Here is a 228,170-nt window from a genome sequence, read left to right on the forward strand (position 1 = left end):
GAGCGAAAAGACAAAAGCCCCGCGATGCGGGGCTTTTCAACTTTCACGTCCGGCGTCTTTCACGCCAGGAACGGAACGCTTACGCGTTGTAGCCGTTCGTTTCGAGCGAGCGGATGCGCTGCTCGAGCTGGACGATGTCCGTGGATTGCGCAAGATAGGCTTCGCGACGGCGCTGCTCAGCGATTTCAAACCAGATGCTCAGTTTTTCGATCAGAAATGCAAACATGATGTTCTCCAAGGTCTTCGAAAGATCCCTGGCGGTTCGGGTCAGGGATTACCCGCGTTAGGGAATACCCGGATTATAGGGGAGAACATCGACGATGTGGTAGTGAAATGCTTGAATAGTGTGCATTCGGTTTCGGAATGGTGCGGGCAGGGTAATTGCTTTAAACCAATGATTTTTCGGATGATTGTTCGTCCATCCGACGTCGCTGCCACTTTTCAAGCACCATATCGGTGCATTCACTGCGCCAGCTTATCCAGAATCGGGCAATCCGGGCGGGCATCTCCGTGACAATGCTTCGCGAGATGCGACAGCGTGTCGCGCATCTCCGTCAGTTCGGCGATTCGCCTGTCCAGTTCCGCGACGTGCTCCAGCGCGATCGACTTCACCTCGGCGCTCGCGCGCGATCGGTCCTGCCAGAGCGCAAGCAGCTTGCGAATATCCTCGACGAGAAATCCGAGGCGGCGCGCCTGCCGCACGAAACGCAGTGCATGAACCTCCTGATCGCGGTACACGCGATATCCCGACGACGTCCGTCCCACCGGATTGAGCAATCCGACGCTCTCGTAATAGCGGATCATTTTCGCCGTCACGCCCGACGCGCGGGCCGCTTCTCCGATGTTCATCTTTCGCTCCTGAAAAAGTCATCCCGACTCTACACCTTCCCATAATGGCAAGGTATACGATGTCATCCACCGAAGCTTTTTCAAGAGGAAACCGCAATGACCGAATTCGAAGTCCAGGGCATGAGCTGCCAGCACTGTGTCGCGGCCGTGACACGCTCGATTCAGGAAATCGATCCGCAGGCGCAGGTGCGCGTCGATCTGGAGCGCGGCAGGGTTGCCGTCGAATCGGGGCAGTCGGACGATGCGCTGAAGGAAGCCATCGACGAAGCCGGTTATACAGTCGTCGGCGTCGCTTCGGCATGACGGCAGGCGCGCGCTTCACCGTCGCGCTCATCGGCGCATCGGGGCTGCTGGGCCGCGCCGTCGCCGATGAACTGGCAAGCGCACCCAGCGCAAGGCAATGGCGCATCGTGCGCACGGCCCGCAGCCGCGTCGACGCGCAGAGCATCGGACTCGATCTGCTCGATCATGACGCGGTGCGCGCGTTTCTTCGCGATCTTGCGCCCGACGCGATCGTCGTCGCGGCGGCCGAGCGGCGGCCGGACATCTGCGAAAACGATCCGGCGCGCGCCCGGGCGTTGAACGTCGATGCGTTGAGCGTGATCGCGGCCGAAGCGCGCTCGCTCGGCGCGTGGGTGCTATCGATTTCGACGGACTACGTATTCGACGGCACCGCCCCGCCCTATTTCCCCGATGACGCGCCCGCACCGCTCAACGCCTACGGTCAAAGCAAGCTGGATGGCGAACGCGCGTTGCTCGCGGGCGACCCGGCGTCCTGCGTATTGCGCCTGCCGCTCCTTTACGGGCCTTTCAGCGACTGGAACGAATCGGCGGTGACGAGCCTCACGCCCGCGATCGTGAAATCAGCCGATCCGTCGAGCCCGCCGGCCCCCATGGACGCCTGGGCCACGCGTTATCCGACTTTCACGCCGGATGTAGCCGTCGTGATTCGCGGCATGCTCGAACATCATGCGCGAGGCGCAACGATTTCCGGCGTCACGCAATGGTCCGGCGACGAACCGATGACGAAGTTCGATATCGCCCAACGCATCGCGCGCGTGCTGAACGTGGACGCGAAGCTCGTCGCAGAGCGCACGCCGACGGACGCGACGCCGCGCCCGCGCGACTGTCATCTCGATTCGGGACGGCTGGAAGCGCTCGGCATCGGCCGGCGCACGCCATTCGACACCGCGATCGCCGGGTTGCTTGCGAGGTATCCGGACGTTCCGTGTCAGTGAAAATCGCGGCTCGGCGTGGCGAGACGGCCGAGCAGCGCGCTATGGTCTTCTAGCCGCTGCGCCACCAGATGCCGCACGTCGCCTTCCATTTGCCAGACGCCGTGCACGCCGAGCAGCGACGCCCCCAGCAGCACCTTGCGCTGCTTCTCGACGAGCCCCGGCCAGACGATCACGTTGATTGCGCCGGTTTCGTCTTCGATCGAGACGAAGATCGTGCCGTTCGCCGTGCCCGGCCGCTGGCGCACCGTCACGATGCCGCACGCCCGCACGAAGCGCCCGTTCCTGATGCCTTCCAACTCAGCCGCGCTCTTGAAGCGCAGGCGCGAAAGCTTCGCGCGCAAGAGCGCGAGCGGATGACGATTGAGCGTGAGCCCGAGACTCGCGTAGTCATCGACGATTTCGCGGCCTTCCGATGCTTCGGGCAGCACGAGCGGCGCCTCGCTCATCGGCGCGTCGCGTAGCAATTCGGGCGCGCGCTGCTGCGCGGTGACCGCCCACCACGCCTGACGCCGATGTCCTACGATGCTCGCGAGCGCATTGCCCGCCGCGAGCGCTTCGAGCTCGCGGCGCGACAAGGCGGCGCGGCGCGTGAGATCGTCGACATCGGCGAACGGCGCTTGGGCGCGCGCGGCCATGATCCGCTCGGCCGCCGCCTGCGGGAAGCCCTTGATCAGTTGCAGGCCGATCCGCACGCCCGGCCCTTTCGCCCCGTATTGCCGCGCCGGCAACTTGATGCGCGCGGCAAGCTTGCGCGCGCCACGCCGCATGGTCTTGCGAAAGATCTGATTCGATACGGCCGCCCCGTAGAACTGCTGACGCCGACGCTCCTTGCCGGCATCGAACACGATGCGCTCGCCGTTGCCGGACCGCGCTTCCAGCACCGATTCCCAGTCGCTCAGCGACACATCGGGCGCGAACACCGGCACGCCGTGACGCCGCGCGTCCTGCACGAGCTGCGAAGGCGAGTAAAAGCCGAGCGGCTGGCTGTTCAGCAGGCCGGCCAGAAACGCCGCGGGCTCGTAACGCTTGATCCACGCGCTGAAGTAGACGAGCAGCGCGAAGCTCGCCGAGTGACTCTCCGGAAAACCGTATTCGCCGAAGCCCTCGATCTGCTTGCACACGCGCGCAGCGAAATCGTGCTCGTAGCCGCGCGCGAGCATCTTCTTCATGAGATCGGCCTGATACCGCTCCAGATGGCTGCCGCGACGCCAGGCGGCCATCGCGCGGCGCAACTGATCGGCCTGCTCCGCCGTGTAGCCGGCCGCGACCATTGCGAGCTTCATCACCTGTTCCTGGAAAATCGGCACGCCGAGCGTGCGGCCGAGCACCGGCCGCAATTCCTCTTTCGGATATTCCTCGTCTTCCAGCCCCTGCTTGCGACGCAGATACGGATGCACCATGCCGCCCTGAATCGGGCCGGGACGCACGATCGCCACTTCGATCACGAGGTCGTAGTACTTCTGCGGCCGCAAGCGCGGCAGCATGCTCTGCTGCGCGCGCGATTCGATCTGAAACACGCCGATAGTGTCCGCGCGGCAGCACATCTCGTAGACGGCCTGATCCTCGCGACGAATATGCGAAATGCTGAAACCCGGCACGCCGCGCCGCAGTGCGACGAATTCGAGCGCGCGGCGGATCGCCGAGAGCATGCCGAGCGCGAGCACGTCGACTTTCAGCAGCTTCAGCTGATCGATGTCGTCCTTGTCCCACTGAATCACGCAGCGGTCTTTCATCGCGGCGTTTTCGATCGGCACGAGCCGCGACAACCGTTCCCGCGCGATCACGAAACCGCCGACGTGCTGCGACAGATGCCGCGGAAAACCGCGCAGCTCGCGCGTCAGGCGGATGAGATGCTTCGTGACGTGCGAATCGTCGCTGAAGCCGGCTTCCCTGAGATAGCCCGCCACCGCCGACGGCCCATCCCACCACTGCTGCGACTTGCCGATGCGCTCGATCAGCGACGCATCCAGCCCGAGTGCCTTGCCGACGTCCTTCAGCGCGCTGCGCGTGTGATACGTGATGACCGATGCCGCCAGCGACGCGCGATGCCGTCCGTACTTCCGGTAGATGTACTGGATGACTTCCTCGCGCCGCTGATGCTCGAAATCGACGTCGATGTCGGGCGGCTCGTTGCGCGCTTGCGAAATGAAGCGCTCGATCAGCAAGCCCATTCGCACCGGATCGAGCTCGGTGATGAAAAGGCAATAACAGATGATCGAATTCGCCGCCGAGCCGCGGCCCTGACACAGAATCTTCTGGCTGCGCGCAAACGAGACGATGTCATAGACCGTCAGGAAGTACTTCTCGTATCCCAGCTTCGCGACGAGCGCCAGCTCCTTTTCGATGAGACCGATGGTCTCCGCATCCATACCGTTCGGCCAGCGCTTGAGTGCACCCGCGATCACCTGCTTGCGCAAGTAGCTTGCGGGCGTCTCGCCGGGCGGCACCAGTTCTTCGGGATATTCGTACTTGAGTTCGTCGAGCGTGAAAGTGCAGCGGGCGGCCACTTTCAGCGTTTCCCTGATCGCCTCTTTCGGATACAGCGCACCGATGCGCAACCGCGTGCGCAGATGCCGCTCAGCGTTCGCTTCCAGCGCGTAGCCGCATTCGCCGAGCGGCCGGTTCAGGCGGATCGCGGTCAGCGTGTCCTGCAACGGCTTGCGCGAGCGCGCGTGCATCAGCGCACCGCTTGCCGCGACGAGCGGCAATCCGCTCGCTTCGGCGATCACGCGGCACGAAGCGAGACGTTCATCGTCGCTGCCGTCCTGCCATAGCTCCAGCGCGAGCCACGCGCGGCCGGCGGCGAAACCGGCCAGCCAGTGCGCGCGATCGAGCGTGTCGGCGAGCGTCGCCGAGCGCTGCGGCACGAGAATCAACAAGCAATCGGGCAAGTGCCTCAAATGCGCGATATCACCACGCAGATCGCTTGCATCGGATGAGCTGGCGGGATCGGTGAAGTCTTCCGGACCTATCTTGTAACTGCCCTTCGCCGAACGCGAACGCGCAAGCGAAATCAGCTCCGACAAGTTGCCGTAGCCCGCGCGATCCGTCGCGAGCGCGATGAGCGTGCAGAACGGATCGCCGTCGGCATTAGTGAGATGCAGTTCGCTGCCGATGATCAGCTTCAGCGCTTGCCGCCTCGGCGGCGGCTCGCCGGCCTCCCGCGCCGCTGCGGCCGCGGCTTCGGCCTTCGCCTCGATGTCCTTGATCGCGGCATGCGCGCGCACGACGCCCGCGAGCGAGCATTCATCCGTGATCGCGAGCGCGGTATAGCCGTGCTCGAGCGCGGCCTCAGCCAATTCCTGCGGATGCGACGCGCCGCGCAAGAACGAAAAATTGCTCAGGCAATGCAACTCGGCGTAACCGGGTAACAGCGCCGACGCCGACATCGAGCCGAGAAATGCGGCTTTTTCGTCGCCTTCGCCCAAACCGATGATGTCACTCAAATCATCCATGGCGCATCATCCGAAAAAACCGTGCAGGAACCAGTAACCGGTGAGACGTTCGCGATAGAGCCAGAACATGCGGCCGCGATCGTCGGCGGCGACGTAGTAATCGCGCTGCACGCCGTTGCCGTCCCACCATCCCGCCTCGATGCGCTCGGTCCGGCTGATAAGTTTCAGCGGACGCCGATAGAACGGCCGCTCGTTGCGCAGCATCAGCTTTTGCGGCGTTTCGAGTATCCACGCCGGACGCGGCTGCGAAGGGACGGCCAGATCGGGAAGTTCGAGCGGCCCGTCGGATTCGGTTTGCGCTTCTTCGACTTCTGTTTCGATGGGCGCGTCGGCTTGTGCTGCTTGCATCTTCGGCGCCTTCTTGCCGCGCTTCGGCTTCGTTTCGCGCTCGGGCTTATAGGCTTCGACCGTCATCGCCGCCTCGGGCCGATGATCGTCCCGCGCGACCAGTTGCACGACATTCTCGGCGCCGAGCCGCGCACTCAGGCGTTCGAGCAGTTGCGCCATCGAGTCGCTGTCGGAGCCCGGCATTGGAAATAGCGTGTCGGCTGGCGGCGCATGCTCGCTGACCTTGTCGGCCAAAAGCTTCATCTCGATCACAGGCGCCGCGAGCGTCGTCTGATTCAACTTCTCGCGCAGCAGCCAGAGAATGTGATCGGCATCGCGCGTCGGCACGGCCCACGCCACCTTGAACGTCGACGTTTTCGGCGCGTGACGGGCAGCCAGCTCGTGCTCGAGCAAGAGCGAAAATTCGCTGACCGCCGCATGATGCGCGCTCAGCCAGCCGGCGAGTTGCAGCACGAGCCGGCGGGCGGCGAACAACAACGCGTCTGCGCTTTCCACGCGCGCCTGCAATTCGAGCCGCGCTTCGAACGACGCCGGCGCGCTGAATGCCTCGCGCGGATCGGGCGCCTGTCCGTACGCCTGCGCGAGCCATTGCAGGACACCTTGCCCGAACCGTCGCGCGACGCCCTTGCGCGGCAGGCGGCGCAAATCGGCGAGCGTCGCGCAGCCGATCTGCTCGAACGCGTTGCCGTGCGAATGCGCCGACGGAACGAGCGATACGGGCAGTTCATCGAGCACGTGTACGAGCGTCGTTTCTTTCACGATGCGCACGCGACGTGCAACACGGCGCGTGCGCGCATGAGCGAGCAGCCACGCGCCCCACGCAGTCGGCGCGCAGCCCATGCGTGAGGTGAAGCCGCATCCCTTTACCGTCGATGTCACCTTGGACAGCAACGCGCGCAATCCGCCGAAGAGCCGCATGCTCGCACCGACTTCGAGCAGCACCGTATTCGCATGAGCAAGCACGACTTTGGGCGTGAACGCGAGCAGCGCCAGCGCAACGGCTTCGAGTGCGCTCTGCTCCTCGCGAATATCGACGGCGAGCAACGTCAGCTGCGGCGCCAGCGCGAACGCATGCGAGCGCGTGCTGCCGGGACGCACGCCGAGCCGAAACGCGACGAGATCGGGCATCAGGATGCGCGCGTGATCGGCGAGCGCGAAGCATGGCTGGTCGATGCCGTCGGCGCGGGCTTCATTGGCCGTCGACGTCGCTCCATGCAAGGTCGAAGTCACCGATGCTGAGGGCATCGATGGCGGCCTGACTGCTTCGAGCGATAAAAGCGGCAATGTCACCGCTATCCACAACATGTTTGACCTCTCGTGCTTTCCTTGCCTGATGCGCACGACGAATATGCTCGGGCAAAGCAGGCATTTGCAGCGGTAAGCTCAACTGCAACGGCTTTTCCAGTAGCGGGCCGCGCCGCTTGATGATGTCGATTTCAAGCATGACGGCCTGCATCCACTCGCGGCGGTTCATCGTCTGCGCGTCGGCGGGAAGTATCGGTTTACAAACCATGCGCAACGGCGCAGCGGATGACTGCTTCGCCGCCTTGAGCGGGCGAAACAGGAATGCCAGCGACTGCGCTTCCTGAGCCGCCACCTGGAGCCTTCGCAGCGCTTCGGGACGCACTTGAGGCAGCCAGATCAGCACAGCGCCGATGCCTTCCTGTTTCAGCGCCTGTTCCGCGGTCCAAAGCACCTGATCTTCGGGGGCCTTGACCCAGACCAGTTTGTTCACCGCGATGTTCATCTTCCGAAGCGCAGCTAGATTGGGCTTCCACGGTGGCGCGATGAAGACGACGGACCGGCCCTTGCTCGCGGTCAGTTCCCGAAGCGTGCGCGCGAGCAGTCGGATTTCCCCCACGCCGCTTTCTTCGATCAGCAATTCGGTGACTGTGCCGGGCATCCAGCCTGCGCCGGGCAAGGCCAGATCGAGCGCCCGAAAGCCACTCGAGATGATGTTCGAGTCAGGATCGTGGATCGGACTGCCCTGCCAGACCTGACGCTGCAGATGCGATGTCAGCCCGATATCGAACAATGAAAGTGCGGCACCCATGAGTTTCCCCGTCCAGCGCGAATGCAAGGGCCTGCTCATGGTTCGAGCACTCGTTGGCCTCTGGTTTTACTGTATATTTATACAGTATTTCGATGCTAGCGGGTAAACAAGTGGGCAGCGGAAAGCACGCTGCGCGGAGCGTAGAGAAATGGAGGAAGGTCGAGGAAGAGTTTGTCGGCGCTCGTGCGAAAACGTCGCCCCAAACGCAAAAACCCCACCTTTATGGGGTGGGGTTTTTGTTGCAGCATGAGGAGCCTGACGATTACCTACTTTCACACGGGTGATCCGCACTATCATCGGCGTGGAGTCGTTTCACGGTCCTGTTCGGGATGGGAAGGGGTGGTACCGACTCGCTATGGTCATCAGGCATGACTTGTTGCTGTGTCGCGGGTTCGCGCTACAGCCAATCTGGGAAGAAGTAGAAGTGTTTGGGCAGTGACTGCGGGCACAGGCGTCACTCAACCAGCGTTCCCCCTACGGGGACTTGTCCCAGTCAGCGCTGAAGCGCTAACTTGAGACTGACGCAAACACACTGGTTATAGGATCAAGCCTTACGGGCAATTAGTATCAGTTAGCTCAATGCATTACTGCACTTACACACCTGACCTATCAACGTCCTGGTCTGGAACGACCCTTCAAGGGGCTCGAAGCCCCGGGGATATCTCATCTTAAGGCGAGTTTCCCGCTTAGATGCTTTCAGCGGTTATCTCTTCCGAACATAGCTACCCGGCGATGCGACTGGCGTCACAACCGGTACACCAGAGGTTCGTCCACTCCGGTCCTCTCGTACTAGGAGCAGCCCCCTTCAAATATCCAACGCCCACGGCAGATAGGGACCAAACTGTCTCACGACGTTTTAAACCCAGCTCACGTACCTCTTTAAATGGCGAACAGCCATACCCTTGGGACCGGCTACAGCCCCAGGATGAGATGAGCCGACATCGAGGTGCCAAACACCGCCGTCGATATGAACTCTTGGGCGGTATCAGCCTGTTATCCCCAGAGTACCTTTTATCCGTTGAGCGATGGCCCTTCCATACAGAACCACCGGATCACTATGACCTGCTTTCGCACCTGCTCGACTTGTCGGTCTCGCAGTTAAGCACGCTTATGCCATTGCACTATCAGCACGATTTCCGACCGTACCTAGCGTACCTTCGTACTCCTCCGTTACACTTTGGGAGGAGACCGCCCCAGTCAAACTGCCTACCATGCACTGTCCCCGACCCGGATCACGGGCCAAGGTTAGAACCTCAAACAAACCAGGGTGGTATTTCAAGGACGGCTCCACCAAGACTAGCGTCCTGGCTTCATAGCCTCCCACCTATCCTACACAGATCGGTTCAAAGTCCAATGCAAAGCTACAGTAAAGGTTCATGGGGTCTTTCCGTCTAGCCGCGGGGAGATTGCATCATCACAAACACTTCAACTTCGCTGAGTCTCGGGAGGAGACAGTGTGGCCATCGTTACGCCATTCGTGCAGGTCGGAACTTACCCGACAAGGAATTTCGCTACCTTAGGACCGTTATAGTTACGGCCGCCGTTTACCGGGACTTCAATCAAGAGCTTGCACCCCATCATTTAATCTTCCGGCACCGGGCAGGCGTCACACCCTATACGTCCACTTTCGTGTTTGCAGAGTGCTGTGTTTTTATTAAACAGTCGCAGCCACCAGTTTATTGCAACCCTTTCACCCTCCTGGCGCAGGCCAGTCAAGCTACAAGGGCGTACCTTATCCCGAAGTTACGGTACCAATTTGCCGAGTTCCTTCTCCCGAGTTCTCTCAAGCGCCTTAGAATACTCATCTCGCCCACCTGTGTCGGTTTGCGGTACGGTCATTATTAGACTGAAGCTTAGAGGCTTTTCTTGGAACCACTTCCAATTGCTTCGCTTCCGAAGAAGCTCGCGCCACACCCTTGAATTACGTGCCCGGATTTGCCTAAGCACCTTCTCCAATGCAGCGACCGGGACGTCCAACACCCGGACAACCTTCCGCGATCCGTCCCCCCATCGCATCTAACAATGGTGCAGGAATATTGACCTGCTTCCCATCAGCTACGCATTTCTGCCTCGCCTTAGGGGCCGACTCACCCTACGCCGATGAACGTTGCGTAGGAAACCTTGGGCTTACGGCGAGGGGGCTTTTCACCCCCTTTATCGCTACTCATGTCAGCATTCGCACTTCCGATACCTCCAGCATGCCTTTCGACACACCTTCGCAGGCTTACGGAACGCTCTCCTACCACACACGTATCTTTCAACGTGTATCCGCAGCTTCGGTGACTGGCTTGAGCCCCGTTACATCTTCCGCGCAGGACGACTCGATCAGTGAGCTATTACGCTTTCTTTAAAGGGTGGCTGCTTCTAAGCCAACCTCCTGACTGTTTTAGCCTTCCCACTTCGTTTCCCACTTAGCCAATCTTTGGGACCTTAGCTGGCGGTCTGGGTTGTTTCCCTCTTGACACCGGACGTTAGCACCCGATGTCTGTCTCCCGTGATTGCACTCTTCGGTATTCGGAGTTTGCTATGGCGTAGTAATCCGCAATGGACCCCACAACCATGACAGTGCTCTACCCCCGAAGGTGATACACGAGGCACTACCTAAATAGTTTTCGGAGAGAACCAGCTATTTCCAAGTTTGTTTAGCCTTTCACCCCTATCCACAGCTCATCCCCTAACTTTTCAACGTTAGTGGGTTCGGTCCTCCAGTACGTGTTACCGCACCTTCAACCTGGCCATGGATAGATCACTTGGTTTCGGGTCTACGCCCAGCAACTGATCGCCCTATTCGGACTCGCTTTCGCTACGCCTGCCTTAATCAGTTAAGCTCGCTACTGAACGTAAGTCGCTGACCCATTATACAAAAGGTACGCCGTCACCCCTTACGAGGCTCCGACTGTTTGTATGCATGCGGTTTCAGGATCTATTTCACTCCCCTCCCGGGGTTCTTTTCGCCTTTCCCTCACGGTACTGGTTCACTATCGGTCGATCACGAGTATTTAGCCTTGGAGGATGGTCCCCCCATCTTCAGACAGGATTTCACGTGTCCCGCCCTACTTGTCGTACCCCTAGTTCTTTCATACTGTTTTCGCTTACAGGGCTATCACCTGCTATGGCCGCACTTTCCAGAGCGTTCAGCTAACAATACAAATAAAGAGTACAGGCTGCTCCCATTTCGCTCGCCACTACTTTGGGAATCTCGGTTGATTTCTGTTCCTGCGGTTACTTAGATGTTTCAGTTCACCGCGTTCGCTTCACATAGCCTATGTATTCAGCTATGGATACTCCATTAGGAGTGGGTTTCCCCATTCGGACATTTGTGGATCAAAGCTCGTTTGCCAGCTCCCCACAACTTTTCGCAGGCTACCGCGTCCTTCATCGCCTGTGATCGCCAAGGCATCCACCACATGCACTTGTTCGCTTGACCCTATAACGAGTGTGTCTGCTTGCGCGTCTTCACCACGTCATAGGCTGAGTATTCGCGTTGTGCCGTATTCCAAGTCATCATTAAGATCACTTTTCATACTTGATACAATCACTACCCTGAATCGTTAATCACGCCCATCTCTAAGCGCTTTCGCGATTCTCTTTACTACTTCTTCCAGATTGTTAAAGAACGTTTAGCCGATAGGTGCACTTCTATACCTACAGCATCAACTGGCTTCAATCGCCAATGCACAGGATTCAATGATTTGAACACTGTGCATTGAGGATTGGTGGAGGATGACGGGATCGAACCGACGACCCCCTGCTTGCAAAGCAGGTGCTCTCCCAGCTGAGCTAATCCCCCGTGTATGCCTGACTTCGACTCCGTCTCTCATCAGCACGCCCCGGGTGGTGGGTCTGGTTGGATTCGAACCAACGACCCCCGCCTTATCAAGACGGTGCTCTAACCGACTGAGCTACAGACCCTTAGCCTGTCTTAACCACAGCCGATAAGCGTGAGCACTTGATAGTTTCGTGCGAAGCTCGAGAAAGGAGGTGATCCAGCCGCACCTTCCGATACGGCTACCTTGTTACGACTTCACCCCAGTCATGAATCCCACCGTGGTAAGCGCCCTCCTTGCGGTTAGGCTACCTACTTCTGGTGAAACCCACTCCCATGGTGTGACGGGCGGTGTGTACAAGACCCGGGAACGTATTCACCGCGGCATGCTGATCCGCGATTACTAGCGATTCCAGCTTCACGCAGTCGAGTTGCAGACTGCGATCCGGACTACGATCGGTTTTCTGGGATTGGCTCCACCTCGCGGCTTGGCAACCCTCTGTTCCGACCATTGTATGACGTGTGAAGCCCTACCCATAAGGGCCATGAGGACTTGACGTCATCCCCACCTTCCTCCGGTTTGTCACCGGCAGTCTCCTTAGAGTGCTCTTGCGTAGCAACTAAGGACAAGGGTTGCGCTCGTTGCGGGACTTAACCCAACATCTCACGACACGAGCTGACGACAGCCATGCAGCACCTGTGCGCCGGTTCTCTTTCGAGCACGTCCACCTCTCAGCAGACTTCCGACCATGTCAAGGGTAGGTAAGGTTTTTCGCGTTGCATCGAATTAATCCACATCATCCACCGCTTGTGCGGGTCCCCGTCAATTCCTTTGAGTTTTAATCTTGCGACCGTACTCCCCAGGCGGTCAACTTCACGCGTTAGCTACGTTACTAAGGAAATGAATCCCCAACAACTAGTTGACATCGTTTAGGGCGTGGACTACCAGGGTATCTAATCCTGTTTGCTCCCCACGCTTTCGTGCATGAGCGTCAGTATTGGCCCAGGGGGCTGCCTTCGCCATCGGTATTCCTCCACATCTCTACGCATTTCACTGCTACACGTGGAATTCTACCCCCCTCTGCCATACTCAAAGCCTGCCAGTCACCAATGCAGTTCCCAGGTTAAGCCCGGGGATTTCACATCGGTCTTAACAGACCGCCTGCGCACGCTTTACGCCCAGTAATTCCGATTAACGCTCGCACCCTACGTATTACCGCGGCTGCTGGCACGTAGTTAGCCGGTGCTTATTCTTCCGGTACCGTCATCCTCCACCGATATTAGCGGCGAAGTTTTCTTTCCGGACAAAAGTGCTTTACAACCCGAAGGCCTTCTTCACACACGCGGCATTGCTGGATCAGGGTTGCCCCCATTGTCCAAAATTCCCCACTGCTGCCTCCCGTAGGAGTCTGGGCCGTGTCTCAGTCCCAGTGTGGCTGGTCGTCCTCTCAGACCAGCTACAGATCGTCGCCTTGGTAGGCCTTTACCCCACCAACTAGCTAATCTGCCATCGGCCGCCCCTATAGCGCGAGGTCCGAAGATCCCCCGCTTTCTCCCTTAGGTCGTATGCGGTATTAATCCGGCTTTCGCCGGGCTATCCCCCACTACAGGACACGTTCCGATGTATTACTCACCCGTTCGCCACTCGCCACCAGGGTTGCCCCCGTGCTGCCGTTCGACTTGCATGTGTAAGGCATGCCGCCAGCGTTCAATCTGAGCCAGGATCAAACTCTTCAGTTCAAACCTGTTACTGTTTTCGGGTTCCATGAACCCGGTCGCTCACTCAACGTACTGACGATGATTAATCTGTCTGAAGACAGAAAAACCTTCCTCTGATACTTCGTGTGAGACTCTTGATTACTTTTGCTATTGCCGGGATTCCGAAGAACCCCAACCGCACTCGCCATCAAGCGCCCACACTTATCGGCTGTTAGTTTTTAAAGAGCACATCGCAAGGGCTTGACTACCTGCCGTCTTGCGTCGCTGCGTTATCAGCAGCAGAGAAACGAGATTATGAAGAACATTTCTACATCTGTCAACAAGAATTTGAAGCTTTCGTTTCTTGTCGACCGCGCCAGGAGCCTTCTACAACCTTCTCCAAGCACATGCCGAAACTATCTTTCCCGCTTCCTTCGCGTTCATCGAATCGCGAAGGAACGGAATTTTAGTGAGTGAACCGCGCCTTCGCAAGGGGGAATACAAAAAATACTCAGCCTCCCGAGCGACGATGATGTCCAACGGCTACTCGTGCTGCAACGCCACACGATGAAACCCGCCTCCAAGCGACTACAATTAAAGGTTCTCCGCACCAATTCACTCTGTATAGATATGCGCTCGCGAATCGCAAAACGTATTCCCCCGGACGCCGACAAACTCGTCAGCCTCTCCCTCGCGCTCTTCGCGTCGGGCAGCCGCGTCGAGGATCGCTTCTGGGAAGCCCGCCTCGACACGCTCATTGCCAAGCTCGTACGCAACGGCAATCAGACGACGCTCGACGCCGCGCTTGACCATCTGCAGCAGAATCATCCGGACGCCTATGGCGCGCTGGCCGACATGGCCGAGACGCACAGCGAGTCGTTCAGAATCGACATCGACGGCGCACCTCACGAAGCGTTGCTGATCGCCGCGCCGGTGCTCGCGTGGACGCGCTACGCGATCCCGTCCGGCACGCTCAAAAGCGACGCGGTCGATGCATTGCGCACGCAGATGCAAGCGCATGTCCTCGCGGCAGGCGCGCGCGTGGCTGTCGCGCCCTACCTCTACAGCATCGACCAGTTGCCACGACATCACGTCGACACGGCGCGCCTCGCGCAACAGTTACTGCAGACCGTGCAGAACGGCAGCGCTGCGCGCCTGAACCTGGCCGACCTTCCGGAGACCTCGCCGATTCTCGCCGACCCGCGCTTTCTGTTGGCTCTGGTCGTCGTGCCGGCCGGCGCGGCATTGTTCCGCTGGCAGGAGGACGAGAACGGCAGCCGCGTCGAACGTGGCCAGTGTCTCGAACAGTGGGCGGCACAAGGCGGGCCGAGCTTTGCAGCCATATTGCCCGGCTGCGAGTTCGAGTGCCTGCTGCCCGACGCCTATTACTCGGCCTGTCGCGATGCCGACGAGCAAGTCCGCCCGCACACCGTGCGCACCGCCGTTCGATACCTCTTTGACACCCTGGGCACCGCGCCTCAGGACTTGCGCGCGGTCATCGCGGGGTTCGGCGACCGGCGCATCGACGAGTACCGCATCGGCTTCACGCGACGCGGCAGCAACGACGTCATCTATGGCGTCGTGTGGCCGCTTTACGGGCGAGAGAACGGAGAGCTGGGGATGGACGAGGATGCCGTCGATCTCGAAGGCGCGAATGGTCCCGTCGAGGAAATCGTCGAGCTGCTGAAGAAGGCCGGCGTGTCGGACGTGCGCAGACATGCGGGACGCTTCGAGCCGGAGTTCTGCGACGACTGCGGCGTACCGCTCTATGCCGATCCGCTCGGCGAGATCGTCCATGCCGAAATGCCCGAAGACGCTGAACCGGCGCAACCACATTTTCATTAACGCGGCCAATTAGCACCCTAATCAGCCCTGCGAACCCCGCCCTAGCGCGGGGTTTTGTGCATTTATGCCTATGCCATTCGGCTAGGGGGCCAAATGACCTCAAATTTGTCAATATTACCGGGACGCCGGCACTTTACCGGCGCTGAGTTCCCGGAGCCACGGCGACGGGTGTATTGACCAGAGGTAAAGCATGAAAATAAACATCATTGGTTCCGACGCCGAACGCCGGGCGGGCCTTAAAACATTGCTGCGCCGCGTCGCGCGTCAGGCGCAATTCACCGAGGCGAAAGACTGGAGACAAGCTCGTTCCGCCTTGAAACGTTCCCAACACGACATGATCGTGATCGACTGGTCGCCGAATCTGCGCATCGGCGACCTGCAGAACATGCTCGACGACACACCCCGCATTCCGGTTGCAGTCATGGTCGACCGCTGCGGCGCCGCCCTCGTCTACGCGCTGGTGAGCGCAGGGGCAATGGGCGTGATCCCGCGCCTGCTCGATCCAATCCTGATTCTTCGCGCACTGGAGATGGTGCTCGTCGGCGGCCACTATATTCCGCCGGACGTCGTCGACCCGGAACTGACACTCGAGCTCACCGCCCGCCGCGCGCAAGTCGGCGTCAAGCTTCCGCACAGGATTCGTCATCATCCGACGCTCTCGCCCCGGCAACGGCAGATCATGCGCTGCGTGCACATGGGAAGCACCAACAAGATGATTGCGAAGACGCTCGGGATCAGCGAAGGCACGGTGAAAATCCACCTTGCAAGTATCTTCCAGCAACTCGGCGCCACGAATCGCGCCGCCGCGGTCGCGATTTACAACGGGGTGCAAAACGCGCATCTCGAGATTCTGCGCAGCGGAAGCGAGCCGGCGGCGCGCGTCGTATCGGGCCAGCCAGGCGTGATTCCGCTGCGCAGGCCACGGACGCGCTATCCTTCGCTCCTCGACAACGACTCGGCCTCGCTGCCGATGGCCGCCGAGCCTGAATCACCGTTCTAGCAACGAACGAGGCAAAAGGGTCCGTCCTTTGCGCACACGTTTTACGCGCAACGAGTAATATGCAAGGCATGGGGTTCTTCTACACACCGCTACCGCTTTGGCTTACCGTCGGCAGCTGGATCGTCGCCGCGGGACTGCTCGCGCTCGTAATGCTGCAGCGCCCCTTCGCTCGCCTGCAAGACGCCACGCTGCAGAACGTGTGGCTTGGCGTCATCGTCGCGGTCTCGGTGCTGTGGGCGTGCAATGCATGGTTCGACGACGGACCCGTGATCCATCTGCTAGGCGCGACGCTGATGGTCACGCTGTTCGACTGGCGGCTCGCGCTCATCGGCACAGCTGCGACGACAGGCCTCGCCGCAGTCGTGCTCGATGCTTCCTGGCTCTCGGTCGCGACCACCTATATTCTTTTCGGCGCATTGCCCGTCGCCGTTTCGACCCTGCTGCAACGCCTGAGCAACGCCTGGCTGCCGCGCAATCTTTTCACTTTCATTGCGGGGCACGGCTTCATCACTTCCGCGGCCGCGGTTGCGGCCGCATGCGGTGCGACCGTGCTGCTTGAGATGGCGCTCGCCGGCGGCCCCATCGTCGTGCCCGCCGCGTTCACGCGTGGTTCGCTGTTGCTCGGCGGCGGCGAGGCGCTATTCACAGGCCTGCTCACCATCCTCATCACGGTGTACAAGCCTGCGTGGATCACCACGTACGACGTGCGCCGATATCGTCTCGATCGCGGTCCGCGCGTCTAGGTTACGCGCGAGCACCAGTCGCTTACCGTCCGGTTCGACGCATATAAGATTTCTGGCAGTCGTCACGCGCGCAAAGTGCGATAAGATTGAACTCCTTCCCCACACGGCGCATCTTACTTGCCCGTGTCTTCTTAGCGCCAGACTTGATGGAAAGTAACTACGCACCGCGCCGGCTCCTGCGGCTCGTCGGCCGGTTGGCGGTATGCGCATCGTTGGCATGCGCGGTTTCCGCTTTTGCCGATTCGCTCGACGAGCGCAACGAACTGATTCACCACTTCGTCACCGACTTCAACGCCAATCCGCTCGTCGCGGATTGCGCCGCGCATGGCAACTTCATCGCCAGCACATCCACCGCCTTCGATCACGTCGAGTTTCCGCCCACTTCGTTCGATGCTTCCCACTCCGCGATCGAGCCGTGGAATGATTCGTTCGATGAGAAAAAACAACGAATCAAGGTGGACAACGTCGTGACCGTCGAAGGCCAAGGCATTCCGAAGAACGGCGAGCGCGATTCCACCGCGCTCAAGTTCCGCTGCGGTTATGTCGGCAGCCAGATGCTCGCGTTCGGCTGGAACGATCCCGTGCCGCCCTTGCGTGCGCGCGCCGAACCGCGTTCCACGCACACGACGGGCAAGCACGGCGCGAAATCCAAGGCAGCAGCGAGCAAAACGAAAAGCACAAGCAAGAGCACGGCAAAGAGCGCGCCGAAGTCTTCAGGCAAGTCGGCGAAGAAATCGACCAAGACGCACTGATCCGCTTCTTACCGCATCGAAGACACAGCAAAAAAAGGGCGTGGCCACACAAAGTGGCCACGCCCTTTTTACGTCTGCGGCGAATCGCCGGCCGTCAATCGCCAAACGATTGGAGATGCCACAGAATCGCCTGCAGCATCGATGCGCCGAGCGCCGCGCTGCGCGCGCCGTTCCAGCCGACGCTCTCGTCGGGCAGATTGGCGTTGTCTTTGAACGGCATCTCCAGCGTGAGCGACAGACACTTGTACTCGTTGCCGATGTACTTCGATGCGAGCTTGAGCGCATCCGTCTGATACTTGCCCGACTCGTAGCCGTATACGTCCTGAAAATCCGGGCTCGCCTGCTTGAAGAAGTCGACGAACGCCTTCTGCTCCTTCGCCTGCTGCTCGGTGAAGCCCGGCAGCATTTCCGAGCCCGCGACGAACACGTACGGAATGGCTTCATCGCCGTGGATATCGAAGAAGAGATCGCAGCCGGTATCCTCGATCGCCTCGCGTACGAGCAGCACTTCAGGACTGCGCTCGGCGCTCGGCTCCATCCACTCGCGATTCAGGTTCGCGCCCGCCGCGTTGGTGCGCAGGTTGCCGAGCACGCTGCCGTCGGGATTCATGTTCGGCACGATATGGAACACGGCACGTTCGAAGAGCGCGCGCGCGACCGGATCGCCCGCCCAGTCTCCGAAGCCCGCGAGGCGCTTCACGAGCCCTTCGACGAACCATTCGGCCATCGTCTCGCCCGGATGCTGGCGTGCGATGATCCACACTTTCTTCTTCGGTTCGGCCTCGCCGAAGTCCGGCAGGCCAAGCGAAAGCACCGACATCGGCCGGCCCTGCACCGTGCTGCCGAGTTCGGTCAGCGTCGCGAGCGGCATCTGCTGGACGGCGCCGAGAAACTCCGAGTGGCGTTCCTCGCTGTAAGGCTCGAAGTACGCGTAATAGATGCGGTCGAAGTCCGGCGTGTGATCGATCTTCATGACCTTGCCGTCGAATTCCGTCGACACGCGGAACCAGTTCACGCGGTCATAGCTCGCGACGGCTTCATAGTCGCGCCAGCCTTCCGGGAATGCGCACTGCGCCGCGTTCTCGAAGGTCATCACGAGACGCTCGCCGCGCGCGCCCGACACGCGAAAGTAGAACCATTGCGCGAAATCGGCGTGCGAATCGGGTCGAATGCGTAGGCGAATGTCCGTGGGTTCGTCGGCGTTGAGGACTTCGATCGCGCCCGCGTCGAAGTTGCTTGAAATGGAGAGGCTCATCTGCGTTTCCTTGCGTGCTTGCCGCGCGGACTCATTCCGCTACGCGGCGACGAAATACATATGTCGAATCGTTCGATGCCTTCGCGTCGAACCTGTAGCCTTCGCTGTCGAAGCCCTTGAGCGCTTCCGGCTCGTCGATGCGGTTCTCGACCGCATAACGCGCCATCAGGCCGCGCGCGCGCTTCGCGTGAAAGCTGATGATCTTGTATCGCCCGCCCTTCCAGTCCTCGAACACGGGCGAGATGACGGGCGCGGCCAGGAATTTCGGCTTGATCGACTTGAAATATTCCTCCGACGCGCAATTCACCAGCACGCGCGCGCCGCGCTGCTTCTTCAGGTGCTCGTTGAGCGCCGCCGTGATGCGCTCGCCCCAGAATGCGTACAGATCCTTGCCGCGCGCGTTGGCGAACTTCGTGCCCATCTCCAGCCGATAAGGCTGCAGCAGATCCAGCGGCCGCAGCAGGCCGTACAGCCCCGACAGCACGCGCACATGGTTCTGCGCAAAATCGAGATCGCTCGCCGACAGTGTCTTCGCGGCGAAGCCTTCATACACGTCGCCGTTGAACGCGAGCACCGCCTGCTTGGCGTTGTGCGCGTCGAAGGTCGGGGACCAGTCCGCATAGCGCTGGAAATTGAGCGCCGCAAGCTGATCCGAAATGCCCATCATGCCGCCGATCTGCTGCGGCGAGAGTTCGCGCAGGCCGTCGATCAATTCGGCGGCGTCATCGACGAACTGCGGCAGCGTGTGCTTCTTGATATGGGCGGGCGTCTCGTAGTCGAGCGATTTGGCGGGCGAGAGAACGATTATCATGGAGGCTCGCCGGCACGCCGCCGGCGATCATTGGCATAAACCCCTGATTGTATCGAATGGACCATTCCGCCGCGCCGCCGCCGTTGCCGTTGTCGTCCCCGATGCGCGTGGTGCTCGATTCCAATGTCTGGATCGACATCCTCGTGTTCGACGACCCCGCCACGCGCCCGATTCACGCGGCCCTCGAAGCCCGCACGCTCGAAGCGCTGATCGACGAGCGCTGTCTCAGAGAGCTCACGCGCGTGCTCGACTATCCGCAGTTCGTGCGCATGGAAGTCGACAAGAGCGCCGCGCTCGCGACCGTCGCGCGCCTGTCGACGCACGTCGCAGCGACCATCGACGAAAACGAACGGCCGCTGCCCAAGTGCCGCGACCGCGACGATCAAAAGTTTCTGGAACTCGCGCATGCGTCGGGCGCCGACTGGCTCGTCTCGAAGGACCGCGCCGTGTTGAAGCTCGCGCGGCGCGTCGCGCGCGACTTCGCGTTTCGCATCGCGGAGCCGAAACCCTTCGTTCTCGAATTCGAGGCACAGGCGGCCATCGGCTGATGCTGTCTTAAAATAGCCGCGAGCCACCATCCACTGCCCACATGACCATGAACGCCACGCACGAATTGCCGCCGACACCGCCCGAGCTTTCCTTCCCGTCGCGTCTGCCCAATGTGGGCACGACCATCTTCACCGTGATGAGCGCGCTCGCGACGCAAAAAGGCGCGGTGAATCTCGGTCAGGGTTTCCCCGATTTCGATTGCGACGCGCGCATCGTCGATGCCGTCGCGACCGCGATGCGCGACGGCCACAATCAATATCCGCCGATGGCCGGCGTCGCGCCCTTGCGCCAGGCGATCGCGCGCAAGATCGACTCTCTTTACGGCCGCGCCTACGACGCCGACCGCGAGATCACCGTGACCGCCGGCGCGACGCAGGCGCTCTTGACTGCAATCCTGTGCTGCGTGCATCCGGGCGATGAAGTCATCGTCATCGAGCCGATGTACGACAGCTACGTGCCGTCGATCGAGCTCGCGGGCGGCAAGCCGGTGTTCGTGTCGCTCGAGGCGCCCGACTATGCCCTGCCCTTCGACAAGATCGCCGCCGCGATCACGCCGAAGACGCGCCTCCTGATGATCAACACGCCGCACAATCCGACCGGCCGCGTGTGGCACGCGGAGGACATGAAGAAGCTCGAGGAGATCGTGCGCGGCACCAATGTGCTGATCGTCTCCGATGAAGTCTATGAGCACATGGTCTATGACGGCGCGCCGCACGAGAGCGTCTCGCGCTATCCGGAACTGGCGAAGCGCAGCTTCGTCGTGTCGAGCTTCGGCAAGACGTTTCATGTGACCGGCTGGAAAGTGGGCTACGTGGCCGCGCCCGCCGCGCTCACCGCCGAATTCCGCAAGGTGCATCAGTTCAACGTGTTCACGGTGAACACGCCGATGCAGATCGGCCTCGCGCATTATCTCGAGGACCCGAAGCCGTATCTGGAACTGCCCGCGTTCTATCAGAAGAAGCGCGATTTCTTCCGCGAAGGTCTCGCGAAGACACGCTTCTCGCTGTTGCCGTCCGAAGGCACGTACTTTCAGTGCGTCGACTATTCGAAGATCAGTGACATGCCCGAAGCCGAGTTCTCGAAATGGCTCACGAGCGAAATCGGCGTCGCGGCGATTCCGGTGTCGGCGTTCTATCACGAGAGTCACGAATCGGGCGTCGTGCGCTTTTGCTTCGCGAAGAAGGAAGAAACGCTCGCGCTCGCGCTCGAACGTCTCGCCAAACTCTGAGCGTCCGCGCGCGACATTGCGCGCGCGCTCGATCGGCTGGCCTCGCCCGACGCTGCGCGAGCCCCGCGTGTTCCATTCCTGAAGGAGCAGAACCGCATCATGAGTCAGCACGAATACAGGATCGAGACGCTCGGTATCGTCGGCAGCGGTGCGATGGGGCGCGGCATCGCGCAGATCGCGGCGCTCGGCGGGCTGAACGTGCGCCTCTACGACACGAACCCGAAAGCGCTCGCCGCCGCGCGCGAGTATCTGTCGGAAACCCTCGCGAAGCTCACCGCGAAGGGCAAGCTCAAGGAAGCCGACGCGCACGCGGCGCTCGCGCGCATCCGCGATGCTGGCGACACGGGCGAGCTGTCCGATTGCGATGCCATCGTCGAGGCGATCGTCGAGAATCTCGACATCAAGCGCGAGTTGTTCCGCGAGCTCGAAGCGGTGGTCGGCGAGCATTGCATTCTCGCGTCGAACACGTCGTCGCTGTCGATCACCGCGATCGCCGCCGGATGCGCGCATCCCGGGCGCGTCGCGGGCTTTCACTTCTTCAATCCGGTGCCGTTGATGCGCGTCGTCGAAGTGATCGACGGTTTGCGCGGCGACCCGCGCGCCGGCGACGCGCTGATGGAGCTCGCGCGCCGCATGGGCCACACGCCGGTGCGCGCGAAGGACATGCCGGGCTTCATCGTCAATCATGCCGGGCGCGGCATGAACACCGAAGGCCTGCGCGTCGCGAGCGAAGGCGTTGCGAGCTTCGCGGATATCGACCGCATCATGCGCGAGCAGGCGGGATTCCGCCTCGGGCCGTTCGAGCTGCTCGATCTCACCGCGCTCGACGTCTCGCATCCGGTGATGGAATCCATCTATCACCAGTTCTATGAAGAGCCGCGCTTCAGGCCGTCGCCGATCACGGGCACGCGGCTCGCGGGCGGGCTAATCGGGCGCAAGGCAGGCGTTGGCTTTTATCGTTATGTCGATGGCAAGCAGGACGTGGCGCCCGAGCCGGCCGCGCCCACGCACTTGCCGACGCGCGTCTGGATCAGCCGCGCATCGCACGAAGGCCGCGAGGAAGTGCTGAAGCTGATCGCCAAGTGCGATTGCTCGGTGCATATCGATTCGGGCCACGCGCCCGAGCCGGATTCGCTGATCATCGTGACGCCGCTCGGCTTCGATGCGACCACCACCGCCGTCAACGAGCATCTCGACGCGACGCGCGTTGTCGCCGTCGACACGCTCTTTCCGCTCGACACCGTCGCGCGCCGCACGATCATGACGACGCCCGCGACCACGCCCGCGATGCGCGACGCGGCGCACGCACTCTTCGCCTTCGACGGCGTGCCCGTCAGCGTGATCCGCGATTCGACCGGCTTCGTCGCGCAGCGCGTCGTCGCGACGATCGTGAACATCGGCTGCGATATCGCGCAGCAAGGCATCGCGACGCCCGAGGACATCGATCTCGCCGTGACGCTCGGCCTGGGCTACCCGCGCGGCCCGCTCGCGCTCGGCGATGCACTCGGCGCGCGCACCATCCTCACGATCCTGCGCAACATCTACGCCGTGCTCGGCGATCCGCGCTACCGGCCCGCGCCGTGGCTCACGCGGCGCGCGCAACTCGGACTTCCGCTTACCCATATCGAGGAGCTCAGATGAGCGCCGAACTACTGACAGACCGTCCCGCGGGCAGCGACACCACGCTCGTGCTGAAGCTCTCCAACCCCGGCGCGCGCAACGCGCTGCATCCGGACATGTACGCCGCCGGCATCGAAGCATTGAACACGGCGGAACGCGACAACTCCGTGCGCGCGATCGTGCTGACGGGCGCCGACAACTTCTTCTGCGCGGGCGGCAACCTGAACCGCCTGCTCGAAAATCGCGCGAAGGATCCGTCGGTGCAAGGGCAAAGCATCGACTTGCTGGCCGAATGGATCAGCGCGCTGCGTGCATCGACCAAACCGGTGATCGCGGCCGTCGAAGGCGCGGCGGCGGGCGCGGGTTTTTCGCTCGCGCTCGCGTGCGATCTGATCGTCGCCGCCGATGACGCGAAGTTCGTCATGTCGTATGCACGTGTCGGCCTCACGCCGGATGGCGGCGCATCGTGGTTTCTGGCGCGCGCGCTGCCGCGCACGCTCGCGAGCGAAGTGCTGCTCGAAGCGAAGCCGATAGGCGCGGCGCGTCTGCATGAAGTGGGCGTCGTGAACCGGCTGACGAAGAAAGGCATCGCGCTCGATGCGGCCATCGCATGGGCCGACGATCTCGGCAGCGTGTCGCCGAAAGCGATGGCGCGGATCAAGTCGCTCATCAACGCGGCCGATGTGCAGCCGCTCGCCGCGCATCTCGACATGGAACGCGACAGCTTCGTCGACGCGCTCCATCACGGCGATGCGCTCGAAGGCATCACCGCATTCCTCGAAAAGCGTCAGCCGAACTATCGCTAAGCCCATGGCTCACTACGAACTGCCGAAGCGCCGGCGCATCTTTCTGATGCGGCATGGCGACGTCACCTATTTCGACGACAGCGGCCGCGCGATCGATCCCGAAAGCGTGCCGCTCAACGAGCGCGGACGCGAGGAAGCGCGCGCGGCGGGCCTCGAGTTCGCCGCGCAGAAGGTACGTTTCGATCGCGTGATCGTGAGCGGGCTGCCGCGCACGGTCGAAACCGCGCAACGCGTGCTCGCGGAAACGGGCCAGTCGATCGAGCCGGAAATCTGGCCCGAGTGGCAGGAGATTCGCGGTGGCAAGCTCAAGGACCTCTCGACGTCCGATATCGAGCGCGCGTTCCTCTCCGTGTTCGATGGCGTCGTGCCCGAAGACATGCAGTTTCTCGGCGGCGAAACGATCGGCGAGTTGCTCGATCGCGCGCTGCCCGCCGTCACGCGCCTGCGCGAAGATCGCTCGTGGGACACGGTGCTGCTCGTGCTGCACGGCGGCGTCAATCGCGCACTGCTTTCTCATGCGATCACGGCGGGCGGGCGCGCGTTCTTCGGGCATCTGTCGCAGGCGACGGGCTGCATCAACGCGCTCGATGTCGGCGAGAAACCCGGCGACTGGGTCGTGCACGCGATCAATCATTCGCCGCCCTCGCCGCTGCACGCCGACGTGCGCAACACGACGATGGAGCTGCTCTACGCGCAATTCATACGCTACAAGGCCGGCGACATGAGTTGATGTACCAGCCCGGAGGAGACGATGCAAAACAACGAGACTCAAAAGCAGTCCGATTTCTCCGCGTTCGAAGGAACGCGTCCCGTGCAGGAACGACAGCGCTTCGATACCGACGCGCTCGCGTCGTGGCTCGCCTCGCACGTCGATGGCTTTGGCGGACCGTTGACTGTCGAGCAGTTCGCGGGCGGTCAGTCGAACCCCACGTTCAAGCTCGTCACGCCCGCGCGCAGCTATGTGATGCGCGCGAAGCCGGGACCGGCGGCGAAGCTGTTGCCGTCTGCGCATGCGATCGAGCGCGAGTATCGCGTGATGGACGCGCTTGCCTCGACCGACGTGCCCGTCGCCCGCATGCTCGCGCTGTGCGAGGACGAAAACGTGATCGGCCGCGCGTTCTATGTGATGGAGTTCGTGCAGGGCCGCGTGCTGTGGGATCAATCGCTGCCCGGCATGACGCCCGCCGAGCGCGCCGCGATCTATGACGAAACGAATCGCGTGATCGCGGCGCTGCATACAGTCGATGTCGAAGCCGCCGGTCTCTCGAGCTACGGCAAGCCGGGCAATTACTTCGAGCGTCAGATCGGGCGATGGAGCAAGCAGTATGTCGCGTCGGAGACCGAGAAGATCGATGCGATGAACCGGCTCATCGACTGGCTGCCGCAACACATTCCGCAATCGAGGAACGCGCGCGTCAGCGTCGTGCATGGCGACTATCGGCTCGACAATCTCATCTTTCATCCGACCGAGCCGCGCGTGCTCGCCGTGCTCGACTGGGAACTCTCGACGCTCGGCGATCCCCTCGCCGACTTCGCGTATCACTGCATGGCGTGGCATGTCGATCCATCGCAGTTTCGCGGCATCGCCGGACTCGACTGGGCTGCGCTCGGCATCCCTGATGAGGCCGCGTATGTGAAGCGCTATTGCGAGCGCACGGGCTTCGCGATCGAAGGCGACTGGAACTTCTATCTCGCCTACAACATGTTCCGCATCGCCGCGATTCTGCAAGGCATCATGAAACGCGTCGTCGATGGCACGGCCGCGAGCGCGCAAGCCATCGATGCGGGCAGGCGCGCGCGGCCGATGGCCGAACTCGCGTGGCAGTACGCACAAAAGGTGGAGACAAGAGCGTGAACTTCGATTACACACCCAAGGTGCAAGCGCTGCGCGAAAAGCTGCTCGCTTTCTTCGACGCGCACATCTACCCGAACGAACGCGCTTACGCCGAAGAAATTGCGACGAATCGCGCGGCCGGCAATGCGTGGGTTCCGACACGCCTGATCGAAGGCCTGAAAGAGCAGGCGCGCGCCGAAGGATTGTGGAATCTCTTTCTGCCCGCATCGGCGCGCGGCGCGGGCCTGACGAATCTCGAATACGCGCCGCTCTGCGAAATCATGGGCCGCGTGCCGTGGGCGCCGGAAGTCTTCAATTGCAGCGCGCCCGATACGGGCAACATGGAAACCATCGAGCGCTACGGCACCGATGCGCAGAAGGCGCAATGGCTCGAACCGCTGTTGCGCGGCGAAATCCGCTCGGCATTTCTGATGACGGAGCCGGAAGTCGCGTCGTCGGATGCGACCAATATCCGATGCAGCATCGCGCGCGACGGCGATAGTTACGTGATCGACGGTCACAAGTGGTGGTCGTCCGGCGCGGGCGACCCGCGCTGCAAGGTGTATATCGTGATGGGCAAGACCGATCCCGACGCGCCGAAACACGCGCAACAGTCGATGATTCTCGTGCCCGCCGACGCGAGCGGCATCACGGTGCATCGGCCATTGAACGTCTTCGGTTACGACGACGCGCCGCATGGCCACATGGACATCACGCTCGACAACGTGCGCGTGCCGGCGGCCAACATGTTGCTCGGCGAGGGACGCGGCTTCGAAATCGCGCAGGGCCGGCTCGGGCCGGGGCGCATTCATCATTGCATGCGCCTGATCGGCCTCGCGGAACGCGCGCTCGAACTGATGACGAAGCGCACGCTCGCGCGCGTCGCATTCGGCCAGCCGATCGCGCAGCATGGCGTGACGCAGGAGCGCATCGCCGAGGCGCGCATCATGATCGAGCAGGCGCGGCTACTGACGCTCAAGGCCGCGTACATGATGGACACCGTCGGCAACAAGGGCGCGCGCGGCGAGATCGCGATGATCAAGGTCGTTGCGCCGAACGTCGCGTGTCAGGTCATCGACTGGGCGATTCAGGCGCACGGCGCGGGCGGCGTCAGCGACGACTTTCCGCTCGCATATGCGTATGCATCGGCGCGCACGCTGCGTCTCGCGGACGGCCCCGACGAAGTGCATCGCAATGCCATCGCGAAGCTCGAAGTCGGCAAGTACACGTGAACCGGCGAGCGCGCTTCAGAACGCGTGCCGCGTGATGAACTCCGCGACGCACGCGGGCTTGCCGCCGCCTTCGCATTCGACCGTCACGAGCCACGTCACCTGCGCGCTGCCCGTTTCGACTTCGATCACCTTGTCGATCGCGAAGGCCGCGCGCAGACGCGCGCCCACGCGCACCGGCGACATGAAGCGCACGCGGTTCATGCCGTAGTTCACGCTGATGCGCGCGGCGAGCGGCACGCATTGCACGAGCCACATCGGCACGAGGGACAGCGTCAGAAACCCATGCGCGACGGTGCCGCCAAACGGCGAATCGCGCGCGGCGCGCTCGGCATCGACGTGTATCCATTGATGATCGTCGGTGGCGTCGGCGAAGCGGTTCACGCGCGTCTGATCGATCGTCGTCCATTCGCTCATATAGCGCGCGACGCCGGCCGCCGCGAACACATCGGCGACGCTCTTCAACGACGCCACGCTCATGCCTGACCGCCCGGATCGCGCAGGCCGAAGAGCGCGGCCGAATCCACCGTGAGCACGAGTTCGCCGTTCTGGTTGTGCGCTTCCCAGCGCGTCTGCACGATGCCGCGATCCGGCTTGCTCTTCGACACGCGCTTGTCGAGCACGCGCACGGTGAGCCGCACCGTGTCGCCGACGCGCACCGGCTTGATCCAGCGGATGTTGTCGAGGCCGGGCGAGCCCATCGAGGTCGAATCGCCCACCATGTCGCGCACGAGGATGCCCATCATCGCGGAGCACGTGTTCCAGCCGCTCGCGACGAGCCCGCCGAAATGCGACGCCTCGCCCGCCGCCTCCGACAGATGAAACGGCTGCGGATCGTAGCGCTCGGCGAACCCGACGATCTCTTCTCTCGTGAACGTATGCGCGCTCAACTGCACCGCGCTGCCGATTTCGAAATCCTCATAGGCGTATTTCATGCATGTTTCCTCGGTGAGCATCAAACTTCGGTGACGGAGAAAGCAGGAAGCGCGGCAAAGCGCGCGAGATGATGATCGACATCGCCGAGCGTCGTCTCGATGATCGACAAGCGCTTGAACCAGTGCGCCGCGGGCAGCTCGTTGGTCATGCCCATGCCGCCGTGCAACTGCACCGCTTGCTGACCGACGAAGCGCGCAGCCTGTCCGACGCGCGCCTTCGCGGCCGAGATGGCTTGCGCGCGCGTCGCGGCGTCGCCGCTCGTGTAACGCGCGGCGGCCAGATAGGTGATCGAGCGCGCCTGCTCGGCGTGGATCAGCATATCGACCATGCGATGCTGCAACACTTGAAAACGCGCGATCGGCATGCCGAACTGCTGGCGCTCCTTCGCGTAGGCCACGGTCGCGAGATTGAGCGCATCGAGCGCGCCGAGCGCTTCCGCGCACAGCAGGAAGGTCGCGTAATCCGCGATGCGTTCGAGCGTTGCGGCGCCCTTGCCACGGCTTCCGAGACGCGTTGCGGGTGTCTTGTCGAACGTGAGCGTCGCGGCGCGTTGACCGTCGATCGTGCGGTATTCCGTGATGCCGACATTCGCCGCCTCTTTGCCGACGATGAACAACGCCACTTCGCCATCGATCCGTGCCGGCACGATCCAGTAGTCGGCTTGCGCGCCGTGCTGAACCATCGACTTCGTGCCGTCGAGCGTGAAATGATCGCCGTTGCTGCGCGCGGTCGTGCGCAGGTCGAAGAGATCGTAGCGCGCGTGCGGTTCATTGAACGCGACGGAAAGACGGATCTCGCCACGCCCTGCGCGTTCGAGCAAATCGCCGGCATCCGGGCCGAGCCGCAACGCTTCGATGCCCACCGCCGTCGCCCAATACGGCTCGACGACGAGCGCCCGCCCAAGCTCCTGCATCACGACAAGCATGTCGACCGGACCGCCATCGAATCCGCCCTGTGCTTCGGGAACCGGCAGCGCCAACAGACCAAGCTCGGCGAACGCGCGCCAATGCTTTGCATCGGCGCCCGCCGCCGACGCGACGATTTTCTGCCGCGCATCGAACGCGTATTCCTTGTCGAGATAACGGCGCAGCGCGTCGCGAAACTGCTGCTGTTCATCGCTGAAGGTGAAGTCCATGCGGCGCTCCTCAAAGTCCCAGAATCATCTGCGCGATGATGTTCTTTTGAATCTCGTTCGAGCCGCCGTAGATCGATGTCTTGCGGAAGTTGAAGTAGTAGGCGGCGAGCGGCGCGGCATCGTCGTCGCCGGTGATGCTGTGCGCACGCTCCCCTTCGAGAAACGCGGGATCGAAGGCGGCGGCTTGCGGACCGATCGCTTCGACCATCAACTCGGTGAGCGCCTGCTGCACTTCGGTGCCCTTGATCTTCAGCATCGATGCTTCCGGTCCCGGGCCCTTGCCGCCGGCTTCGCTCGCGACGACGCGCTGTACGGTTACTTCGAGCGCCATCAGTTCGACTTCGAGCGCGGCCACTTTCGCGGCGAAGCGCGGATCGTGCAGCAGCGGCTTCCCGCCTTCGGTGCGATCGGCTGCGATGCGCTTCAGAAAGAGCAACTCGCGCTTCGATTGTCCGACGCGCGCGATGCCCGTGCGCTCATGACCGAGCAAATACTTCGCATACGTCCAGCCGCGATTTTCCTCGCCGACGAGATTCGCCACCGGCACTTGCACGTCCTCGAAGAAGACCTCGTTGACTTCGTGATCCTCGTCGAGCGTGATGATCGGCCGCACGGTGATGCCGGGCGTCTTCATGTCGATCAGAAGGAACGAGATGCCCTCCTGCTTCTTGGCTTCGGGATCGGTGCGCACGAGGCAGAACATCATGTCGGCGTGCTGGCCGAGCGTGGTCCAGGTCTTTTGTCCGTTCACGATATAGCGATCGCCGCGCCGCTCGGCGCGCGTGCGCAGCGACGCGAGATCGGAGCCCGAGCCGGGTTCCGAGTAGCCCTGGCACCACCAGTCGGTGCCGTCGAGAATGCGCGGCAGATAGTGCGATTTCTGCCCGGCGTTGCCGTACTTCATCAGCACGGGCGCGACCATCGACACGCCGAACGGCAGCACCATCGGCGCGCCGGCGCGGGCGCATTCTTCATCCCAGATATGGCGCTGCGCGACGTCCCAGCCCGGGCCGCCGTATTCCTTCGGCCACGCGACCGCCGACCAGCCGCGCGCGGCGAGCAGCCTGTGCCAGCTCGCGTAATCGTCGCGAGTCAGACGTTTGTGATGGAGAACTTTGTCGCGCAGCGCGCGAGGAAGACTGGCTTCGAGCCAGGCGCGGATCTCGGCGCGAAAGGCGCCATCGGCGGGGGAATAATCGAGGTTCATTCGCGGTGTCTCCCAATCATGGCTCAGTCCGGAGCCAGTGGAGACGCCGCGCGCGAACGTTACTGCAGCGGCTCTTTCAGTGCATCCGGAACAGGCAACGGCATCACGTCGATCCCTTCTTCGAGCAAGGCGTGCGTCTCTTCGGGCGTCGTGACGCCGCGAATGCTGCGCGCCGGCGCCTCGTTGTAATGAATGCGCCGCGCCTCCTCTGCAAACCGCTCGCCCACGTTTTCGGTCTTCGCTATCAGCTCGCGCATGAACTGCAGCGCGCGCGCCTGCAGCGCCGCCGCCTCGGGCGCTGCTTGAGGCTGCGGAGCCTGCGGCGCCGCCTCGCCTCGCGCGGACGACAGATTCAGGCGCGGCGCGGACGGCATGCGGCTCACTTCCGTCGACGAACAAACCGGACATGCGACCAGCTTGCGCGACAACTGCGACTCGAACTCCTCGGTCGAGGCGAACCAGCCTTCGAACCGGTGTTCATGCGAGCACTTTAAATCGAGGACCTTCATGCTGATGGGGCTTCGTTGAAGTTTATCTCAAAACGGCATTTTATGAACGATCGTTCGTAAAACCATATGAATGCCATTACCGCGAGAGGAGCAATCATTCATTCTAGCCGTTCGGTTTATCCCACGCTCTTCGTCGCTCAAAAACGACGAAAGCGGCCAACGAGGCCGCTTCCGCTTGAATCCGTTCGACGCCGCTGCCTACGCCGACGCGCCCAGCGTCCATTCACCCGAGCGGATCTTCTCCAGCCAGAACACGCCGATGATCGTCTTGACGTCGCTGATGCTGCCGTCCTTCACCCAGTTCAACAGTTGCGCTTCCTCGGCGATGAAGGTTTCGAGGAACTCGCCTTCATCCAGTTTGGCATCGCCCGCGGTGAGGCCACGCGCGAGGTAGAGATCGATGAACTCCGTCGAGTACGAGATCACCGGATGGATGCGCGTAAGGAACGTCCATTCGCGCGCCGTGTATCCCGTCTCTTCCTCGAGTTCCCGCTTCGCGCAAGTGAGTTCGTCCTCGTTGGGATCGAGCTTGCCCGCGGGAAATTCCAGCAGCACGCGCCCCACCGGATAGCGGAACTGACGCTCGAGCAGCACGCGGCCATCGTCGAAAACAGGCAGGATCATCACCGCGCCGGGATGCTCGACGAACTCGCGCGTCGCGTGTTTGCCATCGGGCAATTCGACGGTGTCGCGCTTCAGCGTGAGGAATTTGCCCTCGTGCAGCGTGACGCTTTCGACCTTCTTTTCAATGAGGCCGTCGTCGTTACGGGGAATCGAGGAATGATCTGCCATCTTGAGCCCTGTGCTTTTGAAGCAAACAAGCCGCTAACGGCGCGAAGCCGTCAGCGGCGTTTGACGAGATACTGGTACGTGAAGCCCGGAAAGGCCAACACGACGAAGAGACTGAAGGTAATGGCATAGAACTGCCATTCCTGAGCGAATCGGTTGCCGGCGCGCGCTTCGAGCATGAAGCCGAGCGCGCCGACCACGAAGTAAAGAACGATGAGCTCGCCGATGCGAATCCACGCGCTCTTCTTCGCCGCCTTGCGTCCCGTCGGCGCCGGAAGCGGCAACGGGACGATGGCGAAGAGGCGCTGATTCAGGAACGGCAGGTTGGCGAGAACGAGCGCCAACAGCACGATGAACCAGCCAGCCGCCGACATTACAGTTGCAGCGTATGCGCGATCGCCGTCAGGCACGCCGTCATCAGCGGACCCGGCACCAGGCCGAGCACGAGGATGGCAAGACCGTTGAACGCGAGCAGCGAGCGGTTGAGGCCGCCAGCGACGATCGGCGACGAATCTTCCGGCGCATCGAAGTACATCAGCTTCACGACGCGCAGGTAGTAGAACGCGCCTACGAGCGAAGTCAGCACGGCAAGAACGGCGAGCCAGGTGAGACCGGCGTTCATCGTCGCTTCGAGCACGGCGAGCTTTGCGTAGAAACCGACCGTCGGCGGGATACCGGCGAGCGAGAACATCATGATCATCATGACGAATGCGAACACCGGACTGCGTTGGTTCAGGCCCTTGAAGTCCTCGAGCATTTCGGCTTCGAAATCGCGGCGCGCGAGCAGCATGACCACACCGAAGGTGCCGAGCGTCGTCACGAGATAGATGATGCTGTAGAACATCGCCGAGCTGTATGCGCCCGCCGCGCCCGTCACCTTGCCGTCGACCACGCCAGCCAGGAGACCCAGCAGCACGAAGCCCATGTTGGAGATGGCCGAGTACGCCAGCATCCGCTTGATGTTCTTCTGCACGATACCCGTGATGTTGCCGACGATGAGCGACAGCGCCGCGAGAATCACGAGCATCTCTTGCCAGTCGACCGCCAGCGGCAGCAGGCCCATCACGAGGAAGCGCAAGCCCCACGCGAACGCCGCGACCTTCGGGCCACCGCCGGTGAGCAGCGTCATGGCGGTCGGCGCGCCTTGATAGACGTCAGGCACCCACATATGGAACGGCACCGCGCCCATCTTGAACGCCACGCCCGCGACGATGAAGATCACGCCGAACAGCAGCACCGCGTCGTTGATGCGGCCCGAAGCCACCGCCTTCAGCACTTCGTTCAGCTCGAGCGAGCCGGTCGCGCCGTAGAGCATCGAGATGCCGTACAGCAGGAAGCCGGATGCGAGCGCGCCGAGCACGTAGTACTTCATCGCGGATTCGTTCGATTGCGGCGCGTCCTTGCGCAGCGCGATGACCGCGTACAGCGACAGCGACATCAGTTCGAGGCCGAGATACAGCGTGAGGAAGTTGTTGCCCGAGATCATCACGCACTGGCCGAGCAGCGAGAACAGACCGAGCAGGAAGAAGTCACCGCGGAACAGGTCGCGGTCTTCCAGATACTTCTTCGAGTAGATGATCGACACCGCGTAGCCAAGGCACACCACCGCCTTCATCGCGCTCGCGAACGGATCGACGATGTACATGCGCGTGAAGAAGTAATGCGGCGTCGGATCGAGCGCGGTGAAAGCGAACCACACGCCGACGACGAGCGTCGAGACGAGCGCGATCAGATACGTCGTGCCGCGGCTCTTCGGGCCGAACATGGTGTCGTTCAGCCACGCGATGACGACCGCGGCCATCAGGATCGCGTCGGGCCACAGGAGACTCATAGGAGCGTTTTGCATGATCTTTTAGTTCCTCCGCACGACGTTACTGAGCCAGCGGCAGCTTGGACTGCGCGACGTGGGAGAGCAGGTTTGCCACCGAAGCGTGCATCACGTCCGTAAAGGGCTTCGGGTGCAGGCCCATGTACAGCGTGAACAGCGCGAGGATGGCGAGCATCAGGAATTCGCGCCTGTTGATGTCGGCAAGCTTCGCGACGTGGTCGTTCTCGACCGCGCCGAAGTACACGCGCTTGTACATCCACAGCGTGTACGCCGCGCCGAGAATCAGCGTGAACGTGGCGAGGAACGCGATCCAGAAGTTGTACTTCACCGCGGCCAGGATAACCATGAATTCGCCGACGAAACCCGAGGTGCCCGGCAGACCGCAGTTGGCCATCGCGAAGAGCATCGCGAATGCAGCGAACTTGGGCATCGTGTTCACGACACCGCCGTAATCCGCGATCTGGCGCGAGTGCACGCGGTCATAGAGCACGCCGATCGAAAGGAACATTGCGCCCGAGATGAAACCGTGCGAGATCATCTGGATGAGGCCGCCTTCGACAGCCAGCTGGCTCGATTCGCCGAACATGAAGAAGCCGAGCGTGACGAAGCCCATGTGCGCGATCGACGAATACGCGACGAGCTTTTTCATGTCGGCCTGCACCATCGCCACCAGCCCGATGTAGATCACCGCGATCAGCGACAGCGTGATGACGACCGGAGCCAGGAAGTGGCTCGCATCCGGCGCGATCGGCAGCGAGAAGCGCAGGAAACCGTATGCGCCCAGCTTCAGCATGATTGCCGCCAGCACGACCGAGCCGCCCGTCGGCGCTTCGACGTGCGCGTCAGGCAACCACGTGTGCACCGGGAACATCGGCACCTTCACGGCGAACGCCAGGAAGAACGCGATGAAGAGCAGCACCTGCGGCGTCATGTCGAGCTTCGCGGCTTGCCACGTGGCGAGATCGAACGTGTGCGTCTGCGTGTACAGATACAGCAGCGCGACCAGCATCAGCAGCGAGCCGGCCAGCGTGTACAGGAAGAACTTGAACGCCGCGTACACGCGATTCGGGCCGCCCCACACGCCGATGATGATGTACATCGGAATGAGCGTGGCCTCGAAGAACACGTAGAACAACAGGCCGTCCGCCGTCGAGAACACGCCGATCATGATGCCCGAGAGGATCAGGAACGCGGCCATGTACTGCGACACGCGTTCGGTGATCACTTCCCAGCCGGCAATCACGACGACCACCGTGATGAGCGCGGTCAGCACGACGAACCACATCGAGATGCCGTCCACGCCCAGGTGATACGTGATGTTGAAACGCTCGATCCAGTTCGACTGCTCGACGAACTGCAGCGCGGCGCTCGACGTATCGAAGCCCGTGATGAGCGGAATCGTGACGATCAGCCCGAGCACCGAGCCGACCAGCGCCATCCAGCGCGCGGGCGCCGGATTGCGATCGTTACCAACTGCGAGTACCAGCAGGCCGAAAATGATCGGCAGCCAGATCGCGACACTGAGAATCGGAAAAGAGTGCATAGGATCCCTCGCCTTATTTGCCGCCGAGCGTCACAAACAGGGTCAAGAGCCCCAACATGCCGATAATCATGGCGAACGCGTAGTGATAGATGTAACCGGATTGAAGGAAGCGGATCACACCGGCGAACCAGCCCATGAACCGCGCACTGCCGTTGACGATGCCGTCGATGACGACCACATCGCCCTCTTTCCACAGGCCGCGGCCGATGGCGATCGCGCCCTTCGCGAACACGACCTCGTTGATCTTGTCGCAGTAATACTTGTTGTCGAGCAACACGTAGATCGGACGGAAGGTCTTCGCGACGACCGCCGGCAGATCCGGACGTTTCATGTAGAAGAACCATGCGACGATCACGCCGAGCGCCGCGAGCCACACCGGACCCGGCGTGATGATGCCGTGCAGCGCCATCGCGACCCAGCCGTGGAACTCTTCGGCCATTTCCTTCAGGCCTTCGTGGTTTTCGCCGATGAAGATCACCTTGTCGAACGCCACGCCGTGCGAGAAGAAGTCGCCGTAGATCATGGGGCCGATCATGATCGCGCCGATGATGATCGACGGAATCGCGAGCAGCACGAGCGGCAGCGTCACCACCCAGGGCGTTTCGTGCGGAACATGCGGGCCATGACCGTGACCGTGGTCATCGTGATGACCGTGCGCGTCATGACCGTGGCCATTCGCTTCGGCCTGGCCCATCGGCGAGTCGGGATGCTTCGGACCGCGGAAGCGCTCTTCGCCGTGGAACACCATGAAATACATGCGGAACGAGTACAGCGACGTGACGAACACGCTCGCCACCACCGCGAAGTACGCGAAGCCCGAACCCGCCAGGTGCGAATACTTCACGGCTTCGATGATCGAGTCCTTCGAGTAGAAGCCCGAGAAGAACGGCGTGCCGATCAGCGCGAGCGAACCGATCAGCGACGTGATCCAGGTGATCGGCATGTACTTGCGCAGGCCGCCCATGTTGCGCATGTCCTGATCGTGGTGCATGCCGATGATGACCGAGCCCGCGCCAAGGAACAGCAGCGCCTTGAAGAAGGCGTGCGTGCCGAGGTGGAACACGGCAACCGGATATGCCGACACGCCCAGCGCGACCGTCATGTAGCCGAGCTGCGAGAGCGTCGAGTATGCGACCACGCGCTTGATGTCGTTCTGCACGACGCCGAGGAAGCCCATGAACAACGCCGTGATCGCGCCGATGACGGTCACGAACGAGAGCGCCGCATCCGAATGCTCGAAAAGCGGCGACATGCGCGTCACCATGAAAATGCCGGCCGTCACCATGGTCGCCGCGTGAATCAGCGCGGAGATCGGCGTCGGGCCTTCCATCGAGTCGGGCAGCCAGACGTGCAGCGGGAACTGCGCCGACTTACCCATCGCGCCGATGAACAGGCAGATACACGCAACCGTCAGCAGGCCCCATTGCGTGCCGGGGAAAGTCATCGTCGCGAGCTTGTCGCCTTGAGCGAAGACATCGCCGTAGTTCAGCGAGCCGGCGAATGCGAGCAGCAGACCGATGCCCAGCAGGAAGCCGAAGTCACCGACGCGGTTCACGAGGAACGCCTTCAGGTTCGCGTAGATCGCGCTTTCACGCGTGAAGTAGAAGCCGATCAGCAGGTACGACACGAGACCCACCGCTTCCCAGCCGAAGAACAGCTGCAGGAAGTTGTTGCTCATGACGAGCATCAGCATCGAGAACGTGAAGAGCGAGATGTACGAGAAGAAGCGCTCGTAGCCGACTTCCTCGTCCGCCATGTAGCCGATCGTGTAGATGTGCACCATCAGCGAGACGAAGGTCACGATGACCATCATCATCGCCGTGAGCGAGTCGACCAGGAAGCCGACTTCCATCTTCAGCGAGCCGACGTTCATCCATTCGTAGATCGTCGCGTTGAAGCTCGCGCCGTGCATCACGTCGTTGAAGACGAGCGCCGACAGGATGAACGAGATGAAGACGCCGAGGATCGTGATGCGATGCGAGCCCTTGCGCCCTACCGCCTTCCCGAATAGCCCCGCGATCAGCGAGCCCGCAAGCGGGGCCAGCGGAACCGCGAGCAGGAGGTTTTCATTGAGTGTCGTGGACATAACAGCCTAGCCTGAAATTAACCTTTGAGCTGATCGAGGTCCTCGACGTTGATCGTGTCGAGGCTACGGAACAGGGTCACGAGAATCGCGAGACCGATCGCGGCTTCAGCCGCGGCCACGGTCAGCACGAAGAACACGAAGATCTGGCCGTGCACGTCGCCCAGATAGTGCGAGAACGCGACGAAATTGGTGTTCACCGCGAGCAGCATCAATTCGATGGCCATCAGGATGATGATGACGTTGCGGCGGTTCAGGAAGATGCCGACGATGCTGATCGCAAACAGGATCGCGCCGAGCACGAGGTAATGGGCAAGACTCAACATATTCGATTTCTCCTTCGCGCTCAGCCCTTGTTGTCGACCGTGCCCGCGCCGATATTGCCGGTCACGGCGGGTTCCGTGGAGGCATCCGGCGCCTCCGTCTCGGGCTTCATCTTCACGATACGCACGCGGTCCTGAGCGCGCACCTTGACCTGCTGGCTGACGGTTTGCGTCTTCTTGTCCTTCTTGTCGCGGATCGTGAGCGAGATCGCCGCGATGATCGCGACCAGCAGCACGAGGCCCGCGATTTCGAACGCGAAGATGTAATCCGTGTAGATGACCTTGCCGATCAGCTGCGTGTTCGGCATCAGCGCCGCGCCGGAGACGCCTGCGCCCGCGGATGCGTCGCGCAGCGGCGTGGTCGTCGCGCCGTAGCCGTGCCACAGGATCAGCGCCGTCTCGATCACGATGATCGCGCCCACGATGCTCGCGAGCGGCACGAAGCGCTTGAAATCCTTGCGCAGGACATCAATGTTGATGTCGAGCATCATGACCACGAAGAGGAACAGCACCATGACGGCGCCCACATACACGAGAACCAGCAGAATCGCGAGGAATTCGGCTTGCAGCAGCATCCAGATCGCGGCCGCGTTGAAGAACGAGAGCACGAGGAAGAGCGCGGATGACACCGGGTTGCGCGAGGTGATCACCTTCAGCGCCGACACGGTCAGCAGCAGCGCGAAGATATAGAACAGTACGGTTGTGAATTCCATGATTACCGGTTCATCGTTAGGCCATCATCAGGCATGGTGTGTCGGCGCTCGGAGTCTTCCGCCGTCGAACGGACAGAACACGACCTCGGCGCACGCCGCAGTGTGCCAAACAGCAACAACAAAATCGCTCTGGCTCGATGCCGAAACATTGGCTCCGGCATCGAACTGATATCAACGATAAGGCGCGTCCGCCGCCTTCGACGCGGCGATTTCCTTCTCGTAACGATCGCCCACCGCAAGCAGCATGTCCTTCGTGAAGTACAGGTCGCCGCGCTTTTCGCCGTGATATTCGAGGATGTGCGTCTCGACGATCGAATCGACCGGGCAGCTCTCTTCGCAGAAACCGCAGAAGATGCACTTGGTCAGGTCGATGTCGTAGCGCGTGGTGCGGCGGGTGTTGTCCGCGCGCGTTTCCGATTCGATCGTGATCGCCATCGCCGGGCACACTGCTTCGCACAGCTTGCAGGCGATGCAGCGCTCTTCGCCGTTCTCGTAACGGCGAAGAGCGTGCAGGCCGCGGAAACGCGGCGAGATCGGGGTCTTTTCTTCCGGGAACTGCACCGTGATCTTGCGCTGGAACGTGTAACGGCCCGTCAGCGCGAGACCCTTCAGGAGCTCGGTGAGGAAGAAGGTTTTGAAGAAGTTCTGAATAGCGTTCATGATGTTTTCGTCCGCTCGAGTCCTGTTACTTCCAGATGTTGAGCGGCGACATGATCCAGAAGCCGACCACGACCACCCAAATCACCGACACCGGCAGGAACACCTTCCAGCCGAGACGCATGATCTGGTCGTAGCGGTAACGCGGGAAAGTCGCGCGCGCCCAGATGAAGACCGACAGCAGCAGGAAAATCTTGAAAACGAACCAGAATACGCCCGGGATGAACGACAGGAAGCCGAACGGCGCATCCCAGCCGCCGAGGAACAGCGTCGTCGCGATCGCGGAGATCACGATCATGTTGATGTACTCGGCCAGGAAGAACAGCGCGAACGCCATGCCGGAGTAATCGATCATGTGACCCGCGACGATTTCCGATTCGCCTTCCACCACGTCGAACGGGTGACGGTTCGTTTCAGCGATGCCCGAGATGAAGTACACGACGAACATCGGCAGGAGCGGCAGCCAGTTCCACGACAGGAAGTTGATGCCCCAGCCCGCGAACATGCCGCGCTGCTGCGAGTGCACGATGTCGGACATGTTCAGCGTGCCCGCGACCATCAGCACCACGACGAGCGCGAAGCCCATCGAGATTTCGTAGGACACCATCTGGGCTGCTGCGCGCATCGCGCCGAGGAACGCGTACTTCGAGTTCGACGCCCAGCCCGCGAGAATCACGCCGTACACGCCGATCGACGAGATCGCCATCGCGTACAGCAGGCCCGCATTGATGTTGCCAAGCACCGCCTGCGCCTGGAACGGGATGACCGCCCACACCGCGAACGCGGGCACCACGGTCATGATCGGCGCGATCATGTAGATCCAGCGGCTCGCCTGCGTCGGCTGAATGACTTCCTTCAGCAGAAGCTTCAGGACGTCCGCGATCGGCTGCAACAGGCCAGCCGGACCGACACGGTTCGGGCCGAGACGCACGTGCATCCAGCCGATGAGCTTGCGTTCCCAGAGAATCAGGTACGCCACGCACAGTAGGATGGCCACCGAAACCACGAGGATGCGGACCAGCGCCCACACCGTCGGCCATGCGACGCCAAGAAGCTGCGTGCCGCCTGCGTTGATCGTATCGAACAAGCCCATTTTTACGCCTTCTCCACTACCAGTTCACCGAACAGGCCGCCGAGCGCGGCGCCAGCCGTCGTGCCCGCCGACACGCGGACCACCGATTCCGCGAGATTCGCGTCGCGGACCGCGGGCAGCGTCACCGACAGGTTGCCTTGCTTGATACGCACTGCTTCGCCGTCCTTCAGGCCGAGCTTGTCGAACAGCGCGGTCGGCAGGCCCGCCACGTTCGCATCGCGTGCGGCGGCCGTCAGATGCAGCGACGGCGCGCGGCGCACGAGCGCATCGGCGTGATAGATCGGCACATCGGCGAGACGCTGCAGGCCGCTGCCGTTCAGCGCCACCTTCGATGCGGCGCGCGCGGCCGTCACGGTCGTCTTGTTCGACAGACGCGTGGTCAGATCGCCCGTGCCGAGCGCCGCGATGCGTACTTCTTCAGCCGTGTCGTACTCGAAGCCCGGCAAGCCGAGGATCGTGCCCAGCACGCGCAGCACCTTCCAGCCCGGACGCGTGTCGCCCAGCGCGCGCACGACGCCGTTGAACGACTGAGCCGTGCCTTCCGCGTTGACGAACGTGCCCGACGTTTCCGTGAACGGCGCCACCGGCAGCAGCACGTCCGCGTAATCCATGCCGTGCTTGAACGGCGACATCACGACGACCATTTCCGCAGCCTTCAGCGCGGCGATGGCTTGCGCCGGATTCGCCGTGTCGTATTCCGGCTCGGCGTTGAACAACACATAGCCCTTGCGCGGCTCTTCGAACACTTCGCGCGCGTTGAGACCACCCTCGCCCGGCAATGCATCGACGAGATACGCGCCGACCGAGTTCGCGCCTTCCGTGAGGAAGCCGAGCGTCGCGCCGGTATTGTCGGCGATCCACTGCGCGGCTGCCTGAATTTGCGCAAAGTCCGGATGCTGCACCGCGACGTTGCCGAGCAGCACGACGCGCTTCTCGCCCGCCGACAGCGATGCCGCGACGTCCTTCGCCGCCGCCGACACTTCGCGGCCCGCGAACGCGTCCGGCAGCGCGACGCCGCGCGCTTCGGCCACCGCCGCGGCGATGCCCGCGAGCACGTCGAGCCATGCGGACGGAGCCGCGACCAGGCGATGCGCGGTCGGGATCAGCGAGTCGTCGTTGCTGGCGTTGAGGAACGTGACCTTCGCGCCGTTCTTCGCCGCCTGACGCAGACGCGAAGCGAACAGCGGATGATCGCGACGCAGGAACGAGCCGATCACGAATGCGGTGTCGATGGTCGACAGATCCGCGATCTTCGTGCCGAGCCACGGCGCGCCGACGCCCACCGGCGCCGAGAAATCGTTCTGACGCAGACGGAAATCGACGTTCGGCGTACCGACGCCTTCCGCGAGTTGCTTCAGCAGATGCAGTTCTTCCACCGTGCTGTGCGGCGTGGCCAGTGCGGCGATGGCGTTCGCGCCATGATCCGCCTTGATGCCCTTCAGGCCCTTCGCGACATATTCGAGCGCGGTCTGCCAGTCGGTTTCGATCCAGTTGCCGCCCTGCTTGAGCATCGGCACGGTGAGACGCTCGTCGCTGTTCAGGCCTTCGTACGAGAAGCGGTCCTTGTCCGAGATCCAGCATTCGTTGATGGCTTCGTTCTCCATCGGCAGAACGCGCATCACGCGATTGTTCTTCACCTGCACCACGAGGTTCGCGCCGACGGAATCGTGCGGGCTCACCGACTTGCGGCGCGACAGCTCCCACGTACGCGCGCTGTAGCGGAACGGCTTGCTCGTCAACGCGCCGACCGGGCACAGGTCGATCATGTTGCCCGACAGCTCCGAATCCACGGTCTTGCCGACGAACGACGTGATTTCCGAATGCTCGCCGCGGCCCAGCATGCCGAGCTCCATCACGCCGGCCACTTCCTGGCCGAAGCGCACGCAGCGCGTGCAGTGGATGCAGCGCGACATCTCTTCCATCGAGATGAGCGGACCCACGTTCTTGTGGAACACCACGCGCTTTTCTTCGCTATAGCGCGACTGCGACTTGCCGTAACCGACAGCCAAGTCCTGCAGCTGGCACTCGCCGCCCTGATCGCAGATCGGGCAATCGAGCGGGTGGTTGATCAGCAGGAATTCCATCACCGACTGCTGGGCCTTCACGGCCTTGTCGGAGGTGGTGCGCACGACCATGCCCGCCGACACGGGCGTGGCACAGGCGGGGACGGCCTTCGGCATCTTTTCGACTTCGACGAGGCACATCCGGCAGTTCGCGGCGATCGACAGCTTCTTGTGATAGCAGAAGTGAGGAATGTACGTATCGACCTTATGCGCAGCCTGGATCACCATGCTGCCTTCAGGCACCTCGACCGTCTTGCCGTCAATTTCTAGTTCAACCATGATGGATAAAGATCCTCAAACCCTTGTCTCGCGCATCTGACTGCGCGCCTGATTACGCGGTAAGCGCTTCGGACGGCGCGTGATGCGCATGCCCGCCGACGAGACAGTGCTTGTGCTCGACGTGATATTCGAATTCGTCCCAGAAGTGCTTGAGCATGCCGCGCACGGGCATCGCCGCCGCATCGCCGAGCGCGCAGATCGTGCGGCCCATGATGTTCTCGGCGACCGAGTTCAGCAGATCCAGATCTTCCTTGCGGCCGAGACCGTGCTCGATGCGATGCACCACGCGATACAGCCAGCCGGTGCCCTCGCGGCATGGCGTGCACTGGCCGCATGACTCTTCATAGTAGAAGTACGACAGGCGCAAGAGCGAGCGCACCATGCAGCGCGTTTCGTTCATCACGATGACCGCGCCCGAGCCCAGCATCGAGCCGGCCTTCGCGATCGAATCGTAGTCCATGTCGGTTGCGAGCATCATGTCGCCCGGCACGACCGGCGCGGACGAACCGCCCGGAATCACGGCCTTCACCGACTTGCCGCGCACGCCGCCCGCCAGTTCCATCAGCGTCGAGAACGGCGTGCCCAGCGGAATTTCATAGTTGCCCGGACGGTTCACATCGCCCGACACGGAGAAGATCTTCGTGCCGCCGTTGTTCGGCTTGCCGAGCTCGAGGTAATTCTGCGGGCCGATTTCCAGCAGGAACGGCACTGCCGCGAACGTCTCGGTGTTGTTGATGGTGGTCGGCTTGCCGTACACGCCGAAGCTCGCCGGGAACGGCGGCTTGAAGCGCGGCTGGCCCTTCTTGCCTTCCAGCGATTCGAGCAGCGCGGTCTCTTCGCCGCAGATGTACGCGCCGTAACCATGGTGCGCGTACAGCTCGAACGAAAAACCGGAGCCGAGGATGTTCGCGCCGAGATAGCCGGCACGGCGCGCTTCTTCGAGCGCCGCTTCGAACACCCGATAGACTTCGAAAATCTCGCCGTGGATGTAGTTGTAGCCGACGGTGATGCCCATCGCATACGCGCCGATGGCCATGCCCTCGATCAGCGCGTGCGGGTTCCAGCGCAGGATGTCGCGATCCTTGAACGTGCCCGGCTCGCCTTCGTCCGAGTTGCACACGAGATACTTCTGCCCCGGGAACTGACGCGGCATGAAGCTCCACTTCAGGCCGGTCGGGAAGCCCGCGCCGCCACGGCCGCGCAGACCCGACGCCTTGACGTCCGCGATCACCTGCTCGGGCGGAATCTTTTCTTCGAGAATGCGGCGCAGTTGCTTGTAGCCGCCGCGCGCGACGTAATCTTCGAGATGCCAGTTCTCGCCATTGAGACCGGCGAGGATCAGCGGCTTGATGTGACGATCGTGGAGTGACGTCATTTCGAAAGTTCCTCGATCAACTGGTCGATCTTCTCGCGACTCATGAAGCTGCACATGCGATGGTTGTTCACGAGCATCACGGGTGCGTCGCCGCACGCGCCGAAGCACTCGCCTTCCTTCAGCGTGAACTTGCCGTCCGGCGTGGTTTCGCCGAAGTCGATCCCGAGCTTCTGCTTGAGATACTCGGCGGCGCTATCCGAACCGCCGTCCGGACCGAGCTGGCAAGGCAGATTCGTGCAGAGCGTGATCTTGTGCTTACCGACCGGTTTCAGCTCGTACATCGTGTAGAACGTGGCGACTTCCTGCACCGCGACGGGCGGCATGCTCAGGTAATCGGCCACGAACTGCATGATTTCGGGCGAGAGCCAACCATGCTCTTCCTGAGCGACAGCGAGCGCCGCCATCACCGCCGATTGCTTTTGCTCGGCGGGATACTTCGCGACCGCGCGATCGATTTCTTTCAGGCCTTCAGCTGAGATCATTTTCAGACACGACTCTTTCAATTCCTACCGAACGAAAACCTGCCGCGCCCTTCGTATTGCGGCAGACCTGGCGTTCCTGCGGGTTCCTGTTATTGCTTTCGCGTTTTCGCGCACGGCGGCTCGTTCAGCACGCCATGCAAGCGGGCGATGAGATCAGCGATCGATCTCGCCGAACACGATGTCTTGCGTACCGATGATCGTCACAGCGTCGGCGATCATGTGGCCTCGCGCCATTTCGTCGAGCGCTGCGAGGTGCGCATAGCCCGGCGCGCGAATCTTCAGGCGATACGGCTTGTTCGCGCCGTCCGAAATCAGATAGATGCCGAACTCGCCCTTCGGATGCTCGACCGCCGCGTACGTTTCGCCTTCCGGCACGTGGAAGCCTTCGGTGAAGAGCTTGAAATGGTGAATCAGCTCTTCCATGTTGCTCTTCATGCCGACGCGCGACGGCGGCGCAACCTTGTGATTATCGACCATCACAGGGCCAGGATTCTTGCGCAGCCACGCAATGCACTGTTTGGCGATATGCGTCGACTGGCGCATTTCTTCCACGCGCACGAGATAACGGTCGTAGCAATCGCCATTCACGCCGACGGGGATATCGAAGTCGAGCTGATCGTACACTTCGTACGGCTGCTTCTTGCGCAAATCCCATTCGATGCCCGAGCCGCGCAGCATCGCGCCGCTCAAGCCCATTTGCAACGCGCGCTCCGGACTCACCACGCCGATGCCCACGAGACGCTGCTTCCAGATGCGGTTATCGGTGAGCAGCGTTTCGTACTCGTCGACACAGCCCGGGAAGCGATTGAAGAAGTCCTCGATGAAGTCGAGCAGCGAACCTTGACGGTTCTCGTTCATCCTGTCGAGCGCCTTCGCGTTGCGGATCTTCGATGCCTTGTATTGCGGCATCGCATCCGGCAGATCGCGGTACACGCCGCCCGGACGGTAATACGCCGCGTGCATGCGCGCGCCCGACACCGCCTCGTAGACGTCCATCAGGTCTTCGCGCTCGCGGAACGCGTAGAGAAACACCGCCATCGCGCCGACGTCGAGTGCGTGCGAACCGATCCACATCAGGTGGTTCAGCACACGCGTGATTTCGTCGAACAGCACGCGGATGTACTTCGCGCGGATGGGGACATCGATGCCCAGCAGCTTTTCGATGGCGAGCACATAGCCGTGCTCGTTGACCATCATCGACACGTAGTCGAGACGGTCCATGTACGGCACGGACTGCAGGAAAGTCTTGGTCTCGGCCAGCTTCTCGGTTGCGCGATGCAACAGACCGATGTGCGGGTCGGCGCGCTGGATCACTTCGCCGTCGAGTTCGAGCACGAGGCGCAGCACGCCGTGCGCTGCCGGGTGCTGCGGGCCGAAGTTCAGCGTGTAGTTTTTGATCTCTGCCATGACGCTCTCTTAATGTTTCAGACCGCCATAGCGATCTTCGCGAATCACGCGCGGCGTGATTTCGCGCGGCTCGATCGTCACAGGCTGATACACGACGCGCTTCTCTTCCGGGTCGTAGCGCATTTCCACGTAACCGGAGATCGGGAAGTCCTTGCGGAACGGATGGCCGATGAAGCCGTAGTCCGTGAGAATGCGGCGCAGGTCCGGGTGGCCTTCGAACACGATGCCGTAGAGGTCGAACGCTTCGCGCTCGTACCAGTTCGCCGACGACCAGATATCGACCACGGAAGGCACGATGGGCACTTCGTCGTCCGGAGCGAATACGCGCACGCGCACGCGCCAGTTGTTCGTGATCGAGAGAAGATGGCTGACGGCCGCGAAGCGCGGGCCGTCGTAGACGCCGTCGCCGTAGGTCGAGTAATCGACGCCGGAGAGGTCCATGAGCTGCTCGAAGCGCAGCGACGGATCATCGCGCAGCTGCTTGCAGACTTGCAGATAGTTCGCCGCCTTGACGACGATCGTCACTTGCCCAAGCGACTCCGTAACGCTCTGGAGACGGTCGCCAAACGCCGTCTCGAGGTTCGCTTTGAGGGTCTCGAGTTTGCTTGCCATAGTTGGGGAGACTCAGGCCCTTACTGACGGGCGATGGTGTTGGTGCGGCGAATCTTCGCCTGCAACTGGATCACGCCGTAGACCAGGGCTTCGGCGGTCGGAGGACAACCGGGGACGTACACATCGACCGGCACGATCCGGTCGCAACCACGCACGACGGAATACGAATAGTGGTAATAGCCGCCGCCATTCGCGCACGAGCCCATCGAGATGACCCAGCGCGGCTCGGCCATCTGGTCGTACACCTTACGAAGCGCGGGCGCCATCTTGTTGCACAGCGTGCCGGCGACGATCATCACGTCGGACTGGCGCGGGCTCGGACGGAACACCACGCCGAAACGGTCCAGGTCGTAACGGGCAGCGCCCGCGTGCATCATCTCGACCGCGCAGCAGGCGAGACCGAACGTCATCGGCCACAGGGAGCCGGTGCGCGTCCAGTTGATCAGCTTGTCAGCCGTGGTGGTGACAAAGCCTTCCTTCAAGACCCCTTCGATACTCATTTGTTTTCCACTCCAGATGAGCAGCCAGCCATAGCCGCCCATGAATCCGGTGATCTAACTGTCATTCCCAGTCGAGTCCGCCCTTTCTCCAGATGTAGGCGAAGCCGAGCAAAAATTCGAGCAGAAAAATCATCATCGCAATGAAGCCGGGCCAGCCGATATCGCGCAGGGACACACCCCACGGGAACAGGAACGCCGTTTCAAGGTCAAAAATGATAAAAAGAATCGCGACGAGATAGTAACGCACATCGAACTTCATACGCGCGTCTTCGAAGGCTTCGAAGCCACACTCGTACGGTGCGTTCTTTTCGGTGTCGGGCTTGTTGGGACCGAGGATCTTGCCGATACTGACCAGCGCTATACCTAAACCAAGGCCCACCACGAGAAACAAGAAGACGGGGTAATAGGGTGCGAGGTTCAAGGCTATCCTCAGATCGGTAGATGTGGTCTGTTAGTGATTGGGGCCTTCAGCCGGGACGGACCACCCGGCGGGAGAATTCACTTGGGACCGCTCACGATATCAGCGTACTGTGACAACCGCTTTGACGATGTCGACGCTGCTGTGAAAACGTAAGCGTACTCCAGAAGTGACAATGCCAGCCGAAGCGATGCATGCGGCTGGCATTGGATAACTTTGGTGCCGACGGCGAGACTCGAACTCGCACAGCTTTCGCCACTACCCCCTCAAGATAGCGTGTCTACCAATTTCACCACGTCGGCACTGTACTGCAATCCGGGAAAACTACTTCTTAATTGCCGCGAATCGCTTCAAGACTTGAATTATAACTGGGCCCTACGAATTGTTCAACGCACAAAATGCAAATTTCGCGAAAAATCTGTTCTGCCGTTATTTGGGCACGTCAGCGCCCGGCGCGGACGACGCGACCGGTGCCGATGCAGGCGCCGAAGCCGCGGATGCAGCAGCAGCAGCCGATGTCGGCACGGGAGCCGCACCGCCCAGCACGCCCGCCGAAGTCTGCGGCTTGTAGCTGCCGAGGTAAGTCAGCGCCAGCGTCGTAACGAAAAAGATCGCGGCGAGTACCGCGGTGGTGCGCGACAGGAAGTTGGCCGACCCCGTTGCTCCGAAGAGACTGCCCGATGCACCGCTGCCGAACGCCGCGCCCATGTCCGCGCCCTTGCCGTGCTGAAGCAGCACGAGGCCGATGACGCCCAACGCAGACAACAACTGGACGACGATAATCAATGTCTTCAAATACAGCATTTAAACTCACCCGATTCCTGATATTTCCGTGACACCTTCGTGTCGCACTATGCTCTTTCGCCTGCCCTGCCCGCTTGCCGTTGGATGCTCAGTGCAACACGGTTTGCGCAGCCCGGCAGATCGCCAGAAAATCCTTCGACTTCAACGAGGCGCCGCCGATCAGCCCGCCGTCGATGTCCTTTTGCCCGAACAGCTCTTCCGCATTTTCGGGCTTCACGCTGCCGCCGTACAGGAGCGGCACGTTCGCCACCGATGCGCCCTTCTCGATCAGCTTGTGACGCAGGAATGCGTGAACATCCTGCGCCTGTCCCGGCCGCGCGGTCTTGCCCGTGCCGATCGCCCAAACAGGTTCGTACGCGACCACGATTCCCGCCGCCTGCGCTTCCGTCAGCGAGAGCAGGACGGCGTCGATCTGCGTGCCGATGATCTGCTCGGTCGCGCCGGCCTCGCGTTCCTCGAGCGTCTCACCGACGCAGACGATCGGCGTGATCCCCGCTTCGATCGCGCGCTGCGCTTTCGCCGCGACGAGTTCCGGGCTTTCGCGATGATACGCGCGCCGCTCCGAATGCCCGACGATCGCGTAGGTCACGCCGAAGTCCGCCGCCATCTCGGCCGCGACCTCGCCGGTGTAGGCACCGCCCGTATGCGCCGAAATATCCTGGATGCCCCACCGCACCACGGAGCCGCTCAAGAGCGCCTGCGATTGCGCGAGATAGGGACACGGCACGCACACGCCGACACGCACGCCCTTCTGCAAAGCCGATGCGCCCGCGGCGACTTCGGTCAGCAAGGTCGCGTTGTCACCGATGCGACCGTGCATCTTCCAGTTGCCCACCACCAGTTTCGCTCGTTCTCTGGACATAAGTCTCGTCAGTCGGCGGCGGCTTCCGAGAGCCGCCATGTTATAGGAATGAACCCGCTACGAACTGCAAACTGCTTGCAAAACAGGCGATTTTACTGTGTTACGACGAAGCCGGTCAAACCGCCGAAAGCGGGCCGTAACACGCAGCGCCCAAAACACGCGGCGCCGCGGCCGCATGAAACGTCACGCGTTCTCGCGCCAGTCGAGAACGATCTTGCCCACGTGCGTGCTGCTTTCCATGAGCGCATGCGCGGCAGCGGCTTCGGCGGCGGGAAAAACCTGATGGATCACCGGCTTGATGCGCCCCGCCTCGACCTCCGGCCACACGCGTTCCTTCAGCCTGGCGGCGAGCTTCGCCTTGAACGCGACCGGACGCGGACGCAGCGTCGATCCGGTGATGACGAGCCGCCGGCGCAACACGTCGTTCAGATTGATCTCCGCCTTCGCGCCGCCGAGCAGCGCGATCACGCAGATGCGCCCGCCATCGGCCAACGCCTTGAGCTCGCGCTGCACGTAATCGCCGGCGACCATGTCGAGAATCACGTCGACGCCGCGATCGTTCGTCAGCGACTTCACTACTTCGACGAAATCTTCCGTCTTGTAGTTGATCGCGCGCTCCGCGCCGAGCGCCTCGCACGCGCGGCATTTTTCATCGGTGCCGGCGGTGGCGAACACGCGAAAGCCGAGCGCCTTCGCGATCTGGATGGCCGTCACGCCGATGCCGCTCGATCCGCCCTGCACGAGCAGCGTCTCTTCCTCGCCGTTCTCGCCCGCGCCCAGTTGAGCGCGCTCGAAGACATTGCTCCATACCGTGAAGAACGTCTCCGGCAACGATGCGGCTTCGATATCCGACAAACCCTTCGGCACCGGCAGGCATTGCTCGAGCGGCGCAACCGCGTACTCGGCATATCCGCCGCCCGCGAGCAGCGCGCACACGCGATCACCTTTTTTCAGACCGAACGGGTTGTGCTTGGGATCGAAATCGCCATCGACGATTTCACCGGCCACCTCCAGCCCCGGCAGGTCCGACGCCCCCGGCGGCGGCGCATACGCGCCCTTGCGCTGAAACACATCCGGCCGGTTCACGCCCGAAGCCGCCACCTTGATGAGCACTTCGCACTTGCCCGGCGCGGGCGTCGGGCGTTCGCCCAGTTTCAGTACGTCCGGTGCGCCAAACTCCGTGATCTCGATCGCCTTCATATGCTCTCCGTGACTTCGCGTGGGCTTACGTTTCGCCGCAATCCGGCATGGCATCCGAACCGGATGGCACTGCGCGCGCATGAAGCAATCCGCGCTCCACACTGCCATCGAGTCCGATGACGCGTCGGACAATGCATAGCGTCCGAAGCGTCATACATGAAAACGGCCGGCTCGCAAAAGCGGCCGGCCGTCTACACATTACCGCATTACTGCTGCGGGTGCGTAGGCTCTGCCTGCTGCGCGGCTTCGTTCAGAAGCGCCTTGGCCGACAGACGCACGCGGCCCTTCTCGTCCGTCTGGATGACCTTGACCTTCACGATCTGGCCTTCCTTCAGGTAATCGTTGATGTCCTTCACGCGCTCGTTGACGATCTCCGAGATGTGCAGAAGACCATCCTTGCCCGGCAGAATGTTCACGATCGCGCCGAAATCCAGCAGCTTGAGCACCGGGCCTTCGTAGACCTGGCCAACTTCCACTTCGGCCGTGATGTTCTCGATGCGCTTCTTCGCCTCGGCCATGCCTTCGCTCGACGTGCTCGCGATCGTCACGACGCCGTCGTCCGAAATGTCGATGGTCGTGCCGGTCTCTTCCGTCAGCGCGCGGATCACCGAACCGCCCTTGCCGATCACGTCGCGGATTTTCTCCGGATTGATCTTGATGGTGATCATGCGCGGCGCGTAGTCCGACAGCTCCGTGTTCGTGTGCGGAACAGCGGCGGTCATCTTGCCGAGGATGTGCATGCGGCCTTCCTTCGCCTGTGCGAGCGCGACCTGCATGATTTCCTTCGTGATGCCCTGGATCTTGATGTCCATCTGCAGCGCGGTCACGCCTTGCGCCGTGCCGGCCACCTTGAAGTCCATGTCGCCGAGGTGATCTTCGTCGCCGAGGATGTCGGTCAGAACCGCGAACTTGTTGCCTTCGAGGATGAGGCCCATCGCGATGCCCGCGACGTGCGCCTTCATCGGCACGCCGGCGTCCATCAGCGCGAGACAGCCGCCGCAGACCGAAGCCATCGACGACGAACCGTTCGATTCCGTGATTTCCGACACGACGCGGATCGAGTAGCCGAACTCGTCGGCGCTCGGCAGGCAAGCGACCAGCGCGCGCTTGGCCAGACGGCCGTGGCCGATTTCGCGACGCTTCGGCGAACCGACGCGGCCGGTTTCGCCCGTCGCGAACGGCGGCATGTTGTAGTGAAGCATGAAGCGCTCGCGGTATTCGCCCTCGAGTGCGTCGATGTTCTGCTCATCGCCCTTCGTGCCGAGCGTTGCGACGACCAGCGCCTGCGTCTCTCCGCGCGTGAAGAGCGCCGAGCCGTGCGTGCGCGGCAAAACGCCCGTGCGGATTTCGATCGGGCGCACCGTGCGCGTGTCGCGGCCGTCGATGCGCGGCTCGCCGTTCAGGATCTGCGTGCGGACGATCTTCGCTTCGATGTCGAACAGGACGTTGCCGACCGTGGCTGCATCGGCCGCCGCGGTGCCTGCCGCAACCGCTTCTTCCGCGAGCTTCGCCGACGTCGCTGCGTACACTTCCTTCAGCTTGGTCGAACGCGCCTGCTTGTTGCGCAGCTGGTAAGCCGCTTCGAGTTCCGGCTTGGCGATTTCCGCGACGCGCGCAATGAGGGTCTCGTTCTTCGGCGCCGGCTGCCAGTCCCATTCGGGCTTGCCGCCGTCGCGCACGAGTTCGTGGATCGCGTCGATAGCCGTTTGCATCTGCTCGTGGCCGAACACGACCGCGCCGAGCATCACTTCTTCCGAAAGCTGCTGCGCTTCCGACTCAACCATCAGCACCGCGCGCTCCGTGCCCGCGACGACGAGATCGAGCGCCGATTCCTTCATCTGCGGGCGCGTCGGGTTCAGCACGTACTCGTTGTTGAGGTAGGCGACGCGCGCGGCGCCGACCGGGCCGTTGAACGGCAGGCCGGACACGGCGAGCGCGGCCGACGCGCCGATCAGCGCGGGAATGTCAGCCGGAATGTCCGGGTTCAGCGACAGGACGTGAATCACGACCTGCACTTCGTTGTAGAAGCCTTCCGGGAAAAGCGGACGCAGCGGACGGTCGATCAGGCGCGAGATCAGCGTCTCGCCTTCCGACGGACGGCCTTCGCGGCGGAAAAAGCCGCCCGGGATCTTGCCGGCGGCATAGGTTTTTTCGAGGTAATCGACGGTCAGCGGGAAAAAGTCCTGGCCCGGCTTGGCGGTCTTCGCGCCGACGACGGTGGCGAGAACGACGGTGTCTTCGACATCGACGATGACCGCGCCGCTCGCCTGACGAGCGATTTCACCCGTCTCGAGGCGGACGTTGTGCTGCCCCCACTTGAATTCTTTGACGATCTTATTGAACATTTCGACTCCTTCTACGTGTGCGCCGCGCCGGTCGATTGGCGCGGGCGGGAAGGTCCGGAGCCACGCTTGAGAGGTGTGTTATGCCATTCCAGCGCGATGCGCTTCGATGAGCGGCATCGCGCTGGAATGACACAAAGCTCCGCTGCGAGGCTGGACCGAGTGTCGGACCGGATGCATTCATCCGGGGTAAAGCCTATGAACTGCTGAAACTGCCAGATACGAGGCGCCGAGCGCTTGCAAAGCGATCCGGCACCACTTCGCGACCGAAACGTACAAAAACAAAGTGCCTGTATCAGCGAACTGACACAGGCACTTCATTAGAACGTTGGCCGCAAAGCCACGCTTCGCGCCAATTACTTGCGCAGACCCAGCTTCTCGATCAGCGAGCGATAACGGTCTGCGTCCTTGCCCTTCAGGTAGTCGAGCAGCTTACGGCGACGGCTCACCATGCGCAGCAGACCGCGGCGGCTATGGTGGTCCTTCGAGTGCGACTTGAAGTGGACGGTCAGTTCGTTGATGCGGCTCGTCAGCAGTGCGACTTGCACTTCGGGAGAGCCGGTGTCGTTTGCGCCGCGTGCGTATTCAGCGACGATATCGGACTTCTTGATTTCTGCTACGGACATTTGCTTTTCCTTTGATACAGACAGGCGGTCACGGAAGAATGGCCGTGCCGTGGATTTACAAAAAATGAATCGTTCGAGGCCATGCGCCAAAAACGAAGCGCAGAGTATAGCACAGCGCGATGTCTCGCCGAAGGACTTCTGCGCGAGCCAAATCAAGGATTTAGCGGGCCGGGCGCGTCATCTTGCAGGTCGTCGGCTGCGCGGTCCTGTCGGCGGGGACGTTCAGCAGCGTGCGAAAACCAAAGCCCGAGCCTTCGTTGTCGAATTTCACGCCCTTCGTTCCCGCCTTGTCCATTTCCATCACATATAGGGGCTGGATCACCTGATGATCCTCCGCGCGCATGGTCATCGCGTGGAAGCCCTCGCCGTCGAACTTCATGCCCTCCAGCGCGCGCGCCACCGCGAGCGGGTCGGCGCTGGCCGCGCGCGTCATCGCCGCGGCGAGCATTTCGATCATCAGCGGCATGCGCAGCACGAGATAGTCGTCGGACGCGGCGGGATAGCGGGCGCGGAAAGCCTGGTAATAGGTGTCCGACGCGGCGCCGCCCGCATTCGGATGCCAGTCCGCCACGGCGATCACGCGCTTCACGCCCGCGTCGCCGAGTGCCGCCGGCGCGCCCAGGCTGTTGCCGTAGAACGTGTAGAACTTCGTGTCGAGCCCCTGCTCGCGCGCCGCCTTCACGAGCAGCGTGAGATCGTTGCCCCAGTTGCCTGTGATCACGGCACCCGCCCCGCTCGCGCGAATCTTCGCGATGTACGGCGCGAAATCCTTCACGCGCCCGATCGGATGAAACTCGTCGCCGGCAATCGCGATATCCGGGCGCCGCTCCTTCAGCGCGCGCTGCGCTTCGCGGCTCACGTCGTGACCGAAACTGTAGTCCTGATTCAGCAGATAGACCTTCTTCACCGCGCGATCGTCCTTGAGCGCATCGGCGAGCGCGTCCATGCGCATGCCCGCGTGGGCGTCGAAGCGGAAGTGCCAGAAACTGCACGCGTCGTTGGTGAGCGCGGGATCGTCGGCGGAATAGTTGAGGAACAGCACGCGCCGCTCCGGCTCGCGCGCGTTCTGCTTGTCGATGGCCGCGACGAGCGCCGCCGCCACCGCCGAGCTGTTGCCCTGCATGACGAAGCTGATTTTCTCGTCGATCGCCGCGCGCAGTTGCACGAGGCTCGCTTCACTGCTGCCTTTTCCGTCGAGCACGACGAGCTGCAGCGGATGCATGCCGTCGGCGAGCTTCACGCCGCCCTTCGCGTTCACGCGTTCGACGCCGAAGCGCAGGTTGCGCTCGACCATTGCGCCGGCGTTCGCGAACGGGCCGGACATGCCTTCGATCAGCGCCAGCTTGACGGGCGGCAAATCGGCCGCACGCGCCGTCAAGGACAATGCGAGGCACGCCGATGCCGCGACACGCAGCCATCGCGTCGCGCGCCCGCCGATTCGTTTCTTCATGGTCCGCACCTGATCCGCCGAAAGCGCGGATCATAGGCCGCGCCGCGTTTGCCGCGCAAGTGCGAGATTGCCGACACATCCGCTCGAATGCCGCGACGTCGCGGAGAATGCTTTGCCGCGCGCGCGTGTCAAAATCACGCAAAACATCGAACGATCCAGCACGTGGAGGCTGCCATGCTGCACTTATTCAACCGCCTGCGCGTCACGCTCGCGGGCGCGAGCGTCGCGCTGCTGCTCACGGCCTGCGCGCAGCCGTGGCAGAACTATCAGGCCGGCGCCGATGTATCGACCGTCATCGCCCGCCTCGGCCCGCCGCGCGAAGTCTACGATCTGCCCAACGGCGGCAAGCGCCTGATGTGGCCGACGCAGCCGCTCGGCGAATTCACCACCGCCGCCGATATCGACGCGTCCGGCAGGATCGTCAGCGTGCGCCAGGTGCTCGACGAGAACGAGTTCTACAAGGCGCAGATCGGCACCTGGACGAGAAAGGACGTGCTCGAGAACTTCGGCCGTCCGGTGGAGACGTCGTACTTTCCGCTGATGAAGCGCGAAGTCTGGACGTATCGCTACATGGAAGCGAACATCTGGTACCTGATGTACAACTTCTATTTCGATGAGCAGGGCATCTTGCGCATGACGCAGAAGACGCCCGACCCGCTGCATGATCCCGACAGGCGCAGTCTGTTCTGAGCGCGCCGCACCAAAGAAAAAGCCCTCTCGCGAGGGCTTTTTCAATCAGACGGGACGACGCTCGACTCAAAGCTGCGGATTGAGCTTCTCGACCTTCGAATGCAGCTTGTTCAACGCGGCGATGTACGCCTTCGCCGAAGCCGCGACGATATCCGGGTCCGTGCCCACGCCGTTCACGATGCGCCCGCTCTTCGACAGACGCACCGTCACTTCGCCCTGCGCCTGCGTGCCGGTCGTGATCGCGTTGACCGAGTACAGCACGAGTTCCGCGCCGCTTTCGACCTTCGACTCGATCGCGTGCAGCGTCGCATCGACCGGGCCGTTGCCGCGCGCTTCGCCCGTGACTTCGGTGCCTTCCACCGCGAACACGACCTTCGCCTGCGGCTGCTCGCCGGTTTCCGAATGCTGCTTCATCGACACGAAGCGGTAGTGCTCCTTCGCCTGCGCTTCGGCGGATTCCTCGGAGACGATCTGCATGATGTCTTCGTCGAAAATCTCGGCCTTGCGGTCCGCGAGATCCTTGAAGCGCGCGAACGCGGCGTTCACGTCGGCTTCGGATTCCAGCGTCACGCCGAGCTCCTCCAGGCGCTGTTTGAACGCGTTACGGCCGGAGAGTTTGCCGAGCACGATCTTGTTCGCACTCCAGCCCACGTCTTCCGCGCGCATGATTTCATACGTGTCGCGCGCCTTCAGCACGCCGTCCTGGTGAATGCCCGACGCGTGCGCGAACGCGTTCGCGCCGACCACCGCCTTGTTCGGCTGCACGACGAAGCCGGTGATCTGCGAGACGAGCTTGGACGTGGGCACGATCTGTGTCGTGTCGATGCCGAGATCGAGGCCGAAGTAGTCCTTGCGCGTCTTCACCGACATCACGATCTCTTCGAGCGACGTATTGCCCGCGCGCTCGCCGAGACCGTTGATCGTGCACTCGACCTGACGCGCGCCGCCGATCTTCACGCCCGCGAGCGAATTGGCGACCGCCATGCCGAGGTCGTCGTGGCAGTGCACGGACCAGATCGCCTTGTCGGAATTCGGCACGCGCTCACGCAGCGTCTTGACGAGATTGCCGTAGAGCTCGGGCACGCCGTAGCCGACCGTATCCGCGATGTTGATGGTGCGCGCGCCTTCGTCGATCACCGCTTCGAGCACGCGGCAGAGGAAATCGATGTCCGAACGGCTGCCGTCTTCCGGCGAGAACTCGACGTCATCCGTGAAGTTGCGCGCGAAACGCACCGCGAGACGCGCCTGGTCGTAGACCTGCTCCGGCGTCATGCGCAGCTTCTTTTCCATGTGCAGCGCCGACGTGGCGATGAACGTGTGGATGCGGAACTGGTTCGCGGGCTTGAGCGCGTCGGCGGCGCGCTGGATGTCTTTGTCGTTCGCGCGGGCGAGCGAGCAGACCGTGCTGTCCTTCACGAGCGAGGCGATGGAATGGATCGCGTCGAAATCGCCGTTCGAGCTGGCGGCGAAGCCCGCTTCGATCACGTCGACCTTCATGCGCTCCAGCTGCTTCGCGATGCGGATCTTCTCTTCCTTCGTCATCGACGCGCCGGGGGACTGCTCGCCATCGCGCAAGGTCGTGTCGAAGATGATCAACTTGTCTGCTGCCATGTTGGGCTCCTGTGGGGAGATTTATCGATTGTTGGAAATATCGCGATCGTGTGGAAACGATAAGGCAAAAGGGAATTCGGGTGTTCGCGCCACCGCTGGCGTCGAAAACCTGAATTGGACGAGCAGACGGGAGGCGAGACGAATCAGCGCGATAGGCGCGCTAGCAGCGATAGTGCGCGTAGCGACGACGCACCTGCCGGGAACAGCGAGAAGGGGAACGGGAAAAAGTTCATTCAAAAACTATAACGGCTTTTGCGAACGCGTGCAATGAGGCTTTCCGATGGAGCCGATCGACTTTTACATGCCGCGCGGCCGGCTCGGAAAAACGGCTCGGAAAAACAAAAAAGCCTGCATCCGAAAGGAAGCAGGCTTTTCGATTGCCGCTTGTCGCGATCTGGCCGGCAGTGTCAGTAACCGCCGATGGTCGCGCTCACGCGCTGGCGCAGTTCCGAGCCATCGCCGACTTGCGCGTTCTCGATACGGCGCGCGCCCTGGAAACGCTTTTCCCAGTAGCCGTCTTCCATGTCGTCGACGCGGATCGTGCTGCCGGTGGACGGCGAATGCACGAACTTGTTGTCGCCGATATAGATGCCGACGTGCGAGAACGAACGGCGCATCGTGTTGAAGAACACGAGATCGCCCGGTTTCAGTTCGCTCACGGCGACCTTCTCGCCGACGCGGCTCATTTCCTCGGCGCGGCGCGGCAGGGTCATGCCAAGCGTGTCCTGGAAGACGTAGCGGACGAAGCCGCTGCAGTCGAGGCCCGAATCGGGCGAATTGCCGCCCCAGCGATAGCGCACGCCGATCATGTTCAGCGCGCCGACGACGACATCGCCGGCTTTGCTCGCCACGCCCGACAGAAACGACTTTGCGCCGCCCGACGTGCTGGCGGTGTCTGCGGTCGCTGCATCATTGGATTTGGAGGAAAAAATGCCATTGCTGGCATTTTGGCTTCTACTGCTGACTTCGTCGGCGAACGCGCCGGAAGTTGTTGTCATCAGGAGGCCGATCAACATGCTCGCGGCGGCGCGCGCGCATGTCTGAGTCATCGTTAGTGGCTGCATCGGTCGGTAGGTTTTACAATTAAAAGCTGCTAAATCAGGGAGATACGTGAAAGTTTGGAGGGATACTAGCCATAAAGTATTTAACTGTCAAAAGAAATAGAAAAATACAATTGAGATGGGCACTCAATTGGTGAAAAAGAAAGATTTTTAGGAATCTAGGGCTGCTTTCAGAAGCTTTCTTGTGTATTCGTCGGAAGGGTTCGCAAAAATCTTCTCTACTTCCCCCGCTTCCACGACAAAACCATTCCGCATCACCGCGACGCGATGCGCCATTGCGCCGATCACCTGCAAGTCATGGCTGATGAAAACATAGCCGAGATTGTGCTTCTTCTGAATGTCGGCGAGCAGCGCAAGTACTTGAGTCTGAATGGAAACATCGAGCGCGCTCGTCGGCTCGTCGAGGATCAGGATGCTCGGCTCCAGCACGAGGGCGCGCGCGATCGCGATGCGCTGCCGCTGTCCGCCCGAAAACTCATGCGGATAGCGATCGAGCGCCGAACGGTCCATGCCGACTTCGCGCAGCACCGCGATCACCTTCGCGCGCCGCGCGGCCGAATCGAGTTCCGGGCGATGCAGCGCGAGCCCTTCCCCGACGATCCGCGCAACCGTCTGCCGCGGCGAGAGCGAGCTGAACGGGTCCTGAAACACCACTTGAAGATTCGAGCGCAGCACGGTTTTTTCGCGTCCGCGGAAATCGCTGAGCGCGCGGCCCTGAAACTGCACCGTGCCGTTCGACGTGCGCTGCAGGCCGAGGAGCGCCATCGCGAGCGTGGACTTCCCCGAACCCGACTCGCCGACGATGCCGAGCGTCTCGCCCTGCCGCAGCGTCAGCGTCACGTCGTCGACGGCTTTGAAACGACCGCGCCTGAACCAGCCGGCGAAACCCGGCAGGCGCGTCGGATAGTCCACCGACACGTCCTTCGCGTCGAGCAATACCGGCGCGATCGGCAGCACGGGCAGCACGCTGCGCTTCGGCTTGCTCGCCAGAAGACGCTGCGTGTACGGATGCTGCGGCGACGTGAAAATCTCCTCCACCGCGCCGCTCTCGACGAGCACGCCCTTCTCCATCACCGCGACGCGCTCGGCGAAACGCCGCACGAGATTCAGGTCGTGCGTGATGAGCAGCACGGCCATGCCGCGTTTCTCGGCTTCATCGCGCTGCAGCTCCAGCAGCAATTCGACGATCTGCGCGCGGATCGTCACGTCGAGCGCCGTGGTCGGCTCGTCGGCGAGCAGAAGCCGCGGCCGGCACGCGAGCGCCATCGCGATCATGACGCGCTGGCGCTGTCCGCCCGATAGCTGATGCGGATAGCTGTCGACACGCCGCTCCGGCTCCGTGATGCCCGTGCGCGCGAGCAGCGCGATTGCGCGCTGCCTCGCCTCGCGCGGGGTCGCGCCGTCGTGCAGTTGAATCGTTTCGCCGATCTGGTCGCCCACCGTGTAGAGCGGATTGAGCGCGGTCATCGGCTCCTGGAAGATCATCGCGATGTCGGAGCCGCGCAGGCCGCGCATCGCGTGCTCGCTCTTCGAAAGCAGTTCGTCGCCGGCGAAGCGGATCGAGCCGCTGAGTTCGGCGTCGCGCAAGAGGCGCAGGATCGACAGCGCCGTCACGCTCTTGCCCGAGCCCGATTCACCGACGAGCGCCACACGCTCGCCCGCGCGTATTTCGAGATTCGCGCCGTCGACAGCGAGCGTGTCGCCGAAGCGCACGCGCAGGTCTTCGATCGAAAGTAGCGGCTCGCTCACTGCCCGCCTCCCGCTTTGACCGCATCGGAGATGCGCGTATCCAGGGCGTTGCGCAAGGCATCGCCCATGAAGGTGAGCAGCAGCAACGTGGCGACGAGCACGCCGAACGTCGAGAGCGAAATCCACCACGCATCGAGATTCGCCTTGCCTTGTGCAAGCAGTTCGCCGAGCGACGGCGTTGGCGATGGCACGCCGAGCCCGAGAAAATCGAGGCTCGTCAGCGCGAGAATCGCGCCGCTCATGCGAAACGGCAAAAACGTGATGACCGGCGTCATGCTGTTGGGCAACACGTGCCGCCAGATGATCTGCCAGTTCGAGAGCCCCATCGCGCGCGCCGCACGCACGTAGTCTTGCGTGCGATTGCGCAGAAACTCCGCGCGCACATAATCCGATAAGCCGATCCACCCAAACAGCGACAGCAGAATGATCAACAGAATCAGGCTAGGCTCGAAAATCGACGCAAAGATGATCAGCAGATAAAGCTCCGGCAGCGCGCTCCATATCTCGATCAGCCGCTGCCCGGTGATATCGATCCTTCCGCCGAAATAACCCTGCACCGCGCCCGCGACGACACCGACCGCCGTCCCGATCGCGGTGAGCACGAGCGCGAACAGCACCGACACGCGAAAGCCGTACACGAGCCGCGCGAACACATCGCGGCCGCGGTCGTCGGTGCCGAGCCAGTTTTCCCGCGAAGGCGGCGCGGGATTCGAGCCCTTCGAGAAGTAATTGAGCGTGTCGTAGTAGTAGTGATTCGGCGGATAGATCGCGAAGTTGCCGGGCGCGCTGAACCGATCGCGCACAAAGGGATCGAGATAGTCGGCGGGCGTCGGGAAGTCGCCGCCGAAGGTCGTCTCCGCATACGTCTTCACGAGCGGAAAGTAGAACTGCCCCTGATAGCGCACGACGAGCGGCTTGTCGTTCGACCACAACGGCCCCGCGAGGCTGATGACGAACGCCGCGACGAACACGATGAGGCTCCAGTAGCCCAGTCGATTGCGCTTGAAGCGCTGCCAGACGCGCCGCCCGGGCGGCACCGAAACCTCGTCGCGCAGCGGCTGCGCGTCGCTGCCGTTGACGCCGCGCCGTGAAGATCGTGGTGAAGCGGCTCGATTCAAATCAGCGCTCCAGTTGTTCGAATTGAATGCGCGGATCGACCCAGACGTAGCACAGGTCCGAGACGAGCTTCGTCGCGAGGCCGATCAGCGTGAAGAGATAGAGCGTGCCGAGCACGACCGGATAGTCGCGCCGCACGACGGATTCGTACGAGAGCAGGCCGAGGCCGTCGAGCGAAAAGAGCGTTTCGATCAGCAGGCTGCCCGTGAAGAACGCGCCGATGAACGCCGCCGGAAAGCCGACGATCAGCGGCAGCAGCGCATTGCGGAACACGTGCTTCCAGAGCACGCGGCGCTCGCTCAAGCCTTTGGCGCGCGCGGTCAGCACGTACTGTTTGCGGATCTCGTCGAGAAACGCGTTCTTCGTGAGCATCGTGATGATGGCGAAGCTGCCGACCACCGACGCCGCCACCGGCAACGTGATGTGCCACAGATAATCGAGAATCTTGCCGCCGAGCGAGAGCGTCGCCCAGTTGTCGGAGGTGAGATTGCGCAACGGGAACAGTTGCCAGAACGACCCGCCGCCGAACAGCACGAGCAGCAGCACGCCCAGCACGAAGCCTGGAATCGCGAAGCCAATGAGCACGATGAGACTCGTCGCGACATCGAACTTCGAGCCGTTTTTCACCGCCTTCGCGATGCCGAGCGGCACCGATATCAGATACGTGATGAAGAAGGTCCACAAGCCGATGCTGATCGACACCGGCAGCTTCGAAACGATCAGCGACCACACGCTCTGATGCCTGAAATAGCTCTCGCCGAGATCGAAGCGCGCGAATTTGCCGAGCATGAGGAAGTATCGCTGCAGCGGCGGCTTGTCGAAGCCGTAGAGCTTCTTGAGCTGCTCGACCTGTTGCGCGTCGACGCCCGTGTGCGTGCGCAGCCCGAAGCCGCCGCCACCGCCTTCCGACTGGCCGCGCCGCAGATCGTGCACCGCCTGCTCGACCGGTCCGCCCGGCACGAACTGGATCACGACGAACGTGAGCGTCAAGACGCCGATGAGCGTCGGGATCATCAAGAGAATGCGTTTAAGGATGTAGCTCCACATGGCGCGTCCTCGTTACTTCGCCGCGTGCGCGGGCTTCGCCCACCACGTCGATATGACCCACTCCTCGGCGCCGTAATACAGCGGCAATGTCGACGGATACGCGAGCGTATTGCGATACGCCACGCGATGCGTCGCCGAGTACCAGTGCGGCACCACATAGCAGCCGTTCATCAGCACGCGATCGAGCGCGTGCGTCGCGTCGACGAGCTGCTCGCGCGTCTGCGCGGAGATCACCTTCTGCAGGATCGCATCGATGGCCGGCGATTTCACGCCCGCGAGATTGTCGGAGCCCTGCTCGTCCGCGGACTTGCTGCCGAAGCGCGAGACCTGCTCGGTGCCCGGAACCTGCACGTCGGGCATGCGCACGCTCGTCATGTCGAAGTCGAACGCGTCGAGACGCTTCTGGATCAGCGCGTAATCGACGGTGCGAAAGTTCATCGTGATGCCGAGCTTCTGCAGATTGCGCCCGAACGCGGCCGCGACCGGTTCCATGGACGCGCCGCCGCCGGTGTCGTCGAGAATCTCGAAGACGAACGGCTCGCCCTTTGCGTTGCGCAGCGCGCCGTCGCGATACGTCCAGCCGGCCTGAGCGAGCAATTCGCGCGCCTTGATCAGATTCGCGCGCAGCGAGCCGGGCGGGTCCGTATCGGGCTGGCGCGGCATCTCGCCGAACACGGCGGGATCGAGCTGCGTCTTCAGCGGGTTCAATATGGAGAGCTCGCCATCGCTCGGCTTGCCCTTCGCCTGCAGATCCGTATTGACGAAGAAACTGTCGATGCGTCGGTACTGGTTGAAGAACAGTTGCCGGTTCAGCCACTCGAAATCGAGCGCGAGATCGAGCGCCTGGCGCACGCGCACATCCTTGAAGAGCGGCTTGCGCGTGTTCATGAAGAAGCCCTGCATGCCCGTGCCGTTGTGCTGCGGGAATTCGCGCTTGATGAGTTCGCCGCTGTCGAAGCGCTTGCCGATATCGCGCCGCACCCAGCTTCGCGCGACGTATTCGACGAGCACGTCGTATTCGCCCGCCTTGAACGCTTCGAGGCGCGCGGTGGGATCGCCGTAGAGCTTGTAATCGATGTGCGCGAAGTTGAACAACCCGACGCGCACCGGCAGCCCCGCGCCCCAGTAATCCGGATTGCGCTTGTATGAGATGGTGCGGCCGTTGTCGAAGCGGTCGATCAGATACGGCCCGCTGCCGATGGGCTTCTGGAACGCGATCTGATCGAACGGAATGCGCGTGCCGTCGGGCTTCACGCCCCACTTGCGCGAGAACACGGGGATGCCGCCCGCGAGCAGCGGCATTTCGCGCGTCGCGATCTTGAACTCGAAGCGGATCGTGAGCGGATCGACGACGACCGCGCGCGCGATCTGCCCGAAGTAGACCGAGAACTGCGGCGCGGCCTTCGGGCTCTTCAGCGTTTCGAACGAGAACTTCACGTCTTCGGCCGTGACCGGATCGCCGTTGGAAAAGCGCGCTTTCGGATTGATGTGGAACGTCGTCGACATGCCGTCAGGGGCGACGGAGATATCGTCGGCGAGGAGGCCGTACGCGGTGGATACCTCGTCGGAACTGCCTGTCGTCAGGCTCTCGAACATCAGCGAAAGACCCGGCGCGGGGTTGCCGCGCAGCGTGAACGGATTGAACTTGTCGAAGCTCGTCAGCCGGTTCGGATTCGCGAGCACGAGCGTGCCGTCGCGCGGCGCATCGGGATTGACGTAATCGAAGTGCTTGAAACCGGCCGGATATTTCGGCTCGCCGTATTGCGCGATCGCGTGAACCGCGCTGGCCGGGCTCGCGATCGATGCGATCGAACCGGCCAGCGCGCAGGCGATGAACCAGTGTGAGGCGCGGGATGAGCGGATCGTCGTGCGAGTCGTCATGGGCCTCTTGGCGCGATGTGAATGGGTGACGCGATTGAAGAGACCCGAACGAAAGCCCGGAGCGAACGCCGCAAGAATGCTCGGCGGGGCATTGCGATGTGAGAGAATTCTACCCAAAATCATGCGCCAATCGGCCTGGGACACAGGCATGCCCATCGGAGCCGATCGCGCCACGCACGACGCGCGCGGCACCCGATCAAGCGCCCGCGCGACATTGACATCAAAGAAGGAGCATTCATGGGCTTTCTCGCTGGAAAACGAATTCTGCTGACGGGCCTGCTGTCGAACCGCTCGATCGCTTACGGCATCGCCGAGGCCTGCAAGCGCGAAGGCGCGGAGCTGGCGTTCACGTATGTCGGCGAGCGTTTCAAGGAGCGCATCACCGAATTCGCGACCGAGTTCGGCAGCGACATGGTCTACCCCTGCGACGTCGCCGACGATGCGCAGATCGAGGCGCTCTTCACCTCGCTCAAGGAACGATGGGACTCGCTCGACGGCCTCGTGCATTCCATCGGCTTCGCGCCGCGCGAGGCGATCGCCGGCGACTTCCTCGACGGCATGACGCGCGAGAACTTCCGCGTCGCGCACGATATCTCCGCGTACAGCTTCCCCGCGCTCGCGAAGGCCGCGCTGCCGATGCTGAAAGACGGCTCGTCGCTGCTCACGCTTTCCTATCTCGGCGCCGAGCGCGCACTGCCGAACTACAACACGATGGGTCTCGCGAAGGCATCGCTCGAAGCGAGCGTGCGTTACATGGCGGCGTCGCCGTCGCTCGGCGGCAAGGGCGTGCGTGTCAACGCCATCTCGGCCGGCCCCATCAAGACGCTCGCGGCGAGCGGCATCAAGGGCTTCGGCAAGATTCTGAACTTCGTCGAAGAAAACGCGCCGCTCAAGCGCAACGTGACCATCGAGCAAGTGGGCAATGTCGCGGCGTTCCTGCTGTCGGATCTGTCGGGCGGCGTGAGCGCGGAGGTCGTCCATGTCGATGCCGGGTTCCACGCGGTCGTCGGCGGAATGGGCAGCGAAGCGGAATAAGCGCTCGTTCGCCGCGCTCGAAGAAAAAAGCGCCGCTCACTTGAGGTGAGCGGCGCTTTTTCGTTTGCTGCGGCAGGCTCAAGCCCTGCCCTCAGTGATGTCCGTGCCCGTTCCCGTGGCCCTTGCCATGCCCATTGCCGTGACCGTGGCCATGCCCATGATGGCCATACCAGTCGTTGCGGTTCCAGTATCGGCGGCCGTCCCAGTAACGGTCGCCGTGCCAGCCGATCACCACCGGCGCCACGTACACCGGCGCGGGCTGATAGATGACAGGCGGCGGAGGCGGCGCATAAACCGGCGTCGGCGCGACGTACACCGGCGCGGGAATGCCGACGTTCACGCCCACATGCACATCCGCGCGCGCGATGCTCGTCGCGCCCAAGGCCGCGACCGCCAGCACGCCCGCCACGATTCGTCCCGCAAGTTTCTTTTTCATACGCAAACGCACCTCGCTTTTTTGCTTGTTCGCTTGCGGAAAAATATAACGGAAAGCTTTCAGCACAATATTTCAGCTTTGTAAGTTCTTGCTCGCCTGCGCGTAATGTCAGGAGAAAGCTTACTTTTTGTTACATTGTGTGGCAGCAGGAATTTGCTGTCAGGCAGCGGGCGTTGCGCGAATCCAACCTCTGATTATTGAGCGCGCACGAAAAAGCCACCCGCTTCCGGGTGGCTTCCATGGGTCCGCAGCGCTCGATGAAAACGCTCAATGCCAGCCGTGATGGCCGTGACCGTGGCCATGGCCCTGATCGTCATCGTCGTCGCGATCGTGGCCGTATCCGTGGCCGTGATGGCGATACCAGTCGTCGCGTTCCCAATAGCGGCGGCCGTCCCAGTAACGATCGCCGTGCCAGCCGATCACGACGACCGGCTGCGCATACACCGGCTGCGGCGCGTAAACGACGGGCGGCGGAGGCGGCGCATAGACCGGCTCGGGCGCCACGTACACGGGCGCGGGCACACCGATGTTGACGCCTACGGACACGCCCGCATTGGCCGCGCCGGACAGCATCAGGCCGCCGATCATCACGGCGCCAGCCAGCACGGAAGCCTTCGATACCTTGTTCATGTGAAGCCCCACCTCGATGGGTTGTTTGTTGTGTTGGCCGGACTATATCGGATGGAAACCGCGGCGAGTGTTCGGCTTCGTAACCACCTATTACTGAGCAGAAACCGAGCAAAAACTTACGAAAAGTAAGCCTCGCGCGTATGAAAAACGGCGGCCTTCGATTGCCGAAGGCCGCCGCTCGCGATGCGACCCGCGTCGCTCAGTTCGGTAGTTCCTGGCCCTTCGTTTCGGGCGCGAGCGGAATCACCGCGAGACCGATCAGGAACGCGACCGCCGTGATTGCGATCGGCACGCCGAGGGTCTTCATGTTGAGCACCATCGCGCCGATGCCGAAATTCACGATCGCACCGAAGAAGCGCCCGATCGACGTGCAGAACGCGAAGGCGGTTGCACGCACGCGGGTCTCGAACTGCTCGGGCAGCCACAGCGAGAACAGCGCGAAGTTGCCGCCGAAGAAGCCCAGCACGACGAGCAGCGCGATGAACGGCACGAGCCCGTTCGGCAGGTAGAACGCCCAGCCGAACGCGAGCGCGATCGAAGCCGCCATGCCGGCGAAATACACCGCGAGCGTCTTTCTGCGGCCGATCTTCTCGGCCATCGGCGGCAATGCGAGACAGCCGATGATCGTGCCGATCGAAAGCAGCCCCGTCGCGATCGACGCCATGCGCGCCGCTTCCGCCTTGTCCATGCCCGCCTTCGTCGCGAGCTGGATGACCGCCGACGGCTCGTACACCGCGCCCGCCCACAGACCGATGATCGCCACCGTCAGCAGCACGGCCGCGACGATCGTGCGCTTGCGGTATTGCGCATTGAAGATCGCCTTGAGCGAGCTCTCATGCCTGACGTGCGGATGACCCGCTTCGGCGCGCTGCCACTTGTCGGTTTCCTTCACGCGCAGGAGCACCATGATCGACACGACGACCGGAAACAGCCCGACGAGGAACATCGCGCGCCAGCCGAACGCCGCGCCGATCGTGTAATTCAGCGCGGCCGCGAGAAAGAAGCCCGCGTAGTAGCCCGTCTGCAGATAGCCCGCGCCCATCTTGCGCCGATCCTCCGGCCATGCTTCCGCGACATACGTCCCAGCCAGCGCCCATTCCCCGCCGATACCCACGCCCGCGAAGAAGCGATAGATGCCGAGTTCCCACACCGTATGCGCGGTCGCGGCGAGCCCGGTGAAAATCGCGAACGTGAAGATGGTCGCCGCGAGCACCTTGGTGCGCCCGAAGCGGTCGGCGAGCGGCCCCCAGATGAACGACAGGCCCCACCCCACCAGAAAGAGCGCGAACAGAATCGAGCCCGCGAGACCGACGTTCGCCGGCGTCGCCACGTAGCCCGAGCGCGGCAGCAATTCCGTCAGCGCGGGGGCGAGCACGAGCGCGTAGATGAACGAATCCATTCCGTCGAGCGTCCAGCCGGCCCACGCGCCCCAGAAACCGGTGATCTGCGACCGGTTGAGCGGCGTCTTCCTGGCGCGCGTGGCGCGTATCTCTCGATCCAGCGTTGTCGGCATGGCCATGTCTCTTTAAGGGAATTAACGACGCGCCATCGAATAGTGTTTGTTATGGCGTCTAGGGAAAGCACCGGGGTTCGATGTGCATTTTTATATATAATATTTGAACATCGACATACGACAACTCCGCACTTTCACCTAGCCATGCCGACCGATCTTTCCGCCGGATCGCAGACTCCGGCTTCATTTCGCGACGCGCAGTTCGAACCGCGCCAGAGCACGTCGCGCTTCATCGCGGATGCGCTGCGCGCCGCGATCGTCGAAGGTTCGCTGTTGCCGGGCGAGCCGCTGCGTCAGGACGCAATCGCGCGGCAGTTTTCCGTGAGCGCGATTCCGGTGCGCGAGGCGTTCCGCCAGCTCGAAAGCGAAGGCTGGGTGACGATCGAGCCGAATCGCGGCGCGGCCGTCAGCCTGCAATCCGCCGACGAGGCGCGCGAGATCTACGAGATCCGCGCATCGCTGGAAAGCCTGGCGATCGGCATTGCGATCGGGCATCACACGCCCGAGACGCTCGCCGAGTCGAAACGCCTGCTCGAAGCCGCCGAGAGCGAGCCCGATCCGGCGCTCTATGTGGTGCGCAACGAGCAGTTCCACATGAGCCTCTACGCGCCCGCGAACCGTCCGCGCCTGATGGAGCTGATCGGTCAGATGCATCGGCGCGGCGAGCGCTATCTGCGCCTGAAGCTCGGGCTTCCGATTCACAAGGATTCCTCCGATGCCGAGCACCGCGCGATCTTCGAAGCGCTTGCCGCGCGCGACATAGAACAGGCGCAGACGCTCGTCGCGCGCCATCTGCTCGCGACGGGCGAACTGATCTACCGCTTTCTCGCCGATGCCCAGGCGCTCGCTCAAACGAGCCATGTCAAGAAGAAGCGCCGCGCACCATCCCGAACGATCTCCCCGAAGGCCGACCGATGAACTCGTCCACACCCGCCGACGCGCTCGCCGCACCCCGCAACTGGAACACGCGCGCGCAGGAAAAGGCGCGGCGTCTGAAGCTGATCGAGCCGTGGCTGAACGGCTCCGTGCTCGATACCGCGCGCATCGTCGATGCCCTGAGCGCGCTGATCGTCACCGGCGATCGCGTCGCGCTCGAAGGCAACAACCAGAAGCAGGCCGACTTCCTTTCGCGCGCATTCGCGAAGCTCGATCCCGCGCGCGTGCACGACGTGCATCTGCTCATCTCGAGCATCAGCCGGCCGGAGCATCTCGCGCTCTTCGAGCAAGGCATCGCGCGCAAGGTCGATTTCGCGTTCGCGGGGCCGCAGAGCCTGCGTGTCGCGCAACTGCTCGAAGACGGCATGCTGGAGATCGGCGCGATCTATACGTATATCGAACTGTATGCGCGCATGTTCATCGATCTCACGCCGCAGGTGGCGCTCGTGTGCGCGGTGCAGGCGGACCGGCACGGCAATCTCTATACCGGCGCGAACACCGAGGACACGCCGACCATCGTCGAGGCCACCGCGTTTCGTCATGGCATCGTCGTCGCGCAAGTCAATGAGATCGTCGATGAACTGCCGCGCGTCGATATCCCCGGCTCGTGGGTCGATGTCGTCGTGGAGGCGGACAAGCCGTTCGCCGTCGAGCCGCTCTTCACGCGCGATCCGCGCCACATCGGCGAATTGCAGATCCTCATGGGGATGATGACGATCCGCGGCATCTACGACCGCTATGGCGTGACCTCGCTCAATCACGGCATCGGCTTCGATACCGCCGCGATCGAACTGCTTCTGCCGACTTACGGCGAAGCGCTCGGGCTCAAGGGCAAGATCTGCACGAACTGGGCGCTCAATCCGCATCCGACGCTCATTCCCGCGATCGAATCCGGCTGGGTGCAAAGCGTGCATTGCTTCGGCAGCGAAGTCGGCATGGAGGATTACATCGCGGCGCGCTCCGACGTGTTCTTCACCGGACGCGACGGCAGCCTGCGCTCGAATCGCGTGTTCTGTCAGCTTGCGGGGCAATATGGCGTCGATCTCTTCATCGGCTCGACCTTGCAGATGGACGCGGACGCGAACTCGTCGACGGTCACGCTCGGGCGGCTTGCCGGCTTCGGCGGCGCGCCGAACATGGGACACGATCCGCGCGGACGCCGCCATTCGAGCGACGCGTGGCTCAAGCTGCTTAAGGACGACGGCCCGAATCCGAAGATCGCGCGCGGTCACAAGCTCGTCGTGCAGACCGCCGAGACGTACAAGAAAGGCGGCGAGCCGACCATCGTCGATGCGCTCGATGCGATCGCCGTCGGCGAGAAAAGCGGCATGCCGATCGCGCCCGTGATGATCTACGGCGACGATGTCACGCACGTCGTGACCGAGGAAGGCATCGCGTATCTGCATGCGGCCGAAGGCGTCGATGAGCGCCGCGCCGCGCTCGCGGCGGTCGCGGGCGTGACGCCTATCGGCATGCGCGCCGATCCTGCGAAGACGGCGGAACTGAGACGGCGCGGCATCGTCGCGTATCCGGAAGATCTCGGCGTGCGGCGCGGCGAAGCGAAGCGCTCGCTGCTCGCGGCGCGCAGCATCGACGATCTCGTCGCGTGGTCCGGCGGCCTGTACGCGCCGCCCGCGCGCTTCAGAAGCTGGTGATCCCGATGGCTGGAAAGACAGCAGCGGCCCTTCCCCTTCCGCGCGACGATGCCCGCGCATTCACGACTTCGCCGCTGACCATAGCCGCGCACGCCGTCGATGCGCTGATCGCCGAGGCGCGTCTCACGCCGAAGCCCGCGCTCGTCGATGAACGCGGCAGCGGCGCGCATTGCGATCTCGATCTGGACACGATGCTGCGTTCCGCGCATGCCTTGCAGCCGACGTTTCTCGCGATCGCGCGCGCGGCGCGCGGCGCGCAGCCGTCGCAGGTCTTGCGCGAGCAGCTGGCGCGCATCGGCCGTGAAGGCGAAGCCGCGATGATGCGCGCGACCGACGGCAGCAACGCGCATCGCGGCGCGATCTGGATCATCGGTTTGCTGTGCGCGGGCGCGGCGATGCATGCGCCCGGCGACAGCGAAGCGATCTGCGCATCGGCCGCGCAAATCGCGCGCTTCGACGATCGATACGCGCCCGCATCGGCGGCGGCGAGCCACGGCGCGCGCGCGAGCGAACGCTATCGGGTTGCGGGCGCGCGCGGCGAGGCGCGCGACGGCTTTCCGCATGCGCTGCGCATCGGCCTGCCCGCCCTCGACGATGCGCGCGCACGCGGTATCGGCGAATCCGGCGCGCGGCTCGATGCGCTGATCGCGATCATCGCGTCACTCGACGATACGTGTCTTTTGCATCGCGGCGGGCTGAACGCGCTCGACGTGGCGAAACGCGGCGCGCAGCGCGTGCGGCGCAAAGGCGGCGCGAGCACGCACGAAGGCCGCGCCAAGCTGGAAAGACTCGAAGCCGAATTGCTGGCATTGAATGCATCGCCCGGCGGCGCCGCCGACCTGCTCGCGGCGACGCTCTTTCTCGACAGTCTCAGGCGCCTGGCTTAAGGCGCATCGAAGAGGACCGACCGATGGAAAACATGCGATACGAATACCCGGCCAAACGGCCCGTCACGCGCCGCGCGCACGTGGGCGTGGTCGGCTCGGGCGATCTCGAAGTGCTGCTCTCGCCATCGCAGCATGCGAACGCGGAAGTGGTGATCCGCACGAGCGTCGATGGTTACGGCCACGTGTGGAAGAGCGTGCTCGACCGCTTCTTCCAGCGCTACGACGGCGCCGCGAAAATCGAAGTCAACGACTTCGGCGCGACGCCCGGCGTCGTCATGCTGCGCCTGAGCGAAGCCGTGGAAGCGAGCGAAGGAGACACGCCATGAACGCGCACGACACTTTTCTCGCGCGGCACAGCTTTATCGAACTGACGGCGCGCGAGCGCGCGCAATCATTGCTCGATAAAGGCACGTTCCGCGAACTGCTCGGCCCGTTCGACCGGCTCGAATCGCCGTGGCTCGCGATGCAGAACATCGTCTGCCAGTCCGACGACGGCGGTGTCGTCGCGCGCGGCACGCTTGCCGGCGAGCCCGCGGTGATCGCCGCGATCGAGCCCGCGTTCCAGGGCGGCAGCATCGGCGAAGTGTCGGGCGCGAAGATCGCGGCGGCGCTCGAGATGGCCTTGAGCGAATGCGAAGCGGGCCGCCCTATTCGCCCCGTGGTGCTGTTCGAAACCGGCGGCGTGCGCTTGCAGGAAGCGAACCTCGGGCTGGCCGTCATCGCCGAGATTCAGGCGGCGATCGTCGCGCTCAGGCGTCACGTGCCGGTCGTCGGCGTGATCGGCGGCATGGTCGGCTGCTTCGGCGGCATGTCGCTCGCGGCGGCGCTCTGCACCGAACTCGTGATGACGCGTCAGGCGCGCCTCGGCATGAACGGCCCCGAAGTGATCGAGCAGGAAGCGGGCATCGAGGAACTCGATTCGGGCGACCGTCGACTCATCTGGTCGATGATCGGCGGCGAGGAACGCGTCGCGGTCGGGCTGGCGGATACGCTCGTCGAAGACGATACCGACCAGGTTCGAGCCGCCGTGCTCGCCGCGTTCACGCGCGGCGTGCCGAAGCTGCATCGCAGCGAGAACGTCGACGGCTTCATCGCGCGGCTCGCGCAGGTGAATCCGGAGGCCATCGATCCCGACACACTGCGCACCTTGTGGGGCACATCATGACCGCCATTCTTTCCCGCGGCGCGCGCTGGCTCGACGCGCTGACGGCCGAAGCCCAAGAAGCCCAGGCCGCCGGAAGCGGCCCGATCCGCGCCCGCGACGGCCAGCTAGGCGGCGAACGCGCGAGCTTCTTCGCCGTCGTGCCCGACCCCGCGAACCGCTTTCCCCGCGCGACCGACAACGTCGTCGGGCTCGAACAGGGATGGCTGCTCGCCCGCGCCGTGCGCGCGGTCATCGACGCCGACCGCGATGCCGACGTGAAGCGCCCGATCGTCGCCGTGGTCGACGTGAAGAGCCAGGCGTACGGGCGTCGCGAGGAGCTGCTCGGCATTCACCTCGCGTGCGCCGCCGCCGTCGATGCCTACGCGAGCGCGCGGCTCGCCGGGCATCCGGTCATCGCGCTGATCGTCGGGCCGGCGATGTCGGGCGCGTATCTCGCGCACGGCTATCAGGCAAACCGCATCATCGCGCTCGATGCGCCCGGCACCGCGGTCCACGCAATGGGCAAGGAAGCCGCGGCGCGCGTCACGCGGCGCAGCGTCGAGAGTCTCGACGCGCTCGGCGACACGGTTCTGCCGATGTCGTACAAGATGAGCGCGTACGCGAAGCTCGGATTGCTGCACGAGCTGATCGAAGACATCGACGCCGATGCGCCCTCTTCCGCCGACATCGAGCGCGTGAAGACGTCGCTCGCCACCGCGGTGAAGGACGCGCGCAACGGTCCGCGCGATCTGTCGAACCGTCTCACGTCGGCCGAAGCGAAGCGCACACGCGCCGCGTCGATCGAAGTGCGCAGGCGCATGCGCGAGCAGTGGAGCGCGTGATGAGCCGCGCGCCGCGTCCGCACGATTTGCTGCGCCTCACGCCCGATGCGCCGCCTTTCGCCGACGCGCCCGCGTGGGTCGCGGCGGCGCTCGCGCGTGCGCCTTTCGTGGTCGTGCGGCGCGCGCCTCGCATCGGCGATGCGATCGCGGTCGGCGTGCGCGGCGTCACGCGCGGCGAACGCTTCGGCACGTGGATCGATCCGCACCGGATCGATGCGCTGCTCACGCCCGAGGATCTGCGCACGCGCGCGCCTGAGCCCGCGCGCGCCGCCCTGCCCGCGTTCGCGTTGCTGCGCGCGGTCGCGCCGGTCATCGACGCGTCCGGTCTCGAATGGGGGCCAGCGGGCAGCGCCGGCTTCGAGCTCGCGAGCGCACTGCCGACGATCACGCAGGCGAGCGACCTCGACATCGTCGTGCGCGCGCCGGCGCCCCTGCCGCGCGCGGATGCCGCCACGCTCCTCGACGCGCTCTCGCTCGCCGCGCGCAAGGCAGGCGCGCGCATCGACGTGCAAATCGAAACGCCCGAAGCCGCGTTCTCGCTCGCCGAGTTCGCGCGCGCCAATCTGCGCGTGATGCTGCGGCACGCCGACGGTCCGCGTCTCGTCACCGATCCGTGGGCGGCGGCATGATCGCTTTTCTCTTTCCCGGACAAGGCGCGCAGACCCCGGGCTTCCTGCATCGTCTCGGCGGCGAGAAGCCGCATCCGGCTATCGCGCGCACGCTCGGCGAAGCGTCGGACGTGCTCGGCGAAAACGTGCACCTGCTCGATACCGCCGATGCCCTCGCGTCGACCGTCGCCGTGCAGGTCGCGCTCGTCGTCGCGGGCGTGGCGGCGGCGCGCGCGCTTGCGGACGAAGGTGTCGAGCCGCAAGCTGTCGCGGGGCTGTCGGTCGGCGCGTACGGCGCGGCGGCCGTCAGCGGCGCGATCGCCTTCGCCGATGCGCTAACGCTCGTGCGCCTGCGCGCGCAACTGATGCAGGACGCCTATCCGCGCGGCTACGGCATGCTCGCCGTGCTCGGGCTGAACGAAACCGAGATCGCCCGCGCGATCGCCGACAGCGGCGCCGATGCGTACATCGGCAATCTGAATGCGCCGCGCCAGATCGTCGTGTCGGGCAGCGACGACGCGCTCGCCAGCGTTCGCGACATCGTGCTGTCACGCGGCGCGCGCAAGGCCGAGCGCCTGTGCGTCAGCGTGCCGTCGCATTGCGTGCTGCTCGACGATGCCGCCGGACGGCTCATCGAAGCCGCCAACGCCGTGCATATCGGCACGCCGCGTGTCGCGTATGTCGGCAATCGCGGCGCGCGCGTGCTGCGCCGCGCCGACGCTATCCGCGATGACCTCGCCACCAATCTGCGCTATCCCGTGCGCTGGCACGATTCGACCGTCGCGCTGGCCGAACTCGGTGCGAAGGTGTTCGTCGAAATGCCGCCAGGACAAACGCTCACCCAGCTCGCGGCGGAAGCCCTGCCCGACGCCGCGAGCATCGCGATGGACGCATCGCCTGTCTCATCCGTGGCCGCCCGCGTGCGCGCCGCCTGCCGCCGCGCGCAGGACTGATTCACTGCGTGTGCACCACTGATTCGAATTTTTGTCTTCTCGTTGTCAGGGTTTGTAAGGAAAATCGGAATTTTCGCGTAGCAAATGGGTCGTTCTCCATCGAGCATTTCGCCCGACCCGTTTCCGATACGGGCTTCAAACCACAACGCACTTTTAGGGACAACTATGAGAATCATCCGCTTGGCAATCGCGGCTACCGCCGTGACCGCGCTGGCATCGTGCAGCAGCATCGGCAGTCTCAACCCCGACGCGCTGATGCAATCCGGGCAGCTCGCCACGCAGGCACTCGCGCTGAGCGACAACGACGTGCGCACGCTTTCTGACAAGTCGTGCACGCAGCTGGACAGCGAAAACAAGATCGCGCCGGCATCGAGCCCGTACACGCAGCGCCTGAACAAGATCGCCAAGCAGCTCGGCGACAACATCAACGGCGCGCCGGTCAATTACAAGGTGTACCTCACTAAGGACGTCAATGCGTGGGCGATGGCCAACGGCTGCGTGCGCGTCTACAGCGGCCTCATGGACCTGATGAACGACGATGAAGTGCGCGGCGTCGTCGGGCACGAGATGGGCCACGTCGCGCTCGGCCACACCAAGAAGGCGATGCAGGTCGCCTATGCGACATCGGCCGCGCGCTCGGTGGCGTCGGCGAGTTCGGGTGTGCTCGCGAGCCTCTCCAGCTCGCAGATCGGCGATCTATCCGAGAAATTCGTCAACGCGCAGTTCTCGCAATCGCAGGAAAGCGCCGCCGACGATTACTCGTTCGATACGCAGAAGAAGAAGGGCTACAGCCCGGCGGGACTCGTCACGGCGTTCCAGAAGCTCGCGACGATCGATGGCGGACAGTCGAGCATGCTGAGCTCGCATCCGTCGTCGCCGACGCGCGCGAAGCACATTCAGGATCGGATCGCGTCGGGGAAGTAACGCGAACGTGAGCGCGATGCGCGTGCGTGTGCGTGTGATTCGCGCGCGCATCGCGAGAGAAGAATCAGAAGAAGTAGTGCACGCCGACGGTCAGGCTGTCGTTACGGCGTTTGCCGCCGTCGCAGTGCGCGGTGTCGCCGGTGTACTCGGCCGCGACGCTCCATTTCTTGTCGAACTTGTATTCGACGCCCGCGCCGTAGTGCAGGCGCGTATCCGGCCAGAAGCCCGTGAAGCCGATGCGCGCGTACGGCATGACGTTGTTTATCGGCATGCCGATCTTTGCGTCGATGCCGCCGTCGTTCTTTGTCGTCGAGCCGCCGTGGAAGTCGGCGAAGGCTTCGACGCCGAGCACCGCGCGCTCGACATCATAGTTGTAACCCGCCGTGAGGCCGGGGAAGAACGTGGTGTGCGTGGATTGCTGGTGGTGGACGCCGGTCGCATCGGACCAATTGAAGCCGAGTTTCGCGCCCGCGTAAGGACCGGCGAATTCGCTGGCCTGAGCGTCTACGACCGCGAGCAACGAGACGAGAACCGGCGCGACGAATTTCCTGATATCTGACATGACTAACCTGATGAACCGTGAGAAAGGTCTACCTGAATGCGTCACGGCATTCGGGCAACGACCATAATCGGGACAACGAACGCTCGCGTTGCGTTGCACTCTGCTTGCCCACCGGCAAGCAACCTGCGAGGTTAGTTATCCACGGTCATCATCGAAAGCGGAAATATCCTAAAGGAAGGTTGCCTTTCGTCGCAGGCAGGCCAACCTTAAAGCGCGCGATTCAATCAGGATGGCGAACCAATCGCAATCGCACAGATACGAAAGCCGATGGCTCGAGTGGAACAGTAGTGAGGACCGCGCCGGGACAGGCGGAAAAGAAAAAGCCCCGCAAGTTTTTACACTTGCGGGGCCCTTCTACGACAACTGGCGGAGACGGAGGGATTCGAACCCTCGATCCAGTTTTTAGCCAGATGCTCCCTTAGCAGGGGAGTGCCTTCGACCTCTCGGCCACGTCTCCCAAACTTTTCGTTGGCACCGGGAGTGCAGTGCAACGAGATCGAGATAATAGCGTGTTCGCGGGCGCCGGTCAAATTCACATGACGATTTTTTGCCAATCGATGCATTTCGAATTCCGGCGCTGCGCAAACCGCAACGGTTGGAAGGCCCGCGAGCCTTCACAACCGTGTCACATCGGAAGCAGAAGTTACGCGCGATCCAGCTCGAACGCCTTGTGCAGCGCGCGCACGGCCAGTTCCGTGTACTTCTCGTCGATCAACACCGAAATCTTGATCTCCGACGTGGAGATCATCTGGATGTTGATACCCTCTTCCGACAGCGTGCGGAACATCGTGCTCGCGATGCCCACGTGCGAGCGCATGCCCACGCCCACCACCGACACCTTCGACACCTTCGGGTCGCCCAGCACGGTTTCCGCCTGCACGTGGCCCTTCACCGTGTTGTTCAGGATTTCGAGCGCGCGCTGATAGTCGCCGCGGCCCACCGTGAACGTGAAGTCGGTCTTGCCGTTCACGCTCTGGTTCTGAATGATCATGTCGATGTCGATGTTCGCATCGGCGACCGGCCCGAGAATCTGATACGCGACGCCCGGCTTGTCAGGCACGCCCATGACCGCGATGCGCGCTTCGTCGCGCTGGAACGCGATGCCAGAAATCACTGCTTTTTCCATGTTCTCGTCTTCTTCAAAAGTAATCAGGGTGCCGGAGTGCATCTCGTCTTCGAGCGGCATCAGCGGATCGGTCAGGCTGGAGAGCACGCGCGTCTTCACCTGATACTTGCCGGCGAATTCCACCGAGCGGATCTGCAGCACCTTCGAGCCGAGGCTCGCCATTTCCAGCATTTCCTCGAAGGTCACGCGGTCGAGCCGGCGCGCTTCTTCGACCACGCGCGGGTCCGTCGTGTAGACGCCGTCGACATCGGTGTAGATCAGGCACTCGTCCGCCTTCATCGCCGCCGCGATCGCGACCGCCGAGGTGTCCGAGCCGCCGCGGCCGAGCGTCGCGATATGGCCTTCGGGATCGACGCCCTGGAAGCCCGTGATGACCACGACCTTGCCCGCGTCGAGGTCCTTCAGCACGCGTTCGCCGTCGATTTCGCTGATGCGCGCCTTCGTGAAGGCGCTGTCCGTCCGGATCGGCACTTGCCAGCCGGCATAACTCACGGCGTCGAGGCCTTCGGCGTGCAGCGCGATGGCGAGAAGCCCCACGCTCACCTGCTCGCCGGTGGAGGCAATCATGTCGAGTTCGCGCGGGTCCGGATCGGCCTTGATGTCTCTTGCGAGGCCGAGCAGGCGGTTGGTTTCGCCGGACATCGCCGAGGGCACGACGACCATCTTGTGGCCGGCCTTGTGCCATTTGGCGACGCGCTTGGCGACGTTCTTGATGCGCTCGACCGAGCCCATCGAGGTGCCGCCGTATTTGTGTACGATGAGTGCCATTGTCGTTCTGAACTGGAAGGAAAACCGCGCTTTACGCGCTCAACGCGAGAGCGCTCGAGACTCGCGCTCGATCGCTTCAGGGGATGTCGAAGCCGGCTACGATACGCGGGCGCTGCCGCACGCCCGCCGCGCGCTGACAAGAATGTTGGTATGCGGCGCACGGATGCGTCGTTGCGGGCGAAATCGAGTCTTTTGAACGCAGATGCCGCGCAAGAACGCGCTTGGGCGAAACGAGTTACCGTACCCGATCGAAGCTGAAATTACAAGATGACGCGCCCGTGACGGCGATTTTACCGGCTTGGGCGCCACGCCTCGCGAAAGCGCTTCACGCCAGCAGCAAATCCGGCCGCCATACGATCCGCCGCAGCGGCCCGTGCGCCGCACTCGGCGCCGCTTCCCGGTTCACGCCCACATGCGGCACGAACAGCAGCGCCTCGCCGACGAACAGCAGCGGCACGTCGCGCTTCCACGCCGGCACGCCGCGCTCCTGGAACAGGTTCTTGAGCGTACGGCTCGGCGCCTCGCCAGCGACGCGCATGCGCTCGCCGCCCATCCGCGAGCGCGCGACGAGCGGCGCGGCGCGCAACACGCCCTCTCCGACCACGTCGTCGCCGGGCTCATCGGCCGGCTCGAATACGAATGAGCCGCGCCATTGCGGCAGACGCCAGACCTCCTCGCCCTGCCATTGCAGATCCACCGTGGCCCGGGCCGTGGGCGCGCCTGCGTCGAGATCGGGGGCATCGGCGCTGTCGCCCGGCTCCCAGAACAGCACGTTGCGATACACGCGCAGGCTATGCCCGGCATGATCGACGCGCAACGCGTGGCCGTCGCGCGCGGCGGCGGCGTCGCGCACCTGACGCAGCATGTCGGCGATACGCGCCGTCGATGCCGCCGGCAAGCCGCGCGCGCGAATCCAGAAACGCATCAGGTTGATCGCGCGTTCGTCGTCGAGGGTGAGGAACGCGTCCAGCGTGAGCGCGCCTTCCTCGACGGCGCTTTGCACGTGCTCGAGATCGATGCGCGCGAGTTGGTCCAGCAGCCGCTGCGCCGACGCCGCATGCGATGCCGTACGCGCGAGCGCGTCGCGGAAACCGGGAAAATGCACCGCGAGCACCGGCAGCACGTCGTGGCGCAGCGCGTTGCGGGAATAGCGCGTATCGGCGTTGGATTCATCGTCGATCCAGCTCAGATCGCGCTCGTGCGCGTACTGCTCCAGTTGCGCGCGCAAGAGCCGCAAAAGCGGACGCAGACGCGGCGCCGCGCCATCCGAGCGCTGCGGCGCCATCGCCGCGAGGCCCGCGACACCCGCGCCGCGCAGCAATTGGAGCAGCACCGTCTCGGCCTGATCGTCGGCATGATGCGCGATCAGAAGCGCGCTCGCGCCGTGCTCGTCGCAGAGTTCGTCGAGCGCGCGGTAACGCGCATCGCGCGCCGCCGCTTCGAGGCTCTCGCCGCCCGCGCGCGCGACATCGACATGACGCGCGGCGTAACCCACGTCGAGCGATTGCGCGAAGCTTTCGCAATGCGCGGCCCACGCGTTCGCGTTCGGGCTCAGGCCATGATGAATGTGCAGTGCGACGACCCGCCGCGCACCGAAGCAGCGCACGGCCGCATCGAGCAGGACGGTCGAATCGAGTCCGCCGCTCAAGGCGACGGCGAGAAGCGCATCGGGGGAAAGATCCGCGTCCGAAACCGCCGCGCGCACCGCCTCGAAGACGAGGCGGCCGGCTGGGGTTTCGTTATCGGAAGTCACGAGAGATCGTGAGAGGAAAGATGACGATGAGCGCGGACTCAGGCGCCCGGGATCGATTCCTTGAACTTGCCGTAGGCCATCAGCTTGTCGAAGCGGCGTTCGCGCAACTCGTTGACGCTCATGCCCTGGAACTGACGCAGCGAATCGGCGAGCGCGCGGCGCAGCATCGCGGCCATGCCCTTCGGATCGCGATGCGCGCCGCCGAGCGGCTCGTTCACGATTTTATCGATGAGGCCGAGCGCCTTCAGGCGATGCGCGGTGAGACCGAGCGCTTCCGCCGCTTCCGGCGCCTTCGCCGCGCTCTTCCATAGGATCGATGCGCAGCCTTCCGGCGAGATCACCGAGTAGGTGGAGAACTGCAGCATCATCACGGTATCCGCGACGGCGATCGCGAGCGCGCCGCCCGAACCGCCTTCGCCGATGATCGTCGTGATGATCGGCGTCTTGAGTTCGGCCATCACATACAGGTTGCGGCCGATCGCTTCCGACTGCCCGCGCTCTTCCGCTCCGATGCCCGGATACGCGCCCGGCGTATCGACGAACGTGAAAATCGGCAAGCTGAACTTCTCGGCGGTACGCATCAGGCGCTCGGCCTTGCGATAGCCTTCCGGACGCGGCATGCCGAAGTTGCGCAGCGCGCGCTCCTTCGTGTCGCGGCCCTTCTGATGACCGATCACCATGCACGGCTGGCCGTTGAAACGCGCAAAGCCGCCGACGATCGCGAGGTCGTCCGCGAAGGCGCGGTCGCCATGCAATTCGTGGAAGTCGGTGAAAAGCTCGCTCACGTAGTCGAGCGTGTACGGACGCTGCGGATGACGCGCGATTTGCGAAACCTGCCACGGCGACAGATTCGCATAGAGATCCTTCGTGAGTTGCTGGCTCTTCTTCGACAGCCGGTCGATTTCTTCCGAAATATCGACAGCGGAATCGTCCTGAACGAAGCGGAGTTCTTCGATCTTCGCTTCGAGTTCAGCGATCGGCTGCTCGAAATCCAGAAACGTGGTCTTCATGTGTTCGAGTCCTAGAACATCGGGCAGCGCGTATTCTAACCGCGTCCGTCCCTGATAAATGCGCGCGGAAGCTATGGATTATAAAACAACGATAGTTCCGTAATCCGCTGCCCGATTCAGTGATCCGCCGGGATCGGATTGAGACTGCGCCACATGTACCACGTCGCGACCGTGCGCCATGGCTCCCAGTTCGCCGCCACCTCGCGCGCCTCGCTGCGCGTGACCGGCTCGCCGCTGAAATAGTTGACGCTGATCGCCTGGATCAGGCCGAGATCGTCGAGCGGCAAAACGTCCGGGCGCGACAGATTGAAGATGAGGAACATCTCCGCCGTCCATCGGCCGATGCCGCGAATCTGCGTCAGCTCGGCGATCACGGCTTCGTCGTCCATCGAGGTCCATGCGTCGACGTGCAGCGCGCCCGATTCGAAATGCTGCGCGAGATCGAGAATGTACTCGGCCTTGCGTTTCGACAAGCCGCACCCCTGCAGCTTCTCGTGACCCAGCTTGATGAAGTGCGCCGGATGGACCTCCGGGCACGCGCCCTTCACGCGCTCCCAGATCGCTTGCGCCGCCTTGACCGAAATCTGCTGACCGGCCACCGAGCGCGCGAGCGTCGAGAAAGGATCGCCGAGATTGACGAGATGAATCTCGCCGAACTTCGGAATCAGCTTCTTGAGAATGCGGTCGCGCTTCATGAGATCGGCGCACGCGCGGTCCCAGTAGTCGGGACGCACGACTTCGCGCGTGAGTCCGCCGATCTGCACCGGCACCGCCGCGTCGGACGTGACGACGCGCGACTTGCGCACGACTTCGCCCTGCTGCGTGTCCGGGGCAAGCACCTGCGCGCTCGCGCCTGCCGCGACCGCGCGGCCATTGCCCTTCGCGGGCGATGTCTCGGCTTCCTCGGTGCCCGTTTTCGATGCGCGCGCCGCGCCGTTCAGGCGCGCCGTCGTCTCGGGTTTCGGCGCCTTGAGCGCGGCGCTTCTCATCGGCTTGCCGGCGCCCGCTCGCTTGACCGCGGTCTTGCGGCCGGTTGCCGTGCTCACGCCATCGATCTTCTGCGCGTTCGAGGCCGCGTTCGTTTTCGTATGCGCGCCGCGCGTGCGCTTCGTTGCGCCCGACGCATCGCTGACAGACGCGGGTCGCTTGACCGGCGCCTTCCTGGCCGTTGCCATCTTGCCTCCTGCCTGGTGAGTCGATCAGAGGGTTCGAATGACCGCGCTCAAACGCGGCGCCATTCGGTCGACCCACCCGGTTTGTCTTCAAGCGCAATACCGGCTTCGAGCAATGCGGCGCGAATCCGGTCTGCTTCGGCATAGTTCTTCGCCTGCTTCGCGGCGATGCGTTCGGCGATCTTCGCTTCGATCTCCTGCGGCGAAAGGCCCTGCTCCGCGCTCGAGCCGCCCGCCTGCTGAAGGAAGACGCGCGGCTCGCGGCCGAGCAGGCCGAGCACGCCGGCGAGACCCTTGAGCTGGCGAGCGAGCGCGGCATCGCGCGTGCGGTTCACTTCGCCTGCAAGATCGAACAACACCGACACGGCCACCGGCGTGTTGAAGTCGTCGTTCATCGCTGACTGGAAACGCTGCGCGTTCGCTTCGTTCCAGTCAAGTTGCTGATTGTCCGGCTCGACATCCTTCAACGCCGTATATAGGCGCGTCAACGCGTTCTTCGCGTCGTCGATATGCACATCGCTGTAATTCAGCGGCGACCGATAGTGTGCCCGCGCAATAAAGAAGCGCACCACTTCAGCATCAAATTTTTCAAGGACTTCGCGGATCGTGAAGAAGTTGCCGAGCGACTTCGACATCTTCTCGTTGTCGATCTGCACGTAGCCGTTGTGCATCCAGTAGTTCACGAACGTCTTGCCGGTCGCGCCTTCGCTCTGCGCGATCTCGTTCTCGTGATGCGGGAACTGCAGATCCTGCCCGCCGCCGTGGATGTCGAACTGTTCGCCGAGCAGCGTGCAGCCCATGGCGGAACATTCGATGTGCCAGCCCGGACGCCCGCGGCCCCACTTCGAGTCCCAGCCGGAGTCGGCGGGCTCGTCGGCCTTCGCCTGCTTCCACAGTACGAAGTCGAGCGGATCTTCCTTCGCGTCGTTGGCGGCGACGCGCTCGCCCGCGCGCAGGTCTTCGATCGACTTGCCAGAAAGCTTGCCGTAGTCAGCGAACTTGCGCACCGCGTAGTTCACGTCGCCGTCTTTCGCGTGATACGCGTAGCCGTTCGCCTGCAACGCATCGATCATGCCGAGCATCTGCGGGATGAAGTCGGTCGCGCGCGGCTCGATGTCCGGACGCGCGACGCCGAGCGCATCCGCGTCTTCATGCATCGCCGTGATGAAACGATGCGTGAGCGACTTGATTGGCTCGTTGTTCTCGACCGCGCGGCGGATGATCTTGTCGTCGATGTCCGTGATGTTGCGCACGTACGTGACCTTGTAGCCGATCGTGCGCAGCCATCGTTGCACGATGTCGAACACCACCATCACGCGCGCATGACCAATGTGACAATAGTCATACACCGTCATTCCGCAGACATACATGCGTACCTCGCCGGCATTGAGCGGCGTGAAGGATTGCTTGTCACGGGCGAGCGTGTTGTAGATACGCAGCGAGTTCATAGAAGGCGAAGCGTAGACCGGAATCACCTGTGCCGGGAAGCAGGCGGCGTGATCGATGCGTGCGGAAGTCAGGAGACGCACACGCGATGGCGAACACGACGGTCATGCGACCAGGACGGAGACGGCCACGAGTGGCGAAAGACAGTCTGGCGTCGGCGCGGGTACGCGCCCGGCAAGCACCAAGCGCAAGACACGTGCGCGGGACGTGCAGACCTTTTGTTAGAATGGGTCGGAGTATAACACCGGGACTTGAGCCTATGAAATCTCGAAGCGGCCGCGCGGCGGGCATTGCAAGCCGCGCTCCAGGCGGGGCTGAAAGCCTTGCCGGACAGCGTGCCGCATCGGGCATTTCTGCCCGCGTTCCGGTCTACGCGCGCACTCACGGGACCGTTCACACGGTCATCGAAACGGGCAAGCGCCCGTCGACTCGTTCGCCGCTTCCGTGGCTTCTTTCGCTGCATCATTCATTGACTCGATTCCAAGTGACTCATCGCAACGCGCGCACGCCTCTGCAACTCTCCTGCCGGCCGGCTGCCCGGACCTTCGGCACCTTCGCCGCACGCGCGCTCGCCATCGCGGCGCTCGGATTCGCCGCCTGCGCGGGCATGTCGGGTGCCGCGCTCGCGCAGACGTCGCCGGCCACGCGCGATGACACGCCGCAAGCCGATGCGGCCATCGCCAACAAGGACTGGAACGCCGCGCTCACGCAGCTCGATGCGCGCATCGCCAGCAATCCGCGTGACGTGCAGGCGAAGTTCAAGCGCGCCACCGTGCTCGCGCGCCTGAACCGCGATGACGAAGCCATCGCCGCCTTCACCGAGCTCACGCAGGCCTACCCCGAATTGCCTGAGCCGTACAACAATCTCGCCGCGCTCTATGCGAAGAAGGGCCGCTACGAGGACGCGCGCGCCGCGCTCGAAACCGCGGTCAAGGCGAACCCCGGCTACGCGCTCGCGTATGACAACCTGGGCGATCTTTATCTTCGCCTCGCGAGCGAGTCGTACAAGCGCGCGCAATCGCTCGGCTCGAAGAGCCCGCTCACGGGCCAGCGCATCGCGGCGATCCAGAACATCTACAATCCGCCGAAGAAGCGCGCGGGCGCGGCGGACATCGCTTCGGGCACGCCCGCTGCGACGGCACCGCGTACGGCCGCCGACGAATGGGCGCCGGCATCGGGCACGAACTCGTCGACCATGCCCTCGCCCGACGAATACGCGCCGTTCGGCGGCCCGACCGCGCCGCTGCCGACCGCACCCTATGTCGCGCCCAAGGCGCAGCCGTAAGCGCACGGCCCTGCGCGCGCGGTAAGCTGTCGCCTCGCATGGCCATCGCCGGGCGCGCTTCCCTTCGCGGCCGGCTCGCTTCACGCGCCTGACTGTTTGCATTCACCACACGAGGATCGATCCTTCATGAAATTCCTGATGTTGGCGCTGTCGAGCGCTGCCCTGATCGCGAGCACGCCGGCGTTCGCCCAGCCGAACGCGCAGGCCGCGCACCCCACCGTGCTCTTCAAGACGACGCAAGGCGACATCAAGGTCGAGCTCTATCCCGAGAAGGCGCCGAAGACGGTCGCGAACTTTCTCGACTACGTGAAGTCCGGTCAATACAGCGGCACGATCTTCCATCGCGTGATTCCGGGCTTCATGATCCAGGGCGGCGGCTACAGCACGAGCTTCGCGGAGAAGCCGACGCGCGCGCCGATTCCGCTCGAGAGCAAGAACGGTCTGAAGAACGCCACGGGCACGATCGCGATGGCGCGCACGAGCGACCCGAACTCGGCCACGGCCCAGTTCTTCATCAATACGGTCGATAATGCGGGTCTCGACTATCCGAGCCCGGACGGCAATGGCTATGCCGTGTTCGGCAAGGTCGTCGCGGGCATGGACGTCGTGAAGAAGATCGAAGGCAGCCCGACCACCACGCGCGGTCCGATGCAGGACGTGCCGCAGAAGCCGACCGTGATCGAGTCGGCGAGCGTGGTCTCGCAGTAATCAGAAGCGCATGTCGCTGACCCGGCGCGCACGCCGCACCGGTGCTCAAATCAAACACACATTGGAGAGAACATCATCATGGTCGAACTGCATACGAACCACGGCGTCATCAAGCTCGAACTGGACGCTGAAAAAGCGCCGAAGACCGTCGAGAACTTCCTCAACTATGTGAAGAAGGGTCATTACGACAACACCGTGTTCCACCGCGTCATCGACGGCTTCATGATCCAGGGCGGCGGCTTCGAGCCGGGCATGAAGCAAAAAGGCACGGACGCGCCGATCAACAACGAAGCGAACAACGGCCTCACGAACGATGCCGGCACGATCGCCATGGCGCGCACGAACGATCCGCATTCGGCGACCGCGCAGTTCTTCATCAACGTGAAGGACAACGACTTCCTGAATCACTCGTCGCCGACGCCGCAAGGCTGGGGCTACACGGTGTTCGGCCGTGTCGTCGAAGGCCTGGACGTGGTCGAGAAGATCAAGAAGGTCAAGACCGGCTCGAAGGGCTTCCATCAGGACGTGCCGGTCGACGACGTGGTGATCGAGAAGGCCGTCGTGGTCTGATGCCGGTCATTGCATGATCGACACGAAGACCACGTTCGGTCAAGAGACAGCGGGCGCAGCGCACAACGCGCGCCCGCTGTTTTTCATTGCCGACCTGCACCTCTCCGAAGCGATCCCGAAAACGGTGGCCGCGTTCGAGCATTTCATCGAAGTGACGGCGAACGAGGCGGACTCCGTCTTCATTCTCGGCGACCTGTTCGAGTTCTGGATCGGCGACGACATTCTGGATGCTCCCGCGACCGACGCGCGCGCCAGTTTCGCGCGCCGCATGACGCGTCTCATGCACACGCTTTCCGAGCGCGGCATCGGACTCTATGTGATGCACGGCAATCGCGATTTCCTGCTGGGCAAGCGCTTCATGAAAGACGCCGGCGCGATGCCGCTGCCCGATCCGTTCGTGATCACCGCGTTCGGCAGGCGCATCGCGCTCGCGCATGGCGATGGCCTCTGCACCGCCGATCGCGCCTATCAGGGCTTTCGCATGTTCGCGCGCAACAGGCTCGCGCAGCGGCTCTTTCTGGCGCTGCCGCTCGACACGCGTCTGGGCATCGGCCAGCGCATGCGCACGAAAAGCGAAGGCGCGCGCATGACGGGCGTCAAGGCGAAATACGATGTCACGAAGAAAGCCGTGTCCGAGCTTTTCATCAACAGCCGCACGCACACGCTGATTCACGGCCATACGCATCGCCCGGCGATGCATCGCGAAGTCGAAGGCGTGCGCTGGGTCCTGCCCGACTGGGAACTGGACATCGACACGCCGCGCGGCGGCTATCTGCGCCTCGACGAAGACGGCGTGAGCCCGTTGCCGCTCTGACGCTTCAACGTTCGAGCGGGGCGGCGCGCTCTTCGGCCGTCTTGCCGTCCATCGACGTGCACAGACGCTTGAGATCGACGAGCGCCGCGCCATCGACGGCATTGAGCGCTTCCACGCGCGCGCCGAGCCGTTCGAGCGCCGCGACGATCTCGTCGATGCGCTGCGTCTGCGTCGATGCGTGATCGATCAGGCCGTGGATCGCGAGCGAAACCGGATCGTCCGCGTTCGGCGTGATGCCGTAGGCGCAAAAGCCGCTCTTCGCGGGTTCATCGGATTGCTTCTTCCCGACTGCCGGCATCACGATGCGCGCCGGATTGCCGACCGCCGTGCCGCCCGCCGGCACCGGTTTCACGACGACCGCGTTCGAGCCGATTTTCGCGTCCGCGCCGATCGTGAAGCCGCCGAGCACCTTCGCGCCCGCGCCGACGATCACGCCGCGCTCGAGCGTCGGATGCCGTTTCGCGCCGCGCGTGAGCGACGTGCCGCCGAGCGTCACGCCTTGATAGATCGTGCAGTCGTCGCCGATTTCGGCCGTCTCGCCGACCACGACGCCCATGCCGTGATCGATGAACACGCGCCGCCCGAGCGTCGCGCCCGGATGGATCTCAATGCCGGTCAGAAAGCGCGCGACCTGCGACACGAAGCGCCCGAGCCAGCGCCATTGCGCTTTCCAGCACGCGTGCGCGAAGCGATGCAGCACGATCGCGTGCAGGCCGGGATAACAGGTGACGACTTCCCACGCGCTGCGGGCGGCGGGGTCGCGCTCGCGGATGGCGGCGATGTCTTCGCGAAGTCGGTCGAACATGGCGATGTCTCTGATGAGGGGAACGAGCGCGCCTTCGAGCGTTGAAACGCCCAAAGCACGGAACGCGAAAAGCTTATATCGGCATTCGCCGTTTTTCGCCGATTGTAGGACGAGCGCGGACACTCTGCCCGATGCCCACGATGGCAGCGCGGTCGCTGCCGGCGAGCACGCGCGTTCAGTCTTTCTTCGAGCGAAGCAGGATGTGCTTCGCGATGCCGCGCAGGATATTCACCTCCTCGCGCTCCAGCCCAGAGCGGGCGAAGAGCCGCCGCACGCGCGACATCAGCTTCTTCGGGTTGGCCGGATCGAGGAAATCGAGCGCGACGAGCGCATCTTCGAGATGCGCGTACATGCCTTCGATTTCATCGCTCGACGCGCTCTGCCCCGCCGATTCGACGACGGCGAGCGCGCTCGCGGGCGCCTGGAACGCGAGCCGCAGTTCGTAGGCGAGCACCTGCACGGCCTGCGCGAGATTGAGCGAGCTGTAGGCCGGATTGGCGGGAATATGCGCGAGCGCGCTGCACCGCTCGACATCCGCGTTGGACAGGCCCGTGCGCTCGTTGCCGAACACGAGCGCGATGTCGCCGTGGCGCACGAAGTCGTGCGCGCGCTCGGCCAGCGCGCGCGGCGGCATCTGCGGCGGGCCGTACTCGCGCATGCGCGCGGTCAGCGCCACCGACCAGCGCACGCCGACGAGCGCATCGGCGAGCGTGTCGACCACATGCGCGGACGCGAGGACATCGTCGGCGCCGGAGGCCATCGCGATGGCTTCGGGCTCGTTCTTGACATCGGCCACGCGGGGCGCGACGAGGACGAGGCGCGCGAAGCCCATCGTCTTGAGCGCGCGCGCGGCCGCGCCGACATTGCCCGGATGACTCGGCTCGACGAGGATGAAGCGCGTGGACGTGAAGCCGCCGGCAGGCGCGGAAAGATCGTTGGGTTCCAAGGCGCGGTTTGTGCTGAAGTTGATGAAAGTGTCAACCGGATATGTTAACGCGCTTTGCCGATGCGGCTCAAACTCGTGTCCACGCGCGAGGAATTGCGGCGACTTTCGGGTAAAATGGCGCCTTCGCGCGCCGCGAACGGGTTTCACGGTCAGTCGAACCTTCGCGCGAACGCCCCGCTCTTATTCAATTCGTCTTTCGTCGACATAGTCGTTGTCGCCAACTTTTCCGCCTGCGTGCGTTCACTTCGCGTGAGCATTCGGGCGGTCAGAGGATTTCGCTCATGCATCCGATGCTCAATATCGCTGTCAAGGCCGCGCGCCGCGCCGGACAGATCATCAACCGCGCGTCGCTCGATCTGGACCGCCTCCAGGTCAGCAAGAAGCAGCACAACGACTTCGTGACGGAAGTCGACAAGGCGTCGGAAGCCGCGATCATCGAGACGCTGCACACCGCCTATCCCGACCACTCCATCCTCGCCGAAGAGTCCGGCGAAACGGATCGCGAGTCCGAGTTCCAGTGGATCATCGATCCGCTCGACGGCACCACCAACTTCATCCACGGCTTTCCGTACTACTGCGTGTCGATCGCGCTCGCGCACAAGGGCGTCGTCACGCAGGCCGTGGTCTACGATCCGACGCGCAACGATCTCTTCACCGCCTCGCGCGGCCGCGGCGCGTATCTGAACGAGCGGCGCATCCGCGTCGGCAAGCTGGACCGTCTGTCGGATGCGCTGATCGGCACCGGCTTCCCGTTCCGCGACGGCCAGGGCCTCAACGCCTACATGCGCCTCTTCAGCGAAATGACGCTCTCGTGCGCGGGCCTGCGCCGCCCGGGCGCGGCCGCGCTCGATCTCGCGAACGTCGCGGCCGGCCGCCTCGACGGCTTCTTCGAGCAGGGCATCCATCCGTGGGACGTCGCGGCGGGAAGCCTGATCGTGACCGAAGCGGGCGGGCTCGTCGGCAACTACACCGGCGAATCGGATTTCCTGTTCAAGAACGAGATCGTCGCCGCCAATCCGAAGGTGTACGCGCAGATGATCAAAATTCTCGACCTGTACTCGCGCACGCGCCTGACGGGCGAATAAGCAGCATCAAAGGGGCGCGTTCTGCGCCCTTTGTTTTTTCTCCCCTGGTTTTCTTCCCTCCGCTCGCGCCGCGGGCGCGCCGCCTGCTCTGCAACGAATGCAGGGCTCCGTTACAGTGCAGTCTTTCGCCCTCGTCTCAGAGGGTGCGCGCTTCATCCGCCCTTCTCCCGTTTTTCCGCCGCGCGGGCCGCATGTCAGGTCCGGCACGTCATTCCCGCTCATGAAAAAAGGCTTCTACACGATCATCGCCGCGCAATTCGTTTCGTCGCTCGCCGACAACGCGCTCCTGATCGCCGCGATCGCGATGCTCGCCGTCGTACGTTCCGCGCCGTGGGTCACGCCGCTCTTGCAGATTTTTTTCACGATCTCGTATGTGGTGCTCGCGCCATTCGTCGGCGCATTCGCCGATGCGATCCAGAAGCGCCACGTCATGTTCATCTCCAACGCGCTGAAGGCGGCAGGCTGCGCGATGATGATCGCGGGCATGCATCCGATGCTCGCGTATGGCGTCGTCGGTCTGGGCGCGGCTGCGTATTCGCCCGCGAAGTACGGCATTCTCACGGAGCTGCTGCCGCCGCAGAAGCTGATCGCGGCGAATGCATGGCTCGAATCCGCGACCGTCGGCTCGACGATTCTCGGCACCGTGATCGGCGGCGCGCTCGTGAGCCAGGTCGTCGCGCGCTGGGTCGCGCACGCGCATCTGCCGTTCGTGAGCACTGCCGCGCACGCCGCGCTTTTCGCGGTGATGCTGATTTACGCGTCGGCGGCGGTCATCAACGTGTTCATCCCCGATACCGGCGCGCGCTACCCGAACCTTCTGACCGAGCCGACGAAGCTCGTCAACGATTTCTCGCACTGCTTCATGGTGCTCTGGAAAGACAAGCTCGCCCAGATCGCGCTGTGGGTCACGACGCTGCTCTGGGGCGCGGCCGTCACGCTGCAGTTGCTCGTGCTCAAATGGGCCGATGCGAACCTCGGCCTCTCGCTGTCGAAGGCGGCCGTGCTGCAGGGCATAACGGGCTTGGGCATCGCGCTCGGCGCGGCGGCGGCATCGGCGTGGATCGTCCTGCGCCAGTCGCTCAGGGTGTTGCCGGTGGGCGTCCTGATCGGCGCCGTGGCCGTCGCGATGGCGTTCTACAACAAGGACCTTTTCCCGGCCGGCGCGGGCGTGCAGATCGGCCCGTTCTTCGCGCCGGCGTACATTCTGATGGCCTATCCGCTGATGATCGCGCTCGGTGGTCTGTCCGGCTTTTTCATCGTGCCGATGAACGCGATCCTCCAGCATCGCGGCGCGACGCTGCTATCCGCCGGACATTCGATCGCCGTGCAGAACTTCAACCAGAATCTCGCCGTGCTGGCGATGCTCGGCGCCTACGCGCTGCTCTTGACGTCGAAGGTGCCGGTGCAGTGGATCATCGTCGTGTTCGGGCTGTTCGTGTGCGCGATGATGGCGCTCGCGATGCGCCGCCACACGCAAAACGAGCGCGAAACGGACCTCGGGGCGCTCGTCGAGGAATGAAGCTTGCTCAACGGTGTATTCTGGGTTCATGCCCCGCCGCCGGCCGACCAGAAAGAAAGGGAGGGAACGCGGGCGGCGGGGCACGGGTCGTAATGTTGTAACGGCAGTAAGCGGCGCGCCGGGCCATCCGCGCCGCAAAACGACACAGGACGACACGAAGCGAGCCCGGCGTCATTCTTCCTCGGCAACGTCAAGAAAGGAGCAAGGAAATGGGATTGTTCACACGTTCGACGCTCGACAGCAAAATCAATGGCGCAGCCAACCTTGGCGAACGCGCGGTGCGCGGTACGAGCGACGCGGTCGATTCGGCCAGCGGCCAGTTGCGCAGCCTGCTCGACGATCTGGAAAGTTCGATCCAGAACGCGAAGGACATCGACGCGGACAAACTGCGCAAGGAATTGCAATCGAAGCTCAAGACCGCGCGTTCGCAGATGAACGGCGCGAGCGGCGCCGTCGCAAGCCGGCTCAACGATGCAGCCGGCTACGCCGACGACTTCGTGCATGACAAGCCGTGGCATACGCTCGGCGCGGTGGCGGGACTCGCGTTGCTCGTCGGGTATCTCGCCGGGCGCGCGTGACGCGTCCTGACCTCACCGGCACTGGCCGCTGGAACCGCAGCGCGTTCGTTCCGGCGGCGCGCGTCGCTCTCGCGGAATTTGCGCGGGCGCGCTCATCTCGTTGCGCCCGCTGATCGCATTCCATTGGCCATTCGGCCGACTCTGCGCGCATCCCGCGACAGGTTAAACTCATGCCCTATCGGCTGATTTGCGGCCGGCGCACGTTGCGTCCGGCCGTTTGGTCATTCCGGCTTCCACAGCAGGCAAGATGGGCAATCACACGGCAACTCCCGACACCTCTTCCGACACCGCGCCGCTCGCGGACCTGTCGCAGCACACGCCCATGATGCAGCAGTATCTGCGCATCAAGGCGGAGCATCCCGGCACGCTCGTTTTTTACCGGATGGGCGATTTCTACGAGCTTTTCTTCGACGACGCCGAGAAGGCCGCGCGTCTGCTCGATCTCACGCTCACGCAGCGCGGCGCTTCGGGCGGCAATCCGATCAAGATGGCGGGCGTGCCGCATCACGCGTGCGAGCAATATCTCGCGAAGCTCGTGAAGCTCGGCGAGTCGGTTGCGATCTGCGAGCAGATCGGCGATCCGGCTACATCCAAGGGGCCGGTCGAGCGCAAGGTGGTGCGCGTCGTCACGCCGGGCACGCTGACCGACGCCGCCCTGCTCTCCGATAAAAGCGATGTCTACCTCCTCGCGCTCTGCCCCGCGCATAACCGGCGCGGCCTCGTGACGAGCGTCGGTCTCGCGTGGCTCAATCTCGCGAGCGGCGCGCTGCGGCTCGCGGAAGTCGCGCCCGGCCAGGTGAGCGCGGCGCTCGAGCGCATTCGTCCGGCGGAAACGCTTATCGCCGATTCGATCACGGACGTTCAGGCATCGCTCGGCGTGGCGAATCCCGGCGCAAATCACGTCGCCATCACACGTGTTCCCGCGTGGCACTTCGACGTCGGCTCGGGCACGCAGCGCTTGCGTGAACAACTCGATGTCGCGAGCCTCGACGGTTTCGGCGCGCAGACGCTCACGTGCGCGTGCGGCGCGGCGGGCGCCCTGCTGCTCTACGCCGCCGCGACGCAAGGCCAGCAACTGCGCCACGTGCGCAGCCTGAAGGTCGAGTACGAATCGGAATACATCGGGCTCGATCCGGCCACGCGGCGCAATCTCGAACTGACCGAAACGCTGCGCGGCACCGAATCGCCCACGCTTTTCTCGCTGCTCGATACCTGCTGCACGACCATGGGCAGCCGTCTGTTGCGTCACTGGCTGCATCATCCGCCGCGCGATGCATCGATTGCGCAGGCGCGCCAGCAGGCGATCGGCGCATTGCTCGACGCGCCCACGAGCGGCGGTCTCGACACCTTGCGCGGCGCGCTGCGCAAGATCTCGGACATCGAGCGCATCACGGGCCGCCTCGCGCTGTTGTCGGCCCGGCCGCGCGATCTGTCGAGCCTGCGCGATACCTTCGCCGCACTGCCCGATCTGCGCGCGCTCGTCGCGGGTGTCGCCGCGCACACGTCGGCGCTGGAGCGCATCACCGCCGCGCTGGAACCGCCGCACGAGTGTCTCGATTTGCTGACGGGCGCCATCGCGGCCGAGCCCGCCGCGCTGATTCGCGACGGCGGCGTGATCGCGCGTGGCTACGATCCCGATCTCGACGAACTACGCGATATTTCGGAGAACTGCGATCAGTTCCTGATCGATCTCGAAGCGCGTGAACGCACGCGCACGGGCATCGCGAACCTGCGTGTCGAGTACAACAAGGTGCACGGCTTCTATATCGAGGTGACGCGCGGGCAGACCGACAAGGTCCCCGACGATTATCGCCGCCGTCAGACGCTCAAGAACGCCGAGCGCTACATCACGCCGGAGCTGAAAACCTTCGAGGACAAGGCGCTGTCGGCGCAGGAACGCGCGCTCGCCCGCGAACGCGCGCTCTACGATGCACTGCTGCAGAACCTGCTGCCCTTCATTGCCGATTGCCAGCGCGTCGCCGGCGCACTCGCCGAGCTCGATCTCCTGTGCGCGTTCGCGGAGCGTGCCCGCGCGCTCGACTGGGTCGCGCCGGAATTCACCGCCGATGCGGGCATCGATATCGAGCAGGGCCGGCATCCGGTCGTCGAGGCGCAGGTCGAGCAGTTCATCGCCAATGATTGCTGTCTCAGCCAGGACCGCAAGCTCCTGCTGATCACCGGCCCGAACATGGGCGGTAAATCGACCTTCATGCGTCAGACCGCGCTCATCGCGCTGATGGCGCACGTCGGCAGCTACGTGCCCGCGAAGCGCGCGCGCTTCGGCGCGCTCGATCGCATCTTCACGCGCATCGGCGCGGCGGACGATCTCGCTGGCGGCCGCTCGACCTTCATGGTCGAGATGACCGAAGCGGCGGCCATTCTCAACGACGCGAGCGCGTCGAGCCTCGTGTTGATGGACGAGATCGGACGCGGCACCTCCACCTTCGATGGCCTCGCGCTCGCGTGGGCCATCGCGCGGCATCTGCTCACGCACAACGGCTGCTACACGCTCTTCGCGACGCACTACTTCGAGCTCACGCAATTGCCCGCGGAGTTCGCGCAGGCGGCGAACGTGCACTTGTCGGCGGTCGAGCACGATCACGGCATCGTGTTCCTGCACGCGGTGAGCGAAGGTCCGGCCAATCAGAGTTACGGGCTGCAGGTCGCGCAGCTCGCGGGCGTGCCAGCCGCGGTGATCCGCGCGGCGCGCAAGCATCTCGTGCATCTGGAGCAGCAGTCGATCGGCCAGCCCACCGCGCAGTTCGATCTGTTTGCGAGCCAGCCGGCTGCGCCTTACGAGGACGAGCCGCAGCCCACGGAAACGCCCGAGCATCCCGTGATGGAAAAGCTGCGCGCGCTCGATCCGAACGATCTGCGTCCGCGCGATGCGCTCGATCTGCTCTTCGAACTGCATGAACTGGCGAATAGTCCGCCGGATGCCTCGCGTTGAGGGTGCCGCGGCCGCGCGCGTGTCGGGTGCCGCGCGCCTGAGGAGCGCCTTGAGGATGACGGTCGCGCTCGCGCTCGCGTGCGGCGCGATCGCTCACGCGCAGGCCGAGGGCAATGCGCCGCTCGCCTTCGCCGTGATCTCCGACGCACTCACGCGTCCCGCCGACGAAGCGCCGGTGCGCCGCATGCTGGACGCCATCGGGCGCGACGGCAACATCGCGTTCATCGTCTACGACGGCAATTTCAAGGGCAACGCCGAACCGTGCCGCGACAGCGTCTATCAATCGCGCCACGACTTGCTGGACGCGTCGCGCACGCCGCTCGTCCTGCTGCTCGGCCAGCACGACTGGGCCGATTGCGGCCTCGCGCACGCGGGCGCCTACGATCCCGTCGAGCGGCTCGATTTCGTGCGTCAGCTTTTCTTCATCGATGCAACCGCGCTCGGCCAGACGCCGCTCACGCTCTCGCGCGAAAGCGATGTGGCGCGCTTTCGCACGTTCCGGGAAATCGTGCGCTGGCAGGCGCAAGGCATCGCGTTCATCGGCCTCAACGTGCCGAGTCCGAACAATCACTATCTGACCGCGGGCGGGCGCAACGGCGAGTTCGAAGACCGCGCCGTCGCCACGACCTTCTGGCTCGAACATGCGGCGGAATCGGCGCGGCGCAGCGACATGCGCGCGCTCGTCATCCTGCTTCAGGGCGATCCGGATTTTTCGCGCTACGAAAAGCGCGACCGTTTTGCCTGGCTGCGCTTCTCGCACTCGAACCAGCCGCGCGACGGCTTTCTGGAATTGAAGCGCAGCCTCGTGAAATCGGCGGAGCTGTTTCGCGGGCCGGTCATCGTGATTCACGGCACGGATGCGCCCGAGCCCAACGGCTTTCATATCGATCAACCGTTGCGCAACGACAAGGGCTTGACCGTCACGAATCTCACGCGCGTGGCGGTCGCGTTCAGGAAGCCGCAATCGCAATGGCTCGAAGTGCAAAGCGATGCGCAATGGCATCCGCCGTTTCGCCTGCGCGTGCGCGATGTGAAGGAGTCACGCACGCGCGAACCGGCCGCGCCGGCGCCGGAAACGCCCGCGCAATCGAGCATGCCGTATGTGCCGTACCCTGCTCCGTACCCCGCGCCGCAGTCCACGTTGCCCGCATCGATGCCGCCCGCGATGCCGCGCAACGATCTGCCCGAATCGCTGCCACCGCCGCCGTCGATGCCCCTTCCGGCCTCCGACCTGCCGCCGATCCTCACACCGCCGCAAGCGCTGCCGCCGATCTATCCGGTGCCCGCATCGGGTGCGCAGAACGGCGCGCCGCCAGCTCCCAGGAGCGACGACAGGAGCAAGCCGGGCGGGCAATAAAAAAGCGCAGCCGCGGCTGCGCTTTTTTCATGGGCCCATGCCCTCAGTGAAGCGTGGGACCCGCATCCTTGCGCGGTTCGTCGTCATCGTCCTCTTCGTCCTCGTCGACGACGTGCAAGCCGTCAGCGCCATGCGCATGCTGATGCTCGATCTCGTCGTCGGTCGCCGTGCGCACTTCCTGCACCGACAGCGCAAAACGCAGCGCCATGCCCGCGAGCGGATGATTGCCGTCGAGCACGACTTTGTCTTCGGCGACATCGGTCACGGTGTAGATGAGCGAGTCGATGTCGTCGTCGCCGTCTTCCGGCGTGCCTTCGAACTGCATACCGACTTCCAGCGGCTCGGGAAAGCGGCTGCGCTCTTCGATCTTCACGAGTTCGGGATCGTATTCGCCGAACGCATCCTGCGGCTCGAGCTGAATGAGCGTTTCATAGCCCGCCTCGTGGCCGTCGAGCGCTTCCTCGATCTTGGGGAACGTGCCATCATAGCCGCCGTGCAGATAGACCATCGGCTCGTCGCTCTCCTCAATCAGATTGCCTTGCGCATCCGATAGCTTGTACGCGACCGAAACGACAGTGTCTTTCGCAATTTTCATTGGATCCTCCAAGATACAAGCCTCGATTATACGATGCCCAAGCGGCCACAATACGCAACACCTTCCCCCGTTTCCGGCCTTCCCGAGCACGCTCGCGCGCCCTTGCCAGACGAACTCACGCCCTTGTTGGGCAACCGCACGCCGCGACAGTTCATGCGGCGTTACTGGCAGAAAAAGCCGCTTTTGATCCGCCAGGCGATTCCCGGCATCGCGGCCCCGCTGCAGCGCGACGAACTCTTCGAGCTCGCCGATCTCGATGACGTCGAGTCCCGTCTCATCACACATTTCCGCAATACGTGGAATCTGGAGCACGGCCCATTCGCACCCGACGAACTGCCTTCGATCAGGAAGCGCGAATGGACCCTGCTCGTGCAAGGCGTGAACCTGCACGACGACCGCGCGCACGCGCTGATGAACCGGTTCCGCTTCATCCCCGACGCGCGCCTCGACGATCTGATGATCTCGTATGCCACGGATGGCGGCGGTGTCGGACCGCACTTCGACTCTTATGACGTCTTTCTGCTTCAGGTTCATGGCAAGCGCCGCTGGCGCATCGGCGCGCAGCGCGACCTTTCGCTAAAACCCGGACTGCCGTTGAAAGTTTTACAGCACTTCGAGCCCGAGGAAGAGTGGGTGCTGGAGCCGGGCGACATGCTCTATCTGCCGCCGCACATCGCGCACGACGGCATCGCCGAGGGCGAATGCATGACGGCATCCATCGGCTTTCGCGCGCCCTCCGCGCATGAGCTCACGGCACAGTTTCTGTATCACCTCGCGGAGCGCGCGGAGGATGCATCCGACAACGCCCGTGCGAACGCGCGCTATCGCGATCCGGCTCAGGAGCCCGTATCAAGTCCGGCCGCCCTGCCCGGCCTTCTGATCGAGCGCGTTGGCGCGATCCTTGCGAACGTGGACTGGAACGAAAAGGACATCGCCGCGTTTCTGGGCACCTATTTGAGTGAGCCGAAAGCCAACGTCGTATTCGACTCGCCGGAGCGCGCGCTGAATGAGCAAAAATTTGTCGCTCAGGCGAAAAAATCTGGTCTGAGGCTGGATAGAAAGACTATTTTGCTGTACGACGCACGGTCATATTTCGTAAATGGCGAAGCCGCGGTCTTGTCGTCGAAGCTTAAAAAGTGGCTCCCGGAATTGGCCGATACTCGTCGTCTAGAGGCGAAACGCTTTGTAACACTTACAGACGAATCGTCAATGACAGCGCTGCTGCACGAATGGTATCGTGCGGGCTGGATTCGGATGGGCGCTTTGCCTTGACAGGCTTGCCTTCACGAGACTTCCCGGCACGCTGCGGATGCTAGAATTTTGCTGTTCCGCAATATGAAAGTTTGTATGAGAAAGACAACGTATCGGCCCCTGATTTATCGACGGTCGTTACGAAAGTGCCTATAATTTCCGGCCAAGCCGTAGGAAGTCTCACACAAAAAAGAATTGTGAGTCTCCACAGCGGCCCAGGTCGGTGTTGGAGCACACATTACCGGTACTTTGCGCTGTTGCTTACCTTTAACCATAAAAGGACGTGATCATGAAGAAATCCCTCCTCGTAGCATCCCTGTTGGCTGCTGTTGCTCTGGCTGCATGCAACAAGTCTAGCGAAACGGCTGCTCCGAGCGCTGCAAGCGAAGCGCCGGCAGCTTCGGCTCCGGCTGCTGCTGCTTCGGACGCAAACGCTGCTGCATCGAGCGCTTCGGCCGCTGCTAGCGACGCAGCTTCGGCTGCTGGCGCGGCTTCGGACGCTGCTGCTTCGGCTGCTACCGCAGCTCCGGCATCGGGCGCAAGCCAGTAAGGCGTATCGGCGCCACATTGTGGCGCTGCGCCTTGGGGCCGCTCCGAGCGGCCCGCCAACGAAAAAACCGGCTCTTGGGCCGGTTTTTTCATATCTGCTTTGCGCGCAGCTTCTAGCTCACGCGCGGCTCGTCACAGCGTGAGCCAGTCGAAGCCTTCCGCCTGCGTCGCGACGACCACGTCGACAGCCGAGGCGCCCACGACCGCCGCAAGGGCGGCCTGCGCCAGATGCGGCAGATTGTTTTGCTGGCTGAGATGAGCGGCCACGAGATGACGCAGCCTGGAACGATCGAGCGACGCCAGAATGGCCGCCGCCGCTTCATTATTCAGGTGTCCGTGAGTCCCGCCGATGCGCGCCTTCAGCGAGGGCGGATAGCGGCTCGCGGCGAGCATCTCGACATCGTGATTGGATTCGAGCACGAGCGCGTCACAGCCGCTCAGCACATTCGTGATATGCGGCGTCGACCCGCCGACGTCCGTCAAGACGCCGAGGCGGCACGCGCCGTCGGAGAACACGTATTGCAGGGGCTCGCGGGCATCGTGAGGCACGGTGTACGGCAGCACGCTCAGATCGCCGATGGCGACGCTCTCGTCGCCCCATAACACGTTCAGTTCGACGTTGGCTTCATCGGCGCCAATCGCGCGCGCCGTGCCCCAACTCATGTGCAGTGGAATGGACCATCGGCGCGCGAGTGTCAGCGCGCTGCCGATATGGTCCGTGTGCTCGTGCGTGATGACGATGGCGTCGAGATCCTCGGCGCGGCAATCGAGGCGCGCGAGACGGCGCTCGACTTCCTTGCCGGAAAAACCGCAATCGAGCAGCACGCGCGTCGTGGTCGTGCCGCTCGATGCCTCGACGAGCAATGCATTGCCCTCGCTGCCGCTGCCGAGACTGGCGAATCTCACAATGAACTCATGATCGACTGAATATGACGCGCGTCGTCTAGTTCAACTGAGCATGCAGCAAGGACACGATGCGCTGCGCATCGGACGAGGTGTCCGGCTGACCGTTCGCATCGATCACGCCCACTTGCGTGAGCGAGTCCGCCTTCGGCTTCACATTGACGAGGAACTGACGCGTGGGCTTCGGCGTGTTGCCCGAGAAGAACTTGCCGAAGAGGCCGTCTTTTTTCAGCTCCGCCATGGAGTCCGAATAATGGACGTAGTAAATGCCCTTGTCGCGATCGCGATTGTCGACCGTGAAGTTGGTGCGATCGAGCGCGAGGCCCACGCGCAGCCATGCGCGATCGAAGGGCTCGGCGAGATCGAGCGTGGAGCCGCCCGCGCTCTGGGCCACCGCCACCTTCGCGCCCGACGGACGCGCCTCTGCCATCAACTTCTGCGACTGCTTTTCAGTGAGGCCGAACTTCTGCATCATCTTCGTGAGGACCGCGGCTTCGAGCTGCGGATTGCGCGGACGCGCTTCCCAGCGCGACGACGTCTTGTCCTGCCCCGTCAGCACTTCTTCCATCGCGCTGTGCGTAACGGAGATGTCCGTCGAGCCGTCGGATGCGCGGTCCACCTGCGTGCGGAACATGTCGCGCGTGCCCGACGAATAAGCGAAGTCGAGCAGCTTGCCCACGCTGTTGCGGAACCAGTCGTTCGGAATATTTGCGCGGTTCTCGGCCCAGTCGGTGGACATGATGCCGGTCTGCGGCGCGTCGGTCTTGAGCGTGAAGCCGTTCTCTTCCCAGAACTCCTTCAGCGGTCCCCAGATCTGATCGGGCGAGCGGCCGTCGACGACGAGCCAGCGGCGGTCGCCGTCGCTCTCGACGTGCATGCCGTACGGGTCCTGCGTGTTCGGCACGCCGAGCGTCGCGTTGCCCGCCGGCGTGACCGAGCGCTCCGCGGCGCCGCCCAGCGCGTTGATCTTCGGCGGCGCGGCATAGCGCTGGCTGATGTCGGCGGTGGACAGATCCGACGGCACGCTGAGCGAGGGTGCGGTTTCAGCAGCCTTGTAGTTGACGCGATCCGGCGCGAGCCAGTCGTTGAGCGTATCGCAACCCGCGAGCGCGAAGAGCGCGCTGGCGCCGAGCGACAACACGCTCAGGCGTTTGGCTTGAGTAAGAAGAGCGGAACGTTTCATGAGGTCCTTCTTTGCTGCTGATGACGCATTGCCTCGCGCCGGCCCCGCTCTACCGGAGCGGGTCGGCGAGACGAATGTTGAGGCCAATGAGCGGCGGTTGATGGCTGACGGTGAGGTTCATCTCGATCACTTGCGGCGGCACGGGCTTTCGATTCTTTGGACTCGGGCGCCGCCGCATGTGATCAGGCGAGAAGCCCGGAATCGCGCAACGCGTCACGCACCACGTCGTGATAGCGCGCGTCGAGCGGCGTGAGCGGCAGACGGATGCCGCCTTCCATGCGGCCCAGTTCGGCGAGCGCCCACTTGGCCGGAATCGGATTCGATTCGCAGAAGAGTTGCTTGTGCAGCGACAGCAGCTTCAGATGGATGCGGCGCGCGGTGATGGCGTCGCCTTCCAGCGCGGCGCGGCAAAGCTGGCTCATTTCCTTCGGCGCGACGTTGGCCGTCACCGAGATGTTGCCGTGGCCGCCGAGCAGCATTAGCGCGATGGCCGTGGGATCGTCACCGCTGAAGATCGAGAAATTCGCCGGCGCGTGCTTGATGAGATGCGCCGCACGGTCGATGTTGCCCGTCGCTTCCTTCACGCCGATGATGCCCGGCACGTCGGCGAGGCGCAGGATCGTCTCGTTGCTCATGTCGGCGACGGTGCGGCCCGGCACGTTGTAGAGCAGCACGGGAAGATCCACCGCTTCAGCGATCGCCTTGAAGTGGCGATACATGCCTTCCTGCGTCGGCTTGTTGTAATACGGGACGACCTGGAGCGTGGCGTCGGCGCCGACCTTCTTCGCGTGCTTGGAGAGCTCGATGGCTTCCGCGGTCGAATTGCCGCCCGCGCCCGCGATGATCGGGAAACGCCTGGCCGTGTGCTCGACGGCCGTCTGGATCATGAGGATGTGCTCTTCGACCGACAGCGTGGCCGATTCGCCGCTCGTGCCGACCACGACGAGACCGTTCGAGCCTTGCTCGACGTGCCAGTCGATCAGTTTTCGAAACGCCGGCAGATCGAGACTACCGTCCTCGTGCATCGGTGTGACGATGGCAGGAATGCTGCCGCGGATCTGGATGCCGCCGTGTGTTCCGTTTGTCATGAAACTCTATGAATTTAATCGTGAATTTAATCGCAAAAAGCGATATTACGCGATTGTAGCGGATTAGCCGGTCAGCGCGTAACGTGGCGGACCCGGGGGTGTGTTACCAATCGTGAGCGCATTTTCCGCTGACCGCGATACGCGAACCGCGCAAATCCGCTGCACATAGGCAGGACGAGGATCGTCGAGAAATCCGTCCTCGTACGCGATCACGCGCAGCCGCCCTCTGACTGTTTCGAGCAGTTCGCCGGGTTCCAGCAAAAACGCCGGATTCGACGGCTTGCCAATGCTGCCGTTGCCCGCCGCGAAGGTTTCGTAGATCAGCACGCCACCGGGCGCGAGCGCGTCCATCAAATGCCCGAACAGCGGCCGATGCAGATAGTTCGTCACGACGACCGCGTCGAACGTTCGGTCGTTCGAAAGCGGCCAAGGCGCGTTTTCGATATCGGCGGACACTGTTTCGATGCCCTCGCCTGGCGGCATCGACGCCAGCGCGTCGGCGTCGCGATCGACAGCAAGCACGGAAAAGCCACGCGCGGCGAACCAGCGCGCGTGCCGGCCGCGGCCCGATGCCACATCGAGCACCGCGCCGCTCGGCGCAACCAGATGCGCCCAGCGCTCGACCCACGGACTCGGCGCGCCTTCCATCAGTTGTAGGACAGGCCCATGGCCTCGCGCACTTCGCGCATCGTCTCGGTGGCGAACTTGCGGGCCTTGTCGCAGCCGTCCGCGACGATCGCGCGCAACAGCGACGGATCGTCCATGTACTTCTGCGCGCGCTCGAGCATCGGCTGCTGCTCGCGCAGAATGCCTTCGATCACCGGCTGCTTGCACTCCAGACAGCCGATACCGGCGCTGCGGCAGCCCTTTTGCACCCATTGATGCGTGGCTTCGTCGGTGTAGACCTCGTGCAGCTTCCACACCGGGCACTTGTCCGGATCGCCCGGGTCGGTGCGCCGCACGCGCGCCGGGTCGGTCGGCATCTTGCGAACCTTCTGCTCGATGGTCGCCGCGTCCTCGCGCAGCCCGATGGTATTGCCGTAGGACTTCGACATCTTCTGCCCGTCGAGGCCCGGCATGCGCGACGCTTCGGTCAGCAGCACCTGCGGCTCGACGAGGATGATCTTGCGCGAGCCTTCGAGATAGCCGAACAGGCGCTCGCGGTCGCTCATCGACAGGCTTTGCGATTCCTGCAGCATCGCGCGCGCTTGCTCGAGCGCTTCGTCGTCGCCTTCCTGCTGGTACGCGACGCGCAACTCGTGATACAGCTTCGAGCGCTTGCCGCCGAGCTTCTTCGCGGCTTCCATCGCCTTTTCTTCGAAGCCCGGCTCGCGGCCGTAGAGATAGTTGAAGCGGCGTGCGATCTCGCGCGTCATCTCGACGTGCGGCACCTGATCCTCGCCGACCGGCACGAGCGACGCGCGATACAGCAGGATGTCCGCCGCCATCAGCACCGGATAGCCGAGGAAGCCGTAAGTGGAGAGATCCTTCTCCCTCAGCTTCTCGATCTGCTCCTTGTAGGTCGGCACGCGTTCGAGCCAGCCAAGCGGCGTGCCCATGCCGAGCAGCAGCGAGAGCTCGGCGTGCTCGGGCACGCGGCTCTGGATGAAGAGCGTCGCCTGCGCCGGATCGATGCCCGATGCCAGCCAGTCGATGAGCACTTCCCAGACGTTTTTCTCGATGACCTCGGGCGTCTCGTAGTGCGTCGTGAGCGCGTGCCAGTCGACCACGGCGAAGAAGCACGGGTATTCGGACTGCAGCCGCACCCAGTTTTTCAGCACGCCGTGATAGTGGCCGAGGTGCAGCGACCCGGTGGGCCGCATGCCGGAGAAGATACGGTCAGGGAACATGATGTTATGGAAAGAGTGAAGCGAGGGGATTCAGAATAGCCGACACCGCCGTATAACCGACGTTCACGAGCGGGCTCAGCCAGAAGCGCGTCAGCACGCCGGTCACGACGAGCGCCATCACGATGAAGAAGCCGTAAGGCTCGAGCTTCGAGAACGCGATCGACGCGCGCACCGGCAGCAGCGCCATGACCACGCGTCCGCCGTCGAGCGGCGGCAAGGGAAAGAGGTTCAGCACGCCGAGCACGAGATTCACGCCGACGCCCGCGGCGGCCATGCGCGTGACAAATGGCTCGTCGACGTGAAAGGCCGCGAGCAGCACCGCGATCACGCCCCAGACGATTGCCTGCACGAAGTTGCTGCCGGGGCCCGCCGCCGCGACCCACAGGCTGCCCCAGCGCGGATTGCGCAGATTGCCGAACGCCACCGGCACGGGCTTCGCGTAGCCGAACATGAACGCGCCGCTCGTCACGAAGTACAGGACGATTGGAATCACGATCGTGCCGATCGGATCGATATGGCGCATCGGATTCATGGAAACGCGGCCCAGCACGTAGGCCGTGTTGTCGCCGAGCAGACGCGCGGCATAGCCATGCGCGGCCTCGTGCAGCGTGATCGCGAAGATCACCGGGAGCGCGTAGACCGCGATGGTTTGTATCAGGGAAGGATCCATAGGACGGTATTGTATCAAGCAGGCAGGTCTGTTCCGATGCGCGCAATCAGGCCGGGCGCGCACGATTTCGCCCCATGATGTGCGAGAACGCTTATTCGGGTCTTATGCCCGTGTGCGCTACTGCGCGGCGCTTACGCCGTGAGCCCGAACGGTTCGAGACTGCCTCTCCCCGCGCGCACGAGCACTGGCTCCCCCGATGAAAGGTCGATCACCGTCGAAGGTTCCGCCGGACACGCGCCGGAATCGATCACGAGCTCGATCTGCCGTTCCAGGCGCTCGCGGATTTCCTCGGGATCGTTGAGCGGCTCGGTATCGGGCGGCAGGATCAGCGTCGATGCCAGCAGCGGCTCGCCGAGCGCCTCCAGCAACGCAAGCGTGATCGCGTGATCCGGCACGCGCAGCCCGATCGTCTTGCGTGATGGATGCGAGAGCCGGCGCGGCACTTCCTTCGTCGCCTGCAGCACGAACACGTACGGGCCCGGCGTCACCGATTTGATCAGCCGGTACTGCTGGTTGTCGACCATCGCGAAATTGGACAGCTCGGAGAGATCGCGAACGAGCAGCGACAGAAGCTGTTTGTCGTCGATGCCGCGTATACGTCGCAGGCGCTCGACCGCGTCTTTATCGTCGAGATGGCAGCCGAGCGCGTAGCTCGAATCCGTCGGCAGCGCGACGAGCCCGCCGTCCTTGATGATCTGCACGGCCTGGTTGATGAGCCGCGGCTGCGGATTGTCCGGATGAATGCGAAAGAATTGAGACATGGCGACGCCTTGTTGTTTCGATCGTTTTCGCGAAGGTCGGGCGCGGCGCGAGCCAGTGCGCGAGCGCGCCTTCACGCGTGATGCGTGCGGAAAATCACCATTGATGCAAAGACCGTGCGCGCGAGGCGAAAGAGGCTCGCACGCGGGAAAGCGCTAAAGCCAGCGCTCCCAGACAGGCGTGAGATCGTCGGGCAGCGGCGGCAGCAGGCCGAGATCGACGCGCCCTTCGCCCGCTCCGTGGAAGTCCGAGCCGCGCGACGCCTCGAAACCGTAGCGGCGCGCGACATCGGCGTATTCGCGGTATTGATCGGGCGTGTGGCTGCCCGTCACGACCTCGATCGCGCGGCCGCCGAGCTGGATGAACTCGTCGAAGAGCGCGGCGAACTGGACCGGCGTGTAGTCGTAGCGCCCCGGATGCGCGATGATCGGCTCGCCGCCCGCATCCTTGATCCACTTCATCGCGTCCGCGAGTTTCGCCCAGCGATGTCCGACGTAACCCGGCTTGCCTTCACCGAGATAACGCGCGAAGACGTCGGAGGTGGACTGCGCGTAGCCCGCTTCCACCAGAAAGCGCGCGAAGTGCGTGCGCGAGATCATGTCGGGATCGTCGGTGAAGCGCAGCGCGCCTTCGTAGGCATTCGGAATGCCGACCGCGGCGAGTGCCTCGCCGATCGCGACGCCGCGCGCCGCGCGCCCGTTGCGTGTGGACGCGAGCCCGTTGCGCAGCGCTTCGTTCGCCGGATCGACGTTCATGCCAACGATATGCACCGTGCGCGACGCCCACGTCACCGAGATCTCGACGCCGGGCAGATAGCCCATGCCGAGCGCCTCGGCGGCCTGGCGCGCTTCGTCCTGCCCGCCCAGCTGATCGTGATCCGTGAGCGACCACAGCGTCACGCCGTTCGCATGCGCGCGCGCCGCGACCTCGGCGGGCGCGAACTGGCCGTCGGACACGGTGGAGTGGCAATGCAGATCGGCGTTCATCATGGGCTCGTGGATATCACTCACATTCTAACTGTATCGGCATGACACGCCGATTATGTAGTCGCTTCGTTCCGGCAGCGCCGCTCACGTGCAGAACGACTCGATCAGCGCCGCGATGCGCTCCGGCTGGTCGTGATGGATCATGTGACCCGCCTCGTCGACGATTTCCTCGCGCCAGTCGGGAAACACGTCGAAGCGCGTCTTGAACTCGGCGACGGGCATCTTCCCCGCGAACACCGCGAGCGCCGGCGAATCCTTCGCTTCGACGTGCAGCACCGGCGCCTCGACGCGCGCCCACACGGCGCTCACTTCATCCAGCCGATAAAGCGTCGGTCCGCGCAGCTTGTGCGCCGGATCGGCGAGCAGATGGAAGCGCCCGTCCGCTTCCTTGCGCGACCAGTGCTGCGCGAGATAGCGCGCACGATGGCGGGCAAGACGCGGATTCGTGCGGATGAGCCGGTCGGCGACTTCATCGAGGTTCGCGTAGCTGCGCAGCGCAGGCGGCGCGCGCAGATCGTCGAGCCATTGCGCGATGCGTCCCGGAGACTGCGAGGCGCGCGCGGCAGCGAGCCCGAAACCTTCCAGATCGACGACGCGGCGCACGCGCTGCGGGCGCACGCCCGCGTAAAGCAGCGACACGTTCGCGCCCATGCTGTGGCCGACGAGATTCACCTGCGCGCCCGGCGTGTAGTGGTCGAGCAGCACGTCGAGATCGGCGAGGTAATCGGGGAAATAGTAATGGCCGCCGCTCTTCTCTGCGACCGGCCAGTCCGACAGCCCGAAGCCGCGCGCATCGGGCGCGAGCACCTGCCAGTCGCCGGCGAGCGCATCGACGACGAACTGGAACGACGCGCCGATATCCATCCAGCCGTGCAGCATGAAGAGCATCGGGGCGTCGGGCGAGCCCCAGCGGCGCACGTGCAGACGCACGCCACGCACATCGACGAATTCGGAGCGCGATTCTTTCATGGTCTCGTCTCGGATCGGATGAAAAAGGATGATCGTTCGATTATAGCGGCGATGTACGCGCTACTTTGCGTCGTCGAGTCCGGCGAGCGCGCGCAGCTCCGCCTCGTCGAAGCCGGCGTCGCGGCGGGCCTCGAAGTTGAACGGGCCGCGCAGCTTCGGCGCGTGATAGCGCTCGGCGAGGCTTTCGTAGGTGGCGTGGGGATCGAGATTCTTGCCGTCGCACAGGAAACGGAACCAGCGATTGCCGATCAGCACGTGCCCGATCTCATCGCGCAGGATCACGTCGAGGATCGCCGCCGACGCGTGATCGCCCGCCTGCGCGAGGCGCTTCCTGATCGGCGGCGACGCGTCGAGTCCGCGCGCCTCCAGCGTGCGCGGCACGAGCGCCATGCGCGCGAGCACATCGCCGCGCGTGCGCTGCGCCATCTCCCAGAGGCCGTCGTGAGCGGGGAAATCGCCGTAGGCATGACCGAACTCGGCGAGCCGCGCGCTCAGCAGCGAAAAATGATGTGCTTCCTCGGCCGCCACTTTCAACCAGTCGAGATAAAATTCAACTGACATCGACGGAAAGCGCCATACCGCGTCGAGCGCGAGGTTGATTGCGTTGAATTCGATGTGCGCGAGCGCGTGCAGCAGCACGGCACGCCCTGCTTCCGACTGCATGCCGCGGCGCTTCAGCGACGAGGGTTCCACGAGTTCCGGGCGCTCGGGCCGTCCGGGCAAGTCGCCCGGCTCCTCGAACGTGGCGCTCGGATCGATACGCGACGACTCCGCGCGCACCGCGTCCCACAGCGCGCCGGCGCGCGCCGCTTTCGCAGCGGGCTCGCGCTCGCGCAGGATGCCGAGCGCCGCGCGGCGTGGGCAGTTGTCGGCGTCGGGGAATATCGTTGGCTCGTGCATCGGACTATCTCGAAAACAGGCGGCGAATGCGGCGGTCAGGCGGACCAATGTCGCAAACAGCTAAAATGGTAATCCCGGCGTACGCCGCATCACGCGCAAGCATCGGCGCAAGCATCGGCGCAAGCATCGGCGCAACAATCGGCGCAAGCATCGGCGCAAGGATCGCGCGATGACGCCGATCACGCCGCACCGGCAGGCGCGCATTTTAGCGCCACAGCCACGCGGCCCAGCGCGCACCCCACCTTCACGACACCACGCCCAGGAGACAATGTGGCCATCTACAAACTCGGCGACGACGCCCCCACCATCCACGAAAGCGTGTTTCTCGCGGACACCGCGACCATCATCGGCCGCGTGACGCTGGAGGAAAACGCGAGCGTCTGGCCCGCCGCCGCGCTGCGCGGCGACAACGAGCCGATCGTCGTCGGGCGCGGCAGCAACGTCCAGGAAGGCGCCGTGCTGCACGCGGACCCGGGCTTTCCCCTGACGATCGAAAACGACGTCACCGTCGGCCATCAGGCAATGCTGCACGGCTGCACGATCAAGGAAGGCTCGCTGATCGGGATTCAGGCGGTGGTCTTGAATGGCGCGGTGATCGGCCGCAACTGTCTGGTTGGCGCGGGCGCGGTCGTCACCGAAGGCAAGGTGTTCCCGGACAACACGCTGATTCTCGGCTCGCCCGCGAAAGCGGTGCGCGAGATCGGCGAGGCGGATATCGCCCGCATGCGCGCGGCCACGGCAAGCTATGCCGACCGTCGCGAATATTACAAGGCGCAGCTCGTGCGCATCGGCTGAGCATCGCGCAAGACGGCATCGGCCCCATTACCCAAGGAAGAGTTGTGAACGACCAGTTGCAGAAATTCATGTTCAACGCGGCGCCCGTGCGCGGCGAGATCGTCTCATTGCGCCACACGTGGCAGGAAGTGCTTGCGCGCCGCGCCTATCCGCTGGCTGTGCGCAACGTGCTCGGCGAGATGATGGCCGCCTGCGCGCTCCTGTCGGCGAACCTCAAGTTCGACGGCACGCTCGTCATGCAGATCTACGGCGACGGCCCGGTGAAGATGCTGGTCGTGCAGTGCAACTCGAACCTCTCGCTGCGCGCCACCGCCAAGCTCGCGGAAGGCGTGGAGGGCGAGCTCGAGAACGAGATGTCGCTCGCCGATCTGCTGAACCGCCACGGGCGCGGCCGCTGCGTCATCACGCTCGATCCCGCCGATAAAAAGCCGGGGCAGCAGCCGTATCAGGGCATCGTGCCGCTGTCGGGCGAGCATGGCCCGCTTGCGTCGATGGCCGAGGTGCTCGAGCACTACATGCATCACTCCGAGCAGCTCGACACGCGCCTGTGGCTCGCGGCCGATACCGATCGCGCGGTCGGCATGCTGCTTCAGAAACTGCCGGGCGATGGCGGCATCATCCCTCATCCGGGTGAGCACGACGCCGACACCTGGCAGCGTGTTTGCCACCTCGGCAGCACGCTTTCGAATGAGGAATTGCTGAAGGAAGAGCCGGAAACGGTCTTCAAGCGCCTCTTCTGGCAGGAGAACGTGCAGCACTTCGATCCCGCGCCGGCGCGCTTCCAGTGCACGTGCTCGCGCGAAAAAGTGGGCGGCATGCTGAAGATGCTGGGCCGTGAGGAAGTCGACAGCGTGCTCGACGAACGCGGCAGCGTCGAAGTGCATTGCGAGTTCTGCAACCAGCGCTACGACTTCGACGCCGTCGACGTCGCGCAACTTTTTGTCGCAAAAGAACTCTCACAAGGCGTGAGCCCGGCGTCGGACCAGCGGCACTGAGCGCCCGCAGGAGCCTTGTACAGCGGGCGTTACGTCGCATTGGCCGGCGCGCGGGAGGCACGGCGCGCGGCCGTCGCGCCCACCCGCCGCGGGTGTCTCGCGATATACGCCGCGCGCTATGATGGGGCTCTTGTTTAGTTGTCCGACCCGCTGGAGGTCGCCAGATGAAAACCGCAACGCTCAACCTGAAACTCGCGTCGTGCATCGCCGGGGTGGCGCTCGCCGCCGGCTGCACGATGGACCCGCCCGGCCCCGCGCCCATCTATAGCCGCCTGCCCGACACGCCGCCCGCGGTTCAGCAAACGCTGACCCCGCAACAGGAGATGGAACGCTATAACGCCATCGACAAGCAAGCGCTGAACGAATCGCAGCAGGCCGCAGCAGCGGGCAACGCCGCGAAGACGATGTCGCAGTTCTACGCCCCCATGCCGGTCTCGGTCTATGGCGGATATTCGAGCGGCGGCTGGGGTGGCGGCCCGTACTGGGGCGTCGGCACCGGTTTCGGCACCTCGTGGTGAGCGAAGAAGCAAGCAGAAGCCGAATACAAAAATGGCGCGGTCGATGTGACCGCGCCATTTTTTGTATTGCCCGATGAAGCCGCCACGCTACTGCGCCGCGCCCTCCTGCTTCTTCTTCGCTTCGGCCGCTTTTTCCTTCTGCGCCTTCTTGTCCATGTCGCGCAACTCCTGCTTCGAGCGCGAAACGGGATTCGGCACCACGCGCAGCGGCGCCGCCGAGACCTGACCGCGCGTCGAGCCGGTGACGCCCGGCACGTTCGCCGAATTGACGGGCGCGGTGGAATTCGGCGAGACGAACTGCACGAAGACCTCGCTGTCCTTCACCATGCCCATCTCGTAGCGCGCGCGCTCTTCCACGGCGGCCGTGCCGCCTTGAAGATCCTGCACTTCGCCCTGGACGCGCTCGTTGCGCAATCGAAGGTTCGTGTTCTTCTCCGTCTGCTGCGCGAGCTGCTGCTGCAATTCATGCACACGCAGCCAGCCGCCGTGCCCCCACCAGAGCGGGTATTGGATCAGCACCAGCAACAGAACCAGAACGACAGTTACGAGCCGCATTCACGTAGCCGAAATAAGCGCCGCCCCGCGGCGAGAAAACCGTTGGGCGGCGGGCTTCAAAGATGACGCATCAAAGACCACTAAGCGTCTTATCGACTAAAGCGGCAAAAGCTTTAGCGCAAGTTGTAGAACGCCGACTTGCCCGGGTAGCTGGCGATATCGCCGAGATCTTCCTCGATGCGCAGCAGCTGGTTGTACTTCGAGATGCGATCGCTGCGCGACAGCGAACCCGTCTTGATCTGACCGGCGTTCAGGCCAACTGCGATATCCGCGATGGTCGAATCTTCCGTTTCGCCCGAGCGGTGCGAGATGACGGCGGTGTAGCCCGCGCGCTTGGCCATTTCGATCGCCGCGAAGGTTTCCGTCAGCGTGCCGATCTGATTGATCTTGATCAGAATCGAGTTCGCGATGCCCTTCTCGATGCCTTCCTTCAGGATGCGCGTGTTGGTGACGAAGAGATCGTCGCCGACGAGCTGAACCTTCTTGCCGAGACGGTCGGTCAGGATCTTCCAGCCTTCCCAGTCGGACTCGTGCATGCCGTCCTCGATCGAGACAATCGGGAACTTGTCGGCGAGCGCGGCCAGGTAGTCGGTGAATTCCGCCGACGACAGTTGCAGGCCTTCGCCCGCGAGCTGGTACTTGCCGTCGTGGTAGAACTCGCTCGCCGCGCAGTCGAGCGCGAGCAGCACGTCTTCGCCCGCGCGATAGCCGGCTTTCTCGATGGCTTGCAGGATGGTCGACAGGCACTCGTCGTTGCTGCCGAAGTTCGGCGCGAAGCCGCCTTCGTCGCCCACCGCCGTGCTCATGCCGCGCTCGGCCAGGATCTTCTTCAGCGCATGGAACACTTCCGCGCCGCAGCGCAGCGCTTCACGGAAGGTCGGCTGGCTCACCGGCACGATCATGAATTCCTGGATGTCCAGGCTGTTGTTCGCGTGCGCGCCGCCGTTGACGATGTTCATCATCGGCACGGGAAGCTGCATCGCGCCCGAACCGCCGAAGTAGCGGTAGAGCGGCAGGCCGGCTTCTTCGGCGGCGGCCTTTGCGACCGCCATCGACACGGCGAGCATCGCGTTCGCGCCGAGGCGCGACTTGTTGTCGGTGCCGTCGAGCTCGAGCAGGGTCTTGTCGAGGAAAGCCTGTTCCGAGGCGTCGAGGCCCATGATGGCTTCGGAGATCTCGGTGTTGATGTGTTCGACGGCCTTCAGCACGCCTTTGCCGTTGTAGCGGCCGGCTTCGTCGTCGCGCAGCTCGATGGCTTCGCGCGAACCGGTGGACGCACCCGACGGCACCGCGGCGCGGCCCATCGTGCCCGATTCGAGCAGCACGTCACATTCGACGGTCGGATTGCCTCGCGAATCGAGAATCTCGCGTCCGATGATATCTACGATAGCACTCATGGTTTCCTCAAGAAATGACGATGAATTCTGTCAGTCACAACGAAGCGCGCCGCGTGTTTTTACACTTCGATACACCCATCGGCGCGCGCTTCACTGGCTTCGCTCAGACCTTTCGATGACCGCCGGGTTCAGCTCCGGCGTAGCGAGCGGTCATATCGGGATCGGCGATTCATCGCGACCTGGCGCAGATGCCGCCCTCATCGCGAATCGAATCCGATCCGCATCGCTTTCGTGGGGAGCGGGCGTTGGTCCCGCTGATTTGCGGGTATCGCCCTGATGCGTTGCACGCTCCTCCGTTGCTCCGGTCACTCCAGGTGAACCGTTTTCGCGACGCGGGCGCCGATCAGGACGCCCGCGTCTTACTGCCTTGTGCTGCCGTTTGCTGCTTTTTCTGCCGATGCTCAGTTGAAATCGTTCTCGAGGAACGCGCCGCTCTTCACCGCGCGATCGATAGTAATGAGCGTGTTGAGCAGCGCTTCCATGTGATGCAGCGGCACCGCATTCGGGCCGTCCGACTTCGCGCAGGCCGGGTCCGGATGCGTCTCCATGAAGAGACCGGCCACGCCCGTCGCGACCGCCGCGCGCGCCAGCACCGGCACGAACTCGCGCTGACCGCCCGAACTCGTGCCCTGCCCGCCCGGCAACTGAACCGAGTGGGTGGCGTCGAACACGACCGGTGCGCTGGTTTCGCGCATGATCGCGAGCGAGCGCATGTCGGACACGAGGTTGTTATAGCCGAACGACACGCCACGCTCGCACGCCATGAAGCGGTCTTCCGACAGACCCGCTTCACGCGCCGCGTCGCGCGCCTTGTCGATCACGTTCTTCATGTCGTGCGGCGCGAGGAACTGGCCCTTCTTGATGTTGACGGGCTTGCCCGAACGCGCGCACGCGTGGATGAAGTCGGTCTGACGGCAGAGGAACGCGGGCGTCTGCAGCACGTCCACGACCGATGCGACCGCTTCGATCTCTTCTTCCGTGTGCACGTCGGTGAGAACGGGCACGCCGAGCTGCTTCTTCACTTCGCCGAGAATGCGCAGCCCTTCGTCCATGCCGGGACCGCGAAACGACTTGCCCGAGCTACGGTTCGCCTTGTCGAACGACGACTTGTAGATGAACGGCACGCCGAGCTTCGAGGTGATTTCCTTGAGGCGTCCGGCGACGTCGATCGTCATCTGCTCCGATTCGACCACGCACGTACCGGCGATCAGGAAGAACGGCTTGTCGAGACCCGCTTCGAAGTGACAGAGCTTCATGCTTGCGCTCCTGCGGTGGCTGCTGCGCGGACCGGCGCCTTCGCACCGCTTGCCTCGGCGTGCCCGCGCGCCGCTTCGACGAACGCCTTGAAGAGCGGATGCCCGTCGCGCGGCGTCGAGGTGAATTCGGGGTGGAACTGCACGCCAACGAACCACGGGTGCAGCGACTGCGGCAACTCCATCATCTCGGGCAGATCCTCACTCGGGGTACGGGCGCTGATGATAAGCCCGCCCGCCTCGAGTTGGGGCACGAAACGGTTATTGACTTCATAACGGTGACGATGACGCTCGTTCACATCGCTGCCGTAGATGCGCTCGGCCATCGTGCCGGGCTTGATCGGGCACTTCTGCGAGCCGAGGCGCATGGTGCCGCCGAGATCCGACTCCTCGTTGCGCTTCTCGATGCGGCCCGCGCGGTCGTACCACTCGGTGATGAGCGCGACGACCGGGTTCTTCGTGTCCTGATCGAACTCGGTGCTGTTCGCGTCCGCCAGACCGGCGACATCGCGCGCGAACTCGATCACCGCGAGCTGCATGCCGAGGCAGATGCCGAGATAAGGTGTCTTCGATTCGCGCGCATAGCGAATCGCCTTGATCTTGCCTTCCGTGCCGCGACGGCCGAAACCGCCCGGCACCAGCACGGCGTCGAGGTGCTTCAGCGCATCGGTGCCTTCGGCGTCGATCTGCTCCGAATCGATGTACTCGATGTTGACCTTCGTCGACGTATGAATGGCCGCGTGACGCAGCGCTTCGATCAGCGACTTGTACGACTCCGTGAGCTCGACATACTTGCCGACCATGCCGATGGTCACTTCGCTCTTCGGATTCTCGAGCTTCTGGACGAGATCCGACCACATTGTCAGATCGGCGGGCGGCGGCGAGAGCTTCAGTTCCTCGCAGATGATGTCGTCGAGATGCTGGTCGTTGAGCATCTGCGGAATCTTGTAGATGCTGTCCGCGTCCCACACGGAGATGACCGCGTCTTCCTGCACGTTCGAAAAGAGCGAAATCTTCTGGCGCTCGTCGTCGGGAATCGGGCGGTCCGCGCGGCACAGGAGCACGTTCGGATAGATACCGATTTCGCGCAGCTTCTGCACGCTGTGCTGCGTGGGTTTCGTCTTCAGCTCGCCCGCGGTCGCGATGAACGGCACGAGCGTCAGGTGCACGAAGCACGCGCTGTTGCGGCCCATGCGCAGGCTCATCTGACGCGCGGCTTCGAGGAACGGCAGCGATTCGATGTCACCCACCGTACCGCCGATTTCGACGATCGCGACATCCGGCTGGCCGCACGTGGCCGCGGCCGCGCCGCGCTCGACGAACGCCTGGATTTCGTTGGTGATGTGCGGAATGACCTGCACCGTCTTGCCGAGATACTCGCCGCGGCGTTCCTTGCGGATCACCGATTCGTAGATCTGGCCGGTGGTGAAGTTGTTGGCCTTGCGCATCTTCGTGCTGATGAAGCGCTCGTAGTGGCCGAGGTCGAGGTCGGTCTCCGCGCCGTCTTCCGTCACGAACACTTCCCCGTGCTGGAACGGGCTCATCGTGCCGGGGTCGACGTTGATGTAGGGATCGAGCTTGAGGAGAGTGACTTTGAGACCGCGCGATTCGAGGATCGCGGCGAGGGAGGCGGCGGCAATACCCTTGCCAAGGGACGAAACTACGCCGCCGGTGACGAATACATATTTGGTCATCGCTAGATGCTCGCGGGAAAAACGGATTATACCGTAAAGGCAGGTTCCCACGAAGCGCGCGCGAGCCGGGAGTTGGCTGCAAATAGGCGCGTTTTCATGCCGTTCGCGCGGATCATTTCGCCGCGCATTCGTCAAGCCCCGAGGGCGTGCTCGGTCCCTTTTGACGCATCGTCAGAGGGATGACCGCATCGCCTTAAGCAGGCGCTGCACTGCGCGCGCGGTGTCGATCGGGCGCTCCATTGGAAAGAGATGGCTGCCTTCCATCCATTCGAAATACTCGCCCGCGATGCGCCGCGTCATGCCGAGTCCGACCTGCCGCACTTCACGCGAAAGCGTCCCCGCGACGAAGCCGACCGGCACCGGCGCGCCGTGCGCGAGCCGCGCGCCGAGCGTGTGCGGCAGCGTGCGGTAGATCAGGTACTCGACGTGCCGGTCGAACGCGAGCGTGCGCGCGCCGCTCGCATGAGTCTGCGGCATGCCGAAGTCGATATAGTCGGCGAGCATGCGCGCGTCCCAGCGCGCGAACGCGGGCTTCGCCAGGAAATGCCGCCATGCCTCCTCGCGGCTCGCCCATTGCGTGCGGCGCTTCTTCGTCGCGGCGGCGGGCGACAGCCGCTCGTCCAGCCCGGTCCATTGCGTGACGCGCAACAGGCTGCTCTTCCAGCCCGCGATCACCGGCGAGTCGAGCATCACGACACCCTTCACCCATTGCGGACGTTTCAGCGCCGCCATCAGCGAAAGATAGCCGCCGAGCGAATGCCCGACGAGCCACACTTTCGGATGCCCTTCATCGGCATCCCGGCGATAGCGGCTCATATCGTCGATGAGCTGATCGACGAGATACGGCCAGTCGCGCGTGACCGGAAAGCGCGCGTCATGACCGATGCGCTCGATGCTGCGAATCTCGTAATCGTCGGCAAGCGCCGAGAAGATCGTGCGATACGTCGACGCCGGAAAGCCGTTCGCGTGCGAGAAATGGATAATGTCTTTCAAGCGTGTCTCTTTTTTTAGCGCGCCATCCAGTAGCGCGCGTGGCTTTGCCGGTAGCGCTCGAACGTGATCCGCGAACCGATTTCGCTGCGTGAAGCGCCGTCTTCGTCGCTGCGCGAAAGCACGATATCGCGCATCTGATACCGCGCGAAGACAGTCGGATGCGGATGATGAAAACGGTTGCGATAGCCTACCTGAAATATCGCTGCGAACGGCTCGACGGAATCGAGGAAAGGCTCGGTCGACGAAGTGCGGCTGCCGTGATGCGGCACGATCAGCACATCGGCGCGCAAGGCGGCGCGCTCGCGCGCGATCAGCGTCCGTTCCACGTCCGCCTCGATATCCGCCGCGAACAGCGCCGCGCGCCCCGCCGCGCTCGTCACTTTCAGCACGCACGACTGATGGTTCGGCTTGCCTGAAAGCGGACCGGGCTCGGGCCACAGCACGCGGAACTCGACGCCGTCCCATGTCCAGCGCTGTCCGGCCGCGCAGCGCAGCGTTTGCGCGCCACGCGAGCGCGCGCCGGACCAGAGCGCGTCGTTCGCGGGCAGCGACGCGAGCAGTTGCCGCACGGCGATCGACTGCAGCACCGCCGGCGCGCCGCCCGCGTGATCCGAATCGGAATGGCTGATCACGAGCGCATCGAGCGAACGCACGCCCGCGGCCCGCAGATACGGCACGACGATGCGCTCGCCCGCATGCGTCGATTCCGGGCCGGGACCGGCGTCGAAGAGCAGCGTGTGCCGCGCGGTTTCGACGACGAGCGCCGAGCCCTGACCGATATCGAGCGCGGTGACGCGAAACGCACCTTCGGGCGCTGGATGCGCGGCGGGCGCGAGAAGCGGCAGCCACGCCAATGGCGCGGCGAAGCGCAGCGGCCAGCCGCGCGGCGCGAGCGCCCACGCAACGCCGATGCACGATGCGACGAGCGCGAACGCATCGGGCCGGGGCAGATACCACAGCGGCGACGATGCGGCATCGGCGAGGCGCGCGAGCATGTCGCAGAGCACGGACAGCGCGGCATGCGCGGCGTGGAGCATCGGCGCATCGAGCGGCGCGGGAAGCATGAGCCCGGCGAGCGTCGCGGGCGTCACGAGCACGCTGATCCACGGAATCGCGAACGCATTCGCGAGCGGGCCGAAGAGAGGAATCTGCGAGAACCAGTAGACGGTGAGCGGCGCGAGCGCGATCGTCACCGCGTACTGCACGCGCGCGCTCGACGCGATATGACGCCGCGCGCGACCGACGAACCGCGCGATGAACGCGAACGGCCTGCGTCTTTCAGAAGGCACCGGCCGCCGCCCGACTTCGCTGGGATCGACGCGATCCCATTGATCGATATCATCGTGATCCTGCGCCTGCGCCCGCGATTCGACCCGCCCCGCCGACGCGATCGCGTGCAGGATCGCCGCCACCGCGCAGAACGACAGCCAGAATCCCGGCGACGTCACCGCCCACGGATCGGCGACCAGCACGAACGCGAGCGCCCACAGCAGCACGAGCGACGACGCCGGCCGCCGCCCGCAAAGAAACGCGACCGCGACGATCAGCAGCATCCAGAGCGTGCGCTGCGCGGGCACGTTGAATCCGGCGAGCGCGGCGTAGCACGCGGCGAACGCCGCTGCGCCGGCCGCCGCCACCTTAGGCGCCGCCGCGATCAGCGGCCCGGGCACGCCCCGCACGCGAATGCGCTTCCAAGCGAAGCCGAGGACCAACGCCGCGAGTCCCGCGACGAAGCCGATATGCAAGCCCGATATCGCAACGAGATGACTCGTGCCGGTTGCCCGCATGACGGTCCAGTCGGCGTCGCTGACGGCGTCCTGCGCGCCCACCGCGAGCGCGACGATGATCCCGCGATGCGGCGCATCGCCCAGAACGCTTTCGATGCGATCGCGCGCGCGGGCGCGCAGACGGTCGATCGTCAGACGCGGGCCGGTTGCATCGGGCCTCAGCCGACGCGGCATGCGCGCGGTCGATACATTGCCCGTCGCGCGGATGCCGCCTTCGAGCAAGGCCGCTTCGGCATCGCGCAAGCCGAAGTTCGCGTTGGCGTGCGCGCGCTTCAGACGCGCGGTCAATGTCCATCGTTCGCCAGCCCGAAGTTTCGCGTGATCCGGCGACATCCACACCAGTCGCACGATGCGCGGAAAGTCACGCAAGCCCGCGCCGTTCGCTTGCACGTCGAAGAGAAAGCGCGTGCCGTCGGCCTGCTGCTGAGGCAGCCCGCGCACGAAGCCCGTCAGTTCGATATCGCGCTGCTCGTATTCGACGGGCAGTTGCTCGCGCAGCCGCGCGTCGGCGCGCATCGCGGCATACGCGAAGCCGAACGCGCAAGCCGCGAGCGCGAAGCTCGCTGTGCGCATGCGCGGCTTCATCGCGCCGAGGGTCGCCGCGAGGAGAAACGTAGCGCCGCACGCCGTCCATCCGATCGAGTCCGGCAAGCGAGCCTGCTGCTGCAGCCACCAGACGCCCAACGCAAACCCCAGCAGAATCGCCCGCACTTCTTCCTCTTCGTTCTTCGTCACGGCGAACGCACGCGCCCGGAACGGCGTCCGGAGCAAACGATGCGTCGATCGAAACGATTATGAAGAGGCGAGCGCGAGCCGTGGGAGCGCGGCGTGAGCGTTAGCCATTGTGCCTAGGGAAAGCGTGTTTTCATCGATGCCGCGCAGTTGTGCGAGCACCTTCGCGATGGCCGCGACCTGATCCGGTGTGTTGCGCCGCTTGTAAAGCCACGAAGGCGCGATGTCGGGCGCATCGGTTTCGAGCACGATCGCATCGAGCGGAAGTTCGGTCGCCAGGCGGCGAATCTGCAGCGCGCGCTCGAAGGTCAGATTGCCGCCGAAGCCGAGATGCATGCCCTGCGCGATGAACGCCTCGGCCTGCTGAAAGCTGCCGTTGAACGCATGTGCGATGCCGCCATGAATCTCGTGCACGCGCAGGCCCTTCAGCACCTTGTCCTGCGACTTGCGCACATGACAAATAACAGGCAAATCGAACTCGCGCGCAAGCTTCAACTGTTCGTTGTAGAAGAACTGCTGGCGCGCATCGTCGAGCGTCGGCACGAAGTAATCGAGCCCGATCTCGCCGATGCCCACGAAACGCGGATCGTCGAGACTCGCTTCGATTTCATCGCGCAGCACGCGCAGATCGTCCTCATGCGCGCCCGGCGTGAAAAGCGGATGGATGCCGAGCGCATACGCGCCGCCCGTGATGCGATGCGCGAGCGCGCGCACCGTGCCGAAGTTGCCGCGATCGACGCCCGGAATCACGATGCGCGTCACACCCGCGTCGAGCGCCGCATCGGCGACGGCATCGCGGTCGGCATCGAACTCTCCGGCATCGAGATGACAGTGCGTATCGATCCACATGGCGGCCTCCGCGCCTCGCGAAACGTCAGACCGGCACGACCGGCTCTTCGTGCAGCACGCCGTCGCGCAGGCGCATGATGCGGTCGCAGCGCGCGGCGAGATCGGGATCGTGCGTGACGATCACGAAGCTCGTTTCGAGCGTCTGCGACAACTCCAGCATCAGGTTGAAGACGGTATCGGCCGTGCCGCCGTCGAGGTTGCCGGTGGGCTCGTCGGCGAGCACGCACGCCGGCCGCGTGACGAGCGCGCGCGCGATCGCCACGCGCTGCCGCTCGCCGCCCGACAGCGCGCCCGGCCGATGCTTCGCGCGATGCCCGATGCCCACGCGTTCGAGCATCTGCTGTGCCTCCTTGCGCGCGTCGTCTTCCGACATGCGGCGGATGCGCAGCGGCATCGCCACGTTATCGAGCGCCGTGAATTCCGGCAGCAGATGATGGAACTGATACACGAAACCGAGCGCGCGGTTGCGCAGTTCGTTGCGCTCCTTTTCCTTCAGCTCGGTGAACGGCTTGCCGAGCAGCGAGACCTTGCCGGCGCTCGGCTCGTCGAGGCCGCCGAGCACGTGCAGAAGCGTGCTCTTGCCCGAGCCCGACGCGCCGACGATCGCGAGCTTCTCGCCCTTCATCACCTCGAGTTGCGCGTTGTTGAGCACCTGCACGTTGAAACCGCCCTGCACGAACGTCTTCGAAATCGCGGATGCGTGCAGCACGACATTGTTGGCGGGAATCAGATCACTCATAGCGCAGCGCCTCCGCCGGACGAACCTTCGCGCCGCGCCAGCTCGGATAGAGCGTCGCGAGCGACGACAACAAAAATGCGATCACGCCGATCTTCGCGACATCGCCCGGCACGAGCTCGGACGGCAGTTCGCTGATGAAGTACACCGAAGACGGCAGGAACTGCACGTTGAAGAGATGCTCGATCATCGGCACGAGCCACGGAATGCTCCACGCGATGAGACAGCCGAGCGTGACGCCGAGCGCCGTGCCGATGAAACCGATCGTCACGCCCTGCACGACGAAGATCTTCATGATCGAGCCCGGCTGCGCGCCGAGCGTGCGCAGGATGGCGATATCGGCCTGCTTGTCCGTGACCGTCATCACGAGCGACGACACCAGATTGAACGCCGCCACCGCGATGATCAGCGTGAGGATGATGAACATCATGCGCTTTTCGATCTGCACGGCGGAGAACCACGTCTTGTTCTGCTGCGTCCAGTCGCGGATGTAGAGATCGCCCGAGAGCGTGCGCGCGAGCTGGCGCGCGACTTCGGGCGCGCGCTGCATGTCCTTCAGGCGCAGGCGCACGCCGGTCGGCGCGGGCAGGCGGAAGAGCGCTTCGGCATCGCGGATCGAAATGAGCGCGAGCGTCGAGTCGTACTCATAGTGTCCCGATTCGAAGATACCGACCACCGTGAACTGCTTGAGGCGCGGCATCATCCCGGCCGGCGTGATGGTGCCTTCGGGCGCGACGAGCGTGATCTTGTCGCCGTCCATCACGCCGAGATTGGCCGCGAGATCCTTGCCGAGCACGATGCCGAATTCGCCCGGCCTGAGGTCCGTGAGCTTGCCCGCGCGCATTTCCTTGCCGATGTCCGATACCTCGGGCTCGAGCGTCGGCTCGACGCCGCGCAGCGCGACGCCGCTCACCGCGCCCTGGCGCGTGAGCAGCGCCTGGGCTTCGACATAGGGCGCCGCGCCGGTCACTTCCGGATTGCGGCGCGCTTCCTGCGCGGTCAGTTGCCAGTTGGGCATGGAGCCGGTCGGCGAGAAGATTTCGACGTGCGCGAGCACCGAGAGCATGCGGTCGCGTACTTCCTTCTGGAAGCCGTTCATGACCGACAGCACGACGATCAGCGCGGCGACGCCGAGCGCGATGCCCGCCATCGAGACGAGCGCGATGAAGGAGATGAAGCCGTTGCCTGTGGTGCGTTTGCTGGCGCGTGTGTAACGCCAGCCTATCTGCCATTCGTACGGAAGTTTCAAGCGATTCCTTTCTGCTGCTGGTTCAGCGTTGTTGTGCCCCGGTGGCGCGGCGGGTGGCGCTTTGCCCGATGTCGCCCGCATTGCATGAATGCACCGCGGCGCGGCGCGGATGCATGGCGACGACGGCGTAACGGGCCGACGTCCCACGCCCGAGCGTGAAATTTGCGAAAGTTTGCCATATATGGCGGGAACGGGACGTTACGCGACGCCGCAAGGCGTGCCTTCTGCACGGGCGCCGAGCGTCTCAGCGCAGGCTCACGCGGCACCACTGGTAGACGGAAACGCCCGTCCCGATGCCGGAGCGATAGCGCTCGCACGACGCCGTATCGAGCACGAAGCCATTGCGCTCGAACGCGGGCGCCGCTCGCTCGGCCAGAAAGCGGTTTTCGGCATCGACGTCGCGTACGTCGTCGGCGCGCAGATCGAGGCGGCAGCGTTTCGAAGCGGCGGCATCGTCGTGATAGCTCGCGCGCAGGCGCAGATGATCCACGGCCCAGCGCAGCGCGCCGCAGCCCCGCGCGCCGGACGTTACACCGAGCCGGTCGAGAAACGCATTCGTGCGCGCGACGGTGTCGATTCGCCCGTTGTAGCTTCCGTCGATGAGCGCGAATGCGGGGCCGCCGCGCGAGCGCACCATCTCGCGCACGCGCTCCTCGAAGCCCGGACCGCGCGGAAAGCTGCTGTCGATCTGCGTGAACCCGACTTCGACGGGAAAGCGCGTTGCGAGCCAGGACCACGCGGTGCTCGAACTGTAGATGATGGCCGTCGTGCGCGCGGGTTCGGCCAGCGCCGGAAGCTCCGCGTGATAGAGCGGGTCCGCCCAGCCTTCGTGGCCCCAGTTGCGCACGCCGCCGCCGACTGTCACCGCGACCGCACCGCCGATGAGCCAGAACGCCACGCGCCGCGCCATCCGATACTCGAAGAGCCGCTGGAGCAACACGAACATGACGATCGGCGTGAGCACGTCCACGGCGACGATGTATCGGTAGATGCTGAAGCCTTTCATCCACGCGAGATAGCCGAGCGCGACATACACGACGACGAAACGCGCACGCGTGTGGAGACGCGATATACGCCGCCCGCGGAGCTTCGCGACGACGCGCGCCGCGACCCAGATCCAGAACACCGCATAGAGAATCGGCCAGACGATCTGCCGCACCGGCACTTCGCCGACACGCTTCGGGTCGGCGGCGAACACGAACGGCCACAGCACGGTTTCGAACACGTTGCGCGGGAGCCAGCGCACGTCGCCGGCGATCGGCACGGTTAGCGGATTGGGAAACCACTTCGCGAAGAGCGGGAAAAACGGGTTGCCGAAAACCTGCCACATGTGGAACAGCCAATAGCCGCCCGTCACGGCGAAACCGGCCAGCGCGCCGACGCCGAACATGAACGCGAGGCGCAGGCGCGCGATCGGGGACGCCGGGTACCACAGCAGCGCCGCGCAGAGCGCGATGGCATAAATCGCGTTGGTGAGCTTGAAGCCGACGCCACACGCCCGCGCCCTCACCGCATGGCCGCGCATCGGCCGATGCGCTTTGCCCTACAATGCCGAGCATCATGCCCGTTCACCACCTCCATCTCCTGTTGCCGTTCGCCCTGCCTTCGGCCGCGGACGCCGCCACCGCCCTGCACGGACTGGAGAGCGCGGCGCTCGACAAGCTGCTCGCCCGGGCCACGCTCGAGGAACGCGTCATCGGCGAGGATTTTCAGCGCACGCTGCCGCACGAACGCTGGATCGCGCGGTGCTTCGGCGCGGTCACGCCCGCCGATCAGCGCTACGCCGACGATGCCCCGCTCGCGCCCTTCATGCTGCTCGCCGATGGCGGCACGCCCGGCGATGCGCTTTGGGCCTGCATCGAGCCGGTTCATGTCCGCATCGCGCACGATCATCTGGTGCTGATCGATCCCGACACGCTCGGCGTGCATACGGAAGAAGCGCGCGCGCTCCTCGAAACCGCGCGGCCCGTGATCGAAGACCTCGGCGTCGCACTGCAGGCGCCGACGCCGCTGCGCTGGTATGTGTCGGGCGAAGCGCTCGGCGCGCTCGCGGGCGCATCGCCGTTGCGCGCGACGGGACGCAACATCGAAATCTGGCTGCCGCACGAAGCCCGCACCGGCGAGCGTTCGCGCGCGTGGATGAAGCTGCAGAACGAAGTGCAGATGGCATGGTTCGAGCATCCGCTGAACCTCGCGCGCGAATCGCGCGGGCTGCCCGCGATCAACTCGATCTGGCTGCACGGACAAGGCCGGCTGCGGTCCGTGAAGAGCCCGTTCGCGCGCGTGATGTCCGACGCCGCCGCGACACGCGGCCTCGCGCTCGCGGCGGGCCTGAAGCCGTCGATGCAGCCGGAGTCGTTCGCATCGCTCTCGAAAGATGACGCGCAAGGCACGACGCTCGTCGAGCTGAATCCGTTCTCCGCGCCGTTCATCGAGCAGGACTGGATGCGCTGGAACGAATCGCTGCAGGAACTCGAAGGCGCGTGGTTCGCGCCCGCGCTGCAAGCGCTCACCGATGGCTCACTCGGCCGCCTGAGCCTCACGCTCTGCGGCGATACCGGCTCGGTCACGCTGTCCGTCACGCGCGCCGATCTGCGCAAGTTCTGGCGGCGCCGTCCGATCGCGTCGCTTTTCATCGAATAAGGCACACCCTGCAATGACGCGAATCGTTACGCGCGCCTCCTCTCCCGCCGACACCGAAGCGCTGGTGCGCCACGGCCTGCATCCCGTCATCGCGCGTCTTTACGCGTCGCGCGGCGTGAGTTCGCCCGATGAAGTCGAAACCGAGTTCAAGCGCCTGCACGCGCCCGCCGGCCTCAAAGGCTGCGACGATGCCGCCGTCGTGCTCGCCGATGCGCTCGCGGCGGGCAAGCGCATGCTCGTCGTCGCGGACTACGACTGCGACGGCGCCACCGCGTGCGCCGTGGCCGTGCGCGGGCTGCGCATGTTCGGCGCGACGATCGACTATCTCGTGCCGAACCGCTTCGAATACGGCTATGGCCTGACGCCGGAGATCGTCGAGCTGGCTGCGCGCTCGAAGTCCGGCCTGCCCGATCTGCTCATTACGGTCGATAACGGCATCGCGAGCGTGGATGGCGTCGCGGCGGCGAATGCGCTCGGCGTCGACGTGCTCGTCACCGATCACCACCTGCCCGGCGACGAGCTGCCCGCCGCGCGCGCGATCGTCAATCCGAACCAGCCGGGCTGCGAGTTTCCGAGCAAGTGCATCGCGGGCGTCGGCGTCATGTTCTACGTGCTGCTCGCGTTGCGCGCCGAGTTGCGCCGTCGTGGCGCGTATGACGATGCGCGTCCCGAGCCGCGCCTCGACGGCCTGCTCGATCTCGTCGCGCTCGGCACCGTCGCCGATGTCGTGAAGCTCGACTGCAACAACCGCATTCTCGTCGCGCAGGGTTTGAAGCGGATCCGCGCGGGGCGCATGCAGCCGGGCATCGCCGCCCTCTTCCGCACCGCCGGCCGCGATGCACGCACCGCGTCCGGCTTCGATCTCGGCTTCGCGCTCGGCCCGCGCCTGAACGCGGCCGGACGGCTGTCGGACATGTCGCTCGGCATCGAGTGCCTGACCACCGACGACGTCGGCCGCGCCTGGGAGCTCGCGCAGCAGCTCGATTCGATGAACCGCGAACGCCGCGAAATCGAAGCGGGCATGCAGCAGCAGGCGCTGGCCGAATTGCAGACTTTCGATTGCGGCGAACGCGCCACGCTCACGCTCTTCGATGCGAGCTGGCACCAGGGCGTGATCGGCATCGTCGCGGGACGGCTGAAGGAGCGGTTTCATCGGCCGTCGTTCACGTTCGCGCACGCTGACGACAGCGGCGTGCTCTGCAAGGGCTCGGGCCGCTCGATTCCCGGTTTCCACCTGCGCGACGCGGTCGATCTCATCAGCAAGCGCGAACCCGGCCTCATCCACAAGTTCGGCGGACACGCGATGGCCGCGGGCCTGACGATCGCCACCGCCGATATCCCGCGCTTCACGGCGGCATTCGAAGCGATCGGACGCGAATGGCTGACGGCCGAGGCGCTGTCGCGCACCATCGAAACCGATGGCGAACTCGAAGACGCGTACTTCACGCCGCAATTCGTCGAAATGCTGGACGCCGCCGTCTGGGGCCAGGGCTTTCCGGCGCCGACCTTCTCCGGCGAGTTCGAAATCGCGTCGCAGGCGCTCGTCAAGGACAAGCATCTGAAGCTGTCGCTGCTGCGCGGCCGCCAGCGCTTCAACGCGATCTGGTTCAACCACGTCGATCCGCTGCCGCCGCGCGCGACCGTCGCATACCGGCTCGTCAGCGATTCGTGGAACGGCGTCGCGCGGGTGCAACTGATCGTCGAGCACGCGGGCTGAACGCGTCTTTCGCGCACCGGCAAAGGCGGGGAAACCCTGTCGATCGGCTATAATTTCATCTTTTTACGAAGCCGAAGATCGACAATGGAAGCGGAACGTCTCAACGCGATCGAAAGCCTTCTGGCCGACCTGCGCCGCCGCGCGGGCGAGCTACGGGGGTATCTTTGACTACGACGCCAAGTCCGCGCGTCTAGCCGAAGTCAACAAGGAACTCGAAGATCCGAACGTCTGGAACGACTCGAAGAACGCCCAGGCGCTCGGTCGTGAAAAGAAGCTGCTCGACGGCGTGGTGTCCACGCTGACGGCCCTCGACAACGATCTGCGCGACGCGAACGAACTGTTCGACATGGCGCGCGACGAAAACGACGAGGACACGCTCGTCGCGTCGGAATCCGACGCCGATGCGTTGAAAGCGCGCGTCGAGGACATGGAATTCCGCCGGATGTTCTCGAACCCGGCCGACCCGAACAACTGCTTCATCGACATTCAGGCGGGCGCGGGCGGCACCGAAGCGTGCGACTGGGCATCGATGCTGCTGCGTCAATACCTGCGCTACTGCGAGCGCAAGGGCTTCAAGACCGAAGTCCTCGAAGAGTCCGAAGGCGACGTCGCGGGCATCAAGAGCGCGACCATCAAGGTGGAAGGCGAATACGCGTACGGCTATCTGCGTACCGAAACCGGCATTCACCGGCTCGTGCGCAAGTCGCCGTTCGATTCGTCGGGCGGGCGTCATACGTCGTTCTCGTCCGTGTTCGTGTATCCGGAAATCGACGATTCGATCGAAATCGAGATCAATCCCGCCGATATCCGCACGGACACGTATCGCGCATCGGGCGCGGGCGGCCAGCACATCAACAAGACGGACTCCGCCGTGCGTCTCACGCACGCGCCTACGGGCATTGTCGTGCAGTGCCAGAACGACCGCTCGCAGCACCGCAACCGCGCGGAAGCCATGCAGATGCTCAAGGCGCGTCTCTACGAATTCGAGATGCGCAAGCGCCAGGCCGAACAGGACAAGCTCGAATCGAGCAAGACCGACGTGGGCTGGGGCCATCAGATCCGCTCCTACGTGCTCGACCAGAGCCGCGTGAAGGATCTGCGCACCAACGTGGAAATGAGCAACACGCGCGCCGTGCTCGACGGCGACCTCGACGACTTCATCAGCGCGAGCCTGAAACAGGGCGTTTGAACGCACTGTGAGCGGCGCGATCATTCGGTCGCGCCGCTTATCCTTTCATGCCGCCGCGCACTGTCTGAATCCAAAGCTACACATCATGACCGAACCGACTCAACCGGGCGCCGCTCCCGAACTGGAAGAGAACCAGATCATCGCCGAGCGCCGCGACAAGCTGCGCGCGCTGCGTGAGCAAGGCGTCGCCTATCCGAACGATTTCCGCCCGACGCATCAGGCGGCCGCGCTGCAAGGCGAATACGCCGAGACGGACAAAGACGCGCTCGAAGCGAATCCCCTGCCCGTCGCGATCGCCGGCCGGATGATGTTGAAGCGCGTGATGGGCAAGGCGAGCTTCGCGACGGTTCAGGACGGCAGCGGCCAGATCCAGTTCTTCGTGACGCCGGCTGACGTGGGCGCCGAAACCTACGACGCGTTCAAGAAGTGGGACCTGGGCGACATCATCGCCGCGAAGGGCGTGCTGTTCCGCACGAACAAGGGCGAGCTGTCGGTGCGCTGCACGGAATTGCGGCTGCTCTCGAAGGCGCTGCGTCCCCTGCCCGACAAGTTCCACGGCCTCGCCGATCAGGAAACGCGCTATCGCCAACGTTACGTCGATCTGATCGTCACGCCGGAATCGCGCAATACCTTCATGGCGCGCACGAAGGCCGTCACGTCGATCCGCAATTTCATGGCGAAGTCGGAGTTCATGGAAGTCGAAACGCCGATGCTGCACCCGATCCCGGGTGGCGCGGCGGCCAAGCCTTTCACCACGCATCACAATGCGCTCGACATGCAGATGTTCCTGCGCATCGCGCCCGAGCTTTATCTCAAGCGGCTGATCGTCGGCGGCTTCGAGCGCGTGTTCGAGATCAATCGTAATTTCCGGAACGAAGGTGTGTCGCCGCGCCACAACCCGGAATTCACGATGATGGAGTTCTACGCCGCGTACACCGATTATCAGTGGCTCATGGACTTCACCGAGCAATTGATCCGCCAGGCCGCGATCGATGCGCTCGGCACCGCGACCATCACGTATCAGGGCCGTGAGCTGGATCTCGCGAAGCCGTTCCATCGCCTGACGATCAATCAGGCGATCCAGAAATACGCGCCGCAGTACACCGACGCGCAGTTGTCGGACGCCGCATTCCTGCGCACGGAACTGAAGAAGTTCGGCGTCGACACGACGCAGCCCGCTTTCCTGAACGCGGGCCTCGGTTCGCTGCAACTCGCGTTGTTCGAGGAGACGGCGGAATCGCAATTGTGGGAGCCGACGTATATCGTCGACTACCCGATCGAAGTGTCGCCGCTCGCGCGCGCGTCGGATTCGGTGCCGGGCATCACGGAGCGCTTCGAGTTGTTCATTACGGGCCGCGAGATCGCGAACGGATTCTCGGAGCTGAACGATCCGGAAGATCAGGCCGCGCGTTTCCAGAAACAGGTGGATCAGAAAGACGCCGGCGACGAGGAAGCGATGTACTTCGACGCCGACTACATTCGCGCGCTCGAATACGGCATGCCGCCGACAGGCGGTTGCGGCATCGGCATCGACCGTCTCGTGATGTTGCTGACCGACAGCCCGAGCATCCGCGACGTCATTCTGTTCCCGCATCTGCGTCGCGAAGACTGATTTTCGCGTTGTTTGCGTGACGCCAAAGCGCGCCCTTCGAGGCGCGCTTTTTTTCGTCTGAGCGATGTTTGTTGTAACCGGTGGTAAATGTTTCAAGGGTGATCGGCGCCATGCACCCCGTCGCCGCGTGCTTACGGTACTTGGCATTCGACATGCTTCTGTCAGAGCACGCCGTGTCCGCGAAATTGTTACAAGCCGAAAAAGCGAAAAATCCGTGGTTCCCCGAAAATGGGTTGTGACAGACGGCATCGGCAGCGGCAGTTCGCCTCGAAACGGAGGTTCAAAAATGGATAACGGAACCAGCAAGCTCAGTACGTCGCCCTCTTCCGGCGGCGGTCAGCCGCGGCAGCGGCGTCTGCATCCGCTCATCGCAACGGCGGCGGGCGCGGTCATCGTCGCGAGCCTCGCGGCCACCGCAGCGATGACGGGACTGTTCCCGAAGGCATCGAGCACTTCAGCACAGAATCCGCAGACGCAGACGGCTGCGGTCGCGCAGCAGCCCGTCGTGGATTCCGCCGCGCCGAGTCCGGCGCAGCCGACGGCGGCTCAACAGCAAGCGGCTCAACAGCAAGCGGCTCAGCAGCAGGCCGCTCAACAGCAGGTGGCTCAACAGCAAGCAGCTCAGCAGCAAGCCGCCGCGCAACAAGCGGCCCAGCAGCAGGCGCAACAGCCTCCGGCGCAGCCGCAGCCCGCGCAGCCATCGTATGCGCAGCAGGCACCGCAGCATCCCGCGTACTGCTCGACCTGCGGCACAGTCGAGGCGATCTCCGCCGTCAAGCATGAAGGTCACGGCACGGGCATCGGCGCGGTCGGCGGTGCTGTGGCGGGCGGTGTCGTCGGCAATCAGTTCGGAAGCGGCGGCGGCCGTACCGCGATGACCCTGCTCGGCGCGCTCGGCGGCGGTCTGGCCGGCAATTCGGTCGAAAAGCACATTCGCAGCGAAACCGATTACTCGGTGCGCGTGCGGATGGAAAACGGCAAGACGCGCACCTTTACGTACAAGAATCCGCCGCCGTTCCAGCAAGGCCAGCGCGTGCATATCCAGAACGGCACACTGGTTTCAGGCTGAGCGATCAGTCCGAAAAAGCAAAAGGCGGCGAACCTCACGGTTGCCGCCTTTTTTACACGCGCTCGACTCAATGATCCCGCTGAGAACTGCGCGCCGGATTCGGCCTGCCGCGTATCGCCATATACGCCCACCAGGCATAGCCCGAAAAGCCATACAGCACGAAGAGACAGAACAGCATCACCGGCGGATCCGACGACACCAGCACGAACGCCACCACGATCAGCAGCACGCCCGCGAACGGCACGCGATAGCGCACATCGAGCGCCTTGCCGCTGTAGAACGGCGCGTTCGAGACCATCGTCACGCCGGCATAGATCGTCAGCGCGAACGCAACCCACGGCAGCCACACGAGCTTGAGTGGCACGCGGTTATCGGTCGCGAGCCAGACGAAACCGGCGATCAGCGCCGCCGCCGCCGGTGAAGGCAGGCCCTGGAAGTAGCGCTTGTCCACCACGCCGACATTCGTATTGAAACGCGCAAGCCGCAGCGCCGCGCCCGAACAATAGACGAATGCCGCGAGCCAGCCCCAGCGGCCGAGGTCCTTCAGTACCCATTCGTACATCACGAGCGCCGGCGCGACGCCGAACGACACCATGTCCGAGAGGCTATCGAACTGCTCGCCGAACGCGCTCTGCGTGTGCGTCATGCGCGCGACGCGGCCATCCATGCCATCGAGCACCATCGCGACGAAAATGGCGATAGCCGCGATCTCGAAGCGCACGTTCATCGCCTGAACGACGGCGAAGAAGCCGCAGAACAGCGCAGCCGTGGTGAACGCATTGGGCAGCAGATAAATGCCGCGCTTCCTGAGAAACTGCTGCCGCTTCGCGCGCCGCGTCTCCACGGCGCCGACGTCCTGCGCGGCCTTGTTGCGGCGGAACGCGCGCGGCGTCGTCGCGTTCGCGCGGTTACGGCGCGGTTTGAATGCCGCCATCGCGTCCTCCGCGTTATTCCGCGAACTCGGCCAGGATCGTCGACGAAGCCGAAACCTTCTCGCCGATCGACACGCGCGGGCGGCTGCCCACCGGCAGATACACGTCGACGCGCGAGCCGAAGCGGATGAAGCCGTAACGCTGGCCGCGCGTCAGCGGCTCGCCGTTGTGCACATAGCAGAGAATGCGCCGCGCGATCAGGCCGGCGATCTGCACCGATGTCACGGTTTGCCCGCTCGCCGTCTGCAACACGATGGCGTTGCGCTCATTCTCGGTGGACGCCTTGTCGACCGCGGCATTGAGATACGCGCCCGGGAAGTACTGAACCTTCGAGATGACGCCGTCCACCGGCGAGCGCTGCGAGTGCACGTTGAACACGTTCATGAACACGCTGATCTTCAGCGCTTCGCGGCCCACGTACGGATCGTGCGCGGTTTCGACCGCGACGATGCGTCCATCCGCCGGACACAGCACCGCATTGGGCTGGGTCGGGATCGGGCGCGCGGGATCGCGGAAGAACTGGACGACGAAAATCACGATCAGCCAGAAGATCCAGGCAAAGCCGAAGCCGCCCATCGCTTGCACGAGGATGGCGACGACAGCCGCGATGGCGATGAACGGCCAGCCTTCGCGGGCAATGATCGGATGAGGATAGTTCATGAACGGGTTCTGTGATTTTTAAAAACCGTAGGATAGCAAAAGCCGCCCGGCGCACAGGGCATCCGGGCGGCTTTTCTACAAGCAAGAAGCGTGAAATGACTCACGCCAGCGAGCTTAGTTCTTCGACTGGTCGACGAGCTTGTTCTTCGCGATCCACGGCATCATCGCGCGCAGCTTCTCACCGACCTGCTCGATCTGATGCTCGGCCGTCAGACGGCGGCGCGATTGCAGCGTCGGCGCGCCGGCGCGGTTCTCGATGATGAAGCTCTTCGCGTATTCGCCGGTCTGAATGTCCTTCAGCACGGCCTTCATCGCCTTCTTCGTCTCTTCCGTGACGATGCGCGGGCCCGTCACGTACTCGCCGTACTCGGCGTTGTTCGAGATCGAGTAGTTCATGTTGGCGATGCCGCCTTCGTAGATCAGGTCGACGATCAGCTTCAGCTCGTGCAGGCACTCGAAGTACGCCATTTCCGGCGCGTAGCCCGCTTCCACCAGCGTTTCGAAGCCGGCCTTGATCAGGTCGACGGTGCCGCCGCACAGAACTGCCTGCTCACCGAACAGGTCGGTTTCGGTTTCTTCACGGAAGTTCGTTTCGATGATGCCAGCACGGCCGCCGCCGTTCGCCACGGCATACGACAGCGCCACGTCGCGCGCCGAGCCCGACTTGTCCTGAGCGACCGCGACCAGGTGCGGCACGCCGCCGCCCTGGCTGTACGTGTTGCGCACGGTGTGGCCCGGAGCCTTCGGCGCGATCATGATGACGTCCAGATCCGCGCGCGGGATCACCTGGCCGTAGTGCACGTTGAAGCCGTGCGCGAACGCGAGGGCTGCGCCCTGCTTGGCGTTGTCGTGCACTTCATTCTTGTAGACCTCGGCGATCTGCTCGTCGGGCAGGAGCATCATGACAACGTCGGCGCCCTTCACGGCTTCGGCCACTTCCTTCACCTTGAGGCCCGCGTTCTCGGCCTTGCTCCACGATGCACCGCCCTTACGCAGACCGACCGTCACGTTCACGCCGCTTTCCTTCAGGTTGAGCGCGTGCGCATGGCCTTGAGAGCCATAACCGATGATGGTGACTTGCTTGCCCTTGATGAGGGAGAGGTCGGCGTCCTTGTCGTAGAAAACTTTCATGGTGGTTCCTTGAGTCCTGATAAATGGTTGCGCTACGTGCTGCAAATGAATGGGTGAGGCGCCGTCAAACCTTGAGTATCCGCTCGCCCCGGCCGATGCCGGAACTGCCCGTGCGAACCGTTTCGAGGATCGCCGTGGCGTCGAGCGCCTGAATGAACGCGTCGAGCTTGTCGCTCGCGCCCGTCAGTTCCATCGTGTAGGTCTTCTCGGTCACGTCGATGATGCGGCCGCGGAAAATATCCGCCATGCGCTTCATCTCTTCGCGTTCCTTGCCGACCGCCCTGACCTTGATGAGCATCAGCTCGCGCTCGATGTGGGCGCCCTCTGTCAGGTCGACCACTTTCACCACCTCGATCAGGCGGTTCAGGTGCTTCGTGATCTGTTCGATCACGTCGTCCGAGCCAATCGAGACGATGGTCAGCCGCGACAGCGAACTGTCTTCGGTCGGCGCCACCGTCAGCGTTTCGATGTTATAGCCGCGCGCCGAAAAGAGCCCGACGACGCGCGATAACGCGCCCGGTTCGTTTTCCAGCAGTACGGAGATGATGTGTTTCATGTTCGTATTCCCGATGTGTATCCAGTTGAGCTTCGAAACGGATCCGCGCGCCGCACATGTCTTTCGTGGAGACAGGCGCGCGCGCAATCCGCGCATTCGAAACCCGCGTTATAGATCCTCAGACCCGAGCAGCATTTCCGTGATGCCTTTACCGGCTTGCACCATCGGGAATACGTTTTCGGTGGGATCGGTCTGGAAGTCGAGAAATACGGTGCGATCCTTCAGGCGCAGCGCTTCCTTCAGCGCCGGCTCGACGTCCGCGGTCTTTTCGACACGAATGCCGACATGGCCATACGCTTCGGCGAGCTTCACGAAGTCCGGCAGCGCGTCCATGTACGAGCTGGAATAGCGCTTCTTGTACTCGATCTGCTGCCACTGGCGCACCATGCCCAGATAGCGGTTGTTCAGCGAGATGATCTTGACGGGCGTGTTGTACTGCTTGCACGTCGAGAGCTCCTGAATGCACATCTGGATGGAGCCTTCGCCCGTGATGCAGACCACTTCGTCGTCCGGATAGGCCATCTTCACGCCCATCGCCGCCGGCAGGCCGAAGCCCATCGTGCCGAGGCCGCCCGAGTTGATCCAGCGGCGCGGCTTGTTGAACGGATAGAACTGCGCCGCCCACATCTGATGCTGGCCGACGTCCGAGCAGACGAACGCGTTGCCGTCGGTGAGCTCCCAGAGCTTTTCGACGACGTACTGCGGCTTGATGATCTCGCTCTTGCGGTCGTACGAGAGGCAGTCCTTCGAGCGCCACTCTTCGATCTCGTCCCACCACGTCTTGAGCGCGGCCGTGTCCGGGCCGTGCTCCGCGTGCTGCAGCTGCTCGATCAGTTCCTTCAGCACTTCCTTCACATCGCCGACGATGGGGATATCCACCTTCACGCGCTTGGAAATGGACGACGGATCGACGTCGATATGGATGATCTTGCGCGGCGACGACGCGAAGTGCTTCGGATCGCCGATCACGCGATCGTCGAAGCGCGCGCCGATGGCGATCAGCACGTCGCAGTTCTGCATCGCCATGTTGGCTTCGTACGTGCCGTGCATGCCGAGCATGCCGAGGAACTTCTTGTCGGACGCGCGGTAGCCGCCGAGGCCCATCAGCGTGTTGGTGACGGGATAGCCGAGCAGGTCGGCGAACTGGTTCAGCTCACGCGATGCATCCGCGAGAATGATGCCGCCGCCGGTGTAAATGTACGGGCGCTTCGCGGAAAGCAGCAGTTGCACCGCCTTGCGGATCTGGCCCGAATGGCCTTTCGTGACCGGGTTGTACGACCGCAGCGACACGCTCTTGACCGGCTCGTACTTGCACGGCGCCTTCGACACGTCCTTCGGAATGTCGATCAGCACGGGGCCGGGACGGCCGGTGCGCGCGATGTAGAACGCCTTCTTGACGGTTTCGGCGAGATCACGCACGTCCTTCACGAGGAAGTTGTGCTTGACGCACGGACGCGTGATGCCGACGGTGTCGCACTCCTGGAATGCGTCGAGGCCGATGGCCGCGGTGGGCACCTGGCCGCTGATGACGACGAGCGGAATGGAATCCATGTAGGCCGTGGCGATGCCGGTGACGGCATTGGTGACGCCCGGGCCCGAGGTCACGAGACACACGCCCACCTTGCCGGTCGAACGCGAATACGCGTCGGCGGCGTGCACGGCGGCCTGTTCGTGGCGCACGAGGATGTGCTGGATCTTGTCCTGCTTGTAAAGCTCGTCGTAGATGTAAAGTACCGAGCCGCCGGGATAGCCCCAGATGAACTCGACGTCTTCATCGGCCAATGCGCGCATGAGCACAGTGCCGCCGATGGAGTCGGCTTCGTGAGGGGGAGTGGTATCCGACGTGGAGAATTCCGCGCTAGGCATGTTCATTCATCACCTTTCGAATTTTCGGCAAAAAATTGATCGGGTGCTCTCTACCGGGCTTGTGGCTCGGGTTCAAGCGGTGCGTCTAGGTTTGACAGGCGTGCTTCTTGGGCTCGCCTCAAAGCAGACATTTCACTGGATGATGCGAGTCAGAAAATGTAACAGCGGGGTGCGCGGCGGGTCAAGTAAAAAGTTTCCGAACAATCGACAGCGAATCGACAGCGCCTGCTTTAGCACGGTCGCGCGGGAAAAACCCCACGCGCCCCATGCGCCGCGTGCGTGCGCAAGCTGCCGGACCCACGCGGAATTCATCCAACGCAAGCGGGAAGTGGCAACAAAACCTCTCAATTTATCCGGATGCGGCGAAACTTTGCTAGGATTCGCAGGTTTTCCTCGAACCTCACGATCCCTTTCGACGCAAATTCGTTGCGCCGGGTCCCCAACGGATGGCATCAGACAAGGAACTCGCCGACTTTCTGGCGGGCGTCGAAAGACGCGCGTTCAAGCAGACCGTGTACACCGTTCGCGACGACGACGCGGCGCTCGACATCGTGCAGGACGCGATGATCAAGCTGGCGGAGAAGTATGGCGACCGTCCGCCGTCCGAGCTTCCGCTTCTTTTCCAGCGTATCCTTCAGAACGCGACGCACGATTATTTCCGTCGCCAGAAGGTGCGCAACACCTGGGTCAGTCTCTTCTCGTCCTTCGGCAACGCCGACGACGACGAATTCGACCCGCTCGAAACCTTCGAATCCGAGGACGGCGCGGTCGGCAGCGAAAGCAGCGAGAACAAGCTGGAGCGCGAGCAGGTCTTGAACCTGATCGATGCCGAGATCCAGAAACTGCCGGCACGTCAACGGGAAGCGTTTCTCATGCGTTACTGGGAAGACATGGATGTCGCCGAGACGGCCGCTGCGATGGGGTGCTCCGAGGGCAGCGTGAAAACACATTGTTCACGCGCCACGCACACTCTCGCACAAGCCCTGAAAGCCAAAGGGATCACGCTATGAGTTCCGCACTTGAAACGAAGGAAAACGAGTTCGCGCTGAAGGTCGTGCGCGCGCTGGACGAAAACACGTCGAATATTCCGGCTGCCGCCGTCGACCGGCTGCGCGACGCGCGCCGCGCCGCGATCGCGCGCAAGAAGCCGGAGAAAGTGGCCGCGGCCATTGCCGCGCCCGCCTTCACGCCGGCGCTCGCCGGTGCGGGCGGCACGCTCACGACCGGCGATTCCGGCGAGGGCCGGCGGCCGAAGGGCCTGCTCGCGCGGCTCGGCGGCCTGGGCCTCGCGTGGCCGCTCGCGGCGCTCGTCATCGGGCTGGCGGGCATCGCCTATTGGGAAGACCAGGAGCGCCGCGCGGAACTGGCGGACATCGACGCCGCCATGATGAGCGACAGCCTGCCGATCGACGCCTATCTCGATCACGGTTTTAACGCGTACCTGACGCGCAATCATTAAGCACTGGATACAGCGGGGGAATTTTCGGGTGAGTTACAAGCGCGGTCTCGCGATTGTCTTTGGTTGCGCGATTGCGGGTCTGGTTGCGTTCGCCGCGACTTATCCGCGCTTTTATTCGACCGCCCCCGCCACGCCTTCGCCTATGGCGGCGCCGAGCGGCGGCGCGAGCGCTCCTGCGGACGGAAACGTCTCCCCGCTCTCCGCGCTGTCTTCCGAAAGCCCGCTCGCCTGGAGCCATCTGACCGAGGCGCAGCACATCGCGCTCGCCCCTTTCGCCACCCAGTGGGATTCGTTTTCCGACGAGCGCAAGCAAAAGTGGCTGAAGATCGCGTCGCGATTCCATCGGATGTCGCCTGAGGCGCAGAAGCATCTGCATCAGCGCATGCAGGAGTGGGTGCGCCTCACGCCGGACCAGCGCAAGGTGGCGCGCGAGAACTATCAGGTTTCCAAATCGGTGCCGCTGGAAAAGCGCGAAAAGGCTTGGGACGCCTATCAAAAGCTGTCCGAAGAACAGAAGAAGAAGCTGGCCGCGAGCGAGCACGTGCACCGCCCGACCGTCGTTTCCGCGCCGCCCACGGGCAAGACCGAAGTGAAGGACATCAATCGCCTCGTCGCGGCGCGCGAGCAGGGGCCCGCCTCCGGGCACGCGGGAAGCGGATCGGGCGCCGCAACCGCGCCGGCCGCGCCCGTCTCCGGCGTGCCGACGCAGCCGGCCATACCGAACGCCGCGAGCATTGCGCCGGCCACGCCGATTCCGGTGTCGCCGCAGCAGGCGCCTTCCATGTACAACGGCTCGTGAGCGCGCAGCCGGCAGTGGCCACCGTCGACCCGATGCGCGCGCCCACGCTGCGGCGCCGCCTCGCGACGATGCTCTACGAAGGCGTGATCCTCTTCGGCGTCGTGTTCATCGCCGGTTATCTCTTCAGCACGCTCACGCAGCAAAAGAACGGCCTCACGCATCACAACTGGCTGATGTCGTGGATCGGCATCGTGCTCGCGGCCTACTTCGTGTATTTCTGGACGCACGGCGGCCAGACCCTGCCGATGAAAACCTGGCGCCTCAAAATCGTCGATGCGCACGGCCAGCCCATCAAGCCGGCTCGCGCCCTCACCCGCTATGCGCTCGCTTGGCTGTGGTTCCTGCCGCCGCTCGCGCTGCATCCCCTCCTCTCGCTCGCCGTGCCGCAGACGCTCGCCGTGTTCGCGGCGTGGGTCGCGCTGTGGGCCGCCGCCGTGTGGCTCGATCCCGCGCGCCAGTTCCTCCATGACCGCCTCGCCGGCACGCGCATCGTCGCGGCTGCGCCCATCGCCAAGTAATAAGAACTTCTTGTGACTGTCACGGCTCGGTCACAGCCGCATGGCGCAATGCGCATATCGAAACCCGATGCGCGAGCCAATGGCCTTCACCTCGTCAGTCCAACCGGCAATCGACCCGCCGTCTCCCTTCAACTTCAGCAATAGCGATCAGCGCACCGGTCCCTTCGCGCTGCGATCCGAGTCCACCGAATCGCCCGAATCCGCCTCGACGGGCGTGCCGGGCTTCTCCGATCCGCGTGCCGCCGCGCCCGTCCATCATGACGAGCCGGGCGATGGCGCCGATGGAACGCATCGCTATCGCACGATCTGGCTGTCGGACATTCACCTCGGCTCGGGCGGTTGCCAGGCGCCCTATCTCCTCGATTTCCTGCGGCATCACGAGTCGGAGTACCTGTATCTCGTCGGCGACATCATCGACGGATGGCAGCTTCGCAAGGGCTGGTTCTGGCCGCAGGCGCACAACGACGTCGTGCAGAAGATCCTGCGCAAGGCGAGGAAGGGCACGCAGGTCGTCTACATTCCCGGCAATCACGACGAAGCCGCGCGCCAGTTCTGCGATCTCGCGTTCGGCGACATCCACGTGCGCGGCGAGGCGTTTCACACGACGCTCGCGGGCAAGCGCCTGTGGATCGTGCATGGCGATCTCTTCGACGGCGTCATTCAGCACGCCAAATGGCTCGCCTATCTCGGCGACACCGCCTACACGATGATCCTGCTGCTCAACCGCTGGTTCAATCGCGTGCGCACGAAGCTCGGCTTCAACTACTGGTCGCTGTCGCAGTACCTGAAGCATCAAGTGAAGAACGCGGTGAACTTCATCTCGCAGTTCGAGCGCGTGATGACCGACGAAGCGCGCCGCCGCGGCTGCGACGGCGTCGTGTGCGGGCACATCCACAAGGCCGAGATCCGCGACATCGACGGCATTCTCTACTGCAACGACGGCGACTGGGTCGAGAGTCTTTCGGCGCTCGTCGAGACCTACGACGGCGAGCTGAAAGTCGTCTACTGGACGGTGATGCGCTCGCCGGAAGCGCGCACGACGAAAGCGCGCGCGACAGTCTGAACACGAACGAACCACGGGGCCAAAGCCGATGAAAATCATGATCGTTACCGACGCATGGGAGCCGCAGGTCAACGGCGTCGTGCGCACGCTCACGCAAACGTCGAAGGAGCTCACCGCGCTCGGTCATCGCGTGGAGTTGCTCACGCCGCTCGAATTCAGGACGATCCCCTGCCCGACCTATCCCGAGATTCGCCTGTCGCTGTTGCCGGGACGGCGCGTGGCCGAGCGCATCGATGCGTTCGCGCCGGATGCGCTGCATATCGCCACCGAAGGCCCGCTCGGGCTCGCCGCGCGCGCCTACGCGCTGCGCCACAAGCTGCCGTTCACGACCGCGTATCACACGCGCTTTCCGGAGTACGTGAAGGCGCGCTTCGGCATTCCGCTGTCGATGACCTACCGCTTCCTGCACTGGTTCCACAAGGACTCGCAGGCGGTGATGGCGCCAACGCCCGTCGTGAAGAGCGATCTCGAGAAATACGGCTTCACCAATGTCGTGCTGTGGACGCGCGGCGTCGATCTCGACATCTTTCATCCGATGGAGTCGAAGGTCCTCAACACCGCGCGGCCGATTTTTCTGTATGTCGGGCGCGTGGCCGTCGAGAAGAACGTCGAGGCGTTCCTGAAGCTCGATCTGCCCGGCTCGAAGTGGGTCGCGGGCGAAGGTCCGGCGCTCGCGGAGCTGAAGTCGCGCTACACGAACGTCAACTATCTGGGCGTGCTGTCGCAGTCGGAACTCGCGAAGGTCTATGCGGCAGCGGATGTCTTCGTCTTCCCGAGCAAGACCGACACCTTCGGCCTCGTGCTGCTCGAAGCGATGGCCTGCGGCACGCCGGTCGCCGCGTATCCGGTGACGGGCCCGATCGACGTGCTCGGCACCGACGGACCCGGCGCGCTCAATCATGACCTGCGCGAAGCCTGCCTCGATGCATTAAAGATCGAACGCGGCGATGCCCGCGCGTGGGCCGAGCACTTCTCGTGGCGCGCGGCATCGGAGCAATTCGCGTCGCATCTGCGGCAGTTCGGGCCAGGCGCGACGACGTCCGAACAGGCGGCCGCATGACGCGACGCGCCGTCGCAGAGGAACGGGCGGAAGCGAATGCGCGTGCGGCGCCGGCCCGCGCGCGCGATCCCTTCGACGACGACCTCGAGGACATCGACGACACGCCCGCGCAACCCGCCGAACCGCTCGGCCCGGACGACCTGCCCTTCAATCCGTACAAGGGCAACCGCGGCTTCACGCGCGCCTGGCACGCGATGAAGAACTCGCTCTACGGCTTTCGCGTCGCGATCCGCGAGGAAAGCGCGTTTCGCCAGGAACTGACGCTCGCCGCGATCCTGCTGCCCTGCAGCGTCATCGTGCCCGTCGCGGCGGTCGAGCGCGCGGCGCTGATCGCGTCGGTGCTGCTCGTGCTCATCGTCGAACTGCTCAATTCGAGCGTCGAAGCGGCCATCGACCGCATCTCGCTCGAACGGCACGAACTTTCGAAGCGCGCAAAGGATTTCGGCAGCGCCGCGGTGATGGTCGCGCTCGGCGTCTGCGTGCTCACATGGGGCCTGATACTGTGGCCGCTTGCATCCGCGTGGCTGGCGCGTATCTTATAAACGAGAACCGCGGCGCGTGAGACGTGCGTCCGTGCCGTCGAACGACCGGTTTATAATCGTCCGATATTCTCAAAAATAGCAACGGAAGCGGCCGCGCGAACGCTCATCCCGAGCCGCCGCGGCCCGATGCCAAGGTCGGACGACATGGAAGCCAAACCACCCCGCCGCACCCGCGAACGGATTCTCGAGCTGTCGCTGAAGTTGTTCAACGATATCGGCGAGCCGAACGTCACCACGACGACGATCGCCGAGGAGATGGAAATCAGTCCAGGCAACCTGTACTACCATTTCCGCAATAAAGACGACATCATCAACAGCATCTTCGCGCAGTTCGAGCAGCAGATTCAGAAGCGCCTGCGCTTTCCGGACGATCATCGCCCGACGATCGACGAGATGTGGTCGTATCTGCAGTACATGGCGGATTTCCTCTGGACCTACCGCTTTCTCTATCGCGACCTGAACGATCTGCTCGCGCGCAACCGCACGCTCGAGACGCACTTCAAGCAGATCATCACGCACAAGGTGCGCTTCGCGAGCCAGTTGTGCGAGGCGCTCGTGGCCGATCAGGAAATGGTCGCGACGCCGCAGGAGATCGAGGTGATCGCCACCAACATGGGCGTGATCGCGACGTACTGGCTCTCGTACCAGTACGTGATGAATCCGCGCAAGTACAACGATCAGGAAGCGATCCGCGCGGAACTGCATCAGGCGAGCCTGCACATCATCTCGATCATGGCGCCGTATCTGCGCGGGCGCTCGCGTCAGCTCTTCGACGATCTCGTCTCCGGTAAGCTACCCAAGCGCGAGTACGCGGACTTCCTGCCGCCGCGCGACGAGTCACAGCAAGGCGCATCGAATGCGTCGAAGAGCGAAACACCGAAGGATTCCAGATAAATGAAGGCAGTGTGTGTCTATTGCGGCTCCTCGAACGGAGCCCGTCCCGTCTATGCGGAAGCGGCCAAGGCGTTCGGCCGCGCGCTGGTTCAGAACAATCTGTCGCTCGTTTATGGCGGCGGGCGCGTCGGCCTGATGGGCCTCATCGCCGATGAAGTGCTCGCCGCGGGCGGACGCGCCGTCGGCGTGATTCCCGAGCTGCTGCTCGCGAAGGAAGTCGGCCACACGGATCTCACCGAGCTGCACGTCGTGCCCGACATGCACGAGCGCAAGAAGCTGATGGCCGACCTCTCCGATGCCTTCGTCGCGATGCCGGGCGGCGTCGGCACCTTCGAGGAGTTTTTCGAGGTCTATACCTGGGCGCAGCTCGGCTATCACCAGAAGCCCGTCGGCCTGCTCGACGTGAACGGCTATTTCGATCCGCTCATGTCGATGCTGCGTCACACCGTCGAGGAGGGTTTCATGCGCGCGCCGTATCTGGACATCATCCAGGTCGCGGCCGAACCGGATGAGATGATCGCGAAGCTCGCGGCCTACCAGCCGCCCACGCACGACAAGTGGTCCGAGAAACGCAACGCCGTTTGAGGAAACCAGAACCATGTCCAAAGTCATCCTGATTACCGGCGCGAGCCGCGGCATCGGCCGCTCCGCCGCGGTGCTCGCGGGCGCGCGCGGCTGGTGCGTCGGCGTGAACTACGCGTCGAATGCCGCTGCCGCCGATGAAACCGTCGCGGCGGTGCGCGCGGCGGGCGGCAAAGCCATCGCCATTCACGGCGACGTGAGCGACGAAGCCGCGATCATCGCGATGTTCGACGCCACGGAGCAGGCCTTCGGCAAGATCGACGGCGTGGTGAACAACGCGGGCATCGTCGCGCCCGGCTCGGCGCTCGCGGACATGGATATCGCGCGGATGAAGCGCATTTTCGACATCAATGTGCTCGGCGCTTATCTGTGCGCGCGCGAGGCTGCACGGCGCATGTCGCGCTCGCGCGGCGGCAACGGCGGTTCGCTCGTGAATGTCTCGTCGGCGGCGGCGCGGCTCGGCGGGCCGAACGAGTATGTCGACTACGCGGGGTCCAAGGGCGCGATCGACACGCTGACCATCGGGCTGGCGAAGGAGCTCGGGCCCGAGGGCGTGCGCGTGAACGCAATTCGCCCCGGCCTTATCGACACCGAGATCCACGCGAGCGGCGGCAAGCCGGATCGCGCGCACGTGCTCGGCGTGCAGACGCCTATCGGGCGCGCCGGCACCGCCGATGAGGTCGGCGAATCGATCGCGTGGCTGCTGTCGGATGCGTCGTCGTATGTGACGGGGGCGATTCTGGATGTGTCAGGCGGGCGGTAACGCGAACGCGGCGCGCTATTGCGGCTTTGGGTCGAATTCGATGCGGTAGCCGCGCTTTTGCAGCATGGCGAGCACTGCCCGCTCGCCATCGTTTCCCTCGACGAGCTGCCGGGAGACGCCGTATCGGACCGTGAGCGGGTCGATGCTGGTGAGACGCCGCCACGGGCCGTGCAGCCCGAAGATCTGCATGACATTCAGGCCCGCATGAATCGGCCCGCCTTCCTCCAGGGCAAACCGGATGCACAGGTCGAGCGGCGCGAACTTCAGGCCCGCCGCCTCGAGTTGCGGCCGCAAGGCGGCCGAGAGCTGAACGTCTTCGTTCAATACGGTGTGAAACCATCGCATGCGAATGGGCTCGACCTCGACGGTATCGGGCGGCGGAATTTCCATCCGGATGTGCGGATGATCGCATAAAGCCCGTAACATGCGACGGCTGCGCAAGCTGAACCCGCCGTTGAGCACCGGACGAACGATGCTGTCAGGCTTGTTCAAGTGTTCGCACCAGCTGAAGCCGCGCATCCACAGGATGCCTTCCGGCGTGTCGACTCGTCCCAGATGGATCGGCGCGCCCAGATAATCGTAGTTCAGGAAATCGTCGCTCCAGTTCTGGATATCGAGCATCCAGCCATCGTCCTGAACAATCAGCACGAATTCGGTATCGACGAATCTCCATAGCACGAACATCATGAACCAGCTGTATTCGTGATAGTTGAGCGGCGCGATAGCGCGGTGACGAATGCCTGGCGGAAGCTTATCCGGAGCCTCGGGACTGAAAAGCACGGCACTCGCACCCGGCATCTGCCGGCTGCAATGCGCCAGCGAATAGGCCGCACCTTGGGCGTTGTACAGCCCGGTCACGGAGACCAATGTAATTTTGCTGAAGTCAGGCATGGCGGCGATTGTTGCGAAATGTGCAGGAGCCGCGATCCGGATATGTCACGGGCTCCCGGCAACACGATTCTAGTTCGCAGCATCACTCAATCAAAGGTTCGCACCCGTCATGCTGCGCGACATCGCGCCCGTCAGCCAGGCTCGGGCAGGAATTCGAGCCGATACCCACGCTGCTCGAGCATCCTGACGACGGGCGGCTCCAGCGGATGGGCATCGATATAGCTGCGCGTTGCACCGTAACGCACGACCAGCGGGTCGATGCTGACGAGGCGCCGCCATGCGCCGTGCATGCCGAAGACCCGCATGAGGTCCACGCCGATGTGGCTGTACGCGACCTGCTCGAAAGAAAAGTGGGCGGCCAGATTCAGCGATGGAAACCGCAACCCCAATGCCTCCAGTTGCGGGCGCAGCACGCAGGCGAATTGCACGTCTTCGTGCGTGGCATCGTGGGACCAGCCCATGCGAATGGGTTCCGACTCACTGACTTGCGGCGGTGGAACGACAACCCGGATCTCGGGATGATCGGTCAGCGCGCGCAGCAGGCGCCGGCTGCGCAGGCTGAAGCCGCCATTGAACACGGGGATGACGATCGAATCCGCTTTTTCCAGCTCGCCGTACCAGCTGAAGTCGTTCATCCACCGCGTCCCTTGCGGCGTATCGACCCGCGCCAGATGCCCCGGCGCGCCGAGATAATCGTACTCGAAGAATTCGTCGCTCCAGTTGGCGCCGTCGAGCACCCATCCGTCGTCCTGAACGATGAGCGCATAGTCCGTTTCGATGAACTTCCACAACGCGAACATGATGAACCAGCTGTACTCGTTGAAGTTCAGCCGGGCGATCGTCCGGTGACGGACTTCGGCGGGAAGATCCGCGGGAGCGTGCGGGCTGAATAACAAGGCGCGCGCGCCGGGCATCTGCCGGCTGGACAGCGCAAGCGCGTAAGCGGCACCTTGAGCATCGTCCAGGCCGGTCACGGAGACGAGCGTAATCTTACTAAAGTCAGGCATGTGGCAACGTTTTCCAGATCGCATGCGCAAGCACGGAGCCGCGATTCTATTTTGTCGCTCACAAGGACGAGGCTCTCGATCTCAAAATCCGCCGTGGCGCGCCAGCCATGCCTCTTCATCGGGTAACATCTCGCGCCCGAGAATCCGATTGCGATGCGGGAAGCGCCCGAAGCGCCCGATCACTTCCGCATGTTCCACCGCGGATTCGTAAAAACTCGAAACACCGGTTTCATCTTTTAGTTTTGCGAATAATCGCAGCGCCTCGCGCTGGCTGTCGGGCGTCTCATCGTGCTCGAAGGGCATATACGCGAACGCGCGATGATACGCGTCCGGCAGAAGCAGATCGTCGCCCTTCTCCACGAGCGCTTTCGCCAGCGCCAGCGCGCGCGCATCGCCCGCGAATGCCCGCGGCGTGTTCCGAAAACAGTTGCGCGACAGTTGATCGAGCAGCACGATCAGCGCGAGCGTGCCGGGCGGCGTGCGTTCCCACTCCTGCAATCCGCCCGACTGCGCTTCTTCGAGCAGCGCGCCGAAGCGCTCCGTGAGCATTGCGTCGAAAGCGGGCTTCTTCTTCCACCAGACCTTGCGCTCCGTGCCGAATTCCGGCGAACCGGGCGCGCCGAACCACAGGTCCAGCACCGCCTGCGCGCGAGGATCCATGCTCACGCCAGTTCCAGCACCAGCCGCCGCGTGCGCGCGCTCTTCTTCTCCAGCTTCGCGATGCGCAGCGCACCGATCTCGCCCGTGTTGCGCACATGCGTGCCGCCGCAGGGCTGCAAATCCACATTCTCGATGCGCAAGAGACGCACGCGGCCGAGGCCTATCGGCGGCTTCACGCTCATCGTGCGCACGAGTTCGGGGCGCTCGGACATTTCGTCGTCGGTGATCCATTCGGTGTGCACATCGTGCGCGCCGCCGATCAACGCGTTCAGCTTCGCTTCGACGCTTTCGCGCTCGATCGGCTCGACCGTCGCGAGATCCAGACGCGCGTACTCGGTCGTGATGCTGCAGCCGTCCACCGGATACGGCAGCACCGCGCAGATCAGATGGCTCGCCGTATGCAGCCGCATATGCCGATACCGCCGCGCCCAGTCGATCTCGGCGCTGAGCCTGCTGCCGACCGTCAGCTTCGCGAGCGCGTCTTCCTGGCCGGGCGCGGGCACGTGCACGGCGTCATCGGGCGTCGCGCCTTCGAACTTCGCCTTGCGCGTATCGGCGATCGCGATGACCGTGCCGTCCGCGAGCGTCAGCGTGCCCGCGTCGCCCGCCTGGCCGCCGCCGAGCGGATAGAACACGGTCTGATCGAGATGAATGCCCTGCTCGTCGATGGCCGTCACCGTCGCGTCGCAGCGCGTCTGATAGGCGTCCTCGCGAAAGAGTGCGCGTGTGCTCATGTTCCCGTTCCTTTCGATGATGCGAAAGAGCCGATGATGCATCACGCGCGCCCCGCGTGAACCGATACAAAACGCAGCGTTTCAACCGGGACGGTTGCGCATCCAGTCGGCGGTATCGAAGAAGGACGTCAGAAGGCGCTCGCGCAAGGCTTCGTCGATGCCGATGTCCTCCATCGCCCACGCCATGCAGCGCAGCCATTGATCGCGCTCGTCCGACGCGATCGCGAACGGCAGATGCCGCGCCCGCAGACGCGGATGCCCGAAGCGGTCGATGTAATGATCCGGCCCGCCCATCCAGCCGCACAGGAACCAGAACGTCTTGTCGCGGGAATTGTCGAGCGTCGGCGGATGCAGCGCGCGGATGCCCGCGAATTCGGGCTCGAGATCCATCAGATCATAGAAACGATCGACGAGCGCACGCACGCGCGCCTCGCCGCCGATCAGCTCGAAGGCGGTCGGCTTTTGTGCTTCGTCGTCGGAGGAGGATTGATTTGCTTCGGTCATTGCTCGAACAAAAAGTCACGCATCGCGCAAGGACTGCAACGCCGGGCGCGCCAGCACGCGGCGCAGGCTGAGCCAGCCGCCGAGCCCGGCGCACGCGACGCCCGCCACGATGCCCGTGGGCAGAAGCCACGGATTGAAATCGATATGAAACTCGAACACGCGCGCCGCGAGCACGTAGCCAATGGCCTGCGCGCCGATCGCCGCCATCAGGCCCGAAAGTGCGCCCACGGCGACGAATTCGGCCACCTGCACCGAGCGCACCTGCCTGTGCGACGCCCCCAGCGCGCGCAGCAGCGCCGATTCGCGCACGCGCTCGTCGCGCGTGCCGGCGAGCGCGGCGTACAGCACGAGCACGCCCGCCGCGAGCGTGAAGAGGAACAGGAACTGCACCGCGCCGATCACCTGCGCGAGCGTGCGATGGATCTGCGCGAGAATCGGCGCGATATCGATGGCCGTCACGTTGGGGTAACGCGCCACCAGCCCGTCGATCACGCGCTGCTCTTGCGTCGGCAGATGAAAGCTCGTGATGAAGGTCGCGGGAAGATCGGCGAGCGCCTCGGGCGGCAGCAGCACGAAGAAGTTGACCTTGAACGAGTTCCAGTCGACCTTGCGCACGCTCGTCACCGGCGCTTCGACCGGCAGACCGGCGACATCGAAACGCAGCGTGTCGCCCATCTTCACGCGGATCGTCTTCGCGATGCCCTCCTCGATCGACACCTGCGGCTTCGTTTCGGTGCCGAACCATGCGCCCTGCGTCACGCGGTTGTCGCCGGGCAGCTCGGTCGTGTAGGAGAGGTTGAATTCGCGGTCGACGAGGCGCTTCGCGTCGGCCTTGTCGTAGTCGTCCGGATTTACTGGCTTGCCGTTGATCGCGACGAGGCGCGCGCGCACCATCGGCGAAAGCGTGGCGTCGGGCTGGCCGTGCGTGTGCAGATAGTCGAGCACGCCCTGGCGCTGGTCCGGCTGGATATCGATGAGGAACTGATTCGGCGCGTCGGGCGGCGTCGCGTCGCGCCAGCCCTTGATGAGATCGTTGCGCGTCATGCCGATGAGCAAAAGGCACATCAGCCCGATGCCGAGCGCGGTGATCTGCAGCGCGCTCGATCCGCTCCTGCGCTCCAGCGACGCGAGCGCGTAGCGCCAGCCCACGCCCGCGCGGCTGCGTTCGCGCCGCACGAAGCGCGCCGCCGCCCAGAGCGCTGCGCGCGCGATCGCGCCGAACACGAGCAGGCCCGCCGCGAAACCGCCCGCGACGATGCCGCCGAGCTTCCATTCCCCCGCCGCGAGAATCAGCAGGGCCGCGAACAGCAGCACGCCGACGCCATACGCCGCATGCGCGACGCGCCCGGCATCGCCGAGCTCGCGTCGGATCACGTGCACCGGCGGCACGCGCGTGATCGGCAAGAGCGGCGGCAGCGCGAAGCCGAGCAGCAGCACGAGGCCCATCGCGATGCCCTGCAGCGCGGGCCACACGCTCGGCTGCGGCAACTCGACATCGACGAGCGAGCCGAGCCAGTTCAGCAGCACGAGATGGCCGCCGAAGCCGAGCACGACGCCCGCCGCGCTGCCGATCAGCCCGATCGCGAGAAATTCGTTCAGAAAGAGCGCGCGCAGCGTGCGCTGGCTGACGCCGAGACAGCGCATCGCGGCGCAGCCGTCGAGATGCCGGCGCGCGAAGCGATGCGCGGCCATCGCGATCGCGACCGCGGCGAGCAGCGCGGTCAGAAGCGACACGAGCGTGAGGAAGTGGCTCGCGCGATCGATCGTCTGGCGCACCTGCGGCTGGCCGTCCGACAGCGACTCCAGCGCGACGCCGCGCAGCTTGCCGCCATCCACCTTGTCGCGCGCGAACTTCGCGAATTGCTCCACCTGGCTGTCCGGCCCCGCGACGAGCAGCCGGTACGTCACGCGGCTGCCGTAGCCGATGAGCCCCGTGCCCGCGATCTCGTCGGCGCGCATCATGAGGCGCGGCGAGAAATTGACGAAGGAGAAGCCGCGATCCAGCTCGCGCGTGATGACGCCCGCCACCGTGAACGTGCGCGTGCCTACCTTGACCGTGCCGCCGACTGTCGTCTTGAGCGCATCGAGCAGGGCGGCATCGGCCCAGACCGTGCCGGGCGCGGGAATGCCGTGCGCGGGCGCATCGGCGGCATCGGTGCCGGGCGCGATGCGCAGCGCGCCGCGCAACGGATACCCCGGCGTGACGCCCTTGATCGCCGCGAGCCTGGACGCCGGCTGCGCGGACGTCGAGCTGATCATGCTCGGGAAAATGGTGGTGCCCGCCGTCTCTAGCCCGAGCGAATTCGCCTCGCTCGCGAACATCGGATCGACGGGATGATCGGCGCGCACGATGAAATCGGCGGCAATCATCTGGCGCCCGTCGCGCGCGAGGCCCTGGCGCATGCGGTCGGCGAGAAAGCCAACGCTCGACAGCGCCGCGACCGCCAGCACCAGCGCGAGCAGCAACATCGTGAGTTCGCCCGCGCGCCAGTCGCGCGCGGTCATGCGCCATGCCTGGCGCACCGTCTGCGTGAAACCGAGCCGGATGGTCGGATGCGAATGTCCTGCCTTGCGTGCAGCCTGATCGTTCCTGAATGCGGTGCTCAATCGTGCTTGCTCCGCAGCCGGTTCATGCGGTCCGAGCTCGGCAGCATGTGCTTGGCCATGCGCGACACGCCGCCATGCACGCCGCGCGCGAGCCGCGGCAGTGCCCAGCCCGCGAGCACCAGGAACGCAAGGAGGAGCAGGAGGAACAGGAGCGGCACGAAGAGCGCGAGCGTGATGCCCGCGAGCGCGCCGACATCCTCGGTCGCCGATGCCGCCCAGTTCGACACCGGCTCCGGCGACAGGTTGATGAGCGCGCGCGTGCCCGCCTTCGCGAAATGCGACGCGCCGGCAAGCGTGCCGCCCGCGAGCGCGGCGACGGTCAGCATGGCGGGATCGGCGTGGCCGAGTGAACCGGCCGCGAGCACGGCGCCAGCCGGAATGCGGATGAAGGTGTGGACCGCGTCCCACAGGGAATCGACGGCGGGAATCTTGTCGGCGAGAAATTCGACGAGCGCGAGCACCGCCGCGACGCCGATCACCCACGGCGAGCCGAGCACCGCGAGCGAATCCGGCAGGTGGACGAGCCCCATGCGCTGGAACATGCCGGCGATGAAGACGGTGAGGTACAGGCGCAACCCGCTCGCCCATGACAGGCCCGCTGCGAGCGAAAGTGACTCAAGCATTGCCGCCTCCCTTAATGCGCCGGCTGCCGGCTTTCGCCGCTATCGGACGATTCGCCAGCTAAAAAGAGCGGTCTTTCCGGCAGATATCGAAAGAAGCCGCCTACATCCGCGAAGATACAACGAAAAACCGCGGAACCATAGGAATCGGACGAAAACCGGATGACCTCAGATCATTATATCCACGCAAATACGCGCGGTGCAGCAAGGGTTCAGCGATTGCCGTTCCCGGTTCTGCAACGCACGCAAGGGTGGCGCGCGCACAACGGCTGCGCTTTCAGTGACCCGACGAGAACTTGAGGCCGACCAGACCGGCGACGATCAGCACAGCGCTCACGATGCGCGCCGCCGACAGCGCCTCGCCCATGAACACGATGCCGAAGATGAACGCACCGACCGCGCCGATACCCGTCCATACGGCGTAAGCGGTGCCGAGCGGCAGTTGCTTCATGGCCATCGCGAGCAGCACGAAGCTGCCGAGCGCGGTGATGATCGTGAAAACGGACGGCCCGAACCGCGTAAAGCCTTCGGACGATTTGAGACCCGCGGCCCACGCGACTTCCAGCAGACCGGCGATGAAAAGAAGAATCCAGGACATCGAGCGACTCCCTTGAAGAAATGGGGCCGTCCCCGATGAAACGATGCGCATGCGGTCGTCCGCATGGCCTTTAGACCGAGCCTCGGATTGTATCAAATTGGTGCATCGGCGTCGCGGCGGGCGTGGCGCCTCCCCGGGCGGCGCGTGGCCGCGCGCATGAAAACCGTGTATTAAGGAACAAAGCGCCCGCGCGAGGCGCGCCCTTCGACATATCCGCTGTAAAAAGCCTGAACAAAGGAGCGTTCATGGATGTCGATTCGGTCCTGCTCTCCCGCTTTCAGTTCGCGTGGGTCGTTGCGTTCCACATTCTGCTGCCGGCTTTCACGGTCGGTCTGTCGTGCTACATCGCCACGCTCGAGTTCAACTGGTGGATCACGAAGCGCGACGTGTATCGGCGGCTCTCGGCGTTCTGGCTGAAGATCTTCGCGGTCTCCTTCGGCATGGGCGTGGTGTCGGGCATCGTGATGCCGTTCCAGTTCGGCACCAACTGGAGCCGCTTCTCCGATGCCACCGCGAACGTCGTCGGCCCGTTGATGGGCTACGAAGTGCTGACCGCGTTCTTTCTCGAATCGGCGTTCCTCGGCGTGCTGCTCTTCGGGCGCAAGCTCGTGCCGCAATGGGCGCACGTGATGTCGGCGATCTTCGTCGCGGCGGGCACCGTGATCTCGTCGTTCTGGATTCTCGCGGTCAACAGCTGGATGCAGACGCCGCAAGGGCATCGCATGCTGCCGGACGGCCGCTTCGAAGTGGTGAGCTTCTTCGACGTGATCTTCACGCCGTCGTTTCCGTACCGGCTCGGGCATACGGTGAGCGCCTTTCTCGTGACGGCGGGCTTCGTCATCCTCGGCGTCGGCGCGATGTATCTGCGCGAGCGCCGCGCGCTCGAGGAAAGCCGCGTGATGGTGAAGATGTCCCTCGTCTTTCTCATCATCATGGTGCCGGTGCAGATGGTGATCGGCGACGCGCACGGCCTCAACACGCTCAAGCATCAGCCCGCCAAGCTCGCGGCGATGGAAGGCCTGTGGGAATCCGGCACGCGCGTTCCGGCGAATCTCTTCTCGATTCCCGACCAGGACGAAGAACGCAACCATTTCGAGATCTCGATTCCGGTGCTCGGCAGCATTTATCTGACGCACGATCCGAACGGCTTCGTGCGCGGCCTGAAGGACTTTCCGCGCGAGGACCGGCCGCCCGTCGCCGTCGTGTTCTTCGCGTTTCACATCATGGTCGGCATCGCGCTGCTGATGTTCGTGCTCGTGCTCTCGGGCATCGTGCAGCTCGCGCGCGGCAGGATCGAAACGAGCACGCGCTGGCTGCGCGCCGCCACCTGGGCGATGCCGCTCGGCTTCATCGCGGTGATCGCCGGCTGGACGACCACCGAGGCGGGCCGCCAGCCGTGGACCGTCTACGGCATCCTGCGCACGAAGGATTCGGTGACGCCCTCGCTCACCGCCGCCGATGTCGGTCTCTCGTGGCTGCTTTACGTGCTCGCCTATCTGGTGATCTTCGGCGCGGGATTTTTCCTGCTGCGGCGGCTGGTGCGCGTCGGGCCGGCGGAAGTCGCGCACGCGCACGAAAAGGACGAACTCGATGCGAAAACGCGCGCGGCGCGCCCGCTCTCGGCGGTATCGGCGGGCGCGGACGGCGCGGGGCGGCGCGTGAGCGAGGACGATATCGTGCCCCCAGGGCGCGGCCGCAAATAAGAACCGGGAGAACGCGATGCTCGATCTCGTGCCGCTGTGGGCCGCTATTCTCGCGCTGGCCGTGTTCATGTACGTGCTGCTCGACGGCTTCGATCTCGGCGTCGGCGTGATGTTTCTGCTGCGCCGCGACGGCGAATCGCGCAACCTGATGATCAACTCGGTCGCGCCCGTGTGGGACTTCAACGAGACCTGGCTGATCCTCGGCGGCGGCGGCCTGTTCGCGGTGTTTCCGCTCGCGTTCGCGATCATCGTGCCAGCCGTCTATTTCCCGATTCTCTTCATGCTGCTCGGGCTGATCTTTCGCGGCGTCGCGTTCGAGTTCCGCGAGGTGATCGGCGCGCGCAAATGGCTGTGGGATGGCGCGTTCGGCTGCGGCTCGCTCGTCGCGACGTTCTCGCAGGGCGTCGTGCTCGGCATGTTCATTCAGGGCTTTCCGATCGAAGGCCGCGTCTATGCGGGCACGAGCTGGAACTGGGTCGCGCCGTTTCCGCTGCTCGTCGGCGTCGGGCTGATCTTCGGCTATGCGCTGCAAGGCACGACCTGGCTCGTGCTCAAGACCGAAGGCGAGCTGCAGGAATGGAGCCGCACGATGGCGCGTTACGCGCTCATCGGCGTGATCGCGTTCATCCTGCTCATCAGCCTGTGGACGCCGCTCAAGGACGCGCGCATCGCGGCGCGCTGGTTCGGCTTCCCCGAAAGCCTCGCGTTCGCGCCGGTGCCGGTGCTCACCGTGCTGCTCGCGTGGACGCTCTGGTCGAGTCTCGCGAAACGCCGCGAAGTGCTGCCGTTCGTGTGCTCGATCGGCCTCTTCTTTCTCGCGTTCACGGGGCTCGTGATCAGCCTGTGGCCGTTCATCGCGCCGCCCTCGGTGACGCTGTGGGATGCGTCCGCCGCGCCGCTATCGCACCAGTTTCTGCTGATCGGCACGATGTTTCTGCTGCCCGTGCTCATGATCTACGTGATCTGGTCGTACTGGGTGTTTCGCGGCAAGGTGCGCGGCGATATGGGCTATCACGCGTGAAGCGGCGTCAGAGTTTTTGCTGGGTCGCGAGCGACAGGATGCGCGCCCATTTGTGCGCCTCGCCGCGATCGCGCATCGGCAGCGTCCATGCGCCGTGCTTGGCGTCCTGCACGTCGAGCACCACCTGCCACGCGCCGCCGCTGCCCGGCTGCTGCATGCGCGCGCCGCGCAGGTCCGCGAAGATATAGCTGCCGCGCTCGTCGCCGATGCGCACATCGCACAGACGCTTGCCCGCCGAGAGCCGCAGCCCGCCCCAGTCGGTCCTGAGTTCGTGCGTCCAGTCGCCGTTCTCGCCGCGGCGCAGGTTCGGCGCGATCTCGCGCCGGCTCGCGAGCCAGCGCATCACGCCCGCGGCGATTGCGAGCAGCACGACGATCGCGACGCCCACCGCCACGCCAATGCCGAAATGCGCGTGCAGCGCGTTGAACGACCAGATCGCGCCATAGATCAGCAATCCCAGGGCGATCAGTCCGACGACGATGGGCATGGCGCCTCCCGCACGCTCAGTGGGTGAGACCGAAGCGTATCACTGCGCCTTGTGCTTCGCGTTCCACTCGCGCAGCGCCTGCAGCGTGTTGGCGACGTGCTGGTCCGGCGACAGGCTCGTGTATTCGTAGATGACCTTGCCGTCCGGCGCGATCACGTAGGACACGCGATTGGCCATCGTGCTTTTCATCGGCATGGAGGCGTCGTAGGACTTGATGATCTTCGAGTTCTCGTCGGCCGCGACCGGAAACTTGCTGCGGCACTCGCTCACCGAGAACTTCTTCAAGGTATCGATGTTGTCATGCGAGACGCCGATGACCGTCGCGCCCTCGGCCTTGTATTGATCGACCGCTTCGGCGAATTCGTGCGCCTCGATCGTGCAGCCCTTCGTGAACGCCGCCGGATAGAAGTACAGCACGACGGGGCCTTTCTTCAGCGCATCGGCGAGCGAGTAGTCGTACACATTGCCGCCGAGCGATGCCTGCGCCGTGAAGTCGGGCGCGGGGTCGCCCGGCTTGAGCGTCGCGCCCGCCGTGAGCGGATACACCGCCGCCGCGCAGCCGATCGCCGCCGCGACCGTCAGCGCACAACCCGCCGTCAAGCTCGAAATCTTCCTTTTCATGCGCGCTCCTTTCGATGACCTCGTCGATGCGAAGCCGGCGTTCTACGCGTGGTCCGCGTATTGATCGATGCGATGTTCGGCGAACCACACCGCCGCTTCGAACTGCAACGTCGCGAGCACGGCGGGCGTGAGCACGTCGAGCGCGGGTTGCGCGCGGCGGCTTCTATCGATGGCGCCCGCATCGCCCCGCTCCGCCGCCCGCGCGATGCCGAGCAGCGCGCCGAGCGGCCCTTCGCCCGCGAGAATGGCCGTGCGGATTTCCGCCGCCAGATGCAGCTTATCGAGAATTTCGGCGGGCTGCATGTCGAGCACGACATGCACGAGCGAGAAGATGCCGGTCATGAACGCGGCGTCGGAGAAGGCTTCGTCGGCGGGACGCAGCATCCCGGCCGCGAGTTCCAGAAAGCGCGCCCGCGTGCCGACGAGCTGCAGGAGCGGGTCCGAACGCCACGGCAGGCCGGTGCCGTCCGCGTAGAGCAGCAGTTGCGTCCAGCGCATCAGCTGGCGCGTGCCGGTCGCGGCGATCGCCTCGCGCAGCGACGACACGCGCCGCCCCCGTATCTGCGCGCTCGAATTGGCGAGGCGCATCAGCTGCACGACGATATCCGGATTGCGCTTCAGCTCCGTCTCCAGCTCGCGGATGTCCGGCTCGCCCGCGAGCACGGTCATGAGGCGCAGGAGCGGGCCGCGCGCGGGACTCGCGCGCCGCGCCGACAGCACCTGCGGCCGCGCGAAGAAATAGCCCTGGAAGAAGTCGAAGCCGAGCTGCCTCGCCTGCGCGAAATCCTCGGGCGTCTCGACCTTTTCGGCCACGAGCCGCTTGCCGCGCCGCTTCACCGCCGCCGCGAGCTCCGGCAGATGGTCGTGATCCGCCGCGAGAAAGTCGACCTTGACGATATCGACCGAAGGCAGCGTGGCGAGCAGCGCATCGTCGAGCCGCACGACGTCATCGAGCGCCAGGCGAAAGCCCGCGCGGCGCAACTGCGCGCAACGCTTGAAGAGCGCCTCGTCGAACGTGATGTTCTCCAGCAGTTCCAGCACGAAGCGCCCGGGCTGCATGATATGCACGATGTCGTCGAACAGGAGTTCGCGGCTCATGTTCACGTAGCCCGGATGCGGCCCGAGCACCGCGGGCACGCCGATCTCCCCCACCGTGCGCGCGACGACATGCGCGGTTGCCCGCATGTCGTCGTGAACGCGCGCGCGGTTCTCGGGGCTGTCGCGAAAAAGCAGCTCGTAGGCGACGAGCGCGCCGTCGCCGTCGAGGATCGGCTGACGCCCGACGTACACGCTCTGCCCGCGCTTCGCCTGCGCCGCGCGCCTCAGGGACGAATCTGGCATGACGGCAACCCGATGGCGGCGCGCCGTGGCGCTGTGAAAGGCTGCACGCAGGCCGGCAGCTTGATGGATTCGATCATGAGGCGAACGAGTCGAACGGAATTCTGATGGTCAACGGCGCGGCGAACACCTTGCGGCGTGCGGCGTGCGGCAACGGCGGCGGTGTGTTCCGGCGAAAACGCGCCACTGTAACCGAATTCGCCAGCCTGCATGATACGGAACTCCGGTCGACAATTCCTGGACGGCCGCATTTTCCCGAGGGAATTGTTGTCGCGGCGTCACCGGTTAAAGAATTCGTTCCGCGCGCCGATAACTCGCCTGATAGAGCGTGCCGCGCCCGTTCCGGCACATCCCGGCCGGAACCGCGAGGCGCGCGTTGCGCCCGCCGCCGATTGCCCGATCAAGGCAGGCGCCGCCGCCAGAACCTACGAGACCATGCAAGCGAACCGGACCAACGTCTCCCGCCGCGCACCGTGGCGCATCGCGCTCGATGCGCTCGCCCGCGCCTGGGGAAGCGCCGCGCGGGAGCGGCCAGCGAGCGCGCCCGACTCGCAACCCGAAGACCTCGAAGCGACCCCGGCATCGCCCGCGGCCAGCGCGTGCGCGCCGGCCGACGCGACCGAAGCCGCGCTCGGCGCGGTCGATTTCCTCGCGCAGCTCGACGACGCGCTGCGTTTCCAGTACGTGTCGGATGCGAGCATCGAGTTCATCGGCTATCACCGCGACTATCTGAGCATGCTCACGCTGCACGATCTCGTCGCATCGGAAGAAGCCGACGAGCTGCACGCGCTCGTCGCCCGCGCGCGCGCGAGCGGCAAGCTGGAATCGGCGACGCTGACCGTCGTGAAATCGCTCACCTATCCGATCTGCGTCGAGCTGCGGCTCGTGTCGACCGCCGCGCGCGGCACGCCCGGCTTCGCGCTCGCCGCCTTCGACGTGACCCACTGGCGCGAGCGCGAGGCGTCGCTCACGCACGCGCTCAATCACGATGCGCTCACGGGCCTCGACAATCTCGTCGCGCTCAAGACGGCGATGGCCGCGGCGCAGGCCGAAGCCGAGCTCACGCGCACGCACGCCGGGCTGGTCCTGCTCGACATCGACGACTATCAACGCATCAACCGCGCGCTCGGCTACGACGCCGGCGACGAGCTTCTGCGCGAGACCGCGCGGCGCATCCAGCACACGACGGGGCACGGCGAGCGCGTCGCGCGCGTGGCCGGCGACGCGTTCGCCGTGCTGCTGCCCGCCGGCACCACGGCGGAGCTCGCCGAGAGCCTCGGGCGGCGCCTCTTGACCGCGATCGCGCAGCCGTACCGGCATCGCGGACAGCACACGCATTTGTCCGCGAGCGTGGGCGTCGCGCTGTACCCGGATCAGGCGGGCAAGAACGCCCGCAGCGGCGTGCAGACGAGCCTCCTGCGCATGGCCGATCAGGCGCTCGAGCAGGCGAAGGAAGCGGGCGGCAACGCGCTCGTGTTCCACACGCTCGACGACAACCCCGCCGACGCCGAACGCCTGAAGCTCGAAGCGGATCTGTACGAAGCCGTGCGCAACGGCGAGTTCTCGCTCTACTTCCAGCCGATCACGAAGATCCGCACGGGCGCGGTGGTCGGCGTGGAGGCGCTGATGCGCTGGAATCATCCGGTGCACGGGCTCGTGCCGCCGTCGACGTTCATTCCGCTCGCGGAGTCGATCGGCCTCATCAACTATCTGGGCAACTGGGTGCTGAAAGCCGCGTGCATGCAGATCACGCAGTGGGACGCGCTCGGCATCCGGCTCGATTACGTGTCGGTCAACGTGTCGCCGCAGCAGTTCCGCGACAAACGTTTCACCGCCGCGGTGAAGGAAGCGCTCGCGCTCACCGGCATCGACGCGCGGCGGCTCGTGTTCGAGATCACCGAAAGCCTCCTGATGCACGACCCGGAAGAAGCGACGCGCCTGCTCGAAGCGCTGACGTCGATCGGCATCCGCTTCGCGGTGGACGACTTCGGTACGGGTTACTCGAGCCTCGCTTATTTGCAACGTTTTCCGCTGTCGAAGCTCAAGATCGACCGCAGCTTTGTCGAGAACCTGATTACGTCCCGCAACAACCGCGCGATCGTGAGCGCGGTCGTCGGGCTCGCGCAATCGCTCGGGCTGGAGCTGGTCGCCGAGGGTGTCGAGACGGAGGCTCAGCGCGATCTGCTCGCCGACCTCGGCTGCGATCATATTCAGGGATGGCTCATCAGCCATGCGTTGCCGTCGGACGAGCTGGCGCGCTCGTTCAAGTCGAACTCGCTTCTGCTGCACGAGACATTATGAGCGGGCGATTGTTCGTGTTCTAATCGAGGAACGCGCCGTAACTCCCTAATAACGTGTACATTTCGTTGTTGGGCGCTTGGATTGATTTGCTGGACCGCCTCGGGTTAGCCGTCGCGTAATCGAACAGGTTCTTATTTTTAGCAATGGCACGCACCAAGGCCGAACTACTGGACAAGTTGTGGTCGCGCATGAGCGAGCGCGGGGACTTCCCCATGCTCTCCCAGGCGCTGCGCACGACCGTGTCCGCGATGAGCGATGACGACCTCGACTTCACGTCCCTCGTGCAAGTCGTGTTGTCGGACGTCGGCCTCACGCAGAAGGTGCTGCGCCTCGCCAATTCGGCGATGTACATCGCGTTCGGCGGCAACATCACCACTGTCACGCGCGCGTTGATGGTGCTCGGCATGGATGCGGTGGGCCATCTCGTCGTCGGTCTCAAGCTCGTCGATCACTTTCATCAGAGCGCGCCGCGCCGCATCGACGCCAAGCTCGAACTCAACCGCACCCTGCTGTCCGGCGCGGTCGCGCGCCAGCTCACCGAACACAAGGATCTGCGCTCCGCCGAAGAGGCCGTCGTCTGCACGCTGATGCGGCAGATCGGCAAGCTGCTCGTCGCGTTCTATCTCGAGCACGAGTGGGATCAACTGCGGCGCAAGGCCGCTTCGGAAAACATTCCGGACAGCGCCGCGTGCGCCGCGTTGCTCGGCGTCACCTTCGACGAAATCGGACTCGAAGCCGCGGACCGCTGGCGTCTGCCGGAGACCATCCGCGAAGGCATGCGCGCGACCGACCCGGACGCGCCCGTCGATGAAACCGTGCCGAAGCACGTGCGCTGGCTGCGCGCCATCTCCAACTATTCGACCGAAGTCGCCGACGCGCTCACCGCGCAGAGCACGGCCACGGACGGCCGCGAGTCGATGCTCTTCGACATCGCCAACCGCTACACCGGCGCGCTCAACACCGACGCCGACACGCTCACGTCGATGAGCCTCGCGCTCGCGAACGAGGAAGCGAGCGACGGCGTGATCCGCGAGATCTCCGAGCTGCAGGCGAATGCCGATGCCATGGCGCGCGCGAATGTATCGGCAGAGGCGCGCATCGGCGCGAGCGTCGCGGACTTGCGCTCGCTGCCGTCGAAGAATGCGCTCGCGCCCGCGCTCTCGCTCGCGTCCGAATCCATACTCGCGAGCCTGCACCTGTCGCGCACGGTCGTGTTCATGCGCCAGGCCAATAACGAATTCCACGCGCGACTCGGCCTCGGCGCGGGCGTCGAGCCGATGCTGCCGCAACTGCGCTTCTCCGCCGAGTTCCGGCCCGACGTGTTTCATCTCGCGATCACCAATCCGGTGGGCATCTTCATCGAGAACGCGCGCGACGCGCGCATCGATGCGCGCCTGCCGCGCTGGTACAAGGACACGCTCGGCGAGGCGCAGGCCTTCGTGCTTCTGCCGGTGAAATCGAACGATACGACCGTCGCGCTCATCTACGGCGACTGGACTTCGCCGCAGCACGTGCGCAAGATCTCGGCGCCCGAAATGAGCGCGCTGAACGATCTCACCAAGGAACTCACCCGTTTTTTCCTTAGCGCGAACTGGAAGGAAGTCGAGCTGATCTGACCGGCTTCCTTCCTGCGCGCGTCATTCCCTTCTCTCATTCCCGCTTCAGGATCGCCACGGCCTGCTCGCCGTATCGCACGATATAGCCGCCGTGTCCGCGCTGCCAGTCGAGCGCATCCGCTTCGTTCGCAAACCAGTTCTTTTCGAAATCGTTGAACGCGCCCGCATCGAGCCGGTAGCGGTCGATCGCCGCAACCGGTTGCGTGTCGATGTCGGGCTTGCAGGCGTCCCAGCTCGCGTAGCCGAGCTCGGCGGCGAGCATCGCGAGCAGATGCTTCAGTTGCAGGCCGTCGCGGATCGCGTGGAGATCGGCGAGACGTTCGGCGCGCGTGACCTTCGCGGCAACCAGGCGGCGCAGGACCGGCATGGACGCGCTCGTGTCGCCGTCGCGGGCGTGACGAAGCAGACGCCGCGCGTGCTCGCGCAGATAGTCGCTATTGGAAACGGAAGAAGAGACCGGACAGGATGTAGACCACATGACGTTTTTCCTTTAATGCGCCGTTCTCGCTGCGGCTGAAAAGGTTCGACGTTGCGGTTCGATCCAGATTGGATGTGCTGCTCGATGCACTGAAGGCAGGTGCGTAGGACTTTCGCGAGAACGGGCGCCCTGCCGCGCCCGTCCGCGATTCTATATCGATGTCTTCGCTCAGGCCAACTGAAATTTCCCGACGAGCGACTTCAGCGCGCGCGCCTGATCGTCGAGCGATTGCGCGGCGGCCGCCGCCTCTTCGACGAGCGCGGCGTTCTGCTGCGTGCCCGCGTCCATCTTCGTGACGGCCTCGCCGATCGACTCGATGCCCGTCTTCTGCTCGGCCGATGCCGCCGAAATCTCGCCCATGATGTCGGTCACGCGGCGCACGGCCTTCACGACTTCCTCCATGGTCGCGCCGGCTTCCTGCGCGTAGGTCGAGCCGTCCGACACACGCGACACCGAGGTGTCGATCAACCCCTTGATCTCCTTCGCCGCCGCCGACGAGCGCTGCGCGAGGCTGCGCACTTCGCCCGCGACGACCGCGAAGCCGCGCCCCTGCTCGCCCGCGCGCGCCGCCTCGACCGCCGCGTTGAGCGCGAGGATGTTGGTCTGGAACGCGATGCCCTCGATCACGCCGATGATATCGCCGATGCTCTTCGCGCTCGCATCGATGCGCTGCATCGTCTCGACGACGCGGCTCACCACCGCGCCGCCCTTTTCCGCGATCTCCGATGCATTGGCGGCGAGCGTGCTCGCCTGCTTCGCGTTGTCGGCGTTCTGGCGCACCGTGGACGTGAGCTGCTCCATGCTGGCCGCGGTCTTTTCCAGCGCGACCGCCTGCTCTTCGGTGCGGCGCGACAGGTCGACGTTGCCCGTCGAGATTTCGCTCGATGCCGATGCGATCGCCTCGGCGCTCGCCGCGATATCGCCGACGGTGGACGACAGCCCCGCCTGCATTTCCGAGAGCGCGTGCAGCATGGAGGCGTCGTCGCGGCGCTTGAGCCGGATCGGATAGCCGAGATCGCCCGACGCGATGCGCCGCGCGATGTCCTTCGCATAGCCAGGCTCGCCGCCAAGCTGGCCCGCGAGGCGCCGCACGACCCATTCGGAAACGACGATCGCGAGCGCGAACAGAAGAAGCGTCAGCGCGGACACCATCACGAACGACGAATGGAAGATGAACGCCGCGGAATCGATCGTGGCCTTGGCGGCGGCGCCACGGCGCGCGACGAGATCGTCGACCATCTTTTCGAGCTTGCCCGTCTCGACGAGCAGCGACACGTCCTGCGTGCCGACCTGCCAGTTCATCTGCGAGAGATCGAGCGGCTGCTCCTTCACGAGCTTGACGAAGGTGCGCAGGTTGTCGCTCCATTTCGCCAGCGCGGTCGAGAAGCTTTTTTGCTGCGCGAGCGCGTCCTTGTCCTCGTGATCGATGTATTGCGCGAGCTGCGCCTGCTCACGGCCGATCTCCGTGAGCGACTGCTCGATCTGCGCGCCGAGATCGTCGCGCTCTTTCGCGGTGGTCGCGGTGAGGAGCATCTTCTGCGAGCGGCTCGCGCGCAACAGATAGCCGCGCGTTTCCTCCGCCGCGCGGCTCGCGACATAGCCCTGCGTGTAGATGGATTCGGTCGCGCCGTTCAGACGGCTGATCTGCGTGAGCGAAATCGCGCCGATGGCCAGCGTGCCGGCGAGCACGAGCCCGAACGCCAGTCTGAGCGACGCCTTGACGGACAGCGCGCGCTGCGTGGTGATGGCGTCGCGCGTGCGTTCTTCAGCCGACGCGGCCCCGGTGTGCGCCACAAAGCCCGCGTCCTGTGCGCCGCGCAGCGAAAACAGTTTCATCGATCGATCCCCGATTTGATCTACGGACTTGGCCGTCGTGCGGCGTGTCCTGGTCTGGTCCCCACCGCGAGTTACGGCAGGTTGGCCGGTTTTCTTGAGCCTTTTTATGGGAAAGCGAACATGCGTTCGCCCGCCGTCGTTTCTTATAACCGGCCAAAAATCGTTGCGTAAGACGAAATAACGGCTGTAGCAGGCAGGCATCCTGTCCGATTCGCGACAAACCTTGTCATGACAACGCTACACGGACAGCCTACACTTGTCAGAAATTCAGTCCGCGCATAAATGTCGCAGCGTGCACTGAGAAAATCAAAAACCGAGACGCTTTCCCGTTTTCACCAGCCATTCACTATGCAAACGAGCATCGACAAGGGCGCTCTGTCGCCTTCCGGCCCAGCCGCCGGCGCTTCGGCCGCAACTTCCGCGAGCGCGGCCACGCAACGCACCGTTTATTCCGTTCTGGGCGCGATCAGCTTCTCGCATCTTCTGAACGACATGATCCAGTCGCTGATCCTCGCCATCTACCCGATGTTCAAGAGCGAGTTCGCGCTCACCTTCGGGCAGATCGGCCTGATCACGCTGACGTATCAGATCACGGCTTCGCTCTTGCAGCCGCTCGTCGGGCTCTATACGGACAAGCATCCGAAGCCCTATTCGCTTCCCGTCGGCATGGGTTTCACGCTGTCCGGGCTCCTGCTGATGTCGGTCGCAGGCAACTTCGGCACGCTGCTCATCGCGGCGGCTCTGGTCGGCTGCGGGTCGTCGGTGTTTCATCCGGAATCGTCGCGGGTCGCGCGCATGGCGTCGGGCGGCAAGCACGGCCTCGCGCAATCGCTGTTTCAGGTGGGCGGCAACGCGGGCTCGTCGCTCGGGCCGCTGCTCGCCGCGCTGATCGTCATTCCGCACGGCCAGAAGAGCATCGCGTGGTTCTCGGCGGCGGCGCTCATCGCCATGTTCGTGCTGGCGAACATCGGCCGCTGGTACAAGCGCCATCCGGCGACGAAGAAAGGCCGCGCGCAAGTCGCGCACGCCACGTTGCCGCGCAACAAGGTGATCATGGCGATGAGCGTGCTCGTGCTGCTCGTGTTCTCGAAGTACTTTTATCTCGCGAGCATCACGAGCTACTTCACGTTCTATCTGATCAGCAAGTTCGGCGTGTCGGTGCAGGCGGCGCAGATTCACCTGTTCGTGTTCCTCGCGGCGGTGGCGGCGGGCACGATCATCGGCGGGCCGGTCGGCGACAAGGTGGGGCGCAAGGCCGTGATCTGGGTGTCGATTCTCGGCGTCGCGCCGTTCACCTTGCTGATGCCTTATGCGAATCTGTTCTGGACCGGCGTGCTGTCGGTGATCATCGGGCTCGTGCTGGCGTCGGCGTTCTCGGCGATCCTCGTGTACGCGCAAGAGCTGATTCCGGGCAAGGTCGGGATGGTCGCGGGCCTGTTCTTCGGCTTCGCGTTCGGGATGGGCGGTGTCGGCGCGGCGGTGCTCGGGCATGTCGCGGACGCAACGAGCATCGACTACGTGTACAAGGTGTGCGCGTTCCTGCCGCTGCTCGGCGTGCTGGCGGTGCTGTTGCCGAAGACGCACGAGGCGAGTGCGAAGGCCTGAGGCCGATCGGGTTTCGAGAATGCGCCCGGCATCGTGTTTCGACACATGCCGGGCGCGTTCTTTTTGACTTCCTGCTCCGCGCCCGGCTCAGAGCGCCGCGCCCGGCGTAAGCGTCTGCGCTTGCGCGCCGGATACGAAGCGCACCGCGTCGTGCGGACCGTGCAGCGTCACAGTGTCCGGCGTCACGCGCAGCCAGTCGCCTTCGGGCAGGCCGAGCACGGTGGCCTCCGGATTGGCGACCAGAAACTCCGCGATGCGCTCGTTGCGCGTCTCGCCCTGGTGTCCCACAGGCAGCGCGTTCGTGTAATGCGGATTGATCTGGAAGCCGATCAGGCCGAGCGCGTCGAAGCCCTTCGGATCGACGATCGGCATGTCGTTCGTCGTCGAAATGGTCGGGCACGCGAGGTTGGCGCCCGCGCTCCAGCCGAGATAGCGCGTGCTGCCCTTCACCGCGCCGCGAATGGCATCGAGCAGACCGCGCGAGCGGCACTGCGCGAGCAACTGGAACGTGTTGCCGCCGCCCACCACAATCAGTTCGGCCTTCGCCACCGCCGCCCGCGCGTCGGCATCGCTCGCGAAGGTGTGCGCGGAGCGCAGCGCGACGTTCGCGGGCGCGAGCGCCGCCGCGACCTTCGCGGCGTATTCGTCCCATGTCATCGTCACGCCGGCGAAGGGCACGAAAAGCGCCTCGGTGACAGCCTCGCCGCCGGATGGCGTCAGCGCGCGGATCGCATCGAGCGCGTGAACGAGGTACGCGCCGTCGGGGCCACGGGAATTACTCAGCAAAAGGGCATTCATCAAAAAACTCCGCAATAGGGTTGGCCAAATGAGCTGGCCGGATTACTTGCCGGGATGACGCACCCTGAGATGCGCGAGCGAACCATAAAGCTCGATGAGACGCGCGTAATCCTGCTCGTCGTAGAACGCGCAGGTGCCACGCCCGAATTCCTTGGCGACTTCCACCGCGAATTTCACCGCGAGCGCGATGTCGGTTTCATGGCTCGCGCCCGTGCCGCAGCCCGGCACCACGCTTTGCGTCGTGATCGCGACGCCCACCACCGGCGCGCTCGTCGCGATCGACGGCTGCATGATGCTGTTCAGATGATGCACGCCGTTGCCATACGGCGTGATGTCCTGCGTCGTCACCGGGAACGTGACGGCGGACTTGCCGCTCGTCATCTCCATGATGCGCACGAGGTCCTCGGAGACGCGCAGGATATAGCCGTCCTTCACGGTCGGCGAAATCGCGTAGCCGCTGTGGTTGATGATGCGATTGCCCTTGGTCGTGTCGAGCGACAGCACCGCGTCCATCTCGTCCCAGACTTCGTGCGCGTTGACGTCCTCGGTGTCGATCGGCGAATCCATGAAGTCGACGGGATCGTGCGGACGGGTCGGCGCATCCGGGCAAATGTGCGTCGTCAGGAACACGTCGCCCGGCAGCGGGTCGCCGTTGCGGCGCATCTGCGCGAGCTTGAGCGCGGCAGCGACGGCCGCGATGGCGCCGTCGGCGTCGGACACGAGACCGATGCGCGACGGACGCGCGCCGATGCCGCCCAGGCGCCCGACGATGCCGAGCGTCCTGGCGGCGCCGCCACGGCGCTTGCCGCTGTCGCCGGGAATGGCGATCTTCACGAAATCGGTCGAACCTTTCGGGCCGCCGATCTCGGTCACGTCGACGCTCACGCCTTCATCGGCGAACGGCGCGAGAAGATCGACCACGGTTTGCCCGCTGGCGTAGCGGCTGTCGAAGGCTTCGAAGACCTGCAGGGTTTGTGCGAGACTCATGGGATTATTTTCGTTGGCAAGAAAGCGGGGAAGCAAGGAACGGGTCGAAAAACACGCTCATTCAGCGCGTCTTGATTAGCGATCCGAAGAAGCTGAACAACGCGTCGGCAGCGATCACGCCTGCGGCGAACACTTCCATGTTGTGCTTCGCGGCGGGACTGCGGCGCTCGATCACGATCCGGATCACGATGCCCGCCATCACCGCCCAGCCGGCAAGCGGGCTCATGATCAGAAGGCCGGTGGCGAACAGCACGCCGAGCTGGCGCTTCGGCCCGCCAATGAATTGCAGCGCCGCGCCCAGAACGGCCCACATCAGCAGCGAATGCAGGATGCCGGGCGCGATGCCCGCCTGAATCGTCGAGACATAGACCTTCGCCACGGGCGGAACGTGACCGCTCGCGAAGAACGCGTGATGCGCGAGCAGCACGACCGGAATGGCCACGACGAACGCGAGCATCGCGGCGATCAACTGCTGGCGGCGGCCCGCCAGCTCGAACGCGGGGTCTTCGCCGTAGCCGCGCAGGATGAAGCCCGCCTTCAGGTCGTAGCCCATGTCGGCAAATGCCGGGCCGGTGGCGGCGGAAAAGCCGCACAGCATGACGAGCGACACCATCGGAAAGCCGATCATCATGCCGATCAGGAGCGTGATCAGGGCTACCGCAAACGCCGGGAACCAGCCGGAATGCATCGCGGCGATGCCGACGATCAACTCATGCACGAACGCGGCGAGCGCGGCATACAGCACGAAGCCGATGAGCATACCCGGCGACATCGCGCTCCACAGGCCGCTCGCCAGCGCGACGATCGCCGCAAGCACGATGTAGGCAATGCCGCCGAAGCGCATCGAAGCGCCGATGCTCGGCGCGCGCGCCTTCGATGCGTCGCGCCAGCTTTCGTGCGGGCTTTTCTGGTCGCGCAGCACGAGCACGCCCACCTGAATCAGCGCGACGAGGCCCGCGCCGATCATCATCCCGTGCGGAATGTAGGCCTTGTCGATGGCCACATGGAACAGCGGCACGGAATAGCCGCGAATCAGGAAGCCGATGCCCAGCATCCCGAGCGCCCAGATATTGCCGATGAACGCCGTGCCGAACGCGGACATCGGAATGCCGAGCCACGAGCCGACCAGACCCATGCCCACGCCGATGCCGAGCAGGCGCGCCTGCTTGCCGCCTTCGTCGCCGGCCTTGATGGCTTCCGCCGCCGCGACGCCTTGCGGCCATGTGCCTGTCGCCGGAAAAACGCTGCTGCCGAACATGCGGTACAGCATGTAGCCGTCGAGCAGCATACCGAGCGCGACGCCCGCGAACATCGGCATGACGAGGTCTTCGCGGCCGAACAGGAACGGGATCGCGATGGGCAGAAGCAGACTGTTGGCCGCGCCGAAGGTCGCCGCCGAAATGGCGCTCTGCGCGAGGTTCTGCACATGCACCGAGCGATACTGACGGAACATGCGCAGCGGCACGCGCGCGCAGATCATCGCGGCGAGCGCGCCGACAATCGCCGTGTTCGGCGTCACGCCCACTTTCACCAGCAATTCGATGCCGATGATCGCGCCGACCACGCTCAGCACGGCGAGCAGCAGCAGATTGGCCGGCGACAGCGCGAGCGGATGCGACTGCGGTATATGCGGCGCGCCCGTGCCGTCGGGTAGGCCCGCGCCGGCTGGCTGGCGCTCGGGCGAATGTGAAACCTGCATGGGTAGTCTCCTCAAAATGCGCGCCGATGTCTCGACGATGTTGGCTTGAGCGTTGAGCGGGCCCTCGACGACGAAGCCGCGCCACTGCGGACACGTTGCTTCGGCCGATGCGGGAACGGGCCCGCGTTTGTCACGTGATGAAGGCGCTCCAGAACGGATCGCCAAGCGAGCGGCCGATCGCGCGCGCCTCGTCGCGCACCGCTTCGCCGAGCGCGGCGATGGCGCCGGCGTCGTGCGCACCTGCTGGAAAGCTCAGGCAGAACGACAGGCACTCGCCGCTCGACGGGTCCGCGACCGCGCAGCCGACCGAGCCCACGCCGTACAGCGCCTCGTTCTGCGCGATCGCATAGCCGCGCGCGCGCGTGGCGGCGAGTTCGGCGAGCAGCGCATCGAGCGTCGCGGGACCGCGCTCGGCCGTCGCTTCATGCGCGGGCACGCCGCGCAAGCCGAGGTGAAAGCGCGCGCGAACAGCCTCGTCCGACTCGCGCGCGAGCAGCGCGCGGCCCGTCGATGTCGCCCATGATTGACAGCGGTGGCCTGGGTTCGTCATCGCGCGGAAAGCGAGCGAACCCGGCAGCACACGCAGCACGACGATGTCGTTTCCTTCGAGCACCGAGACATAACCCGTGTGGCCATGGCGCGCGCACAAGGTTTCGAGCGCCTGCGCGCACATCTCGATGAGCGGACTTCCCGAGCGCACGAGATGGCCCAGTTCCAGCAGCAGCAGCGAGGGCCGGTAGGCGAGCGTTTTCCTGTCACGCTCGAGCAGGCCGGCTTCGCTCATCTGCTTGAGTACGCGCGATGCCGAACTCTTCGGCATGTCGAGATGATCGACGAGATCGGTCATCGACATTTCCCGCTGCTGCTGGGCCATCAGGCGCAGCACGGAGGTGGCTGTTTCGAGAATGCTCATGCGTTCCGCTCGGTCGGCGACGGTTCGTCGCTTCGGTTCCATATTTCGGAACCAAGTTCCATTTCTAGGAATATCGTAGCGAAGAAAGGACCGGCGGAAAGTAATAAAAAGAAGAATTCCGGCAGTTACTGCAACATTTCTACAAGTCTTTCGAACAGTTTCGTCGCGCAGGCGGACGCTTGAAGTGAATCCACTCGGAAATTAATTTTCGAATGGCGGTGAGCGGTCGCCGCCGCGACGCCGGTGGTTCATGGCATCAGGGAAGTCAATATTGTTCAGTACAACGTATATTTATACTTGCGCGTTTTTCGAAGAAGCAACGACATGTTGAAGACGAACACGAGCGGCGCGGCGGGCGATGCCTCGCAAGTCGCCCTATGGCTCGGCGAGCGGGCGCTTACTTCGCGCCCAAAGCCTCCCTCACCTGCATCAACGCGCCCGGGTCTTCGATCGTCGGAAGCTCGCCCGGATCGCGCCCTTCCGCCAGCGCCGCGATCGCGCGTCGCAGCAGCTTCCCCGAACGCGTCTTCGGCAGCATCGTCACGAAATGCACGCGCGCCGGACGGGCAATCGCGCCGAGCTGCGAATCCACCGCGTGACACAGTTCCGCTTCCATGCCCTCGCGCGCGCCCGGCGCATTGATGCGGTCCGCGTCCCGCAGCACGACGAACGCCGCCGCGGCCTGCCCCTTCACCGAATCCGCGATGCCGACGACCGCCACCTCCGCGACAGCCGGATGCGCCGACAGCGCTTCCTCGATCTCGCGCGTCCCGAGCCGATGCCCCGCGACATTGATCACGTCATCGGTGCGGCCGAGGATCGACACATAGCCGTCTTCGTCCTGCACGCCCCAGTCGAAGGTCGAATAGACGTTCTGATTCGGCACGCTCGTCCAGTACGTATCGACGAAGCGTTTGTCATCGCGCCATACGGTCTGCATGCAGCCCGGCGGCAGCGGATAGCCCAGCGTGACGACGCCCTTCTCGCCCGGCGCGCACTCTTCGCCCGTGGCCTCGTTGCGCAGCTTGAGATCGAAGCCCATCGAGGGCACGCCGGGCGAGCCGAGCTTCGACGGCAACGCCTCGATGCCGCGCGGAATGGCGATCATCGGCCAGCCGGTTTCCGTCTGCCAGTAATTGTCGATGACGGGCTTCTTCAACGCGCTCTGGATCCACTGCGCGGTCGGCTCGTCGAGCGGCTCGCCCGCTAGGAAGAGCGTGCGCAGGCTCGAAAGATCGTATTTCTCCATCAACGCCGGGTCCTGCTTCTTGAGCACGCGGATCGCGGTCGGCGCGGTGAACATCAGGTTGATCTTGTAGTGCTCGACGAGGCGCCACCAGATGCCGCCATCGGGGCGGATAGGCGTGCCTTCGTACATCACGGTCGTCAATCCCGCGATCAAGGGCGCATAGACGATGTAGCTGTGCCCCACGACCCAGCCGACATCCGATGCGGTGAACATCGTGTCGCCGGGCGCGCCCTGAAAGATGTGCTCCATCGATGCGGCGAGCGCCACCGCATAACCGCCGACATCGCGTTGCACGCCCTTCGGCCTGCCCGTCGTGCCGGACGTGTAGAGAATGTAGGAAGGCTCGTTCGATTCGAGCCATTCGCAGGACACGTGGGCATCGAAGAATTGTTCGCGCAACGGCTCGTAGGCAATCAGATAACTCGCCTGCAAGCGCTCGGGTGCGAGCTGCCGGTCGATCAGCAGAACTTGCGGCACCTTGTATTCCGCGCGCGACAAGGCTTCATCGACGAGCGGCGTGTAGTCGATCACCTTGCCCCCGCGCGCGCCGGCATCCGCCGTGACGATGAGCGCGGGCTCGGCATCGTCGATGCGCGCGGCGAGATTCGGCGCCGCGAAGCCGCCGAACACGACCGAATGGATCGCGCCGATGCGCGCGCACGCGAGCATCGCGAAGAGCGCTTCGGGGATCATCGGCAGATAGATGAGCACGCGGTCGCCCTTCTTCACGTGCAGCGAGCGCATGACGGCCGCCATGCGGTTCACTTCCGCATGCAGCTCGGCGTAGGTGTAGTGGCGCTCGATGCCCGTTTCCGTCGATACATAGACGAGCGCGTCCTGTTGCGCGCGCGAGGCGAGATGACGATCGACCGCGTTATGACACAGGTTCGTCCTGCCGCCGGTGAACCAGCGCGCGAACGGCGGCTTGCTGGCGTCGAGCACCTGATCGAACGGGGTCTGCCAATGGATGCGCCGGGCCTGCTCGGACCAGAACGCTTCGGGCTCTTCGATCGACCGGCGATACGCTTCTCGGTAAGTCGGCATGCGCGTCCTCTGCAAAGCGGCGTTGGCTGGCTCCAATGCGGTGCATGGGACCGGAATGGACACTAAAGCGCCAGATTCCGGTCGACACAGCATAGAGCAGCCGGCAAACCCCTGCTAGACCGGGCGCGCCCTGATCTCAGATGGCCTGCGTGCGCGCGGCGGAATGCCCCTCCGATGCGCGGTGCTTCAGCAACACCGGCGCGAGCTCGCCCGCCACCCGCATGCTCGACACGACGACCGTGCGCAACCCGCTGCCATCGGTCAGCGCGCGGAGCGTCTCGCGCGTCGTCGCGCGCGCCTCGATGCGCGGCTCGATCACGATCATCCCGCGGCAATATGCGGCGAGCATGGCGCGGTGCGTGCGCATCCACGCGGCGCGCAGGCGGGTGTCGTCGGCGGTTTCGTTCGCGTCGTAATCGGCGACCAGCACGAAGGGCGTCGCGAGCGACATGAGGCGATGCATCTGCGCGCTCCACGCGAACGCGTAGCCGGGCTTCACGGCGCGCGGGCGCAGGCGCACGAGCGGGAAACGGCTCGCATCGAAGAGGCGCGCGTCGAGCGCGAGCGAGGGAAGCGTCATGGATGTCGAAGAGGAATCGGCGGCGTTCACAGCGGTTTCGGGCTCCAGTAGTTCAGCGCGGCGACAAGCGACGGCCAGCGGGAACGCCGCGGCACGACGCGCTTTTTCGGCTGCGATGCGCGCGGCGGGCGGCGTGCCGCCTCGTTCGGCGTCTGTGCGGCGGCCTCGCTCCAGGCGCGGCGTGTCGTTTCGATAACCTTCGCGGCGTTCGCGGAAATCGCGCGCGCTTCGCCCCGCCCGCTCGCGGCGCATGCCGGGCGCCCCACGTTCGTCGTGCCGATGGCGGTGAAATCCTTGGTCATGTCCTCGGGCCTCCTGTTTTGTTCCAGGTGTGCGAGTCATTGTATTGAGAATCATTCTCAACTACAAGCGGGGATTTCGGCGATGGACGGCGCGGCGGAATAGCCCGCCGCGCGTGGGATTCAGGGCTGAATCAGCCGACGGCGCGCAGAAAGCGCGACAAAATGCCCGAGGAGTAAGTCGCGGCGATGGAGGTCAGGAATTCGGCGAAGGATGCGGGCGCGGCGGCATCCGCCGTATCGGAGATGGTTCGCACGACCGCGCACGGCACGCCGTGCTCGTAGCAGACCTGCGCGATGGCCGCGCCTTCCATTTCGACGGCCAGCGCGTCAGGCATGGCGCCGCGCAATGCGAAGAGCGCATCGTGGCTCGCGATGAAGCGGTCGCCGCTCACCACCAGCCCGCGATGCACGCGCGGCGCGGTCACCGCGAAACGCTCCGACAGCGCGCCGCCCTCTTCCGCGACGAACGCATCGGCGGCGGCGGCGAGCGCTTCGGACAGCGCGAGATCGGCGTCGAAGCGCGCGCGGTCGAGCAGCGGCACTTCGTAGCGCGGAAAGAGCGGCGACGCATCGAGATCGTGCTGCATCAGCGCATCCGCGACGACGACATCGCCCACTTGAACGTCCGCGCGCACGCCGCCCGCGACGCCGGTAAAGACGATAGCATCGGCCTCGAACACGTGGATGAGCGCGCTCGCGGTCGCGGCCGCCGCGACCTTGCCGATGCGTGCGAGCGTGACGACCGCCGGCAAGCCGTGCGCGTCGCCGACGTAATACTCACGCCGCCCGAGCGTGACGGTGCGGACCTCGCCCGCCGCCTGCATCTGCGCGATGAGATCGCCGAGCTCCTGCGGCAGCGCCGCCATGATGCCGAGGCGCTTCATGTTCATTCGACGGCCTGCAGCTTCGCCACTGCGAGCGCGAGCCACTTTTCGCCGTGGCGCTTGAAGCGCACTTGCGCACGCGCATCGCCGCCGGAGCCTTCGAGCGCCGTCACGGTGCCTTCGCCGAACTTCGTGTGGAACACGGCCTGTCCGACCTTGAAGCCGGCATCCGCCGCGCGCTGCTCGTTCGCGAACGACGGCAAGCGCTCCTGAGCCTGACCGCCGCCATAAGAAGAACCGCCGCGCTCCTGTCCCGGGCGCGCGAACCAGTCGCGGCCCCAGCCGGCGTTGTCCGAGCGTCCGCCCCAGCGCGCGCCCGCCTCGATTTTCGGCGTGAGCCACTTGAGCGAGCCTTCGGGCAATTCGTCGAAGAAACGCGAGCGGATGTTGTAGCGCGTCTGACCGTGCAGCATCCGGCTCTGCGCGAACGACAAATAGAGCCGCTCCTTCGCGCGCGTGATCGCGACATACGCGAGCCGCCGCTCTTCTTCCAGCCCGTCCGATTCCTGCGCGCTGTTCTCGTGCGGAAACAGGCCCTCTTCCAGGCCGGTGATGAATACCGCCGTGAACTCGAGGCCCTTCGCCGCGTGCACGGTCATCAGTTGCACGGCGTCCTGTCCGGCTTGCGCCTGGTTGTCACCGGCTTCGAGCGATGCATGCGACAGGAAGCCCGCGAGCGGCGTCATCGTGTCGGGATTCTGCGCGGGATCGGCGATGCCGGGCGCGTCGAGCACTTCGATTTCGCCGTCCTCGCTCACCGCCGCGATCTCCGGCGCCGATGTCGCGCCCGGACGCAGCGGAATGGAACGCGCGGGCGTGTCGAGGCCATAGCCCTCCTCGCTGACGAACGCCGCCGCCGCATTCACGAGTTCCTGCAAGTTCTCGAGACGGTCCTGACCTTCGCGCTCGGTTTCGTAGAACGCGGCCAGCCCGCTCGCGCGCACGACGTACTCGACCGTTTCCGGCAGGCTCATCTGCTGCGTTTCGGCGCGCATCTTCGCGATGAGCGTCGCGAACGCGCCGAGGCTCGTGCCCGCCTTGCCCGTGACGTACGGCACGGCGGCGGCCATCGAACAGTTATAGAGACGCGCCGCATCGGCCAATTGCTCGATCGAGCGCGCGCCGATGCCCCGCGTCGGAAAATTGACGACACGCGCGAACGCGGTGTCGTCGTTCGGGTTGTCGATCAGGCGCAGATACGCGAGCGCGTGCTTCACTTCCTGGCGCTCGAAGAAGCGCAGTCCGCCATACACGCGATACGGAATGCCCGCGTTCACGAGCGTATGCTCGATGGTCCGCGACTGCGCGTTGCTGCGATAAAGCACCGCAACTTCGCCGCGCGAAATGCCGGTGTTGATGAGCGCCTTGATTTCCTCGACGATCCAGCCCGCTTCCTGCGAATCCGTCGCGGCCTCGTAGACGCGCACCGGCTCGCCGTGGCCCGCATCGGTGCGCAGATTCTTGCCCAGACGCCGCGAGTTGTTCGCGATCAGATAGTTCGCGGTATCGAGAATATGGCCGTGCGAGCGGTAGTTCTGCTCCAGCTTGATGAGATTGCGCACGCGGAATTCGCGCTCGAAATCGTGCATGTTGCCGACGTTCGCGCCGCGGAACGCATAGATGGACTGGTCATCGTCGCCGACCGCGAAGATCGCGTTGTGCTCGCCCGCGAGCAGCTTGAGCCACGCGTATTGCAGCTTGTTCGTGTCCTGAAACTCGTCGACGAGAATGTTGCGAAAACGCGCCTGATAGTGCGCGCGCAGCGGCGGATTGTGCGCGAGCAGCTCGTAGCAGCGCAGCAGCAGCTCCGGAAAATCCACCACGCCTTCGCGCTGGCATTGCTGGTCGTACGCCTCGTAGAGCTCGACGAACTTTCGGTTGAACGCGTCGGTGGCATCGACGTCCTTCGGACGCAGGCCCTGCTCCTTCGCGTTGTTGATGAAGTACTGGAGGTTCTTCGCCGGATACTTTTCGTCGTCGACGTTCAGGCCCTTCATCAGCCGCTTGATGGCCGAAAGCTGGTCCGAGGTGTCGAGAATCTGGAAGGTCTGCGGCAGGCCGGCGTCGCGGAAATGCGCGCGCAACATGCGGTTGCACAGGCCGTGGAAGGTGCCGATCCACATGCCGCGCGTGTCGATGGGCAGGAGCGCGGAGAGGCGCGCCATCATCTCGCGCGCGGCCTTGTTCGTGAAGGTGACGGCGAGCACGGTGGGCGGCGACGCGTAGCCCTGCTGGATCAGCCACGCGATGCGCGTGATGAGCACGCGCGTCTTGCCGCTGCCCGCGCCCGCGAGAATGAGCGCGGGCTCGTTGGGCAGCGTCACGGCGGCGAGTTGTTCGGGATTCAGATTCGCGAGCAGGTCGGGCATGGGAAAGTCAGACGACGGAGAAACGGCGGGGAACGGCGGGCCGACCATTATAAGACCGCGCCGATGGCGGCGTTTCGGCCTACACCATTCGGCCGAGGGCCGAAAACGTCGGGGCAGCCTGGCGGAACCTTATAATTGGGGATTCCACCGCATTTTTTCACGCATTTTTCGGCAGATTCCACAATGAGCGACAACACGCTTGCGAAGAGCTTCGAGCCTCAAAACATCGAGTCCCAATGGGGCCCGGAATGGGAAAAACGCGGGTTGTCCGCACCCACGTTCAAAGAGGGCGCGAAGAATTTCTCCATCCAGTTGCCGCCGCCGAACGTCACCGGCACGCTGCACATGGGGCACGCGTTCAACCAGACCATCATGGATGGCTTGACCCGCTATCACCGCATGCTCGGCGAAAACACGCTGTGGGTGCCAGGCACGGACCACGCGGGCATCGCGACGCAGATCGTCGTCGAGCGCCAGCTCGATGCGCAAGGCGTCTCGCGCCATGACCTCGGCCGCGAGGAGTTCCTGAAGCGCGTCTGGGCCTGGAAGCAGCAGTCCGGCTCGACCATCACGAATCAGGTGCGGCGTCTCGGCGCGTCGATCGACTGGTCGCGCGAATATTTCACGATGGACGACAAGATGTCGGCCGCCGTGCGCGACGTGTTCGTCACGCTGTACAAGCAAGGGCTGATCTATCGCGGCAAGCGCCTCGTGAACTGGGACCCGGTGCTCGGCACGGCGGTGTCGGATCTCGAAGTGGTGAGCGAGGAAGAGAACGGCCACCTCTGGCACATTCAATATCCGCTGCCCGAAGGCTCAGATGCGGGCTTGGGCCATCTGACCGTCGCGACCACGCGTCCTGAAACCATGCTCGGCGACGTCGCCGTGATGGTGCATCCGGACGACGAGCGCTATCAGCATCTCATCGGCAAGACCGTGTTGCTGCCGCTGTGCGACCGGGAGATTCCGATCATCGCCGATGAATACGTCGACCGCGAGTTCGGCACCGGCGTCGTCAAGGTCACGCCCGCGCACGACTTCAACGACTACGCCGTCGGCCAGCGCCACAAGCTGCCGCAGATCGAGATCCTCACGCTCGATGCGAAGATCAACGACAACGCGCCCGAGAAGTATCGCGGCATGGATCGTTTCGAAGCGCGCAAGCAGGTCGTGAAAGATCTCGAAGCGCTCGGCCTGCTCGAATCCGTCAAGCCGCACAAGCTGATGGTGCCGCGCGGCGACCGAACGCAGGTCGTCATCGAGCCGATGCTGACCGACCAGTGGTTCGTCGCGATGACCAAGCCCGCGCCGGAAGGCACGTTCAATCCGGGCAAGTCGATCACGGAAACATCGCTCGATGTCGTGAGAAGCGGCCAGATCAGGTTCGTGCCGGAGAACTGGACGACCACGTACTATCAATGGCTCGAGAACATCCAGGACTGGTGCATCTCGCGTCAGTTGTGGTGGGGCCACCAGATTCCCGCGTGGTACGGCGAGAACGGCGAGATCTTCGTTGCGAAGACGGAAGAGGAAGCCCGCGCCGACGCCGACGCGCAAGGCTACAAGGGCGCGTTGAAGCGCGACGAAGACGTGCTCGACACGTGGTTCTCGTCCGCGCTCGTGCCGTTCTCGTCGCTCGGCTGGCCGAACGAGACGAAGGAGCTTGAGGCGTTCCTCCCCTCCTCCGTGCTCGTGACGGGCTTCGACATCATCTTCTTCTGGGTCGCCAGAATGGTGATGATGACCACGCATTTCACCGGCAAGGTGCCTTTCGACACCGTCTATGTGCATGGCCTCGTGCGCGACGCCGAAGGCCAGAAGATGTCGAAGAGCAAGGGCAACACGCTCGACCCGATCGATATCGTCGACGGCATCGACCTCGAATCGCTCGTCACGAAACGCACGACCGGCCTCATGAACCCGAAGGCCGCCGCGCAGATCGAGAAGAAGACGCGCAAGGAATTCCCCGAGGGCATTGCGTCGTTCGGCACGGACGCGCTGCGCTTCACGATGGCGTCGATGGCCACGCTCGGCCGCAACGTGAACTTCGACCTCGCGCGCTGCGAGGGCTATCGCAACTTCTGCAACAAGCTGTGGAACGCCACGCGTTTCGTGCTGATGAACTGCGAAGGCCACGATTGCGGTTTCGCCAATCCCGGCGCGTGCAAGCCGGGCGATTGCGGCCCGGGCGGCTACACGGATTTCTCGCAGGCCGACCGCTGGATCGTGTCGCTTCTGCAGCGCACGGAAGCGGAAGTCGAGAAGGGCTTCGCGGACTATCGCTTCGACAACGTCGCGAGCGCGATCTACAAGTTTGTGTGGGACGAATACTGCGACTGGTACCTCGAACTCGCGAAGGTGCAGATTCAGACCGGCACGCCGGAACAGCAGACCGCGACGCGCCGCACGCTGTTGCGCGTGCTCGAAACGGTGCTGCGTCTCGCGCATCCGATCATTCCGTTCATCACGGAAGCACTGTGGCAGAAGGTCGCTCCGCTGACCGACGCGTTCCCGCAAGGCGCGAAGGAAGGCGATGTGTCGATCATGACGCAGCCCTACCCGCGCGCCGAGCAGAAAAAAATCGATGAATCCGCGGAAGAGTGGGCCGCCGAACTGAAGACTGTCATCGATGCATGTCGTAATCTGCGTGGCGAAATGAATCTGTCGCCCGCGGTGAAGGTGCCGTTGCTCGCGCACGGCGACGCGGCGCGCCTTTCCGCGTTCGCGCCGTATGTCGCCGCCCTCGCGCGTCTGTCAGAAGTGAAGATCATCGATGACGAAGCCGCTCTCGACAAGGAAGCCCATGGCGCGCCTGTCGCGATCGTCGGCACGAGCAGGCTCGTGCTGAAGGTTGAGATCGATGTCGCCGCGGAACGCGAGCGTTTGACGAAGGAAGTCGACCGTCTGAACGCCGAAATTGTCAAATGTAACGCGAAGCTCGGTAATGAAAGTTTTGTTTCAAAAGCGCCGGCCGCTGTCGTTGAACAGGAGCGCAAAAGGCTGGCAGAATACGGAACCACTATCGAGAAACTGCAGGCCCAATTATTGCGTCTGCCTGTTTGAATTGGGGGTTCGAATCACTTATCGTTCCACACCGGTTATCTCGACGTTCTAAATGATTTAAGAGGATCAGGGTTATCACATGCTAAAAGTTACCAAAGCGGTATTCCCCGTCGCAGGTCTGGGCACGCGGTTTCTCCCCGCGACCAAGGCCAGCCCGAAGGAAATGCTGCCAGTCGTGGACAAGCCGCTGATTCAATACGCGGTCGAGGAAGCGATGGCGGCCGGCATTACCGAAATGATCTTCGTCACCGGCCGCAGCAAGCGTGCCATCGAAGATCACTTCGACAAGTCCTATGAAATCGAAGCGGAACTCGAGGCGCGCGGCAAGGAGAAACTGCTCGAACTCGTGCGCAGCATCAAGCCGAGCCACGTGGACTGCTTTTACGTGCGTCAGGCCGAAGCGCTCGGTCTCGGCCATGCCGTGCTGTGCGCGGAGAAGCTCGTCGGCGATAACCCGTTCGCCGTGATCCTCGCGGACGACTTGCTGTACGGCAAGCCGCCCGTGATGTCGCAGATGATCGAAGTTTTCGACCACTATCACAGCTCGGTGATCGGCGTCGAGGAAATCCCGCCGGAGGATTCGAAGTCCTACGGCATCATCGACGGCAAGGAATGGGAAGACAACATCTTCAAGCTGTCGGGCATCGTCGAAAAGCCGGAGCCGGCGGTGGCGCCGTCGAACCTGGGCGTGGTCGGCCGTTATGTGCTGAAGCCGCGCATCTTCGATCACATCCGCGCGCTGAAGCCGGGCGCGGGCGGCGAACTGCAACTGACGGACGCGATCCAGTCGTTGCTGTCGGATGAGCAGGTGCTCGCGTACAAGTACCACGGCACGCGCTTCGACTGCGGCAGCAAGCTCGGCTATCTGAAGGCCACAGTGGAATTCGCGCTGCGCCATCCGGAAGTGAAGGCGGAATTCGAGGAATATCTGCGCACGCGCGCGCCGATTCTCGAAGGCTGAAGCCCGGGTTCATACACCGGGTAGTCAACGGGCAGGACGAGCAGATGACGCTCTTCCTGCCCGTTTCTATTTGTAACCGGCCGGCGTGCGCGACTTCGCGGATTTGGCGCGAACTCAGACGGCCAGTTTTCGGGTTTATCGTTTAGCCAGGCGACCGAAGCATCCTTACAGTCTTCATGCGTGATCCGGCATCCAAGGCAAATTCAACGCCGGTATCGCGTTATCCCGAGAACTACGGAGCATTCGGCATGAAAAGCAAAGCACGCTGTATTGCGTTCGCTGCTGCATCGGTGGTGCCGTCACTGAGTCTGTCCGCGTCGGCGGCGCCCTCAATTGCCTCCTCCCCGCTCGGTGGCCAGGCGTTCGCCATGAGGTCCGAGGTCGCCACGCGCGCGGCTGTGCCGGCGCAAAAGCTGGCGTTCGGCTACTGGATCTGCTGGGCAGACATGGAGCCGAGCAACTGCTACTGGCTGCCCGGCGACTGATCGACGCGAATTGATGGTCCGACAATGACAAAAGGCCGTCATTCAGCATGACGGCCTTTTGCTTTTTTCGTTCGACGCTCAGCGACGCCGCATCAGGAACGTGAAGACTTTGTCCTGCGTGGTCACTTCGACGATCTCATTGCCGGTCTGCCTCGCAAAGGCCGCGAAATCGCGCTGCGATCCCGGGTCGGTGGCGAGCACCTTCAGAATCTGACCGCTCGTCATGTCGGCGAGCGCCTTCTTCGCCCGCAGAATCGGCAACGGGCAGTTGAGCCCGCGCGCGTCGACTTCCTTGTGAACTTCCATCGCGATTGAACCTTTCCTTTGCCTGTGGGATGAGCGCTCGGTGAGGGTTCGATTTTAACGCAGCGGTCACAAATCCACCGCCCTCCCGCTTTCATAAGCCTGCCGCATCGCGATGCCGATGCGCGTGGCCTCTCGCGCATCGGCGAGCGTAAGCCCGGTCGCCTTGCCATCGACGAGCGCCGCCACGAACGCCTGCGCCTCGCGCAAAAACGCATCCTCGAAGCGCTCGAAGAACGTCGGCGTGCACGCGTTGCGCATGCCGTGCGCATCCGCGATCTCGACGCGGTTCGCGCGCGGATTGCGCCCCACCGAAAGCGCGCCCGCCGTGCCGATCACTTCCGTCTGCGTGTCGTGGCCGTGCGCCATCGTGCGCGATGCATACAGCACCGCAAGCCGACCATCCTCGAACTCGATGGTGCCGACGCCGTTATCGATGTCACCGCACTCGCGCAAGCCCTCGTGGATCGCGATCGTCCCGCTCGCGTACACGCGCTTGGGCCTGGGATTGCCGAGCAGCCAGAGCGCGAGATCGATATCGTGCACGCTGCAATCGAGAAAGAGCCCGCCCGACGTCGGCGCGAAACGCACGAAGAAGCCGTCCGGATCGTTCTTGTCGCAGGTTTGCGAGCGCACCATGAAGGGCCGGCCGATCGCGCCCTTCGCGATACCGTCGAACGCATCGCGATAGCTCGCATCGAAACGTCGCACGAAGCCGATCATCACCTGCAGATGCGGATGACGCGCGGCCTCTTCGATCACGGCATCGCATTCGGCGAGATCGAGCGAAAGCGGCTTCTCGCAGAACACGTGCTTGCCCGCGCGCAACGCCGCGATGATCTGCTGCGCATGCAACGACGTGGGCGTGACGAGCCACACGGCATCGATCGATGAATCCGCGAGCAGTTCATCGTAGTCGCCATGAAGCGCCAGCTCGGGAAGGCTCGACGAAGCCCACTCGCGCTCTTCCTTCACCGGGCTGCAAGCCGCGACGAGCTTCGCGCCGGGCACGTGCCACGCGAGGTTCTCCGCATGCCGGCGCCCGAGCCTTCCCAATCCGACGATACCAACGCGCACGGCCTTCATGCGCCGTTCTCCCCGAGCTTGACGATGCGCCTCTCGCGCCACGAAAGCGTCGCGGCTTCGGCGAGCTCCAGCGCCTTGAGACCATCCGCGACCGTCGTGCGAACCGGCTTGCCGTTGTTGACCGCATCGAAGAAATGCGCGATCTCCGCCGCATACGCCGCCCGATAGCGTTCGAGGAAGAACGCCTCGGGAACGTCGTTCGATACCGCCGTCTTCGTATACGACGTGACTTCGGTCGGCCGCACATTGCCCGCCTGCAGCATGCCGAGACTGCCGAGCAGTTCGAAGCGCTGATCGTAGCCGTACGCCGCGCGCCGCGCCGTATTGATCTGGCACAGACGCCCGCGCTTCGTGCGGATCGTCACCGCGGTCGAATCGATATCGCCCGCATCGGCGATGGCCGGATCGGAGAGGCAACTGCCCGTTGCATGCAGCGTGTCGGCTTCGTCGTCGAGAATCCAGCGGAAGATATCGAAATCGTGGATCAGCATGTCCTTGAAGATGCCGCCCGAATGCCTGATGTACTCTACCGGCGGCGCACCCGGATCGCGGCTCGTGACGATCAGCATTTCCGGATCGCCGATCTCGCCCGCATCGATGCGCGCCTTCAACGCGGAAAACGTCGGATCGAAGCGGCGCTGAAAACCGATCATGCAGACGACGCCCGCCTTCGCCACCGCATCCGCGCATGCGCGCGCACGCTCGATCGTCAGATCGACAGGCTTCTCGCAGAACACATGCTTCTTCTGCGCCGCCGATGCCAGAATCAGATCCGCATGCGTGTCCGTGCTCGAACACACGACCGTCGCGCCGACGGAGGCATCGCCCATCGCGCCATCGACATCCGCGACTTGTGCGCCATATAGAGCAGCCAATGCGGAAGCCGCATCGCGATTCACATCGACGACATATTTCAAACGCACGCCCGGCTGCCGCGCGAGATTGGCCGCGTGAATCTTGCCGATGCGCCCCGCTCCGAACACCGCCACATCAATCGTCATAGCCACCTGTCTCCTTGGATTCCTCAACGTTCAACTCGAGCCGGTACGCGAGCGCGATGAACAACGCCTGGCACAGGCAAATGGTGCTCGTGAGCGAACGGAAGGCGAACGCGCTGCCCTCCTTCACGAACAGACTCGCGCTCGCGTGACGCGCGAGCGGCGATAGCTGGCTATCGGTGATGACGAGGGTCTTCGCGCCGTGATGCTGCGCCGCGCGCACGCAATACTGCGTCTCCTTGCCGTAGGGCGCGAAGCTGATCGCGACCACCACGTCCCCCTTCTTCACGCTGCGGACCTGCTCGCGGAACATGCCGCCGAAGCCCGAAATCAGATGCACGCGCTTCTTCGTGTGCTGCAATGCATAGACGATATAGCTCGCCACCGCGAACGAACGCCGCACGCCGATCACATAGATGTTCTCCGCCTGCGACAGCATCTCGACGGCGGCTTCGAACTGCGCGTCGTCGAGGCCGGCTTCGAGTTCGTCGAGTCCCGTGCGGCTCGCCGCGATGAACTCGCGCGCCACCGATACGCCCGACGCCTCGCCCGCCTTCTCGTCGATGAGCTTGCGGATGCGTTGCTGATAGCTCTGCTGCGAGCCGCCGCCGCCCGCGTATGCCTGACGGAACACGGCCTGCAGGTCCGAGAAGCCGGAAAAGCCGAAGCGCTGCGCAAAACGCACGACCGCCGAAGCGTGCACGCCGCAAGCGCTCGCGATATCGCTCGTGCGATCCATCATCACGCTCTGGCGATGCTGCTCGATATACGTCGCGACGCTCTTCAACTGGCGCGGCAGCGAATCGTACGCGTCGGTGATCCGCTGCATCAGTTCGTCGACGCTTTGGACTTCGGTGCTGGTGTCATCCATTTCGATGCTCGTCTTTTGCGCGCTCCGTGACGAGCGCCGTGGAACCGATTATAGGAAGGCGGCAAGCAAATTGGAATGTATTTTCCATTTATCGCACGCATAAAATTTCTATTGCAGACGCTCGAAAACTGACCTACTCTTGGTCCTGAGCACGACACACCACGTGCCGGCTCGCGAAAACATCACACCAAACAACAACCGAGATAGGTGGAGACAATGACCATTTGCAACGGTCGGGCGGCGCTGCGCGCGCTGGTGGCTGCTGCTGCGTTGTGCAGCGCGGCGATGATGGCGGCGAGCCCCGCGCACGCGGCGCCCGACGCGAAGTTCGTGCTGATCAGCCATGCGCCGGATTCGGACTCGTGGTGGAACACCATCAAGAATGCGATCAAGCAGGCGGATGAAGACTTCAACGTGCAGACCGACTACCGCAATCCGCCGAACGGCGATATCGCGGACATGTCGCGCCTGATCGAGCAGGCCGCCGCGCGCAACTACGACGGCGTCATCACCACCATCGCGGACTTCGACGTATTGAAGAGCTCGATCAACAAGGTCACCGCGAAGAAGATCCCGCTCGTCACGATCAACTCCGGCACTGAAGAGCAAAGCGCGCAACTGGGCGCGATCATGCACGTCGGGCAGCCGGAATACGTCGCGGGCAAGGCGGCCGGAGAAAAGGCGAAGGCCGCGGGCATCAAGTCGTTCCTGTGCGTGAACCATATCGCGACGAATACGGTTTCCTTCGATCGCTGCCGCGGTTTCGCCGATGCGCTCGGCGTCGATTACAAGGCCGCGACGCTGGATTCGGGCCAGGACCCGACGGAGATTCAATCGAAGGTTTCCGCGTTCCTGCGCAATCATCCGGACACGCAGGCGATCCTCACGCTCGGGCCGACGCCCGCTTCCGCGACGCTCAAGGCCGTTGCGCAAATGGGCCTGCAAAACAAGGTCTATTTCGTGACCTTCGACTTCTCCGACGACATCGCGAAGGCGATCAAGGACGGCACGATCAAGTTCGCGATCGATCAGCAGCCGTATCTGCAAGGCTATATCCCGGTGGCCGTGCTCGCGATCGTGAAGAAGGAACATACGACCGATCCCGCGAAGATCCGCCAGATTCTCGAAGCGAATCCGAAGTTCAAGGCGCGCCTCGAAACCTACGGATTGCAGCCGTCGTATGGGCCCAAGAACATTCGTTCCGGTCCGGGTTTCATCACCAAAGAGAATCTCGACAAGGTCGTGAAGTACGCGGGTCAATATCGTTGATCGCGGCATGACCTTCTTCGGGCGGCTTGCAAGCTCTCGATAAACCGCCCGCTTTTCTCAAATCACTTGTGTCTTTACTGCGTCCGTTCGCGGACGCGGTAGGGACGCGCGCATCGCTACTGCATCGACCTTTAGTTCGTTTCAAGTCTCAAGGAGCCATCATGGGCGTAGCCGGCAAGCATTACCCTCCTCACGTGAACCCCCAGCAGGACAACGCTGACGCACCTGACAAGGCAAAGCCCTCGGATGAGCGCGTACGCCAGCAATCGTGGTTCGGCCATTTGCTGAATCGCCCGGAATTCGCGGCGATTTCCGGCACGGTGCTCGTGTTTCTCGTGTTCGGTTTCGGCGCCGGTTCGTCGGGCATGTTCAATCTCGACGGCGTGATGAACTGGTCGCAGGTGGCCGCCTATCTCGGCCTGCTCGCCGTCGGTGCGTGCCTGTTGATGATCGCGGGCGAGTTCGACTTGTCCATCGGCTCGATGATCGGCTTCGCGGGCATGATGGTCGCGCTGCCCTCGGTCTATTTTCACTGGCCGATCTCGCTCTCGATTCTCTTCGCGTTCGTGATGTCGATGCTGCTCGGCGCACTGAACGGCTATCTCGTGATGAAAACGCGCCTGCCTTCATTCATCGTCACGCTCGCGTTCCTGTTCATCCTGCGCGGTCTCACGCTCGCGCTGTCGATCATGTTCGCGGATCGCACGATCATCTCCGGCGTCGGCGATCTCGCGCAGAACGATCCGATCGCCAACACGCTCTTTCATGGCGTCGCGTTCCATGGCGTGTTCACGTGGCTCGCGCACATGGGCATCGGCAAGCTGCTCGACAGCGGCGAGCCGCTCGTGCCGGGCATTCCGAAGGTCATCATCTGGTGGTTCGCGCTCGCGGCGGTCGGCGCGTTCGTGCTCGCCAAGACGCGCTACGGCAACTGGATTCTCGCGGTCGGCGGCGATGCGACCGCCGCGAAGAACGTCGGCGTGCCGGTGAAGCGCGTGAAGATCTCGCTGTTCGTGCTGACCGCGTTCTGCTCATGCCTCTTCGCGGTGCTGCAAGTGTGCGATATCGGCTCGGCGGCGGCCGACCGTGGCCTGCAGAAGGAATTCGAGGCGATCATCGCGGCGGTCATCGGCGGCACCTTGCTGACGGGCGGTTATGGCTCGGTGGTCGGCGCGTGTTTCGGTGCGTTGATCTTCGGTGTCGTGCAGATCGGCATCACTTATACGAACGTCAGCTCGGACTGGTTCCGCGTGTTCCTCGGCGTCATGCTCCTGATCGCCGTGCTCTTCAATCATTACGTGCGCCGCCGCGTATCCCAGGCTCAATGAGAGGAGAAACGATCATGCAAGACGACAACATCCTCGCACTCGAAAACGTCAGCAAGTTTTTCGGCAAGGTGATCGCGCTCAACGGCGTCACCTTGCGCCTCAAGCGCGGCGAAGTGCATTGCCTGCTCGGCGATAACGGCGCGGGCAAGTCCACACTCATCAAGACGCTCGCGGGCGTGCATCAGCCCTCTTCCGGCGACTATCTCGTCGATGGCAAGCCGGTTCATTTCGAATCGCCGAAAGAAGCGCTCGATCTCGGCATCGCGACCGTGTATCAGGATCTCGCGCTCGTGCCTTTGCTTTCCGTCGCGCGCAATTTCTTCATGGGCCGCGAACCGCAGAAAAAGCGCTTCGGCATCAACGTGATGGATCTCGATCTGGCCGCCGTTACCTCGCGCGCCAAGCTCGCGGAAATGGGCATCAACGTGCGCGATCCGCACCAGCCGATCGGCACGATGTCCGGCGGCGAGAAGCAGTGTCTCGCGATCGCCCGCGCGATTCACTTCGGCGCGCGCGTGCTGATCCTCGACGAACCGACCGCCGCGCTCGGCGTGAAGCAGAGCTTCAACGTGCTGAAGCTGATTCACAAGGCGCGCGAGAAAGGCATTTCGGTGATCTTCATCACGCACAACGTGCATCACGCGTATCCGATAGGCGATTCCTTCACGCTGCTCAATCGCGGCCGCTCGATGGGCACGTACACGAAGGACACCATCAGCAAGAACGAAGTGCTCGACATGATGGCGGGCGGCGCCGAAATGCAGCAGATGATGAGCGAACTCGAAGGCGCGACGATCTGAGGACCTACTAGCCATGCCAACACCCACCACCTCTCGTTTTGCATCGGACCGCACGCGCGATATCGTGTGTCTCGGGCGCCTCGCCGTCGATCTGTATGCGCAGCAGGTCGGCGCGCGTCTCGAAGACGTATCGACGTTCGCGAAATATCTCGGCGGCTCGTCGGCAAACATCGCGTTCGGCTGCGCGCGGCTCGGGCTCCGGTCGTCCATGCTCGCGCGCGTCGGCAACGATCACATGGGGCGCTTTCTCACGGAGACGCTCGAGCGCGAAGGCTGCGACGTGAGCCACGTGCGCATCGACCGCGAGCGGCTGACCGCGCTCGTGCTGCTCGGGCTCGAAGACCGCGATACGTTCCCGCTCGTGTTCTATCGCGAGAACTGCGCGGACATGGCCGTCGATGAAAGCGATTTCGACGAAGCGTATATCGCGTCGTCGAAGGCGCTGCTCATTACCGGCACGCACTTCTCGACGGAACAGGTGAACCGCACGAGCCGGCGCGCGCTGGAATACGCGCGGCGCAACAACGTGCGCACGATTCTCGACATCGACTATCGGCCCGTGCTGTGGGGTTTGACCGGCAAGGCCGATGGCGAGACGCGCTTCATCGCGAATGAAGGCGTGACCGCGCACTTGCAGCGCATTCTGCCGTTGATGGATCTCGTGATCGGCACGGAAGAAGAGTTTCGCATCGCGGGCGGCAAGGACCGTCTGATCGATGCGCTCGCGATGGTCCGCAAGGTGACGAGCGCGACGTTCGTCGTGAAGCGCGGGCCGCTCGGCTGCTCGATCATCGAAGGCGCGGTGCCCGCTTCCATCGACGATGCGCCGATACATGGCGGCGTTGAAGTGGACGTGCTCAACGTGCTCGGCGCGGGCGATGCGTTCGCGTCGGGCTTTCTCTCCGGATGGCTGCGCGACGAGCCGCTCGAAGCGTGCGCGCGCTCGGCGAATGCATGCGGCGCGCTCGTCGTGTCGCGGCACGGCTGCGCGCCCGCGATGCCCACGCCTGCCGAGCTCGATTACTTCCTCGCCGCGGCCAAGGAAGATCCCGTGCGCATGCGCCGCCCCGATCGCGATGCGACGCTCGCGCGGCTGCATCGCGTGAGCCCGAGCCGCAGGCAATGGGACGAAGTGCTCGGCTTCGCGTTCGACCATCGCAACCAGTTCTTCGATCTCGCGCAGCAGACCGGCGCGAGCGAGGCACGCATATCCACGCTGAAGAACCTGTTCGTCGAAGCGGTCGCGCAGACGGAGAAGGAGCTCGGCCTCGCAGGACGCATCGGCGTGTTGATCGACGATAGGTACGGTCAGGATGCGTTGAACGCGGCAACGGGGCGCGGCTGGTGGGTCGGACGTCCGGTGGAATTGCCGGGCTCGATGCCGCTCGTTTTCGATCATGGCCGCTCGATCGGCACGACGCTCGTTCAATGGCCGCGCGAACAGGTCGCGAAGTGCCTCGTGCAGTATCACCCCGATCATCCGCATGACGTGCGTCTCGAGCAAGAAGCGCAATTGCGTGCGCTCTACGATGCCGTGCAGGAAAGCGGCAACGAACTGCTGCTCGAAGTGATCGTGCCGAAGAACGGTCCGGCCGTCGAAGAAGACACGGTGTATCGCGCGTTGAAGCGTCTGTACAACCTCGGCATCTACCCCGAATGGTGGAAGCTCGAACCGATGAGCGCAACGCAATGGCAAGCCGTCGACGCGCTGATCGCCGAGCGCGATCCGTATTGCCGCGGCGTCGTGCTGCTCGGCTTGTCGGCGGCTGTGGAACAACTGAGCGATGGCTTCAGGGCTGCGGCATCATCGAAGACATGCAGGGGCTTCACGGTCGGGCGCACCATCTTTCATGAGCCGAGCCATGCGTGGCTCGCCAATGAGATCGACGACCGCGAGCTGATCGCGCGCGTGCGCCGCACGTTCGAGGCGCTGATCGGTGCGTGGCGCGATGCGCGCGCATCGCGCGACACATCCGCCGATTCCATTCACGCGAGACAGGAGCAGGCCGCATGAACCAGCGTGCAACTCAATCCGAAACGGCACTTGGCTCCACGGTTCGCCTGACCGCCGCGCAGGCTGTCGTGCGCTATCTCGCGGCACTTCGCACCGAGCATGGCGAGCCGCTGTTCGGCGGCGTGTTCGCGATCTTCGGTCATGGCAATGTCGCGGGCATTGGCGAGGCGTTGTACCGATATCGCGATGATCTGCCGACGTATCGCGCGCACAACGAGCAGGCAATGGCGCATAGCGCGATCGCCTATGCCAAGGCGCACATGCGCCGCCGCATGATGGCGGTGACGACGTCCATTGGCCCGGGCGCGACGAATCTCGTCACGGCCGCCGCGCTCGCGCATGTGAACCGCTTGCCGGTGTTGTTGCTGCCGGGCGATATCTTCGTGTCGCGCGCGCCGGACCCGGTGCTGCAGCAAGTCGAGGATGGCCACGATGGCGGCGTCTCCGCGAACGATGCGTTGAAGGCCGTGTCGCGTTACTTCGATCGCATCGTGCATCCGGCGCAATTACTGAGTGCATTGCCGCGTGCGATTCGCGTGCTGACCGACGCGGCGGCCTGCGGGCCCGTGACGCTCGCCTTGCCGCAGGACGTGCAGGCGATGGCCTTCGACTACCCTGCTTCATTTTTCGAGCCGCGCGTCGTGGAGTTTCATGCGCCCGCGCCCGTGCCGCGTGAGATCGAGCGCGCCGCCGCGATGCTGCGTGAAGCGCGCGAGCCGCTCATCGTGTCGGGCGGCGGCGTGCTGTATGGGCTCGCGACCGATGCCTTGCGCAAGTTCGCGCACAAGCACGGCATTCCTGTCGCCGAAACGCAGGCGGGCAAAGGCGCGCTCGTGTGGGACGATGCGTTGAACGTCGGCGGCATCGGCGTGACGGGCGGATCGGCCGCGAACGAACTCGCGCATGCGAGCGATTGCGTGCTTGCTGTCGGCACGCGTCTTCAGGACTTTACAACCGGCTCCAACACGCTCTTCGCGCAGGCGCGGCTCGTCGCCATCAATGCCAATCCGTTCGATGCGTTGAAGCGCAACGCCGTCGCCGTGCAAGCGGATGCGGGTCTCGCGCTCGAGGCGCTCTCCGATGCGCTCGGCGACTGGCATGCCTCGCCGCAATGGACGACGCGCGCGCATCGGCTCGCGAACGATTGGCGCGAGACTGTTGCGCACGTGACGAATACGCCTGTCGGCGATGGCCTCTTGCCGCGCGAAGCCGATGTGATCGGCGCGGTGCAGCGTTCGGATGCTCACTCGGCTGAGAACGATATCGTCGTGTGCGCGGCCGGGACGCTGCCTGCCGACTTGCAGAAGCTGTGGCGCACGGGAAAACCCGGCGGGTATCACGTCGAGTATGGCTATTCGTGCATGGGCTATGAAGTCGCGGGCGGCCTCGGCGTGAAGCTCGCGCGGCCCGAGCGCGAGGTGATCGTGATCGTCGGGGACGGCAGCTATCTGATGATGAACAGCGAACTCGCGACGTCGGTGATGCTGGGCGCGAAGGTCATCGTCGTGTTGCTCGACAATCGCGGGTTCGGCTGCATCAATCGCTTGCAGCAGGCTTGTGGGGGGGCGCCGTTCAACAATCTCATCGATGATTGCAGGCAAGGCGCGATGGGTGCGCCCGAGATCGATTTCGCGATGCATGCGCGGTCGCTCGGCGCGTTGGCGGAGCATGTATCGAGCATCGATGAGCTTCAGGCCGCGATGAAGCGCGCGCGGGCTGCTGATAGGAGCTACTTGATCTCTATCGATACCGATTCCGCTCGGCCTACCGAGGAAGGTGGATGGTGGTGGGAAGTCGCCGTGCCGGAGGTTTCGGACCGCGCGGCGGTTGTTGTGGCTCGTGAGGCTTATGAGAAGGCTGTTGGGGCGCGGGGGTTTTGATGAGGCTGCTATGGAATCCTGCTTTCGTATCGGTCTATTAGCGTTGCCCCTATGCGGGGCGGCAGTCACTTTCTTTGCTGCTGCAAAGAAAGTAACCAAAGAAACAGCTATCCCCATCCTAAGCGCTTCACGCCGGCCGCGGCACAGAAGATTGCAAGTGGTCCGACAGTAGCGAGTGTCCTCAAAGGCCTAACCGGGCGTGGACCGCGCACGGTCTGACAAGCTAGAACATTGAGAGCGCTGGTTCAGCACCAAATAGCTCCGGCACAGCGCTACGCGCTGCCGCTGGGTTTGCAAGGGAAACCAGCCTGCGGCGAATGCGGAGAGATAGAAGCGTTAGCAAGAAAGTGCGCGCAGACCCGATTGACCGGTCGGCCGCGAAGCGGGCTGGAGCTATCTCGCGCCTTACCAGTCAGTTGAGTGGTGCGATGTGACAGACCGTGCGCGATCCAAGCCCGGTTAGGCCTACGAGGGCACTCGCTACTGCCGGACCACGTGCCATCTTCTGTGCCGGGGCCGGCTTGAAGCACTTTGGATGGGACAAGCTGTTTCTTTGGTTACTTTCTTTGCAGCAGCAAAGAAAGTGACTGCCGCCCCGCATAGGGGCAGAGCAAATAGACCGACACGAATTCAGGATTTCACGAAAACAAAAACGAGAACGAGAACGACCGAAAAACCATCGAAAAGGACCACGTCATGCATCAAAACGTCCGCATAGGAATCAACCCATTATCGTGGATGAACGATGATCTCCCCTCCCTCGGCGGGGAAACGCCCCTATCCACCGCGCTAACCGAAGGCAAACAAATCGGCTATGAAGGCTTCGAACTCGGCAACAAGTTCCCGCGCGAACCACAGGCGCTAAAGGCCCTCCTCGCCCAATACGATCTCGCGCTAGTTTCCGGCTGGTACTCAGGCCGCCTCGCAGAGCGCAGCGCACAAGAGGAAATCGAGGCTGTCGCCCCGCACCTCGACCTGCTCGCAAAGAACGACGCAACCGTAATGGTCTACGGCGAAGTGGCCAACTCGATCCAGGGCGCGCCGCGCCCGCTCTACCAACGTCCGCGCTTCTTCTCCGATGCCCAGTGGAACGAATACGCCGAACGCCTGAACCGCTTCGCGGAATTCACACTCTCACGCGGCGTGCGCGTGGCCTATCATCATCACATGGGCGCGTATGTCGAAACGCCCGCCGATGTCGATCGGCTGATGGCGCTCACCAACGATGCAGTCGGTCTGCTCTTCGATGCGGGCCACATCACGTTCGCGGGCGGCGATGCATTGACCGTGCTGCAAAAGCACATCGCGCGCGTCTGCCACGTGCATTGCAAGGACGTGCGTCCGGAGATCGTGAAGCTCGCGCGCAATCGCAACTGGAGCTTTCTCGACGCGGTCATCAACGGCGCGTTCACTGTGCCAGGCGATGGCGCCGTCGATTATCCGGGCATCATCGCGTGCCTGGCGAAGCATGATTACGATGGCTGGCTCGTCGTGGAAGCGGAACAGGATCCCGTGATCGCGCCGAGCTACGCCTATGCCGACAAGGGCTATCGCACGCTGCGCGCGCTCGTCGACGCAACATTCAGGGAGGCGGCATGAGCCTGCTAGTGAAAGCATCGCGCGAGGGACAAACCATCGCGCGCGTAACACCGGATTCCGCGGGCTGGAAGCATGTGGGCTTCGCGGCGTATCGCCTGGATGCGGGCGATGTCGTGCATGTGTACGACGCCGATCGCGAAAGCTGCATCGTCGTGCTGACGGGCACGGTCAGCATCGAAGCGGGCGACGAGCACTGGCAATCGATCGGCACGCGCGACAGCGTCTTCGAGGATGCCGCGCCGTACGCGGTCTATGTGCCGCCGAAGCTCGCCGCGATCGTGCGTGCGGAACGCGATGCGGAAATCGGCGTCGCGAGCGCGCCCGCGAAAGGCGAGCTCCCGCCGCGTCTCATCGAACCTTCGCAGATGAAGCGCTCGACACGCGGCAAGAACGCGAATACGCGCTACGTATGCGATATTCTTCCGCAGACGGAAGCGGCGGAGTCCTTGCTCGTGGTCGAAGTGCGCACGCCGGGCGGGCATGCGTCGAGCTATCCACCGCACAAGCACGATCAGGACAACGTGCCTATTGAGAGTTCGCTCGAAGAGACGTACTACCATCGGCTGAATCCGCCGCAAGGCTTTGCGTTCCAGCGCGTCTATACCGATGAGCGCGATCTCGACGAGACCATGGCCGTCGAAGATCACGATGTCGTCATGGTGCCGCGTGGATATCATCCGGTCGTCGTGCCTTATGGCTACGACAATTACTATCTGAACGTGATGGCGGGCGACAAGCGCACGTGGCACTTCAAGAACGACCCGAAGCATGAGTGGATCGTGGAGCGGGACAGCAAGGCTTCGAGCTAGCCCACGGAAAGCCATTCCCGCATGACGTGCCCTTGCTCGGCAAGCGACGCGATTGGCCCATCGAACTGCACCGCGCCATGCCCCATCACCGCGACGCGCGCATCGAGCATGCGCGCGATCGTCAGGCGCTCTTCGATCAGCAGCATCGCGACGCCGCGTTCGCGCAGCGCCGCGAGACACGCGGCCACCTGCGCGAGCACTTGCGGCGCGAGCCCTTCGCCGGGTTCGTCGATGACGACGAGCGACGGATCACCCGCCAGCGTGCGCGCGAGCGCGAGCATCTGCTGTTCGCCGCCCGACAGCGCCCCCGCTTTCACCGACGCGCGTTCTTCGAGCACGGGAAACAATCGGTACGCGTCGTTGCGCGTGAAGCGCGTGCCCTTCCTTTCGCCGAGCACGAGATTTTCCTGCACGGTCAGCGCGGGGAACACGTCGCGCGTTTCGGGCACATAGCCGATGCCGAGCCGCGCGATGCGATGCGGCCGCAAGCCGACCATCTGAACATCGCGATAGCGCATGTCGCCCGCGCATCGCACGAGTCCCATGATGGCCTTCGCGAGCGTCGAGCGCCCCGAGCCGTTGCGGCCGACGAGCGCCACCGCTTCGCCTTCGTCGATGCACAGGTTCACGCCGTGCAGCACTTGCGCCGCGCCGTACCACGCGCGCAAATCCGCGATACGCAATTGCGCGCTCATCACGCGACTCCGCCAAGATAAGCTTCCCGCACGTCGCGATTCGCGCGTATCTCGTCCGGCGTGCCGGTGGCGATCACGCGCCCCTGCACGAGCACCGAAATACGATCCGCGAGACCGAACACCGCATCCATGTCGTGCTCGATCACGAGCAGCGTGCGCCCTTCTGTCGTCGCGCGAATCAGGTCGAGCGCGCGCGTCGCCTCCGCGCGATTCATGCCGGCGGTCGGTTCGTCGAGCAGGATGAGCGGCGCATCGGTGGCGAGCGCGATGCCGAGATCGAGCGCACGCTGCTCCGCGTACGTGAGCCGCGCGGCGAACTCGTCGGCGCGTGCGGCAAGGCCGATTGCATCGAGCATCGCGCGGGCGCGGGCATCGACGCTTCGCGAAGGCAGCCATCGGTCGATAAATCGCGACGATGCCGCCGCGAGCGCCGCGCAACGCATGTTGTCGAGCACGGACAACCCGCCGAACACGCTCGTCGTCTGGAAGCTGCGCGCAAGCGTCCGGGCAACGCGCGGCGGCGGCTTGCCCGTGATGTCGGTTCCATTCGCGACGATACGCCCCGCATCTGGCCGCGCGCGTCCCGAGATCAGATCGAAGAGCGTGGACTTGCCCGCGCCGTTGGGGCCGATGAGCGCGTGCCGTTCGCCCTTTGCGACATGCAGATCGACGCCGCGCAACACGCGCGTCGCGCCGAAGCCTTTGGCGATGCCGCGCAGTTCGAGCGCCGCGTTCATCGCGCGGACCTCGTGCGGCGTGCGAGCCACAGACCGAGCACCGCGCACGGCAATGCGGCAAGCCACGCGCCGCCGTGCATCGTGCGCGCGTAAAGCGTCTCCACGATCAGGACCACCGCAATGCCCCATGCGATCGCGCTCAGCATGCCGAGACACAGGAACCGCAAGTCGCGCCTGAACAGGCCAGCGATGCCCAGAGGCGCGGCGACCACGACCCATACGAAGAAGAGCCCGAGATACATCGGCCATGCGGCGCTCACGCTCGCCACCGCGACGCTGAAAAACGTGAGCAGCACCGCGCCGATGACCGGCCCGAAGAACGTGCCCGCGCCGCCGATGACCGTCGCGACGAGCACGCTGGTCGAGCGCGCGAGGCCGACGCTTTCCGCCGACACCAGCTCGACGTTGAGCAAGGCCAGCACGCCCGCGATGCCCGCGAAGAACGCCGACACGACGAGCATCGTGAAGCGCACGCGCGCGGGCGCGAAGCCGATGGCGGCCGCGCGCGCGGGGTTGTCGCGCACGGCGTTGGCGAGGCGGCACATCGGCGTGCGCGAGAACGCGAACATCGAAGCAGCCGATACCACGCACCAGCACGCGATCAACGCATACGCCTCGCGCAGCGGGCCGAAGCTCCACCCGAAGAGCGATGGTCCGCCCGCGCGATCGATCGTCACGCCGCCCTCGCCGCCGAACCAGCCCGGCACGAGCCACACGCACGCGGCGACGAGCTCGCCGATGCCGAGCGTGATCATCGCGAACGGTGTGCTCGCGCGCTGCGTCGATATCGCGCCGAAGACGACGGCGACGATCATCGCCGCGAATCCGCCGACCAGCGGCAAAAGCGGCAAGGCCACGCCGAAGCGATTGAACACGTGCGCGGCGGCGAACGCGCCGAGCCCCGAGTACACGGCATGCCCGAACGAAAGCAGGCCCGTCTCGCCGAGCAGCAGGTTATACGAGAGCGCGAAGACGATGAGCGTCGCGGTCTGCGCGAGATAGGCGAGCAGCCAGGATTGATCGAAGACGAGCGGCGGCAAAGCCAGCGCAGCGATAAGCGCAACAATGTGCGCGGCGAATCTAGGCATCGCGCGTGCGCTCGCCGAAGAGTCCGCGCGGGCGCGCGGCCAGCATCGCGACGAGCAGCAGATACGGCAGCACGGGCGCGAGCTGCGCGACGGTGAGCGCGCTCCACGCGGGCGGCAGCGTCACGCCGAGCCACGCCGCGATGCTCCCCGCCGATGCGCTCGCACCCACCGCGAAGGTCTGCGCGCAGCCGATCAGAAGCGACGCGACGAGCGCGCCGGATAGCGACCCGAGCCCGCCGATCACGACGACGACGAACACGATTGGCCCCATCGCATCGGCCATCGCGGGTTCGATGACGGCGAGCGGCGCGCCGATCACGCCGCCGAGCGCGGCGAGCGCGGTGCCCACGGCGAAGACCATCGTGAACACGCGCGGCACGTCATGGCCGAGCGTTTCCACGGTATCGGGATGCGTGAGCGCCGCGCGCACGACGAGGCCTGTCTTCGATGTGCGCAGGACGAGCCAGAGCACGCCGAGCATGACGACGGCAATGGCCATCATGAACACGCGATAGCGCGCGAACGCGGCGCCGTACAGTGTGAAGAGCGGCCCGTCGAGCACGGCGGGAATCGCGGCGGGCAACGGCCCCAGGCCCCATACGAGCTTCACGCCCTCGCCTATGAGAATGGCCGCGCCGAAGGTAAGCAGCATTTCCGCGAGCGCGCCCTGCGCATGCACGCGTCTCAAGAGGTATCGTTCGAACAACGCGCCCGCCACGCCGACGACCACCGGCGCGACGATCAACGCGAACCAGAATCCGCCGTACGTGGCGAGCGCGTTCCCGACATACGCGCCGAGCATATAGAAGCTCGCGTGTGCGAAGTTGAGCACGCCGAGCATCGAGAAAATCAGCGTCAGTCCCGCCGACAGCATGAAGAGCAGCAGTCCCACGCTCACGCCGTTGAGCAGACTCACGCTGAACCACTGAAGCAAGACGCCGCCCTCAGCCGGTGATGAGCGGCTTCAGCGCATCGACGAGCGGCGCGGGCAGCGGCACCGGCCTGCGCGTCACGCGATCCACGTACACATGCACGAAATGGCCTTGCGCGGCGGCGACATCGGCGCCTTGCGTGAAGATCGCCACTTCATAACGCACGCTCGTGTTGCCGAGCTTCTCGACGCGCAAGCCCGCTTCGATAGGCTCGGGAAACACGACAGACGAGAAGAAATTGCAGTGCGTCTCGACGACGAGTCCGATGGTCTCGCCCTCGCTGAAATCGAGCACGCCCGCGCGCAGCAGGTACTCGTTCACGACGGTGTCGAAGTAGCTGTAATAGACGACGTTGTTGATATGCCCGTAGACGTCGTTATCGGACCAGCGCGTGCTGATCGCGAGAAAGTGCGGGTAGTCCGCGCGCGTGGTCGGAACCGGCTTGCTCATCGCTTAAAGAGACTCCGTCAGCATGCGTCGATAATCGGCCGCGCTCGCCTCGCGCGGATTCGTCTTGTGGCAGTGATCCGCGAGCGCGCCCGCAACGACCTTGTCGAACATGCTTTCGTCGACGCCCATCTGCGACAGACGTGTCGGCAGGCCGAGGCGCGCGGTCATGTCATGCACGGCCTGCGCGACGTCGGCATTCTCCGCGAGGTTCATCACGCGGCGCATGCGCGCGAAGCGGCGTTCCGCGACGACCGTCGGCGCGCTTTCGTTGAAGCGCAGCACGGCAGGCAGCACGACGGCGTTCAGCGTGCCGTGATGCAGCGACGTGCGCCCGTTCACCGCGAGTCCGCCCAGCGGATGCGACAGCGAATGCACGCAGCCGAGCCCTTTCTGGAATGCCATCGCGCCCTGCATCGACGCGGACATCATGTTGAGGCGCGCGTCGCGGTCCTGGCCGTCGTGCGTCGCGGGCTCGATATTGGCCCACGCGCGTTCGAGTCCGTCGAGCGCGATGCCGTCGGCGGGCGGGTTGAACGCGGGCGCGAGAAACGTTTCGATGCAATGCGCGATCGCGTCCATGCCGGTCGCGGCGGTGAGCACCGGCGGCAGGCCGAGCGTCAGCGAAGGATCGCAGATCGCCGATTTCGGCAGCAAATGCCACGAATGAAAGCCGAGCTTGCGCCCGTCGTTCAGGATGATGATCGCGCCGCGCGCCACCTCGCTGCCCGTGCCGGATGTCGTCGGCACGGCAATCAGCGGCGCTGAACGATCCGTGATTCTGTTGCTGCCGCCTTCGATCGTGGCGAAAGTCGTCAGGGGTTCATCGTGCGTCGCGGCGATCGCCACGCCCTTCGCCAGATCGATCGACGAGCCGCCGCCCACCGCGATCAAACCGTCGCAGCCTTCGCGCTTGTATTGCTCGGCGGCTTGCAGGACCATCGCTTCGGTCGGATTGGACGGCGTGTCGTCGAACACCGGCAGCGCGCCGAGCTTCGCGCTTTCGATCACGCGATTGGCGAGGCCCGCCGCCGCGACGCCTTTATCGGTAATGACGAGCGGACGCTTCATCCCGATGCGCGCGCATTCGCCTTGCAGCATCGCGAGCGCGTCGTAGCCGAGATGGATGTGGGTCAGATAGAAGATGAAGGCCATGGCGCGGGAACCGGTGGAGGATGTGCGGGCATGTTGGAGCGCTGTGACGCGCGTGTCAATCGGGGCTTGGATCGACTCAGCGCGACGCGGCCAGCGCGCGCACGTCATCGACGAAGCGCTCGACGGTCTCCCGCTCTGTGTCCCACGCGCACATCAGACGGCAGCCGCCCGAACCGATGAACTGATAGAAGCGCCAGCCCTTCGCGCGCAGCGCCGAGGCGACCTGCGCCGGCAGCTCGGCGAACACCGCGTTCGACTCGGGCTTGAAAAGCAGGCTCACGCCGGGGATATCGACGAGGCCATTGACCATCAACTGGGCCATTGCGTTGGCGTGGCGCGCATTGCGCAGCCAGACATCATCATCGAGCAGGCCGAGCCACGGCGCAGAGATGAAGCGCATCTTCGACGCGAGCTGTCCCGCCTGCTTCAGGCGATACGCGAAATCGGCGGCGAGCGCCTTGTCGAAGAACACCACCGCCTCGCCCACCGGCAAGCCGTTTTTCGTGCCGCCGAAGCACAGCACGTCGACGCCCGCGCGCCACGTGATCTCCGACGGATGCACGTTCAGCGTCGCGACCGCGTTCGCGAAACGCGCGCCATCCATATGCACTTTCAGATGCCGGCGCTTGGCGATGGCCGCGATCGCGCGGATCTCCTCGACGGTGTACACGGTGCCGACTTCCGTTGCCTGCGTGAGCGCGACGACCTTCGGCTTCGGATAGTGGATGTCCGCGCGCTTCGTGACGAGCTCCTCGATGGCATCGGGCGTGAGCTTGCCGTTTTCGCCCTTCGCGGTGAGGAGCTTCGAGCCGCCGGAAAAGAACTCGGGTCCGCCGCATTCGTCGGTTTCGATATGCGCGAGCTCGTGGCAGATCACCGAGTGATACGACTGACACAGCGACGCGAGCGCGAGCGAATTCGCCGCCGTGCCGTTGAACACGAAGAAGACTTCGCAATCGGTCTGGAAGAGATCGCGGATGCGGTCGCAGACCTGGGCGGTCCACGAATCGTCGCCATAGGCGGGCTCGTGGCCGCTCGTGTTGGCTTGAATCAGCGCTTGCAGCGCTTCGGGGCAGATGCCCGCGTAGTTGTCGGAGGCGAAATGCTGGGTCGGGTCCGTGGGCGCTGTCATGGGGTCGCTGTGATGGCCAGTTGGAACGCAGCGCGCGCGAGCGGATAGCACGCGCGCGCCGCCAATCCGGCCATTTTAGCGTTTCGTCGCAAGTCGCTACTTGTTGTTCGGCGCGCTCGCGGCGTTGGCCTGCTGTGCCTCCTGCGCCTTCTTCTCTTTCTTGTTCGCCTCGTGATGCCCGATTGCGCATCCGCCGACCGCGCCCGCCGTGCCGTGCCCGCCCGCGACGTGCCCCGCCACGCCGCCCACGGCCGCGCCCTTCAGACAGCCCTCCGCCTGCGCTGCGCCCGTTGCGGCGAGCATCGCCGAAGCCAGAATGACCGATGCGAGTTTGCGATTCATATGTCGTCTCCCTTGTGTCGATTGAACCTCACGGGGAAGACGCACGTGCCATACCTGACAGCGTGTAAAGAAAAACGGCCCGATCTTCGTCAGATCGAGCCGTTGCTTTCGGAGCGCGAGAAGCGCTTAAAGCTGCTGCTGCACCCAGTCCGTGACGCCCGCGAGCGCGGCCGGCAGATTCGCCGGTTCCGTGCCGCCCGCCTGCGCCATGTCCGGACGGCCGCCGCCCTTGCCGCCGACCTGCTGCGCGACGAAGTTGACAAGCTCGCCCGCCTTCACCTTCTTCGACGCATCCGGCGTCACGCCCGCGATCAGGCTGACCTTGCCGCCATCGACCGATGCAAGCACGATGGCTGCGCTCTTCAGCTTGTCCTTCAGCTTGTCGACGGTTTCGCGCAGCGTCTTCACGTCCGCGCCTTCGAGCTGCGCGGCGAGAACCTGCACGCCCGACACATCGACGGCCTGCGACAGGAGTTCATCGCCCTGGCTTGCCGCGAGCTTCGACTTCAGCGCGCCAAGTTCCTTCTCCAGCGCTTTCACGTGCTCCTGAACCTGCGCGATGCGCTGCGTGAGTTCGGCAGGCTGCGCCTTCAGCACGCCCGCCGCCGCGTTGATGCGCTGGTCGAGCTCCTGCACGTAGCGCACGGCGTTGTCGCCGGTGATCGCCTCGACGCGGCGAATGCCCGCCGCGACGCCGCCTTCCATCACGATCTTGAAGAAGCCGATGTCGCCCGTACGGTGAACGTGCGTGCCGCCGCAGAGTTCGCGCGAGAAGCCGAGATCGAGCACGCGCACCGTGTCGCCGTACTTTTCGCCGAACAGCGCCATTGCGCCGCCCTTCACGGCTTCGTCGTAAGGCATCACGCGCACGACGCCCGGCGCGTTCGCGATGATCTCGCTGTTTACGATCTGCTCGACGCGGCGGATTTCGTCGTCCGTCATCGGCGCGTTGTGCGCGAAGTCGAAGCGGGTTTTATCGGCATCGACGAGCGAGCCCTTCTGCTGCACGTGGCCGCCGAGCACTTCACGCAGCGCCTTGTGCATCAGGTGCGTGGCCGAGTGATTGCGCGCGGTGCGGCCGCGGCGCACGCCGTCGATTTCCGCCTTCACGACATCGCCGACCTTGAGCGTGCCCTGCTCGACCGTGCCGTGATGACCGACGACATCGGCCTGCACCTTCAGCGTGTCCGCCACCGCGAAGCGCACGTTCGCATTCGCGAGCACGCCCTGATCGCCGACCTGGCCGCCGGATTCCGCGTAGAACGGCGTGTGATCGAGCACGACGACCGCCTGCTGGCCGCTCTTCGCTTCGTTCACCGATGCGCCTTCGACATACAGCGCGAGAATCTTCGCGTCGTCGAAGATTTCCTTCTCGTAGCCGTGGAACGTGGACTTCGCGCCCGAGTATTCGAGGCCCGCCGCGATCTTGAACTTGCCCGCCGCGCGCGCCTGGTCGCGCTGACGCGCCATGGCGTCGTCGAACGCGGGTTCGTCGACGGTCACGCCGCGCTCGCGGCACACGTCCGCCGTGAGGTCGAGCGGGAAGCCGTAGGTGTCGTGCAGCTTGAACGCGAGTTCGCCGTCGAGAAGCTTTACGCCCTTCTTTTCCAGATCGGCAAGCTCGCCTTCCAGAATGGACATGCCGTGCTCGATGGTCTCGAAGAAGCGCTCTTCTTCCTGACGGAGAACATCGGTGACGCGCTGTTGCGCATCCGCGAGTTCCGGATAAGCCGCGCCCATTTCCGCGACGAGATCCGCCACCAGCTTGTGGAAGAACGCGCCCTTCTTGCCGAGCTTATAGCCGTGACGGATCGCGCGGCGCACGATGCGGCGCAGCACATAGCCGCGGCCCTCGTTGCCGGGAATCACGCCATCGACGATCAGGAACGAGCATGCGCGGATGTGGTCCGCGATGACCTTCAGCGAGTTGTTTTCCAGATCCGGCGTGTTCGTTTCACGCGCCGCAGCCTTGATGAGGTTCTGGAACAGGTCGATTTCGTAGTTGCTGTGAACGTGCTGGAGCACGGCGGCGAGACGCTCGAGGCCCATGCCGGTGTCGACGCACTGCTTGGGCAGCGGCGTCATGTTGCCTTGCGCGTCGCGGTTGAACTGCATGAACACGAGATTCCAGATCTCGATGAAGCGGTCGCCGTCTTCCTCGGGCGATCCCGGCGGGCCGCCCCAGATTTCCGGGCCGTGGTCGTAGAACACTTCGGAGCACGGGCCGCACGGGCCGGTGTCGGCCATCTGCCAGAAGTTGTCCGATGCGTAGCGCGCGCCCTTGTTGTCGCCGATGCGGATGATCCGCTCGACCGGCACGCCGATTTCCTTCGCCCAGATGTCGAAGGCTTCGTCGTCTTCCTTGTAGACCGTGACCGTGAGCTTGTCTGCCGGCAGGTTATAGACCTTCGTCAGCAGTTCCCAGCAGTAGTGGATCGCGTCGCGCTTGAAGTAATCGCCGAACGAGAAGTTGCCGAGCATCTCGAAGAACGTGTGATGCCGCGCCGTGTAGCCGACGTTCTCGAGGTCGTTGTGCTTGCCGCCCGCGCGCACGCTGCGCTGCGCGGTGGTCGCGCGCGAGTACGGACGCGATTCGCTGCCCAGGAACACGTCCTTGAACTGGACCATGCCCGAGTTGGTGAAGAGCAGCGTCGGGTCGTTGCCGGGCACGAGGCTCGACGAACGCACGATCGTGTGGCCCTTCGATTCGAAAAACTTCAGGAATTTCTCGCGTATTTCGGCGGCTTTCATAGCGTACGGGGCGTGTCTTCGGTTCTTTGAGATGCCCGCGGGCGGCTCCTGGCGAGCGCTGTGCCGGCGGAACAAGGGTGATTGTCGATTATACGGGATTCGCCGCGCGCAGCCGTCCGACGGACGCGCTCGGGGAGGCGTCCGCTATCGCGCGCGCGGCGGTTCTGTGCGACAGTCGCCATTCGGGAGACATCAACGAGCGAGACAGATCGAATGGGAGCCTTGAGCCATATCCGCGTGCTGGACCTGACCCGCGTGCTGGCGGGACCGTGGTGCGCGCAGACCCTCGCCGATTTCGGCGCGGACGTCATCAAGATCGAGCGGCCCGAAACCGGCGACGACACGCGCCACTGGGGCCCGCCCTACCTCAAAACGCCCGCCGGCGAGGACACGCACGAAGCCGCGTACTATCTCGCGGCGAACCGCAACAAACGTTCGGTGACGGTGGATATCGCCACGCCGGAAGGCCAGCAGATCGTGCGTGAGTTGGCCGCGCAAAGCGATGTCGTCCTCGAGAATTACAAGGCCGGACAACTGAAGAAGTACGGCCTCGACTACGACTCGCTCAAGGAAGTGAAGCCGGACATCGTCTATTGCTCGGTCACCGGATTCGGGCAGACGGGGCCGTATGCGTCGCGCGCGGGCTACGACTTCATCGTGCAGGGCATCGGCGGGTTCATGAGCATCACCGGCGAGCGCGACGGCCAGCCGGGCGGCGGTCCGCAAAAGGCGGGCGTGGCGATCGCCGACCTGATGACCGGCATGTACGCGACCATCGGCGTGCTCACCGCGCTCGCGCATCGTGACCGCACGGGCGAAGGCCAGTACATCGACATGGCGCTGCTCGACGTGCAGGTCGCGATGCTCGCCAACATGAACACGAACTTCCTCGCGAGCGGCAAGCCGCCGGTGCGCTGGGGCAATGCGCATGCGAACATCGTGCCGTATCAGACCTTCCAGACGAGCGATGGCTGGATCATCGTCGCGGTGGGCAACGACGGGCAGTTCCGCAAGTTCGTCGAAGCGGGCGGGCGGGCGGAACTGGCGGACGATGCGCGCTTTGCCGCGAACCCGTCGCGCGTGCGCAATCGCGATGTGCTCGTGCCGATTCTCGCGGACATGGTGCGTCTGAAGGGCAAGCACGAGTGGATCGCGGAGCTCGAAGCCGCGGGCGTGCCGTGCGGGCCGATCAACGATCTCGGCGAAGTGTTCGAGGACCCGCAGGTGCTCGCGCGCAGGATGCAGATCGAACTGCCGCATCCGACCGCGGGCAGCGTGAAGCTCGTTGCGAGCCCGATCAAGATGAGCGCGACGCCGCCCGAGGCGCGCACGCATCCGCCGCTCTTGGGCGAGCACACGTCGAGCGTGCTCGCCGACGTGCTCGGCTACGACGAGGCGAAGATCGCGCGCCTGCGCGAATCGAAGGCGATCTGAAGCGTTATCGGACACCCGCGCCGATCAGCCCGCCCGCCGCCGCGCCCGCGACGGTGCCGATCGGCCCGCCCGTGACCAGATAGCCGAGCGCGCCGCCCGCGGCCGCGCCGACACCGGCGTGCGCCTGCTGGCGCGATACGTTCGCGCAGGCCGCGAGGCTGGACACAAGCGCGGCTGCGGCGGCGAACTTGAGCGTCGTGAGGGCGATCTTCTTCATGATGGGCTTCCTTGTTTTTTCGTTGTGATGTGTCGTGCTTTTCGCGCATCTGCGCCACGCAAATTGACGCGATGCAGGCGCGATCGATGCATGCGAGCCGATCTTAAGAGCACGCGCACAGCCCTTTCAACGCGATTTACGTCCCGTTACCGCGGTTACGAAGCGCATCGCCGCCCGTAAACCATGTAACGGAACCCGCGAAACCGCGCGCCTGTGTGCATCGCGCGACGAAACGGCCGTCAGGCGCTTTCGAAAGCCCTCGCAGCCCGCTTCGGACAGTTGCGTAAGGTAGAATCGACCCAATATTCGAGGCATTCGTACGCGTTGCCTGTCCCAAGGAACGCTTTCCGAACCGATCACGCGCGCGAGCGCATCCGCTGGCACCTTTTCCGCATGAACACCGATCGCAACGACGCTCCGGCGCCATCCAATTTCATTCGCAACATCATCGAAGACGACAACCGCTCCGGCAAATGGTCGCAGCGGGTCGAGACGCGCTTCCCGCCCGAGCCGAACGGCTATCTGCACATCGGCCATGCGAAGAGCATCTGCGTGAACTTCGGCCTCGCCGCGGATTACGGCGGCGTGTGCCATCTGCGCTTCGACGACACGAATCCCGAGAAGGAAAGCGTCGAGTACGTCGATTCGATCATCGACGCCGTGAAATGGCTCGGCTTCGACTGGAACAAGGACGGCGCCGAGCACAAGTACTTCGCGAGCGACTACTACGACAAGCTGTACGAGTTCGCCGAAATGCTCATCCAGAAGGGCCAGGCGTATGTCGACAGCCAGACGGCCGAAGAGATGCGCGCGACGCGTGGCTCGGCCATCGAAGCCGGCATCAACTCGCCGTATCGCGACCGCTCGCCCGAAGAGAACCTCGACCTCTTCCGCCGCATGAAGGCGGGCGAGTTCAAGGAAGGCGAGCACGTGCTGCGCGCGAAGATCGACATGGCGTCGCCGAACTTCAACATGCGCGATCCGGTGATCTACCGCATCCGCTTCGCGCATCACTACCGCACCGGCGACACGTGGTGCATCTACCCGATGTACGACTACGCGCACTGCGTGTCGGACGCGATCGAGAACATCACGCATTCGCTCTGCACACTGGAGTTCGAGGATCACCGGCCGCTCTACGACTGGTTCCTCGCGCAGCTCGCGAACGATGGCGTGTTTCAACGTCCGCTGCCGCAGCAAATCGAGTTCTCGCGCCTTAATCTCACGTATGCGATCACCAGCAAGCGCAAGCTTCTGCAGCTCGTGCAGGAGGGGCACGTCGAGGGGTGGGACGATCCGCGCATGCCGACCATCGTCGGCGTGCGCCGGCGCGGCTTCACGCCGGAAAGCATTCGTTTGATGGTCGAGCGCGTCGGCGTAACGAAGGTCGATTCATGGATCGACATGAGCATCCTCGAGGGCGCATTGCGCGACGATCTCGACGAGAAAGCGCCGCGCGCAATCTGCGTGCTCGACCCGCTGAAGCTCATCATCGACAACTATCCGGAAGGACAGAGCGAGGAATGCAGCGCGCCGGTGCATCCGCATCATGCGGATCGCGGCGTGCGCACGTTCCCGTTCTCGCGCGAGTTGTGGATCGAGCGCGAGGACTTCCAGGAAACACCGCCGAAGGGCTATTTCCGGCTCTTCCCCGGCAACAAGGTGCGTCTCAAGTACGGCTTCGTCGTGGAATGCACGGGCGCGGACAAGGACGAGAACGGCAACGTGACCGCCGTCCACTGCAACTACTTCCCGGACAGCAAGTCGGGCACGGAAGGCGCGAACAATTACAAGGTGAAGGGCACGATTCACTGGGTCAGCGCGGCGACCGCCTACGCAGCCGAAGTGCGCATCTACGACCGCCTCTTCAAGGAGCCGCAACCGGGCGCGGGCGGCGCGGAATTCCTGGACGCGCTGAATCCGGATTCGAAGCGCGTCGTGAACGCTTATCTCGAGCCGAGCGCGCGCGAGGCAAATGCCGAAGACCGCTTCCAGTTCGAGCGCCACGGCTATTTCGTCGCGGACCGCGTGGATTCGCAGCCGGGCAAGCCCGTGTTCAACCGCATCGTCAGCCTGCGCGACAGCTGGGGCAAGCCCGCCTGATCGCAACGCGACAAGAGCGCCGCGCGGCCACGCGGCGCTTTCGCTGCATCGGAATCAAGTCGCACGCCGCTTCTAACGAGGACATCATGAAGCTGCCGCAGTCCTTCGCGCACCGCTCACGGGCGCAACGAAATGCCGCCCTCGCCGCTTCGCTCACGCTTGCGCTCGCATTCGCATCCGCCGGCGCGCACGCCGCCACCGCCTCCGAGATTGCCGCGGCGCAGGCCGCCGTCGATCAGATGCCGCCCTCCGCGACGCTGCGCAAGATCGCCGAGAACGGTGCGATCGTGCTCGGCACGCGCGAATCGTCGGTGCCGTTCTCGTACACGGTGAAGCAGCAGCCGGTCGGCTATTCCTACGACATTGCGCTGAAAGTCGTCGAGGAGATCAAGAAGCGCCTCAAGATGCCGAATCTCGCGGTGAAAAACGTGCAGGTCACGTCGGCGAACCGCATCTCGTATGTCGTGAACAATCAGGTCGATCTCGAATGCGGCTCGACCGCGCACGTGGCCGATCGCGATCCGCTCGTCGCGTTTTCCAACAGCTTCTTTCAGTACGGCATCCGCATGGCCGTGAAAAAGAAGTCGGGCATTCGCGATTACGACGACCTCGCGAACAAGACCGTCGCGACCACGGCGGGCACGTCGGACGAGCGCATGCTGCGGCAGATGAGCATCGACAGGAAACTGAATCTGCGCATCATCAGCGCGCGCGATCACGCGGAAGGGTTTGCGGCGCTCAGGTCGGATCGCGCGGTGGCGTTCGTGATGGACGACCCGCTGCTCTACGGCAAGATCGCGCAGGAAGGCGCCGCGCGCAACGACTACATGGTGACGGGCGCATCGCTTGCGAACGAGACGTACGGCTGCATGATGAGAAAGGGCGACCCCGTGTTCAAGCGCATCGTCGACGATGTGATCGCGAACATGCAGCGCTCGGGCGAAGCGACGAAGCTCTACGAGACCTGGTTCATGCGGCCCATTCCGCCGGACGGCATCAACCTGCAATTCCCGATGTCGCCGGAAATGAAGGCGCTCTTCGCGAATCCCAACGACCGCACGGCCGAGTAATCAAAGCGTATCGTGCAGTTCGGCGAGCGAGAGCGTCGTCTGAAAGAGCCGCGCGAGGCTGCGGCTCGCGAACTGATCCACTTCCGCCGGGCTGACCCAGCGATACGCATCCATTTCGGGGATCATCGTGCCGTCGCTGTAGCGCGGGAAATACGATTCGCACACACAGTTTTCGAGCTGCACTTCCTCCTCGCTCACGCGCACCGCGAAGAGATGCAGATCCTTGTCGCGGCGATAGACGAAGCGTCCGAGATCCTTTAGTCGCGCAGCGGGCAACACGATGCCCGTCTCCTCGACGAGCTCGCGCAACGCCGCCTCGCGCGGGCTCTCGCCGGGATCGGCAGCGCCCTTGGGCACGTCCCAGTGCGTGGTTTCGGTCGCGTGGCAGAGCAGCACGTCGCCCCGCGCGTTCAGGATGACCACGCCGCACGATACGGTGCGGCCGGTCATCGACTGCGTTCCCCGTTCATCACTGCTTCTTGAGTTTCCACTTGCCGTCGCTCGCCTTGCACGCGACCGGCGTCCAGGTCTGCGTCTGCCCTTTCGCATTCGCGACGAGCGTGATCTTGCGGCACTTCACACCGTTCTCTTCGAAGCTGCTCTCCGGCGTCACCGTGCCGTTGATCGGAACCGTGTTGCCCGCGCCCTTGTTGTCCCAGTCGAGCGATTCACCGTCCTGCTTCGTATTGAGCGCTATTTGCGCGGCGTCGTTGAGCGCCTGCAGGTCGCGCTGCTTCATGTAGGTGATCGGCGTGTCGTTCAGAAAGCCGAGATTGGCGGCGGATGCGGCCACGCTCATGGTGACGAGCGCGGCTGCCGCGATCGTCCGGATAGAGGCGTGAGCGAGCGCTCGATCTCGAATCGGCATGAAGATTCTCCTCGTTGCGTTTATTGCGGCATCCGGCGGCGTCGCGGCTTGCGCGCGCCGCCCGCCGGCGTTACAGGTGCAACGAGAATAGCATGCTGCGCGGGCATCGCCGCCCGCGCCATCTCAGTTTGCGGCGGACTTCATATCGTTGATGCCCGTGCCCTTTTGCGCGTCCTTGTCCTTCGCCGGGTCGTAGCCGTCCGTGAGCGTGCCCAGAAACGCGACGACATCCTTGATCTCGGCCTCGTCGAGCGCGGGCTTGTCGCCCTTCTTTCGATCGAACGGCGGTTCCGTATTGATGTTCGACCAGTAGCGCTTCGGCAGATCGTCGAACTTCTCGACGACACCGTGCTTCGACACCGGATAGAACTTCTCCGGGTTCGTATCACGCTCGACATAGAAGCGCACCACATCTTCCAGATTGTGATAGATGCCGTTGTGGAAGAAGGTCTTGCGCGTCGCGACATTGCGCAGCGACGGCGTGCGGAAAATGCCGCAATACTCGTCCTGACCTTTCAGGTCGGTGCGCTCCGGACCGCACGCGCCCAGATCGTGGAAGCGCGGGTTCTTGTTGATCGGCAGCGCGCGGTTGCGCGGCACGCCGAGCGCGATCAGGCCGAAGTCGCTGAACTGCGGCGGCGAGCCGTCCTTCGCGCGCTGGCTGATATGACACGACGCGCAGTTGCCCTTGTTCTCGTCGTTGAAGAGCCGCAGACCGTGCATCTCGGCGTCGTTGAGCTTCGCGCGGCCGGCGAGGAACGCATCGAACTTGCTCGTGTACGGGTAGAACTTCGCGGGCGTCTGCTCGAAGGCTTCGAGCGATGCCAGCACCGAGGCGAACGCCTTGTCGTCGCTGTCGAAAACATCGGGGCCGAACGCCTTGCGGAAATCGTCCGCGTACGCCGATGCCTTCACCGCGGCTGCGACCTTCGCGGGCGTGCTGCCCATCTCGAACGACGACAACAGCGGGATGCGCGCCTGATCCGAGCCGTGATCGACGCGGCCGTCCCACGTGAGGCCGCCGGTCGGGCCGGCATCGACACTTTCGTCGCCTTCGTCGTCGGAATCGTGGAAGTGGCGCGTGAACGCGGGCACCGATTGCAGATACTTGAGCGATGGCACCGCCCGAAAGCCGGGCCGATGCATATCGTTGCCGCCGAGTTGCACCGAAAGCGCATTGGGCGGCCCGAACGCATGGCTCGGGCTATGACACGACGCGCACGCGAGCTTGCCCGAACCCGACAGCGACGGATCGAAGAAGAGCTTCTCGCCGAGCGAGGTCATCTGCTTCACGTGCGCGAAGACTTCGGCGCGCGATTGCGCCTGAGGCGCCGCGTTCGCTGCAACGCCGGTTGCCGCCTGCGTCTGCGCGCCCGCGCTCGTGCTCCCCGCATGGGAATCGCAGCCGCTCATCGCGGCGGATAACGCGGTGAACGCGAGCGCGCAAAGAACGAACGGCAAACGCATCGAAGGCATGGACATGGGGCATCGGAATCAAGGAAGCCGAAGCGTATGTCGTGCGTATGTCTTTCATGTGACAAGCCACGATGCGTTCGTGATGCGAGCCCTGCGCGAAATTTATTAAGCGAACATTACGTAACCGAAAGCCTTATTACATGGCTGCGTCAATTTGCGTTGCGACACTGCGCACGCCGGCGGGCAAAGGCTTTTTGACGACGAAGCCCCGTCATGCGCCGGTCCCCAACACAAGAGAGATCCTCAATGAACAAGAAACTCGTTTGCGCGGTGCCGCTCGTGGCCACTGCCGCATTCGGCCTCTATGCGTGCGGCGGCGACGACCATACCGACAACGACATTTCTTCGGTGAAGAACGTCGTCGTGATCTACGCGGAGAACCGCAGCTTCGACAACCTGTACGGGCACTTCCCCGGCGCGAACGGCCTGCAGAACGTGACCGCGGCAAACGCGCAGCAGCTCGACCGCGATGGCAGCGTGCTGCCGACGCTGCCGAAGATCTGGGGCGGCCTGACGGCGACGGGCGTGACGCCCGCGATCTCCGAGGCGATGACGGCGAACCTGCCGAACACGCCCTTCGCGATCGACGCCCCCAAGGGCTTCAACACGCAGTTGAATGTCACGACGCGCGACCTGTATCACCGCTTCTACGAGAACCAGATGCAGATCGACGGCGGCAAGAACGACAAGTTCGCCGCATGGGCCGACTCGGGCGGTCTCGTGATGGGCCACTACGACACGCCGCCGGACAAGCTGCCGCTCTACAAGATCGCGCAGCAGTACACGCTCGCGGACAACTTCTTCATGGGCGCGTTCGGCGGCTCGTTCCTGAACCACCAGTGGCTCGTCTGCGCCTGTACGCCGGTCTATCCGAACGCGGACAAGAGCGTGGCGGCCGGCTCGATCTCGGCGGTGAATCCGGACGGCGTTTCGCTCAAGCTCGCGAAGGCCGCGGGATCGGCGCTCAGCGGCAACACACAGGGCCTGTTCGTGAACTCGGGCAATCTGACGCCCGACTTCTACGCGGTCAACACGATGCAGCCGCCGTATCAGCCGAGCGGCAACAAGCCGGCCACGGGCGGCGATCCGAATCTCGCGGACCCGGGCCAGGCCACGACGCTGCCGCCGCAGACGCAGCAGCATATCGGCGACCTGCTGAACAACGCGGGCGTGAGCTGGGCATGGTACGGCGGCTCGTGGGGCGCGGCGCTCGCGGACCGTTCGGTCATCAACGGCGCGGTCAACGTGGTGCCTGACTTCCAGACCCACCATCAGCCGTTCAACTACTTCGCCGATCTCGCGCCGGGCACGGCCAATCGCGCGCAGCACTTGCTCGACGGCGGCACGAACGGCTCGGAGTTCATCAAGGCGATCGACGCGGGCACGCTGCCGCAAGTCGCGTTCTACAAGCCGCAGGGCAACCTGAACGAGCACGCCGGTTATACGGACGTCGCGCAGGGCGACCAGCACATCGCCGATCTGATCTCGCATCTGCAGAAGAGCCCGCAGTGGAAGAACATGGTCGTCGTCGTGACGTACGACGAGAACGGCGGCTTCTGGGATCACGTGGCGCCGCCGAAGGGCGACCGCTGGGGTCCGGGCACGCGCATTCCGGCGCTCATCGTCTCGCCGTATGCGAAGAAGGGCTTCGTCGATCACACGCAGTACGACACGACGTCGATCCTGCGCTTCATCACGAAGCGCTTCAATCTGCCGACGCTGCCGGGCATCGCCGCGCGCGACGCCGCGCTGGTGTCGAACGGCGCGCAGAAGATGGGCGATCTGAGCAACGCGCTCGACTTCTCGCAGTAAGCAGGTTTGCCGCGTTGCAATGAAACGGGCCGCGGCATTCACGCCGCGGCCCGTTTTTTTCCGCCGATGATCACGCGCCGGCGAAGAGCGTCGCCAGATCGTTCGTGCGCGCCCCGCTCGCCTGCGCGAGCACGCGCGCTTCGAGTTCGTCGATATGCGTGCGCATCGCGGTGAGCGCGACAGCGAGATCGCCGTCCTCCAGGGCATCGACGAGACGCCCGTGCTCGTCGGATGCGCAGTTCGACAGCTTGGTCGGATCGAACAGCGCCTTGTAGAGCTCGGTCTTCGCGACGAGCTTCGCGAGAAACGCCTGCACGTCCGGCGCGCCCGCCAGTTCCGCGAGTAACAGATGGAAGTGCCCCGCGAGGCGCACGCACTCCTCCACGCTGCCCGCCTTCACCGCGCGCTGCTCCGACTTGACGTGGGCGCGCAATGCGCGCTTCGCCTGCGTCGTCAGCGTGCCGCACAACGCCGCCACGATGCCCGCTTCCACCACTTGCCGCGCGCGATAGACCTCGCGGATATCGGCGGGCGTCGGCGACGGCACGAACGCGCCGCGATTCGCCTCCAGCGTGAGTTTCCCTTCGGCGCCGAGACGCGCCAGCACCTTGCGGATCGTGCCGCGCGTGCAGTCGAACGCGGCGGCGAGCTCGCGCTCGACGAGCTGCGCGCCGGGCGCGAGCTTGCCGTGCAGCAGCGCGGACGTGATCGCCGCGTAGACGCGCTCGTCGGGCGACGTTTCGCTCGCCGCTTCGTTGGATGATGTGTCCTTGCGTGATGCCATGATGCCTGTCGTGCGTGCGTTGAACCGCAATTGTAGCCAGTGCGCCACTGCGCGCGCGAATCCGGGTTATTACGTTCGCGGTGCTTTTGGTTGACCAAATATTGCTAGAATGGTCAACCAAGAATCATCGAACCACGGGAGGCAATGATCGGATGAAACCATCGACCTGGATCGTCAATGCACGGCCGTTCGGCGGCGCGCCGGCGGATGTGCGCATCGACGGCACGACCATCGGCGCGATCGTTCCCCATGGCGAGCGCACGCCCGCGCCCGGCGATACCGTCATCGACGGCGCGCTCGCGCTGCTCTTGCCCGGCTTCGTCGAAGGGCACACGCATCTCGACAAGACCACGTGGGGCATGCCGTGGTATCGCAACGCGGTGGGGCCGCGCCTCGTCGACCGCATCGAGAATGAACGCCTTTGGCGCGCGCAAAGCGGTCACGATGCCGCGAAGGCGTCGCGCGCGCTGGCGCTCGCGTTTCTGCGCAAAGGCACGACGCGCTTGCGCACGCACGTCGATATCGATACCGATGCCGGTCTGCGTCATCTCGAAGGCGTCTCTGACACGCGCGCCGCGCTCGCCGATGTGCTCGACATGCAGATCGTCGCGTTCCCGCAATCGGGCATGCTGAGGCGTCCCGGCACGCGCGAATTGCTCGACGCCGCGCTCGCGAACGGCGCCGATGTGCTCGGCGCGCTCGATCCTTCCTCCATCGACGGCGATCCGGCCGCGTCGCTCGATATCACGTTCGCGCTCGCGACAAAGCACGGCAAGCCCATCGACCTGCATCTGCACGAGCCCGGCGATCTCGGCGCGTTCACCTTCGATCTGCTGCTCGATCGCGTCGAGGCGCACGGTTATCAGGGCCGCGTCGTCGTGAGCCACGCGTTCTGTCTCGGCGCGCTGCCCGATGCGCGGCGCGGCGCGCTGCTCGAACGCATCGCACGCGCGAATGTCGCGTTGCTGACCACCGCGCCCGCATCGGTCAGCGTGCCGCCGTTTCGCGAGACGCGCGCGGCGGGCGTCACGCTCTTCGGCGGCAACGATGGCATCCGCGACGCGTGGACGCCCTTCGGCTCGCCCGACATGCTCGAACGCGCGATGCTGATCGCGATGCGCTACGACCTGCGCCGCGACGACGATCTCGCCGCCGCGTTCGATTGCGTCTCCGTCGAGGCGGCGCGCGCCTGCGGCTTCGCGGACTACGGCCTCGCGCCGGGCAAACGCGCGGACCTCGTGCTCGTCGACGCTGAAACGGTCGCGCAGGCCGTCGCGATGCGCCCGCCGCGCCGCTTCGTGATGGCGAACGGCGCGCCCGTTTCGATGGAGTTCACGCGATGAAGCCGCGCGCATCGAATCTTGCGTGGCTCGCGGTGATCGTCGCGATCGGCTTGAACCTGCGGCCGCTGCTCACGTCCGTCAGCCCACTGATGAGCGTGATTCTGGACGCGACGGGACTGTCGTTTCGCGGCGCGTCGATGCTGACCGGGCTGCCCGTCGTCGCGATGGGCGTGTGCGCGTTCGGCGCGAGCGCGCTTTCACGCGCGATCGGTAATGCGCGCGGCGTGGCGATCGGGCTGGTGGCGATCGTCGCGGCTTGCGCGGGCAGACTCTTCGCCGGCGATGCGGTCGCGCTCATCGCCAGCGCGGCGATCGCGGGCACGGGCGTCGCCGTCATTCAGGCGCTGTTGCCCGGCGTGATGAAGACGCGCTTCGCCGGGCGCCTGCCCTTCGCGATGGGCCTCTATTCCGCGTCGATCATGGCGGGCGGCGGACTCGGCGCGAGCATCACGCCGGGCGTCGCGTCGCGCGTGTCGTGGCAGGCGGGGCTCGCGTTCTGGGCATTGCCCGCGCTCTTCGCGCTCGCGGTGTGGCTGCTTCTGATGCGCGCCGATGCCTTGCCGCGCGCTTCGTCGACGCGCCGCGCGGCGCCCGCGCCTTCGCTCTTTCTCAACCGGCGCGCGTGGACGCTCGGGATCTTCTTCGGCCTCGTCAACGGCGGCTATACGAGCCTCGTCGCGTGGATGCCCGCGTACTACCAGCAACTCGGCCGCGGCGTGACCGAAAGCGGCGCGCTGCTCGCGATGCTCACGGTGTTTCAGGCATCGTCCGCGCTGTTCCTGCCGATGGCCGCCGCGCGTTTCGGACGCGGACGGGACCGGCGTCCGTGGCTTGCGCTCGGCCTCGTCGCGCAACTGGCGGGCTTCGGCCTCTTGCTCTTCGCGCCGCTTTCGGCACCGCTCGCGGTCGTGGCGCTGCTCGGCGGCGGGCTTGGCGGCGTGTTCGCGCTCACGCTCGTACTGACGCTCGATCATGCCGACGATCCCGAACTCGCCGCGCGGCTCGTCGCGTTCGTGCAGGGCGTGGGCTTCGTGATCGCGGCGCTGGCGCCGGTCGTCGCGGGCGTCGTGCGCGATGTGAGCGGCGGATTCACGATGTCGTGGATGATGCTGGCCGTGAGCCTCATCGCGATGATCGCGCTCGATGTCGTGTTCAGCCCGCGCAGCTATGCGCGCGCGATGCGTCAGCACGACGACGCGTCCGACGCGCTTAGCGCACCGCGTGACACGCGAAGAACTCGTCGAGCAGATCGGTCATCTGCCACACGGGACACGGACGGCGGCAATGCCCGTCGTAGCCCGCTTCCTTGAGGCGCGCGATCGGCTCTTCGGGCAGGAAACCGCTCATCGCGATGATGAGGCGACGCGCGTCGTCATCGGCTTCGCGTAACGCGCCGACCAGCGCGTAGTTGCCGCAGCCGCCGATGCGCGTGTCGAGAAAGACCACATGCGGACGCCACTCGCCGACGGTGCGCCTGAGCGATGACGCATCCACGGCGAGTTGCGCGGGAAAGCCCTTCAGCTCGAACAGCGACGCAAGCGATGCGCCGAGCACGCGCTCGGACAACGCGAGCAGCACGCGCCGCGTCTCGGGAGCAAGGCGCGACTGCTTGCGGTTCCATAGCGAGCATTGGGCCGGGCTGGTTTCGTATGCTCGATTGTTCAAGTCATCCCTCTTCCGACGATGCGGTCCTGCCGCCCTTCACCGTTGTGGCGCGCCGCGCGCCACGCCGATGCGAACGCGCACCGCGAGTGGGCGGCGCGTCGGCCTGGACGAGACGGTTAATCTTTCCGATGCGTTGCGCGACGCGGGATTGCGGGGATCGGGCGGGCGCGCAAGGGGAAGGATGGGCAGGAAGCGGGCCAGCGCGTGCGGTGGCGTGCCCGCGATTCGATTAGGCCTGCTGATGCAGAGCGCGATAGTACGCGGATCGGAAAACAAAAAGCCCAGCCGGAACGACTGGGCTCGATATGGGCGCTTGGCCCGCCCTACACGACTCGAACGTGTGACCTACGGCTTAGAAGGCCGTTGCTCTATCCAGCTGAGCTAAGGGCGGAGAACCGGAACGCGCGGCCAACGCGAAAAGGCAGCCGCGGATCAGAAGAGACCGCGATTTTACCTCATTCGCCGCCGCGCTAGTCCCGCGTTCGTCACACCGGTTGCGGATGCATCATGAACCAGCCGAGGAAGAAGACGCCCGCGATCACGCAATACACCCCGAACGACGCCAGCTTGCCGTGTCCTTCGAAGTAGCGCATCAGGAAGCGCACGCTCAGATAAGCCGCGATGCCCGTCAGCACGCCGCCGAGCACCGAATCGGCCAGTTGCCCCGGCGCGTGGAAGAGCTTGGGCAATTCGAGCACGCCCGCCGCGAAGATGATCGGCGTGCCGAGCAGGAACGAAAACTCCGCCGCGGCTTCGGCCGTCAAACCCGCGCCGACGCCCGCGATCATCGTCAGACCGCTGCGCGAAAAGCCCGGAATCAGCGCGCCGATCTGCGCGAGCCCCACAAGAAACGCCTGGCGGAACGTGAGCTTCTCGGGCGCCTGCATTGCACGGCTCTTCTGCAGGCGGTCGCCCAGCCACAAAAGCACGCCATTGACGATCAAGGCCGCCGCGACGATCCGCAAATCGTGAAAAATTGCCTCGAGCCGCTTTTCGAGCAGCAATCCGACGATGCCCGTCGGAATCGTGCCGATGATGAGCGCCCACATCATGTGGCCGTCATCGTTCTTGCGGCCGCCGAGCGACGCAAAGAAGCCGCGGATCAGCGCGATCCAGCGTTCGCGGAAATACCAGAGCAGCGCGACGGCCGTGCCGAGATGCAGCGCGACGAGAAACGGCAGCAGTTGCGGCGCATGCTTGTCGATATGCATGCCGATCAGGCCGGGAACGAGCAGCGTATGGCCGAGGCTGCTGACCGGAAAGAGTTCGGTCACGCCCTGGAGCACGCTCAAAAATACGAGAAACCACAGAGTCACGCGTCGGTCCTTTTTTGAGGAGGAGAAGAACGCGCCGTGCAATTCCATCCCTCGCGTCACGCGAAGCCTAACGAGGCGGACAGGGAATTTGGAACAGGAAGGGAAGTCGATACGGCGCGCAAACGGACCCGATTATGCCGGTGGCGTTATCGAGCGCCAAGCGCTAACCGCACACAAATTGAGCCGACAGTCAACCGTCGGCAAAACGAATATTTATCGCAAGCTGAGTATAGGCATTCCGAAAGAAAGCGCGCTTCGGAAACCGGGGCGGAGCCGGACGACTGCGATCGCCGGTCAGGCCGTCAGCTTGTAGAGAAAGACTGCAGTGCTCGCGCCAAAAAGCGCGAACATCGCGACGCCCATTGCCATCGCCAGATCCATGGTTGCTCCCTGTCCGTCTGATATCCAACATAGGGAGCATATAACAACATATTGAACGGCCGCTCGTCAGTCGCAATTTCCCCCAAAGGGTTTTTCCGTAGAAAATTCCAAGGCAGAATGGTCGGTTCGAGCCGCGCCGGATATCCCGGCGCGTCGCCGACATTCAACGGAGCGCGCCGCCATCATGTCACCGGAAACAGATGTCATCGAAATCAAGCGCGACGGCGCCGCCATCCGGCTCGCGCCGCACGCGGGCGGGCGGCTCATGACCTGGCGCGTTGGCGGCGAGCCCGTCATCCATTGGCCCGATGCGCCCGACTGGTCCAAACCGGCGAAGATCCGCGGCGGCAATCCGCTGCTCTTCCCGTTTCTCGGGCGGCATTTCGTCGACGGCCAGATCGGCCAATGGCGCGATCCCGAAGGCGTCGTGCATTCATTGCCGACGCACGGCTTCGCGCGCGATCTGCCCTTTTCCTGCACCCGCGACGCGGACGGCCACGGCCTGCGCATGACACTCGTGGACAGCGACGCGACCCGCGACGGCTATCCGTTCGCCTTCCGCTTCGAGGCGGCGTACCGCCTCATCGACGGCAATACGCTCGAGGTCGAGCTCACGACGTCCAATCCCGGCGAAGTCGCGCTGCCCTATTACGCCGGGCACCATTTCTACTTCCATCTGCCGCACGGCCAGCGCGGCGAAAGCAGCGTCGAGTTGCCGCGTACCGAGCGGCGGCGGCAGCTTCCGGACGGATCGATCAGCGAGGCCGAGCCGGGGCTGCCGCGCTATTCGCTCGGCGATCCGGGCATTATCGATACGTTTCACTGCCTCACGCGCCAGTCCGACGAGCCGATGCTGCTGAAGCTGCCGGGACTCGAACGCACGGTCAGCTTCGAGCTGCATCAGCCGGATTCCGTGCCGTGGTACGCCGTCACGACCTGGACGGAATCGGAGACGTCGGACTTCTATTGTGTCGAGCCGTGGATCGGCCTGCCCGATGCCATCCACAACGGCCTCGGCCTGCGCTGGCTCGCGCCGGGCAAGACCGAGACCGCGTCGCTCAGGCTCGTCGTCACGGGCAACGAGTAAGACGCCGGGCGCCCGCGCGCGGGCGCCATTCTGTCCGGGCAAACCCGAGACGGTAAAATCCTGCCTTTCGAATTCGCCGCGCGGCTGTGCCGGGCACTTCTCGCGGCGATGCTTTGCGAGGTCAGGTTTGCAAAAAGAAATTCGACGGCTCGTCGGCGCATCGCTCATCGCAGTATTGGCCGCTTGCGGAACCGGCCCGGTCGCGCCGGGCTTTTATCGCGTGGAACGCGGCGACACCGTGTACAAGATCGCCCGTGAGAATCGCACCACGGTCGCGAACATCAAGCGCTGGAACGGGCTCACGAATCCCGATGCCATCGAGGTCGGCCAGGTGCTGCGCATCGCGCCCGCGGCGGGCAACGCGACGGCGGCGGAATCGTCGGGTGCGGGCGCTGCCGGCAGCGCGAAAAGCGACGCCGGCACACAAGCCTCGTCGCCAAAGGCTGGTCCGGGCGTGACGCTCGTCTGGCCGGCGCAGGGCAGCGTCATTCGCAGCTTCGACGGCAAGAACTCGAAGGGCATCGACATCGCCAATGCGGCGGGCACGCCTGTCGTCGCCGCCGCGACCGGCAATGTCGTCTATGCGGGCAACGGCCTGCGCGGCTACGGCAACATGCTGATCGTCAAGCACGATGACGAATATCTGACCGCCTATGCCCACAATCGCGTGCTGCTGGTGAAGGAAGGCCAGACCGTGCAGCAAGGCCAGCAAATCGCTGAAATGGGCGATACCGACAGCAATCGCACGATGCTGCATTTCGAGGTGCGTTACATGGGGCGCTCGGCCGACCCCGCGAAATACCTGCCGCCCCGCTGAAGGCCGGGCGGACGTTACGAGGAAGATTGATGAAATTGACGAAGAGGATGAACACGGCCGCGCTCGGCGCGGTTTTGGCATTGACCGGCGCGCTTGCCGGATGCGCGCACACCGCAACGATGACCTATCTGCCTTCGGGCGACACGGGCTTTGCGATCAACTGCAGCGGCAGCGATGCCAGCACGAGCTGGGCGGCGTGCTACAAGCAGGCGGGCGAAGTGTGCGGCGCCTATGGCTACGACGTGGTCTCGAAAGATGCGGACAGCGGCGCGACCGCGGGCGGCTCGGTGGGCGGGATTTTCGGGGCGAACATCAAGAACCGTTCGATGGTCATTCGCTGCAAGCAGTGACGCTTGCTGGATCAGGCGGCCGGGCGATCCTTCTGGCCCCGCGTGCGCCAGTGCCCGGACAGCGGATCGATATGCGCGGCGAATGCGACGAGCGATGCCACGGCAAACGGCGCGAAGGCGGCGAAAATCCACAGCAGATTCATGGCGGATACAGTTTGAAACAAGTCCGCGGATGATACAGGCGCGGCAAATTTTGCGCTGGGATGATTCCTCTGAATTGTGTGACAGGTCGCGTTTGCCGAATTTTGCGCCAGGCGCGCGGGCACGCCCGCCTTGCAACCCGTTACGCTCCGAAACAAGCGCACACAGCCGACACAGGCCGATATTCCTAGACTGGCGTCAGCCTGCGCCTTTCTCCGCGCGAACGGCCGGCGCGGGTCAGAAGCCCCGATGCGTCCGCATCGGGGCTTCGTCTTTCATGGGCGGTTATTGCGGCTTGGCGGGCGCGTCGATCATCGACGGCGGCGTCATGTCCGTCGGCACGCCGTGGTAGTCGGGCGGATCCTTCGGCTCGTGTTTCTGAGGTTGCGTGTCGGCGCACGCGGACAAGGCAAGCGCAGCGGCTGCGGCACAGACGAAAGCGAGAACGATTCGCGGCATGAGACTCCCGGATTGGTGTCGATTGGTGTCGATTGGTGTCGAGATGAGCGCTGCGAAAAACGCGCGCTGAAAAGACAAAGGGGTTACAAGCCGTAACTTGTAACCCCTTCGTGTATCGTGGTCGGAGCGAAAGGATTCGAACCTTCGACCCTCTGATCCCAAATCAGATGCGCTACCAGGCTGCGCTACGCTCCGACGAGCCGCAGATTGTAGCGTGCCTGATGCGCGTTCGCAATGCCCAATCTCGGGCACGCATCTTTCTGGTCGAAGCCGCAAGTGAACCTCATAACGGAGACGATCGATGAACCTCATTCTCTGGCGTCACGCCGAAGCGGAAGATCAGGCGTCGAGCGATCTCGCGCGGCAGCTCACGCCGCGCGGACGCAAGCAGGCGCAAGGCATCGCCAAATGGCTGAAGGCGCGCATCGACGACGACGCCGTGTTCCTCGCCAGTCCCGCGACACGCACGATCCAGACCGCCGAGGCCTTCGGCGACCGCTATCGCGTGGTCGACGAACTCGCGCCGGGCAACGGCGCGCAGGCCGTGCTCGATGCCGCCGGCTGGCCCGATGGCGTCGGCGAGACGGTCGTCGTGATCGGGCATCAGCCGACGCTCGGCCGCGTGGCCGCGCTCCTCATGACCGGCCACGAAGCCGACTGGTCGCTCAAGAAGTCGGGCATATGGTGGTTTCAGGGACGCACGCGCGGCGGCGACGGCCAGGTCGTGCTGCGCGCGGTGATCAATCCGGACCTGATCTGAGCGCCGGGCGGGCGTCGTAAGCTCGCGTTCATGCACGTGTCGTTTCATCGAAACGTCATTGCGATGCCATGCGAGCGTCACCGTGCATTACTACATTGGCGAGGACTTGAAGCCACAGCAACGTCCTGTCGAGGAACGCCAATGCAAGATCTGCCGACGCCTGTCCTGCAACTCGGAGCATCATCGCTCTCGCTCGATTCGCGCCGCCACCTTCCGCGCACATCGGAAACCGTCACCGGCCGCGAACGCCTGCAAGTGGCGTGGGCGCGCGACGAAGACGCCCTGCGCGATGCGCAGCGGCTGCGCTATCGCGTCTTCTCCGAAGAAATGGGCGCACGTCTCTCGGGCCCCGCCGGTCTCGATGTCGATGCCTTCGACGCCTACTGCGATCACCTCCTCGTGCGCGATCTCGACACGCTGCAGGTGGTCGGCACGTATCGCGTGCTGCCGCCGCATCAGGCCGCGCGCATCGGCCGCCTGTACGCGGAAAGCGAGTTCGATGTGTCGCGCCTCACGCATCTGCGGCCGAAGCTCGTCGAAGTGGGCCGCTCCTGCGTGCATCCCGACTATCGCACCGGCGCGGTGATCATGTCGCTGTGGGGCGGGCTTGCCGCGTACATGATGCAAAACGGCTACGAGACGATGCTCGGTTGCGCGAGCGTCGGCATGATCGATGGCGGCCATTACGCGGCGAATCTATATAACTCGCTGCCCGCCGATGCGCTGACGGCGCCCGAATACCGCGCCTTTGCGCATACGCCGCTGCCTGTGGAGGAACTGCGCACGGGCGCGCACGTGAGCCCGCCGCCGCTCGTGAAGGGCTATCTGCGTCTCGGCGCGAAGATTTGCGGCGCGCCGGCCTGGGATCCGGACTTCAACACCGCCGACTTCCTCACCCTCTTCCGCCTCTCGGAGATCAACGCGCGTTACGCGCGGCATTTCATCGGCGACATGCAGGGGCGTTGAAGCCCTCAAGCAAAAAGGGCCCCGCTTAGCGGGGCCCTTCTCTTTCGGCATCAGTCGCCGGTGTACACCACGCGATACGGCCGGCCGATCTTTTCCCATTCCATCGCTTCCTGAACGAGGCTGTAATCGGTGAGCGGATTGTTCGTCACCCATTCGTTCGGCAGACGCACTTCGAAGCCGCCGCCCGCCTGCCTCACCTCGATGCCGGGCAGCCCGACATCCGTGCGCCGGCGCGACAGCAGCGACGCGAGGCGCAGGCAGAAAAGGAGCGTCCATTCGATGTCGCGCGCCTGCGCGAGCTTGCCGAGCTTCCCCGCGTGCCCGAGCACGAGCGCCGCGAGCCGCGCCTGATCGGTGCGCGAGAAACCGGGCATGTCGGCGTTGCTCGCGATATACGCGGAGTGCTTGTGATAGGCGCTGTGCGCGATCGACAAGCCGATTTCATGCAGCGACGCCGCCCACGCGAGGAACATGCGGTTTTCCTCGCGCAGGTCTTCGTCGGGCTCGCCGAGTTGATCGTAGAAGCTGATCGCCAGTTCGCCGATGCGTTCCGCCTGCGCGGCATCCACGCCATAGCGGCGCTTGAAGCCTTCGACCGTGACGGTGCGCATGTCCTGATGCTGCGAGCGCCCGAGCAGATCGTAGAGGACGCCGAGACGCAGCGCGGCATCGGTCGTATCGGCATAGTCGATGCCCAGTTCCTCGAACACGCCCAGCATGATCGACAGGCCGCCCGCGAGCACCGGCACGCGATCGGGCTTCAGCGCGACGAGCTTCAGCCGGTTCACGTTCTCCGCCTTGATGAGCGCGCGCTTCAGCTTCTCCAGGCCGCCGCGCGAGATGCCGTGCGTGATGCCTTCGTCGTTGAAGCCGTTCGCCTCGATCAGTTCCGCGAGCGCGCGCGCCGTGCCCGACGAGCCGATCGCCTGATCCCAGCCGGTGTGCTTGTATTCGCTCGAGATGATCTGGATTTCGCGCTTGGCGGCGAGCTCCGCCTGGCGCATCGTATATTCGTCGACGTTGCCTGCCGGAAAGAACTGCCGGCTATGGCTCACGCAGCCGATATAGAGACTTTCCATGTGGATCGGCGTGTAATGCGAGCCGATGATGAACTCCGTCGAGCCGCCGCCGATATCGACCACGAGCCGCTTGCCCGCGCTCGCCGGCACCGAATGCGCCGCGCCCGCGTAGATGAGGCGCGCTTCCTCGCGCCCGGCGATGACTTCGATCGGAAAACCGAGCGCGATTTCCGCCTCGACAAGAAAGTCGTGCGCGTTCTTCGCGACGCGCAGTGTATTGGTGGCGACCGCGCGCACCTGATCGGGATGGAAGTCGCGCAGACGCTCGCCGAAACGCTTCAGGGCATCCCAGCCGCGCACCTGCGATGCGCGGTCGAGCATCTTGTCCTTCGAAAGCCCGCCGCCGAGCCGCACGGGTTCGCGCAGCGCATCGACCTGATAGATCTGGCTGCCGGCGGGCGTTTCCTCGACCCGGCCGACGATCAACCGGAAACTGTTCGATCCGAGGTCGACCGCGGCAAGTAGATGGGGATGTGTGACCATCGGATATCCAGAAGTCGTGAAGTGGGGAGAGGCACTGTCACAGCGGCGCTGTTGCAGCGCACGAATTCTATTCTATGCCGACACGGCACGCGGGCCTTGCCGACTCGTTCGGAACCGCGCGTTTGCGCTAGCGACGCTATCCGCATTGTGAGTAGAATTTGTGACAATCGTTCTGTCATAAAAAATACATCATACTGTGAGAGTATCCGAGAGTTCCCTTGCCCGTCTGATCGAGACACCTGCCCTCCTTCCGATGTCCATACGCTATCCGTTATTCAACCGCGAACTGGGCATACTAGGTTTCAACGAGCGCGTCCTCGCGCAAGCCGCCGACACGACGGTTCCCCTGTTGGAACGCCTGCGCTTCATCTGCATCACGAGCAGCAATCTCGACGAATTCTTCGAAGTCCGTATGGCGGGTCTGCAGGAGCAGATGCGCGACAACCCCGGCGCGCTCTCCCCGGACGGCATGTCGCTGCAGCACGTCTACGACCTCGTCTCCGAGCGCGCGCAGCGCCTCGTGCGCCAGCAATACTCGATGCTGCACGACATCGTGCTGCCCGCGCTGGAAATGGAAGGCATCTACTTTCATGGCGCGGAAGACTGGACCGAGCAGCAGACCGCGTGGGCGCGCGAGTACTTCTACAACGAACTCCTGCCGGTGCTCACGCCGATCGGGCTCGATCCCGCGCATCCGTTCCCGCGCGTGTTGAACAAGAGCCTGAACTTCGTCGTCGAGCTGGAAGGCACCGACGCCTTCGGCCGCCAGGCGATGATGGGCATCGTGCAGGCGCCGCGCGCGCTGCCGCGCCTCGTGCGCATGCCCGAAGCGCTGTCCGGTTATCCGCACGGCTTCGTGCTGCTGAGTTCGTTCATGCAGCACTTCGTGAACGAGCTGTTTCCGCATCTCGTCGTGCGCAGTTGCAACCAGTTTCGCATCACGCGCAACAGCGAGCTCTTCGTCGACGAGGACGAAATCACGAACCTGCGCGTCGCGCTGCAGGGCGAATTGCCGGCGCGGCATCTGGGCAATGCGGTGCGTCTCGAAGTGTCGGCGGAAACGCCGCCGCATCTCGTGCGGCGCCTCCTCGACGAAGGTCAGTTGAGCGAACGCGATCTGTATCGCGTGAACGGGCCGGTGAATCTCGTGCGCCTCATGCAGTTACCCGAAATGGTCGACCGGCCGGACCTCAAGTTCGTGCCGCATATTCCGTCGGTGCCGAAGGTGATCGCGAATACGTCGAACCTCTTCGATGCGATCGATCAGGGCGATATCCTGCTGCATCATCCGTATGAGAGTTTTCAGCCGGTGCTGGAACTGCTGCTTCAGGCGGCGAAAGATCCGCAGGTTGTCGCCATCAAGCAGACGATCTATCGCACGGGCACCGATTCGCCGCTAATGGATGCGCTCATGCAGGCCGCGCGCAACGGCAAGGAAGTGACGGTCGTGGTGGAACTGCTCGCGCGCTTCGACGAAGAGACGAACATCAACTGGGCTTCGCAGCTCGAAGCCGTGGGCGCGCATGTGGTGTATGGCGTGGTTGGCCACAAGTGTCACGCGAAGATGATGCTGATCGTGCGGCGCGTGTCGATGGGCGGCAAGCTCGTGTTGAAGCGTTACGCGCATCTGGGCACGGGCAATTATCATCCGCGCACCGCGCGTCTCTACACCGACTTCGGTCTCATGACCGCCGATCAGGAAATGTGCGAGGACGTGCATCACGTCTTCCAGCAACTGACCGGCATCGGCGGCGAGATTCCGCTCAATCAGCTATGGCAGTCGCCGTTCACGCTGCACGCGAAGCTCATCGATGCGATCCGCGCCGAAGCGGAGCATGCGCGCGCGGGACGGCGGGCGCGCATCGTCGCGAAGATGAATGCCTTGCTGGAGCCTACGGTCATTGCCGCGCTTTATGAAGCCTCGCATGCGGGCGTGAAGATCGATCTGATCGTGCGCGGGGTTTGTTCGTTGAAACCTGGCGTCGAAGATCTGTCGGAGAACATCACGGTGCGGTCGATCGTGGGGCGGTTTCTCGAGCATCATCGGATCTTCTATTTCTATGCCAACGGCAAGGAAGATGTGTTTCTTTCGAGCGCGGACTGGATGGATCGCAACTTCTTCCGTCGCGTGGAGGTGGCGTTTCCGATTCGCGATCGGCGGTTGAAGCGGCGGGTTATTGCCGAAGGGTTGTCGGTTTGTCTTGGCGATAATCAATCGGCCTGGGTCATGCAAAGTGATGGGCACTATCGGAAGCGCCGGCCCGGGAAGTCTATTCGCAACGCGCAGTTGGGATTGCTGGCTAAGTTCTGTTCTTGATTTTCGGTTGCTTGCGCGTTGGTTGTTTTGTTTTTGTCGCTGGATCCCGGTTTCGTGTCGGTCTATTTGCGTTGCCCCTATGCGGGGCGGCAGTCACTTTCTTTGCTGCTGCAAAGAAAGTAACCAAAGAAACAGCTATCCCCATCCTAAGCGCTTCACGCCGGCCGCGGCACAGAAGATTGCAAGTGGTCCGACAGTAGCGAGTGTCCTCAAAGGCCTAACCGGGCGTGGACCGCGCACGGTCTGACAAGCTAGAACATTGAGAGCGCTGGTTCAGCACCAAATAGCTCCGGCACAGCGCTACGCGCTGCCGCTGGGTTTGCAAGGGAAACCAGCCTGCGGCGAATGCGGAGAGATAGAAGCGTTAGCAAGAAAGTGCGCGCAGACCCGATTGACCGGTCGGCCGCGAAGCGGGCTGGAGCTATCTCGCGCCTTACCAGTCAGTTGAGTGGTGCGATGTGACAGACCGTGCGCGATCCAAGCCCGGTTAGGCCTACGAGGGCACTCGCTACTGCCGGACCACGTGCCATCTTCTGTGCCGGGGCCGGCTTGAAGCACTTTGGATGGGACAAGCTGTTTCTTTGGTTACTTTCTTTGCAGCAGCAAAGAAAGTGACTGCCGCCCCGCATAGGGGCAACGCTAATAGACCACCAAGAAACCGGGATCCAGCGACAAAAACAAAACAACCAACACGCAAGCAGACAAACCTCACGCGGCGAGCGACTTCCTAAACGCTGTCCGCGATCCCGGAAACCTCACGATAAACGTACTCCCCTTCCCCACTTCGCTCTTCACATCGAGCTCGGCGTTGTGCCGCTGCAGCACATGCTTGACGATGGCAAGCCCGAGCCCCGTGCCGCCCGTATCCCGCGACCGGCTCCGATCCACGCGATAAAACCGCTCGGTCAACCGCGGGATATGCTCCGCAGGAATCCCCAGCCCACTATCACGCACCGTGAAAACCGCGCGATCCTTCATGCGCTGCCACGACACTTCGATCGCCCCGCCATCCGGCGTATACCGCACCGCGTTCGTCACGAGATTGCCGAGCGCGCTCATCACTTCGGTCTCCGCGCCCGCGACGGTCAGCGCATCATCGCTATGGAACGTAATGCGATGCCGCCCGTTCGACAAGCTGTTCGCATCGTCTTCCAGATGCCGCATGACAGCGCGCATGTCGAGCAGCTCATCGCCAGGCGGGCGCATGTCGCCTTCGAGGTTCGCAAGCACGAGCAGATCGCGCACGATGTTCTGCATGCGCGACGCCTGCTGCTCCATCATGTCGAGATAGCGCATGCGGTCGGCTTCATCGAGCGGCAGCTCGCGCATCGTTTCGAGAAAGCCGGACAGCACCGTGAGCGGCGTCTTCAATTCATGCGAGACGTTCGCCACGAAATCGCGGCGCATCGAATCCGTGCGCTCGAGCTCGGTGATGTCCTGCGTGAGAATCAGCTTGCGGTGGTCGCCATAGGGAAACACCTGCACCGAGACCGTGTACTTGCGATTCACGCCCATGCCGCGCATCACGAGCATCTCTTCGTAATGGTGCGCGTTCAGATAGCGGACGAAATCCGGATGGCGCACGAGATGCGTGATGTGCTGGCGCAAGTCGCGCTTCGCGTCGAGACCGAAATGCTCCTCGGCGATCGCGTTGCACCACTCGATCTGATCATGGTCGTCGAGCATCGCAACGCCGTTCGGCGATGCCTGGATCGCCTGGATGAAGCGCGCGTGTTGTTGCTCGACCTGGCGCACCTGCGCGTGCCAGCGCTTCGCGAGCTTGTGCAGGCGGTAATAGATTTCGCCCCAGATGCCGAGCGCGCTCGGCACCTCGCCGTAGACCGGCGCTTCGAGCAGACGCCACAGGCGCTGCATGTGATACGTGACGAAGAAGCCTTGCACGACGAGCATGATCACCGCGAAGGCGAGCGCCGCACGCAGGCCCGCGAATGCGCCGATCGCGGCGCTAATCGCGGCGAGCAGCACGAGGGACACGATGGCACGCGTCCAGATGATGTTCATGTTGTCGGTGAGTCTGAGTGACGTTGATGCGGCAAGTCGAAGCGGATAACGTCGAGCCGGAACTCAGGCGCTCTTCGCAAGCCGGTATCCGCTGCCGCGCACCGTTTCGATCATAGCATCGCAGCCCGCGGGCTTAAGCGCGGCACGCAGACGCTTGATGTGCACATCGACCGTGCGCTCTTCGACGAACACGTGATCGCCCCACACCTGATCCAGCAATTGCGTGCGGCTATGCACGCGCTCGGGATGCGTCATGAAGAAGTGCAGCAGACGGAATTCGGTCGGGCCGAGATCGAGCTTGATGTCGCCATCCGAGTGATTCGCCGCCACGCGATGCGTCGCCGGATCGAGGCGCAGGCCGTTGATCGCGACCACGTCTTCGGTCAACTGCGGCGCGCGGCGGCGCAGAACCGCCTTGATGCGCGCCATCAGTTCCTTCGGCGAGAAAGGCTTCGTCACGTAATCGTCCGCGCCGATCTCGAGGCCGAGCACCTTGTCCTTCTCGTCGCCGCGCGCCGTCAGCATGATGATCGGGATGTGCTTCGTGCGCTCGTTGTTGCGAAGTTCGCGCGCGAACGCGATGCCCGACTTGCCCGGCAACATCCAGTCGAGCAGCACGAGATCAGGCAACACGTCGCTGATCAGGTTTTGCGCCTGTTCGGCGTTGTACGCGCGAATCGGGCAATGTCCCGCATGCTGAAGATTCACCGAAATCAGTTCGGAGATCGCGGGTTCGTCTTCCACGACGAGGATACTGCTGGGCATCGGCACCTCTTGACCTTTTGCTTGGGTTAAAACGATTGCGCGCAGCCGGCGATCAGCTGAGCGCCTCGCGCTCGAGCTGGTCGCGCGAGATATGGCGCACGTCCGTGCCCTTCACGATATAGATGATGAACTCGGCAATGTTCTTCGCGTGATCGCCGATGCGCTCCACCGCCTTCGCGATGAACAGATAATCGAGGCCCGCGGAAATCGTCCGCGGATCTTCCATCATGTACGTCACGAGCTTGCGCACGAAGGCGCGGAATTCATCGTCGATGGCCTTGTCGTCGCGCACGATCTGCGCGGCCGCGACCGTGTCCAGACGCGCGAACGCATCGAGCGCGCGGCGCAGGATCGACACCGCCATCTCGCCCGACAGCTTGATCTCGGCGATGTTCACCGTGCGGCCCGCGCCGTCCTCGTTGATGCGCTTCACGCGCTTCGCGATCTTTTCGGCTTCGTCGCCGGCGCGCTCGAGATTGGTGATGGTCTTCGAGATCGCCATGAGCAGACGCAGATCGCGCGCGGCCGGCTGACGGCGCGCGATGATGTTGCTGCACTCCTCGTCGATCTCGACTTCCATCGTGTTGAGGCGCGCTTCGGCCGCGATCACCTGATCCGCGATGCCGATATCGAATTCGTTCAGCGCCTGCATCGCCGCGATGATCTGCGATTCGACCAGGCCGCCCATTTCCAGCACTTTCGACGACACCGCGTTGAGGTCTGCGTCGAACTGGCTCGAGAGGTGTTTATCGGTCATATATGCTCCTTAAGCCTTCTGTTTCACCTGGCTGACGATCAGCCGAAGCGGCCCGTGATGTAGTCTTCCGTTTCCTTGCGGGCGGGCTTGATGAAGATCTTTTCGGTATCGCCGAACTCGATCAATTCACCGAGGTACATATAGGCAGTGTAGTCCGAACAACGCGCCGCCTGCTGCATGTTGTGCGTGACGATGACAACCGTGTAATCGCTTTTCAGTTCGGCGATCAGCTCCTCGATCCGGCCCGTGGAAATGGGGTCGAGCGCCGAGCACGGCTCGTCGAGCAACAGCACTTCCGGACGGATCGCGATGCCGCGCGCGATGCAAAGACGCTGCTGCTGACCGCCCGAAAGACCGTAGCCGCTCTGCTGCAGCTTGTCCTTCACTTCGGTCCAGAGCGCGGCTTTGGTGAGCGCCCATTCAACGCGATCGTCCATTTCCGAGCGCGACAGCTGCTCGAACATCTTCACGCCGAACGCGATGTTGTCGTAGATCGACATCGGGAACGGCGTCGGCTTCTGGAACACCATGCCGACGCGCGCGCGCAGCAGGGAAATATCCTTCGTCGTATCGAGCAGGTTCACGCCGTCCATCAGGATTTCGCCTTCGGCGCGCTGCTCCGGATAGAGCGCGTACATCTTGTTGAACGTGCGCAGAAGCGTGGACTTGCCGCAGCCCGACGGACCGATGAAAGCCGTGACCTTCTTCTCCGGAATGCGCAGGTTGATGTTCTTCAGCGCGTGATACTTGTTGTAGAAGAAGTTGAGGTTATTCACCTCGATCTTCGGCTTGATCGAATCCGCCGGCTGCGAACTGTGCGTCGGGCGCACGCTGCCCGGCACCGGGCCGCGCTCGACCGGCGTTTCAGTCTTCGAATTCAGGTGGTTGACACCACTTTCGACCATATTCATGGAATCACTCCGCCCTTATTTCTTCGAGAAGATCGCGCGCGCCAGGATATTGAGACCCAGCACGCCGAGCGTAATCAGGAACACACCGGCCCACGCGAGCGATTGCCACTGCGGGAACGGACTCATCGCGAACTTGTAGATCGTGACCGGCAGATTCGCCACCGGCTGATTCATGTCCCACGAGAAAAATTGATTCGACAGCGCCGTGAAGAGGAGCGGCGCGGTCTCGCCGGCGATGCGCGCAACGGCCAGCAACACGCCCGTCACGATGCCGCCGACCGACGCCTTCAGCGTGATCGACATCACCATCTTCCACTTCGGCGTGCCGAGCGCGAACGCGGCTTCACGCAACGCGTTCGGCACGAGCTTCAGCATGTTCTCCGTCGTGCGGATCACGATGGGAATCTGCAGCAGGCCGAGCGCGATCACGCCGGCCCAGCCCGAGAAGCGCCCCATCTTCGCGACGACGAGCGCATACACGAAGAGACCGACGACGATCGAAGGCGCCGACAGCAGAATGTCGTTGATGAAGCGCGTCACGTTGGCGAGCCAGCGCTTCTGGCCGTATTCCGCGAGGTACACGCCCGCGAGAATGCCGAGCGGCGTGCCCACGCAGGTCGCGAGCACGACGAGCATCAGCGAGCCGACGATCGCGTTGGCGAGACCGCCGCCATCGGTGTTCGGCGGCGGCGTCGATTGCGTGAAAAGATCGATCGACAAACCGCCGATGCCGAGCTTAAGCGTCGTGAAGAGAATCCACACGAGCCAGATGAGGCCGAAGGCCATCGCGGC

At 64.0% G+C, this 228,170-nt stretch carries 208 protein-coding genes, 6 tRNA genes and 3 rRNA genes (1 of these 217 running past the window's edge); 80 read left to right on the top strand and 137 right to left on the bottom strand.

The genetic code is table 11. The features are described 5' to 3' along the window. Positions 1-79: 79 nt before the first annotated feature. Both AC1Z32_RS22465 and cueR read right to left on the bottom strand, forming a co-directional pair. On the bottom strand, positions 80-226 hold the full coding sequence (locus tag AC1Z32_RS22465; protein WP_074173448.1) for a DUF3563 family protein: 147 nt from the start codon (positions 224-226) through the stop codon (positions 80-82). Positions 227-462: 236 nt separating this feature from the next. Further along, on the bottom strand, positions 463-849 hold the full coding sequence (cueR, locus tag AC1Z32_RS22470; protein WP_483480668.1) for a Cu(I)-responsive transcriptional regulator: 387 nt from the start codon (positions 847-849) through the stop codon (positions 463-465). 96 nt (positions 850-945) lie between these two features. Here cueR and AC1Z32_RS22475 point away from each other — a divergent pair, with 96 nt between their 5' ends. Both AC1Z32_RS22475 and AC1Z32_RS22480 read left to right on the top strand, forming a co-directional pair. Continuing rightward, positions 946-1,152: a heavy-metal-associated domain-containing protein gene (locus AC1Z32_RS22475; protein WP_483480670.1), complete on the top strand. Its 207-nt coding sequence runs from the start codon at positions 946-948 to the stop codon at positions 1,150-1,152. Beyond that, positions 1,149-2,087, top strand: coding sequence for a dTDP-4-dehydrorhamnose reductase family protein (locus AC1Z32_RS22480; protein ID WP_483480672.1), 939 nt, complete (start codon positions 1,149-1,151; stop codon positions 2,085-2,087). Before AC1Z32_RS22475 ends, AC1Z32_RS22480 begins: the two co-directional genes overlap by 4 nt. Here the strand turns inward: AC1Z32_RS22480 and AC1Z32_RS22485 are convergent. The 8 genes from AC1Z32_RS22485 to AC1Z32_RS22520 all read right to left on the bottom strand — a co-directional run bounded on the left by AC1Z32_RS22485 (position 2,081) and on the right by AC1Z32_RS22520 (position 13,449). Beyond that, positions 2,081-5,542, bottom strand: coding sequence for an error-prone DNA polymerase (locus tag AC1Z32_RS22485; protein ID WP_483480674.1), 3,462 nt, complete (start codon positions 5,540-5,542; stop codon positions 2,081-2,083). The genes AC1Z32_RS22480 and AC1Z32_RS22485 overlap by 7 nt on opposite strands. Before the next feature lie 6 nt (positions 5,543-5,548). Continuing rightward, the gene (locus AC1Z32_RS22490; RefSeq protein ID WP_483480675.1) at positions 5,549-7,135 is read right to left on the bottom strand and encodes a Y-family DNA polymerase; all 1,587 of its coding nucleotides are present in this window, start codon (positions 7,133-7,135) and stop codon (positions 5,549-5,551) included. Beyond that, positions 7,080-7,943 carry a translesion DNA synthesis-associated protein ImuA gene (gene imuA / locus AC1Z32_RS22495; protein ID WP_483480677.1) on the bottom strand — a complete coding sequence of 288 codons (864 nt, stop codon included), beginning with the start codon at positions 7,941-7,943 and terminating at the stop codon, positions 7,080-7,082. Before imuA ends, AC1Z32_RS22490 begins: the two co-directional genes overlap by 56 nt. A gap of 253 nt (positions 7,944-8,196) precedes the next feature. After that, a 5S ribosomal RNA gene (gene rrf, locus AC1Z32_RS22500) occupies positions 8,197-8,310 on the bottom strand. Between the two features lie 173 nt (positions 8,311-8,483). After that, positions 8,484-11,370: ribosomal RNA gene (locus AC1Z32_RS22505) — 23S ribosomal RNA — on the bottom strand. 287 nt (positions 11,371-11,657) lie between these two features. After that, positions 11,658-11,733: transfer RNA gene (locus AC1Z32_RS22510), tRNA-Ala, on the bottom strand. A 45-nt stretch (positions 11,734-11,778) separates the two neighbouring features. Further along, positions 11,779-11,855: transfer RNA gene (locus AC1Z32_RS22515), tRNA-Ile, on the bottom strand. A gap of 62 nt (positions 11,856-11,917) precedes the next feature. Next, positions 11,918-13,449: ribosomal RNA gene (locus tag AC1Z32_RS22520) — 16S ribosomal RNA — on the bottom strand. Together the 16S, 23S and 5S rRNA genes with 2 tRNA genes alongside form the textbook arrangement of a ribosomal RNA operon. A gap of 588 nt (positions 13,450-14,037) precedes the next feature. Here AC1Z32_RS22520 and AC1Z32_RS22525 point away from each other — a divergent pair. The 4 genes from AC1Z32_RS22525 to AC1Z32_RS22540 all read left to right on the top strand — a co-directional run bounded on the left by AC1Z32_RS22525 (position 14,038) and on the right by AC1Z32_RS22540 (position 17,747). Further along, positions 14,038-15,252 carry a DUF2863 family protein gene (locus tag AC1Z32_RS22525; protein WP_483480679.1) on the top strand — a complete coding sequence of 405 codons (1,215 nt, stop codon included), beginning with the start codon at positions 14,038-14,040 and terminating at the stop codon, positions 15,250-15,252. Between the two features lie 190 nt (positions 15,253-15,442). Further along, positions 15,443-16,252: a LuxR C-terminal-related transcriptional regulator gene (locus tag AC1Z32_RS22530; protein ID WP_483480681.1), complete on the top strand. Its 810-nt coding sequence runs from the start codon at positions 15,443-15,445 to the stop codon at positions 16,250-16,252. Between the two features lie 68 nt (positions 16,253-16,320). Then, positions 16,321-16,995, top strand: coding sequence for a hypothetical protein (locus AC1Z32_RS22535; RefSeq protein WP_483480683.1), 675 nt, complete (start codon positions 16,321-16,323; stop codon positions 16,993-16,995). 146 nt (positions 16,996-17,141) lie between these two features. After that, positions 17,142-17,747: a BspC domain-containing protein gene (locus AC1Z32_RS22540; RefSeq protein ID WP_483480685.1), complete on the top strand. Its 606-nt coding sequence runs from the start codon at positions 17,142-17,144 to the stop codon at positions 17,745-17,747. Positions 17,748-17,841: 94 nt separating this feature from the next. Here the strand turns inward: AC1Z32_RS22540 and AC1Z32_RS22545 are convergent, their stop codons facing one another. After that, on the bottom strand, positions 17,842-19,002 hold the full coding sequence (locus AC1Z32_RS22545; protein WP_483480687.1) for a M14 family metallopeptidase: 1,161 nt from the start codon (positions 19,000-19,002) through the stop codon (positions 17,842-17,844). 31 nt (positions 19,003-19,033) lie between these two features. After that, positions 19,034-19,813: a peroxide stress protein YaaA gene (gene yaaA, locus AC1Z32_RS22550; protein WP_483480689.1), complete on the bottom strand. Its 780-nt coding sequence runs from the start codon at positions 19,811-19,813 to the stop codon at positions 19,034-19,036. Positions 19,814-19,869: 56 nt separating this feature from the next. Here yaaA and AC1Z32_RS22555 point away from each other — a divergent pair, with 56 nt between their 5' ends. The 7 genes from AC1Z32_RS22555 (at position 19,870) to AC1Z32_RS22585 (ending at position 27,082) form a co-directional block, all read left to right on the top strand. Next, on the top strand, positions 19,870-20,361 hold the full coding sequence (locus AC1Z32_RS22555; RefSeq protein ID WP_483480691.1) for a putative toxin-antitoxin system toxin component, PIN family: 492 nt from the start codon (positions 19,870-19,872) through the stop codon (positions 20,359-20,361). Positions 20,362-20,408: 47 nt separating this feature from the next. Beyond that, entirely contained in the window at positions 20,409-21,590 is a 1,182-nt protein-coding gene (locus tag AC1Z32_RS22560; protein WP_483480693.1) for a pyridoxal phosphate-dependent aminotransferase, read from the top strand. Positions 21,591-21,689: 99 nt separating this feature from the next. Further along, the gene (locus AC1Z32_RS22565; RefSeq protein WP_483480695.1) at positions 21,690-23,231 is read left to right on the top strand and encodes a 3-hydroxyacyl-CoA dehydrogenase; all 1,542 of its coding nucleotides are present in this window, start codon (positions 21,690-21,692) and stop codon (positions 23,229-23,231) included. Continuing rightward, on the top strand, positions 23,228-24,016 hold the full coding sequence (locus tag AC1Z32_RS22570) for an oxepin-CoA hydrolase, alternative type (RefSeq protein WP_483480697.1): 789 nt from the start codon (positions 23,228-23,230) through the stop codon (positions 24,014-24,016). Before AC1Z32_RS22565 ends, AC1Z32_RS22570 begins: the two co-directional genes overlap by 4 nt. Before the next feature lie 4 nt (positions 24,017-24,020). Further along, positions 24,021-24,746, top strand: coding sequence for a histidine phosphatase family protein (locus tag AC1Z32_RS22575; RefSeq protein ID WP_483480699.1), 726 nt, complete (start codon positions 24,021-24,023; stop codon positions 24,744-24,746). A gap of 21 nt (positions 24,747-24,767) precedes the next feature. Then, on the top strand, positions 24,768-25,871 hold the full coding sequence (locus AC1Z32_RS22580) for a phosphotransferase (protein ID WP_483480701.1): 1,104 nt from the start codon (positions 24,768-24,770) through the stop codon (positions 25,869-25,871). Beyond that, positions 25,868-27,082: an acyl-CoA dehydrogenase family protein gene (locus AC1Z32_RS22585; protein WP_483480703.1), complete on the top strand. Its 1,215-nt coding sequence runs from the start codon at positions 25,868-25,870 to the stop codon at positions 27,080-27,082. Before AC1Z32_RS22580 ends, AC1Z32_RS22585 begins: the two co-directional genes overlap by 4 nt. A 15-nt stretch (positions 27,083-27,097) precedes the next feature. On the opposite strand, the gene AC1Z32_RS22590 is transcribed toward AC1Z32_RS22585, so the two are convergent. The 28 genes from AC1Z32_RS22590 to AC1Z32_RS22725 form a co-directional block, all read right to left on the bottom strand. After that, positions 27,098-27,559 (bottom strand): MaoC family dehydratase, encoded by a 462-nt coding sequence (locus AC1Z32_RS22590; RefSeq protein ID WP_483480705.1) that lies wholly within the window; start codon positions 27,557-27,559, stop codon positions 27,098-27,100. Next, positions 27,556-28,014 carry a MaoC family dehydratase gene (locus AC1Z32_RS22595; RefSeq protein ID WP_062601714.1) on the bottom strand — a complete coding sequence of 153 codons (459 nt, stop codon included), beginning with the start codon at positions 28,012-28,014 and terminating at the stop codon, positions 27,556-27,558. Before AC1Z32_RS22595 ends, AC1Z32_RS22590 begins: the two co-directional genes overlap by 4 nt. Positions 28,015-28,034: 20 nt before the next feature. Next, on the bottom strand, positions 28,035-29,150 hold the full coding sequence (locus AC1Z32_RS22600; protein ID WP_483480707.1) for an acyl-CoA dehydrogenase family protein: 1,116 nt from the start codon (positions 29,148-29,150) through the stop codon (positions 28,035-28,037). 10 nt (positions 29,151-29,160) lie between these two features. Then, positions 29,161-30,357, bottom strand: coding sequence for an acyl-CoA dehydrogenase family protein (locus AC1Z32_RS22605; RefSeq protein ID WP_483480709.1), 1,197 nt, complete (start codon positions 30,355-30,357; stop codon positions 29,161-29,163). 59 nt (positions 30,358-30,416) lie between these two features. Beyond that, entirely contained in the window at positions 30,417-30,866 is a 450-nt protein-coding gene (locus AC1Z32_RS22610; RefSeq protein WP_483480711.1) for a DUF1178 family protein, read from the bottom strand. Between the two features lie 198 nt (positions 30,867-31,064). Beyond that, positions 31,065-31,658, bottom strand: a complete 594-nt coding sequence (locus tag AC1Z32_RS22615; protein ID WP_483480713.1) for an NUDIX domain-containing protein — start codon at positions 31,656-31,658, stop codon at positions 31,065-31,067. A gap of 50 nt (positions 31,659-31,708) precedes the next feature. Beyond that, a complete protein-coding gene (locus AC1Z32_RS22620; protein WP_483480715.1) occupies positions 31,709-32,029 on the bottom strand; it encodes a DUF2818 family protein in 321 nt (106 codons plus the stop codon). Further along, a complete protein-coding gene (gene nuoN / locus AC1Z32_RS22625) occupies positions 32,029-33,501 on the bottom strand; it encodes an NADH-quinone oxidoreductase subunit NuoN (RefSeq protein WP_483480717.1) in 1,473 nt (490 codons plus the stop codon). Before nuoN ends, AC1Z32_RS22620 begins: the two co-directional genes overlap by 1 nt. Positions 33,502-33,526: 25 nt before the next feature. Further along, positions 33,527-35,026, bottom strand: a complete 1,500-nt coding sequence (locus tag AC1Z32_RS22630; RefSeq protein ID WP_483480719.1) for an NADH-quinone oxidoreductase subunit M — start codon at positions 35,024-35,026, stop codon at positions 33,527-33,529. A 13-nt stretch (positions 35,027-35,039) separates the two neighbouring features. Further along, entirely contained in the window at positions 35,040-37,112 is a 2,073-nt protein-coding gene (nuoL, locus tag AC1Z32_RS22635) for an NADH-quinone oxidoreductase subunit L (RefSeq protein ID WP_483480721.1), read from the bottom strand. A gap of 17 nt (positions 37,113-37,129) precedes the next feature. Beyond that, the gene (gene nuoK, locus AC1Z32_RS22640; protein WP_007588140.1) at positions 37,130-37,435 is read right to left on the bottom strand and encodes an NADH-quinone oxidoreductase subunit NuoK; all 306 of its coding nucleotides are present in this window, start codon (positions 37,433-37,435) and stop codon (positions 37,130-37,132) included. 20 nt (positions 37,436-37,455) lie between these two features. Continuing rightward, entirely contained in the window at positions 37,456-38,145 is a 690-nt protein-coding gene (locus AC1Z32_RS22645) for an NADH-quinone oxidoreductase subunit J (RefSeq protein ID WP_483480725.1), read from the bottom strand. A 171-nt stretch (positions 38,146-38,316) separates the two neighbouring features. Then, positions 38,317-38,805, bottom strand: a complete 489-nt coding sequence (nuoI, locus tag AC1Z32_RS22650) for an NADH-quinone oxidoreductase subunit NuoI (protein ID WP_050327022.1) — start codon at positions 38,803-38,805, stop codon at positions 38,317-38,319. A gap of 25 nt (positions 38,806-38,830) precedes the next feature. Next, positions 38,831-39,895, bottom strand: coding sequence for an NADH-quinone oxidoreductase subunit NuoH (gene nuoH, locus AC1Z32_RS22655; RefSeq protein ID WP_483480727.1), 1,065 nt, complete (start codon positions 39,893-39,895; stop codon positions 38,831-38,833). 2 nt (positions 39,896-39,897) lie between these two features. Further along, the gene (gene nuoG / locus AC1Z32_RS22660) at positions 39,898-42,237 is read right to left on the bottom strand and encodes an NADH-quinone oxidoreductase subunit NuoG (RefSeq protein ID WP_483480729.1); all 2,340 of its coding nucleotides are present in this window, start codon (positions 42,235-42,237) and stop codon (positions 39,898-39,900) included. 52 nt (positions 42,238-42,289) lie between these two features. Further along, positions 42,290-43,612 carry an NADH-quinone oxidoreductase subunit NuoF gene (gene nuoF, locus AC1Z32_RS22665; RefSeq protein WP_062601341.1) on the bottom strand — a complete coding sequence of 441 codons (1,323 nt, stop codon included), beginning with the start codon at positions 43,610-43,612 and terminating at the stop codon, positions 42,290-42,292. Next, positions 43,609-44,094: an NADH-quinone oxidoreductase subunit NuoE gene (gene nuoE / locus AC1Z32_RS22670; protein WP_483480731.1), complete on the bottom strand. Its 486-nt coding sequence runs from the start codon at positions 44,092-44,094 to the stop codon at positions 43,609-43,611. The genes nuoF and nuoE overlap by 4 nt, the downstream gene beginning before the upstream one ends. Before the next feature lie 153 nt (positions 44,095-44,247). Then, entirely contained in the window at positions 44,248-45,501 is a 1,254-nt protein-coding gene (locus tag AC1Z32_RS22675; protein ID WP_483480733.1) for an NADH-quinone oxidoreductase subunit D, read from the bottom strand. 9 nt (positions 45,502-45,510) lie between these two features. Then, complete coding sequence (locus AC1Z32_RS22680) at positions 45,511-46,113, bottom strand: NADH-quinone oxidoreductase subunit C (protein WP_483480735.1); 603 nt, start codon at positions 46,111-46,113, stop codon at positions 45,511-45,513. 20 nt (positions 46,114-46,133) lie between these two features. Next, entirely contained in the window at positions 46,134-46,613 is a 480-nt protein-coding gene (locus tag AC1Z32_RS22685) for a NuoB/complex I 20 kDa subunit family protein (protein ID WP_006052903.1), read from the bottom strand. 61 nt (positions 46,614-46,674) lie between these two features. Continuing rightward, complete coding sequence (locus tag AC1Z32_RS22690) at positions 46,675-47,034, bottom strand: NADH-quinone oxidoreductase subunit A (protein WP_041730499.1); 360 nt, start codon at positions 47,032-47,034, stop codon at positions 46,675-46,677. A gap of 214 nt (positions 47,035-47,248) precedes the next feature. Further along, positions 47,249-47,333 (bottom strand) — tRNA-Leu (locus tag AC1Z32_RS22695). Positions 47,334-47,460: 127 nt separating this feature from the next. After that, the gene (secG, locus tag AC1Z32_RS22700; RefSeq protein ID WP_062601345.1) at positions 47,461-47,835 is read right to left on the bottom strand and encodes a preprotein translocase subunit SecG; all 375 of its coding nucleotides are present in this window, start codon (positions 47,833-47,835) and stop codon (positions 47,461-47,463) included. 88 nt (positions 47,836-47,923) lie between these two features. Then, positions 47,924-48,697: a triose-phosphate isomerase gene (gene tpiA / locus AC1Z32_RS22705; RefSeq protein ID WP_483480742.1), complete on the bottom strand. Its 774-nt coding sequence runs from the start codon at positions 48,695-48,697 to the stop codon at positions 47,924-47,926. A 183-nt stretch (positions 48,698-48,880) separates the two neighbouring features. After that, positions 48,881-49,897, bottom strand: coding sequence for an NAD(P)H-quinone oxidoreductase (locus AC1Z32_RS22710; protein WP_483480744.1), 1,017 nt, complete (start codon positions 49,895-49,897; stop codon positions 48,881-48,883). A 206-nt stretch (positions 49,898-50,103) separates the two neighbouring features. Next, complete coding sequence (pnp, locus tag AC1Z32_RS22715; RefSeq protein WP_483480746.1) at positions 50,104-52,242, bottom strand: polyribonucleotide nucleotidyltransferase; 2,139 nt, start codon at positions 52,240-52,242, stop codon at positions 50,104-50,106. 353 nt (positions 52,243-52,595) lie between these two features. Further along, positions 52,596-52,865, bottom strand: coding sequence for a 30S ribosomal protein S15 (gene rpsO, locus AC1Z32_RS22720; RefSeq protein WP_008341789.1), 270 nt, complete (start codon positions 52,863-52,865; stop codon positions 52,596-52,598). Positions 52,866-53,025: 160 nt separating this feature from the next. Then, complete coding sequence (locus AC1Z32_RS22725) at positions 53,026-54,315, bottom strand: branched-chain amino acid ABC transporter substrate-binding protein (protein ID WP_483480748.1); 1,290 nt, start codon at positions 54,313-54,315, stop codon at positions 53,026-53,028. Positions 54,316-54,489: 174 nt separating this feature from the next. On the opposite strand from AC1Z32_RS22725, the gene AC1Z32_RS22730 reads away from it, so the two are divergent. After that, positions 54,490-55,005, top strand: coding sequence for a hypothetical protein (locus tag AC1Z32_RS22730; protein ID WP_483480750.1), 516 nt, complete (start codon positions 54,490-54,492; stop codon positions 55,003-55,005). 66 nt (positions 55,006-55,071) lie between these two features. Here AC1Z32_RS22730 and AC1Z32_RS22735 read toward each other — a convergent pair whose 3' ends face one another. The 6 genes from AC1Z32_RS22735 to AC1Z32_RS22760 all read right to left on the bottom strand — a co-directional run bounded on the left by AC1Z32_RS22735 (position 55,072) and on the right by AC1Z32_RS22760 (position 63,470). Continuing rightward, on the bottom strand, positions 55,072-56,616 hold the full coding sequence (locus tag AC1Z32_RS22735; RefSeq protein WP_483480752.1) for a 2-isopropylmalate synthase: 1,545 nt from the start codon (positions 56,614-56,616) through the stop codon (positions 55,072-55,074). A gap of 407 nt (positions 56,617-57,023) precedes the next feature. Further along, positions 57,024-57,680: a C40 family peptidase gene (locus AC1Z32_RS22740; protein ID WP_483480754.1), complete on the bottom strand. Its 657-nt coding sequence runs from the start codon at positions 57,678-57,680 to the stop codon at positions 57,024-57,026. A 147-nt stretch (positions 57,681-57,827) separates the two neighbouring features. Further along, a complete protein-coding gene (locus tag AC1Z32_RS22745) occupies positions 57,828-59,426 on the bottom strand; it encodes an ABC transporter ATP-binding protein (RefSeq protein WP_483480756.1) in 1,599 nt (532 codons plus the stop codon). Then, positions 59,423-60,481: an ABC transporter permease gene (locus tag AC1Z32_RS22750; RefSeq protein ID WP_483481717.1), complete on the bottom strand. Its 1,059-nt coding sequence runs from the start codon at positions 60,479-60,481 to the stop codon at positions 59,423-59,425. Before AC1Z32_RS22750 ends, AC1Z32_RS22745 begins: the two co-directional genes overlap by 4 nt. A 64-nt stretch (positions 60,482-60,545) precedes the next feature. Next, the gene (locus AC1Z32_RS22755) at positions 60,546-61,589 is read right to left on the bottom strand and encodes a microcin C ABC transporter permease YejB (RefSeq protein WP_483480758.1); all 1,044 of its coding nucleotides are present in this window, start codon (positions 61,587-61,589) and stop codon (positions 60,546-60,548) included. 12 nt (positions 61,590-61,601) lie between these two features. Next, positions 61,602-63,470 carry an extracellular solute-binding protein gene (locus AC1Z32_RS22760; protein WP_483480760.1) on the bottom strand — a complete coding sequence of 623 codons (1,869 nt, stop codon included), beginning with the start codon at positions 63,468-63,470 and terminating at the stop codon, positions 61,602-61,604. Between the two features lie 237 nt (positions 63,471-63,707). Here AC1Z32_RS22760 and fabI point away from each other — a divergent pair, with 237 nt between their 5' ends. Beyond that, positions 63,708-64,505 carry an enoyl-ACP reductase FabI gene (gene fabI, locus AC1Z32_RS22765; RefSeq protein ID WP_483480762.1) on the top strand — a complete coding sequence of 266 codons (798 nt, stop codon included), beginning with the start codon at positions 63,708-63,710 and terminating at the stop codon, positions 64,503-64,505. A 91-nt stretch (positions 64,506-64,596) separates the two neighbouring features. On the opposite strand, the gene AC1Z32_RS22770 is transcribed toward fabI, so the two are convergent. The 3 genes from AC1Z32_RS22770 to AC1Z32_RS22780 form a co-directional block, all read right to left on the bottom strand. Continuing rightward, a complete protein-coding gene (locus AC1Z32_RS22770; RefSeq protein ID WP_483480764.1) occupies positions 64,597-64,941 on the bottom strand; it encodes a hypothetical protein in 345 nt (114 codons plus the stop codon). Between the two features lie 267 nt (positions 64,942-65,208). Further along, on the bottom strand, positions 65,209-65,571 hold the full coding sequence (locus AC1Z32_RS22775; protein ID WP_483480766.1) for a hypothetical protein: 363 nt from the start codon (positions 65,569-65,571) through the stop codon (positions 65,209-65,211). Positions 65,572-65,770: 199 nt separating this feature from the next. Beyond that, positions 65,771-67,084: an MFS transporter gene (locus AC1Z32_RS22780; protein WP_483480768.1), complete on the bottom strand. Its 1,314-nt coding sequence runs from the start codon at positions 67,082-67,084 to the stop codon at positions 65,771-65,773. A gap of 144 nt (positions 67,085-67,228) precedes the next feature. Between AC1Z32_RS22780 and AC1Z32_RS22785 the strand changes: the two genes are divergently transcribed. The 9 genes from AC1Z32_RS22785 (at position 67,229) to loiP (ending at position 75,033) form a co-directional block, all read left to right on the top strand. Further along, positions 67,229-68,002 carry a GntR family transcriptional regulator gene (locus AC1Z32_RS22785; RefSeq protein WP_483480770.1) on the top strand — a complete coding sequence of 258 codons (774 nt, stop codon included), beginning with the start codon at positions 67,229-67,231 and terminating at the stop codon, positions 68,000-68,002. Then, on the top strand, positions 67,999-69,675 hold the full coding sequence (gene mdcA / locus AC1Z32_RS22790; protein WP_483480772.1) for a malonate decarboxylase subunit alpha: 1,677 nt from the start codon (positions 67,999-68,001) through the stop codon (positions 69,673-69,675). The genes AC1Z32_RS22785 and mdcA overlap by 4 nt, the downstream gene beginning before the upstream one ends. A 5-nt stretch (positions 69,676-69,680) precedes the next feature. Further along, positions 69,681-70,562 (top strand): triphosphoribosyl-dephospho-CoA synthase, encoded by an 882-nt coding sequence (locus AC1Z32_RS22795; protein ID WP_483480774.1) that lies wholly within the window; start codon positions 69,681-69,683, stop codon positions 70,560-70,562. A 23-nt stretch (positions 70,563-70,585) separates the two neighbouring features. Continuing rightward, positions 70,586-70,888, top strand: a complete 303-nt coding sequence (locus AC1Z32_RS22800) for a malonate decarboxylase subunit delta (RefSeq protein WP_483480776.1) — start codon at positions 70,586-70,588, stop codon at positions 70,886-70,888. Next, complete coding sequence (locus AC1Z32_RS22805) at positions 70,885-71,727, top strand: biotin-independent malonate decarboxylase subunit beta (protein WP_483480778.1); 843 nt, start codon at positions 70,885-70,887, stop codon at positions 71,725-71,727. Before AC1Z32_RS22800 ends, AC1Z32_RS22805 begins: the two co-directional genes overlap by 4 nt. After that, positions 71,724-72,548, top strand: coding sequence for a biotin-independent malonate decarboxylase subunit gamma (mdcE, locus tag AC1Z32_RS22810; RefSeq protein WP_483480780.1), 825 nt, complete (start codon positions 71,724-71,726; stop codon positions 72,546-72,548). Before AC1Z32_RS22805 ends, mdcE begins: the two co-directional genes overlap by 4 nt. Next, the gene (locus AC1Z32_RS22815) at positions 72,548-73,177 is read left to right on the top strand and encodes a malonate decarboxylase holo-ACP synthase (RefSeq protein WP_483480782.1); all 630 of its coding nucleotides are present in this window, start codon (positions 72,548-72,550) and stop codon (positions 73,175-73,177) included. Before mdcE ends, AC1Z32_RS22815 begins: the two co-directional genes overlap by 1 nt. Next, a complete protein-coding gene (mdcH, locus tag AC1Z32_RS22820) occupies positions 73,174-74,109 on the top strand; it encodes a malonate decarboxylase subunit epsilon (protein WP_483480784.1) in 936 nt (311 codons plus the stop codon). Before AC1Z32_RS22815 ends, mdcH begins: the two co-directional genes overlap by 4 nt. Before the next feature lie 165 nt (positions 74,110-74,274). Beyond that, positions 74,275-75,033 carry a metalloprotease LoiP gene (loiP, locus tag AC1Z32_RS22825; RefSeq protein WP_483480786.1) on the top strand — a complete coding sequence of 253 codons (759 nt, stop codon included), beginning with the start codon at positions 74,275-74,277 and terminating at the stop codon, positions 75,031-75,033. 64 nt (positions 75,034-75,097) lie between these two features. On the opposite strand, the gene AC1Z32_RS22830 is transcribed toward loiP, so the two are convergent. The 7 genes from AC1Z32_RS22830 to cysS form a co-directional block, all read right to left on the bottom strand. Then, positions 75,098-75,595, bottom strand: a complete 498-nt coding sequence (locus tag AC1Z32_RS22830; protein ID WP_483480788.1) for a porin family protein — start codon at positions 75,593-75,595, stop codon at positions 75,098-75,100. A 364-nt stretch (positions 75,596-75,959) separates the two neighbouring features. Next, positions 75,960-76,052, bottom strand: a tRNA-Ser gene (locus AC1Z32_RS22835). A 186-nt stretch (positions 76,053-76,238) separates the two neighbouring features. Continuing rightward, entirely contained in the window at positions 76,239-77,489 is a 1,251-nt protein-coding gene (locus AC1Z32_RS22840) for an aspartate kinase (protein ID WP_483480790.1), read from the bottom strand. 325 nt (positions 77,490-77,814) lie between these two features. Next, entirely contained in the window at positions 77,815-79,242 is a 1,428-nt protein-coding gene (tilS, locus tag AC1Z32_RS22845; protein WP_483480792.1) for a tRNA lysidine(34) synthetase TilS, read from the bottom strand. Between the two features lie 38 nt (positions 79,243-79,280). Beyond that, entirely contained in the window at positions 79,281-80,252 is a 972-nt protein-coding gene (locus tag AC1Z32_RS22850; protein ID WP_483480794.1) for an acetyl-CoA carboxylase carboxyltransferase subunit alpha, read from the bottom strand. Between the two features lie 116 nt (positions 80,253-80,368). Then, positions 80,369-81,427, bottom strand: a complete 1,059-nt coding sequence (locus tag AC1Z32_RS22855; RefSeq protein WP_483480796.1) for a DNA-3-methyladenine glycosylase family protein — start codon at positions 81,425-81,427, stop codon at positions 80,369-80,371. Positions 81,428-81,474: 47 nt separating this feature from the next. Continuing rightward, positions 81,475-82,872 carry a cysteine--tRNA ligase gene (gene cysS / locus AC1Z32_RS22860; RefSeq protein ID WP_483480798.1) on the bottom strand — a complete coding sequence of 466 codons (1,398 nt, stop codon included), beginning with the start codon at positions 82,870-82,872 and terminating at the stop codon, positions 81,475-81,477. Positions 82,873-83,354: 482 nt separating this feature from the next. Between cysS and AC1Z32_RS22865 the strand changes: the two genes are divergently transcribed. The 4 genes from AC1Z32_RS22865 (at position 83,355) to AC1Z32_RS22880 (ending at position 86,247) form a co-directional block, all read left to right on the top strand. Further along, entirely contained in the window at positions 83,355-84,155 is an 801-nt protein-coding gene (locus AC1Z32_RS22865) for a tetratricopeptide repeat protein (RefSeq protein ID WP_483480800.1), read from the top strand. A 126-nt stretch (positions 84,156-84,281) separates the two neighbouring features. Then, positions 84,282-84,863 (top strand): peptidylprolyl isomerase, encoded by a 582-nt coding sequence (locus AC1Z32_RS22870; RefSeq protein WP_483480802.1) that lies wholly within the window; start codon positions 84,282-84,284, stop codon positions 84,861-84,863. A gap of 78 nt (positions 84,864-84,941) precedes the next feature. Next, positions 84,942-85,433, top strand: coding sequence for a peptidylprolyl isomerase (locus AC1Z32_RS22875; RefSeq protein ID WP_483480804.1), 492 nt, complete (start codon positions 84,942-84,944; stop codon positions 85,431-85,433). 13 nt (positions 85,434-85,446) lie between these two features. After that, entirely contained in the window at positions 85,447-86,247 is an 801-nt protein-coding gene (locus tag AC1Z32_RS22880) for a UDP-2,3-diacylglucosamine diphosphatase (RefSeq protein WP_483480806.1), read from the top strand. A 4-nt stretch (positions 86,248-86,251) separates the two neighbouring features. Here the strand turns inward: AC1Z32_RS22880 and cysE are convergent, their stop codons facing one another. Beyond that, the gene (gene cysE / locus AC1Z32_RS22885) at positions 86,252-87,052 is read right to left on the bottom strand and encodes a serine O-acetyltransferase (protein ID WP_483480808.1); all 801 of its coding nucleotides are present in this window, start codon (positions 87,050-87,052) and stop codon (positions 86,252-86,254) included. 175 nt (positions 87,053-87,227) lie between these two features. Then, positions 87,228-87,998: an RNA methyltransferase gene (locus AC1Z32_RS22890; protein WP_483480810.1), complete on the bottom strand. Its 771-nt coding sequence runs from the start codon at positions 87,996-87,998 to the stop codon at positions 87,228-87,230. A gap of 281 nt (positions 87,999-88,279) precedes the next feature. On the opposite strand from AC1Z32_RS22890, the gene AC1Z32_RS22895 reads away from it, so the two are divergent. The 5 genes from AC1Z32_RS22895 (at position 88,280) to AC1Z32_RS22915 (ending at position 95,487) form a co-directional block, all read left to right on the top strand. After that, complete coding sequence (locus tag AC1Z32_RS22895; RefSeq protein WP_483480812.1) at positions 88,280-89,083, top strand: inositol monophosphatase family protein; 804 nt, start codon at positions 88,280-88,282, stop codon at positions 89,081-89,083. Between the two features lie 220 nt (positions 89,084-89,303). Then, on the top strand, positions 89,304-90,602 hold the full coding sequence (gene lplT / locus AC1Z32_RS22900) for a lysophospholipid transporter LplT (RefSeq protein ID WP_483480814.1): 1,299 nt from the start codon (positions 89,304-89,306) through the stop codon (positions 90,600-90,602). 209 nt (positions 90,603-90,811) lie between these two features. Then, positions 90,812-91,180: an ElaB/YgaM/YqjD family protein gene (locus AC1Z32_RS22905; RefSeq protein ID WP_483480816.1), complete on the top strand. Its 369-nt coding sequence runs from the start codon at positions 90,812-90,814 to the stop codon at positions 91,178-91,180. 247 nt (positions 91,181-91,427) lie between these two features. After that, entirely contained in the window at positions 91,428-94,130 is a 2,703-nt protein-coding gene (gene mutS / locus AC1Z32_RS22910) for a DNA mismatch repair protein MutS (protein ID WP_483480818.1), read from the top strand. 55 nt (positions 94,131-94,185) lie between these two features. Beyond that, a complete protein-coding gene (locus AC1Z32_RS22915) occupies positions 94,186-95,487 on the top strand; it encodes a hypothetical protein (RefSeq protein ID WP_483480820.1) in 1,302 nt (433 codons plus the stop codon). Between the two features lie 43 nt (positions 95,488-95,530). On the opposite strand, the gene AC1Z32_RS22920 is transcribed toward AC1Z32_RS22915, so the two are convergent. Continuing rightward, positions 95,531-96,082 (bottom strand): FKBP-type peptidyl-prolyl cis-trans isomerase, encoded by a 552-nt coding sequence (locus AC1Z32_RS22920; protein WP_483480822.1) that lies wholly within the window; start codon positions 96,080-96,082, stop codon positions 95,531-95,533. Positions 96,083-96,115: 33 nt separating this feature from the next. Here AC1Z32_RS22920 and AC1Z32_RS22925 point away from each other — a divergent pair, with 33 nt between their 5' ends. Then, positions 96,116-97,354 (top strand): JmjC domain-containing protein, encoded by a 1,239-nt coding sequence (locus AC1Z32_RS22925; RefSeq protein WP_483480824.1) that lies wholly within the window; start codon positions 96,116-96,118, stop codon positions 97,352-97,354. 268 nt (positions 97,355-97,622) lie between these two features. Continuing rightward, a complete protein-coding gene (locus AC1Z32_RS22930) occupies positions 97,623-97,883 on the top strand; it encodes a hypothetical protein (protein ID WP_074173366.1) in 261 nt (86 codons plus the stop codon). Between the two features lie 131 nt (positions 97,884-98,014). Here AC1Z32_RS22930 and AC1Z32_RS22935 read toward each other — a convergent pair whose 3' ends face one another. From AC1Z32_RS22935 to AC1Z32_RS22980, 10 genes are all read right to left on the bottom strand, one after another. Beyond that, entirely contained in the window at positions 98,015-98,788 is a 774-nt protein-coding gene (locus tag AC1Z32_RS22935) for an MBL fold metallo-hydrolase (RefSeq protein WP_483480826.1), read from the bottom strand. 37 nt (positions 98,789-98,825) lie between these two features. Next, the gene (gene bamC / locus AC1Z32_RS22940) at positions 98,826-99,968 is read right to left on the bottom strand and encodes an outer membrane protein assembly factor BamC (RefSeq protein WP_483480828.1); all 1,143 of its coding nucleotides are present in this window, start codon (positions 99,966-99,968) and stop codon (positions 98,826-98,828) included. Positions 99,969-100,150: 182 nt separating this feature from the next. After that, positions 100,151-101,056 (bottom strand): 4-hydroxy-tetrahydrodipicolinate synthase, encoded by a 906-nt coding sequence (gene dapA, locus AC1Z32_RS22945; protein ID WP_483480830.1) that lies wholly within the window; start codon positions 101,054-101,056, stop codon positions 100,151-100,153. 63 nt (positions 101,057-101,119) lie between these two features. Then, positions 101,120-101,704, bottom strand: coding sequence for a class I SAM-dependent methyltransferase (locus AC1Z32_RS22950; protein ID WP_483480832.1), 585 nt, complete (start codon positions 101,702-101,704; stop codon positions 101,120-101,122). Then, entirely contained in the window at positions 101,704-102,906 is a 1,203-nt protein-coding gene (locus AC1Z32_RS22955; RefSeq protein ID WP_062601388.1) for a tryptophan--tRNA ligase, read from the bottom strand. The genes AC1Z32_RS22950 and AC1Z32_RS22955 overlap by 1 nt, the downstream gene beginning before the upstream one ends. A 4-nt stretch (positions 102,907-102,910) precedes the next feature. Then, on the bottom strand, positions 102,911-103,576 hold the full coding sequence (locus tag AC1Z32_RS22960; RefSeq protein WP_483480834.1) for a site-2 protease family protein: 666 nt from the start codon (positions 103,574-103,576) through the stop codon (positions 102,911-102,913). Positions 103,577-103,707: 131 nt separating this feature from the next. Continuing rightward, on the bottom strand, positions 103,708-104,337 hold the full coding sequence (locus tag AC1Z32_RS22965) for an L-threonylcarbamoyladenylate synthase (protein ID WP_483480836.1): 630 nt from the start codon (positions 104,335-104,337) through the stop codon (positions 103,708-103,710). 153 nt (positions 104,338-104,490) lie between these two features. Beyond that, positions 104,491-105,321 (bottom strand): 3',5'-nucleoside bisphosphate phosphatase, encoded by an 831-nt coding sequence (locus tag AC1Z32_RS22970; protein ID WP_483480838.1) that lies wholly within the window; start codon positions 105,319-105,321, stop codon positions 104,491-104,493. An 84-nt stretch (positions 105,322-105,405) separates the two neighbouring features. Next, entirely contained in the window at positions 105,406-106,290 is an 885-nt protein-coding gene (locus AC1Z32_RS22975) for an alpha/beta fold hydrolase (RefSeq protein ID WP_483480840.1), read from the bottom strand. A gap of 60 nt (positions 106,291-106,350) precedes the next feature. Continuing rightward, positions 106,351-107,190, bottom strand: coding sequence for a ferritin-like domain-containing protein (locus tag AC1Z32_RS22980; RefSeq protein ID WP_483480842.1), 840 nt, complete (start codon positions 107,188-107,190; stop codon positions 106,351-106,353). A 270-nt stretch (positions 107,191-107,460) separates the two neighbouring features. Here AC1Z32_RS22980 and AC1Z32_RS22985 point away from each other — a divergent pair, with 270 nt between their 5' ends. The 3 genes from AC1Z32_RS22985 to AC1Z32_RS22995 all read left to right on the top strand — a co-directional run bounded on the left by AC1Z32_RS22985 (position 107,461) and on the right by AC1Z32_RS22995 (position 109,498). After that, the gene (locus AC1Z32_RS22985) at positions 107,461-107,985 is read left to right on the top strand and encodes a gamma carbonic anhydrase family protein (RefSeq protein WP_061123873.1); all 525 of its coding nucleotides are present in this window, start codon (positions 107,461-107,463) and stop codon (positions 107,983-107,985) included. 44 nt (positions 107,986-108,029) lie between these two features. Further along, positions 108,030-108,980 (top strand): Hsp33 family molecular chaperone HslO, encoded by a 951-nt coding sequence (gene hslO, locus AC1Z32_RS22990; RefSeq protein WP_483480844.1) that lies wholly within the window; start codon positions 108,030-108,032, stop codon positions 108,978-108,980. 164 nt (positions 108,981-109,144) lie between these two features. Further along, the gene (locus tag AC1Z32_RS22995) at positions 109,145-109,498 is read left to right on the top strand and encodes a hypothetical protein (protein ID WP_483480846.1); all 354 of its coding nucleotides are present in this window, start codon (positions 109,145-109,147) and stop codon (positions 109,496-109,498) included. A gap of 87 nt (positions 109,499-109,585) precedes the next feature. Here the strand turns inward: AC1Z32_RS22995 and ftsB are convergent, their stop codons facing one another. The 10 genes from ftsB to AC1Z32_RS23045 form a co-directional block, all read right to left on the bottom strand. Further along, positions 109,586-110,053, bottom strand: coding sequence for a cell division protein FtsB (gene ftsB, locus AC1Z32_RS23000; RefSeq protein ID WP_062601396.1), 468 nt, complete (start codon positions 110,051-110,053; stop codon positions 109,586-109,588). Between the two features lie 113 nt (positions 110,054-110,166). After that, a complete protein-coding gene (gene eno / locus AC1Z32_RS23005; RefSeq protein WP_483480848.1) occupies positions 110,167-111,450 on the bottom strand; it encodes a phosphopyruvate hydratase in 1,284 nt (427 codons plus the stop codon). A 401-nt stretch (positions 111,451-111,851) separates the two neighbouring features. Beyond that, entirely contained in the window at positions 111,852-112,706 is an 855-nt protein-coding gene (gene kdsA, locus AC1Z32_RS23010) for a 3-deoxy-8-phosphooctulonate synthase (RefSeq protein ID WP_483480850.1), read from the bottom strand. Beyond that, entirely contained in the window at positions 112,703-114,397 is a 1,695-nt protein-coding gene (locus AC1Z32_RS23015; protein WP_483480852.1) for a CTP synthase, read from the bottom strand. The genes kdsA and AC1Z32_RS23015 overlap by 4 nt, the downstream gene beginning before the upstream one ends. A 171-nt stretch (positions 114,398-114,568) precedes the next feature. After that, complete coding sequence (locus AC1Z32_RS23020; RefSeq protein WP_483480854.1) at positions 114,569-115,390, bottom strand: alpha/beta fold hydrolase; 822 nt, start codon at positions 115,388-115,390, stop codon at positions 114,569-114,571. Between the two features lie 14 nt (positions 115,391-115,404). Continuing rightward, positions 115,405-117,888, bottom strand: coding sequence for a DNA internalization-related competence protein ComEC/Rec2 (locus tag AC1Z32_RS23025; RefSeq protein WP_483481718.1), 2,484 nt, complete (start codon positions 117,886-117,888; stop codon positions 115,405-115,407). A gap of 81 nt (positions 117,889-117,969) precedes the next feature. Then, a complete protein-coding gene (locus AC1Z32_RS23030) occupies positions 117,970-118,758 on the bottom strand; it encodes a TatD family hydrolase (protein WP_483480856.1) in 789 nt (262 codons plus the stop codon). A gap of 25 nt (positions 118,759-118,783) precedes the next feature. Continuing rightward, positions 118,784-119,497, bottom strand: coding sequence for a lipoprotein-releasing ABC transporter ATP-binding protein LolD (lolD, locus tag AC1Z32_RS23035; protein WP_062601401.1), 714 nt, complete (start codon positions 119,495-119,497; stop codon positions 118,784-118,786). Next, complete coding sequence (locus AC1Z32_RS23040; RefSeq protein WP_062601402.1) at positions 119,490-120,743, bottom strand: lipoprotein-releasing ABC transporter permease subunit; 1,254 nt, start codon at positions 120,741-120,743, stop codon at positions 119,490-119,492. The genes lolD and AC1Z32_RS23040 overlap by 8 nt, the downstream gene beginning before the upstream one ends. Positions 120,744-120,987: 244 nt before the next feature. Further along, a complete protein-coding gene (locus AC1Z32_RS23045) occupies positions 120,988-122,268 on the bottom strand; it encodes a hypothetical protein (RefSeq protein WP_483480859.1) in 1,281 nt (426 codons plus the stop codon). A gap of 23 nt (positions 122,269-122,291) precedes the next feature. On the opposite strand from AC1Z32_RS23045, the gene AC1Z32_RS23050 reads away from it, so the two are divergent. From AC1Z32_RS23050 to AC1Z32_RS23070, 5 genes are all read left to right on the top strand, one after another. After that, entirely contained in the window at positions 122,292-123,386 is a 1,095-nt protein-coding gene (locus tag AC1Z32_RS23050; protein WP_483480861.1) for a regulator, read from the top strand. Between the two features lie 13 nt (positions 123,387-123,399). Beyond that, positions 123,400-125,103: a single-stranded-DNA-specific exonuclease RecJ gene (gene recJ / locus AC1Z32_RS23055; RefSeq protein ID WP_483480863.1), complete on the top strand. Its 1,704-nt coding sequence runs from the start codon at positions 123,400-123,402 to the stop codon at positions 125,101-125,103. A gap of 84 nt (positions 125,104-125,187) precedes the next feature. Beyond that, positions 125,188-126,292, top strand: a protein-coding gene (gene prfB / locus AC1Z32_RS23060; RefSeq protein ID WP_483480865.1) for a peptide chain release factor 2 whose coding sequence is annotated in 2 segments (ribosomal slippage) — positions 125,188-125,268 and positions 125,270-126,292 — 1,104 coding nt in all. Because the reading frame shifts where the segments join, the coding sequence is not laid out codon by codon here. Between the two features lie 85 nt (positions 126,293-126,377). Continuing rightward, complete coding sequence (lysS, locus tag AC1Z32_RS23065) at positions 126,378-127,904, top strand: lysine--tRNA ligase (RefSeq protein ID WP_483480867.1); 1,527 nt, start codon at positions 126,378-126,380, stop codon at positions 127,902-127,904. Positions 127,905-128,190: 286 nt separating this feature from the next. Next, the gene (locus AC1Z32_RS23070; protein ID WP_483480869.1) at positions 128,191-128,973 is read left to right on the top strand and encodes a glycine zipper 2TM domain-containing protein; all 783 of its coding nucleotides are present in this window, start codon (positions 128,191-128,193) and stop codon (positions 128,971-128,973) included. Between the two features lie 67 nt (positions 128,974-129,040). Here the strand turns inward: AC1Z32_RS23070 and pssA are convergent, their stop codons facing one another. The 5 genes from pssA to AC1Z32_RS23095 form a co-directional block, all read right to left on the bottom strand. Then, positions 129,041-129,907 (bottom strand): CDP-diacylglycerol--serine O-phosphatidyltransferase, encoded by an 867-nt coding sequence (gene pssA / locus AC1Z32_RS23075; RefSeq protein WP_483480871.1) that lies wholly within the window; start codon positions 129,905-129,907, stop codon positions 129,041-129,043. Positions 129,908-129,920: 13 nt separating this feature from the next. Continuing rightward, positions 129,921-130,565 (bottom strand): phosphatidylserine decarboxylase, encoded by a 645-nt coding sequence (locus tag AC1Z32_RS23080; protein WP_483480873.1) that lies wholly within the window; start codon positions 130,563-130,565, stop codon positions 129,921-129,923. Positions 130,566-130,679: 114 nt separating this feature from the next. After that, positions 130,680-131,696, bottom strand: a complete 1,017-nt coding sequence (gene ilvC / locus AC1Z32_RS23085; RefSeq protein ID WP_483480875.1) for a ketol-acid reductoisomerase — start codon at positions 131,694-131,696, stop codon at positions 130,680-130,682. A 64-nt stretch (positions 131,697-131,760) separates the two neighbouring features. Next, complete coding sequence (gene ilvN / locus AC1Z32_RS23090; protein WP_008341906.1) at positions 131,761-132,252, bottom strand: acetolactate synthase small subunit; 492 nt, start codon at positions 132,250-132,252, stop codon at positions 131,761-131,763. Between the two features lie 108 nt (positions 132,253-132,360). Then, complete coding sequence (locus tag AC1Z32_RS23095; protein ID WP_483480878.1) at positions 132,361-134,124, bottom strand: acetolactate synthase 3 catalytic subunit; 1,764 nt, start codon at positions 134,122-134,124, stop codon at positions 132,361-132,363. Between the two features lie 440 nt (positions 134,125-134,564). Here AC1Z32_RS23095 and AC1Z32_RS23100 point away from each other — a divergent pair, with 440 nt between their 5' ends. The 10 genes from AC1Z32_RS23100 (at position 134,565) to AC1Z32_RS23145 (ending at position 141,798) form a co-directional block, all read left to right on the top strand. Continuing rightward, positions 134,565-135,128 (top strand): RNA polymerase sigma factor, encoded by a 564-nt coding sequence (locus tag AC1Z32_RS23100; RefSeq protein ID WP_483480880.1) that lies wholly within the window; start codon positions 134,565-134,567, stop codon positions 135,126-135,128. Beyond that, the gene (locus AC1Z32_RS23105) at positions 135,125-135,577 is read left to right on the top strand and encodes a DUF3619 family protein (RefSeq protein WP_483480882.1); all 453 of its coding nucleotides are present in this window, start codon (positions 135,125-135,127) and stop codon (positions 135,575-135,577) included. Before AC1Z32_RS23100 ends, AC1Z32_RS23105 begins: the two co-directional genes overlap by 4 nt. 28 nt (positions 135,578-135,605) lie before the next feature. Continuing rightward, the gene (locus AC1Z32_RS23110) at positions 135,606-136,376 is read left to right on the top strand and encodes a DUF3106 domain-containing protein (protein ID WP_483480884.1); all 771 of its coding nucleotides are present in this window, start codon (positions 135,606-135,608) and stop codon (positions 136,374-136,376) included. A 32-nt stretch (positions 136,377-136,408) separates the two neighbouring features. Then, on the top strand, positions 136,409-136,894 hold the full coding sequence (locus AC1Z32_RS23115) for an RDD family protein (protein WP_483481719.1): 486 nt from the start codon (positions 136,409-136,411) through the stop codon (positions 136,892-136,894). A gap of 67 nt (positions 136,895-136,961) precedes the next feature. Continuing rightward, positions 136,962-137,957: a UDP-2,3-diacylglucosamine diphosphatase gene (locus tag AC1Z32_RS23120; protein WP_483480886.1), complete on the top strand. Its 996-nt coding sequence runs from the start codon at positions 136,962-136,964 to the stop codon at positions 137,955-137,957. Between the two features lie 28 nt (positions 137,958-137,985). Then, the gene (locus AC1Z32_RS23125) at positions 137,986-139,017 is read left to right on the top strand and encodes a glycosyltransferase family 4 protein (RefSeq protein ID WP_483480888.1); all 1,032 of its coding nucleotides are present in this window, start codon (positions 137,986-137,988) and stop codon (positions 139,015-139,017) included. After that, complete coding sequence (locus tag AC1Z32_RS23130; protein WP_483480890.1) at positions 139,014-139,559, top strand: diacylglycerol kinase; 546 nt, start codon at positions 139,014-139,016, stop codon at positions 139,557-139,559. Before AC1Z32_RS23125 ends, AC1Z32_RS23130 begins: the two co-directional genes overlap by 4 nt. 144 nt (positions 139,560-139,703) lie before the next feature. After that, positions 139,704-140,453, top strand: coding sequence for a TetR/AcrR family transcriptional regulator (locus AC1Z32_RS23135; RefSeq protein ID WP_483480892.1), 750 nt, complete (start codon positions 139,704-139,706; stop codon positions 140,451-140,453). Beyond that, positions 140,454-141,038, top strand: a complete 585-nt coding sequence (locus AC1Z32_RS23140; RefSeq protein WP_483480894.1) for an LOG family protein — start codon at positions 140,454-140,456, stop codon at positions 141,036-141,038. A gap of 13 nt (positions 141,039-141,051) precedes the next feature. After that, the gene (locus tag AC1Z32_RS23145) at positions 141,052-141,798 is read left to right on the top strand and encodes an SDR family oxidoreductase (RefSeq protein WP_483480896.1); all 747 of its coding nucleotides are present in this window, start codon (positions 141,052-141,054) and stop codon (positions 141,796-141,798) included. Positions 141,799-141,813: 15 nt separating this feature from the next. On the opposite strand, the gene AC1Z32_RS23150 is transcribed toward AC1Z32_RS23145, so the two are convergent. The 8 genes from AC1Z32_RS23150 to sugE form a co-directional block, all read right to left on the bottom strand. Continuing rightward, positions 141,814-142,656: a DUF5672 family protein gene (locus tag AC1Z32_RS23150; protein WP_483481720.1), complete on the bottom strand. Its 843-nt coding sequence runs from the start codon at positions 142,654-142,656 to the stop codon at positions 141,814-141,816. Positions 142,657-142,820: 164 nt separating this feature from the next. Then, positions 142,821-143,663 (bottom strand): DUF5672 family protein, encoded by an 843-nt coding sequence (locus AC1Z32_RS23155; RefSeq protein ID WP_483480898.1) that lies wholly within the window; start codon positions 143,661-143,663, stop codon positions 142,821-142,823. 114 nt (positions 143,664-143,777) lie between these two features. Beyond that, positions 143,778-144,356, bottom strand: coding sequence for a DUF924 family protein (locus AC1Z32_RS23160; protein WP_483481721.1), 579 nt, complete (start codon positions 144,354-144,356; stop codon positions 143,778-143,780). A gap of 2 nt (positions 144,357-144,358) precedes the next feature. Next, complete coding sequence (locus AC1Z32_RS23165) at positions 144,359-145,090, bottom strand: alanyl-tRNA editing protein (RefSeq protein ID WP_483480900.1); 732 nt, start codon at positions 145,088-145,090, stop codon at positions 144,359-144,361. Positions 145,091-145,171: 81 nt separating this feature from the next. Continuing rightward, entirely contained in the window at positions 145,172-145,594 is a 423-nt protein-coding gene (locus AC1Z32_RS23170) for a group II truncated hemoglobin (RefSeq protein ID WP_483480902.1), read from the bottom strand. A gap of 15 nt (positions 145,595-145,609) precedes the next feature. Further along, positions 145,610-148,099 carry an ABC transporter permease gene (locus AC1Z32_RS23175; RefSeq protein ID WP_483481722.1) on the bottom strand — a complete coding sequence of 830 codons (2,490 nt, stop codon included), beginning with the start codon at positions 148,097-148,099 and terminating at the stop codon, positions 145,610-145,612. A gap of 98 nt (positions 148,100-148,197) precedes the next feature. Further along, positions 148,198-148,824: a DUF4126 domain-containing protein gene (locus AC1Z32_RS23180; RefSeq protein ID WP_062601423.1), complete on the bottom strand. Its 627-nt coding sequence runs from the start codon at positions 148,822-148,824 to the stop codon at positions 148,198-148,200. A 274-nt stretch (positions 148,825-149,098) separates the two neighbouring features. Beyond that, a complete protein-coding gene (sugE, locus tag AC1Z32_RS23185) occupies positions 149,099-149,419 on the bottom strand; it encodes a quaternary ammonium compound efflux SMR transporter SugE (protein ID WP_483480904.1) in 321 nt (106 codons plus the stop codon). Between the two features lie 245 nt (positions 149,420-149,664). Here sugE and AC1Z32_RS23190 point away from each other — a divergent pair, with 245 nt between their 5' ends. Beyond that, complete coding sequence (locus tag AC1Z32_RS23190) at positions 149,665-151,122, top strand: cytochrome ubiquinol oxidase subunit I (RefSeq protein ID WP_483480906.1); 1,458 nt, start codon at positions 149,665-149,667, stop codon at positions 151,120-151,122. A gap of 16 nt (positions 151,123-151,138) precedes the next feature. After that, a complete protein-coding gene (gene cydB, locus AC1Z32_RS23195; protein WP_483480908.1) occupies positions 151,139-152,143 on the top strand; it encodes a cytochrome d ubiquinol oxidase subunit II in 1,005 nt (334 codons plus the stop codon). Between the two features lie 7 nt (positions 152,144-152,150). On the opposite strand, the gene AC1Z32_RS23200 is transcribed toward cydB, so the two are convergent. Genes AC1Z32_RS23200 through AC1Z32_RS23215 form a run of 4 tightly spaced genes read right to left on the bottom strand, consistent with a single transcriptional unit; the run spans position 152,151 to position 154,801 of the window. Next, the gene (locus AC1Z32_RS23200; protein WP_483480910.1) at positions 152,151-152,630 is read right to left on the bottom strand and encodes a hypothetical protein; all 480 of its coding nucleotides are present in this window, start codon (positions 152,628-152,630) and stop codon (positions 152,151-152,153) included. Positions 152,631-152,669: 39 nt separating this feature from the next. Next, complete coding sequence (locus AC1Z32_RS23205; RefSeq protein WP_483480912.1) at positions 152,670-153,251, bottom strand: peroxiredoxin; 582 nt, start codon at positions 153,249-153,251, stop codon at positions 152,670-152,672. A 42-nt stretch (positions 153,252-153,293) separates the two neighbouring features. Further along, positions 153,294-154,592, bottom strand: coding sequence for an EAL and HDOD domain-containing protein (locus AC1Z32_RS23210; RefSeq protein ID WP_483480914.1), 1,299 nt, complete (start codon positions 154,590-154,592; stop codon positions 153,294-153,296). Then, positions 154,574-154,801, bottom strand: a complete 228-nt coding sequence (locus AC1Z32_RS23215; RefSeq protein WP_483480916.1) for a hypothetical protein — start codon at positions 154,799-154,801, stop codon at positions 154,574-154,576. Before AC1Z32_RS23215 ends, AC1Z32_RS23210 begins: the two co-directional genes overlap by 19 nt. A gap of 223 nt (positions 154,802-155,024) precedes the next feature. Between AC1Z32_RS23215 and AC1Z32_RS23220 the strand changes: the two genes are divergently transcribed. Together AC1Z32_RS23220 and AC1Z32_RS23225 are read left to right on the top strand one after the other, a co-directional pair. Next, complete coding sequence (locus tag AC1Z32_RS23220) at positions 155,025-156,890, top strand: putative bifunctional diguanylate cyclase/phosphodiesterase (protein WP_483480918.1); 1,866 nt, start codon at positions 155,025-155,027, stop codon at positions 156,888-156,890. Between the two features lie 143 nt (positions 156,891-157,033). Further along, positions 157,034-158,506, top strand: a complete 1,473-nt coding sequence (locus AC1Z32_RS23225; protein ID WP_483480920.1) for an HDOD domain-containing protein — start codon at positions 157,034-157,036, stop codon at positions 158,504-158,506. 34 nt (positions 158,507-158,540) lie between these two features. On the opposite strand, the gene AC1Z32_RS23230 is transcribed toward AC1Z32_RS23225, so the two are convergent. Continuing rightward, the gene (locus AC1Z32_RS23230) at positions 158,541-158,984 is read right to left on the bottom strand and encodes a hypothetical protein (RefSeq protein WP_483480922.1); all 444 of its coding nucleotides are present in this window, start codon (positions 158,982-158,984) and stop codon (positions 158,541-158,543) included. Between the two features lie 168 nt (positions 158,985-159,152). After that, positions 159,153-160,820, bottom strand: a complete 1,668-nt coding sequence (locus tag AC1Z32_RS23235) for a methyl-accepting chemotaxis protein (RefSeq protein ID WP_483480924.1) — start codon at positions 160,818-160,820, stop codon at positions 159,153-159,155. 348 nt (positions 160,821-161,168) lie between these two features. On the opposite strand from AC1Z32_RS23235, the gene AC1Z32_RS23240 reads away from it, so the two are divergent. Next, positions 161,169-162,425, top strand: coding sequence for an MFS transporter (locus AC1Z32_RS23240; RefSeq protein ID WP_483480926.1), 1,257 nt, complete (start codon positions 161,169-161,171; stop codon positions 162,423-162,425). 87 nt (positions 162,426-162,512) lie between these two features. Here AC1Z32_RS23240 and pepE read toward each other — a convergent pair whose 3' ends face one another. The 9 genes from pepE to AC1Z32_RS23285 form a co-directional block, all read right to left on the bottom strand. Next, positions 162,513-163,223, bottom strand: a complete 711-nt coding sequence (gene pepE / locus AC1Z32_RS23245; protein WP_483480928.1) for a dipeptidase PepE — start codon at positions 163,221-163,223, stop codon at positions 162,513-162,515. Between the two features lie 42 nt (positions 163,224-163,265). Beyond that, the gene (locus AC1Z32_RS23250; protein ID WP_483480930.1) at positions 163,266-164,210 is read right to left on the bottom strand and encodes a DUF1177 domain-containing protein; all 945 of its coding nucleotides are present in this window, start codon (positions 164,208-164,210) and stop codon (positions 163,266-163,268) included. Positions 164,211-164,271: 61 nt separating this feature from the next. Next, positions 164,272-165,909, bottom strand: coding sequence for an OPT/YSL family transporter (locus tag AC1Z32_RS23255; RefSeq protein WP_483480932.1), 1,638 nt, complete (start codon positions 165,907-165,909; stop codon positions 164,272-164,274). Positions 165,910-166,039: 130 nt separating this feature from the next. Next, on the bottom strand, positions 166,040-166,822 hold the full coding sequence (locus tag AC1Z32_RS23260; RefSeq protein WP_483480934.1) for an IclR family transcriptional regulator: 783 nt from the start codon (positions 166,820-166,822) through the stop codon (positions 166,040-166,042). Between the two features lie 397 nt (positions 166,823-167,219). After that, complete coding sequence (locus AC1Z32_RS23265) at positions 167,220-169,115, bottom strand: propionate--CoA ligase (protein WP_483480936.1); 1,896 nt, start codon at positions 169,113-169,115, stop codon at positions 167,220-167,222. Positions 169,116-169,251: 136 nt separating this feature from the next. Then, the gene (locus tag AC1Z32_RS23270) at positions 169,252-169,695 is read right to left on the bottom strand and encodes a hypothetical protein (RefSeq protein WP_483480938.1); all 444 of its coding nucleotides are present in this window, start codon (positions 169,693-169,695) and stop codon (positions 169,252-169,254) included. Between the two features lie 26 nt (positions 169,696-169,721). Beyond that, positions 169,722-169,997, bottom strand: a complete 276-nt coding sequence (locus AC1Z32_RS23275) for a hypothetical protein (RefSeq protein WP_483480940.1) — start codon at positions 169,995-169,997, stop codon at positions 169,722-169,724. Positions 169,998-170,128: 131 nt separating this feature from the next. Continuing rightward, positions 170,129-170,881 carry a 5'-methylthioadenosine/adenosylhomocysteine nucleosidase gene (locus AC1Z32_RS23280; RefSeq protein WP_483481723.1) on the bottom strand — a complete coding sequence of 251 codons (753 nt, stop codon included), beginning with the start codon at positions 170,879-170,881 and terminating at the stop codon, positions 170,129-170,131. 2 nt (positions 170,882-170,883) lie between these two features. After that, complete coding sequence (locus AC1Z32_RS23285; protein WP_483480942.1) at positions 170,884-173,250, bottom strand: UvrD-helicase domain-containing protein; 2,367 nt, start codon at positions 173,248-173,250, stop codon at positions 170,884-170,886. A 183-nt stretch (positions 173,251-173,433) separates the two neighbouring features. Here AC1Z32_RS23285 and AC1Z32_RS23290 point away from each other — a divergent pair, with 183 nt between their 5' ends. The 3 genes from AC1Z32_RS23290 (at position 173,434) to AC1Z32_RS23300 (ending at position 177,759) form a co-directional block, all read left to right on the top strand. Then, complete coding sequence (locus tag AC1Z32_RS23290; protein ID WP_483480944.1) at positions 173,434-176,313, top strand: valine--tRNA ligase; 2,880 nt, start codon at positions 173,434-173,436, stop codon at positions 176,311-176,313. 79 nt (positions 176,314-176,392) lie between these two features. Then, complete coding sequence (galU, locus tag AC1Z32_RS23295) at positions 176,393-177,274, top strand: UTP--glucose-1-phosphate uridylyltransferase GalU (protein ID WP_062601440.1); 882 nt, start codon at positions 176,393-176,395, stop codon at positions 177,272-177,274. Positions 177,275-177,522: 248 nt separating this feature from the next. Beyond that, positions 177,523-177,759 carry a hypothetical protein gene (locus tag AC1Z32_RS23300; RefSeq protein ID WP_483480946.1) on the top strand — a complete coding sequence of 79 codons (237 nt, stop codon included), beginning with the start codon at positions 177,523-177,525 and terminating at the stop codon, positions 177,757-177,759. A gap of 78 nt (positions 177,760-177,837) precedes the next feature. Here the strand turns inward: AC1Z32_RS23300 and AC1Z32_RS23305 are convergent, their stop codons facing one another. The 4 genes from AC1Z32_RS23305 to AC1Z32_RS23320 form a co-directional block, all read right to left on the bottom strand. Beyond that, positions 177,838-178,065: a sulfurtransferase TusA family protein gene (locus AC1Z32_RS23305; protein ID WP_062601442.1), complete on the bottom strand. Its 228-nt coding sequence runs from the start codon at positions 178,063-178,065 to the stop codon at positions 177,838-177,840. A gap of 66 nt (positions 178,066-178,131) precedes the next feature. Beyond that, complete coding sequence (locus tag AC1Z32_RS23310) at positions 178,132-179,148, bottom strand: Gfo/Idh/MocA family oxidoreductase (RefSeq protein WP_483480948.1); 1,017 nt, start codon at positions 179,146-179,148, stop codon at positions 178,132-178,134. Next, the gene (gene iolG, locus AC1Z32_RS23315; RefSeq protein ID WP_483480950.1) at positions 179,145-180,149 is read right to left on the bottom strand and encodes an inositol 2-dehydrogenase; all 1,005 of its coding nucleotides are present in this window, start codon (positions 180,147-180,149) and stop codon (positions 179,145-179,147) included. The genes AC1Z32_RS23310 and iolG overlap by 4 nt, the downstream gene beginning before the upstream one ends. Then, positions 180,139-181,017, bottom strand: a complete 879-nt coding sequence (locus AC1Z32_RS23320) for a MurR/RpiR family transcriptional regulator (protein WP_483480952.1) — start codon at positions 181,015-181,017, stop codon at positions 180,139-180,141. Before AC1Z32_RS23320 ends, iolG begins: the two co-directional genes overlap by 11 nt. Positions 181,018-181,233: 216 nt before the next feature. Here AC1Z32_RS23320 and AC1Z32_RS23325 point away from each other — a divergent pair, with 216 nt between their 5' ends. From AC1Z32_RS23325 to iolB, 7 genes are all read left to right on the top strand, one after another. Continuing rightward, the gene (locus tag AC1Z32_RS23325; protein WP_483480954.1) at positions 181,234-182,286 is read left to right on the top strand and encodes a sugar ABC transporter substrate-binding protein; all 1,053 of its coding nucleotides are present in this window, start codon (positions 181,234-181,236) and stop codon (positions 182,284-182,286) included. A 161-nt stretch (positions 182,287-182,447) separates the two neighbouring features. Then, a complete protein-coding gene (locus tag AC1Z32_RS23330; protein ID WP_483480956.1) occupies positions 182,448-183,614 on the top strand; it encodes an ABC transporter permease in 1,167 nt (388 codons plus the stop codon). Positions 183,615-183,628: 14 nt separating this feature from the next. Further along, a complete protein-coding gene (locus AC1Z32_RS23335) occupies positions 183,629-184,414 on the top strand; it encodes an ATP-binding cassette domain-containing protein (protein WP_483480958.1) in 786 nt (261 codons plus the stop codon). Positions 184,415-184,427: 13 nt separating this feature from the next. Then, positions 184,428-186,428 carry a bifunctional 5-dehydro-2-deoxygluconokinase/5-dehydro-2-deoxyphosphogluconate aldolase gene (locus AC1Z32_RS23340; protein WP_483480959.1) on the top strand — a complete coding sequence of 667 codons (2,001 nt, stop codon included), beginning with the start codon at positions 184,428-184,430 and terminating at the stop codon, positions 186,426-186,428. Continuing rightward, positions 186,425-188,308, top strand: coding sequence for a 3D-(3,5/4)-trihydroxycyclohexane-1,2-dione acylhydrolase (decyclizing) (iolD, locus tag AC1Z32_RS23345; protein ID WP_483480961.1), 1,884 nt, complete (start codon positions 186,425-186,427; stop codon positions 188,306-188,308). Before AC1Z32_RS23340 ends, iolD begins: the two co-directional genes overlap by 4 nt. Before the next feature lie 696 nt (positions 188,309-189,004). Continuing rightward, a complete protein-coding gene (gene iolE / locus AC1Z32_RS23350; RefSeq protein ID WP_483480963.1) occupies positions 189,005-189,907 on the top strand; it encodes a myo-inosose-2 dehydratase in 903 nt (300 codons plus the stop codon). Continuing rightward, positions 189,904-190,716, top strand: a complete 813-nt coding sequence (gene iolB, locus AC1Z32_RS23355) for a 5-deoxy-glucuronate isomerase (protein WP_483480965.1) — start codon at positions 189,904-189,906, stop codon at positions 190,714-190,716. Before iolE ends, iolB begins: the two co-directional genes overlap by 4 nt. Here iolB and AC1Z32_RS23360 read toward each other — a convergent pair. From AC1Z32_RS23360 to alaS, 9 genes are all read right to left on the bottom strand, one after another. Next, positions 190,713-191,411 (bottom strand): ABC transporter ATP-binding protein, encoded by a 699-nt coding sequence (locus AC1Z32_RS23360; protein WP_483480967.1) that lies wholly within the window; start codon positions 191,409-191,411, stop codon positions 190,713-190,715. The two genes, iolB and AC1Z32_RS23360, sit on opposite strands and share 4 nt — an antisense overlap. Beyond that, complete coding sequence (locus AC1Z32_RS23365; RefSeq protein WP_483480969.1) at positions 191,411-192,148, bottom strand: ABC transporter ATP-binding protein; 738 nt, start codon at positions 192,146-192,148, stop codon at positions 191,411-191,413. Before AC1Z32_RS23365 ends, AC1Z32_RS23360 begins: the two co-directional genes overlap by 1 nt. Continuing rightward, complete coding sequence (locus tag AC1Z32_RS23370; RefSeq protein WP_483480971.1) at positions 192,145-193,236, bottom strand: branched-chain amino acid ABC transporter permease; 1,092 nt, start codon at positions 193,234-193,236, stop codon at positions 192,145-192,147. Before AC1Z32_RS23370 ends, AC1Z32_RS23365 begins: the two co-directional genes overlap by 4 nt. After that, complete coding sequence (locus AC1Z32_RS23375; RefSeq protein WP_483481724.1) at positions 193,229-194,110, bottom strand: branched-chain amino acid ABC transporter permease; 882 nt, start codon at positions 194,108-194,110, stop codon at positions 193,229-193,231. Before AC1Z32_RS23375 ends, AC1Z32_RS23370 begins: the two co-directional genes overlap by 8 nt. Positions 194,111-194,180: 70 nt before the next feature. Next, positions 194,181-194,618: an acyl-CoA thioesterase gene (locus AC1Z32_RS23380; RefSeq protein ID WP_483480973.1), complete on the bottom strand. Its 438-nt coding sequence runs from the start codon at positions 194,616-194,618 to the stop codon at positions 194,181-194,183. A gap of 3 nt (positions 194,619-194,621) precedes the next feature. Further along, positions 194,622-195,770 (bottom strand): iron-containing alcohol dehydrogenase, encoded by a 1,149-nt coding sequence (locus AC1Z32_RS23385; RefSeq protein ID WP_483480975.1) that lies wholly within the window; start codon positions 195,768-195,770, stop codon positions 194,622-194,624. Between the two features lie 76 nt (positions 195,771-195,846). Then, complete coding sequence (locus tag AC1Z32_RS23390; RefSeq protein WP_483480977.1) at positions 195,847-196,902, bottom strand: threonine aldolase family protein; 1,056 nt, start codon at positions 196,900-196,902, stop codon at positions 195,847-195,849. A gap of 96 nt (positions 196,903-196,998) precedes the next feature. Next, entirely contained in the window at positions 196,999-197,244 is a 246-nt protein-coding gene (locus tag AC1Z32_RS23395; protein WP_483480979.1) for a hypothetical protein, read from the bottom strand. Between the two features lie 126 nt (positions 197,245-197,370). Continuing rightward, a complete protein-coding gene (gene alaS, locus AC1Z32_RS23400) occupies positions 197,371-199,995 on the bottom strand; it encodes an alanine--tRNA ligase (RefSeq protein ID WP_483480981.1) in 2,625 nt (874 codons plus the stop codon). Positions 199,996-200,208: 213 nt separating this feature from the next. Between alaS and AC1Z32_RS23405 the strand changes: the two genes are divergently transcribed. Beyond that, a complete protein-coding gene (locus AC1Z32_RS23405) occupies positions 200,209-201,429 on the top strand; it encodes a CaiB/BaiF CoA transferase family protein (protein ID WP_483480983.1) in 1,221 nt (406 codons plus the stop codon). A 4-nt stretch (positions 201,430-201,433) separates the two neighbouring features. Here AC1Z32_RS23405 and AC1Z32_RS23410 read toward each other — a convergent pair whose 3' ends face one another. Then, the gene (locus AC1Z32_RS23410; RefSeq protein ID WP_008341996.1) at positions 201,434-201,646 is read right to left on the bottom strand and encodes a hypothetical protein; all 213 of its coding nucleotides are present in this window, start codon (positions 201,644-201,646) and stop codon (positions 201,434-201,436) included. 393 nt (positions 201,647-202,039) lie between these two features. On the opposite strand from AC1Z32_RS23410, the gene AC1Z32_RS23415 reads away from it, so the two are divergent. After that, positions 202,040-203,749, top strand: a complete 1,710-nt coding sequence (locus AC1Z32_RS23415; protein ID WP_483480985.1) for a glutamine--tRNA ligase/YqeY domain fusion protein — start codon at positions 202,040-202,042, stop codon at positions 203,747-203,749. An 86-nt stretch (positions 203,750-203,835) separates the two neighbouring features. Continuing rightward, the gene (locus AC1Z32_RS23420; protein ID WP_483480987.1) at positions 203,836-204,819 is read left to right on the top strand and encodes a transporter substrate-binding domain-containing protein; all 984 of its coding nucleotides are present in this window, start codon (positions 203,836-203,838) and stop codon (positions 204,817-204,819) included. Here the strand turns inward: AC1Z32_RS23420 and AC1Z32_RS23425 are convergent, their stop codons facing one another. From AC1Z32_RS23425 to AC1Z32_RS23435, 3 genes are all read right to left on the bottom strand, one after another. Continuing rightward, a complete protein-coding gene (locus AC1Z32_RS23425) occupies positions 204,820-205,269 on the bottom strand; it encodes an NUDIX hydrolase (protein ID WP_483480989.1) in 450 nt (149 codons plus the stop codon). A 19-nt stretch (positions 205,270-205,288) separates the two neighbouring features. After that, complete coding sequence (locus AC1Z32_RS23430; RefSeq protein ID WP_483480991.1) at positions 205,289-205,687, bottom strand: RT0821/Lpp0805 family surface protein; 399 nt, start codon at positions 205,685-205,687, stop codon at positions 205,289-205,291. Between the two features lie 123 nt (positions 205,688-205,810). Continuing rightward, positions 205,811-207,163: a cytochrome-c peroxidase gene (locus tag AC1Z32_RS23435; RefSeq protein WP_483481725.1), complete on the bottom strand. Its 1,353-nt coding sequence runs from the start codon at positions 207,161-207,163 to the stop codon at positions 205,811-205,813. 246 nt (positions 207,164-207,409) lie between these two features. Between AC1Z32_RS23435 and AC1Z32_RS23440 the strand changes: the two genes are divergently transcribed. After that, positions 207,410-208,975, top strand: a complete 1,566-nt coding sequence (locus AC1Z32_RS23440; protein ID WP_483480993.1) for an acid phosphatase — start codon at positions 207,410-207,412, stop codon at positions 208,973-208,975. Positions 208,976-209,045: 70 nt separating this feature from the next. Here the strand turns inward: AC1Z32_RS23440 and AC1Z32_RS23445 are convergent, their stop codons facing one another. Beyond that, complete coding sequence (locus tag AC1Z32_RS23445; RefSeq protein WP_483480995.1) at positions 209,046-209,759, bottom strand: GntR family transcriptional regulator; 714 nt, start codon at positions 209,757-209,759, stop codon at positions 209,046-209,048. A gap of 152 nt (positions 209,760-209,911) precedes the next feature. Between AC1Z32_RS23445 and AC1Z32_RS23450 the strand changes: the two genes are divergently transcribed. Then, positions 209,912-211,102: an amidohydrolase family protein gene (locus AC1Z32_RS23450; RefSeq protein WP_483480997.1), complete on the top strand. Its 1,191-nt coding sequence runs from the start codon at positions 209,912-209,914 to the stop codon at positions 211,100-211,102. Beyond that, complete coding sequence (locus AC1Z32_RS23455) at positions 211,099-212,412, top strand: cyanate transporter (protein WP_483480999.1); 1,314 nt, start codon at positions 211,099-211,101, stop codon at positions 212,410-212,412. The genes AC1Z32_RS23450 and AC1Z32_RS23455 overlap by 4 nt, the downstream gene beginning before the upstream one ends. On the opposite strand, the gene AC1Z32_RS23460 is transcribed toward AC1Z32_RS23455, so the two are convergent. From AC1Z32_RS23460 to AC1Z32_RS23470, 3 genes are all read right to left on the bottom strand, one after another. After that, a complete protein-coding gene (locus tag AC1Z32_RS23460; RefSeq protein ID WP_483481001.1) occupies positions 212,312-212,767 on the bottom strand; it encodes a response regulator in 456 nt (151 codons plus the stop codon). The genes AC1Z32_RS23455 and AC1Z32_RS23460 overlap by 101 nt on opposite strands. Before the next feature lie 314 nt (positions 212,768-213,081). Continuing rightward, positions 213,082-213,158: transfer RNA gene (locus tag AC1Z32_RS23465), tRNA-Arg, on the bottom strand. A gap of 94 nt (positions 213,159-213,252) precedes the next feature. Continuing rightward, positions 213,253-214,083, bottom strand: a complete 831-nt coding sequence (locus AC1Z32_RS23470) for an undecaprenyl-diphosphate phosphatase (RefSeq protein ID WP_483481003.1) — start codon at positions 214,081-214,083, stop codon at positions 213,253-213,255. Positions 214,084-214,648: 565 nt separating this feature from the next. Here AC1Z32_RS23470 and AC1Z32_RS23475 point away from each other — a divergent pair. The 3 genes from AC1Z32_RS23475 to AC1Z32_RS23485 all read left to right on the top strand — a co-directional run bounded on the left by AC1Z32_RS23475 (position 214,649) and on the right by AC1Z32_RS23485 (position 216,718). Then, positions 214,649-215,551, top strand: a complete 903-nt coding sequence (locus AC1Z32_RS23475) for an aldose epimerase family protein (protein WP_483481005.1) — start codon at positions 214,649-214,651, stop codon at positions 215,549-215,551. Between the two features lie 127 nt (positions 215,552-215,678). Then, positions 215,679-216,368 (top strand): peptidoglycan DD-metalloendopeptidase family protein, encoded by a 690-nt coding sequence (locus AC1Z32_RS23480; RefSeq protein WP_483481007.1) that lies wholly within the window; start codon positions 215,679-215,681, stop codon positions 216,366-216,368. A gap of 29 nt (positions 216,369-216,397) precedes the next feature. Continuing rightward, positions 216,398-216,718, top strand: coding sequence for a hypothetical protein (locus AC1Z32_RS23485; protein ID WP_483481009.1), 321 nt, complete (start codon positions 216,398-216,400; stop codon positions 216,716-216,718). 11 nt (positions 216,719-216,729) lie between these two features. On the opposite strand, the gene AC1Z32_RS23490 is transcribed toward AC1Z32_RS23485, so the two are convergent. The 3 genes from AC1Z32_RS23490 to AC1Z32_RS23500 all read right to left on the bottom strand — a co-directional run bounded on the left by AC1Z32_RS23490 (position 216,730) and on the right by AC1Z32_RS23500 (position 217,513). Further along, the gene (locus AC1Z32_RS23490; protein WP_483481011.1) at positions 216,730-216,861 is read right to left on the bottom strand and encodes a hypothetical protein; all 132 of its coding nucleotides are present in this window, start codon (positions 216,859-216,861) and stop codon (positions 216,730-216,732) included. Between the two features lie 283 nt (positions 216,862-217,144). Further along, the gene (locus AC1Z32_RS23495; RefSeq protein WP_483481013.1) at positions 217,145-217,318 is read right to left on the bottom strand and encodes a hypothetical protein; all 174 of its coding nucleotides are present in this window, start codon (positions 217,316-217,318) and stop codon (positions 217,145-217,147) included. A 118-nt stretch (positions 217,319-217,436) separates the two neighbouring features. Then, positions 217,437-217,513 (bottom strand) — tRNA-Pro (locus tag AC1Z32_RS23500). Positions 217,514-217,619: 106 nt separating this feature from the next. On the opposite strand from AC1Z32_RS23500, the gene AC1Z32_RS23505 reads away from it, so the two are divergent. Together AC1Z32_RS23505 and AC1Z32_RS23510 are read left to right on the top strand one after the other, a co-directional pair. Beyond that, on the top strand, positions 217,620-218,078 hold the full coding sequence (locus AC1Z32_RS23505) for a SixA phosphatase family protein (protein WP_483481015.1): 459 nt from the start codon (positions 217,620-217,622) through the stop codon (positions 218,076-218,078). Positions 218,079-218,219: 141 nt separating this feature from the next. Further along, a complete protein-coding gene (locus AC1Z32_RS23510) occupies positions 218,220-219,044 on the top strand; it encodes a GNAT family N-acetyltransferase (protein ID WP_062611106.1) in 825 nt (274 codons plus the stop codon). A gap of 50 nt (positions 219,045-219,094) precedes the next feature. On the opposite strand, the gene ppx is transcribed toward AC1Z32_RS23510, so the two are convergent. Then, positions 219,095-220,606: an exopolyphosphatase gene (gene ppx, locus AC1Z32_RS23515; RefSeq protein WP_483481017.1), complete on the bottom strand. Its 1,512-nt coding sequence runs from the start codon at positions 220,604-220,606 to the stop codon at positions 219,095-219,097. 253 nt (positions 220,607-220,859) lie between these two features. On the opposite strand from ppx, the gene ppk1 reads away from it, so the two are divergent. Continuing rightward, positions 220,860-222,923: a polyphosphate kinase 1 gene (gene ppk1 / locus AC1Z32_RS23520; RefSeq protein ID WP_483481019.1), complete on the top strand. Its 2,064-nt coding sequence runs from the start codon at positions 220,860-220,862 to the stop codon at positions 222,921-222,923. A 708-nt stretch (positions 222,924-223,631) separates the two neighbouring features. On the opposite strand, the gene phoR is transcribed toward ppk1, so the two are convergent. From phoR to pstA, 5 genes are all read right to left on the bottom strand, one after another. Further along, positions 223,632-224,945, bottom strand: coding sequence for a phosphate regulon sensor histidine kinase PhoR (phoR, locus tag AC1Z32_RS23525; protein WP_483481021.1), 1,314 nt, complete (start codon positions 224,943-224,945; stop codon positions 223,632-223,634). A gap of 63 nt (positions 224,946-225,008) precedes the next feature. Then, a complete protein-coding gene (phoB, locus tag AC1Z32_RS23530; protein WP_483481023.1) occupies positions 225,009-225,710 on the bottom strand; it encodes a phosphate regulon transcriptional regulator PhoB in 702 nt (233 codons plus the stop codon). 52 nt (positions 225,711-225,762) lie between these two features. Next, complete coding sequence (gene phoU / locus AC1Z32_RS23535) at positions 225,763-226,467, bottom strand: phosphate signaling complex protein PhoU (RefSeq protein WP_062612479.1); 705 nt, start codon at positions 226,465-226,467, stop codon at positions 225,763-225,765. Between the two features lie 38 nt (positions 226,468-226,505). Further along, complete coding sequence (pstB, locus tag AC1Z32_RS23540; protein WP_483481025.1) at positions 226,506-227,378, bottom strand: phosphate ABC transporter ATP-binding protein PstB; 873 nt, start codon at positions 227,376-227,378, stop codon at positions 226,506-226,508. Between the two features lie 15 nt (positions 227,379-227,393). Then, positions 227,394-228,170, bottom strand: the 3' portion of a protein-coding gene (pstA, locus tag AC1Z32_RS23545; RefSeq protein WP_483481027.1) for a phosphate ABC transporter permease PstA. Its footprint extends 111 nt past the window's final position; only the last 777 of its 888 coding nucleotides appear in the window; the start codon falls outside the window, past its right edge; its stop codon occupies positions 227,394-227,396.

It is taken from the genome of Caballeronia sp. 11_S32, assembly GCF_056930355.1.

Bases quoted from the DNA above. Each gene is read 5' to 3' on its own strand.
- AC1Z32_RS22465 (WP_074173448.1), bottom strand. From the start codon at position 226: ATGTTTGCATTTCTGATCGAAAAACTGAGCATCTGGTTTGAAATCGCT.
- cueR (WP_483480668.1), bottom strand. From the start codon at position 849: ATGAACATCGGAGAAGCGGCCCGCGCGTCGGGCGTGACGGCGAAAATG.
- AC1Z32_RS22475 (WP_483480670.1), top strand. From the start codon at position 946: ATGACCGAATTCGAAGTCCAGGGCATGAGCTGCCAGCACTGTGTCGCG.
- AC1Z32_RS22480 (WP_483480672.1), top strand. From the start codon at position 1,149: ATGACGGCAGGCGCGCGCTTCACCGTCGCGCTCATCGGCGCATCGGGG.
- AC1Z32_RS22485 (WP_483480674.1), bottom strand. From the start codon at position 5,542: ATGGATGATTTGAGTGACATCATCGGTTTGGGCGAAGGCGACGAAAAA.
- AC1Z32_RS22490 (WP_483480675.1), bottom strand. From the start codon at position 7,135: ATGCCCTCAGCATCGGTGACTTCGACCTTGCATGGAGCGACGTCGACG.
- imuA (WP_483480677.1), bottom strand. From the start codon at position 7,943: ATGGGTGCCGCACTTTCATTGTTCGATATCGGGCTGACATCGCATCTG.
- AC1Z32_RS22525 (WP_483480679.1), top strand. From the start codon at position 14,038: ATGCGCTCGCGAATCGCAAAACGTATTCCCCCGGACGCCGACAAACTC.
- AC1Z32_RS22530 (WP_483480681.1), top strand. From the start codon at position 15,443: ATGAAAATAAACATCATTGGTTCCGACGCCGAACGCCGGGCGGGCCTT.
- AC1Z32_RS22535 (WP_483480683.1), top strand. From the start codon at position 16,321: ATGGGGTTCTTCTACACACCGCTACCGCTTTGGCTTACCGTCGGCAGC.
- AC1Z32_RS22540 (WP_483480685.1), top strand. From the start codon at position 17,142: ATGGAAAGTAACTACGCACCGCGCCGGCTCCTGCGGCTCGTCGGCCGG.
- AC1Z32_RS22545 (WP_483480687.1), bottom strand. From the start codon at position 19,002: ATGAGCCTCTCCATTTCAAGCAACTTCGACGCGGGCGCGATCGAAGTC.
- yaaA (WP_483480689.1), bottom strand. From the start codon at position 19,813: ATGATAATCGTTCTCTCGCCCGCCAAATCGCTCGACTACGAGACGCCC.
- AC1Z32_RS22555 (WP_483480691.1), top strand. From the start codon at position 19,870: ATGGACCATTCCGCCGCGCCGCCGCCGTTGCCGTTGTCGTCCCCGATG.
- AC1Z32_RS22560 (WP_483480693.1), top strand. From the start codon at position 20,409: ATGAACGCCACGCACGAATTGCCGCCGACACCGCCCGAGCTTTCCTTC.
- AC1Z32_RS22565 (WP_483480695.1), top strand. From the start codon at position 21,690: ATGAGTCAGCACGAATACAGGATCGAGACGCTCGGTATCGTCGGCAGC.
- AC1Z32_RS22570 (WP_483480697.1), top strand. From the start codon at position 23,228: ATGAGCGCCGAACTACTGACAGACCGTCCCGCGGGCAGCGACACCACG.
- AC1Z32_RS22575 (WP_483480699.1), top strand. From the start codon at position 24,021: ATGGCTCACTACGAACTGCCGAAGCGCCGGCGCATCTTTCTGATGCGG.
- AC1Z32_RS22580 (WP_483480701.1), top strand. From the start codon at position 24,768: ATGCAAAACAACGAGACTCAAAAGCAGTCCGATTTCTCCGCGTTCGAA.
- AC1Z32_RS22590 (WP_483480705.1), bottom strand. From the start codon at position 27,559: ATGAGCGTGGCGTCGTTGAAGAGCGTCGCCGATGTGTTCGCGGCGGCC.
- AC1Z32_RS22595 (WP_062601714.1), bottom strand. From the start codon at position 28,014: ATGAAATACGCCTATGAGGATTTCGAAATCGGCAGCGCGGTGCAGTTG.
- AC1Z32_RS22600 (WP_483480707.1), bottom strand. From the start codon at position 29,150: ATGGACTTCACCTTCAGCGATGAACAGCAGCAGTTTCGCGACGCGCTG.
- AC1Z32_RS22605 (WP_483480709.1), bottom strand. From the start codon at position 30,357: ATGAACCTCGATTATTCCCCCGCCGATGGCGCCTTTCGCGCCGAGATC.
- AC1Z32_RS22610 (WP_483480711.1), bottom strand. From the start codon at position 30,866: ATGAAGGTCCTCGATTTAAAGTGCTCGCATGAACACCGGTTCGAAGGC.
- AC1Z32_RS22615 (WP_483480713.1), bottom strand. From the start codon at position 31,658: ATGGCAGATCATTCCTCGATTCCCCGTAACGACGACGGCCTCATTGAA.
- AC1Z32_RS22620 (WP_483480715.1), bottom strand. From the start codon at position 32,029: ATGTCGGCGGCTGGCTGGTTCATCGTGCTGTTGGCGCTCGTTCTCGCC.
- nuoN (WP_483480717.1), bottom strand. From the start codon at position 33,501: ATGCAAAACGCTCCTATGAGTCTCCTGTGGCCCGACGCGATCCTGATG.
- AC1Z32_RS22630 (WP_483480719.1), bottom strand. From the start codon at position 35,026: ATGCACTCTTTTCCGATTCTCAGTGTCGCGATCTGGCTGCCGATCATT.
- nuoL (WP_483480721.1), bottom strand. From the start codon at position 37,112: ATGTCCACGACACTCAATGAAAACCTCCTGCTCGCGGTTCCGCTGGCC.
- nuoK (WP_007588140.1), bottom strand. From the start codon at position 37,435: ATGTTGAGTCTTGCCCATTACCTCGTGCTCGGCGCGATCCTGTTTGCG.
- AC1Z32_RS22645 (WP_483480725.1), bottom strand. From the start codon at position 38,145: ATGGAATTCACAACCGTACTGTTCTATATCTTCGCGCTGCTGCTGACC.
- nuoI (WP_050327022.1), bottom strand. From the start codon at position 38,805: ATGAACGCTATTCAGAACTTCTTCAAAACCTTCTTCCTCACCGAGCTC.
- nuoH (WP_483480727.1), bottom strand. From the start codon at position 39,895: ATGGGCTTGTTCGATACGATCAACGCAGGCGGCACGCAGCTTCTTGGC.
- nuoG (WP_483480729.1), bottom strand. From the start codon at position 42,237: ATGGTTGAACTAGAAATTGACGGCAAGACGGTCGAGGTGCCTGAAGGC.
- nuoF (WP_062601341.1), bottom strand. From the start codon at position 43,612: ATGACGTCACTCCACGATCGTCACATCAAGCCGCTGATCCTCGCCGGT.
- nuoE (WP_483480731.1), bottom strand. From the start codon at position 44,094: ATGATCTCAGCTGAAGGCCTGAAAGAAATCGATCGCGCGGTCGCGAAG.
- AC1Z32_RS22675 (WP_483480733.1), bottom strand. From the start codon at position 45,501: ATGGCAGAGATCAAAAACTACACGCTGAACTTCGGCCCGCAGCACCCG.
- AC1Z32_RS22680 (WP_483480735.1), bottom strand. From the start codon at position 46,113: ATGGCAAGCAAACTCGAGACCCTCAAAGCGAACCTCGAGACGGCGTTT.
- AC1Z32_RS22685 (WP_006052903.1), bottom strand. From the start codon at position 46,613: ATGAGTATCGAAGGGGTCTTGAAGGAAGGCTTTGTCACCACCACGGCT.
- secG (WP_062601345.1), bottom strand. From the start codon at position 47,835: ATGCTGTATTTGAAGACATTGATTATCGTCGTCCAGTTGTTGTCTGCG.
- tpiA (WP_483480742.1), bottom strand. From the start codon at position 48,697: ATGTCCAGAGAACGAGCGAAACTGGTGGTGGGCAACTGGAAGATGCAC.
- AC1Z32_RS22710 (WP_483480744.1), bottom strand. From the start codon at position 49,897: ATGAAGGCGATCGAGATCACGGAGTTTGGCGCACCGGACGTACTGAAA.
- pnp (WP_483480746.1), bottom strand. From the start codon at position 52,242: ATGTTCAATAAGATCGTCAAAGAATTCAAGTGGGGGCAGCACAACGTC.
- rpsO (WP_008341789.1), bottom strand. From the start codon at position 52,865: ATGTCCGTAGCAGAAATCAAGAAGTCCGATATCGTCGCTGAATACGCA.
- AC1Z32_RS22725 (WP_483480748.1), bottom strand. From the start codon at position 54,315: ATGAAGAAACGAATCGGCGGGCGCGCGACGCGATGGCTGCGTGTCGCG.
- AC1Z32_RS22730 (WP_483480750.1), top strand. From the start codon at position 54,490: ATGCTGCACTTATTCAACCGCCTGCGCGTCACGCTCGCGGGCGCGAGC.
- AC1Z32_RS22735 (WP_483480752.1), bottom strand. From the start codon at position 56,616: ATGGCAGCAGACAAGTTGATCATCTTCGACACGACCTTGCGCGATGGC.
- AC1Z32_RS22740 (WP_483480754.1), bottom strand. From the start codon at position 57,680: ATGCAGCCACTAACGATGACTCAGACATGCGCGCGCGCCGCCGCGAGC.
- AC1Z32_RS22755 (WP_483480758.1), bottom strand. From the start codon at position 61,589: ATGTGGAGCTACATCCTTAAACGCATTCTCTTGATGATCCCGACGCTC.
- AC1Z32_RS22760 (WP_483480760.1), bottom strand. From the start codon at position 63,470: ATGACGACTCGCACGACGATCCGCTCATCCCGCGCCTCACACTGGTTC.
- fabI (WP_483480762.1), top strand. From the start codon at position 63,708: ATGGGCTTTCTCGCTGGAAAACGAATTCTGCTGACGGGCCTGCTGTCG.
- AC1Z32_RS22770 (WP_483480764.1), bottom strand. From the start codon at position 64,941: ATGAAAAAGAAACTTGCGGGACGAATCGTGGCGGGCGTGCTGGCGGTC.
- AC1Z32_RS22775 (WP_483480766.1), bottom strand. From the start codon at position 65,571: ATGAACAAGGTATCGAAGGCTTCCGTGCTGGCTGGCGCCGTGATGATC.
- AC1Z32_RS22780 (WP_483480768.1), bottom strand. From the start codon at position 67,084: ATGCCGACAACGCTGGATCGAGAGATACGCGCCACGCGCGCCAGGAAG.
- AC1Z32_RS22785 (WP_483480770.1), top strand. From the start codon at position 67,229: ATGCCGACCGATCTTTCCGCCGGATCGCAGACTCCGGCTTCATTTCGC.
- mdcA (WP_483480772.1), top strand. From the start codon at position 67,999: ATGAACTCGTCCACACCCGCCGACGCGCTCGCCGCACCCCGCAACTGG.
- AC1Z32_RS22795 (WP_483480774.1), top strand. From the start codon at position 69,681: ATGGCTGGAAAGACAGCAGCGGCCCTTCCCCTTCCGCGCGACGATGCC.
- AC1Z32_RS22800 (WP_483480776.1), top strand. From the start codon at position 70,586: ATGGAAAACATGCGATACGAATACCCGGCCAAACGGCCCGTCACGCGC.
- AC1Z32_RS22805 (WP_483480778.1), top strand. From the start codon at position 70,885: ATGAACGCGCACGACACTTTTCTCGCGCGGCACAGCTTTATCGAACTG.
- mdcE (WP_483480780.1), top strand. From the start codon at position 71,724: ATGACCGCCATTCTTTCCCGCGGCGCGCGCTGGCTCGACGCGCTGACG.
- AC1Z32_RS22815 (WP_483480782.1), top strand. From the start codon at position 72,548: ATGAGCCGCGCGCCGCGTCCGCACGATTTGCTGCGCCTCACGCCCGAT.
- mdcH (WP_483480784.1), top strand. From the start codon at position 73,174: ATGATCGCTTTTCTCTTTCCCGGACAAGGCGCGCAGACCCCGGGCTTC.
- loiP (WP_483480786.1), top strand. From the start codon at position 74,275: ATGAGAATCATCCGCTTGGCAATCGCGGCTACCGCCGTGACCGCGCTG.
- AC1Z32_RS22830 (WP_483480788.1), bottom strand. From the start codon at position 75,595: ATGTCAGATATCAGGAAATTCGTCGCGCCGGTTCTCGTCTCGTTGCTC.
- AC1Z32_RS22840 (WP_483480790.1), bottom strand. From the start codon at position 77,489: ATGGCACTCATCGTACACAAATACGGCGGCACCTCGATGGGCTCGGTC.
- AC1Z32_RS22850 (WP_483480794.1), bottom strand. From the start codon at position 80,252: ATGAAGACCACGTTTCTGGATTTCGAGCAGCCGATCGCTGAACTCGAA.
- AC1Z32_RS22855 (WP_483480796.1), bottom strand. From the start codon at position 81,427: ATGGCAACGGCCAGGAAGGCGCCGGTCAAGCGACCCGCGTCTGTCAGC.
- cysS (WP_483480798.1), bottom strand. From the start codon at position 82,872: ATGAACTCGCTGCGTATCTACAACACGCTCGCCCGTGACAAGCAATCC.
- AC1Z32_RS22870 (WP_483480802.1), top strand. From the start codon at position 84,282: ATGAAATTCCTGATGTTGGCGCTGTCGAGCGCTGCCCTGATCGCGAGC.
- AC1Z32_RS22875 (WP_483480804.1), top strand. From the start codon at position 84,942: ATGGTCGAACTGCATACGAACCACGGCGTCATCAAGCTCGAACTGGAC.
- AC1Z32_RS22880 (WP_483480806.1), top strand. From the start codon at position 85,447: ATGATCGACACGAAGACCACGTTCGGTCAAGAGACAGCGGGCGCAGCG.
- cysE (WP_483480808.1), bottom strand. From the start codon at position 87,052: ATGTTCGACCGACTTCGCGAAGACATCGCCGCCATCCGCGAGCGCGAC.
- AC1Z32_RS22895 (WP_483480812.1), top strand. From the start codon at position 88,280: ATGCATCCGATGCTCAATATCGCTGTCAAGGCCGCGCGCCGCGCCGGA.
- lplT (WP_483480814.1), top strand. From the start codon at position 89,304: ATGAAAAAAGGCTTCTACACGATCATCGCCGCGCAATTCGTTTCGTCG.
- AC1Z32_RS22905 (WP_483480816.1), top strand. From the start codon at position 90,812: ATGGGATTGTTCACACGTTCGACGCTCGACAGCAAAATCAATGGCGCA.
- mutS (WP_483480818.1), top strand. From the start codon at position 91,428: ATGGGCAATCACACGGCAACTCCCGACACCTCTTCCGACACCGCGCCG.
- AC1Z32_RS22915 (WP_483480820.1), top strand. From the start codon at position 94,186: ATGACGGTCGCGCTCGCGCTCGCGTGCGGCGCGATCGCTCACGCGCAG.
- AC1Z32_RS22920 (WP_483480822.1), bottom strand. From the start codon at position 96,082: ATGAAAATTGCGAAAGACACTGTCGTTTCGGTCGCGTACAAGCTATCG.
- AC1Z32_RS22925 (WP_483480824.1), top strand. From the start codon at position 96,116: ATGCCCAAGCGGCCACAATACGCAACACCTTCCCCCGTTTCCGGCCTT.
- AC1Z32_RS22930 (WP_074173366.1), top strand. From the start codon at position 97,623: ATGAAGAAATCCCTCCTCGTAGCATCCCTGTTGGCTGCTGTTGCTCTG.
- bamC (WP_483480828.1), bottom strand. From the start codon at position 99,968: ATGAAACGTTCCGCTCTTCTTACTCAAGCCAAACGCCTGAGCGTGTTG.
- dapA (WP_483480830.1), bottom strand. From the start codon at position 101,056: ATGACAAACGGAACACACGGCGGCATCCAGATCCGCGGCAGCATTCCT.
- AC1Z32_RS22950 (WP_483480832.1), bottom strand. From the start codon at position 101,704: ATGGAAGGCGCGCCGAGTCCGTGGGTCGAGCGCTGGGCGCATCTGGTT.
- AC1Z32_RS22955 (WP_062601388.1), bottom strand. From the start codon at position 102,906: ATGTTCCCTGACCGTATCTTCTCCGGCATGCGGCCCACCGGGTCGCTG.
- AC1Z32_RS22960 (WP_483480834.1), bottom strand. From the start codon at position 103,576: ATGGATCCTTCCCTGATACAAACCATCGCGGTCTACGCGCTCCCGGTG.
- AC1Z32_RS22965 (WP_483480836.1), bottom strand. From the start codon at position 104,337: ATGTCTCAATTCTTTCGCATTCATCCGGACAATCCGCAGCCGCGGCTC.
- AC1Z32_RS22970 (WP_483480838.1), bottom strand. From the start codon at position 105,321: ATGAACGCCGATCTGCATTGCCACTCCACCGTGTCCGACGGCCAGTTC.
- AC1Z32_RS22975 (WP_483480840.1), bottom strand. From the start codon at position 106,290: ATGAAAGAATCGCGCTCCGAATTCGTCGATGTGCGTGGCGTGCGTCTG.
- AC1Z32_RS22980 (WP_483480842.1), bottom strand. From the start codon at position 107,190: ATGCACGAGCCAACGATATTCCCCGACGCCGACAACTGCCCACGCCGC.
- AC1Z32_RS22995 (WP_483480846.1), top strand. From the start codon at position 109,145: ATGAAAACCGCAACGCTCAACCTGAAACTCGCGTCGTGCATCGCCGGG.
- ftsB (WP_062601396.1), bottom strand. From the start codon at position 110,053: ATGCGGCTCGTAACTGTCGTTCTGGTTCTGTTGCTGGTGCTGATCCAA.
- eno (WP_483480848.1), bottom strand. From the start codon at position 111,450: ATGAGTGCTATCGTAGATATCATCGGACGCGAGATTCTCGATTCGCGA.
- kdsA (WP_483480850.1), bottom strand. From the start codon at position 112,706: ATGAAGCTCTGTCACTTCGAAGCGGGTCTCGACAAGCCGTTCTTCCTG.
- AC1Z32_RS23015 (WP_483480852.1), bottom strand. From the start codon at position 114,397: ATGACCAAATATGTATTCGTCACCGGCGGCGTAGTTTCGTCCCTTGGC.
- AC1Z32_RS23030 (WP_483480856.1), bottom strand. From the start codon at position 118,758: ATGTGGATCGATACGCACTGTCATCTCGATGCCGGAGAGTTCGATGCC.
- lolD (WP_062601401.1), bottom strand. From the start codon at position 119,497: ATGAGTGATCTGATTCCCGCCAACAATGTCGTGCTGCACGCATCCGCG.
- AC1Z32_RS23045 (WP_483480859.1), bottom strand. From the start codon at position 122,268: ATGCGCGGCCATGCGGTGAGGGCGCGGGCGTGTGGCGTCGGCTTCAAG.
- AC1Z32_RS23050 (WP_483480861.1), top strand. From the start codon at position 122,292: ATGCCGAGCATCATGCCCGTTCACCACCTCCATCTCCTGTTGCCGTTC.
- recJ (WP_483480863.1), top strand. From the start codon at position 123,400: ATGACGCGAATCGTTACGCGCGCCTCCTCTCCCGCCGACACCGAAGCG.
- lysS (WP_483480867.1), top strand. From the start codon at position 126,378: ATGACCGAACCGACTCAACCGGGCGCCGCTCCCGAACTGGAAGAGAAC.
- AC1Z32_RS23070 (WP_483480869.1), top strand. From the start codon at position 128,191: ATGGATAACGGAACCAGCAAGCTCAGTACGTCGCCCTCTTCCGGCGGC.
- pssA (WP_483480871.1), bottom strand. From the start codon at position 129,907: ATGGCGGCATTCAAACCGCGCCGTAACCGCGCGAACGCGACGACGCCG.
- AC1Z32_RS23080 (WP_483480873.1), bottom strand. From the start codon at position 130,565: ATGAACTATCCTCATCCGATCATTGCCCGCGAAGGCTGGCCGTTCATC.
- ilvC (WP_483480875.1), bottom strand. From the start codon at position 131,696: ATGAAAGTTTTCTACGACAAGGACGCCGACCTCTCCCTCATCAAGGGC.
- ilvN (WP_008341906.1), bottom strand. From the start codon at position 132,252: ATGAAACACATCATCTCCGTACTGCTGGAAAACGAACCGGGCGCGTTA.
- AC1Z32_RS23095 (WP_483480878.1), bottom strand. From the start codon at position 134,124: ATGAACATGCCTAGCGCGGAATTCTCCACGTCGGATACCACTCCCCCT.
- AC1Z32_RS23100 (WP_483480880.1), top strand. From the start codon at position 134,565: ATGGCATCAGACAAGGAACTCGCCGACTTTCTGGCGGGCGTCGAAAGA.
- AC1Z32_RS23105 (WP_483480882.1), top strand. From the start codon at position 135,125: ATGAGTTCCGCACTTGAAACGAAGGAAAACGAGTTCGCGCTGAAGGTC.
- AC1Z32_RS23115 (WP_483481719.1), top strand. From the start codon at position 136,409: ATGCGCGCGCCCACGCTGCGGCGCCGCCTCGCGACGATGCTCTACGAA.
- AC1Z32_RS23120 (WP_483480886.1), top strand. From the start codon at position 136,962: ATGCGCGAGCCAATGGCCTTCACCTCGTCAGTCCAACCGGCAATCGAC.
- AC1Z32_RS23125 (WP_483480888.1), top strand. From the start codon at position 137,986: ATGAAAATCATGATCGTTACCGACGCATGGGAGCCGCAGGTCAACGGC.
- AC1Z32_RS23130 (WP_483480890.1), top strand. From the start codon at position 139,014: ATGACGCGACGCGCCGTCGCAGAGGAACGGGCGGAAGCGAATGCGCGT.
- AC1Z32_RS23135 (WP_483480892.1), top strand. From the start codon at position 139,704: ATGGAAGCCAAACCACCCCGCCGCACCCGCGAACGGATTCTCGAGCTG.
- AC1Z32_RS23140 (WP_483480894.1), top strand. From the start codon at position 140,454: ATGAAGGCAGTGTGTGTCTATTGCGGCTCCTCGAACGGAGCCCGTCCC.
- AC1Z32_RS23145 (WP_483480896.1), top strand. From the start codon at position 141,052: ATGTCCAAAGTCATCCTGATTACCGGCGCGAGCCGCGGCATCGGCCGC.
- AC1Z32_RS23160 (WP_483481721.1), bottom strand. From the start codon at position 144,356: ATGGATCCTCGCGCGCAGGCGGTGCTGGACCTGTGGTTCGGCGCGCCC.
- AC1Z32_RS23165 (WP_483480900.1), bottom strand. From the start codon at position 145,090: ATGAGCACACGCGCACTCTTTCGCGAGGACGCCTATCAGACGCGCTGC.
- AC1Z32_RS23170 (WP_483480902.1), bottom strand. From the start codon at position 145,594: ATGACCGAAGCAAATCAATCCTCCTCCGACGACGAAGCACAAAAGCCG.
- AC1Z32_RS23175 (WP_483481722.1), bottom strand. From the start codon at position 148,099: ATGACCGCGCGCGACTGGCGCGCGGGCGAACTCACGATGTTGCTGCTC.
- AC1Z32_RS23180 (WP_062601423.1), bottom strand. From the start codon at position 148,824: ATGCTTGAGTCACTTTCGCTCGCAGCGGGCCTGTCATGGGCGAGCGGG.
- sugE (WP_483480904.1), bottom strand. From the start codon at position 149,419: ATGTCCTGGATTCTTCTTTTCATCGCCGGTCTGCTGGAAGTCGCGTGG.
- AC1Z32_RS23190 (WP_483480906.1), top strand. From the start codon at position 149,665: ATGGATGTCGATTCGGTCCTGCTCTCCCGCTTTCAGTTCGCGTGGGTC.
- cydB (WP_483480908.1), top strand. From the start codon at position 151,139: ATGCTCGATCTCGTGCCGCTGTGGGCCGCTATTCTCGCGCTGGCCGTG.
- AC1Z32_RS23200 (WP_483480910.1), bottom strand. From the start codon at position 152,630: ATGCCCATCGTCGTCGGACTGATCGCCCTGGGATTGCTGATCTATGGC.
- AC1Z32_RS23205 (WP_483480912.1), bottom strand. From the start codon at position 153,251: ATGAAAAGGAAGATTTCGAGCTTGACGGCGGGTTGTGCGCTGACGGTC.
- AC1Z32_RS23210 (WP_483480914.1), bottom strand. From the start codon at position 154,592: ATGCCAGATTCGTCCCTGAGGCGCGCGGCGCAGGCGAAGCGCGGGCAG.
- AC1Z32_RS23215 (WP_483480916.1), bottom strand. From the start codon at position 154,801: ATGCAGGCTGGCGAATTCGGTTACAGTGGCGCGTTTTCGCCGGAACAC.
- AC1Z32_RS23220 (WP_483480918.1), top strand. From the start codon at position 155,025: ATGCAAGCGAACCGGACCAACGTCTCCCGCCGCGCACCGTGGCGCATC.
- AC1Z32_RS23225 (WP_483480920.1), top strand. From the start codon at position 157,034: ATGGCACGCACCAAGGCCGAACTACTGGACAAGTTGTGGTCGCGCATG.
- AC1Z32_RS23230 (WP_483480922.1), bottom strand. From the start codon at position 158,984: ATGTGGTCTACATCCTGTCCGGTCTCTTCTTCCGTTTCCAATAGCGAC.
- AC1Z32_RS23235 (WP_483480924.1), bottom strand. From the start codon at position 160,820: ATGAAACTGTTTTCGCTGCGCGGCGCACAGGACGCGGGCTTTGTGGCG.
- AC1Z32_RS23240 (WP_483480926.1), top strand. From the start codon at position 161,169: ATGCAAACGAGCATCGACAAGGGCGCTCTGTCGCCTTCCGGCCCAGCC.
- pepE (WP_483480928.1), bottom strand. From the start codon at position 163,223: ATGAATGCCCTTTTGCTGAGTAATTCCCGTGGCCCCGACGGCGCGTAC.
- AC1Z32_RS23250 (WP_483480930.1), bottom strand. From the start codon at position 164,210: ATGAGTCTCGCACAAACCCTGCAGGTCTTCGAAGCCTTCGACAGCCGC.
- AC1Z32_RS23255 (WP_483480932.1), bottom strand. From the start codon at position 165,909: ATGCAGGTTTCACATTCGCCCGAGCGCCAGCCAGCCGGCGCGGGCCTA.
- AC1Z32_RS23260 (WP_483480934.1), bottom strand. From the start codon at position 166,822: ATGAGCATTCTCGAAACAGCCACCTCCGTGCTGCGCCTGATGGCCCAG.
- AC1Z32_RS23265 (WP_483480936.1), bottom strand. From the start codon at position 169,115: ATGCCGACTTACCGAGAAGCGTATCGCCGGTCGATCGAAGAGCCCGAA.
- AC1Z32_RS23270 (WP_483480938.1), bottom strand. From the start codon at position 169,695: ATGACGCTTCCCTCGCTCGCGCTCGACGCGCGCCTCTTCGATGCGAGC.
- AC1Z32_RS23275 (WP_483480940.1), bottom strand. From the start codon at position 169,997: ATGACCAAGGATTTCACCGCCATCGGCACGACGAACGTGGGGCGCCCG.
- AC1Z32_RS23280 (WP_483481723.1), bottom strand. From the start codon at position 170,881: ATGAAGCGCCTCGGCATCATGGCGGCGCTGCCGCAGGAGCTCGGCGAT.
- AC1Z32_RS23285 (WP_483480942.1), bottom strand. From the start codon at position 173,250: ATGCCCGACCTGCTCGCGAATCTGAATCCCGAACAACTCGCCGCCGTG.
- AC1Z32_RS23290 (WP_483480944.1), top strand. From the start codon at position 173,434: ATGAGCGACAACACGCTTGCGAAGAGCTTCGAGCCTCAAAACATCGAG.
- galU (WP_062601440.1), top strand. From the start codon at position 176,393: ATGCTAAAAGTTACCAAAGCGGTATTCCCCGTCGCAGGTCTGGGCACG.
- AC1Z32_RS23300 (WP_483480946.1), top strand. From the start codon at position 177,523: ATGAAAAGCAAAGCACGCTGTATTGCGTTCGCTGCTGCATCGGTGGTG.
- AC1Z32_RS23305 (WP_062601442.1), bottom strand. From the start codon at position 178,065: ATGGAAGTTCACAAGGAAGTCGACGCGCGCGGGCTCAACTGCCCGTTG.
- AC1Z32_RS23310 (WP_483480948.1), bottom strand. From the start codon at position 179,148: ATGAAGGCCGTGCGCGTTGGTATCGTCGGATTGGGAAGGCTCGGGCGC.
- iolG (WP_483480950.1), bottom strand. From the start codon at position 180,149: ATGACGATTGATGTGGCGGTGTTCGGAGCGGGGCGCATCGGCAAGATT.
- AC1Z32_RS23320 (WP_483480952.1), bottom strand. From the start codon at position 181,017: ATGGATGACACCAGCACCGAAGTCCAAAGCGTCGACGAACTGATGCAG.
- AC1Z32_RS23325 (WP_483480954.1), top strand. From the start codon at position 181,234: ATGACCATTTGCAACGGTCGGGCGGCGCTGCGCGCGCTGGTGGCTGCT.
- AC1Z32_RS23330 (WP_483480956.1), top strand. From the start codon at position 182,448: ATGGGCGTAGCCGGCAAGCATTACCCTCCTCACGTGAACCCCCAGCAG.
- AC1Z32_RS23335 (WP_483480958.1), top strand. From the start codon at position 183,629: ATGCAAGACGACAACATCCTCGCACTCGAAAACGTCAGCAAGTTTTTC.
- AC1Z32_RS23340 (WP_483480959.1), top strand. From the start codon at position 184,428: ATGCCAACACCCACCACCTCTCGTTTTGCATCGGACCGCACGCGCGAT.
- iolD (WP_483480961.1), top strand. From the start codon at position 186,425: ATGAACCAGCGTGCAACTCAATCCGAAACGGCACTTGGCTCCACGGTT.
- iolE (WP_483480963.1), top strand. From the start codon at position 189,005: ATGCATCAAAACGTCCGCATAGGAATCAACCCATTATCGTGGATGAAC.
- iolB (WP_483480965.1), top strand. From the start codon at position 189,904: ATGAGCCTGCTAGTGAAAGCATCGCGCGAGGGACAAACCATCGCGCGC.
- AC1Z32_RS23360 (WP_483480967.1), bottom strand. From the start codon at position 191,411: ATGAGCGCGCAATTGCGTATCGCGGATTTGCGCGCGTGGTACGGCGCG.
- AC1Z32_RS23365 (WP_483480969.1), bottom strand. From the start codon at position 192,148: ATGAACGCGGCGCTCGAACTGCGCGGCATCGCCAAAGGCTTCGGCGCG.
- AC1Z32_RS23370 (WP_483480971.1), bottom strand. From the start codon at position 193,236: ATGCCTAGATTCGCCGCGCACATTGTTGCGCTTATCGCTGCGCTGGCT.
- AC1Z32_RS23375 (WP_483481724.1), bottom strand. From the start codon at position 194,110: ATGCTGTCGGCGGGACTGACGCTGATTTTCTCGATGCTCGGCGTGCTC.
- AC1Z32_RS23380 (WP_483480973.1), bottom strand. From the start codon at position 194,618: ATGAGCAAGCCGGTTCCGACCACGCGCGCGGACTACCCGCACTTTCTC.
- AC1Z32_RS23385 (WP_483480975.1), bottom strand. From the start codon at position 195,770: ATGGCCTTCATCTTCTATCTGACCCACATCCATCTCGGCTACGACGCG.
- AC1Z32_RS23390 (WP_483480977.1), bottom strand. From the start codon at position 196,902: ATGACAGCGCCCACGGACCCGACCCAGCATTTCGCCTCCGACAACTAC.
- AC1Z32_RS23395 (WP_483480979.1), bottom strand. From the start codon at position 197,244: ATGAATCGCAAACTCGCATCGGTCATTCTGGCTTCGGCGATGCTCGCC.
- alaS (WP_483480981.1), bottom strand. From the start codon at position 199,995: ATGAAAGCCGCCGAAATACGCGAGAAATTCCTGAAGTTTTTCGAATCG.
- AC1Z32_RS23405 (WP_483480983.1), top strand. From the start codon at position 200,209: ATGGGAGCCTTGAGCCATATCCGCGTGCTGGACCTGACCCGCGTGCTG.
- AC1Z32_RS23410 (WP_008341996.1), bottom strand. From the start codon at position 201,646: ATGAAGAAGATCGCCCTCACGACGCTCAAGTTCGCCGCCGCAGCCGCG.
- AC1Z32_RS23415 (WP_483480985.1), top strand. From the start codon at position 202,040: ATGAACACCGATCGCAACGACGCTCCGGCGCCATCCAATTTCATTCGC.
- AC1Z32_RS23420 (WP_483480987.1), top strand. From the start codon at position 203,836: ATGAAGCTGCCGCAGTCCTTCGCGCACCGCTCACGGGCGCAACGAAAT.
- AC1Z32_RS23425 (WP_483480989.1), bottom strand. From the start codon at position 205,269: ATGACCGGCCGCACCGTATCGTGCGGCGTGGTCATCCTGAACGCGCGG.
- AC1Z32_RS23430 (WP_483480991.1), bottom strand. From the start codon at position 205,687: ATGCCGATTCGAGATCGAGCGCTCGCTCACGCCTCTATCCGGACGATC.
- AC1Z32_RS23435 (WP_483481725.1), bottom strand. From the start codon at position 207,163: ATGCCTTCGATGCGTTTGCCGTTCGTTCTTTGCGCGCTCGCGTTCACC.
- AC1Z32_RS23440 (WP_483480993.1), top strand. From the start codon at position 207,410: ATGAACAAGAAACTCGTTTGCGCGGTGCCGCTCGTGGCCACTGCCGCA.
- AC1Z32_RS23445 (WP_483480995.1), bottom strand. From the start codon at position 209,759: ATGGCATCACGCAAGGACACATCATCCAACGAAGCGGCGAGCGAAACG.
- AC1Z32_RS23450 (WP_483480997.1), top strand. From the start codon at position 209,912: ATGAAACCATCGACCTGGATCGTCAATGCACGGCCGTTCGGCGGCGCG.
- AC1Z32_RS23455 (WP_483480999.1), top strand. From the start codon at position 211,099: ATGAAGCCGCGCGCATCGAATCTTGCGTGGCTCGCGGTGATCGTCGCG.
- AC1Z32_RS23475 (WP_483481005.1), top strand. From the start codon at position 214,649: ATGTCACCGGAAACAGATGTCATCGAAATCAAGCGCGACGGCGCCGCC.
- AC1Z32_RS23485 (WP_483481009.1), top strand. From the start codon at position 216,398: ATGAAATTGACGAAGAGGATGAACACGGCCGCGCTCGGCGCGGTTTTG.
- AC1Z32_RS23490 (WP_483481011.1), bottom strand. From the start codon at position 216,861: ATGAATCTGCTGTGGATTTTCGCCGCCTTCGCGCCGTTTGCCGTGGCA.
- AC1Z32_RS23495 (WP_483481013.1), bottom strand. From the start codon at position 217,318: ATGCCGCGAATCGTTCTCGCTTTCGTCTGTGCCGCAGCCGCTGCGCTT.
- AC1Z32_RS23505 (WP_483481015.1), top strand. From the start codon at position 217,620: ATGAACCTCATTCTCTGGCGTCACGCCGAAGCGGAAGATCAGGCGTCG.
- AC1Z32_RS23510 (WP_062611106.1), top strand. From the start codon at position 218,220: ATGCAAGATCTGCCGACGCCTGTCCTGCAACTCGGAGCATCATCGCTC.
- ppx (WP_483481017.1), bottom strand. From the start codon at position 220,606: ATGGTCACACATCCCCATCTACTTGCCGCGGTCGACCTCGGATCGAAC.
- ppk1 (WP_483481019.1), top strand. From the start codon at position 220,860: ATGTCCATACGCTATCCGTTATTCAACCGCGAACTGGGCATACTAGGT.
- phoR (WP_483481021.1), bottom strand. From the start codon at position 224,945: ATGAACATCATCTGGACGCGTGCCATCGTGTCCCTCGTGCTGCTCGCC.
- phoB (WP_483481023.1), bottom strand. From the start codon at position 225,710: ATGCCCAGCAGTATCCTCGTCGTGGAAGACGAACCCGCGATCTCCGAA.
- phoU (WP_062612479.1), bottom strand. From the start codon at position 226,467: ATGACCGATAAACACCTCTCGAGCCAGTTCGACGCAGACCTCAACGCG.
- pstB (WP_483481025.1), bottom strand. From the start codon at position 227,378: ATGAATATGGTCGAAAGTGGTGTCAACCACCTGAATTCGAAGACTGAA.